At 38.8% G+C, this 230,686-nt stretch carries 206 protein-coding genes, 2 tRNA genes, 1 other RNA gene and 5 pseudogenes (2 of these 214 running past the window's edge); 91 read left to right on the plus strand and 123 right to left on the minus strand.

What is annotated here, in order from left to right; all coding sequences use genetic code 11:
• The 7 genes from F936_RS13770 to F936_RS13800 form a co-directional block, all read left to right on the plus strand.
• Nucleotides 1-79, plus strand: the end of a protein-coding gene (locus tag F936_RS13770; RefSeq protein WP_005048201.1) for an aldehyde dehydrogenase. It extends 1,373 nt beyond the left edge of the window; 79 of the gene's 1,452 nt are visible here — the last part of the coding sequence; its start codon lies beyond the left edge, outside the window; its stop codon occupies nt 77-79.
• Between the two features lie 82 nt (nt 80-161).
• Nucleotides 162-2,048 carry a feruloyl-CoA synthase gene (locus tag F936_RS13775; protein WP_171061251.1) on the plus strand — a complete coding sequence of 629 codons (1,887 nt, stop codon included), beginning with the start codon at nt 162-164 and terminating at the stop codon, nt 2,046-2,048.
• Nucleotides 2,049-2,123: 75 nt separating this feature from the next.
• Nucleotides 2,124-3,263, plus strand: coding sequence for an acyl-CoA dehydrogenase family protein (locus F936_RS13780; RefSeq protein ID WP_005048205.1), 1,140 nt, complete (start codon nt 2,124-2,126; stop codon nt 3,261-3,263).
• Between the two features lie 81 nt (nt 3,264-3,344).
• Nucleotides 3,345-4,595, plus strand: coding sequence for an OprD family porin (locus tag F936_RS13785; protein ID WP_005048207.1), 1,251 nt, complete (start codon nt 3,345-3,347; stop codon nt 4,593-4,595).
• A 78-nt stretch (nt 4,596-4,673) separates the two neighbouring features.
• Nucleotides 4,674-5,063, plus strand: coding sequence for a PaaI family thioesterase (locus F936_RS13790; RefSeq protein ID WP_016801700.1), 390 nt, complete (start codon nt 4,674-4,676; stop codon nt 5,061-5,063).
• 33 nt (nt 5,064-5,096) lie between these two features.
• Entirely contained in the window at nt 5,097-6,848 is a 1,752-nt protein-coding gene (locus tag F936_RS13795; RefSeq protein ID WP_005048211.1) for a tannase/feruloyl esterase family alpha/beta hydrolase, read from the plus strand.
• A gap of 145 nt (nt 6,849-6,993) precedes the next feature.
• Nucleotides 6,994-7,899 (plus strand): DMT family transporter, encoded by a 906-nt coding sequence (locus F936_RS13800; RefSeq protein ID WP_005048213.1) that lies wholly within the window; start codon nt 6,994-6,996, stop codon nt 7,897-7,899.
• Between the two features lie 34 nt (nt 7,900-7,933).
• Here F936_RS13800 and F936_RS13805 read toward each other — a convergent pair whose 3' ends face one another.
• Both F936_RS13805 and F936_RS13810 read right to left on the minus strand, forming a co-directional pair.
• A complete protein-coding gene (locus F936_RS13805; protein WP_005048215.1) occupies nt 7,934-8,374 on the minus strand; it encodes a hypothetical protein in 441 nt (146 codons plus the stop codon).
• A gap of 53 nt (nt 8,375-8,427) precedes the next feature.
• On the minus strand, nt 8,428-9,498 hold the full coding sequence (locus tag F936_RS13810) for an AraC family transcriptional regulator (protein WP_005048217.1): 1,071 nt from the start codon (nt 9,496-9,498) through the stop codon (nt 8,428-8,430).
• A gap of 130 nt (nt 9,499-9,628) precedes the next feature.
• Here F936_RS13810 and F936_RS13815 point away from each other — a divergent pair, with 130 nt between their 5' ends.
• Complete coding sequence (locus F936_RS13815; RefSeq protein WP_005048219.1) at nt 9,629-11,089, plus strand: coniferyl aldehyde dehydrogenase; 1,461 nt, start codon at nt 9,629-9,631, stop codon at nt 11,087-11,089.
• A 79-nt stretch (nt 11,090-11,168) separates the two neighbouring features.
• Here F936_RS13815 and F936_RS13820 read toward each other — a convergent pair whose 3' ends face one another.
• From F936_RS13820 to F936_RS13875, 12 genes are all read right to left on the minus strand, one after another.
• On the minus strand, nt 11,169-12,119 hold the full coding sequence (locus F936_RS13820) for a hypothetical protein (RefSeq protein WP_005048221.1): 951 nt from the start codon (nt 12,117-12,119) through the stop codon (nt 11,169-11,171).
• Between the two features lie 219 nt (nt 12,120-12,338).
• Nucleotides 12,339-12,704: a DUF192 domain-containing protein gene (locus tag F936_RS13825; protein WP_016801702.1), complete on the minus strand. Its 366-nt coding sequence runs from the start codon at nt 12,702-12,704 to the stop codon at nt 12,339-12,341.
• Nucleotides 12,691-13,566 carry a type II secretion system F family protein gene (locus tag F936_RS13830; RefSeq protein ID WP_005048225.1) on the minus strand — a complete coding sequence of 292 codons (876 nt, stop codon included), beginning with the start codon at nt 13,564-13,566 and terminating at the stop codon, nt 12,691-12,693. The genes F936_RS13825 and F936_RS13830 overlap by 14 nt, the downstream gene beginning before the upstream one ends.
• Before the next feature lies 1 nt (nt 13,567).
• Entirely contained in the window at nt 13,568-14,404 is an 837-nt protein-coding gene (locus F936_RS13835) for a type II secretion system F family protein (protein ID WP_005048227.1), read from the minus strand.
• Entirely contained in the window at nt 14,405-16,111 is a 1,707-nt protein-coding gene (locus F936_RS13840; RefSeq protein ID WP_005048230.1) for a TadA family conjugal transfer-associated ATPase, read from the minus strand.
• Nucleotides 16,089-17,438: a type II and III secretion system protein family protein gene (locus F936_RS13845; RefSeq protein ID WP_005048232.1), complete on the minus strand. Its 1,350-nt coding sequence runs from the start codon at nt 17,436-17,438 to the stop codon at nt 16,089-16,091. Before F936_RS13845 ends, F936_RS13840 begins: the two co-directional genes overlap by 23 nt.
• Nucleotides 17,431-18,273 (minus strand): Flp pilus assembly protein CpaB, encoded by an 843-nt coding sequence (gene cpaB, locus F936_RS13850; RefSeq protein ID WP_005048233.1) that lies wholly within the window; start codon nt 18,271-18,273, stop codon nt 17,431-17,433. The genes F936_RS13845 and cpaB overlap by 8 nt, the downstream gene beginning before the upstream one ends.
• Nucleotides 18,273-18,461 carry a hypothetical protein gene (locus tag F936_RS13855; protein WP_005048235.1) on the minus strand — a complete coding sequence of 63 codons (189 nt, stop codon included), beginning with the start codon at nt 18,459-18,461 and terminating at the stop codon, nt 18,273-18,275. The genes cpaB and F936_RS13855 overlap by 1 nt, the downstream gene beginning before the upstream one ends.
• Nucleotides 18,454-19,089: a hypothetical protein gene (locus tag F936_RS13860; protein ID WP_005048237.1), complete on the minus strand. Its 636-nt coding sequence runs from the start codon at nt 19,087-19,089 to the stop codon at nt 18,454-18,456. The genes F936_RS13855 and F936_RS13860 overlap by 8 nt, the downstream gene beginning before the upstream one ends.
• Nucleotides 19,086-19,817 (minus strand): TadE/TadG family type IV pilus assembly protein, encoded by a 732-nt coding sequence (locus tag F936_RS13865; protein ID WP_005048239.1) that lies wholly within the window; start codon nt 19,815-19,817, stop codon nt 19,086-19,088. The genes F936_RS13860 and F936_RS13865 overlap by 4 nt, the downstream gene beginning before the upstream one ends.
• An 8-nt stretch (nt 19,818-19,825) precedes the next feature.
• On the minus strand, nt 19,826-21,190 hold the full coding sequence (locus tag F936_RS13870; RefSeq protein WP_005048241.1) for a Tad domain-containing protein: 1,365 nt from the start codon (nt 21,188-21,190) through the stop codon (nt 19,826-19,828).
• 58 nt (nt 21,191-21,248) lie between these two features.
• Nucleotides 21,249-21,530, minus strand: a complete 282-nt coding sequence (locus tag F936_RS13875; protein ID WP_005048243.1) for a Flp family type IVb pilin — start codon at nt 21,528-21,530, stop codon at nt 21,249-21,251.
• A 71-nt stretch (nt 21,531-21,601) separates the two neighbouring features.
• Between F936_RS13875 and F936_RS13880 the strand changes: the two genes are divergently transcribed.
• The 4 genes and pseudogenes from F936_RS13880 to F936_RS13895 form a co-directional block, all read left to right on the plus strand.
• Nucleotides 21,602-22,723 (plus strand): TadE family protein, encoded by a 1,122-nt coding sequence (locus F936_RS13880; RefSeq protein ID WP_005048245.1) that lies wholly within the window; start codon nt 21,602-21,604, stop codon nt 22,721-22,723.
• A gap of 25 nt (nt 22,724-22,748) precedes the next feature.
• Nucleotides 22,749-28,352, plus strand: coding sequence for a phospholipase effector Tle1 domain-containing protein (locus tag F936_RS13885; RefSeq protein ID WP_005048247.1), 5,604 nt, complete (start codon nt 22,749-22,751; stop codon nt 28,350-28,352).
• The gene (locus F936_RS13890; RefSeq protein WP_005048250.1) at nt 28,349-28,981 is read left to right on the plus strand and encodes a hypothetical protein; all 633 of its coding nucleotides are present in this window, start codon (nt 28,349-28,351) and stop codon (nt 28,979-28,981) included. The genes F936_RS13885 and F936_RS13890 overlap by 4 nt, the downstream gene beginning before the upstream one ends.
• Nucleotides 28,982-28,999: 18 nt before the next feature.
• Nucleotides 29,000-29,183, plus strand: a pseudogene (locus F936_RS13895) (coniferyl-aldehyde dehydrogenase); the annotation flags it as partial.
• Between the two features lie 50 nt (nt 29,184-29,233).
• Here F936_RS13895 and F936_RS13900 read toward each other — a convergent pair.
• From F936_RS13900 to F936_RS13915, 4 genes are all read right to left on the minus strand, one after another.
• On the minus strand, nt 29,234-29,599 hold the full coding sequence (locus tag F936_RS13900) for a hypothetical protein (RefSeq protein ID WP_005048257.1): 366 nt from the start codon (nt 29,597-29,599) through the stop codon (nt 29,234-29,236).
• Between the two features lie 238 nt (nt 29,600-29,837).
• A complete protein-coding gene (locus F936_RS13905; protein ID WP_005048259.1) occupies nt 29,838-31,301 on the minus strand; it encodes an amino acid permease in 1,464 nt (487 codons plus the stop codon).
• 400 nt (nt 31,302-31,701) lie between these two features.
• A complete protein-coding gene (astA, locus tag F936_RS13910; protein ID WP_005048262.1) occupies nt 31,702-32,796 on the minus strand; it encodes an arginine N-succinyltransferase in 1,095 nt (364 codons plus the stop codon).
• The gene (locus F936_RS13915) at nt 32,793-34,028 is read right to left on the minus strand and encodes an aspartate aminotransferase family protein (protein ID WP_005048264.1); all 1,236 of its coding nucleotides are present in this window, start codon (nt 34,026-34,028) and stop codon (nt 32,793-32,795) included. Before F936_RS13915 ends, astA begins: the two co-directional genes overlap by 4 nt.
• 136 nt (nt 34,029-34,164) lie before the next feature.
• On the opposite strand from F936_RS13915, the gene F936_RS13920 reads away from it, so the two are divergent.
• On the plus strand, nt 34,165-34,587 hold the full coding sequence (locus tag F936_RS13920) for an Lrp/AsnC family transcriptional regulator (RefSeq protein WP_002120489.1): 423 nt from the start codon (nt 34,165-34,167) through the stop codon (nt 34,585-34,587).
• Between the two features lie 82 nt (nt 34,588-34,669).
• Here the strand turns inward: F936_RS13920 and F936_RS13925 are convergent, their stop codons facing one another.
• Entirely contained in the window at nt 34,670-35,509 is an 840-nt protein-coding gene (locus F936_RS13925) for an SDR family NAD(P)-dependent oxidoreductase (RefSeq protein ID WP_003652767.1), read from the minus strand.
• 9 nt (nt 35,510-35,518) lie between these two features.
• Nucleotides 35,519-36,586, minus strand: coding sequence for an amidohydrolase family protein (locus F936_RS13930; protein ID WP_003652770.1), 1,068 nt, complete (start codon nt 36,584-36,586; stop codon nt 35,519-35,521).
• 554 nt (nt 36,587-37,140) lie between these two features.
• On the opposite strand from F936_RS13930, the gene F936_RS13935 reads away from it, so the two are divergent.
• From F936_RS13935 to F936_RS13970, 8 genes are all read left to right on the plus strand, one after another.
• Nucleotides 37,141-38,571, plus strand: a complete 1,431-nt coding sequence (locus F936_RS13935; RefSeq protein ID WP_004641945.1) for a gamma-aminobutyraldehyde dehydrogenase — start codon at nt 37,141-37,143, stop codon at nt 38,569-38,571.
• A gap of 28 nt (nt 38,572-38,599) precedes the next feature.
• Entirely contained in the window at nt 38,600-39,370 is a 771-nt protein-coding gene (locus F936_RS13940) for a nuclear transport factor 2 family protein (RefSeq protein ID WP_004641943.1), read from the plus strand.
• 55 nt (nt 39,371-39,425) lie between these two features.
• Complete coding sequence (locus tag F936_RS13945; protein WP_004641942.1) at nt 39,426-40,145, plus strand: FadR/GntR family transcriptional regulator; 720 nt, start codon at nt 39,426-39,428, stop codon at nt 40,143-40,145.
• Between the two features lie 65 nt (nt 40,146-40,210).
• Nucleotides 40,211-40,918: a cache domain-containing protein gene (locus F936_RS13950; protein WP_004641940.1), complete on the plus strand. Its 708-nt coding sequence runs from the start codon at nt 40,211-40,213 to the stop codon at nt 40,916-40,918.
• Between the two features lie 197 nt (nt 40,919-41,115).
• Nucleotides 41,116-42,447: an APC family permease gene (locus F936_RS13955; RefSeq protein ID WP_004641938.1), complete on the plus strand. Its 1,332-nt coding sequence runs from the start codon at nt 41,116-41,118 to the stop codon at nt 42,445-42,447.
• Between the two features lie 18 nt (nt 42,448-42,465).
• Complete coding sequence (locus tag F936_RS13960; protein WP_005048268.1) at nt 42,466-43,911, plus strand: NAD(P)/FAD-dependent oxidoreductase; 1,446 nt, start codon at nt 42,466-42,468, stop codon at nt 43,909-43,911.
• A gap of 148 nt (nt 43,912-44,059) precedes the next feature.
• Nucleotides 44,060-45,418 (plus strand): amino acid permease, encoded by a 1,359-nt coding sequence (locus F936_RS13965; RefSeq protein WP_080595328.1) that lies wholly within the window; start codon nt 44,060-44,062, stop codon nt 45,416-45,418.
• Between the two features lie 383 nt (nt 45,419-45,801).
• Complete coding sequence (locus tag F936_RS13970; RefSeq protein ID WP_004793863.1) at nt 45,802-46,161, plus strand: C1 domain-containing protein; 360 nt, start codon at nt 45,802-45,804, stop codon at nt 46,159-46,161.
• Between the two features lie 157 nt (nt 46,162-46,318).
• On the opposite strand, the gene F936_RS13975 is transcribed toward F936_RS13970, so the two are convergent.
• From F936_RS13975 to F936_RS13990, 4 genes are all read right to left on the minus strand, one after another.
• Entirely contained in the window at nt 46,319-46,999 is a 681-nt protein-coding gene (locus F936_RS13975; RefSeq protein ID WP_005048273.1) for a DUF799 domain-containing protein, read from the minus strand.
• Nucleotides 46,996-47,364: a DUF4810 domain-containing protein gene (locus F936_RS13980; RefSeq protein ID WP_005048275.1), complete on the minus strand. Its 369-nt coding sequence runs from the start codon at nt 47,362-47,364 to the stop codon at nt 46,996-46,998. The genes F936_RS13975 and F936_RS13980 overlap by 4 nt, the downstream gene beginning before the upstream one ends.
• 17 nt (nt 47,365-47,381) lie before the next feature.
• Entirely contained in the window at nt 47,382-48,053 is a 672-nt protein-coding gene (locus F936_RS13985; RefSeq protein ID WP_005048277.1) for a CsgG/HfaB family protein, read from the minus strand.
• Nucleotides 48,054-48,343: 290 nt separating this feature from the next.
• A complete protein-coding gene (locus F936_RS13990) occupies nt 48,344-48,898 on the minus strand; it encodes a TetR/AcrR family transcriptional regulator (protein WP_005048278.1) in 555 nt (184 codons plus the stop codon).
• 663 nt (nt 48,899-49,561) lie between these two features.
• Here F936_RS13990 and F936_RS13995 point away from each other — a divergent pair.
• Nucleotides 49,562-49,828: a hypothetical protein gene (locus tag F936_RS13995; RefSeq protein ID WP_003652789.1), complete on the plus strand. Its 267-nt coding sequence runs from the start codon at nt 49,562-49,564 to the stop codon at nt 49,826-49,828.
• 119 nt (nt 49,829-49,947) lie between these two features.
• Here F936_RS13995 and F936_RS14000 read toward each other — a convergent pair whose 3' ends face one another.
• The 3 genes from F936_RS14000 to F936_RS14010 all read right to left on the minus strand — a co-directional run bounded on the left by F936_RS14000 (nt 49,948) and on the right by F936_RS14010 (nt 52,845).
• Complete coding sequence (locus tag F936_RS14000) at nt 49,948-50,271, minus strand: hypothetical protein (protein WP_080595367.1); 324 nt, start codon at nt 50,269-50,271, stop codon at nt 49,948-49,950.
• 367 nt (nt 50,272-50,638) lie between these two features.
• Nucleotides 50,639-50,728, minus strand: a tRNA-Ser gene (locus F936_RS14005).
• Between the two features lie 86 nt (nt 50,729-50,814).
• A complete protein-coding gene (locus F936_RS14010; RefSeq protein ID WP_005048284.1) occupies nt 50,815-52,845 on the minus strand; it encodes an NADPH-dependent 2,4-dienoyl-CoA reductase in 2,031 nt (676 codons plus the stop codon).
• A 445-nt stretch (nt 52,846-53,290) separates the two neighbouring features.
• Here F936_RS14010 and argG point away from each other — a divergent pair, with 445 nt between their 5' ends.
• Nucleotides 53,291-54,649, plus strand: a complete 1,359-nt coding sequence (gene argG, locus F936_RS14015) for an argininosuccinate synthase (protein ID WP_080595329.1) — start codon at nt 53,291-53,293, stop codon at nt 54,647-54,649.
• A 62-nt stretch (nt 54,650-54,711) separates the two neighbouring features.
• On the opposite strand, the gene F936_RS14020 is transcribed toward argG, so the two are convergent.
• A complete protein-coding gene (locus tag F936_RS14020; protein WP_005048289.1) occupies nt 54,712-55,974 on the minus strand; it encodes a GGDEF domain-containing protein in 1,263 nt (420 codons plus the stop codon).
• 149 nt (nt 55,975-56,123) lie between these two features.
• Here F936_RS14020 and pyrC point away from each other — a divergent pair, with 149 nt between their 5' ends.
• From pyrC to F936_RS14035, 3 genes are all read left to right on the plus strand, one after another.
• Nucleotides 56,124-57,158 carry a dihydroorotase gene (pyrC, locus tag F936_RS14025; protein ID WP_004641891.1) on the plus strand — a complete coding sequence of 345 codons (1,035 nt, stop codon included), beginning with the start codon at nt 56,124-56,126 and terminating at the stop codon, nt 57,156-57,158.
• A complete protein-coding gene (gene rnt / locus F936_RS14030; RefSeq protein ID WP_003652803.1) occupies nt 57,143-57,805 on the plus strand; it encodes a ribonuclease T in 663 nt (220 codons plus the stop codon). Before pyrC ends, rnt begins: the two co-directional genes overlap by 16 nt.
• 18 nt (nt 57,806-57,823) lie before the next feature.
• Nucleotides 57,824-57,899, plus strand: a tRNA-Glu gene (locus F936_RS14035).
• 53 nt (nt 57,900-57,952) lie between these two features.
• Here the strand turns inward: F936_RS14035 and F936_RS14040 are convergent.
• Nucleotides 57,953-58,532, minus strand: a pseudogene (locus tag F936_RS14040) (DUF2726 domain-containing protein).
• 296 nt (nt 58,533-58,828) lie between these two features.
• On the opposite strand from F936_RS14040, the gene F936_RS14045 reads away from it, so the two are divergent.
• A complete protein-coding gene (locus F936_RS14045; protein ID WP_005048296.1) occupies nt 58,829-60,943 on the plus strand; it encodes a TonB-dependent siderophore receptor in 2,115 nt (704 codons plus the stop codon).
• Nucleotides 60,944-61,159: 216 nt separating this feature from the next.
• Nucleotides 61,160-61,843, plus strand: a complete 684-nt coding sequence (locus F936_RS14050; protein ID WP_005048299.1) for a glutathione S-transferase N-terminal domain-containing protein — start codon at nt 61,160-61,162, stop codon at nt 61,841-61,843.
• Between the two features lie 5 nt (nt 61,844-61,848).
• Here the strand turns inward: F936_RS14050 and F936_RS14055 are convergent, their stop codons facing one another.
• From F936_RS14055 to F936_RS14080, 6 genes are all read right to left on the minus strand, one after another.
• Nucleotides 61,849-63,093: an NADH:flavin oxidoreductase/NADH oxidase family protein gene (locus F936_RS14055; protein WP_004641875.1), complete on the minus strand. Its 1,245-nt coding sequence runs from the start codon at nt 63,091-63,093 to the stop codon at nt 61,849-61,851.
• Nucleotides 63,094-63,279: 186 nt separating this feature from the next.
• On the minus strand, nt 63,280-64,875 hold the full coding sequence (locus F936_RS14060; RefSeq protein WP_100224328.1) for an ABC transporter ATP-binding protein: 1,596 nt from the start codon (nt 64,873-64,875) through the stop codon (nt 63,280-63,282).
• Nucleotides 64,850-65,860: an ABC transporter permease gene (locus tag F936_RS14065; RefSeq protein WP_005048304.1), complete on the minus strand. Its 1,011-nt coding sequence runs from the start codon at nt 65,858-65,860 to the stop codon at nt 64,850-64,852. Before F936_RS14065 ends, F936_RS14060 begins: the two co-directional genes overlap by 26 nt.
• Complete coding sequence (locus F936_RS14070; protein WP_003652818.1) at nt 65,860-66,912, minus strand: microcin C ABC transporter permease YejB; 1,053 nt, start codon at nt 66,910-66,912, stop codon at nt 65,860-65,862. The genes F936_RS14065 and F936_RS14070 overlap by 1 nt, the downstream gene beginning before the upstream one ends.
• A gap of 31 nt (nt 66,913-66,943) precedes the next feature.
• The gene (locus F936_RS14075; protein ID WP_026055534.1) at nt 66,944-68,779 is read right to left on the minus strand and encodes an extracellular solute-binding protein; all 1,836 of its coding nucleotides are present in this window, start codon (nt 68,777-68,779) and stop codon (nt 66,944-66,946) included.
• Nucleotides 68,780-68,794: 15 nt separating this feature from the next.
• The gene (locus F936_RS14080) at nt 68,795-72,004 is read right to left on the minus strand and encodes a lytic transglycosylase (protein ID WP_005048308.1); all 3,210 of its coding nucleotides are present in this window, start codon (nt 72,002-72,004) and stop codon (nt 68,795-68,797) included.
• A 232-nt stretch (nt 72,005-72,236) separates the two neighbouring features.
• On the opposite strand from F936_RS14080, the gene dnaQ reads away from it, so the two are divergent.
• The 3 genes from dnaQ (at nt 72,237) to nudC (ending at nt 76,131) form a co-directional block, all read left to right on the plus strand.
• Nucleotides 72,237-73,613: a DNA polymerase III subunit epsilon gene (gene dnaQ, locus F936_RS14085; protein ID WP_004641866.1), complete on the plus strand. Its 1,377-nt coding sequence runs from the start codon at nt 72,237-72,239 to the stop codon at nt 73,611-73,613.
• Between the two features lie 131 nt (nt 73,614-73,744).
• Nucleotides 73,745-75,388: a hypothetical protein gene (locus F936_RS14090; protein WP_005048310.1), complete on the plus strand. Its 1,644-nt coding sequence runs from the start codon at nt 73,745-73,747 to the stop codon at nt 75,386-75,388.
• Nucleotides 75,388-76,131, plus strand: a complete 744-nt coding sequence (nudC, locus tag F936_RS14095; protein ID WP_004641863.1) for an NAD(+) diphosphatase — start codon at nt 75,388-75,390, stop codon at nt 76,129-76,131. Before F936_RS14090 ends, nudC begins: the two co-directional genes overlap by 1 nt.
• Nucleotides 76,132-76,159: 28 nt before the next feature.
• On the opposite strand, the gene F936_RS14100 is transcribed toward nudC, so the two are convergent.
• The 3 genes from F936_RS14100 to F936_RS14110 form a co-directional block, all read right to left on the minus strand.
• Nucleotides 76,160-77,023 carry an alpha/beta hydrolase gene (locus tag F936_RS14100; RefSeq protein WP_005048312.1) on the minus strand — a complete coding sequence of 288 codons (864 nt, stop codon included), beginning with the start codon at nt 77,021-77,023 and terminating at the stop codon, nt 76,160-76,162.
• Nucleotides 77,024-77,026: 3 nt separating this feature from the next.
• The gene (locus tag F936_RS14105) at nt 77,027-77,734 is read right to left on the minus strand and encodes a BON domain-containing protein (protein WP_003652832.1); all 708 of its coding nucleotides are present in this window, start codon (nt 77,732-77,734) and stop codon (nt 77,027-77,029) included.
• A 77-nt stretch (nt 77,735-77,811) separates the two neighbouring features.
• A complete protein-coding gene (locus tag F936_RS14110; RefSeq protein ID WP_005042129.1) occupies nt 77,812-78,213 on the minus strand; it encodes a YraN family protein in 402 nt (133 codons plus the stop codon).
• A 209-nt stretch (nt 78,214-78,422) separates the two neighbouring features.
• Here F936_RS14110 and rsmI point away from each other — a divergent pair, with 209 nt between their 5' ends.
• Nucleotides 78,423-79,259, plus strand: a complete 837-nt coding sequence (gene rsmI / locus F936_RS14115) for a 16S rRNA (cytidine(1402)-2'-O)-methyltransferase (protein ID WP_005042132.1) — start codon at nt 78,423-78,425, stop codon at nt 79,257-79,259.
• A gap of 131 nt (nt 79,260-79,390) precedes the next feature.
• Here the strand turns inward: rsmI and F936_RS14120 are convergent, their stop codons facing one another.
• A complete protein-coding gene (locus F936_RS14120) occupies nt 79,391-80,281 on the minus strand; it encodes a LysR family transcriptional regulator ArgP (protein WP_005048314.1) in 891 nt (296 codons plus the stop codon).
• 105 nt (nt 80,282-80,386) lie between these two features.
• Between F936_RS14120 and F936_RS14125 the strand changes: the two genes are divergently transcribed.
• Nucleotides 80,387-80,989, plus strand: coding sequence for a LysE/ArgO family amino acid transporter (locus F936_RS14125; RefSeq protein WP_005048316.1), 603 nt, complete (start codon nt 80,387-80,389; stop codon nt 80,987-80,989).
• Between the two features lie 56 nt (nt 80,990-81,045).
• Here the strand turns inward: F936_RS14125 and F936_RS14130 are convergent, their stop codons facing one another.
• Nucleotides 81,046-81,687 (minus strand): cation efflux transmembrane domain-containing protein, encoded by a 642-nt coding sequence (locus tag F936_RS14130; RefSeq protein WP_004641857.1) that lies wholly within the window; start codon nt 81,685-81,687, stop codon nt 81,046-81,048.
• A gap of 65 nt (nt 81,688-81,752) precedes the next feature.
• Here F936_RS14130 and F936_RS14135 point away from each other — a divergent pair, with 65 nt between their 5' ends.
• Nucleotides 81,753-82,154: a MerR family transcriptional regulator gene (locus tag F936_RS14135; RefSeq protein ID WP_005048318.1), complete on the plus strand. Its 402-nt coding sequence runs from the start codon at nt 81,753-81,755 to the stop codon at nt 82,152-82,154.
• A gap of 60 nt (nt 82,155-82,214) precedes the next feature.
• Here the strand turns inward: F936_RS14135 and F936_RS14140 are convergent, their stop codons facing one another.
• From F936_RS14140 to F936_RS14160, 5 genes are all read right to left on the minus strand, one after another.
• On the minus strand, nt 82,215-82,466 hold the full coding sequence (locus F936_RS14140) for a hypothetical protein (RefSeq protein WP_003652849.1): 252 nt from the start codon (nt 82,464-82,466) through the stop codon (nt 82,215-82,217).
• A 206-nt stretch (nt 82,467-82,672) separates the two neighbouring features.
• A complete protein-coding gene (locus F936_RS14145) occupies nt 82,673-83,905 on the minus strand; it encodes an FAD-dependent monooxygenase (protein WP_005048320.1) in 1,233 nt (410 codons plus the stop codon).
• A complete protein-coding gene (ubiH, locus tag F936_RS14150) occupies nt 83,902-85,110 on the minus strand; it encodes a 2-octaprenyl-6-methoxyphenyl hydroxylase (protein WP_005048322.1) in 1,209 nt (402 codons plus the stop codon). The genes F936_RS14145 and ubiH overlap by 4 nt, the downstream gene beginning before the upstream one ends.
• A gap of 31 nt (nt 85,111-85,141) precedes the next feature.
• Entirely contained in the window at nt 85,142-86,461 is a 1,320-nt protein-coding gene (gene pepP, locus F936_RS14155; RefSeq protein WP_005048323.1) for a Xaa-Pro aminopeptidase, read from the minus strand.
• Between the two features lie 67 nt (nt 86,462-86,528).
• A complete protein-coding gene (locus F936_RS14160; RefSeq protein ID WP_005042155.1) occupies nt 86,529-87,158 on the minus strand; it encodes a UPF0149 family protein in 630 nt (209 codons plus the stop codon).
• 64 nt (nt 87,159-87,222) lie between these two features.
• Here F936_RS14160 and F936_RS14165 point away from each other — a divergent pair, with 64 nt between their 5' ends.
• The 3 genes from F936_RS14165 (at nt 87,223) to ssrS (ending at nt 88,436) form a co-directional block, all read left to right on the plus strand.
• Nucleotides 87,223-87,783 (plus strand): hypothetical protein, encoded by a 561-nt coding sequence (locus F936_RS14165; protein ID WP_003652857.1) that lies wholly within the window; start codon nt 87,223-87,225, stop codon nt 87,781-87,783.
• Complete coding sequence (locus tag F936_RS14170) at nt 87,780-88,064, plus strand: cell division protein ZapA (RefSeq protein ID WP_003652859.1); 285 nt, start codon at nt 87,780-87,782, stop codon at nt 88,062-88,064. Before F936_RS14165 ends, F936_RS14170 begins: the two co-directional genes overlap by 4 nt.
• A gap of 188 nt (nt 88,065-88,252) precedes the next feature.
• Nucleotides 88,253-88,436, plus strand: a non-coding RNA gene (gene ssrS, locus F936_RS18985) — 6S RNA.
• Between the two features lie 129 nt (nt 88,437-88,565).
• Here the strand turns inward: ssrS and F936_RS14175 are convergent.
• The 3 genes from F936_RS14175 to F936_RS14180 all read right to left on the minus strand — a co-directional run bounded on the left by F936_RS14175 (nt 88,566) and on the right by F936_RS14180 (nt 89,542).
• Complete coding sequence (locus F936_RS14175) at nt 88,566-88,886, minus strand: hypothetical protein (protein ID WP_005048325.1); 321 nt, start codon at nt 88,884-88,886, stop codon at nt 88,566-88,568.
• A 92-nt stretch (nt 88,887-88,978) separates the two neighbouring features.
• Nucleotides 88,979-89,092 carry a hypothetical protein gene (locus F936_RS18990; RefSeq protein ID WP_004641844.1) on the minus strand — a complete coding sequence of 38 codons (114 nt, stop codon included), beginning with the start codon at nt 89,090-89,092 and terminating at the stop codon, nt 88,979-88,981.
• 114 nt (nt 89,093-89,206) lie between these two features.
• The gene (locus tag F936_RS14180) at nt 89,207-89,542 is read right to left on the minus strand and encodes a hypothetical protein (protein ID WP_005048328.1); all 336 of its coding nucleotides are present in this window, start codon (nt 89,540-89,542) and stop codon (nt 89,207-89,209) included.
• Nucleotides 89,543-89,787: 245 nt separating this feature from the next.
• Here F936_RS14180 and F936_RS14185 point away from each other — a divergent pair, with 245 nt between their 5' ends.
• The 5 genes from F936_RS14185 (at nt 89,788) to F936_RS14205 (ending at nt 96,209) form a co-directional block, all read left to right on the plus strand.
• On the plus strand, nt 89,788-90,372 hold the full coding sequence (locus F936_RS14185) for a 5-formyltetrahydrofolate cyclo-ligase (RefSeq protein ID WP_005048330.1): 585 nt from the start codon (nt 89,788-89,790) through the stop codon (nt 90,370-90,372).
• 459 nt (nt 90,373-90,831) lie between these two features.
• On the plus strand, nt 90,832-93,261 hold the full coding sequence (lon, locus tag F936_RS14190) for an endopeptidase La (RefSeq protein WP_005048332.1): 2,430 nt from the start codon (nt 90,832-90,834) through the stop codon (nt 93,259-93,261).
• 302 nt (nt 93,262-93,563) lie between these two features.
• Nucleotides 93,564-94,043, plus strand: a complete 480-nt coding sequence (gene rlmH, locus F936_RS14195) for a 23S rRNA (pseudouridine(1915)-N(3))-methyltransferase RlmH (protein ID WP_003652981.1) — start codon at nt 93,564-93,566, stop codon at nt 94,041-94,043.
• Between the two features lie 112 nt (nt 94,044-94,155).
• A complete protein-coding gene (locus tag F936_RS14200; RefSeq protein ID WP_005048334.1) occupies nt 94,156-94,932 on the plus strand; it encodes a DODA-type extradiol aromatic ring-opening family dioxygenase in 777 nt (258 codons plus the stop codon).
• Between the two features lie 167 nt (nt 94,933-95,099).
• A complete protein-coding gene (locus F936_RS14205) occupies nt 95,100-96,209 on the plus strand; it encodes an META and DUF4377 domain-containing protein (RefSeq protein ID WP_005048336.1) in 1,110 nt (369 codons plus the stop codon).
• Between the two features lie 54 nt (nt 96,210-96,263).
• Here the strand turns inward: F936_RS14205 and gdhA are convergent, their stop codons facing one another.
• Complete coding sequence (gdhA, locus tag F936_RS14210) at nt 96,264-97,667, minus strand: NADP-specific glutamate dehydrogenase (protein WP_026055536.1); 1,404 nt, start codon at nt 97,665-97,667, stop codon at nt 96,264-96,266.
• A 272-nt stretch (nt 97,668-97,939) separates the two neighbouring features.
• Here gdhA and F936_RS14215 point away from each other — a divergent pair, with 272 nt between their 5' ends.
• A complete protein-coding gene (locus tag F936_RS14215; protein WP_005048340.1) occupies nt 97,940-98,731 on the plus strand; it encodes an RnfABCDGE type electron transport complex subunit B in 792 nt (263 codons plus the stop codon).
• A complete protein-coding gene (gene nth, locus F936_RS14220) occupies nt 98,732-99,421 on the plus strand; it encodes an endonuclease III (protein ID WP_005048343.1) in 690 nt (229 codons plus the stop codon). It abuts the gene before it with no gap.
• Between the two features lie 37 nt (nt 99,422-99,458).
• On the opposite strand, the gene F936_RS19650 is transcribed toward nth, so the two are convergent.
• The 4 genes from F936_RS19650 to F936_RS14235 form a co-directional block, all read right to left on the minus strand.
• Nucleotides 99,459-99,596: a hypothetical protein gene (locus F936_RS19650; protein ID WP_003652992.1), complete on the minus strand. Its 138-nt coding sequence runs from the start codon at nt 99,594-99,596 to the stop codon at nt 99,459-99,461.
• Between the two features lie 72 nt (nt 99,597-99,668).
• Nucleotides 99,669-100,322, minus strand: coding sequence for an adenylate kinase (gene adk, locus F936_RS14225; RefSeq protein ID WP_005048346.1), 654 nt, complete (start codon nt 100,320-100,322; stop codon nt 99,669-99,671).
• Between the two features lie 86 nt (nt 100,323-100,408).
• Entirely contained in the window at nt 100,409-101,722 is a 1,314-nt protein-coding gene (locus F936_RS14230) for a DUF445 domain-containing protein (RefSeq protein ID WP_003652996.1), read from the minus strand.
• 59 nt (nt 101,723-101,781) lie between these two features.
• A complete protein-coding gene (locus tag F936_RS14235) occupies nt 101,782-102,300 on the minus strand; it encodes a hypothetical protein (RefSeq protein WP_005042185.1) in 519 nt (172 codons plus the stop codon).
• 235 nt (nt 102,301-102,535) lie between these two features.
• Between F936_RS14235 and mrdA the strand changes: the two genes are divergently transcribed.
• A complete protein-coding gene (gene mrdA, locus F936_RS14240; protein WP_005048348.1) occupies nt 102,536-104,545 on the plus strand; it encodes a penicillin-binding protein 2 in 2,010 nt (669 codons plus the stop codon).
• Complete coding sequence (gene rsmD / locus F936_RS14245; RefSeq protein WP_005048349.1) at nt 104,545-105,096, plus strand: 16S rRNA (guanine(966)-N(2))-methyltransferase RsmD; 552 nt, start codon at nt 104,545-104,547, stop codon at nt 105,094-105,096. Before mrdA ends, rsmD begins: the two co-directional genes overlap by 1 nt.
• 40 nt (nt 105,097-105,136) lie before the next feature.
• Here the strand turns inward: rsmD and F936_RS14250 are convergent, their stop codons facing one another.
• The 8 genes from F936_RS14250 to F936_RS14285 all read right to left on the minus strand — a co-directional run bounded on the left by F936_RS14250 (nt 105,137) and on the right by F936_RS14285 (nt 110,898).
• Nucleotides 105,137-105,706 carry a HupE/UreJ family protein gene (locus F936_RS14250; RefSeq protein WP_005048351.1) on the minus strand — a complete coding sequence of 190 codons (570 nt, stop codon included), beginning with the start codon at nt 105,704-105,706 and terminating at the stop codon, nt 105,137-105,139.
• A 9-nt stretch (nt 105,707-105,715) separates the two neighbouring features.
• The gene (gene ureG, locus F936_RS14255) at nt 105,716-106,330 is read right to left on the minus strand and encodes an urease accessory protein UreG (protein WP_002117800.1); all 615 of its coding nucleotides are present in this window, start codon (nt 106,328-106,330) and stop codon (nt 105,716-105,718) included.
• 24 nt (nt 106,331-106,354) lie between these two features.
• Nucleotides 106,355-107,020 carry an urease accessory protein UreF gene (locus F936_RS14260; protein ID WP_005048353.1) on the minus strand — a complete coding sequence of 222 codons (666 nt, stop codon included), beginning with the start codon at nt 107,018-107,020 and terminating at the stop codon, nt 106,355-106,357.
• The gene (gene ureE, locus F936_RS14265; protein WP_005048356.1) at nt 107,007-107,489 is read right to left on the minus strand and encodes an urease accessory protein UreE; all 483 of its coding nucleotides are present in this window, start codon (nt 107,487-107,489) and stop codon (nt 107,007-107,009) included. The genes F936_RS14260 and ureE overlap by 14 nt, the downstream gene beginning before the upstream one ends.
• A gap of 72 nt (nt 107,490-107,561) precedes the next feature.
• The gene (gene ureC / locus F936_RS14270; protein WP_005048357.1) at nt 107,562-109,262 is read right to left on the minus strand and encodes an urease subunit alpha; all 1,701 of its coding nucleotides are present in this window, start codon (nt 109,260-109,262) and stop codon (nt 107,562-107,564) included.
• Nucleotides 109,263-109,299: 37 nt separating this feature from the next.
• A complete protein-coding gene (locus F936_RS14275; RefSeq protein ID WP_004641817.1) occupies nt 109,300-109,608 on the minus strand; it encodes an urease subunit beta in 309 nt (102 codons plus the stop codon).
• An 11-nt stretch (nt 109,609-109,619) separates the two neighbouring features.
• Entirely contained in the window at nt 109,620-109,922 is a 303-nt protein-coding gene (gene ureA / locus F936_RS14280) for an urease subunit gamma (protein ID WP_002117495.1), read from the minus strand.
• A gap of 100 nt (nt 109,923-110,022) precedes the next feature.
• Nucleotides 110,023-110,898, minus strand: coding sequence for an urease accessory protein UreD (locus F936_RS14285; protein WP_005048359.1), 876 nt, complete (start codon nt 110,896-110,898; stop codon nt 110,023-110,025).
• A 201-nt stretch (nt 110,899-111,099) separates the two neighbouring features.
• Between F936_RS14285 and F936_RS14290 the strand changes: the two genes are divergently transcribed.
• Both F936_RS14290 and F936_RS14295 read left to right on the plus strand, forming a co-directional pair.
• Nucleotides 111,100-111,423 (plus strand): hypothetical protein, encoded by a 324-nt coding sequence (locus F936_RS14290; RefSeq protein WP_005042208.1) that lies wholly within the window; start codon nt 111,100-111,102, stop codon nt 111,421-111,423.
• Nucleotides 111,424-111,609: 186 nt separating this feature from the next.
• Nucleotides 111,610-112,080: a copper resistance protein NlpE gene (locus F936_RS14295; protein ID WP_005048361.1), complete on the plus strand. Its 471-nt coding sequence runs from the start codon at nt 111,610-111,612 to the stop codon at nt 112,078-112,080.
• A gap of 61 nt (nt 112,081-112,141) precedes the next feature.
• Here the strand turns inward: F936_RS14295 and F936_RS14300 are convergent, their stop codons facing one another.
• Nucleotides 112,142-113,746 (minus strand): isocitrate lyase, encoded by a 1,605-nt coding sequence (locus F936_RS14300; protein ID WP_003653024.1) that lies wholly within the window; start codon nt 113,744-113,746, stop codon nt 112,142-112,144.
• 587 nt (nt 113,747-114,333) lie between these two features.
• Here F936_RS14300 and F936_RS14305 point away from each other — a divergent pair.
• From F936_RS14305 to F936_RS14315, 3 genes are all read left to right on the plus strand, one after another.
• Nucleotides 114,334-115,323: a LysR family transcriptional regulator gene (locus tag F936_RS14305; protein ID WP_003653025.1), complete on the plus strand. Its 990-nt coding sequence runs from the start codon at nt 114,334-114,336 to the stop codon at nt 115,321-115,323.
• A 110-nt stretch (nt 115,324-115,433) separates the two neighbouring features.
• Entirely contained in the window at nt 115,434-116,759 is a 1,326-nt protein-coding gene (gene paeA / locus F936_RS14310) for a polyamine export protein PaeA (protein ID WP_003653027.1), read from the plus strand.
• A gap of 568 nt (nt 116,760-117,327) precedes the next feature.
• Nucleotides 117,328-118,665 carry a CitMHS family transporter gene (locus F936_RS14315; protein ID WP_003653028.1) on the plus strand — a complete coding sequence of 446 codons (1,338 nt, stop codon included), beginning with the start codon at nt 117,328-117,330 and terminating at the stop codon, nt 118,663-118,665.
• A 43-nt stretch (nt 118,666-118,708) separates the two neighbouring features.
• Here the strand turns inward: F936_RS14315 and F936_RS14320 are convergent, their stop codons facing one another.
• Entirely contained in the window at nt 118,709-119,221 is a 513-nt protein-coding gene (locus F936_RS14320) for a hypothetical protein (protein ID WP_003653030.1), read from the minus strand.
• Between the two features lie 222 nt (nt 119,222-119,443).
• Between F936_RS14320 and F936_RS14325 the strand changes: the two genes are divergently transcribed.
• Complete coding sequence (locus F936_RS14325; RefSeq protein WP_005048365.1) at nt 119,444-119,992, plus strand: DUF2239 family protein; 549 nt, start codon at nt 119,444-119,446, stop codon at nt 119,990-119,992.
• Nucleotides 119,993-120,045: 53 nt separating this feature from the next.
• Here the strand turns inward: F936_RS14325 and cysN are convergent, their stop codons facing one another.
• From cysN to lysS, 5 genes are all read right to left on the minus strand, one after another.
• The gene (cysN, locus tag F936_RS14330) at nt 120,046-121,659 is read right to left on the minus strand and encodes a sulfate adenylyltransferase subunit CysN (RefSeq protein WP_005048367.1); all 1,614 of its coding nucleotides are present in this window, start codon (nt 121,657-121,659) and stop codon (nt 120,046-120,048) included.
• Between the two features lie 30 nt (nt 121,660-121,689).
• Entirely contained in the window at nt 121,690-122,598 is a 909-nt protein-coding gene (cysD, locus tag F936_RS14335; RefSeq protein ID WP_004641806.1) for a sulfate adenylyltransferase subunit CysD, read from the minus strand.
• A complete protein-coding gene (locus F936_RS19000) occupies nt 122,591-122,722 on the minus strand; it encodes a hypothetical protein (RefSeq protein WP_080595330.1) in 132 nt (43 codons plus the stop codon). Before F936_RS19000 ends, cysD begins: the two co-directional genes overlap by 8 nt.
• Nucleotides 122,723-122,980: 258 nt before the next feature.
• Nucleotides 122,981-124,426: a capsule assembly Wzi family protein gene (locus F936_RS14340; protein WP_005048371.1), complete on the minus strand. Its 1,446-nt coding sequence runs from the start codon at nt 124,424-124,426 to the stop codon at nt 122,981-122,983.
• Nucleotides 124,427-124,612: 186 nt separating this feature from the next.
• Nucleotides 124,613-126,142, minus strand: a complete 1,530-nt coding sequence (gene lysS, locus F936_RS14345) for a lysine--tRNA ligase (RefSeq protein WP_005048373.1) — start codon at nt 126,140-126,142, stop codon at nt 124,613-124,615.
• Between the two features lie 258 nt (nt 126,143-126,400).
• Here lysS and F936_RS14350 point away from each other — a divergent pair, with 258 nt between their 5' ends.
• Complete coding sequence (locus F936_RS14350) at nt 126,401-126,889, plus strand: YqiA/YcfP family alpha/beta fold hydrolase (protein ID WP_005042228.1); 489 nt, start codon at nt 126,401-126,403, stop codon at nt 126,887-126,889.
• A 53-nt stretch (nt 126,890-126,942) separates the two neighbouring features.
• Here the strand turns inward: F936_RS14350 and F936_RS14355 are convergent, their stop codons facing one another.
• Nucleotides 126,943-127,383, minus strand: a complete 441-nt coding sequence (locus F936_RS14355) for an SRPBCC family protein (RefSeq protein ID WP_003653046.1) — start codon at nt 127,381-127,383, stop codon at nt 126,943-126,945.
• 435 nt (nt 127,384-127,818) lie between these two features.
• Between F936_RS14355 and rubA the strand changes: the two genes are divergently transcribed.
• The 4 genes from rubA to oxyR all read left to right on the plus strand — a co-directional run bounded on the left by rubA (nt 127,819) and on the right by oxyR (nt 131,172).
• Nucleotides 127,819-127,983: a rubredoxin RubA gene (gene rubA / locus F936_RS14360; protein WP_000760495.1), complete on the plus strand. Its 165-nt coding sequence runs from the start codon at nt 127,819-127,821 to the stop codon at nt 127,981-127,983.
• A 94-nt stretch (nt 127,984-128,077) separates the two neighbouring features.
• Nucleotides 128,078-129,259 carry a rubredoxin reductase RubB gene (gene rubB / locus F936_RS14365; protein WP_005048377.1) on the plus strand — a complete coding sequence of 394 codons (1,182 nt, stop codon included), beginning with the start codon at nt 128,078-128,080 and terminating at the stop codon, nt 129,257-129,259.
• Between the two features lie 53 nt (nt 129,260-129,312).
• Nucleotides 129,313-130,257, plus strand: a complete 945-nt coding sequence (gene estB / locus F936_RS14370) for an esterase EstB (RefSeq protein WP_003653050.1) — start codon at nt 129,313-129,315, stop codon at nt 130,255-130,257.
• A 6-nt stretch (nt 130,258-130,263) separates the two neighbouring features.
• On the plus strand, nt 130,264-131,172 hold the full coding sequence (oxyR, locus tag F936_RS14375; protein ID WP_005048381.1) for a LysR family transcriptional regulator OxyR: 909 nt from the start codon (nt 130,264-130,266) through the stop codon (nt 131,170-131,172).
• A 29-nt stretch (nt 131,173-131,201) separates the two neighbouring features.
• On the opposite strand, the gene F936_RS14380 is transcribed toward oxyR, so the two are convergent.
• Nucleotides 131,202-131,792, minus strand: a complete 591-nt coding sequence (locus F936_RS14380) for an SPOR domain-containing protein (protein ID WP_016801767.1) — start codon at nt 131,790-131,792, stop codon at nt 131,202-131,204.
• Nucleotides 131,793-131,849: 57 nt separating this feature from the next.
• On the opposite strand from F936_RS14380, the gene F936_RS19005 reads away from it, so the two are divergent.
• Nucleotides 131,850-131,978 (plus strand): hypothetical protein, encoded by a 129-nt coding sequence (locus F936_RS19005; protein WP_080592348.1) that lies wholly within the window; start codon nt 131,850-131,852, stop codon nt 131,976-131,978.
• 59 nt (nt 131,979-132,037) lie between these two features.
• On the opposite strand, the gene ppk1 is transcribed toward F936_RS19005, so the two are convergent.
• Both ppk1 and mtgA read right to left on the minus strand, forming a co-directional pair.
• Nucleotides 132,038-134,119, minus strand: a complete 2,082-nt coding sequence (ppk1, locus tag F936_RS14385; protein ID WP_005048385.1) for a polyphosphate kinase 1 — start codon at nt 134,117-134,119, stop codon at nt 132,038-132,040.
• A 104-nt stretch (nt 134,120-134,223) separates the two neighbouring features.
• Entirely contained in the window at nt 134,224-134,901 is a 678-nt protein-coding gene (gene mtgA, locus F936_RS14390; RefSeq protein WP_005048386.1) for a monofunctional biosynthetic peptidoglycan transglycosylase, read from the minus strand.
• Nucleotides 134,902-134,977: 76 nt separating this feature from the next.
• On the opposite strand from mtgA, the gene F936_RS14395 reads away from it, so the two are divergent.
• Entirely contained in the window at nt 134,978-135,787 is an 810-nt protein-coding gene (locus F936_RS14395; RefSeq protein WP_005048389.1) for a rhomboid family intramembrane serine protease, read from the plus strand.
• 1 nt (nt 135,788) lies between these two features.
• Here F936_RS14395 and F936_RS14400 read toward each other — a convergent pair whose 3' ends face one another.
• Nucleotides 135,789-138,248 (minus strand): ABC transporter permease, encoded by a 2,460-nt coding sequence (locus F936_RS14400; RefSeq protein ID WP_026055557.1) that lies wholly within the window; start codon nt 138,246-138,248, stop codon nt 135,789-135,791.
• Nucleotides 138,249-138,251: 3 nt separating this feature from the next.
• Nucleotides 138,252-138,944, minus strand: coding sequence for an ABC transporter ATP-binding protein (locus F936_RS14405; RefSeq protein ID WP_004641781.1), 693 nt, complete (start codon nt 138,942-138,944; stop codon nt 138,252-138,254).
• Between the two features lie 44 nt (nt 138,945-138,988).
• Between F936_RS14405 and F936_RS14410 the strand changes: the two genes are divergently transcribed.
• Entirely contained in the window at nt 138,989-139,612 is a 624-nt protein-coding gene (locus tag F936_RS14410; protein WP_003653065.1) for an arylesterase, read from the plus strand.
• Between the two features lie 32 nt (nt 139,613-139,644).
• Here the strand turns inward: F936_RS14410 and F936_RS14415 are convergent, their stop codons facing one another.
• Nucleotides 139,645-140,259 carry a carbonic anhydrase gene (locus F936_RS14415; RefSeq protein WP_003653067.1) on the minus strand — a complete coding sequence of 205 codons (615 nt, stop codon included), beginning with the start codon at nt 140,257-140,259 and terminating at the stop codon, nt 139,645-139,647.
• Between the two features lie 285 nt (nt 140,260-140,544).
• Here F936_RS14415 and F936_RS14420 point away from each other — a divergent pair, with 285 nt between their 5' ends.
• Complete coding sequence (locus F936_RS14420; protein WP_004641778.1) at nt 140,545-141,570, plus strand: alpha/beta fold hydrolase; 1,026 nt, start codon at nt 140,545-140,547, stop codon at nt 141,568-141,570.
• Between the two features lie 26 nt (nt 141,571-141,596).
• Nucleotides 141,597-142,604, plus strand: coding sequence for a hypothetical protein (locus F936_RS14425; RefSeq protein WP_004641777.1), 1,008 nt, complete (start codon nt 141,597-141,599; stop codon nt 142,602-142,604).
• A 23-nt stretch (nt 142,605-142,627) separates the two neighbouring features.
• Here F936_RS14425 and F936_RS14430 read toward each other — a convergent pair whose 3' ends face one another.
• On the minus strand, nt 142,628-144,892 hold the full coding sequence (locus F936_RS14430; RefSeq protein WP_004641775.1) for a TonB-dependent siderophore receptor: 2,265 nt from the start codon (nt 144,890-144,892) through the stop codon (nt 142,628-142,630).
• Nucleotides 144,893-145,061: 169 nt separating this feature from the next.
• Nucleotides 145,062-145,700 (minus strand): Fe-S biogenesis protein NfuA, encoded by a 639-nt coding sequence (nfuA, locus tag F936_RS14435; RefSeq protein ID WP_003653074.1) that lies wholly within the window; start codon nt 145,698-145,700, stop codon nt 145,062-145,064.
• Nucleotides 145,701-145,858: 158 nt separating this feature from the next.
• Between nfuA and F936_RS14440 the strand changes: the two genes are divergently transcribed.
• The 5 genes from F936_RS14440 to F936_RS14460 all read left to right on the plus strand — a co-directional run bounded on the left by F936_RS14440 (nt 145,859) and on the right by F936_RS14460 (nt 151,697).
• Complete coding sequence (locus F936_RS14440) at nt 145,859-146,476, plus strand: rhomboid family intramembrane serine protease (RefSeq protein ID WP_003653076.1); 618 nt, start codon at nt 145,859-145,861, stop codon at nt 146,474-146,476.
• A gap of 167 nt (nt 146,477-146,643) precedes the next feature.
• Nucleotides 146,644-148,320, plus strand: coding sequence for an arylsulfatase (locus F936_RS14445; RefSeq protein ID WP_005048396.1), 1,677 nt, complete (start codon nt 146,644-146,646; stop codon nt 148,318-148,320).
• On the plus strand, nt 148,317-149,321 hold the full coding sequence (locus F936_RS14450) for an SUMF1/EgtB/PvdO family nonheme iron enzyme (protein ID WP_005048398.1): 1,005 nt from the start codon (nt 148,317-148,319) through the stop codon (nt 149,319-149,321). The genes F936_RS14445 and F936_RS14450 overlap by 4 nt, the downstream gene beginning before the upstream one ends.
• 109 nt (nt 149,322-149,430) lie before the next feature.
• A complete protein-coding gene (locus F936_RS19010) occupies nt 149,431-149,595 on the plus strand; it encodes a hypothetical protein (protein WP_004641767.1) in 165 nt (54 codons plus the stop codon).
• Between the two features lie 554 nt (nt 149,596-150,149).
• Complete coding sequence (locus tag F936_RS14460) at nt 150,150-151,697, plus strand: hypothetical protein (protein ID WP_003653084.1); 1,548 nt, start codon at nt 150,150-150,152, stop codon at nt 151,695-151,697.
• 46 nt (nt 151,698-151,743) lie between these two features.
• Here F936_RS14460 and F936_RS14465 read toward each other — a convergent pair whose 3' ends face one another.
• The gene (locus F936_RS14465) at nt 151,744-153,078 is read right to left on the minus strand and encodes a D-serine ammonia-lyase (RefSeq protein WP_004641764.1); all 1,335 of its coding nucleotides are present in this window, start codon (nt 153,076-153,078) and stop codon (nt 151,744-151,746) included.
• Nucleotides 153,079-153,242: 164 nt separating this feature from the next.
• Nucleotides 153,243-154,874: an inorganic phosphate transporter gene (locus F936_RS14470; protein WP_005048402.1), complete on the minus strand. Its 1,632-nt coding sequence runs from the start codon at nt 154,872-154,874 to the stop codon at nt 153,243-153,245.
• 465 nt (nt 154,875-155,339) lie between these two features.
• Here F936_RS14470 and metH point away from each other — a divergent pair, with 465 nt between their 5' ends.
• On the plus strand, nt 155,340-159,026 hold the full coding sequence (metH, locus tag F936_RS14475) for a methionine synthase (protein WP_005048406.1): 3,687 nt from the start codon (nt 155,340-155,342) through the stop codon (nt 159,024-159,026).
• A gap of 41 nt (nt 159,027-159,067) precedes the next feature.
• Here metH and F936_RS14480 read toward each other — a convergent pair whose 3' ends face one another.
• The 3 genes and pseudogenes from F936_RS14480 to F936_RS14490 all read right to left on the minus strand — a co-directional run bounded on the left by F936_RS14480 (nt 159,068) and on the right by F936_RS14490 (nt 161,366).
• On the minus strand, nt 159,068-160,297 hold the full coding sequence (locus F936_RS14480; protein WP_005048408.1) for a hypothetical protein: 1,230 nt from the start codon (nt 160,295-160,297) through the stop codon (nt 159,068-159,070).
• 198 nt (nt 160,298-160,495) lie between these two features.
• A pseudogene (locus F936_RS14485) lies at nt 160,496-160,833 on the minus strand (transketolase C-terminal domain-containing protein); the annotation flags it as partial.
• Nucleotides 160,834-160,919: 86 nt separating this feature from the next.
• Nucleotides 160,920-161,366, minus strand: a pseudogene (locus tag F936_RS14490) (hypothetical protein).
• 192 nt (nt 161,367-161,558) lie between these two features.
• Here F936_RS14490 and F936_RS14495 point away from each other — a divergent pair.
• On the plus strand, nt 161,559-162,704 hold the full coding sequence (locus F936_RS14495) for an aldose epimerase family protein (protein WP_005048415.1): 1,146 nt from the start codon (nt 161,559-161,561) through the stop codon (nt 162,702-162,704).
• Nucleotides 162,705-162,772: 68 nt separating this feature from the next.
• On the opposite strand, the gene F936_RS14500 is transcribed toward F936_RS14495, so the two are convergent.
• Nucleotides 162,773-163,993, minus strand: a complete 1,221-nt coding sequence (locus tag F936_RS14500; RefSeq protein ID WP_005048417.1) for an MFS transporter — start codon at nt 163,991-163,993, stop codon at nt 162,773-162,775.
• Nucleotides 163,994-164,098: 105 nt separating this feature from the next.
• Here F936_RS14500 and F936_RS14505 point away from each other — a divergent pair, with 105 nt between their 5' ends.
• Nucleotides 164,099-164,887, plus strand: a complete 789-nt coding sequence (locus F936_RS14505) for an AraC family transcriptional regulator (protein WP_005048419.1) — start codon at nt 164,099-164,101, stop codon at nt 164,885-164,887.
• Here the strand turns inward: F936_RS14505 and F936_RS14510 are convergent.
• Complete coding sequence (locus tag F936_RS14510) at nt 164,854-166,176, minus strand: glutaminase (RefSeq protein WP_005048422.1); 1,323 nt, start codon at nt 166,174-166,176, stop codon at nt 164,854-164,856. The genes F936_RS14505 and F936_RS14510 overlap by 34 nt on opposite strands.
• A 177-nt stretch (nt 166,177-166,353) precedes the next feature.
• Complete coding sequence (gene def / locus F936_RS14515; RefSeq protein WP_005048425.1) at nt 166,354-166,836, minus strand: peptide deformylase; 483 nt, start codon at nt 166,834-166,836, stop codon at nt 166,354-166,356.
• A 238-nt stretch (nt 166,837-167,074) separates the two neighbouring features.
• Here def and F936_RS14520 point away from each other — a divergent pair, with 238 nt between their 5' ends.
• Nucleotides 167,075-168,373, plus strand: coding sequence for an MFS transporter (locus F936_RS14520; protein WP_005048427.1), 1,299 nt, complete (start codon nt 167,075-167,077; stop codon nt 168,371-168,373).
• Nucleotides 168,374-168,431: 58 nt separating this feature from the next.
• On the opposite strand, the gene F936_RS14525 is transcribed toward F936_RS14520, so the two are convergent.
• From F936_RS14525 to F936_RS14590, 14 genes are all read right to left on the minus strand, one after another.
• The gene (locus F936_RS14525) at nt 168,432-169,628 is read right to left on the minus strand and encodes a hypothetical protein (protein ID WP_005048429.1); all 1,197 of its coding nucleotides are present in this window, start codon (nt 169,626-169,628) and stop codon (nt 168,432-168,434) included.
• Nucleotides 169,629-169,783: 155 nt separating this feature from the next.
• A complete protein-coding gene (locus tag F936_RS14530; RefSeq protein WP_005048431.1) occupies nt 169,784-171,424 on the minus strand; it encodes a thiamine pyrophosphate-binding protein in 1,641 nt (546 codons plus the stop codon).
• 39 nt (nt 171,425-171,463) lie between these two features.
• Nucleotides 171,464-172,930: an aldehyde dehydrogenase gene (locus tag F936_RS14535; protein ID WP_005048434.1), complete on the minus strand. Its 1,467-nt coding sequence runs from the start codon at nt 172,928-172,930 to the stop codon at nt 171,464-171,466.
• A 13-nt stretch (nt 172,931-172,943) separates the two neighbouring features.
• Entirely contained in the window at nt 172,944-173,735 is a 792-nt protein-coding gene (locus F936_RS14540; RefSeq protein WP_003653106.1) for an aspartate dehydrogenase, read from the minus strand.
• Nucleotides 173,736-173,750: 15 nt separating this feature from the next.
• On the minus strand, nt 173,751-174,545 hold the full coding sequence (locus F936_RS14545; protein WP_003653108.1) for an SDR family oxidoreductase: 795 nt from the start codon (nt 174,543-174,545) through the stop codon (nt 173,751-173,753).
• A gap of 15 nt (nt 174,546-174,560) precedes the next feature.
• The gene (locus F936_RS14550) at nt 174,561-175,385 is read right to left on the minus strand and encodes an alpha/beta fold hydrolase (protein ID WP_005048436.1); all 825 of its coding nucleotides are present in this window, start codon (nt 175,383-175,385) and stop codon (nt 174,561-174,563) included.
• A gap of 36 nt (nt 175,386-175,421) precedes the next feature.
• Nucleotides 175,422-175,943 (minus strand): cupin domain-containing protein, encoded by a 522-nt coding sequence (locus F936_RS14555; protein WP_004641730.1) that lies wholly within the window; start codon nt 175,941-175,943, stop codon nt 175,422-175,424.
• A gap of 23 nt (nt 175,944-175,966) precedes the next feature.
• A complete protein-coding gene (locus F936_RS14560) occupies nt 175,967-177,190 on the minus strand; it encodes an MFS transporter (protein ID WP_005048439.1) in 1,224 nt (407 codons plus the stop codon).
• Between the two features lie 42 nt (nt 177,191-177,232).
• Complete coding sequence (locus F936_RS14565; RefSeq protein ID WP_004641727.1) at nt 177,233-178,444, minus strand: NAD(P)/FAD-dependent oxidoreductase; 1,212 nt, start codon at nt 178,442-178,444, stop codon at nt 177,233-177,235.
• 28 nt (nt 178,445-178,472) lie between these two features.
• On the minus strand, nt 178,473-179,402 hold the full coding sequence (locus F936_RS14570) for a VOC family protein (protein ID WP_005048442.1): 930 nt from the start codon (nt 179,400-179,402) through the stop codon (nt 178,473-178,475).
• An 11-nt stretch (nt 179,403-179,413) separates the two neighbouring features.
• Complete coding sequence (locus F936_RS14575; protein WP_005048445.1) at nt 179,414-180,178, minus strand: SDR family oxidoreductase; 765 nt, start codon at nt 180,176-180,178, stop codon at nt 179,414-179,416.
• Nucleotides 180,171-181,238, minus strand: coding sequence for an aromatic ring-hydroxylating oxygenase subunit alpha (locus F936_RS14580; RefSeq protein ID WP_005048447.1), 1,068 nt, complete (start codon nt 181,236-181,238; stop codon nt 180,171-180,173). Before F936_RS14580 ends, F936_RS14575 begins: the two co-directional genes overlap by 8 nt.
• A gap of 16 nt (nt 181,239-181,254) precedes the next feature.
• Nucleotides 181,255-181,554, minus strand: coding sequence for a recombinase-like helix-turn-helix domain-containing protein (locus F936_RS14585; RefSeq protein WP_003653124.1), 300 nt, complete (start codon nt 181,552-181,554; stop codon nt 181,255-181,257).
• Between the two features lie 27 nt (nt 181,555-181,581).
• Complete coding sequence (locus tag F936_RS14590; RefSeq protein ID WP_003653126.1) at nt 181,582-181,887, minus strand: non-heme iron oxygenase ferredoxin subunit; 306 nt, start codon at nt 181,885-181,887, stop codon at nt 181,582-181,584.
• Nucleotides 181,888-182,160: 273 nt separating this feature from the next.
• Here F936_RS14590 and F936_RS14595 point away from each other — a divergent pair, with 273 nt between their 5' ends.
• Entirely contained in the window at nt 182,161-182,973 is an 813-nt protein-coding gene (locus F936_RS14595; protein ID WP_005048450.1) for an IclR family transcriptional regulator, read from the plus strand.
• Nucleotides 182,974-183,018: 45 nt separating this feature from the next.
• Here F936_RS14595 and F936_RS14600 read toward each other — a convergent pair whose 3' ends face one another.
• From F936_RS14600 to pnuC, 3 genes are all read right to left on the minus strand, one after another.
• On the minus strand, nt 183,019-183,318 hold the full coding sequence (locus F936_RS14600; RefSeq protein ID WP_005048453.1) for a hypothetical protein: 300 nt from the start codon (nt 183,316-183,318) through the stop codon (nt 183,019-183,021).
• Between the two features lie 22 nt (nt 183,319-183,340).
• Nucleotides 183,341-183,808, minus strand: a complete 468-nt coding sequence (locus F936_RS14605) for a hypothetical protein (protein WP_005048455.1) — start codon at nt 183,806-183,808, stop codon at nt 183,341-183,343.
• A gap of 470 nt (nt 183,809-184,278) precedes the next feature.
• Entirely contained in the window at nt 184,279-184,869 is a 591-nt protein-coding gene (gene pnuC, locus F936_RS14615) for a nicotinamide riboside transporter PnuC (protein WP_005048460.1), read from the minus strand.
• 402 nt (nt 184,870-185,271) lie between these two features.
• Between pnuC and F936_RS14620 the strand changes: the two genes are divergently transcribed.
• From F936_RS14620 to F936_RS14635, 4 genes are all read left to right on the plus strand, one after another.
• Nucleotides 185,272-186,216 carry a DMT family transporter gene (locus tag F936_RS14620; RefSeq protein WP_005048462.1) on the plus strand — a complete coding sequence of 315 codons (945 nt, stop codon included), beginning with the start codon at nt 185,272-185,274 and terminating at the stop codon, nt 186,214-186,216.
• A gap of 195 nt (nt 186,217-186,411) precedes the next feature.
• A complete protein-coding gene (locus F936_RS14625) occupies nt 186,412-187,200 on the plus strand; it encodes a crotonase/enoyl-CoA hydratase family protein (RefSeq protein WP_005048465.1) in 789 nt (262 codons plus the stop codon).
• Nucleotides 187,201-187,234: 34 nt separating this feature from the next.
• On the plus strand, nt 187,235-188,119 hold the full coding sequence (locus tag F936_RS14630; protein WP_005048467.1) for an alpha/beta hydrolase family protein: 885 nt from the start codon (nt 187,235-187,237) through the stop codon (nt 188,117-188,119).
• 22 nt (nt 188,120-188,141) lie between these two features.
• A complete protein-coding gene (locus tag F936_RS14635) occupies nt 188,142-188,702 on the plus strand; it encodes a TetR/AcrR family transcriptional regulator (RefSeq protein ID WP_005048470.1) in 561 nt (186 codons plus the stop codon).
• Nucleotides 188,703-188,746: 44 nt separating this feature from the next.
• Here the strand turns inward: F936_RS14635 and pgaD are convergent, their stop codons facing one another.
• From pgaD to F936_RS14660, 5 genes and pseudogenes are all read right to left on the minus strand, one after another.
• Nucleotides 188,747-189,166 carry a poly-beta-1,6-N-acetyl-D-glucosamine biosynthesis protein PgaD gene (gene pgaD / locus F936_RS14640; RefSeq protein WP_005048472.1) on the minus strand — a complete coding sequence of 140 codons (420 nt, stop codon included), beginning with the start codon at nt 189,164-189,166 and terminating at the stop codon, nt 188,747-188,749.
• A gap of 88 nt (nt 189,167-189,254) precedes the next feature.
• Nucleotides 189,255-190,511 carry a poly-beta-1,6-N-acetyl-D-glucosamine synthase gene (gene pgaC / locus F936_RS14645; protein ID WP_005048474.1) on the minus strand — a complete coding sequence of 419 codons (1,257 nt, stop codon included), beginning with the start codon at nt 190,509-190,511 and terminating at the stop codon, nt 189,255-189,257.
• A gap of 13 nt (nt 190,512-190,524) precedes the next feature.
• A pseudogene (gene pgaB, locus F936_RS14650) lies at nt 190,525-192,519 on the minus strand (poly-beta-1,6-N-acetyl-D-glucosamine N-deacetylase PgaB).
• A 244-nt stretch (nt 192,520-192,763) separates the two neighbouring features.
• Nucleotides 192,764-193,102 (minus strand): FKBP-type peptidyl-prolyl cis-trans isomerase, encoded by a 339-nt coding sequence (locus tag F936_RS14655; protein ID WP_002117532.1) that lies wholly within the window; start codon nt 193,100-193,102, stop codon nt 192,764-192,766.
• 87 nt (nt 193,103-193,189) lie between these two features.
• The gene (locus F936_RS14660; RefSeq protein ID WP_003653147.1) at nt 193,190-193,720 is read right to left on the minus strand and encodes a YaeQ family protein; all 531 of its coding nucleotides are present in this window, start codon (nt 193,718-193,720) and stop codon (nt 193,190-193,192) included.
• A 187-nt stretch (nt 193,721-193,907) separates the two neighbouring features.
• Between F936_RS14660 and dctA the strand changes: the two genes are divergently transcribed.
• The gene (gene dctA / locus F936_RS14665; RefSeq protein ID WP_003653149.1) at nt 193,908-195,170 is read left to right on the plus strand and encodes a C4-dicarboxylate transporter DctA; all 1,263 of its coding nucleotides are present in this window, start codon (nt 193,908-193,910) and stop codon (nt 195,168-195,170) included.
• Between the two features lie 44 nt (nt 195,171-195,214).
• Here the strand turns inward: dctA and F936_RS14670 are convergent, their stop codons facing one another.
• Nucleotides 195,215-196,213, minus strand: a complete 999-nt coding sequence (locus F936_RS14670; RefSeq protein ID WP_004641709.1) for a CobW family GTP-binding protein — start codon at nt 196,211-196,213, stop codon at nt 195,215-195,217.
• 495 nt (nt 196,214-196,708) lie between these two features.
• On the opposite strand from F936_RS14670, the gene F936_RS14675 reads away from it, so the two are divergent.
• Nucleotides 196,709-196,909 carry a hypothetical protein gene (locus F936_RS14675; RefSeq protein WP_003653151.1) on the plus strand — a complete coding sequence of 67 codons (201 nt, stop codon included), beginning with the start codon at nt 196,709-196,711 and terminating at the stop codon, nt 196,907-196,909.
• Between the two features lie 114 nt (nt 196,910-197,023).
• Here the strand turns inward: F936_RS14675 and F936_RS14680 are convergent, their stop codons facing one another.
• From F936_RS14680 to F936_RS14695, 4 genes are all read right to left on the minus strand, one after another.
• On the minus strand, nt 197,024-197,539 hold the full coding sequence (locus tag F936_RS14680) for an acyl-CoA thioesterase (protein ID WP_003653152.1): 516 nt from the start codon (nt 197,537-197,539) through the stop codon (nt 197,024-197,026).
• 252 nt (nt 197,540-197,791) lie between these two features.
• Nucleotides 197,792-198,406: a MarC family protein gene (locus F936_RS14685; RefSeq protein ID WP_003653161.1), complete on the minus strand. Its 615-nt coding sequence runs from the start codon at nt 198,404-198,406 to the stop codon at nt 197,792-197,794.
• A gap of 11 nt (nt 198,407-198,417) precedes the next feature.
• Complete coding sequence (locus F936_RS14690) at nt 198,418-200,484, minus strand: choline transporter (RefSeq protein ID WP_005048485.1); 2,067 nt, start codon at nt 200,482-200,484, stop codon at nt 198,418-198,420.
• Nucleotides 200,485-200,606: 122 nt separating this feature from the next.
• Nucleotides 200,607-202,229, minus strand: coding sequence for a BCCT family transporter (locus F936_RS14695; protein ID WP_005048487.1), 1,623 nt, complete (start codon nt 202,227-202,229; stop codon nt 200,607-200,609).
• A gap of 265 nt (nt 202,230-202,494) precedes the next feature.
• Between F936_RS14695 and betI the strand changes: the two genes are divergently transcribed.
• The 7 genes from betI (at nt 202,495) to F936_RS14730 (ending at nt 211,482) form a co-directional block, all read left to right on the plus strand.
• The gene (gene betI, locus F936_RS14700) at nt 202,495-203,118 is read left to right on the plus strand and encodes a transcriptional regulator BetI (RefSeq protein WP_003653164.1); all 624 of its coding nucleotides are present in this window, start codon (nt 202,495-202,497) and stop codon (nt 203,116-203,118) included.
• The gene (gene betB, locus F936_RS14705; RefSeq protein ID WP_004641706.1) at nt 203,111-204,583 is read left to right on the plus strand and encodes a betaine-aldehyde dehydrogenase; all 1,473 of its coding nucleotides are present in this window, start codon (nt 203,111-203,113) and stop codon (nt 204,581-204,583) included. Before betI ends, betB begins: the two co-directional genes overlap by 8 nt.
• Nucleotides 204,584-204,678: 95 nt before the next feature.
• Nucleotides 204,679-206,337 carry a choline dehydrogenase gene (gene betA, locus F936_RS14710; RefSeq protein ID WP_005048489.1) on the plus strand — a complete coding sequence of 553 codons (1,659 nt, stop codon included), beginning with the start codon at nt 204,679-204,681 and terminating at the stop codon, nt 206,335-206,337.
• Nucleotides 206,338-206,844: 507 nt separating this feature from the next.
• Entirely contained in the window at nt 206,845-208,485 is a 1,641-nt protein-coding gene (gene mqo, locus F936_RS14715) for a malate dehydrogenase (quinone) (protein ID WP_004641704.1), read from the plus strand.
• Nucleotides 208,486-208,576: 91 nt separating this feature from the next.
• The gene (locus F936_RS14720) at nt 208,577-209,047 is read left to right on the plus strand and encodes a hypothetical protein (protein WP_026055591.1); all 471 of its coding nucleotides are present in this window, start codon (nt 208,577-208,579) and stop codon (nt 209,045-209,047) included.
• 216 nt (nt 209,048-209,263) lie between these two features.
• Complete coding sequence (locus F936_RS14725; RefSeq protein WP_005048494.1) at nt 209,264-210,142, plus strand: homocysteine S-methyltransferase family protein; 879 nt, start codon at nt 209,264-209,266, stop codon at nt 210,140-210,142.
• 5 nt (nt 210,143-210,147) lie between these two features.
• Nucleotides 210,148-211,482: a basic amino acid/polyamine antiporter gene (locus F936_RS14730; RefSeq protein ID WP_005048496.1), complete on the plus strand. Its 1,335-nt coding sequence runs from the start codon at nt 210,148-210,150 to the stop codon at nt 211,480-211,482.
• A 54-nt stretch (nt 211,483-211,536) separates the two neighbouring features.
• Here the strand turns inward: F936_RS14730 and F936_RS14735 are convergent, their stop codons facing one another.
• Nucleotides 211,537-213,450 (minus strand): esterase/lipase family protein, encoded by a 1,914-nt coding sequence (locus tag F936_RS14735; RefSeq protein WP_005048499.1) that lies wholly within the window; start codon nt 213,448-213,450, stop codon nt 211,537-211,539.
• A 149-nt stretch (nt 213,451-213,599) separates the two neighbouring features.
• Nucleotides 213,600-214,307: a YoaK family protein gene (locus F936_RS14740; protein ID WP_005048502.1), complete on the minus strand. Its 708-nt coding sequence runs from the start codon at nt 214,305-214,307 to the stop codon at nt 213,600-213,602.
• A 320-nt stretch (nt 214,308-214,627) separates the two neighbouring features.
• On the opposite strand from F936_RS14740, the gene F936_RS14745 reads away from it, so the two are divergent.
• Nucleotides 214,628-214,903, plus strand: coding sequence for a hypothetical protein (locus F936_RS14745; protein WP_005048504.1), 276 nt, complete (start codon nt 214,628-214,630; stop codon nt 214,901-214,903).
• A gap of 4 nt (nt 214,904-214,907) precedes the next feature.
• Here F936_RS14745 and F936_RS14750 read toward each other — a convergent pair whose 3' ends face one another.
• The 9 genes from F936_RS14750 to F936_RS14790 all read right to left on the minus strand — a co-directional run bounded on the left by F936_RS14750 (nt 214,908) and on the right by F936_RS14790 (nt 225,375).
• Complete coding sequence (locus tag F936_RS14750; protein WP_005048506.1) at nt 214,908-215,348, minus strand: YbaN family protein; 441 nt, start codon at nt 215,346-215,348, stop codon at nt 214,908-214,910.
• 28 nt (nt 215,349-215,376) lie between these two features.
• Nucleotides 215,377-215,976: a biliverdin-producing heme oxygenase gene (locus F936_RS14755; RefSeq protein ID WP_080595332.1), complete on the minus strand. Its 600-nt coding sequence runs from the start codon at nt 215,974-215,976 to the stop codon at nt 215,377-215,379.
• A gap of 32 nt (nt 215,977-216,008) precedes the next feature.
• On the minus strand, nt 216,009-216,932 hold the full coding sequence (locus tag F936_RS14760) for an energy transducer TonB (RefSeq protein WP_005048510.1): 924 nt from the start codon (nt 216,930-216,932) through the stop codon (nt 216,009-216,011).
• 10 nt (nt 216,933-216,942) lie between these two features.
• Nucleotides 216,943-218,433 (minus strand): hemophilin secretion modulator, encoded by a 1,491-nt coding sequence (locus F936_RS14765; protein ID WP_026055590.1) that lies wholly within the window; start codon nt 218,431-218,433, stop codon nt 216,943-216,945.
• Between the two features lie 80 nt (nt 218,434-218,513).
• Nucleotides 218,514-219,305 (minus strand): Slam-dependent surface lipoprotein, encoded by a 792-nt coding sequence (locus F936_RS14770; protein WP_005048514.1) that lies wholly within the window; start codon nt 219,303-219,305, stop codon nt 218,514-218,516.
• Nucleotides 219,306-219,497: 192 nt separating this feature from the next.
• Nucleotides 219,498-222,671 (minus strand): hemophilin receptor HphR, encoded by a 3,174-nt coding sequence (locus F936_RS14775; RefSeq protein WP_005048516.1) that lies wholly within the window; start codon nt 222,669-222,671, stop codon nt 219,498-219,500.
• A 138-nt stretch (nt 222,672-222,809) separates the two neighbouring features.
• Entirely contained in the window at nt 222,810-223,826 is a 1,017-nt protein-coding gene (locus F936_RS14780; RefSeq protein WP_005048518.1) for a FecR family protein, read from the minus strand.
• Entirely contained in the window at nt 223,827-224,348 is a 522-nt protein-coding gene (locus F936_RS14785; RefSeq protein ID WP_080595373.1) for a sigma-70 family RNA polymerase sigma factor, read from the minus strand.
• Nucleotides 224,349-224,484: 136 nt separating this feature from the next.
• Nucleotides 224,485-225,375 carry a LysR family transcriptional regulator gene (locus F936_RS14790; RefSeq protein ID WP_005048522.1) on the minus strand — a complete coding sequence of 297 codons (891 nt, stop codon included), beginning with the start codon at nt 225,373-225,375 and terminating at the stop codon, nt 224,485-224,487.
• 185 nt (nt 225,376-225,560) lie between these two features.
• Between F936_RS14790 and F936_RS14795 the strand changes: the two genes are divergently transcribed.
• The 5 genes from F936_RS14795 to F936_RS14815 all read left to right on the plus strand — a co-directional run.
• Nucleotides 225,561-226,505, plus strand: coding sequence for a dihydrodipicolinate synthase family protein (locus F936_RS14795; protein WP_005042407.1), 945 nt, complete (start codon nt 225,561-225,563; stop codon nt 226,503-226,505).
• A 172-nt stretch (nt 226,506-226,677) separates the two neighbouring features.
• Nucleotides 226,678-228,063, plus strand: a complete 1,386-nt coding sequence (locus tag F936_RS14800) for an MFS transporter (protein WP_005048525.1) — start codon at nt 226,678-226,680, stop codon at nt 228,061-228,063.
• A gap of 78 nt (nt 228,064-228,141) precedes the next feature.
• Nucleotides 228,142-229,488 (plus strand): OprD family outer membrane porin, encoded by a 1,347-nt coding sequence (locus F936_RS14805; RefSeq protein WP_005048527.1) that lies wholly within the window; start codon nt 228,142-228,144, stop codon nt 229,486-229,488.
• Nucleotides 229,489-230,134: 646 nt separating this feature from the next.
• Entirely contained in the window at nt 230,135-230,419 is a 285-nt protein-coding gene (locus F936_RS14810) for a hypothetical protein (RefSeq protein WP_005048529.1), read from the plus strand.
• Between the two features lie 256 nt (nt 230,420-230,675).
• A protein-coding gene (locus F936_RS14815) for a hypothetical protein (protein ID WP_005048532.1) crosses the window boundary here: on the plus strand, nt 230,676-230,686 show its 5' end (the start). It continues 292 nt past the right edge of the window; the window shows 11 of its 303 coding nt (coding positions 1-11); the start codon lies at nt 230,676-230,678; the stop codon falls past the right edge of the window.

Raw genomic sequence — 230,686 nt, forward strand, 5'->3', positions numbered from 1 at the left:
TAGTAAAGCCTCTATTGGTGAATTTACCGATTTACGCTGGATTACCATTCAGACTCAATCACGTCATTATCCGATTTAGTCGGGTTAATGCGAACAACGACATATTAAATAAAAATTGCATGATGCAAAAAAATAAAGCGCAGTGATGCGCTTTCCATGGAGTGAAAGAAATGCAAATGAATGCCACTCAATCACAAGACCGCGAACGGTTCGTAAAAATAGGGCAACATGATATTCATTATCACCATAAAGATGACACGCTCTATATCAGCCCAAAAGAGCAATTAAAACCGTATCCACAAAAACTGACAGATCGGTTAATTCATTTTGCACAAACCAAACCAGACCATATTTTTGCAGCAAAACGCAATGCTCAAGGTGAATGGGTCAAACTGAGTTATGCAGAAGTTTTACAACGTGCATGGCACATTGCTCAGGCTTTACATGAACGCAAGTTAAGCCAAGAAAGACCTTTAGTTATTTTAAGTGGTAATGATCTTGAACATTTAACACTCTCTATGGGTGCTATGCTGGCGGGTGTGCCTTTCTCTGCTATTTCCCCTGCCTACTCTCTTATTTCTCAAGACTTTGGCAAACTCAAACATGTGTTTGAAGTTCTCACACCTGGCTTGGTCTATGCCAGCGACGGTCAAGCCTTTGCCAAAGCCATTCAAGCATGTATTACATCCGACATTGAAGTGGTGACCAATAAAGGTCTTGTGGGCAATCAGCTCTGCACGTCTTTTCAATCTCTGTTAGATACGCCTGTTTCAAATGTCCAAGAGTTTTATCAAACCCTTGATGAAAACCAAATTGCCAAATTCTTGTTTACATCAGGTTCAACCAAACTCCCTAAAGCTGTGCCGACCACACATTTAATGTTATGTGTGAATCAGCAAATGCTGTTGCAGACTTTCCCTGAGTTTGAAGAAACGCCACCCGTCCTACTTGACTGGCTGTCTTGGCACCACACATTTGGCGGCAGTCACAATGTCGGTATCGCGCTCTATAACGGCGGTACGATTTACATTGATGATGGTAAACCCGTTGCAGGAAAATTTGACGAAACCATTCGTAACCTCAAAGAAATTTCTCCAACAGTTTATTTAAATGTGCCAAAAGGTTGGGAAGAACTGACCGAAGCTTTAGAAAAAGATGAGGAATTAAGAGATCGCTTTTTTGCCAAAGTTAAAATTTTATTCTTTGCAGGTGCAGCACTTTCAGAAGCTGGTTGGAACAGGCTCGATAAAATTGCTCAGCAACATTGCGGAGAAAAAATTCGCATTATGAGCGGATTGGGCATGACTGAAACTGCACCATCTTGTGCTTTTACAACTGGCCCACGGGTGATGGCTGGCTTTATTGGTTACCCTGCTCCGGGGTGTGAAATTAAACTGGTTCCATGTGGTGACAAACTTGAGTTTTGTGTTCGTGGCAAACATGTCATGAAAGGCTATTGGCGCTTAAAGGCAGACCAACAAAGCACTGTATTTGACGATGAAGGCTTTTTCCACACAGGTGATGCTGTTCGTTTGGTCGATGTAAATGATCCAACTAAAGGCCTCATGTACGACGGGCGAATTGCTGAAGACTTTAAACTCAATACGGGTACTTTCGTCAATGTCGGCACGATTCGCAACAAAGTGCTCATTCAAGGTAATTTACTGGTTCAAGATGTCTGTATTACTGGTTCAAACCTGAATGCTGTTGGCTTTCTGATTTTTCCAAAATTAGAAGCTTGTGCTCAATACGCAGGCCTTAAGCTTGGCGAACATTCTGCAACAGAGATATTACAGCACCCTAAAGTCCAGCAATGGTTCCGTCAATTTTTAACGACATTTAATAAAGATGCGACTGGCAGTTCAAATACAGTCTCAATGCTTTATTTAATGACTGAACCACCTCAGCTCGATGCTGGAGAAGTGACCGATAAAGGCAATCTCAATCAAAGCAATATTACGAAACGTCGTGCAGCTTTAATTGATGAGCTTTATCAAAAACAGGCCGAAAACCCACTTATTATTCGAGTGCCCACCTTAAAGCAATAAGCTATTGAAATAAAAAAGGAAGCTCAAACTTCGGTTTGGGCAATAGCCCCACTTTTGCCTAAAAAAAGGTTCAACATGCCACACGATACAGAATTTGAACTATTTCGAGACAGTTACCGCAGGTTCTTAAAAGAACAGGTCGCTCCGTATTATGAACAATGGGAACACGATGGCCTTATCCCACGTGATCTATGGCTTCGTCTTGGGGAAAATGGCTTTTTGTGCGTAGATGTGCCCGAAGAATATGGCGGCTATGGCGCTCCTGTTCATTACTCTCTCATGCTGGTTCAAGAAACCGCTCAAGCTGGCTTTGCATCTTTAGCTGTTGCAATTGGGGGACAAAATGAGCTGGTTTCTCCTTACTTGCAAAATATTGGTTCCGAAGAACAAAAACGCTATTGGTTACCGAAAATGGTGACAGGTGAAGTTGTCACCGCAATTGCGATGACCGAAGCCAATGCAGGCTCAGACTTACAGGCCATACGGACTCAAGCCGTTTTAGAAAATAATCACTACCGTATTAATGGTTCAAAAACGTTTATCTCAAATGGTTTGCACGCCGACCTGATCGTTCTTGTGGCTAAAACCAATCCTCAAGCCAAAGCAAAAGGCATTTCGATTCTTTTAGTTGATGCTGCTTTAGACGGCGTTAAAAAAGGCCGCTCTTTACAAAAAATCGGACTACATGCCCAGGATACAGCCGAACTGTTTTTTGATGATGTGTATGTTCCAGCAACCCAGCGTTTAGGCGAAGAAGGACAAGGCTTTGCTTATTTAATGCAAGAGTTACCGCGTGAACGTTTAAGTATTTCCATGATGGCTTTGGGATCGATTTTAGGAGCCATCGAAATTACTAAAGACTATGTGCTCGAACGTAAAGCTTTCGGGCAACCTTTAAGCCAAATGCAGAACACGCGGTTTGTTCTCGCAAACGCGCAAATCAAAGCCAAAGCCGCCCAAGCTTTTGTAGACCAATGTGCCGCGCTGTATCAACAACACCAATTAAGCGTCACTCAAGTTGCAGCATTGAAATGTTTTATTACCGACACCCAATGTGAAGTGATTGATCAGTTACTTCAACTTTTTGGCGGCTACGGTTACATGCAGGAATATCCGATTTCACGCTTTTTTGTGGATGCACGGGTACAAAAAATTTATGGGGGAACCAATGAAATTATGAAAGAAATCGTTGCCCGAGAACTGCTCGGAAAATAATTCGATTTAAAAACCAAATAAGGCAGACACAACAACCATGCCTTGTTGAAAACAAGAAATGATATTTCAGGAAGAAATGCTATGTCGAAATTATGGATGTACTCTACCCTTATGCTCTCAGGCTCAGTATGGGCGGGCAGTTTTATTGATAACAGTTCAGTAGAACTCACCATGCGAAATTTCTATTTTGACCGCGACTACCAAGAGCAATCTGCTTACCCTGCCGCCAAGGACTGGACACAAGGTTTTATTCTTAAAGCCAATTCAGGTTATACCGAAGGGACTGTCGGTTTTGGGCTGGATGTACTTGCAACGGCAGGCTTTAAACTCGATGCCGACGCAGAGCATGGAGGTACAGGAAACTTACCTAGAGACACGCGTACCAATGAACCTGCCGACTCTTATGGCGAAATTGGTGTAACAGCAAAAGCTAAAATGAGCCAGACCGAACTTCGCATTGGTACGTTAATGCCAATGAACCCTGTTTTAGTAGCTTCACCTGCTCGCTTGTTACCTCAAACTTATCGAGGAATTTCACTGACGAGCAAAGATATTAAAGACTTTGACTTACAGGCAGCCTATCTCGATAAAGTGAATCATCGTGATTCAACCAACTATGAAAAAATTAAAATTTCAGGGGTGAATGGGCGGTTTAAAAGTGCCGAAACTGACGGACTCTACTATTTAGGTGGGAACTATCAGCTTGATCCAGCAATCAAGCTCACAGCGTTCTATATGGATGTTGATGATCTTTATAACCAGACCATGGTCGGTGCCTTACACCAACACAAAATTAATGACACCACTAATCTGAGCTCGCAGTTACGCTACTACCGCAGCCGTGATGACGGACAAGCGAAGGCTGGTTTAGTCGATAATGATCTTTATCATGCTCACTTTGAGTTAAAACATCAAAACCATAAATTTATTTTTGGAACCTTCCAACATCACGGCGACACCGCATTTCCGTATTTGACTGGAGGTGAAACTGGCCTACTCATTGATACATGGCCGGGTGAGTTTTTAAACCCAAAAGAAAAAGCCTATAGCTTCCGCTATGAATATGACTTTAAAGATTACGTTCCAGGTTTACGTTTCATGACCCGTTACACCACAGGTCACAATATTTATGCACCTAACTTAGGTGGAACCAATTTAAAAGAACGCGAAACAGACTTTGATTTAGGCTACACCGTTCAAAGTGGCTGGTTAAAAAATCTCGGGCTACGCGCACGATATGCCATTTATGACAACAACATGCTTTCCACTGCCAACATCAAGCCTGTAAACGAAACCCGTATCAACATTGATTACACATGGAAATTTAAATAATTCAAAACAAGAGGTTCAGTTACACATAGAACCTCTTTTTATTTCGGGAAATAAATGATTAAGCATGGACCTTTCATTATGGATCAAAAAACTTTAGAGCACTTACCGCCAATCCATCACCATTTGGGCGGTCACAGCATCAATTGGAATACCGAACATACTGAGCTCACCATCCATTACATGGCGCTAGAAAGCTTTACCAATCCACGCGGTACCGTTGAAGGCGGCATGATCTGCGCCATGCTTGACGATGTGATGGGACTTTTTGCATTTCTTGCCAATGACCGTAAACCTGCCACCACCATTAACTTAACCATGGACTTTTTAAGACCCTGTGCTGTGGGCGAAGTCATTACAAAATGCCATTTCATTAAACAAGGCAAAACTGTACTGAATCTCGAAAGTGAAGCTTGGCAAAACAACAAAATGATTGCACGAAGTACAGCTAATTTTCTGGTTTTAGATTAATTGCGACCATTCATTCAATAAGGATATGAATAAATGAATTACACCAACAATAAACGAATTTTGACTCACTCCGCTTTAGTGCTTGCCATGCTTGGCGCTTTGGCAGGTTGTGGAAGTGATAATGATGACACAACGGTTCCCTCAACAACGAAACCACCTCAGTTGTCTCCTGCTGTTGGCGTAAAGATGACAGGAAGCTGTTCAGACTTACTCGGATTTCAATACAACAATACAGTCATTAGCTCAGCCACTCTTCAAGAGGCAGGTACATTGACTGTAGCCAACAAACCGATTGGCGCTCATTGTTTAGTCAAAGGTTATATGGATCAACGCGTAAGCCCTGTCGATGGACAAACCTATCAAATTGGTTTTGAAATGCGCTTACCAATAGACTGGAATGGCCGTTTTCTCTATCAAGGCAATGGCGGAACCGATGGTAATCTTATACCTGCAACTGGACAGGTTGGGAGTGGTGGTCCGCTCACCAATGCCCTACATGATGGTTTCGCTGTTATTTCTTCCGATGCTGGACATAATGCTTCACAAAATCCAATGTTTGGTTTAGATCCTCAAGCCAGAATCAACTACGGCTATGGTGCGATTACCAAACTCACGCCTATGGCAAAAAATCTAATTAAAACAGCGTATGGTAAATTGCCAGACCGCTCCTATGCAGGCGGCACTTCAAATGGCGGACGCCACGCCATGATTGCGGCAACCCGTTTGGGCGACCAATATGATGGAATTTTAGCAAGCACACCGGGTTTCCATTTACCTCGTGCAGCCGCGGCTCAACTCTACACAGCACAGCAGCTTCGTCGTGTCGCAACAGATGAAAATGACTTAAGTACCGCCCTCACTCTTTCAGAGCGTAAAGTATTAGCAAAAGCGATTTTAGATCGATGTGATGCCTTAGATGGTGTTGCAGATGGACTCGTTCAAGATGTTGAGGCTTGCCGTACTGCTTTTAATATTCACCAACATGTACCCGTTTGTTCAAGCACAAGAGATGGCACATGCCTAAGTACCGAACAAATTGATGTATTAGCCAACATTTACCGCGGTCCTGTAAATTCTGCTGGACAAGCACTTTATGCAACCCAGCCTTTCGACCCTGGTTTAGTCGGCAGTAACTGGGCAAGCTGGAAATTCGAATCTTCGGTGGGAACAGCACGTGACCCAGTTGCAGTCGGCATTCTTTTTCAGGTTCCACCAGACCCAACTGTAGTTCAAAACTCTAGACAGTTTGCCTTTAACTATAATTTTGATACTGATTATGTAAAACTCTCGGCAACCAATAATGTATACACCGAAAGTTCGATGTCTTTCATGATGCCACCCGATGAATTGAATCTGGATAAACTCCGTAATCACGGTGGTAAAATGATTGTGGTACAAGGTACAGCAGACGGCGTTTTCTCTGTAGATGACACCCAAAATTGGTACGATCAACTGCTACAACACTATAAAAATGATGCAAAAGGTACAGCGCCTGAATTTGCACGTTTCTTTAGAGTTCCGGGCATGAACCATACCCGTGATGGCATTGCGACCGACCAATTTGATGCATTGACTGCTTTAGTCAACTGGGTGGAATATGGGCAAGCACCTGACAAAATCATTGCGACTGCACGCGGCGCAGGTAATCCAAGTGGTCAAGTGAATACTGAACTTCCGCAAGACTGGGCACCAGACCGTACCCGTCCACTTTGTCCTTACCCACTAATTGTCCGTTACAATGGTCAGGGTGATAGCGAAAAAGCTGAAAACTTTAGCTGTAAATAACTGGATTCAAAATAAAAAAGAGAGCTCAGGTAGGCTCTCTTTTTCATTTTATGAAGCGACACTATTCAACCATTATCAAATGATATTTCATCCAATGCCTGCATCGCTGCTAAGATAACACCGAAAACCAAAAACTCATTTCGATATGCAAAACCAGACTGCCCCAACTCTCCCCTCAACTCAACTTGGAAAAGCATTGCTTTGTCTTATGACATCGGCATTATTATTTTCCATTATGGGGGTATGCATTCGTTTTGCTTCAGAAACGGTAGACAATGCGACCGTCGTGTTTTTTAGAAATGCAGTGGGTTTATTTATTTTTATTCCTATGCTTTTAAAACAAGGCTTAGACTTCGTTAAAACCGATAAACTCTGGATGCACACTTGGCGAAGCTTAGTGGGTCTTGCTGCAATGTATGGTTTTTTCTATGCAATTGCGAACTTAAAACTATCAAATGCGATGGTTTTTAGCTACTCATCTCCAATCTTTATTCCACTCATTGCATGGCTTTTCTTAAAAGAAAAAATCACTAAGTCGATGATTTTTGCCGCCGTTATTGGGTTAATTGGAGTTTTATTTGTTGCTAAACCAGATCAAGGCCTACTCAATGCATTGTCCTTTATTGGTTTAGGCGCATGTTTTTTATCAGCGATGGCTTTTGTAACTGTAAGAGCTTTAACCAGTACAGAACCGCCTGAGCGTATTGTTTTTTACTTCTGTATTTTTGGTAGTTTAATTTCCTCTATTCCGATGTTCTGGCATTGGCGTATTTTCACTTGGCATGAACTCGCATTGCTGATTGCCGCAGGACTTTTAGCAAACATTAGTCAGCTTTTTATGTCTTATGCTTATAGCTTAGCACCAGCAGGACAAATTGGCCCAATGAACTACATTGCCATTATTTTTGCAGGAATTTGGGGATTTGTTTTTTGGCATGAATTACCGGATCTGTTTACTCTGATCGGCATATTTATTATTTTATTTGCTATTTTGCTCTGTAATCCATTTTTGCAAAAAAAGTTATTCTCTCGATTTAAGGTCCAGATATAACTCATTCTAATATTAGTTTTATAACAATTGAAAACTAATCAATTGTTATAAAAACCTCACCATATTCAATCTCTTCAAAAAATCTAGCTCTACCGTGTGCATTTAACCCCGCATATTTAATTTTTGCATTCCAAGAATCAACGATTTTCTTCGCAATTAACAAAGCTTGCTCTGCCATCATCTCATCATGTAGGCTTGTCAATTCTATGAGATTCATCCAAAACTGAGCTTTATTTATCTCTTCTACTTCTTTCAAATCATTAAATTTATCTTGATCAAACTCACTCTCTAAAAAAATATGATTTTCAATTATAAGGAAATCAGGAAAAATCAAATTTAGAATCTTAAAAAGTAAATCTACGGGTAGTTCTTTAATTTTAAAAATTGAGTAAATGTATTCAATATCACCAAAAAAGTTTGGCTTATTTATATTTTTAAAACTTTCAAAACTTAAATCACCATCTTTTTCATCCATACAATTCAACCCATCACTATTAAAAAACGATTAAATTATTTCAAATATTTAATTTATAAAATTAATTTCTCACGATACTCATTCGGTGAAATACCTGTCCAGTGTCGATAGGCTTTTCTAAAATTAGATGTATCTGAAAAGCCAATTCTCTCGGCAATTTCATCTATAGATAAGGTCGTCTCTCGCAAATATTCATCCGCAAGACGGCGCCGAGTTTCATCTAACAATTCTTGATAGGTTAAATTAAAACCCGCTAACCGCCGATGTAAAGTGCGTTTTGAAATATGCAACCGCTCAGCCATTTCTTGAGCCGATGGGAAAAGTCCTGTTCCATCTAACAAAATCAAACGAATTGTTTTCACCAACTCAGGCTCTTCAGCTACCGCAGCACCTAACATCCGCTCACAAAACGACTTACACATATCCGCGGTAATCGGGTTAGCATTTGGGCAAGGCACATCAAGCCACTTTAAATCAAAGTGCCATTGCATTACGCCAGCATCAAACTGAACAGGACAATGAAAAACTTTTTCATATTCCTCTGCATAGTCAGGTGCAGAATAAGGCAATAAAAGCATCTTTGCTTGAAATGGCCCTTCAAGCACACGTTCAATTAAGGTTTGCATTGAGCTAAACCAAAATTCACACACCAAAGGCAAAAGCTTACCTAGTGCAATAATATCTTGCCCTTCAAAAACAGCAGCATCCTCTCGAATATAAAAAGACTTCTTTAAAATAGGCCCAGCAAGTTTAATATGTCGAATGCCAAGCTCTACCGCTTGTCTAAAATTACGCGAAGAATAGAGTGCGTAACTATACACTCCAAAATCTGACAGCCGCTGCTTTTGTCCTGCACGCAATCCAATTAACGGATCATGAGATAAACGTTGAATATTTTGAAATAACTGGATTTTTTGAAGTTGAGAAATATATAAAGAGGGTTGATTCATCGCATCTGGTGAAATATTTGTACCAAATAGAACATCTGACATTGAATGGCCTTGCAAGCCCATTTCATCAAATAAACTGGTCAACCCCAGCAAATATGTATTCGAACCAAAAGATGTATTATCATAATTTCCTTCGATAACAAGATTTGTATTTTTATAAATATTATTAGCCATTTAACTCACACCATCCCTAGAGTGACGTGCATAATGGCACTAAACTACCTCTTGTTGTCTCAATTTAACATCGACCATACAACGCTTCAAGCATAAAGTATGATAAGCAAAAGTATGGGAAGGAATAAAAATGGAACGCTCCACTTTAAAAGAATATAGCGGCTCTGCCACCGAACATATGGAACTTATTTTTTCCAAACAACGTGCTAATTTTGAAGCGGACCCTTACCCAAGCCTTGAGGCTCGCCGAACAAAACTGCATCAACTCAAAAAACAAATTATTCGTTATCAAGATGCTTTAGCTGCTGCGATTAATGCTGACTTTAGTTCAAGATCACTGGATGAATCTAAACTATTAGATTTACTTGGCTCTGTGTTAGAGGCTGATCATGCAATTCATCACTTACGCCGCTGGATGCGCCCAAGTAAACGCCGTACGGAACTTTTATTTTTATCAAATCGTTTAAGTGTGCAATACCAACCTAAAGGCGTGGTTGGTGTGATTGTGCCTTGGAACTTCCCCGTTTATTTAGCACTTGGTCCGCTCATTGCCGCATTAGCTGCGGGCAACCGAGTCATGATTAAATTGTCTGAAATTACACCGAATACCAATGCAATGCTACGACGTATGCTCGCCGAAGTCTTTAATGAAGATGAAGTCGCAATTTTTGGTGAAGAAATTACAGACCCCGCTAGATTTACTTCTTTGCCGTTTAACCATATTGTCTTTACTGGCTCTCCAGCCATTGGCAAAGTGGTAATGAGAGCAGCAGCTGAAAATCTAACTCCTGTTACACTTGAGTTAGGCGGTAAATCACCAGCAATTGTGAGCCGTAACTACCCGATTGCCGATGCAGCCAAACGTATTACGCATGGTAAAGCAACAAACAGTGGTCAGATCTGTGTAGCACCTGACTACGCTTTGGTTCCCAAAGAAAGTATTGATGAATTTGTGGATGCTGCAAAATCAAGCTTTATCAAAATGTTTGGTCAAAACATCACAAACAATGATAACTACACATCCATTGTAAATGACCGTCATTTAAAACGTATTCAAGATATTTTGACCGATGCACAAGAAAGAGGTGCGCGGATTATTCCTTGCGACACTTACAGCTTTGACCAACAAGGCCGCAGAATGCCTGTACAGATTGTGCTTAACTGCACTCCAGACATGCGCATTATGAAAGAAGAACTCTTTGGCCCTGTTCTACCTGTAGTGGCTTATGATTCTTTAGATGATGCAATTACCTATGTGAAATCAGACGAACGACCTTTAGCGCTTTATTGCTTTACACATAGCTCAGTAGAACGTGATCGTATTTTACGTGAAACTCATTCGGGTGGTGTGACCATCAATGATTGGGGTTGGCATGTAGTCAACCATGATGCTCCTTTCGGTGGTATCGGCAACTCAGGTATGGGGTCGTATCATGGTGAAGAAGGTTTCCGTGAACTTTCTCATGCCAAAACGGTATTTACACGCCATCGGTTTTTCCCGACTCAACTTTTCCACCCTCCTTATGGAACATTCCTACAAAAATTAGCGATCCGCTTTTTCTTGAAAAAAGGTGATCCTAATATTAAATAAAGAGTATATAAAAAAGCCTCATCATGAGGCTTTTTATTGGGTTAAATAAATAAGTTATTTTAATAGAATACTAAACGAACTAGGCTATAAACTGTTGATTAAATAATGTATTCCATAAACCAATGTTATTTGGTATTGAAAATGAAGTGTTATCAAATACGATTTGATCATCAACTTCATCAAGCTGATATTTTTGAGTCAAACTATTTTTAACATTTTGAGTATCTTCACTTTCACTATTCACATTGGTACTTTTCAGTAATTTATCAACATCAATATTAAACTTTTGCATATCTTCAATTGTTAAAAGATTAAATTGATAATCAACGTCAGAGCTTTCTTCTAATACCAAAGAGTCTGTCAGCACTTGCGTATTGTTCCCTCCAAGCTGTCCAACTAATGATTGGTTATCTGACAACTCATCAAACAAATAACCGTACTCTTCGTAGTTAGAATTGTCAGCTAAACCATTCAACAAATCTGTTAATGATTCATCCTGATTACTGTCCATTGAAGCAGAATTCTGTAAATTTTGGATAGTCCATACAGTTTGATCTGCAAAAGTAATCGTTTTAAAAGCTGAAAACTCTGTAAATACGCCTCTAATTTCCAAGAGATCGTCAGTATTGTTAAGACTAATAAAGACATCCTGATATGAAATTTCAACCGAAACATCGCTTGGCAATACATCCATTAAAATATGTGTTTCTATTTGAGGTGAATTTTCATCTAAATAAGGGGTATTGATCGAATCATAACCATAGCCACGGTTAAAAACATAAGTATTGATTCCATCTCCACCATTTAACTCGTCATCACCTGTACCGCCATCTAAATAACTATACTCAAAATATCCCTTCTCTCTTAAATCCATCTTGTATTCCACAATTTTCAATATTCCTTTTTCTCCTAGCAAAATATGCTTTTGATTGACCTTTTCCTTGATATATATGTAGTCAGTTTCGATAAATATTTTATCAAATACATCTTCTTTAAGATTCAATCCTAAATATTCACTAATTTTTTTCAAAAAAATTTAAACAACATTATTCTTAATTTATTAGGCATCAATTAAATAAAATCCATATCAATATATAAAAAAATAATTTTAACACTTAAACAAATATAAATACAAATACACATTTATTCCAATTTTTTACAAACAAAAAAATCAATTAAAACACTTTTAATTGATTATATAATTACAAAACTAAAAAAATTAAAAATTATTTAACACATATTCAGACCGCTATAAAATAGCTTTTTTTTTAAAAAACATTTGCTCATTAACTCTAATAATATATGTATAATTTTTTAATGTACCTCCTAAAAACTCAACCACTGAACAAGCTTGGCTTGAGCCAGATACAACTTTAAAAGGTTTAACATCATAATAAATATCAGTCACATAACCAAAAGCATCAATAAAAACAATATCTATATTATACCTCATACCAATAGTATGGATTGAGGTACATGGGCTAATTAATAAACACTGGTTTTCTTTTAATTTCTTTCGAAATAAAAGCCCAGCAGCTCTAGAAAAAAAACTTGTAGCAATAAATACTTCAAACTTTATATTAGAATTATTTAAGTACATATTATCCAAATGCATCCTTCATCATAATATAGAGTGGAAATCCAATAACAATAAATGTACAAGGAAAGATAAATGCAACTAAAGGAAAAAGCATTTTGACAGGCGCTTCCAAAGCTAATTTTTCAGCCCTTAAAAAACGCTCAACACGGCGTTGTTCAGCTTGACCTCGTAAAATTGGGCCAAGATTCATACCCATGTTTTCAGCCTGAATAATTGCAGATACCAAATTTTGTACAGATGGTTGTTCTACACGTTTCGCCATATTCCGTAGAGCTTCATCTTTAGGAATACCTTTGCGAATGTCTGCCAATACTCTAGAAAACTCGTATCGAGTAGGACTTTTGATTGACTTTGTTACAGCCTGATCTAATGCATTCACTAATGTAAGACCAGCTTCCACACACAGTACAATGATATCTAAAAAAAATGGGATTTCTTTGAGAATGATATTCTCTCTTTTCTTTTTTTCGCTTTTTAACCATAACACTGGATATAGTAATCCATATAGTGCAAATGCAATGCTATAGAGAACATTTATATTGGATAGATACAATAAAACCAATGCTAAGCTAAAAAACATTCCCCCAAAAACAATCTGTGAAGCAACAATTTCTTTCGGCTTAAAAACATATTCATAGCCCGCATATACAATTTTCATTGTTAAACGTTCTTCAGTTTTCTTTGATATCCAAGGCCCTATATAAAAGGCAATAGTTTTTATGAGTACCCATTGCAGATAAAATATAAAGGGAGGTTTATCTAGATACTCACGATTTTCATCTGGTACTGCATGGATAAAACTAAAGATCTGCCAAGAGAGAAAGGAGATCACTGCCCCAAATCCAATAAAACAAATATATAAAATTATATTATTCATGTTATACATCAATATTAACAATTTTTTTGATAACGATCATACCCATCAATTCAAATAATGCGATTCCAGCCAGTGCTATCCAACCTGCTGGAGTCGACCATAATTTATCCATAGCTTCGGGTTCCATTTGACTCAATACTAAAATCAATGCAATAGGCATTAGACCAACGACCCATGCTTGCATTTTTCCTTGTGCTGTTAATGCCTTTATTTTTCCTTCTGATTGATTAATTTGACGTAGAGTCTCAGCTGCCTTAGTTAAAGTTTCAGCTAATTCCCCACCTGTTTCTAAAGCAATGCGAATACTAGTTGTCATGAGAATGACCGCATTGATCGGCATGCGTTGTTGGAAATTGAATAGTGCATCATTTAATGGTAGACCAACTTTCTGCTCTTTAATTATTAAAGCAATCTCATTTTTCAATGGGGGTAAACATTCATGTGTTAGTTGGAATAAGGCAGTACTTAAACTAGCTCCCGACTTTAATCCACCAGAAATCAGCATCAAAGCATCAGGTAATTGTTGCTCCATTTTTTCAACTTGTATTTTTTTAAACCTTTTAATTAAAAGAAAAGGTAAGATCGAAAAAAAGATCGCTGCAAATATATAAATCACACTAAATTTAAAGATTAGCAGTACTGAACTAAAAAACAGAAGAAGCAATATAAAATAAATAAAGAGAATTTTCTTTAAATTTAAAAATACATAGCTAACGTTCAGTTGCTCTTCTAATTTATTGGTTTTTTTTAAAAAAATATTACTTAAACTTTCAGAAACAATCAGATAATAAGTCAACGCAACCATAACAGCAGCAATCAATATTAAATAAATATACATTTAAAATCCACTGTTCTGAAATTTAGCAATATCTATTTTGAAACCAGATTCTTTTAATTCCTGTAAGAATGTAGGAATAAGTCCTGTTGCACCAAAATAACCTTTTATTTTTTGTGACTCTAAATCAAGTCCTGTTTTATCAAATTTGTAGATATCTTGCAGCTGGATTTTACCACTCTCAATCCCTGTCACTTCAGTGATATAGGTAATTTTTCTAGAACCACATGAAAATCTTGATTGCTGTATTAAAACATCAACCGCTGATGCAATCTGCTCCCGAATCGCATTAAGTGGTAAATCCATACCCGCCATCATGATCATGGTTTCAAGACGGGCTATCGCATCTCGCGGTGTATTTGCATGTAGTGTAGAAAGTGACCCCTCATGGCCTGTATTCATGGCTTGGAGCATATCCAATGCTTCAGCTCCTCGGCACTCTCCGATGACAATACGGTCAGGACGCATACGTAATGAGTTCTTAACTAAATCACGTATATTCACCGTACCTTTGCCTTCATTATTAGCAGGACGTGCTTCCAAAGAAATCAAATGATCATGATCTAATTTAAGCTCTGCTGCATCTTCAATCGTAATCACGCGCTCACCATTCGGGATAAAACCTGCTAGCACATTTAATAAAGTAGTTTTCCCAGAGCCAGTTCCTCCAGATATAAGAATATTCTTTTTTGCAGCAACACAAAGTTGAAGAAAATCAGCCATATCATCATTCAAACTAAGAAAGCTGACTAAATCCTCAATTAATATTCTTTTTTCCGGAAATTTACGAATAGTTATTGTTGGCCCTTTAATTGCTAAAGGAGGAATAATCGCATTTACACGAGAGCCATCTTTTAAGCGAGCATCCACCATTGGAGAACTTTCATCAATTCTCCGTCCTAGTGGTGTTACAATCCGTTCGATTACATCTAAGATTGCTTTATTACTAGTAAATTCCAGCTCACTTTTAATAATTTTTCCGGATTGTTCAATAAAAATTTCATCCTTCGCATTAACCATAATTTCAGTGACTTGTGGATTACTTAATAACTCCTCTAGTGGTCCCAAACCAATCGCTTCATTAATGATTTTTTGTTTTAATCTATCAATATTTAAGACTTGAGGAAGCTCTTCATCAACATCAAATAAAACCTGTTCTAAACATGTTAAAGTTTCTACCTTCAACTCTTCTGGCGTCATGGTATTAATATCTTTGCGCCTTAAGTCCATTTGTTTAACAAGCTTTTCTCTTAAGATCTGAATCCATTCAACCTCTAAGACCTTATAGGTTTTAGAGTTATAAGGGATATTCGTAACTTGAGTACTATAAGCCTCATCATCTGTCGTATCTCGCAAGGCGTCTAATACGGTCTGATCAACCGATTCAGAATTGACAACTTTTATATTTTGATTAATTAAATCATCATCTAGAAGTTGAATTGTATATCCGCCAATGACAATACTATCAACCTGTAAATTAATCGGGCCATAAAAATCAATTTTTCGCCCATTCACAACTGTCCCATTAGCGCCACGATTTAAATCCTCAACAACATATCCTCCACTCAATTTTTTAAGTGAACAATGTTGATCAGCGATAAACCATCTCTTGAGTTGTAAATCACATTTCTTTGACTTACCAATCAAGATTTCCGTCTTTTCAAAGGTGAATATTGATTCCTGACTTTTATTTATTATTTTCAGTTTCATCAACATTCTCATCTTGCAAATTATAGTTTCTAGGAAGCATTAATCCGGAACCAAGCTCAGCTTGAACAACGCTATCTGTACTTTGACCTACACGTTGCATTTTTGACTCAAAATCCTTTTCATATACATAAGGTGTCACAAAAAAGACCAGTTCATTTTGTTTCAATCGATTTGATCTGGTTTTAAATAAATTCCCCAATACCGGAATTTTTCCTAAACCAGGAACTGCACTTCCAGTACTATTTTTCTCAGCTCCAACCAAACCACTTAGTACAAGTGTCTGTCCTTGACCAACCACAAACTCTGTTTCTGTTCTTCTTGTTAAAAATCCAGGTACGCCAGATACTTGTACCGATGAATCAATAGTACTTACTTCAGCTAAAATTTTAGCGACAATCCCCTCATTAGAAATTGTAGGATGAATATCTAGCTTAATACCATAGTCTTTAAATTCGATCGAAGGCGTTCCTGTTGCTCCTGACGATTGGTAAGGAATTTGCCCACCAGCTAAGAAAGTTGCATTACCACCATTTTTACAAGATAAAAGTGGTCGAGCAATGATCTTAGCCGTTCCATTCTCTTGTAAAAGATTAATCTTACTATCTATATAACTAGCTAAACCAAAATATGTTTGGAATGGATCAATCTTAGGTAATGGAAGAATATTATTAGCAAGGGGATTATTAGCTGAAGTAAAAGCGGCACTTCGTTTGAAGTCTCCGAGAATCCCAAATTTTGGACCATCAATAGAGGAAGTATTCCAGTTAATTCCTATTTCTTTAGTAGAGGAAGTTGAAATCTCTACAACACGAACATCCAAATAAATCATTTTTTGCTTTTCTTGGACATTATTTTCTTTAGTCTTAGCTAAATTGACCACATTCTTAAAAAGACTGGCATAGTTATCAATCTTTTCCTTATCATCTGCGCTAATATTCGCTCCTTGCAGAACAACATTATCACCAATAATACTAATGCTCAGATTTGGAATAGTACCTAGAACTAAACGCAAATTTTCTAACGTCTTTTTTAAATTACTTGGAAAAACATGAACTTCAGATGAAATATATTGTTTACCATTCCAAATTTTAACCGTGGTATCTCCCGCAGTCACCCCTGTTAATGCTATGCCTTTACGCCCAACATTTTTTGCTTTAACAATTTTGTCATTACCAATGACAACATCTGTAATAGCTGGATCATTCAGATAAAGTGTTTCCCCAATATACAACTCATCAGACATTGCGCTGACATGGCATACTGTAGTGCTTGTCACAAAAGCTAAACATGTGCTCTGTATTGTTTTTGATAAAGTTGACTTATTCATCTTTATTTCCATAAATAATATTAAAACCTGAAGATTTTTGATTTTCTTGAATATGCGAATTAACCTCAGGTCTTAGCACAGGCACTGAAACTGGAACCGTTGGGGTCTTTACAACCGTATTTCGTTTTTGTGTATTCACTAACTGCATAAAACCAGAAGTATCACTCATCACCTGATCATCAGGATTTCGCAGCACCGCAGAAATTCGTCCCATACTCGCAGCCATAGTAATATTCTTAGCATCTTCGGCACTTACATCTAAAGTGATATTGGTATAACCGCTAGAATCACCCACCTCGTAATTAACATCTGTTTGCTTACCAGTCGCTAGAATCTTAACGCCCTGTATTAGAGGTACAGTTGCTGTTTTCTCGTTACTCTGCAAAGTCACCATGAGATCAATTAAATCTCCAGGTTTCAGCATGGTTGAAATTGAACTTTCATCATCTACAGGAATTGTTAACGCTCTTCTTCCTGGCGGAATAAGTTTTGAGATATCTTTTTTCATCTCAACCATGGAATACATAATGATATCACCAGGTTTTAAGTCCACCTTCAACGGAAGGCCATCAACTGAATCATAATCAGATGCCAATACCGCGTTAGATTGCTGATATTCCGATGGAACATTTCTTTGAGAAACAACATTAGTTGTTATTACATTTCCAGCACTTAGCTCTTTACTAGCCACAACATACGCAACTTCAGGCCCTTTCTGAGTAAGACTTTCCACCTTATGATCAAAAGCCTTTTTAAAACCCCAGATACTGAATAAACCGATTAAAATTGAAATAATAAAGGCAAAAACCTTTTTATTAATATGAGGTAAATTCATTATGGTATCGCATCCAAATTCAAAATCGTTGCATTAAATCTATTCATAAATAAGTCGTAAGTATTCTTAAACATCCCGAAAAAGCTACCATCTCCAAAAATACCATTCCCAGCAATTAATAAAGTCAGAACAAAAGTCATGCATATTAAATATTCTGTAGTGGTATTTCCTTTAATTGAATTACGCATATGACTTGCTCTTTTTAATATAAACAATAACTAAATTATTAATTGATTTTCTCATATCAAAAACCAGATTTAATTCGCTACCATCCTTTAATTCAAAATATGAAAATGAAGAGTTTAAGTCACTCGTTTTTGCTTGCTTTTGTATTTGATGAAGTAAGTTCAGATAGTTATTTTTATTAAAATTCTTAAACATCATAGTCCGGCTAATTGAACCATCATCTTCACTTTGAAAATCAGTAGATGGCTTATTTAATTTTATATAATTAGGCAACTGAATATATTTTAAGTTACTTTTAGCCTTACAAATTACCCGAGCAGACATTGAATTATTAGATAAACTTAACAGTTGTAATGTAACCCCACCATCTTTCCCTATATAAAATAAAGAACCCTGCTTTGTGAATCTTAAATTTTTTTCACTTAAAATCCCCATATAACATTCCAAACCACAACTTGGAGAAAATAAATTAAACATTTTAACTGTTGATCCATTTAATATCGTATTTTTACCAATTGGTATCAATTGCATATTCTTTTCTTTCAAATCACCAAACAGACATGCTTTTACATCTGTAGCAATAAAAAAAATTAAAGTCAGGATAAATATTAAGTTTCGTTTTTTGATCATTTTAATGTAGCTTTTCGGTCATTTGGAACAATTTCCATTTTATAAATACCATCTTCACGAATCTTTTTCTCAAACCCCATTGAAGCAACAGCAACGTTATATACTGTATTAATATTGGCTTGTATTAGTTCATAAGGAAGTAAATAGCGGGATTTTTTTACAATTTTTTTGATTTCTTTTGGTTCATTTGCCGCCCAGTTATTTCTTAATGTTCCTGATGAGCTTTTAATATTAAATGTTTCTGGTAATTCGAAATCAATAATACCTGTCACAAAATTAACTGGAACAGTAACGTCAACGGTATATTGCCCATTAGATTTTAAACTTCGAAAAGGTTTAGCGGCCACATCTAAAGGATCAATTCTTAATGTTTTACTATACTTCTCATTTTGTTGACTAGCGGATACCTGTATAGAATCCCAATGCACCAATGATTGACCCGCCATATCCTGATCAGCCGCATCATCACAATCAGCATTCCGCTCACTTAAAACATCAGCACCAGTTCTGGCGAAAAAACGTTGTCCAACTTCCTGTGAAAGCTTATCAGAATCATCCGTGTTAATTCCTTTATTGACTCTCCAAGCAACATAATCTGCTGCCTGTTCTGATTTTAATTTAACAGTAGCCAGTTTAGAAACCATAGGAATAGCTATCAGTAACATACTGAGGATCCCTGCCACAATTGCGAACTCGGCAATTGATTGTCCTTTTTGATTGTTTTGCATATTTATTCTCAATTCAACCAAGCAGCTTCTGCGGTTACCAGCGCCCGTTTACTAACATCTATATCATCAGATAATCGTACCTTCCAGTAAGGGCTAAATAACGAGCCATACTCATGATTGATTTGATTTCCAACTACCTCTAGTTCCCAAGGACGCTGAAAATAAACTTCAGCCTGAGTAATAGCCTGCATATCACCATTTCGAAGCTTGCCACCTTCTAACTCATCATAATTATCAAGTACCGCAAAGTTTGGAGACATTCGTAAGTTAGAGTTTCTATTAACCGTTTCAAGCTTATTACGAGATTTTTTAACCGAAATAACAAATGGAAAATTCATTTCTTTATTATTTAAGTCTTTCAATTCATAAAACTTAGGAATCCCCACACCTGTCATTTCTCCGCCATTATCTCGAACATCCCATTGCGGAGTATTTCCTTCAGAATAATCCCGAGCTCGTGGATTGGTCGAGCTTGCCCCACCATAGCTTCCTGAACTTCTTGCCTGATCTTCACCTAACTGACTTCCGAGCGCACTCCCCCAACCAATTGGGATTTCATCATGCCTTTTTCGTACCTTCCATCTTTTGATGACTTTGTAATAATGATGAATAGACAAAGTATCAATCCCTTTCCATTCATCAAGTTGCACTAATTCAGTACCACCAGCCTTATGAATACGATATTCGTCCCACCCACCAGGCGCTAAAATCAGTTTAGGTAAAATATGATTTTTACTACGATTGGTAATAAAAGGATCTGCTGAACTCAATACCACATCAGCCATACGTTGCCTTTCATTCTCTACATATTGCTTCATAATCTGAGCTGGAAAAGTCGAAGCCGACATCACCAGACGAACATCATATTCAGAGCGATCCTTTTGTGTTAATTCAGCAAACTCTCTTGGGGTATTTAATACAGTGGTATTGCTTACAAGATTCAAAGCAGCTTGTGCTGACTCTAATGCTCTAACTTCAATGCCATAGCCTTCGATATAGGGCCCAATATAATCTGCAAAATAATCTAAGCCAGTGCCAATCTTTGAAAAAACAGCACTGACTGGTGGAAACCAATATGTAGCCGTACTAATATTATCAGAGGTTTTGGCAGCATATTTAGCCCAAGAAGCTGTACTAACTCCTTGAGCAATAGCTAGCTGATTAGCAATTTGAGTTCGATTAATATAAGCATTTATATTTAACAATCTTGCCTGACGAGTTGCTGTTGCATATGCAGCCTGATCAGCAAGCATTTTTGCTTGCTGCCGTTCAGATAATAATTGAGCTGTATTAAAAACAAAAGTAACTGTCAACATTAATATTAAAGAGACAATAAGCATCAACATCGTTGATTGCCCTGACTGATGCTTCATATCATCGCCTTATTTAATTAAATTAAGCCTGACTATTATAAATTTCTGCATACTTATTTTATCGAGAACCTTGCTCATAAGTACCTAAACGTTTATCAATAATACCTTCTCTTGTTGCTGCATTAGCATTAGTTGTTGCATTTGTTCTGCCTTGTGCAGTATTTTGCCCTCCTAATGCTGCTGCTGCAACTGCAACTTGAGAGCGTGCTGTATTACCATAAAAACGAAATACCCCAATTGCAGCAACTGCAATTAAAGCCACAATAATAATATATTCCGTCATACCTTGACCGCGAACTTTATTCATTTTTACATTAAATTTTAAATCTGTTTTTTTCATTAAAATACCCTACTAAAAAATTAAAATGTTTTGAATGTACAGTTTATTTTTGTACATTTTCGTGTATTATCATGCAAATTCAATTAAGAAACAAATATTATTTTATTTTTATAGGTATTCTTGTGAAAAAAAGAAAGAAATATCAGAATGGTGTTTCTCTAACTGAGTTTATAATTATAGCTCCACTTATCTTATTTATTAGCTTAATTGGTATTCAATATGGCCTTATTTATATTGCTCGTTTAAATGTTACATATGCAGCATATGAAGCTGCTCGTGCTGGTGCAATTTATAATGCTGACCCAGCACGAATCCAAAATTCTTTTTTTAAAGGATTAGTACCTTATTTCTCTACACCTGGAATATATTTACCTGGTAATACTCATATAAATAGTCCTATAAAAAAAATTAACCCCAATTTAGTTGAAGTTGGTTTACAAGGATATGCCTTAAAAGAAATTATTAAAAAAACTGAATCTGCTTTTATTGGAATGCATATGGTTAATCCATCTAAAGCTTCATTTGATGATTGGAATGATCCACTTTTAGCGAAGGCTTATCAGATTAAAACAGGTCAAATCGTACGCATTATTCCAAATGATAATTTAGATACAAAATCTAAGACCATAAAAGATAAATCAAAGCAAAATATACAAGATGCCAATGTATTAAAACTTCGATTTACCTATGGGTATGAACCACGAATTCCCATGATGAAGAATATTTTTAGTGCATTAACTTCATTTTTTACGAGCAATCGTGATGCTGTAAATTTGAGAATGTTAGCTGCTGGCAGAATACCTATTGTGGTGGATATTTCTGCTCAGATGCTAAGTCCTGCTATTGAGGGGGGGCTTCCAACGAATACTGTGAATCGGAATGGTTATTTAGTCGGTGAAGACTTAATTGATCGCCTTCAAGAAAATCAAGCAATGCAATGGCAAGTTGGTCATAAAGAAAAAGATCTTTTAGAAGATATTCAAGATTCGGCAGAAAAATCTGCAATTTCAAGTTTTGAAAAAGATGCAACGAACTTTCAGGGTATTACAAATATCGGTTCTGAATTGGCAGGCGGTCTCATTGGTAACAACTCCCCTACAGGTAGTACAAGTTCATCTACCAATAGCATTATTGGTGATACGAACAATTTAATTAGTTGCAGCTCGGGTGCAACGAGAACAAATTTTTATTAATAATGTCTTTAAAAGAATTTAGTATATGAAAAACCTAATTTTTACTATCGGTTCAGTCAGTTTAGGCTTAGCGACTAGTTTAAATTCATTACCTACTAGAGCTAGTGTAGTTGACTTGAGTCAATGTAGTGCAAACTCTTCATTCGCAATAGTTACCCAAAGTGAAGGGCCAACTTATGCTTGTGGCGGTCTTGACACTGGAGTTGGTAATCCAATCAATGTCCTTAATGGTAATAAATTTGAGGCCATTAATGACTTTAAAGAGCTTCCAGCATTTCAAGGACTTTCGTTCTCAAGATTTTATAATAGTCAAAGCCATGCAGATACAACACTAGGCTATGGCTGGTATAGCTCTTTTGATATTAAACTCTATGAACAACCAGATATCATTCAAATTCGACTGGAATCAGGTCAGCGAATTAACTTTAAAAAGAATAAAATTCATCTAGGTAATAACCAGTTTGTAATTCGAGCAATTCCCCTTAACCCTAATGATGGCTGGATTGAAAAAAAAATCAATGGTTCAGGATGGATCTGGCATAAAACTCAATCTAGGCAAGATTATTTATTTCAATATTTAGGTGGACAAGATACTCATCTTGCTCATATCACCAGAATTTCAGCTCAAGCTAATATAGATAAAAGTAATCCTGCTCTCAACTTCACCTTTATCTATGATCAAAAACAACGTTTACTTTCCGTTAAAAACGGCAATGGTGAACAACTATCTTTCCAATATTCAACCACTCGTTTTGGTTTACCTCAAATTACCTTAACAACACCAATCGGAAAATATTATTATTTCCTTGATCGTAATCACAATTTAGCTCAAGTTCTCTATCCTGATGGCCGTCGTTTTAAATATGTCTATGATCCCCGCTTCCAAGGTGGAGATATACATAACCTCACATCTAAAGGGCAATTTGATGCTCAAGAAAAAAAATTCAAACTTATTTCTGAATGGCATTATGACAATCAAGATCGAGCTATCTTAAGCCAGCATGCCAATGGTGTGGAAAAGGTTTCAATACAGTATGATGCCAGAACACACCAGAATATGCCTGCAAACTATACTGTAAACAAACCCAGCTTTAAAAATATTGTCACCAATAGTCTAGGCCAGACAACGAACTATACTTATCAGATTGATGGTACTCAGTTTCACTTACTTGAAAGCTTTGGCGCTGGTTGCGCCAGTTGTGGTGAAGTTAATAAACGATATCGCTTTAATGCTCAAGGACTGGTTAGTTACGCTGCCGATCTCAATTTAACGAGTAAAGCCATTCGGGCGATTGACCTGAAATATAATGATCTGGGAGAAATCATTGCGAAAACTGTATCGGGTGTCGGTTTAACATCTCAGACCACAACCTATGAATATGAATCTTATTCTATTCAACAAGGGGCTCATTCAACATTATCTACCCCTCTGCTTACTCAACTGGATAAGCAAGATTTCCGTCGTTTAAAAGCTGAGTTACGCTCGAGTGTTGTGTCGGGAAAGCAATATCGAAAAAGCTATACTTATAACCAAAACAATCAATTAATAGCAATTCAAGAAATAGGCTTCTCCCCACTTGGTGATACTTTACTCAGAGAAACCCGTTATGGCTATGATGCTCAAGGAAGACTCAGTTGGGAAGATGGTCCTATTCCAAATGGACCATCCAATTCACCGAAAGACAGTGATATCATTATTTATACTTATGGAAAAAATAATCAGTTAGAGTCATGGAATACATCTTTCAACCACTCTAAAACACAAGCTCAATATGATCACTTAGGTCGAGTCACCCAATATACAAAAACCTCCCAAGAAATTGATTTAAAACCGAAGGTTGAAATTTTTAAATTTCAGTATGATTCAAATGGTCGACATACAGAAGTTACATTAAATAATGGTGAGCAATCGATTCAAGGTATCCGATATCATTATGATGATTTGAATCGCTTACAATCAATCACTGATATAAATGACCAATTAATCAAGTCTTATCATTATGATGATGCGAATAGAGTATTTGCCACTCTAGATTCAAAAAAAGGGTTAAAACGTTATCAACTTGATAATGAAAATAAAATATTGTTTGAGCAAAAACTTACAGAGAAAACTTTCATTGAAACCGGCTATCAATACGATGAACAAGGTCGCCTCACTACAATTGCTGATAGTAAGCAAGGTATTTTGAGCCATATTGATTACTTTCCAGATGGTGTAAGTGGTCGAATGCTTAACCAACATGGAGATGCCTTGTGGCAGCGTTACACTGGGGATGGCCAAATACAAACTGAATGGGATGTTCCAGCATTAGGTAATGGCTTAATTGCTCCAAGTAAAACAGAATATACCTATAAGCTAGGAAACAAAATTCTTACTCAAAATGATGGTACTAAAACAATTTATCAATACGATGACTTTAACCATTTAGTCTCATTAGACTCGAGCATACAAGGTAAAACGATTTATCGCTATGATCCAGCGAATCGAGTAAAACAGACATTATTACCAACAGGTGCAATATTATCATTTCAATATGATGATTATGACCGCTTAAGAGCACGGCGTTTAACTCAACCAGCTAAGAATGGATTAGAACCTGTTAACCAAACGACTTATTTTGATTACCTTGGTACACGCTTGGTCAAAGTTAGAGATCCATTACAAACAATCGAATATCACTATAATGATCAAGGTCGGTTAGATCGTCGTTCTATATCCTATAAGGAACTCAAGTCTCCTTTAGTCACACATTACCATTATGATAAAAAAGACACCCCTCTAGGAATGACTTTACCAGATGGCACTCTATTAACCACAAGTAAAGCTAAGATGTCCTACCGTACTCCACAACAATGGACTAAACAGACTTTACTTGAAAAACAAGATTTTAATGATACGACATCTGATCAAAAGCAACTGACCTATATTTTAGGTAACCAACTTCGTTTAGGTTTCGAGTACTCTGCTACAGGTATTTGGCGAGGCTTACATTATGCTAGAGGTTCTCAAAAACAAAGTTTGAATCTAATCCAATCAGCATATGCAGATGAGGCTCCAACATTATTACTTAGCCAACATTGGAATTTTAACGACCGACATCAAATTTCCCAAGTCAGTAATCATGGTCTATTACGAGATCAACAAGAATATTTATATGATAGCAAGCAGCATGTAATCGCTCGCTCTAATGCAAAACTTGAACCGCAAGAAATTTATTTTTATGATGCACTTGGTAATCGCTTAATAGGACAAAATCAACAAGCAAAACAAAGTGTCCAAGGTTATCACTATCAATCTGGTCGTTTAGCTAGTATACAAAAGAATACCCAGCAATTTACTGTTCAATATAATACCGCAGGCGAACCTCTACAATATCCTACTACTCAAGGACAATTTCGCTTTAGTTATATCAATGGACAAATTGCAAAAGTATGGCGTGGGCAACAATTGGTTGCGGGCTATCAATATAATGATGCAGGCCAACGCATTAAAAAAACTATTTATGTCGATCAACAACAAAAGCCTTTAAAACATCCTCGAATTAGTTACTACTTCTATAATGGGACACAACTTGCTGGTGAATTAAATGCAAAAGGTCATATTACCCGACAATATATTTATACAGGTGATCGTTTATTAGCCATTATGGACTATGCAGGACATGGTCATACACCAAATCCCTTACTATTAACATTATGGCAACGTTTTGCAGCCCTATTTACCGATCAGGAACCAGATGCAAAATGGCATTATGTTGTTAATGACTATATGGGAAGACCACGAATAGTCACAGATCAACAGCAACGCATTGTATGGCAAGATCAAGGCAAAGAATTATTTGGTGAATCCAATATTATAAGTCAAGGCTATCAGTTAAATATTCGTTATGCTGGGCAATATGCCGATACGGAAACTAAACTTTACTACAATGGCTACCGTTATTATGACCCTGCTACAGGTCGCTATACCACCCCCGATCCATTAGGACTGACAGGTGGTGAAAATTTATATAGCTATGTCAATCAACAACCAAATCAGTATTTTGACCCTCAAGGTTTATTATTATTTGCTTTCGATGGTACAGGAAATTGGGATTTAAACGGTCATCCAAGTAATGTTGAAAAATTTATGGATGCCTACGCTTCTAAAGGACAAATGGATGTAACCCAAACGCTTTGGAAAAATCAGGTGAAGCAGTTCTCAAGTAATGCTGGATCAGGACTAACACCTAACCATGATAATGTTTTTTACATTACTGGTGCTGGAACTGAAGATCAATATACTAATATTGGTTCCAATTCAAAGCTATTCAATGCATTAGACAATGCCACAGGGAATTCTTTACCTAATCGTGTTGATCAAATGCTGATCTATTTTTCGCAATATGTACAAAAGCTAATAGAAAATCAGAAAAAAGCTGGAGCTAATACAACTGAACAAATCATTGATATTGATACTGTTGGCTTTAGCCGTGGTGCAGCCAGTGCTCGAATGTTCGCAAGCAAATTAGAATATCTCCTCACACAAAGTTATTCACCAAATCAACGAGATGCTGTACTTGACCCATCTTATGAGTCTATTACAGCCACCAAAACTGATTGGGGACGGCTCAACCTAGATTGTTTAAAGTCGAAATACAATATCAGTATAAATTTCCGATTTATGGGGGTTTGGGATAGTGTTCCTGCATTTGGCTTAGACCCTTCTGATGATATGACTCAGTATGTTAAGTCTAACAATATGACTGTTGCAGTATCCGAGCGTTTTAAATCTGTTGCTCATGCTGTAGCTATGAATGAACATCGTGAAGGTTTTATGGCACGATCAATTTATAGCAGTTCTGCTGATGCTCAAAAGAAAGATGGAAAACAATATCAGTCGACCTTAAAGCAACAAATAAATACTCGTGTTGAACGTGGCTTTATGGGTGCCCATTCAGACATAGGTGGTGGTTATAGTGATGGTGACATTAGTGATGTTGCTTTAATGTGGATGATTGACCAAGCTAAAAATGCAGGCATTGTTTTTAATGACAAACTCATTACTAAACGTGAATACAACGTTGTAAGTGATCCAATTATTCACGACAGTACAGGAAATAATTTAGCTGGAGATGGTCGAGGTACACTAATGGGGCCATATTTTGTTCCAGGAAGACAATTTGCTTGGGCGAATTCAGATAATACTCACATTAATCAGCATTTGACTGGTATGGACCAAACAACACTTGCCAAATATCTAGCAGGATATGCTCAACCTACTGAGCAAGCAAGTACCAGTTCACAAACCAACCACTTAAAACTGAATTGGGAACAAACTTTGCAATTTCAAAATGCTCAATATGGACCAACCAATCCTGGAAAATTTCAACAACTTTTACAAATTGAACAAGAATTTACTCGAGATTCTGATTGTAAACCTAAGGAAATTATTGGTGGATGTAAAGCTTTAGATGAATATCAAAAACTAAAATCGAATGACAAAACTGGTAGTGCAACTATTGTTTACTCAACAGATCCTACACGTAATGAAATTATTCAAACACAAAAATACCTAGATTGGATTAAAGCGAACTACGGTACTACATTGAGTTTTCAATTAAACACAATTAAAGGAGCCAATAAATGAAAAACATATATATATTAACTTGTAGCGCACTTTTACTAATGGGCTGCCAAACTACTTCGTCAATGAAAAATAGTATTACCTTTGTTGTTGGCCCATCGCAACATGGTCTTAGCTTTGTTTTTAAAAACAATTGGCCCTTATGTGGGAATTTCTATGATCATAATGGAAATATGCCTGTAAAAAGACAAGCCAAATATTTAACTCACGATAATACCTGTAAAATAGAACCCGAAGGTTATGTTCCTGAAAAAATTATTATTGAATATGCCCCTTGGCTGACTTATGAAGAACAAGTAAAAGCTGGTATGGGCAATAGCCGTACTGCATTTAATCTTGACAATATACCTTTAGGAAAACAACCTCCTTTAGAAACTCTTTTAGCTTATGACAAACAAAATGAAAAAAAAATACAATTAGCAATTGATAAGCTTCCAACTTCATCTTGGAAACAAATAGTCCTTTACCCTCCACAAGAAGTGGCAAAATATAAAAATCAGCTCCCAGACGGTAAAGGCGATCCAAAGCGAGGGAAGGAAATTCACTACACTATTTCACTTAACCCAGATGGTACCTACATCATTACAACCAAGCTGTACTGGAAAGTTCCTTATCAAAAATACTGGAACTAATTAGTTCTAGTAATATATGGCAATTCAGGTATGGGGGTCGTATCATGGTGAAGAAGGTTTCCGTGAACTTTCTCATGCAAAAACGATATTTACACGCCATCGGTTTTTCCCGACTCAGCTTTTCCACCCTCCTTATGGAACATTCCTTCAAAAATTAGCGATTCGCTTTTTCTTGAAAAAAGGCGATCCAAATATTAAATAAGGATTATAAAAAAAGCCTCGTCATGAGGCTTTTTATTTGATTCTAATTAATCAATCGGACGTAATAGAGAAATTATGAAATTTACAGATCTTTGTATAAGTATCTTTAAATAATTTTTCCATTTTAGGATCTCCATCATGATAGTCATCCCAAAATGCTCCACTAAATTCTTTAGGCTCAATAGTAGTATTTGTAGTATCTTCTTGTTTATAAAATGAAATTTCAAAACCTTCAGGTATACTAGGATTAATTACTTCAAATTTAGAAATTTCCACAATAACAGGGGTACCATCAGAATCGCGACGAACAGATACTTTTGTTTCATTTCGATATTCATTAAATTGCACCCCAAAACATATGTATCTTTTTCCAATAGTAAAATCATTTAAATCACTATCTTTACACTTAAGTATCATGGGATTACCATTCCTTTTAATTTGTAATCTTTAGTTTTAAAATTAATTTAATTCATTTTGATATCTATAACCATATTTAAAATCCTATAAGTATTTCGGACCTTATAAAAATTTTCTGACTAAGCTTATTATTAGACCTTGTAACCATAATCAAATTGTCTTAAAAAAAGTATAAGTTATTATTTTCAAAATAAAAAAGCTAGGCTCCTGCCTAGCTTTAAAAAAATTCATTATGCAGTTAAATATAATCAACCTTTTGTGCTTTTAAAATATCAAGCTGCAACATCTTTTTCTTTTTATATTTATAAGCAATAAACAAACCAATAAACCAGATTGGTGAACACTCAAGCGCAATTAAAGTGTCATGATCTAAAGCCAAAATAACAATGGTAAAAACTAAAAATAGCATCGTAAACCATGCCATAAATAATCCACCCGGCATTTTATATTGAGATTGATTATGTAATTCAGGGAATTTTTTACGATAGGAAATATAAGAAAGCACAATCAACATGAATGTAAAAATACATAAAATTGAAGTGAGCGCTGAAATAATTGTAAATGCAGTCATGACGTTTGGAACAATAAATAAAATAGAGGTTCCCACCGTCACGCAAGCCATCGAAAATACGAGTCCTCTAATTGGAACCTTACTTTTAGATAACTTACTAAAGCTTTTAGGTGCATCATTGTCTAATGCTAAACCGTATAACATACGACTGGTCGCAAAAATTCCACTATTTGCCGAAGATAGAGCAGAAGTCGCAACAACAAAGTTAATTAAACCTGCCGCAATTGGTAAACCGACCAATGTAAACATTTCCACAAATGGGCTTTTTTCTGGTGAAACTTTTGCCCAAGAGGTGACCGCAATAATACAAACCAATGCACCCACATAGAACAATAAAATACGTAAAGGAATAGAGTTAATTGCTTTTGGAAGTGACTTATGCGGGTCCTTGGTTTCAGCAGCTGTCGTACCAACAAGTTCAATGCCCACAAATGCAAAGATAGCGATTTGGAAACCTGCCAAGAAACCTGTTACACCATAAGGAAACATAGATTGTGTTTCAAACAAATGACTAACCGATGCCTTAACACCATTCGGAGAAGTAAATCCGGTACTAATTAAGTAAATACCAGCAAGAATGAACAGAATAATTGCTGTAATTTTGATGAGGGAAAACCAAAATTCGAGTTCACCAAATAGCCGAACGGCCACAAAATTGAGTATGGTTAAAATTGCTAATGAAGTAAATGCAGGAATCCAGACGGGTAAATCAGGATACCAAAACTGCATGTACCCTCCGATCACGATCACGTCTGCAATAGCAGTAATAATCCAGTTACACCAATAGGACCAACCAAGGAAGAATCCCGCCCACGGACCAAGATATGCCGTTGCAAAATCTGCGAATGTTTTAAAATTAGTATTCGCCAGCAGCAACTCGCCCATTGCTCGCATTACGAAGAAAAAGAAGAAACCAATAATTAAATAGGTTAAAACAATTGAAGTTCCTGAAATACTTAATGTTTTACCGGAACCCATAAATAATCCAGTACCAATTGCACCACCAATTGCAATCATCTGAATATGACGATTGGTTAATGAGCGTTGCAATTTCTCTTCTTCTTGCTCAGTCATATGTTGACTACCAAGAAGATCTCCTTCCAGGAATTGCTTTCCGTTATTCTTACTCATGTAATATTTACTCCAATTTATAGCAATCGTTGTAAATGTTTTAATAATAAATAAATTATATGATTATCAATTTAGTCCATTAAATCATGTTAAAAATATTATTAAATCATTTAAAACCTTATAAATTCCTTTTTAAAAGCTATTACCTATAACAATAAAAATTAATCATAAATCCTTTCCTTCATTATTATATTAGCCCGACCTCTATCAATATAATTTCAGTAGATAATTAAAATATATGAATGAATTAAATATTTTAATTATCTGTCTTTTATAGAATAGCGGCAGGCTAATGAATTCCAGCTCAGCGAGCAAGATTGTGTTTATCCATATACCAATCTTGCGTTAGCGATAATATAGTATTCCTTCTTAAATTTGGTGAAATGTATAGTATTTCTGCTTAATTAACAGCCATTCGCAAATGATCAGTCTCTTTGAGTTTGTTTAGCGCTTTTGGATTCGAAACGTGTTTAGCTTGAACACTTAGCACGCGAACTAAAGAGCCATTTTCGACATTCAATTGTTTTGCCTGTTCTTTGGTTAACTGCAATATGTTCTGATAAGGTTTGCTATACACAAGAATGGCGCGATAATTTTCATAGTCATCATTGGCCACAATGTAAGATTCATCCCCTACAGCGATATTTTCAGTTTGTTCGACTTGTACCGTTACGGACTGACTTTCTTTAATCGCCCGTAAATTTTCGATATCTGCTTGCAACGTCGCACCGCCATCAAAAATATCGACATAGCCTTTATAGCGCAGTCCTTCTTCAAGCAAGAGATTGTAGGCTGGTCGAGTATTTGGGTGAACAATGCCAATCGCGGCTTTAGCATCGTCAGGTAACATGTCAACATAGAGGGGATGTCTTGGCATCAGCTCAGCAATAAAGGCCTTTTGCCCGACTCCACTCAAATAATCGGCTTTGGTAAATTCAATATTAAAAAACTTGTGGCCTACCGCATTCCAAAATGGTGATTGTCCATTTTCATCAGAGTATCCGCGCATTTCAGCAACAATGGTTTCTTCAAAATATTGACGAAATGCTGAGAGAAATAAGAAACGGACTTTAGATAGAAACTTGCCATTTTTATTTAAGCGATAGTCTGGATCTAAAAATAAAGTACAAAGCTCACTACAATTGGTGTGGTCATTACTCAAATATAGTGTTGGTAAAGCTTTATAAACACTTAGCGGTTCTGATGCATGAACTTGGGTTCCTACATGAAAGTTGTACCAAGGCTCTTTTAAACCAAGTGCGACTTCAATGCCACAGACACCTACTACTTTGTTGAGTTCAGTATCTTCGAGAACAAATAAATAAACCTGATCTGCCTTTGGCAACTCACCTGCAACTGTCTTGCAAGCTCGGTCGATGCGCGCTGCCAATTTTTCTATATTGGGCTGTAAAGACGTCAAGCCAAAACCTGCTTTTTGAGCCAACAGATAAAGATCATTAACGTCTTTAGGCTCGATGTAGCGAATAATCATCATGCCGCTTGTTCATCCTTTTGAATTGCTACAAAGCGAGCAAGTGCACGGTCAAATCTTTTTAAGCCTTCATCAATATCAGCTAAAGGAATAATCAGAGATGGTGTAAAGCGCACAACATTTGGACCAGCAATAAGACTAAGTAATCCCTCTTCACCTGCAAGGTTATTAATATCTTTTGCTTTACCAGCAAATTTGTCTTTTAAGGCACAACCTATTAGCAAACCTTGACCACGAATAGTTTCAAAGATTTCATATTTTTCATTTAATTGATTTAAAGCTTTTTTATAGTAGTCATGACGTTCTTTGACACCATTAAGCACTTCGGATGTATTAATAAACTCAAATACAGCACCTGCAACCGCACTTGCTAATGGGTTACCGCCATAAGTCGTACCATGTGTACCCACTGAAAAATGCGGCGCAAACTTATCAGTTGTTAACATTGCACCGACTGGGAAACCACCACCTAGTGCTTTTGCAGTTGTTAACACATCTGGAGTAACACCAGTGTTCATGTAGGCATAAAGTGAACCTGTACGGCCGACACCAGTTTGTACTTCATCAAAAATAAGTAAGGCACCAAACTCATCACATAGTGCGCGTAAGCCTTTTAAAAATTCGATGTCAGCAGGAATAACGCCGCCTTCACCTTGTATCGGCTCAACGATAACCGCACATGTTTGCTCATTAATCACCGCTTTTGCTGCTTCTAAATCATTAAAGGCAACATGGTTGATACCATTTGGAAGCGGTGCAAAGTCTTGTGAATATTTAGGTTGACCGCCTGCTGAAACGGTAAATAAAGTACGACCATGGAAAGCATTATTAAATGCCACAATGCCACTTTTACTAGCAACACCGCTGTCTAGACCGACTTTACGAGCTAGTTTCAATGCAGCTTCATTGGCTTCTGCACCTGAGTTACAGAAGAATACCTTGTCTGCAAATGTATTTTCAGTGAGCTGTTTTGCAAGGCGTAGAACAGGTTCATTTGTATAACCATTTCCAACATGCCAGAGTTTTGTTGCTTGCTCTGTTAAAGCATTCACTGCCACTGGATGCGCATGACCTAATGCGTTTACTGCAATCCCGCCTGCAAAATCGATATATTCTTTATTTTCTTGATCCCAGATACGTGAACCTTCACCACGTACAGGAATGAAATTTGCCGGTGCAAAAACTGGAACCATCCAGTCGTTAAAGTTCGTTCTTGAAACTGCAAAATTATTCATCTTATCTAGTCCATTAAATTAAAATTATTAGGGTTAACTGATGACCCTATTATTCAAAATCAAATTGATTCACAAAATTTGTAATTCAGTAAAAAATGAATTATTTTTTACCAATCTGATAATTGACAATTACAATATGGATAACATTGATCAAATTATTTTAGGTTTGCTTAAAGATAACGCACGGATGTCTGTTACCGAGTTAGCCGAAAAAGTTCACGTTTCAAGAGCAACGGTCAAAAAGAGAATCGAGTATTTAGAGTCTTCGGGCATCATTACTGGATATACGGTACGGTTTAAACCGAATGCAGAACGAAATGTCATCCGCGCATGGATGAGCATTATGGTCGAAGGGACCAAAGCGCAGTCTGTGATTAAAGAACTACGCCTAGAAAGTGCGGTCGAATGTTTGCATAAAACCAATGGCAAATGGGACATCTTGGTCGAGCTACGATCTGACACTTTAGAAAACTTCGACAAAGTTTTAGAGAGAATCAGGAACATTTCAGGGATTTATAACAGCGAAACCAGTATTTTGCTGGCTAGCCATAAAACATAACTTTAGATAAGCATTCACTTTAAAATCAATGAATAAGTATGCTCGCTCTAATTCAATGAACATACTTAGATTGAGAAATGGATTAGCTTTTTTTTAAAGTTTTCTTGGTTAAAAAATTTAACACTTGAGAATAGTGAGTTGGTGTAATTCTCTGAATCAAATCCAAGATCTTTGCGTCATTACCAATCAATATACGAGCTTTATTATTTTTGACTGCCTCTAAAATGATTTTTGCAGCCTCTTCTGGTGGCGTTTTCAGAACCTTATTAAATGATCTGCTGGCCTTTGCTGGATTCATCCCTAAAGAACGAATACTTTCACTCATGCGAGCACTATTGGCAATATTTGTCCGAATTCCACCAGGATGAACACAAGTCGCACTTAGTCCATTATTTTGCATATTTAATTCTTGACGTAATGATTCAGTAAAACCACGAACTGCAAATTTCGTTGCATTATAAGCACTTTGAGAAGGTTGGGCTGTTAGTCCAAATAAACTAGAAATATTAATCACATGCCCTTCACCACTTTGCTTTAAATAGGGCAAAAACTCTTTTGTGCCATATACAACACCCCAAAAATTGATATTAAAAATCCATTCCATTTCTTCATAGCTCATTCCCTCTACAGTACTTGCCAATGCAACACCAGCATTATTAAAAATCAAATTGATTTTGCCGTGATCTTTAAAACTATTCGCAGCCCATTCCCGTACAGCTTGCTGATTAGAAACATCGAGTTTGGTTAAAGTTACTTTCACAGAATATTGTTTAACTAAAGATAATGTTTCAGCTAAACCTTGATCACTCACATCACTTAAAGCCAAATGAGCGCCTTGCTGCGCTAATAAAATTGCAAGTTGTTGACCGATTCCAGAACCTGCACCTGTAATTGCAGCGACTTTTTGATTAAAACTTTTCATATTATGGCTCTAATTCAGTTGATAAAAATTGGCAGCATTTTGTCTAAATATGGAATACATCGCTTGATCACCGTAAGGTTTGATCATTTCAATATAAGCTTGGATCAAATCACTTAAGGTTGCATTTGCTTTATCCATAGGAAAATTTGAGGCAAAAATGATTCGATCTACACCAAATACCTCAATTGCATGCTGAACCAATGGCGTTAATAAATTCACCATTTCATAGACTGTTGCAGTACAGTATTGTTGATAAAATCGATGTCCAAGCACTGGCATCATCAGTCCAGAAATCTTGGCATACACATTTTTCTGCTCAGCTAAAAGTGCCAAATCATGTTGCCATTGCTGGAAAATGTCAGCGCGTTGCGAGGGTGTTTGACCAGTTTTTTTGCCGATAGCGCCAAAAAGTCCTGCGGGTGTTGCCAAATGATCAACAACGATACGTGTTTGAGGAAATTGTTTGGCTAATGCTGTGATTTCTGAAATTTGAGTTGAGTAAGTCCAAGCATCAAAAGATAAATCCATTTGGGCAAGTTGTTCAAAGCCTTTAAGGAATTTATTAGACTGATATAAATGTGCCTGATCACACCAACGATAAATCCCTGAGTCTTCATGCCAAGAGGCCATTTTACGAATACCACGAAATAAGGGGCTAGCATCTTGATGCGCTTTTAAAATTTGTTTAAATTTTCGATCTCGCGGGTCAGCAGTGGCAACAATTGCTCCAAGCTTCAAATTCTGGTCTTTAAAATTTAATTGTTGAATCCATTTGGTTTCTTCGACAACCCCAAAACCTTTATGATGATGCCAATTCGCTTCAATATGTACCACACTCTCAACGGCATGATTACCAATATCTTCATGATAGTGCTCAGGTAGATAAGGACTTAAGGCATACTGAGTTAATCCAATTGTATCTAAAAGCGGCTTAGGTTTAACCAATCGAACAACTTTATCCATCACACTCGGATATTTCCCAAAAGCTTTAACCAGTAAAGCAGCAGAGTGTGGTGTATGGTATGGATCCCATTGATGGATATGTGGATCTATAATTGCAAAATCGAGTTTTTTCATTCCTACACTCTTTATCATTTTAGAAAACTAGCTTCTACTAAATGATGATCATCCAATCATCTTTGATTTAATTTTTAAAAATAATGCGTGGTATTTTTAGAGTACAGAACAAAAAACTATGAATAAAATGATTTATTCTAATGATGAGATATGAATTTAATTCATTAGCTTGAATGGCTTGATGAGTATAAGCAAAGTAGAGCTCCTTATTAGATGCAGATCATCGCAGCGAAGCCTACTCACAAGCTAAATCTACCGTTTGAAATTAAGGGGTTCACTAGTTTTCAAGCAAGTTTATAACTGATTTTACAGAAAATAATTCCAAATCCTCTAATCTGAACTAAAGCCTAAAAAAGCATAGATTTTAATAATAAAGAACTCAAAAGCTCGCATTATCTTTTCTTTTTAAAAAAACTTACATTCATTCCATCAGCATCTCTCTACTTATATTTTGAATTGAATGCAGATTACAAAAGCATTTGACAAAAAAATTAAAACATAATACATATAGTCTTATATGTTATATGTTAAAACCTAAGGACAAGGTATAAAAAATGGCTAAAACTCAACTAAAACACTTTATTAACGGCGAATATGTTGCTAGCAAAGGAAATGATTATTTCGACTTGGTAAGTCCTGTGACTGGCGAAGTTTATGGTCAATCGCCGAATGCAACCGAAGCAGAAGTTGATGCTGCTTACGCTGCTGCAAAAGAAGCATTTAAAATTTGGGGACGTAGTACACCTTCGACTCGTCAAAAAGCATTATTGCATTTGGCAGATGCTATCGAAGCAAATGCAGAGCGTTTAATTGAGGCTCAAAGCCGTAATACAGGTCAGTTAAAGCACTTAATTGCATCTGAAGAAGTTGGTGCATCGGCAGATCAGGTTCGTTTCTTTGCAGGTGCTGCCCGCTTACTGAATGGCACAGCTTCAGGTGAATATTTAGAAGGTTTAACCTCTTCTATTCGCCGCGAACCAGTCGGTGTAGTGGGCCAAGTTACACCTTGGAACTATCCACTCATGATGGCTGTTTGGAAAATTGCGCCTGCTTTAGCAGCTGGTAACACTGTGGTACTTAAACCAAGTGACACAACACCAGAAAGTACACTTTTACTGGCAGAAATTGCTGCACCATTTTTTCCTAAAGGTGCATTTAACGTGGTGTTAGGCCAAGCTCAAGTGGGTTCAAAAGTTGTATCGCATAAAACACCTGCTTTAGTTTCTATTACAGGTTCGGTTCGTGCAGGCTTGCAAGTTGCAGCTTCTGCGGCAGCAAATTTAGCGAAAGCCCACCTTGAGCTTGGTGGGAAAGCACCTGTTGTTGTTTTTGAAGATGCCGACATCGATAAAGCAGTTGAAATGATTGCTTTAACGGGTTACTTCAATGCAGGACAAGACTGTACTGCTGCAACACGCGTGATTGTTGCTGAAGCAGTGCATGACGAATTTTTAGGTAAATTAATTGAAGCGGCAAAAAATACACGTTTTGGTGAACCAGATGATCAAGACGCACTTTATGGTCCACTCAACAATGCTAATCAATTAAAGAATGTTAAAACCTTTATTGACAACTTACCTGTTCACGCCAAAGTTGAAACGGGTGGCAAGCAAGCCGATCGTCCAGGCTTCTATTTTGAACCGACTGTGATTAGTGGTTTAAAACAACACGACGAAGCAATTCAAAATGAAATTTTTGGGCCAGTGATTACTGTTCAAAAATTTACAGATGAAAATGATGCCATTGAAAAAGCCAACGATATTGAATATGGCTTGGCTTCAAGTGTCTGGACAAAAGATCATGCACGTGCAACTCGCCTGTCTCGTGAACTTGATTTCGGAACCGTTTGGATTAACACCCATATTCCTCTAACTGCAGAAATGCCACACGGCGGCTTCAAAAAATCAGGTTATGGTAAAGATTTATCAGGCTACGGTTTTGAAGAATATACACGCGTGAAACATGTAATGAGTTCAAATGAATAATAAAAATCAGATTTGAAAGGAGATCAAAATGAATAAACAAGAAATGAAAGACTTTGTGAGTAAGGCGCACCACGAGTTATTTAATTTACATGACACCACTGCTTTAGACCGTTATTTTTCTGAAGACTTTATAGAGCACTCGCCACTGGTTGCCAACGGTATTTCAGGCCTTCGTCAACTGGTAGAAGACTGCCCCGACATGCAACATGAAGCTGTGCGTGTATTGGCAGATAGCGACTTGGTTGCGATTCATGGGCGCTTTCAGGGATTAGATGAAAACCCGTTAGTTGGCTTTGATATTTACCGAGTGAAAGACGGCAAAATTGTAGAGCATTGGGATGGTCTGGTAGCAGAAGCAGCTCCGAATGTGAGTGGTAGAACACAATTAGATGGTCCAACAGAAATCGTAACTCACCATGACCCAGAGGAAAATCGTGAGATTGTGACCTCTTTCTTTAAGAAGTCATTAATTGATGGCAATTACGAAGCATTTAAAGAATACACCCACGGCGATCAGTTCATTCAGCATAGCCCAGATATTGGGGATGGCGTTAAGGCAGTGATTGATTTTTTGAACAATATCCGTAATGAAGGGCAAGGTTTGGTATACTCCAAAACTCATCGCTCCATTGCTGATGGTCAATTTGTATTGACACATTCCGAAGGAAATATTGCTGGAAATCGACATGCCTATTTTGAATTGTGGCGTGTAGATAATGGCAAAATTGTTGAACTTTGGGATGCAATACCAGCTGTGCCTGAAGATGAACAGGCAGTCCATCAATATGGCGTGTTTTAATCATTTATCCGTTTCATTAAGCTAAGTCACTGACTTAGCTTTTAGAGAATTCGCCATGTCAGCATATACGATAATTTTTGCACCTATCGCTCAGGCAACTCGCTCGGAACAAGTTGTTGAACGCTTGGAAAATGCAATTATCTCTGGATTGCTCAAAAGCAATGAACAACTTCCTAACGAGGCGGATTTAGCTCGCTTAATGGGAGTGTCGCCGATTACCGTTCGTGAAGCGTTAAATACTTTACGGGTAAAAGGTCTGATTGATACACGACGCGGACGAAACGGTGGAAGTTTTGTTTGTGAGTTACCTTCCGACTTACTCTTAAACAAACATCCTTTGCGTCAAGCTTCAAATGAATATCTTGCTGATCTAGGTGAATTTCATAGTGCAATTTTAAGCCATGGTGCCTATTTAGCAGCACAAAGAACCACTGAATATGAACTGGGCAAAATCAAAGAGCTTATTGAACAATTTGAACAAGCCGTTGAAGCAGACACTCGTGCCCAGCTTGATTTACGTTGCTTGCTGACGCTCACCTCTTTTGCCCAATCAGCTCGACTGGCAAATCAAGAGTTAACCATACAAGCCGAATGGGCTCCGCTCATCGCAGTGCTTTATCAAGATGATCATTTTCATCAATTGGTCGTCGCGCAATACCACCAACTTTTATCATCTTTTGTTCAAGGCAATGAAGATGATGCTGTTATTCAAGCACGAAAAATTATTTCGATGCTAACAGACCAAATGCTTCGATATAAGTTATCTATCGAATAAAAACAATAAAACAGAGCGCTTATCAAATATCGAGTGAGAAATACGGAATTTTAGGAGTTATAGGAATGACCCAACATTTAGATATAGAAGAGCTTCAAAATTTGTTAAAGACGGTGGTTGAAGAAACGACAGCCATTACAGAAAAGCTGGCAACTAAAGCGAGCAAAATTCTGTCAAAACATGAACCTGAAAAAACAAAAGATATTAAGCTTTCCGGTTCAGAACGTTCAGCTTTGCAAAAGGAAATTAAAAAGGCACTACAGGAAAGCCATTACAGTCAAGGTATCGGCTTTGCAAGTTATAGCCCTGCAACGCAAGAAGAACAAGATTATTGGACACTCGAATGGTGGTATAAAAAAGAAGATCAGTTACAACAAGCCAAACTTGAAAACTATCAAAATGCTCAGCGATTTTTAGATTTTCGCTCATTCGAATGGTTCCATAAACCTGCTCAAAATAAAAGTCCGTGCATCCATGGACCTTATGTCGATTATATTTGTAATGGTGCATACACCATCACCCTTGCCCACCCAGTCATGATTCGTGATCAATTTATCGGTGTGATTGCCACCGATATTTTAGTTTCCTCACTCGAAAAACTTCTCATGCCGAAGCTTAAAAACATTAAGCAAAAAGCAATCGTGATCAACGATTCTTCTCGAGTCATTACGTCAAATGACGTCACGATCAGGACAGGCACATTATTTAGAGAACAAAGCCCCGAGCAGGTTCTCTCACGACCGTGTCAATCTTTTCAATTGGTCGTTATCTAGAGCAAAGTCAAAAATACTAAATATTTGACCTTACTTTAGGACATTACCAAGGCGAAACAGCACCTGAAGCCTCTGGCTTTTGTTCAAACTTTCTTCAAACAGACTTGCTCATTCAGGTCTTGGGGAAGTTTTGGCTCAAAAATAGCATCGCTTTTCCGGATGAAAAGCAAAACAACGAAATTTGAGGTTGAAATGACATGGAAAATAAAACGTCTTCCTTAAAAAAACTGTCTCTTTGGCAAGTCACGATTATTGGTATTGCCTACATGACGCCAATGACAGTGTTTGATACTTTCGGCATTGTCTCTGGAATTACCAATGGTCACGTGCCACTTGCATATTTACTCGCACTTGGTGCCATGTTACTCACCGCTTGGAGCTATGCAAGATTCAGTAAAACTTCAGAAAAATCAGGCTCGGCATATAGCTATACTGCTGAAAGCCTAGGCCCTAAAAGTGGATTTTTTGTCGGTTGGTGCTCCCTACTCGACTATCTGTTATTACCACTCATTAATGTTTTGCTTGCCGCAATTTATCTCACTGCCCTCATTCCAAGTCTGCCTTACTGGTTTTGGGTGCTTGTATCGGCGAGCCTAGTCACTTTAGTGAATTGTTTCCGCATTCGCTTACTTGCCAATTTGAGTCTATTGTTTGTGTTTGCACCCATCATACTCATGGTTATTTTTGTCTATTTAGTGATTAAGGGTATTGGCTCGACTCAAGGTTATGAGCATGTGCTTACCTTGGCTCCCCTCTGGCATGAGCACCAATCGTTACTACCACTCGTTGCGGGTGCCTCAGTTTTGTGCTTTTCATTTTTAGGTTTTGATGCAGTCACAACGCTTTCAAATGAAACCAAACAACCCACCAAAAATATTCCCCGCGCAGTCATGTTAACGACTCTTGCGGGTGGACTTATTTTCTTCACAGCAGCTTGGTTTATTCAACTTTATTTTCCAAACAATCTTCGCTTTCAGCACCCTACTGAAGCGCTTCCTGAAATTGTGCTTTATGTCGGCGGGGCTTTTTTCCAGTCCATATTCTTATGCGGGCAAATTATGAACACTGTTGCCTCTGGCCTAGCCTCACATGCCAGTGCTTCACGTTTACTGTATATAATGGGCACTGACAATATTTTTCCTAAAAAGTATTTTGGGACAATTCATATCTCCTTAGGTACACCATTTTTCTCGGTTTTATTTGTTGGTCTTATTTCAATGTCGGCGGTTTTTCTAGATTTAGCACAAGTCGTAAGCCTTATCAGCTTTGGTGCTCTAGTCGCTTTTACAGCCGTAAACTTCTCAGTTTTTATGAAATTTTATATTAAAGATAAACAGCGCTCAGGGTTTAAAAATAAATTTCTAAACCTATTTTTACCGCTTATCTCTGTGATCAGCATTATTTGCCTCTGGCTTAACCTTGACTCATCTTCACTGACTTTCGGATGTTTCTGGTTATCTTTAGGCATTCTTTTATTTATCTATAAAACGATTAAAAAACAAAGTATTGCAATTAGTAATGCTTATTAATTTTTAAGGAACTTCATCATGAATATTATTTCTAAACCCCAGTTTTTAAAAGACGTGCAATATAAACCAAGTAAATCTCTACAAGTGGGCAAAGAATGGAGCTGGTTAAATCCGAAACATGCAAAATTTGACACAACAACGGTAGAAGGTACATCAGTAGATAATCCAGCAAACTACTATGAAAGCTCACTTTCTGATTGGCATACATTTGACAGTTTACAAGCTGATATTGAATGCGATGTGGTGGTTATTGGCGGTGGTTTATTAGGTTCATCGACAGCCTTACATTTAGCTGAACAAGGCGTAGATACTGTCTTATTAGAAAAAAACCGTATTGGCAGTGCAGCCTCTGGCAGAAATGGCGGACAACTCACCCCTGGTTTGGCACGCTGGGAAGCTCAAGAAATGGCCGATCGATTAGGTTATGAAGATGCAAAAAAACTTTGGCATTTTACCTCTACGGAAGCGATGAAACTCATTGATGACATCTCAGAAAAATACCAGCTCAACTTTGACCGAAAATATGGCCACATTACTGCCGCCGTTCACGAAGGACATTTAGTGGGTCTGACCCAAGGCGCCGATGCACGAAAATACTTAGGTGAAGACCATACCCGCATTGTGGGTAAACACGAACTCATGGACTATATTAAGTCAGACTACTATACGGGTGGTTTAATTGATGAGTTGGGTGGACAAATTCATCCTTTAGCTTTAAACCGTGGCTTAATTTATGGCTTTTGCCAAAATGGCGGTTCTGTTTATGAGCAAACAGAAGTCATTTCAATAGAAGAAAAGGCAGATGGTATTTATGTTCAAACAGCAAATGCTGTTGTGAAAGCTAAAAAGTCTGTAGTTTTGGCAGTTCACCATGCTTCTTTTAAACTTTTATCAGAACAAAACAATACCACTATTCCATTTTATACTTATGTTGCAACCACCGCTCCTCTAGAGCTTGATACAAAAGAGCTTCTGCCATTTGGACATCCGGTTTATGACACTCAGTTCCAGATTGATTACTACCGCCCTGTGTTTAACAACCGTTTACTGTTTGGTGGTCAGGGCACTGGAACGTGTTGGGGTCCAGAGAAAACTTTAAATTACCTAGAGCATCGAATTCATACGGTGTTCCCTCAAGTTAAAAATCTAGAGATGGATTTTGTCTGGAGTGGAACGACTGATTTAACGGTAAATGGTGCAGTCGATAGCCGTAAGTTTGGCAATAAGTTCCCGATTTATGCTGTTCACGGCTGGAGTGGTCACGGCGTTGCACAGACAGTCCGCATTGGTAAAGCCATTGCGAATGACTTTGTTGGGCAATCTAACGACTTCGAAATGTTATCTAAAATTGACCACCAAAATATTATGTTTGGTCGTACCCTTGCACCCGTTGTTATTCCGCTCGCAAAAAGCATGTATGGCATCGGTGCAATGCTGAACCCCGGCAAAATGGTGTCTTTCTAATTTATAGAACCACTAATTTTCAGAAAAAGGATTCGTATAGCTTTATACGGATCCTTTTTTATTTAACTGAGTAAAATTCTTTTCAAACTAGGTTATCCCTAACCAATCTATTACAATAGCGCCAGCTTTTTAATTCAGCGCATATATTTTGAGCAACTCATCTTCCCAATTAAAACGTGGACTTAAAAATCGTCACATCCAGTTAATCGCTATGGGTGGTGCTGTCGGGACAGGTTTATTTTTAGGCTCTGCACAAGTCATCCAGTCCGCTGGTCCTTCAATCATTTTAGGTTATGCCATTGTCGGTTTGGTTGCATTTTTAATTATGCGCCAAATGGGTGAAATGATCGTAGAAGAACCTGTAGTCGGCTCTTTTAGTTACTTTGCACAAAAATATTGGGGAAGATTCCCCGGGTTTTTATCGGGCTGGAACTATTGGGTGGTCTATATTCTCGTTGCAATGACAGAACTAACAGCTGTTGCTAAATATGTGCATTACTGGTGGCCCCATATTCCCGCTTGGATATCAGCTTTATTTTTCTTTGTTCTAGTCACATGTTTGAACTTGGGCAATGTTAAATTTTATGGCGAATCCGAATTTTGGTTAGCCATTATTAAAGTCGCTGCTGTCATTTCGATGATTGTATTTGGCTTATATTTATTGGTTACTGCGGGTAGTGACTCTATCGCTAGCTTTGCAAACCTATGGCAGCATGGTGGATTTTTCCCGCATGGGTTTTCGGGCCTGTTTTATATGCTCGCCTTTTTAATGTTCGCCTTTGGCGGCATTGAACTGATTGGGATGACTGCTGCTGAAGCTGAAAATCCAGAAAAAAGCATTCCACAAGCGATCAACCAAGTCATCTTTCGAATCTTGATTTTTTATGTGGCTTCACTTGCCATCATTATGTCACTTATTCCGTGGAATCAGCTTGACCTCGGTGGTTTAGATAAAAGTCCATTTGTCATGATTTTTAGCCAGCTTGGCATTGGTTGGGCTGCACATTTACTCAACTTTATTATTTTGACTGCTGCGCTTTCGGTTTATAACAGCGGCATGTATGCCAACAGCCGTATGCTATATGGGCTTGCAGTACAGGGCCATGCTCCAAAAGTTTTTGCACAAGTGAGCAAACAAGGTGTTCCTAAAGCTGCTGTTATCTTCTCTTCTATTTTGATTTTTGGTTGTGTATTGCTTAACTATTTCGTACCAGAAGAAGCGCTAAGCTATCTCATGTACATGGCCGTAGCCGCTTTGGTTTTAAACTGGGCAATTATTAGCTTTACCCATTTAAAGTTTAAACGTGCGATGAAACTTGAAGGTAAAGCTATCAAATTTCCTGCGCTATTTTCGCCTTTGAGTAACTATATTGTTTTAATTTTCATTGGCATGATTTTATATATTATGTGGACTCAAGGATTTGAAAAATCGGTGATTTTACTTCCGATCTGGATCACTTTCATGTTTGGGCTATATAAATTTTTAAGTTGGAAAAAAGCACTCTAATATTCAAAGAAGGCTTATTCAAACAGGATAAGCCTTTTATCATTTAACAGCTCACCACCCTAAGTAACTTCAGAAAATCTACTCGCAAAACCATTCACATTCTATTCATCATTATTGAATAGCTCTCTGCTAGACACATTGATATGTAACCCTTAGTCATTCTAAACATTGGTATTTAATGGGATAATTATTAAAGTACAAGTGTTTACATGATCTATAAATATTTGCACTCATGTTCAGCTAAAATCAAAGCAGACCAGTTTATTGTTGCAATCACTCAATAGGCAAAAGACACTTCATCGAAAGAAAGACAGGTTCTTTACCCACTTTACTGATTTAGCGCCGTCAACTGTGTCACTCAATGATGAAAGACAGGAAATTTTATGGAAAAAGCTCTGCAATGTCCTAAGTGTGGTTCTACCGAAGTTGAAGCACGTGACCATGACAAATTACTTAGAACAACTGGCGGTGTTTTACTAACAGCTGCTGGCACAACGGCAGGTACTGTAGGTGGTGCGGCAACTGGCGCTTCTGTTGGAGCAGCGATTGGTACGATTGCTGGTCCTTTAGGTGTGATTGTTGGCGGAACTGTAGGAACTTTTGTCGGTGCAATTAGTGCAGGAATCACTGGCGGTGTGGTGGGTAATATTTTTGGTAAAAAAGCGGGTGTGATGATCGACAAGAACATTTTTCAGGACTACCGCTGCTTAAAATGCAAATACCGTTTTAAACAAAAGAAGTAGATCGAATTAAGTAGGAGAACTAGTTGCTCTAGCTCTCCTGCTTAACCAAAAAATTTAGAAACCATCTGGAATAATAATTTTTTATATAGCGCTCCATATCATTAATATATGAAGCAGCCTATTTTCAATAAATTAACACTTTAGATAAGAATTTAATTTACTTAGCTACAACACCATCTTGTTGATACTTTGGTGAACGTGGACCATATAACAACCCCATACCCGGATTATAAGTCGTCGGGGTAAAAAGTTGAGTATTTACCATACTTGATAATGGATAAGCCCGATCATTAAAGCTGCCAGCAATCTGTTCAACTAAAGCACCGACGACCATTCCGATTAAACCCGCGTTGCCATCATTACTTGCTTGAACAAGTTTTTTCTCACCTGTCCAAATCACATCTCCAGTTTTTAAATCAACAAGCTTTGCATCAGCACTTACTGTCGCGACACTTTGAATGACTTGATATTTAGAGCCATATTCTTTAATTCGAATATATAAAGCAGCATCTGCACCAAAAATCTCTTGTAATTTCTGAGGTGCAATAGACTGAGCATCGCTGCCATTAGTAACACCATTCTCTTTAAACATATTGTCTACAACAGAGATTGGAAAAACGTAATAGCCAGCTTCTGCAACAGGCGCCACCACAGTAGGCCAATAACTATAAGTCGCTTTTACATCAGGCGAATCATTGACTGGCGGCAATACCAAAATCGATTTTGGCATATGCGCTTTATAAGCCGTAATATCTTTATTCGGCGGTGGAGTAACAGCACATCCCGTAAATGCAAGGCTAGAAATAACCAAACCAGCAATTAAAAATTTCTTAATCATGATTTTGTATTCCCACCATTAGCATTCATTTTTTGCAATAAACGATCCATTAAAACCGTAGACTCTGGATATACTTGACGTTCAAGCTGGAAATACTCGATTGCTTTTTGAGAATTATTTTCTTGCAAATATAATAATCCCAAATGAGCATATAAACCTGGTGGAACGGCTAAGCCCTTACCTTTAGTTTTTTCAATTTCAGCTTCTAATTTTGTGATTTGCGAACTTGGTGTAGCTTTCTCAGGTGCGTTATACATCAAATAAGTTTGATGAGTATAAGTTCCCCAATTATATAAAGGTTGAGGACCAGCGGCGCAACCCACCAATCCCATAGCAAGAAAACTGCTTAAAAGAATTTTTTTCATCTAACACATATCCAAAATTATTGAACTGACCAACGGTTATTTTGAATATCTGTCACAAGATTATTAACTGCTTCACGAACAGCTAAATCGAGTACTTTGCCATTTAAAGTAGAATCATAAGAAGCTGTAGAGCCAAAACCTAATACTTCACGAGCACCTAATGCATATTCACCTGCACCCTGTACGGAATGCACAACTTCTGATGTTTTTACATCAACAACATTTAAATTAACTTTTGCATAAGCAACTTGCTCTTTACCGCGACCTAAAATACCAAATAATTGCTGATCGCCTACTTCTTTACGACCAAATTCAGATACGTCACCAGTAATGACATAACGAGCGCCTTTAATAGATTGGCTTGTATTGCTATAACCAACTTCTTGTTTAATTTCAGATAAATTATCGCGATTTAAAACTGTAAAATAACCAGTTTGCTGTAAATGTGTCTCAAGAATAGTTTTCGCCTGCCCACCTAGACGATCTACATTGTCAGAGAAAACACCTCTCATATAACTAGAGCGATTATCAAATTTACCAATAGAAACTGGAGCTTTTACTCCGGTATATTTAATTTGAGATGTAGCTACAGCTACTTGTGGGCTTTGGATCGTTCTTGAAGTTTCAGTAGTTGAACATGCAATTAAACTGAAAGAACTCAAAGTAGTAATGATTAATATTTTTTTCATGTTTACTCTATAATGGTTACAAAATATAAAGAATACATATTATATACAAAAAGACTGTCAAACAATCCAGCAATTTAACCAATGAGTAAAAAATGCTATTTTTATTTTAGAAATATTTAATTAATAAAAAACTCCTATTTTTATAGGAGCTTTTTGAATTTGGTTACAGTGATATATGTGTGCAAGCAATCTTATAAAATATTATAAATATAATAATAAATCGAGCAGCAATTATTACTGGCCTTAGTTAAGCTTTTTAGTATCTTTCCTTACCTATATCCTCATCTAACTTACCCCAAAGTAATTAAAAAATAATCTAACAACCTTTCTCTTTCATCGGGCTTGTTCGGATCTAAAAGCTGAACCATTGCCCCATCTATCACAAACAAGAACATGTGAGCATCAGGTTTTGAAGCATTTGCATTGGTGGTTAAAAGCAAATTATAGATTTCATTAATGAACCAGTTTCGATAATCAACGACTACCTGATATGCCTTGGGATGTGTTTTTGAAATCTCAAAAATAGCTTTAAAAGGCAAATGATAAAGCCCGTCTAAATCGGCATGTAAAAAGTAAATTTTGCGAAGCTTTTCAAGCAGAGTTAAGTCTTTTTGAACATAAATGATTGAAAGCACTTCTTGTTTAAGACCATCTTTTTGGAAAGTCAGGCTCATTTCAATTAGCCTTTCTTTTGAGTGAAAGTAATTATAAAAAGTGGCTTTGGGAACTTTTGCTGACTCAATAATTCGGTCGACCCCGACATTATGAAAGCCATAGTTGTTAAACAGATATCGGGAAGTGTGAAGCACACTTAAAGCACGAAATGGGAGATCTGAATGTGGCATAGTTTTACCGTTATAAAAAATTCTTGTTGTATATAAATGAGATAAAAATGCCTTCACTCTTTTTTAAACAAATAAAAGGTATAGCAAAGCCGTAAAGACTGTGCTTGGCACATCTCAAGTTTTATTGTTGATTAAGTTTTAAGTGATAAAGATTTAAAGTCCGAAAAGCCTAGTGACTTTCAAACTGCTATAAAAGTTTAAGTTGTGTCGTTATAGCTTTTGGCAAAGGCTGCCAAGAAATAATGAATGTGCAAAGCCAACTCCTTTTTATTGGGAGTTCTGCCAAAACATTAAAATTATGGTGGCAGAACGAAAGGGGTTCGCAGACTGGTCATAGATCCAGCACACCCAAAGGTGTCCCCCTCCGTTCCACCATAGAGGGGGCGCGAGGGTGTACACACTAAAAGTATAAAACCTTTAATGCTTCTATGAGACGGTCTGCGACAACCGACTGGCAATGTGGCCAGCAGGCAAAGGATAGTGCTCTACCCTATTGCAGTCAAGCACACAAAACGACATTTGCTTTAAAATAGATCATTAAAAAGTAAGGGTAAATAATGAGTCCGTTATTGTTAAAGAAGGGTTTATAACGGTATTGAAATTTATATAGATATATTAGTTGCGGTGGGTAAGAATAGAATATAAAAAATGGAAAACAATGAAATGAAAATATCTTTATTAGATGTACAACAAGTATTCAATGATCTATTAAACCATAAAATCAGCCGAGACGATGCTGAAGAATGGGCAAGAAAAAGAATGAATGCACTGGATAACCAAGACTTAATTTTTGATCCTCCTATTAAAGAGGAACTCCTATGGAAAGCAGTAATATATTTAAGTGGTGTTGGGTTAAAAATATCTCCTAATAAATATATGGAAGATGAAATTGGCATTAAAGAAATGTTTAGTACTTATTGGAATCAATGAGTTTTTTAGCGAAAATTTATACCCCAAATTATAAGATGATTAAATTAAAACAACATTCTAAATAAAAAAAGCTAAGCCCAATAACCGTGACTTAGCTTTGAAAAATAATTTAACAGGCTCTATCTAGAAAATTTATGGTCTTTAGGAAGTGGAGCATCACATGGTTGATCCGTCTTTACATTGACCATTTTCACAGGCCCATCATTGTAGATTGTTACCTTACAGCCTTTTACGACATATTCCTGTTGAATTCCACCATACATTTCATCCTCAGAAACAGCAGATGCAACATCACAAGCCTCGTCAGCACGGCATGCAGCCTCTTCTTCACCAACCTCTACAGCTTCTGCTCCAGCTGCTTCCATTGCGTCTACAGCACTCTCTTGCACTTCAGCATCTACAGTCTGTATCTTTGCTGCATATGTATTTGAAAGATTCATCATAAGAAAAATTGCAAGAAATAATTTACTACAGTGATTTATTAAATTCATGAACTATCCATATCTATTAATTTAAATTCAGCGTATACCGAGATCGATTTTACTTTGCCAGTTAGGAATGCAAAGGGGTTAGTATTATAAGGAGCTATTTACCCATAATTATACATATAGCAGCAATAGTTGACCCGAAAGGATTCTTCAAACAATTACAAGATATTGACCATTATGAGGGTGCAATTAACTACAAAATATAAAATTAAACTGAAATCTAATTCTGCCCAACTCAATCCAAATTTTTATATGGGTTGCTAAGTACTAAAAAACATACACATAAAAAAAGCCCCTGCTTTTAACAGGGGCTTTTCGAATTTGGCGGAAGCGGTGAGATTCGAACTCACGGAGGACTCACACCCTCGTCGGTTTTCAAGACCGGTGCATTAAACCGCTCTGCCACGCTTCCATGTGCGTAAGAATACAAAGCTTATTCATTTTATTCAAGAAAAATATCATCGCTTTGTGTTCAAGTGCGTATTGTTTCATCAAATATTACAATCGAGCAGCTAATTCTGCTCCTTCTTTGATCGCACGCTTCGCATCTAGCTCCGCTGCGAGCTTTGCACCACCAATAATGTAGTAGTTAGCTATAGTCGACTCACCTTCTTTTGGCATCAAGTCTTTTACTGACTCTTGACCCGCACACACCACAATCGTATCGACACGTAAAAGCTGGTCTTGACCATTATGCTCAATCCAAAGCCCTTCATCAGTGACCGCTTTATATTGCACACCACGGAGCATACGTACGCCATGCTTTTTAAGCTGTGCACGATGTACCCAACCTGAAGTTTTACCAAGGCCAATACCTAGAGGTGTTGTCTTACGTTGCAGTAAGTAAATCTGGCGAACAGGAAGTTCAACTACTGGTGGTTGCATACCACCTTCAGAAATATAGTTAGGATCTGGGTCTACGCCCCATTCACGTTGCCACTCGGCTAAAGGTTGAGGCTGTGGTTGATGTGGAGGTTTAAGTAAGAATTCCGATACATCAAAACCAATACCACCCGCACCAATCACTGCAACTTTTTGCCCAACTTCTGCACCTTTTAAAACCTGAGCATAAGAAAGAACTTGTGGCGCATTGCTTCCTTCAATTTTTAATGCACGAGGGATTACGCCTGTTGCAACAATCACTTCACCAAAACCTTCACGTTCAAGCTGCTCACGGTTCACGCGAGTATTTAAACGTACATCTACCCCAGTTTTTTCGAGTTGGACTTTAAAATAGCGAATCGTTTCGTGAAATTCTTCTTTACCCGGCACCACCTTGGCAAAGTTAAACTGACCACCCACATCTGAAGTCGCTTCAAATAAAGTGACCGCATGACCACGGCTCGCTGCAACGGTTGCTGCTGACATACCCGCAACCCCGCCACCGACAACAGCAATACGTTTAGGCTGCTTGGTTTTTAAATACACCAGTTCTGTTTCATGGCCTGCACGTGGGTTCACTAAACAAGACACGCGCTTATTTTTAAAAGCATGGTCTAAACACGCTTGGTTACAAGCAATACAGGTATTAATTTCATCAACGCGGTTAGTCGCTGTTTTATTTACCCAAAATGCATCGGCCAATAAAGGACGCGCCATTTGAACCATATCTGCTTTGCCAGTTGCCAAAATTTCTTCGGCAGTTTCAGGCATGTTAATACGGTTTGAAGCAATAATCGGAATAGAAATATGTTGTTTTACATGTGCTGTGTAATCGACAAAAGCAGCACGAGGTACAGACGTTACAATGGTTGGTACACGTGCTTCATGCCAGCCAATGCCCGTATTTAATAAAGTTACGCCTGCCTTTTCTAAAGCTTTGGCAACAATCACGACTTCTTGCATGGTGTTACCGTCATGAACTAAATCGAGTAAAGACAAGCGGAAACAAATAATAAATTTCTCGCCGACTTTGGCACGAATCGCTTTAACAATCTCGACCGGAAAACGCATACGGTTTTCAATGTCACCTCCCCAACGGTCAGTACGCTGGTTCACGTGGCTACTTAAAAACTGGTTAATTAAATAACCTTCCGAGCCCATAATTTCGACACCGTCATAGCCTGCTTTTTTGGCAATGTCAGCGCACTGAGCGTAATCTTCAATTGTGCTGAGAATATTTTTTTCAGAAAGCTGGCGTGGTTTAAACGGCGAAATTGGAGATTTAATGGCTGTTGAAGACACAACAAACGGTTGATAGCCATATCTGCCCGCATGCAAGATTTGCATTAAGATTTTAGAGCCATGTTTATGAACAGCATGAGTTACCAGACGGTGCTGAGGAACATCAAATAGACTGTTCATGGTTCCGCCAGCAGGTGCTAACCACCCTTGACGGTTCGGTGAAATACCACCTGTCACAATCAGGCCAACCCCACCTTTGGCACGTTCTTCAAAATAAGCAGCCAGTTTAGGGTAATTATAGAAACGGTCTTCTAAGCCCGTATGCATGGATCCCATCACCACACGGTTTTTAATAGTGGTAAAGCCTAAATGTAATGGTTTTAATAGATTGGCGTAACTTGTCATGCTGCGTCCCAATAGTTTTTTGCAACTTGTTGCATAGTACTTTAATACTTTTTTTCCGCTTTTGGATGACCCAGTAAAGAAATTTATTGGAGCTTATGGTCAATCCATAAAAACCAATCGTATTACTTTTATTTAATAACACTAATGAAATCTGGTTCTTTCTCCAATTTATATAATAAAAACTGCATAATCACGCCAAGAATGATGACAAATCATATTCATCCTATTTTCTTTTAAGTCATTAAAAGTCTTTTCTTATTTGAACAACAATACTTCATTCACCTCTTCTTATTCTATAAATGAACTTATATTTTTTAAGAAATTAAAACTTCAAATCAGAACAAGTGAATTAATGCTTTTTTTGCCAAAAAAAGCACCATGAATAGTGCTACAATAGCCGCCATTCAGAATTCTCGAGGCCACCTACACGGGGTCTTTTTTATAAATGTTAGGATTAGCAATGACTGATAATGCAACTATCTTGCAGCATGTACCAGTAGGCAAAAAAGTTGGGATTGCCTTCTCCGGAGGCCTAGACACTTCAGCTGCTCTATTGTGGATGAAACAAAAAGGCGCAGAGCCTTATGCATACACTGCAAACTTAGGCCAGCCTGATGAAGATGACTACGATGCAATTCCAAAGAAAGCAGAACAATACGGCGCTGTAAAAGCTCGCTTAATTGACTGCCGCTTACAACTTGCGCTCGAAGGTATTGCTGCAATTCAGTGTGGTGCATTCCATATCAGTACAGGTGGTGTTCCTTATTTCAATACGACTCCATTGGGTCGTGCAGTAACAGGCACAATGTTAGTTACTGCAATGAAAGAAGATGACGTAAACATCTGGGGTGACGGCTCAACTTATAAAGGTAACGATATTGAACGTTTCTATCGTTATGGTTTGTTGACCAACCCGAATCTTAAAATTTACAAGCCTTGGTTAGATCAAAACTTCATCGATGAACTCGGTGGCCGTGCTGAAATGTCACAGTTCCTGATCGACAACGGTTTTGACTATAAAATGTCAAAAGAAAAAGCGTATTCAACTGACTCAAACATGTTGGGTGCAACTCACGAAGCAAAAGATCTTGAATACTTAAATGCTGGTATTAAAATCGTTGACCCAATTATGGGCGTTGCTTTCTGGAAAGATGAAGTTGAAATCAAACCAGAAGAAGTGACTGTACGCTTTGAAGAAGGTGTGCCTGTTGCATTGAACGGTCAAACTTTTGACAATCCGGTTGAGCTTATTCTTGAAGCAAACCGTATTGGTGGCCGTCATGGTCTAGGTATGTCTGACCAAATCGAAAACCGTATTATCGAAGCGAAATCTCGTGGTATTTATGAAGCACCGGGTATGGCTCTTCTTCATATTGCTTATGAGCGTTTGGTTACTGGTATTCACAACGAAGATACGATCGAACAATACCGCATTAACGGTTTACGTTTAGGTCGTTTACTTTACCAAGGTCGTTGGTTCGACTCTCAAGCACTGATGTTGCGTGAAACTGCACAGCGTTGGGTTGCTAAAGCTGTTACTGGTGAAGTTACGCTTGAACTTCGTCGTGGTAATGACTACACCATCATGAACACCGAATCTCCGAACTTAACGTACGAAGCTGAACGTTTAACAATGGAAAAAGGCGATTCAATGTTCTCGCCTATGGACCGTATTGGTCAATTGACTATGCGTAACCTCGACATTACCGATACACGTGCAAAACTTGAGATCTATACAGATGCTGGTTTGCTTTCAATAGGTCAAGGTTCTGCTGTGCCACAACTCGATAGCAAGAAAAAATAATTTTTCTTAGCTCATAAAAAAGCCACCTACAAAGGTGGCTTTTTTATTTTAAACGTTTGAGCTTAAGCAATTTCTGGTAACTGCAAAGGCTGATAATAAATCTGGTTACGTCCAAGCTGCTTAGCCCGATATAAAGCTTGATCGGCAGCATGAATTAAATTTTCCTGAGTTACTCTTAAGCCTTCCGTATAAACAGTAAAACCTAAACTAATAGTCACATGCTGAGAAACCAATGATGCAGCATGAGGAATCGCTTGACGTTCTATAGCTTTATAAATATTGGCAGCCACAGCATATGCACCTTGAGCCGGTGTTTTTGGCAAAAGAACGACAAACTCCTCTCCGCCATAACGGGCAACAAAATCAACATGACGAATAGAATTTTTAATTGCAGAGGCAATAGACGAGATGACCTTGTCTCCCATCTGGTGTCCATAACAATCGTTATAGTTTTTAAAAAAATCGATATCAATAAATAAAACTGCCAATGGACGTTGTTCTTGCTTTGCCCGATAGTAAAAAAAGTCGAACATCTCATCGAAAGTACGTCGATTAGAAATTTTAGTGAGCGCATCCTGCTGACTTAAATGAAGCAACTCAGATGCCTCAATACGTAAAATCTGTTCGTTAAGCTCAGCAAGCTGATTATTTAAAAAAAGGCTTCTTTCTCTAGACGTGAGCATCGTACTAATTGAAAAACCCAAAATACAGCTACCAAATAGTGCTCTTCCCAAAGCAATATAGTCACAATCCGCTTGAAATAAAATTAATAGAGAAAAAACACAAATGGCTGCGATCAAACCCACATAAAGCATATGCAAAGGCTTTATACCGCTCAAGATAAAGCCAAGCATATATAAAAAAGAAAGTAGTAACATCGACTGATTTTTAAGAGCGATATTTCCTACACTAAGAAGCAACATTGCATTGACAATAATGGTAAAAAATACAATCCCGCATGCAGCAATATAAAAATATTCAGAGAGTTTCTTAAACTTGGCAAATACCCAAAATAACAGTAGCGCACCTGCAATATTAATTGCACTTAATATGCAGTAAATAAAATCCCAAGTTATGTAAGGTACACCTATCACCAAATAGTCTGTGGGTAGCACTAGCAAAATAAAAATAAGATAGGTTAGGACACCACTTGCTAAAAATTTTGAGATATTTTGTTTTGTTCGCTCAAGATTTAAGCTCCAGAATTTTTTTTCTAATTGATGGGGCAAAGCTGTATTGGCATAACGATGGGTATGTAAAGTTACCAGATATTCTATTTCTTCTTTTGCTTTGAGTAATTCATGTACATTTCCCCTATTTACCACTACCCGTTTCCTGCCTCTTACACATTAACAAAATATAACATTATTTTTTAACGCCTCTTGCGCTTTATTTTGCCATTTGTCCGTAATTCTCGTTACCATTTTCACACTTTATCGATTATCATTTGTTTTATTTCGAAGTTTGAACTGCCTTGAACTCTATTACCCTGCTCCAGCCAGATGATTGGCATGCACATTTACGTGATGGTTTAGCATTAAAACGTACCGTACCTGATTTGGCTAAACAGTTTGCTCGTGCGATCTGTATGCCAAACCTTGTTCCGCCAGTAAAAACTGTGGAAGAAGCATTAGCTTACCGTGAACGTATTCTTGCTCATGTTCCAGAGGGTCTGAATTTTGACCCACGTATGGTGCTTTATTTTACTGACTTCACTTCACCAGACGAAGTTCGTAAAATTAAAGAATCTGGACATGTAAATGCAATTAAACTTTATCCAGCTGGCGCGACCACCAACTCTGATAACGGTGTAAGTGACATTCGTAAAGTTTATGCAGTTATTGAGCAATTAGAAGAGCATCAAGTTCCTTTATTACTTCATGGTGAAGTAACTCATAACCACGTCGATATTTTTGACCGTGAAAAACGTTTCCTTGATGAAGTACTCAACCCACTTTTAAAACAGTTTCCAAAACTTAAAGTGGTACTTGAGCACATCACCACAAGCGATGCAGCTCATTTTGTTTTAGAACATGACCGTAATGTTGCTGCAACAATCACCCCTCAGCATTTATTATTTAACCGTAATGACATGTTGGTCGGTGGTATTAAACCGCATTTTTATTGTTTACCAATTTTAAAGCGCCAAACACACCAAACAACTTTGCTTGAAGTTGCAACGAGTGGTAATCCTAAATTTTTCTTAGGTACAGACAGTGCGCCGCACTCGCAAGATGCAAAAGAAAATGCGTGTGGCTGTGCGGGCTGTTATAGTGCACCAAATGCGATTGAGCTTTATGCCCAAGCATTTGACCAAGTGGGTAAATTAGAACGCCTAGAAGGCTTTGCAAGCCACTTTGGTGCAGACTTTTACGGTCTACCACGTAATACTTCTACTATTACCTTGGTAAAAGAAGATAACCTTGTACCAGAATCTTTTGATTATTTAGATGATCAAAAAATTATCCCGCTGCATGCCGGGAAAACGCTGCAATGGAGAAAAGTGTGACACAAGAAACCTCTGTCCCGGTCATTGGCCAACGTTTTCGTGGCTTCTTGCCTGTTGTTGTTGACGTTGAAACGGCAGGTTTTAATGCCCAGACAGATGCATTGCTAGAAATTGCGTGCATTCCAATTGTGTATGATGCTCAGGGACAATTTGTCCCTGGTCCAGCATTTCATGCACACATCAACCCGTTCGAAGGGGCTAACCTCGACCGACGTTCGCTAGACTTTATTGGTATTGATCCATTCAATCCAATGCGTATGGCAATGGCTGAAGATGAACGGACTGCATTACGCCGTATTTTTAAATCAGTAAATGAAGTTCGTAAACAACAACATTGTACCCATGCAGTGTTGGTTGGTCATAACGCCCATTTTGATCTTGGTTTTGTTCAAGCAGCGATTGCACGTACAAGCACAAAAAACCAGAACCCTTTTCATAGCTTTTCAGTCATGGATACGGTTACTTTAAGTGCTGTTATGTTTGGACAAACTGTCCTTGCTAAAGCCTGCATACAAGCTGGAATTGAGTTCGATGGTAAAGAAGCACACTCTGCTTTATACGATACTCAGAAAACTGCTGAACTGTTTTGCTATATTTTGAACAAACTGTCTCCTTACCTACTTGACAGTTTGGTGGCGGCTTCTTAAGATACCGCCATCCTCAACGTCCCTATCGTCTAGAGGCCTAGGACATCGCCCTTTCACGGCGGTAACCGGGGTTCGAATCCCCGTAGGGACGCCAATTTCTTTTATAAGAAATTCATTTAAAAATCACATCTTTTAAATTACATCATCTCACTTCAACTTTACTTCATCAGGTTGTACCGCTGGATCATCTCTTTCAATAATTATTGAATCAGCTACAAACTTTGTTTTTGTTTCACTTGGATTTGATTCTATTGAAACTTGTGGTAATGAAACGGACGAAATATTAAAATCAGCATATATTTGTGCAAGCTCTGGTGTTCTTTTATAGCGTATAACTTTAAAACCAGCTTCCCGAATTAAAGCATCTCGTTCAGCATCTAAGTCTTCTTTTCCTTTATGGCTAGAATCATCTAATTCAACAATAGCAACAATATTGAATGATTTATCTAGTACGACAAAATCAGCTACTTTCCGATTAAATAAATTACGTGTTGCATATCCTTGTGCTGTCATAAAAGCGCTAAAAGCAACTTGTGCCCAAATAATATGTTCAGGCAATGCTTCTTTTAACTTCATAAAAGTTGGTTGTTCATTCATGGTAATGATACGTTTTCCTTTGATTGGATTACGCTTTCCATTCCCCCCCCTTGCTTTCTCCTTTCTTTAAAATACTTAAAATTGCCAATATAATTATGACCAACAAAAACATACCAATAAGCATAGACATTAAACTTCCCCTTGATAAAAATAAAAAACCATCTTGATTTTCAAAAAAATCTAATTTAAAAAGATTAGCTATGAAATATTTAATTGATTTTAAAGCTGTTCTTTATATATTTAATGCTCTATTTTAAACTGTAATTTATAATTATTTAAGCTCACCTGAGTATACTTTTTATTCTCATATTTCTAAATAAAATACACTTGTCTAGATTTATCACTACTTTTGTATTCCTTTTACACGCAGTTACATTATAATAATTCTTATTTTTATACTGATATTTATTATCAAATAGGTTTTAAATGGATCTTAAGCTTCGCCTCCTCTCCCTGAGCATTGCTCAAATCTGCTGTTTATCACCTGCTTTTGCAGAAACAGATAGTTCTTCAACGACTCTTGCGACGATTAAAATTAAAGCCCACCAGGCATCTGACCAAACTTACAAAGTCGATAGCTCTAGTAGCGCAACACGTAGTGAAATCGCATTAAAAGATACACCGCAATCGGTCACTGTTGTGACCCAAAAGGTGATTGAAGATATTGGTGCGACACGCTTAATTGAAGCACTTGATTTGGCTGGTGGCGTTGGACGAGCGAATAACTTTGGTGGTCAAGGCTTAACTGGTTTTAACCTTCGTGGTTTCACCAGTGGTGAATTTTATCGTAACGGATTCCCAATTAACCGTGGTTATCCAAATGCACCAGATAGCAACACGATTGAACGTGTAGACGTTTTACGTGGCCCTTCTTCTAGCTTATATGGCCGTGGTGACCCAGGCGGTACGTTTAACTTAATTTCAAAAACACCAAAGTCTGAGCAACAAACCACTTTAGGTGCTCAGCTTAACAGCGAAGGTTTATACCGCACCACTGTAGACACCACAGGCACTATTCCAAATGCAGAAAATATTGGTTATCGCCTAAATGTGATTGCAGAAGGTGGTGATAGTTATCGAGACAATGTCGAATCCAAACGTTATGGGATTGCGCCAGTCATTCAATGGCAAGCGACTGATGCAACTAAAATCACTTTTGAGGCCGATATTTTACGTAATCAACATCCACTTGATCGTGGGCATACGCGTTATCCTACACAAAAGTCTTTTAACAGTTCACCAGAAACATATTTGTGGGAAACAGGTAAATATAACAACCGAATCTACAATGATAACAATATGACTCAATTACGAGTCGAACATGATCTTGGAAATGACTGGAAGCTCAATGCGGGTGTGCAATACTTAAATGGCAAATTGCATGGCTATGCAGTAGAAGCAAATGGCATTCAAAATGACGGCGAAACTTTAGGCCGAAATTACAACTACCGCGAATTAAAATGGCAAGACACTGATGCACAAATTAACCTAACAGGTAATTTCCAACTTTTAGGTTTAGCACATACTTTAGTGACTGGGCTTGAATATGAAAACTATGATTACAAGTCATATATTATTCGCTCAAGTGGAGATGTCGGTAGCTACCCTATTAATATTAATGATCCTGTTTTAGGCCAACCGCTACCTGAGCTTAACCGTGTTACTACACATGACCACGAAAATTTAAAAACAACTGCCCTTTTTGTACAAGATCAAATCGAATTAAATGAACGTTTAAGCGCTTTATTGGGTTTACGCTTTGAGCACTATGAGCATGACTATAAAAACCTATTACCAAATACTGCAAACTGGAATACTAGTCACGATGCCTTTATTCCCCGTTTAGGGTTAGTTTTTAAAGCCCGTGATGATCTTTCAATCTATAGTAATGCAGCAAAATCTTTTAAACCAAACACTGGCGCTAGCCGCAATGGAGAAGGTTTTGACCCTGAAGAAGGCATTGCTTACGAGTTAGGTTTTAAATGGCAAGCCCTAGACAATATGTTATCGGTTGACTCTGCTATTTTTTATGCTGAAAAAGAAAATGTATTAACTATCGATCCTATTGATTCAGCCTATAAGGTTTCTGCTGGTGAAGTTCGTAGTCGTGGTATTGAGCTAAATATTGCAGGTCAGATTACACCTGCTTGGAAAATTATTGGTGGATACGCATATACAGATGCTGAAGTGACTAAAGACAACACTTTGCAAAAAGGAACGTCTTTAGCCAATATTCCAAAGAACAGTTTTAACCTTTTAAATATTTATGAATTTCAGGGCGGAGCTTTACAAGGTTTAGGTCTAGGAGTTAATCAAAAATATATTGATAAGCGCGCAGGACAAACAGCCAATAGCACCTACACCATGAAAGGTTATGCGGTTACCGACTTAGTTTCTTACTATCAAGCAACACCAAAACTTCGGCTTAATTTAGATTTGAAGAATATTTTTAATAGAACTTATGATGAAAGTGCTTTTAATTTATATGCTTATCCAGGCGAATCACGTACTGTTCAGTTTGGTATGAGCTATACGTTCTAACTTGAAAATATAAAAAATCTTTTCACGGCGATAACCCTAGTGCTAATCCCATAAGGATGTCAAACTCTAAAAAGCCACTGCATTTTTAAGGCAGTGGCTTTTTACTGACCTTCTCTCATAAAAAATATAATCTTTTGATTTATAAATACTTTATTATACTTAAGTTATCTTCTGTCCTATACTAAGAATAGATCAAAACTATAATTTGAACATGACATGCAAATTCGATTATTTCATCTACAAAATTCACATTCTCAACGCATTATTTGGTTTTTAGAAGAATTAGGACTCAATTATGAGCTCATTATTAAATACCATTCAGACGTAGACGAAAATAAAAACTCACCCCACCAATTATCAAAATTTCCTACTATCGAAATCATTGAACAAGGAGAGATTTCAATCTTAGCTGAAACCTCAGCAATCTTAGATTACTTATCTCATTTACATCCCCAATTGGGACAGAACAATTTATTAAGCCAGCATCTCCAAAATTTTTATTATTGGAAAAATTATTGTGAGGCGACATTCATTCCCGATTTGGTACTCAAACAAATCTTTCACCAAATTGCGCAACGTACACCTTTTCCAATCCGTTTCATTCCTAAACTTTTAAAATATGGATTTGATCAAGGCTATCTTAATCAATCATTACAACAACAAATGAACATGATTGATAAACATTTAGAGGATCACTTATGGTTTGCTGGAGATCAGTTTACTATTGCTGATATTTTGATGTGGTTCCCATTACTGGCTTGCTCACAAAATTACAGCCAGTTTAAACATATACAGCGTTATCTTATCCAAATAGAAAACAGACCTGCCTTTAAGAATGCTTTAATTAAAGGACAATGGTCTGCTTCTACATTTAACACTTACTGGACTATTGCATGGTAATTAATTTACGCAGATTTACGTGAATTCACGCGACCTTTTACCACAGCTTTAATATTGCCTTTGGCATAATTAAAAAAGACGACTAGTGGTGAAAGTTTTGGATTTGGCTTTTTGCCTTTACCAATTGTCTTAAATTGAGCGGCATACCAAATAATTTCCATAATTGCCATTTTGTCAACAAAAGGTAGGCCTGTTTTAATTGGTTTTACTGCATAGCGCACGTCCTGCCCTGCAATTAAACGGTCTGTTAAATCAGTCTCAACTGCAAGCGGACGCGCAATACCAATAAAATCACAAGCCCCACTTGCGAGTGCTGCATTCATCCCTTCTACAGTACGAAAACCACCTGTCACCATGAGTTTACATTTAACGTGTTGGCGGATCTTTTCAGCAAAATCTAAGAAATAAGCTTCACGCGCAATTGTACTTGTTTTGCGCTTGTCAGCTTTAGCCCCAGCCATGGCAGGTGCTTCATAGGTGCCGCCTGAAATCTCAATCAAATCAATACCAGCTTCATCGATCGCTTTAAATACTGAAATTACATCTTCTTCAGTAATTCCACCACGTTGGAAATCAGCAGAGTTCAGTTTGACTGAAATGATAAAATTCTCGGAAGTTGCTTCGCGAACAGCCTTATAAACTTCCAATAAAAAGCGTGTACGGTTTTCAACTGAACCACCCCATTGGTCGGTACGCTTATTCGTTAAAGGCGATAAGAACTGGCTAATCAAATAACCATGCGCACCGTGTAGTTGCACCCCTTCAAAACCTGCTTTTTCACAAATACGAGCAGCAGTTGCAAATCGATTAATGATATCTAGAATTTCATCATGAGTCAGTTCACGTGGCGTTCCAAACATAGTCGCTAAAGCTGGGCTAAATGGTACTGCTGACGGCGCGACAGTCTCTTTATTTAATCCTTTTGGACACTGACGCCCTGGGTGGGACAATTGAATCAACTGCACCATTCCATATTTCTTACCTAATGCTGCCCACTCTTTTAAGCGCTCTAAATCCCGTTCGGTTTCAATAACAACAACACCGGGTTCATTTTTTGCGCCCACATTGACCATGACGTTGCCTGTGATTGCACAGCCAAGCCCACCTTTTGCCCATGCCCCATATAAGCCTAAATGTAAGTCATTTGGTTGACCTTCATAATTTGCAAGCGCCTCACTCATTGCACCTTTAATAATTCGGTTTTTGAATGTGGTATTGCGAATTGTGATGGGTTGAGCAATCTGGTTCATGGTTAACCTCTTTTTAGTTTTTTAGAGCAATTACTCTAATTTAGACGAGTTATAGGGCATGTCAAGTCATAATCGATAACTGACAATAGCACATGTCAACTTTAAAGAATATAAAAATATGCAACTTTTTGCATAAAATTTAAAAACAAACCATTCCATTTAAAAACAAATGTTTAATAATTTATTTTAAAAGTTTGCTTTAATTAATTGTCTTGTATATTCAGTCTTAGGCTTAGAAAACAACAGTTCGGTTTTCTGATATTCAACAACTTGTGCATGGCGCAATACCATGACTTTATGGCACAAGGATTTGACTATATTTAGATCATGGCTAATAAAGATATAGCTCAAATATTCAGTTTTCTGTAATTGTCGTAAAAGCTTAATGATGGCTTTTTGTGTAGTTCGGTCTAATGCAGAAGTCGGTTCATCCAAAATTAAAAGTTTAGGTTGAACCACTAAAGCTCTTGCCAAAGCAACCCGTTGACGTTGGCCACCTGAAAGTTCATGTGGATAACGGTGCTGAAAATCTTCAGGCAGTTCAACCTTATCAAGCACAGATTTAACTTGTTCTTGAATTTGAGTGTTCAATACTTCTTTTACTTTTAAACCTTCAGCAATAATCTGCCCAACCGTCATTCGGGGGTTCAGGCTACCAAATGGATCTTGGAATACAAGTTGAAAATCAGATCTCGCTAAACGTAAAGCTTTGGGAGCCAACTGATTCAAATCTTGTCCTAAAAAATTAATCCGCCCTTCACTTTTAATGAGCCGTACTAAAGCCAGAGCCAAAGATGACTTTCCAGCACCACTCTCCCCAACGACCCCAAGTGATTCACCTTGAGCAAGATCAAAGCTCAAACCTTCTATTGCAGTCACATAGCCCTGAACGCGATTGAAAATACCTTTTCTAATTGGAAATTGCACGCTAAGCTGCTGAACGGACAAAACATTCTTTCCTATTTCAATAGATTCTGCATTTCCAAAATCATGTTCTAATAATTGCTGTGTATAAGCGGTTTTAGGATTTTCAAAAATCTGGCTAAGCTCACCTTGCTCTACAACACGCCCACGTTGCAATACAACCAGTTCATCGGCATATTGACGTACCAAATTTAAGTCATGGCTAATTAAAATAAGTGCCATTCCATATTTTGCTTGTAAAGATTTTAATAGTTCTAAAATCTGGATCTGTAAAATTACATCAAGTGCTGTAGTCGGCTCATCAGCAATCAAAATCTTGGGTTGCAGTGCCAATGTCATGGCAATCATGACACGTTGTCGTTGACCGCCAGAAAGCTCATGTGGATAGCGTTTTAAAATCTGTTCTGGCTCACTAATTCCAACATCTGTGAGTAACTCAATGACTTGTTGTCGAACATCCTTTTTACTCAAACCTAATAAAACAAGGTTTTCACCTACAATCTTTTCAACCTGATGTAGTGGATTTAAAGCCGTGGCAGGTTCTTGAAAAATCATTGAAATTTGTCGACCACGCACATTGGATTGAGCTTTTTCATCTATCTCAAGCATGTTTTGGGAACCAATCCAGACCTGCCCTGTTATTTCTAATTTCTCTTGTAGTAACCCCATGATTGCTAAACAGCTAAGTGATTTACCTGAGCCACTTTCCCCAACAATAGCCAGTGTTTCCCCTTCATTAAGCTGCAAATTAAGGTCTTCTAACAAAATCTTTTGATCTAACGTTTGAATCGAAAGATGTTCAACCTTCAACAATGCAGGAGTAACATTTGTATTATTTTCTTGGGTCAAAAGCATCACGAGCAGCCTCCCCAATATAAATTAAAAGTGAAAGAACAATAGCCAGACTAAAAAAACCTGAAATCGCTAGCCATGGTGCATCTAAATTATTTTTACCTTGGAGCAATAACTCCCCTAACGATGCTGCATCGGGTGGTAAGCCATAGCCTAAAAAATCAAGAGCAGTTAAGGCACTAATATTAGTTGTTAAAATGAATGGCAATTGAGACAAGCTCGAACTGATTGCGTTCGGCAAAATATGCTTAAAAATAATAACGCGATCAGTCACTCCCAAAACTTGGGCTGCACGAACATAATCAAGCTGGCGAGCTTTCAAAAACTCTGCTCTGACAATTCCCACTAAAACTGTCCAGCCAAAAAATAACATAATGAAAAATAGCCAATATACATTTGGAACAAACATGCTGACCAAAATCATGACAATGAATAGCATGGGCAAGCCATTCCAGACTTCAACCAAACGTTGTCCCAATAAATCTACCCAACCGCCATAGTAACCTTGAATAGCACCCACAGTAATGCCAAACAAAGCGGAACAAAAGGTTAAGGCCAAACCAAAAAGTAAAGATACTCTTAAACCATAAAGAATACGGGCAAAAACATCCCTTCCCTGATCATCAGTTCCCAACCAGTTCTGCTTGGAGGGTGGTGATGGCACAGGAACTGCTAAATCTAAATTAGGAGTTTGATATGAAAATTGAATGAGCGGCCAGACTGCCCATCCTTGAGCATGAATAAGTTCTTGCACAGCCGGATCTTTATAATCTGCTTCTGTTTCAAACACGCCACCAAATGTCGTTTCTGGATATGTCTTAAACACCGGTAAATAATAGGAATCTTCATACTTCACTAACAGCGGTTTATCGTTAGCAATCAACTCCGCAGCTAATGACAAAATCAAAATTATACTAAATAAAATAAAGCTGGCCCAACCTAATTTATGTTGTCTAAAACGTTGTAATCTTGTCCGCACAATCAAAGACATTATTTGCCTCCTTGCGCGTCAAAGTGAACCCGAGGATCAATCCATTGGTACAGCACATCACAAATGAGACGTAAAATTAGACTAAATAAAGTAAAGAAAAATAAGACGCCAAAAATAACTGGATAGTCCCGCTGGACAATGGCTTCAAAGCCCAACAACCCCACACCATCTAAATGAAAAATAATTTCTACAAAGAGATTCCCCACAAAGAAAATACCCGCTAATACTTCTGGCAACCCTGCGAGCACGACTAAAATAGCATTACGAAATACGTGTTTATATAAGACTTGCTGGCTATTCAATCCTTTTGCATAAGCAGCTAAAACATAGGGTTTATTGAGTTCTTCTAAAAACGAATATTTGGTTAAATACGTTAAACTGGCAAAACCGCCTAATACCATCGTAATAAGTGGCAAAGTCATATGCCATAAATAGTCGGTAACTTTGCCCCAAAGACTGAGTTGATGAAAATTATCTGACAGAAGATTTTGTAATGGAAACCATTGAAAATAAGAGCCGCCTGCAAAAAAAACCACAAGCAAAATAGCGAATACAAAACTTGGTACGGCATATCCCACCACAAGTACTAACGAAGTGGAGTGATCAAACCATGAACCTTGCTGTCTTGCCTTCTTAATACCAAGCGGAATAGAAATTAAATAAATCAGAAAAGTACTTACCAGCCCAAGCGAAATAGAAACAGGCATTTTGTCCCACAACAATTGCACGACTGGTTTATCTTTAAAAAAACTCTGTCCAAAATCTAAAGTTAAATAGCCTTTTAACATGAGGAAAAAGCGTTCAGGAGCAGAACGATCAAAGCCATACTGCGCCTTAATTTGTTCAACCATTTCAGGGCTTAAACCTTGAGCACCTTGATAATAAGTCTCTGCACTTAATGCACGTCCAATTCCCAAATCACCTTCAGCTTGATGTATTGCTTGCTCAACTGGCCCACCCGGTGCAATTTGCACAACCACAAAGTTAATCAATAAAATGAAAAACAATGTGGGAATCATTAAAAGAAGTCGCTTGAGAATATATGAACCCATATAACAGGATTTCCTTTATGGCAGGTGCTTTTTATTGTTGATGTAAATATTTAGCAACTTTTTTGGCTTTGTTTGCATCACTCCACCAATAATCTATTCCAGACGAAAGTGCTGGTTTAATTTTAGGTTGTTGATACATATTCCAATAAGCATACCAGTTTTCACCTTTACCATAGGTCGGAATTTGATAATAACCAGCTCTCAGTAATCGATCGAGAATACGAGTATAAATAATCTGTTGTTCACGGCTCTTACTCGCAACAAGTTTTGAAATCACTTGATCAATTACTGGGTTGCGAATTCCCGCATAATTGTAATTTCCATCCTGCGCTGCCGCCATGCTCCCCCAAAACTGAGTCTGCTCATTACCTGGATTGAGAGATTGCGGCAAATTCATGGTGGTCATATCAAAGTCATAACGGCGGGTGCGCTCTAAATATTGTGGAGCGTCGACTTGACGTAAATTAACCTGAACACCGAGTTTTTTAAGATTACGGACAAAGGGCATTAATGTTCGTTGTTTGCCATCTTGTTGAATTAAAAACTCAAGCTGAACTTTTTTACCTTCAGGCGTCAACAACAGTCCATCTTTAACTTTATAGCCAGCCTGTATAAGCAGCTGCCGCGCAATTAATAAATTTTGACGGTTAAATCCACTCGCATCCGACACTGGGTATTTCCAATCTGCTACAACACCTTGCTGCATGAGTGGAGGTAACTTAGGCAGCAATGGTTTCAATATTGCTAATTCAGTTTTCGAAGGCTGACCCGTTGCAGCCAATTCGCTATTTGCAAAATAACTTTGAAGGCGTTGATATTGACCATAAAACAAAGCTTTATTCTGCCATTCAAAGTCATAGGCATAGGTTAAGGCTTGTCTAAAACGAATATCATTTAAGGGTTTTCGTCGTGTGTTAAAAACATAACTTTCCGTTGCAATTGGGTTATGGTGACGGAACTTATATTGAGTAACTAACCCTGCTTTTACTGCTGGAAAGCGATAATCTGTTACCCATTTTTTGGGGTTAGTTTCTTCATGCAAAGTGTATTGCCCAGATTTAAACCCTTCAAAAGCAATATCCCAATTTCGATAATAGACATATTTTAAACGATCAAAATTATAGCGCCCCTTATTAATAGGCAAGTCTTTTGCCCAGTAATTTGGATTTCTTTTATAGAGAATACTTCTACCTGCATCAACTCGTTCAACAACATAAGGTCCCGAGCCAACAATTGGTTGTAGAGTAATTTGGCTAAAGTCTCTTTGTTGCCAATCTGCCTTTGAATAAATCGGCAAGGTTGCCAAAATGAAAGACATTTTAGGATTATGTGTAGACTTAAAACTGAACTTTACTTGATGGGCATTTATTACTTCTGTTTTTGCCAAATCAGCAAGGTACATCTGCAAACCTAAATTGGACTTAGTCTGATATGCATCAAAGCTAAATTTAACATCTGCCGCAGTGACTGGCTGTCCATTACTAAAACGCGCCTTAGGATTTAAATAGAAAGTAACAGACTGCGTTTTTTCTGGGTCATAAGTAACTTTCTCTGCCAAAAGAGGATATAAAACCCCGACCTCATCTAGCGATTGGGTCATTAAAGTATCAAAAAGATAATTAACGCCTTCTGTAGCATTCCCCTTACCATTCATACTATTGAGGTTATCAAAAGTTCCTTGAGCAGCCTGACTTAACAAGCCACCTTTAGGTGCATTAGGGTTTGCATATGGCATAGCCAGCATTCCTAAATATTTAGGCTTGGAATGAATCGCTATATATGAAGTGGTTTGCTGTGCAGAAAAAACAGCATGAGAAACGACACTGAGCCCGACTAGCAGGCTCAGTTGAAAATATGATTTATGCATAAGTTGCTAATTATTTTATAAATTAGGTACTTTAATGACATCGCCAATGCGAAGCTGAGTAGAAGGTGTCAAATTATTCAGCTCAGCCAAGAAATTGGTTTCTAAACCATATTTGCTAGCAAGGCCAATTAACGTATCGCCACGCTTCACTTTGTATTCCACAACAGTTTTTGGAATCACAATATTTTGACCGCGCTGTAAATTAGCACTCGCTTTTAATGCATTCATTTCAGCAAGTTCACGTACTGAAATACCTGCACGGCTCGCAATACTATTTAAAGACTCACCAGATTTAACAGTATATCTTTCAGTGTTTTTACCAGCCGCAACTGTTTTAGTTGAAGACTTGGTATCAACTTTAGCTGTTTCTACTGTAGGCACATCACCTGTTAGCTTTAAACGTTGTCCTACACGAACACTACTGTTACGTGAAAGACCATTCAATGCAGCAAGATAATCCAACTGTAAGTGGTAACGGTTAGCAATATTACCTAAGCTATCACCAGATTTAACTGTGTAGTTCTCAGGTGTCTCTTCTTTAGTATTTTTAGAAGGTTTACTTGGTGCTTCTTCAACTGTACCTGTGAGTTTTAAACGTTGACCCGCACGTAGTCCTGCTGTACGAGACAAACCATTTAAGTCAGCCAAATAGCCTGTTTGTAAGTTATATTTACTAGCAATAGCATTTAGGCTCTCCCCAGACTGTACAACATATTGTTCAGGCACACTTAGACCAGCTGGTACTTTTAAAGTTTGACCAAGCTGTACATGACTACTTGCTTTTAAGTTATTTAACTCAGCTAACTCAGCTAGGCTAATTTTTGATTTAGTTGCAATACTCGATAAAGTATCACCGCGCTGTACTTTATAGCCTTCTGTTTTATAAGAAACACTTGGCGTCGCTTTCTCAAATTTACTAGAAGTCTTAGTTTCAGCAACTTCATCTACCGAAATATCTTGTGTAGGCACATTAATTTTTTGGCCTACCATCAAGTTACTACCCGCAGTTAAACCTGGAGTTAATTCAGCAAGTTCCTGATTAGAGAGCGCATAACGATCTGCAATCAATTTAAGGTATTCACCGCGCTTCACAGTATAGCTTTTAGTTGCAATTCGTCGTGTATTTGCCTGAACTACTTTTGGTTCTGCTTTAGCAGTTGAGCGGCTATTCTTCGGCTCTTTTAACTGTAGTTTTTGCCCAACAAACAAATCATCGGTCACTGATAAATCGTTATATTCAGCTAATTGCTTTACTGACAAATTAAACTGGTTAGCAACACCGCTTAAGCTATCATTGGCCTGAACCACATACACATCTGGTTTAGCCGTACTTTTCGAAGTACTTTGAGTTTCTTGTAGTTTCGCATCATAAAGATAAAGACTAGTTCCTACAAACAAAGTCTTTTCCGGATCAATCTGGTTCCACTTAGCCACATCACGCCAGTTCACACCATTCTTCATGGCAATAACTGCTAAAGTATCACCTGGTTGAATTGTATAAGTACTACGCTTACCTTTAGGCTGTACAACTACAACATCAGTATCAGTTTTGATATAAGGCTTATCTTTATTACGTTGTCCATCTTCAGAGTTAGCGACAGTCGCATCTTCAGCTAAAGTTTTTGGATAAGCAAAACCTCTACTTACCTCTTTACCTTGTTGCTCTGCAACTGACTGGCTGGTCTGAATTGCGGTTAACCTAATTTTGCCATCATAAGGATCGACAATTTCAGTTCCTTTCGGCGCAATTGCTTTTAATTCAGCAACGACTTGATCTTTCTCGGCTTGAGTTGCTTGCGGTTGTAGAGCTTGCTCTACAGTTTCTTTTGCACCTTCAGCTCGAACAGCAGCTAAAATCTTTTCACGTTCAGAAGCCGAAATTGGTGGCTCCATCTTAACAGGCTGCTTAATATTAGCTGCATTAGTCACAGCTACAGGAATACGCGGCGCACTCGGTACATCTGCCGATGCGGCAAATGCAGCTAACGCATCTGAACCACGTGGTGTAGATTTTGAAGTAATTGAACTATTCTTCACAGGTGAAGACGGTTTAACTGGCTGAACTTGCGTTGTCGGATTTGTTTTTGTTGTTACTGTAGTCGAAGGACTAACCGTAGGTGTAGACGGCGAAGTTACATTTGCCCACCAACCTGAGCCACCACCCGTTTTTTTCCCTTTTAATTTATTATCAATTGAAGGACTTAAATCTGCTGGAAGCAAAATACGCATTGGACTTGCAGGGTCCACTGCTTCACCACGATATCCCGGGTTTAATGCATAAAGTTCTGAACGGCTTAATCCTGCTACAGAAGCAATTTCATTTAAAGTTAAAGGCGCAGATAAAGTCACTTCACGGAAATGGGGTCTATTTGCAATAGGTGGTAGTTCTACACCATAAGCTTTTGGATTTTTAATAATTTGAGCAACAGCTAAGAAACGTGGAACATAGTTCATCGTTTCTTGAGGTAATTTTAGTGACCAATAGTCAGTTGGTAAGCCCGCCGCCTTATTTCGGTTAATCGCCTGTTGAATACGTCCCGGACCAGCATTATAGGCCGCCAAAGCAAGTTCCCAAGAACCGAATTGGTTATACAAGCTTCCTAAAAATTCATAAGCTGCACGAGTCGACTCAACCACATCGCGACGCCCATCATACATACTTGTTTGCTTTAAGCCATAAATACGACCAGTGCTTGGAATAAACTGCCATAGCCCTGCTGCTGCTGCACTACTTGTTGCAGCTGGGTCATAAGAACTTTCAATTACTGGTAATAATGCAAGTTCTGTCGGTAATCCACGGCGTTCCGCTTCTTTCACAGTATGGTACAAATAACGACTGGCACGAGCACTTAAACGATCAAGGTAAGGCTGACGAGAAATAAACCAGCTACGCTGAGCTTCAATACGTGAATCCCAGTGATTCACGTCCATTTTGAAACCAACTGACATACGCTTCCAGACATCACCATGCTTCAAAATAAGCAGACGATCACCTTCTACAGCGCGCATATCGGTTGCTGAAAGTAAGTCTTCCAAAGAGTCAAGACTACTCGCATCTAGATAACCTGCACCACTCACCTGTTTCGATTTAGAGGTTTTTGCAGATTGCGGAGTCGATGAACAGCCTGTTGTAATACCCAACGCAGCTAAAGCAGAGCTAAGTACGGTAATTTTGAACAATGATGCCGCAGATGGCTGCCACACAAATGTGGTTGGTTTATACATAAAAACTTCCAAACAACTCGCGTAATATTTTTTGGGGTCTGGCCACAAACCCTAGGTCTTCGATGCCATTGTATTAAAGCGTGTAAGATAGACAAGGCAATAATTTGATGTCATTTGCATGGAAATGTTACAAGAAATTAAAAAAACCTTGCTTTGTTACGATGGAACCGAACTTTTTGCGTATACAATACACCATATTCAGTTCTTTTTCTTTTAGTTTAGGTTTCGATTTATGTCTCAAACAATCACACTGTATGTTGATGGTGCATGTCGTGGCAATCCGGGCTTAGGTGGTTGGGGCGCATATGTCATTACCGAGCAGGGTGAACATAAATTATTTGGCGGTGAACCGGATACAACCAATAACCGCATGGAGCTCACTGCTGCGATTGAAGGCGTTGCATTTTGCCCAACCGATGCTCATTTAATTATCTGGACAGATTCAAATTATGTGAAGCAAGGGATTACTGAATGGATTCATGGCTGGAAAAAGAAAAACTGGAAGGATGTAAAAAATCCTGACCTTTGGCAAAAATTAGATGCCGTCTGTGCCGGTCGAAATATTGAATGGCATTGGATTAAAGGCCATGCTGGACATGCAGGCAACGAAATGGCCGATGAGCTTGCAAATATCGGAGCTGATCAAACTGCCCTGCAAAAAAAAACAGTTCAAGCGACTGCCCTGCAAGATATAAAAAAGCCTGAAGAGGATTGGTTGCTTGATGACCCTTTTGGGTTTGATATGGCAGAAGTAACCGAAGAAGATAATATTGATCTTGAACAACCCGAAGAAGTTGAGATGATTATTGTGGAAGAAGAAGTTATTGAAGTTGAAACTGCTGAGCCAGAAAGTAAGCAACCAATTAATAATATTCATCCTCAAGTTGTTGTGACCGAAGCCAAATTACAATTACAAGGGCCTCGACAACTGATTCTTGATACAGAAACCACTGGTTTCTATTTCCAAGATGGTGATCGCATTATTGAAGTCGGCGCCATTGAAATGATTAACAGGAAACTCACTGGTAGTTCAATTCATATTTATATTAACCCGCAAAAACCAGTGGGCGACTCAGAAAATATCCATGGTATCAGTGATAATTTCTTAAAAGATAAACCGCTCTATGCAGACATTGCCGATACGCTCTTTGATTATCTAAAAGGCGCAGAGATTATTGCCCACAACGCGACCTTCGATATGAACTTCCTTGATATGGAGTTTAGACGCGCAGGCCTTCCTGCACTTTCTGAAGTATGTGAGGTAACAGATACTTTAGCTTTAGCAAAAAGCAAACATCCAGGACAAAAAAACTCGCTTGATGCCCTCGTAAGACGTTATGAAATTCCAGCACGTGATCGTACTTTCCACGGTGCATTACTCGATGCTGAAATTCTTTCAGATGTTTACCTAGCAATGACAGGTGGACAGGTTTCTTTTGATATAGATGCCTTATCTCAAAGTGAAAATAGCCTGAACACAGCAAATAAAACCAGAGTTCAAATTGAACTACCAGTTATTCTTCCTTCCGAAGAAGAGCTAAATACACATGAGACTTGGGTCAAAGAATTTGAGAAAAAACATGGAGAACCTTGCCTTTTTGCAAAATAAATTTTTGATTCTTTAGCGTTTTTAGCTTTTCCCCTTTGTAAGTTAAGTTATATTAGTCACATAGATTTTTAGCTCAAATTACCGAGCACTACGAATATAACAATTGATTTTTTTTGCAAAGGGGAACGTTTATGTCTGAGCACACTTCGATTCATTTCGATCCAACAGCTTTACTCATCATTAAACATGAAATTGATCGTTCAATAAAACTGGTTGAAGGCGCAGTAAGTACTTTAATTGAGGAACAAACACTCCCTTTCGGTATTGATGATGCATTAGAACAATTTAAGCAATGCACTCAAGTCCTCCGTTTAATTGATATCCCCTATCTTGCAAAAATCACTCAATATTCAACTGAGCTGATGCAAAAAATTATTGCGAAGCCAACGCAAATTAACACCAACGATGTCGTTGCACTGAGTGAAGGCACGACCATGGTAAAACGGTATATTGAGTTTATCTGTTTGCGTGAATTACAAGTACCTCAGTTTCTTCTTAATACATTAAACAATTTAGAATTAGCTTTAAATAAACCACTGACATCTTCTGGACAAGCGATTGCTCCTTTACTTGCAAATACTGCACTTGAACTCCCATTACCAGAAGTATTGATTAATGAAACAACTCAGTTTATTCATCAACTCTATAAGCTATCTCTACATCAATTTTTAAACAAGACAGAAGCTAATCATAATTTTCAAGCTTTTAAACTTATTGGTACCTATTTGGTCAGCATGGCAAACCACCAGCCAAGCCAACAATATTGGCAACTCGTAAATTATGCTTTCGGCCATATTGATAACCTTCTTTTAAATGATTCACGCCTACGTGTACTCATTAATATTGAAAGTTATATTGGTCAGTTCTTAGCAAGTCCTGAAACTTTTAAGCCTGATTTGGCTCCACTTGCAGATATTTTAAGTATTGTTATTGCTCAAGAAGATGAGGTTGCTCACCATATTCGCAACCAACTCCATATCGGTGAAGAAATACCTACAGATACTCAACTACTCGTTTTAAGCCGCCATCTTTATGGGCCTGACTTTGACACCATGCACACAGTCAGCCAATTAATATTGAGCGAAATGAACAAAGTGCGTAATGATATTGAATATAACTATCAAAATATGTCGACTGAAAAAGCACAGCAATTACAAACGAGCCTTTTGCAATTAGCTTATACATTTAAACTGCTTAATCTTGATGAAGCTGCATCTGAACTATCTCAACAGGCAAATAGTTTAAGTCAGCTCAACATACTAAGTAATGAAAACTATGCTCAGCAGCTTATGGACAGCATTTTATCTGCCATGAACTCAATTGGTATTTTGGTACGCCAATATACGTCTAGTCGTTTACAGCTTAATGTGAACAATACAAATATTTCTTTAGATCGCCTTGATGAGGCACATCAAGCCTTACTCACCGAGACAAAAAATTTAATTGATTTTATTTGTCAAAGTCTTACCTTGTATGCAAATGATCAGACACAAAATATTGAAGCAATTGCAGGTTCATTAAAAGAGCTAGCAGGTGCGGCCGAATTTCTAGGAAGTACAATTCAACAAGATGCTTTACTCCAAACTGCTCAATTTGTTCAACAACAACTTGAACAAAACCAGCCGTTTAATACAGACCAAATTCACTGTATTTTTAACGTATTAGCAGGCCTTGACATGTTGGTTGACAATTTAAAAAATAAACAACCTGTTCTACAATCCATGTTTAATGTAGCATTGTCGAGTAGTCAACAACTTCAAAAAAAGGCAGCTTAATGTCTGAATTATCACTTGCTTATATTTTCCATCATCAACAATTACTGGTTGATCAAAACCTTCAACTACCCAAAGTCGAAAAGTTAGCAAGTGATTTACTTTTCACTCATGATGAGCAGGTCATTGCACGTGACTTGCTTGCTGAGGAAGCTATACCAGAAGGCTTACAACTGGTTCCAATTCGCCAACTCATTACAAGTTGGTCGAAAGAACAGTTTTTGCAAGCGAGCCGTGCTGTACAGTTACTTGAATGGCGACGCAATCATAAGTTTTGTAGTCACTGCGGACACCCAACCGAAGTTCATCCAACTGAATATGCAATGGTGTGCCCATCTTGTCGCTATCACCAATATCCTCGTGTAAACCCGTGCATAATTACCGTCATTACTCGAGGTGATGATGAAATCTTACTGGCGAAGTCAGTCCACAATAAAACCAATATGTATGGTTTGATTGCAGGTTTTGTTGAAGTTGGTGAAACTCTTGAAGAAGCGGTACAACGTGAAGCTTTTGAGGAAGTAGGCCTAAGACTCAAAAATGTTCAATATATGTCAAGTCAGCCTTGGCCTTTCCCGAGTAACCTTATGGTTGCGTTTCGAGCTGAATATGAGTCTGGTGAGATTAAGCTGCAAGAAGAAGAAATTGCAGATGCACAATTCTTCAAAATTGATCAATTACCTGAAATTCCATTTAAAGGTAGTATTGCTCATTCAATGATTATGCAGATTACCCAAGCTGGGTAATCTGTTGTGTTTTAAACGATATTCTCGTTTAAAACACTTCTTCAAGAAAATGTAAAATAGTTCTTTTAGTCCTGAAATAATGACTAATAAAACTAGAAAGGCTGGCCAAAATTGTAATATGTCCAGTTTTAGGAATCACGGCGATATGGCTGTGATTACCCTTCTCTCTAAGCGCTTGATCCATATCTAAAGTATTGTGCTTTTTTACAATCTGATCATTTTCAGCCATTAAAAGGTAATGTTTAATATTATTTTGATTAACGAAATAATATGGCATGACTTCTTTATAAGAGGTGCTTTGATCAAAAGCATCTTCGGCCAGTGGATCACCTTTATAGTCAAAATGATATGGGCCAGCTAAACCGATTATTGCCTTAATTTTCCCTAAACACTCAATTTTAGTTGAATCAGGGTGATAAACAGCAGACATCACATTAAATGCCCCTGCCGAATGCCCCATAAGTACAATATTTTCTGTAGAAATTTCCAGTTTTCCCTGATTTTGATGTAAATAATTCAATGCTTGAGTTAAGTCATCAACAAAGCTTGGGAAAATATTTTTAGGTGCTAACTGGTAGTTAATAACAGCAACGTCATAACCTTCTTTGGCAAATGTCTCACCAATAAAAAGATAATCTCGTTTATTACCATGCTGCCAAGCCCCACCATGCACAAAAACAATGAGAGGCTGATGAGTTAGCTTTTTAACAGATCGGTAAACATCCAAACGGTGGCGAGGCTTTAGGCCATAACGAACATTTGGAATCTGTTCAAAACCATCTTTTGGCGTAAAACGGTTTAAAGCAAAACTCCCCAAATCATACAGGCGGAACTCTTTATAAAGAGTTCGCGCCTGTTCAATTTTGCTTTGTAGTTTTTCAATCAGATTCATATATTACTGTGCAGTCGAAGCAGGATCTGTTTGGTCAGGATCAATTGCAACAGGTGTTTGAACTGTTGGTTGAGCAATGACGTTATTAATAATCGGTGTAGTTGTTGCACTACCCGTACTTGCAGCTGGCGCAGGTGCCAAATCAACATTATCAATTAAAGTGACAATTTTGGTAACGTTACCGACGTTTTGTAAGACGCTATTTAAATCATTAATTTCAGCTGTATTTAAACGTCCCATTACATAAAGTACGCCATCTTCGGTATGTACCAGAACCTTACTATCAGAAACCACAGGTGCTTTCATTAAAAGAGCACGCGTATTTGCTGTTACACCAGCATCTTGCATGATGGTGTTATAGCTGACTTTGTTACCCACCGTAATATAGTTATGTACGGCTTTCACATCACTCATGGCTTTAAGATTGTCTTCTGCCAATTGTTTCAAGTACGGGTCTGGCACTTGGCCAGTTAATAAAACTGTACTATGGAAACTTTCGATATTAATACGTGACTGCTTGAAACGCTGATCAAGTTTATAAATGTTGATATTGGCTGTACGTTTAATTGAAGAGTCAATGAATACTTGGCCTAGACTGCGGACACCACTATCTGTGCCCACTGGAGCTGTGCCTGTTCCACCAGAAATAAAACTTGCGCAACCTGATAAACTTGCGACACAAAGCATTGTTACAGCAATACGTTTTAACACTCCACCAGACTCCTATCAATTTCTTGGCTTGATCATAAAGCATCAGACTTAAATTTGCTCAAAAGAGTAATGAACTCTTAATCCAAAGTAAATGCATTTTCGATCCATTGCAGATCATAATGGAATTTTGAAAAGTCTTGCTGTACTGTTTTTGCAATTTTCTGTGGAAAATCAAAACAAATCACATCAAAACGACAATAAAAATCCTGATAAGATGGATAGCGCTGTAAAAAACGCATCGCAGTTTTGATAATTTTCTTCTGTTTTGTCCACGTTACCATTTCACAAGCCTGCCCATAATTTCCTATAGTGCGTGCTTTTACTTCAACAAAAACTAACTCTTGCCCTCTTTTGACGATTAAATCAACTTCGCCACGGCGTGAATGGTAATTACTTGTGACCCACACATAGTTTTGTGCTTGTAAAAGGTTTAACGCAGTTTGCTCTGCCCATTTCCCCAACTGCTGTGCTAATAACATTTTTATTCCCCCAAATTAAAAAGTAGCTCTACATATTTTTATGCGTCAGTTATTTTCTTAAATTCATCTGCTATCTCAGATCTAAATTGAACAAATGAGAATCAGATCATTTTCGAAAAGCTCAAGCTGGCAGACATTGTTCACGCCCAAATCATAATTTCGGGTAAACTACCCCATTAAAATTGTTTATCTGTACGGAGTAAAACCAAATGAGTGCTCAGTTATTTGTAGTAGCCACCCCAATCGGGCACTTAGATGATATGACTTTCCGTGCAATTGATATTTTAAAATCAGTTTCTATTGTAGCTGCCGAAGATACTCGCCAATCAGCACAATTATTTAAGCACTATAATATATCGACTCAACTTACTGCATGTCATGACCACAATGAAAGCAATAAAATTGAGCAGTTAGTTCAAAAACTACTTGCTGGCGATAGCGTTGCTTTAATTAGTGATGCAGGTACACCGCTCATTAGTGACCCAGGGTTTAAATTAGTTCGTGCTGCTCAAGAGCATGGCATTAGAGTCGTTCCTGTGCCGGGTGCATGTGCTGCGATTGCTGCTTTAAGTGCTGTAGGTTTACCGAGTGATCGTTTTAGCTTTGAAGGTTTCCTTCCATCTAGAGCTTCACAACGTATTTCTCAATTAGAAAAACTCAAAAACGAAACCCAGACCTTAATTTTCTATGAAGCACCTCATCGTATTTTAGAGTCTGTTAAAGATATGGCTCAAGTATTTGGTGAAGACCGTCCTGTAGGATTTGCACGTGAAATTACTAAAACCTTTGAAACCATCAAAAAAATGACGTTAAAAGATTTGGTCAGCTTCATTGAAAATGACCATAACCAAGAAAAAGGTGAAATTGTAGTGGTTGTGGGTGGTGCAGCTGCAAAAACAGATCTAGAACAAGAAAAACTAGACGAGCTTTTAAAGCGCTTACTCCAAGACTTATCTGTTAAAGCAGCATCTCAACTTGCTGCCGATTTAACAGGAATTAAGAAAAAAATCGCTTATCAACGTGCGTTAGAGTTAACACAATCGTAATTTTTTAATTAAGTATGGTGATGACCAATAGTCTGTGTCATCACCATGACTGAATTTTGCATAATAGTATTAAAGATAAAAATAACTTCAAAATCAGAGCAAACTTTATGGCTTTTAAAAGTACCTAAATTCTATCTCAATATGTGTTTCGCTGACTCCACAATAGTCTCCGTCAGTGCATCTAACTGTTTAGACTGTCTTTTCCAATGATGCCAATACAACGGGATGTCAAGCTCAGCTTCGGGTATAACATCCACTAAAGTTCCATTTTTTAGTAAAGATTGAACTTGAAGCTCGGGCACCATGCCATATCCCAAACCCAATTGAATCGCTTTCACAAAGGCATCTGTAGCTGGAATAAAACTGTAAGGATAGCTCTGCAAAGGCAACCCATAATATTTCAGTAATACCTCTGAATGCATAAGGTCTTTATGGTTAAAAATGACAGCTGGTGCATTTCTTAAAGTTTCTCGGTTTACGCCATGTTTAAACCAATCAGCAGCAAATTCAGCCGAAGCCAACATTTTATAACGCATTTTTCCGAGTGGTTGAGCTAAACAGCCTGACATGACCTGCTCTTCTGCCGAAATACAGGCATTGACTTGTCCTGTTTCTAATAAAGTATGCGTGTGAGATTGATCATCAATTTTTAGTTCTAATACTATTTTTTCTTTAAAAAGGGTTTGCTGAATGCTCGGTAAAAGCCAAGTCGCTAGCGAATCCGCATTTGAAGCTAGAGCAATTTTGTAGAACTCTGATTCAGATGATTTACCCATCAAACCTTGTAATAAGTTTTGCTCCATTAATCGTGTATGACGTAAATGCTGTAGTAGCGTTTGCCCTGCTTGAGTGAGTACACATGGACGACCACGTATAATTAAAATTTGACCTAAATACTTTTCTAAAGCCTGCACGCGTAAGGATACTGCCGAGGGAGTAATATATAAATGCTCACCTGCGGCATCAAAACTTCCCGCTTCTGCTACTGCAAGAAAGGCTTCACATTGTTTGCTATCTAACATATCAAACCTAAATTTTTTTTAGCCAAACCTAAATATTCTTAATTTTACTTATTTCTTAAGAAAAAGTCAGATAATTCCCCCAACTGATTTTTTCACCTTACTGTTATGTTCTCTCTTAGTATATTTTTTAAAGGTTTCGGTATTGGTAGCGGGCTTATTGTAGCAATTGGTGCTCAAAATGCTTTTGTTCTAAAACAAGGGCTTAAACAGCAGTATGTATTTTGGCTATGTTTAATCTGTGCGCTTTCCGACTCGATTCTAATCGCTTTTGGTGTATTAGGTTTTGCCGAAATCATGACGGCCTCTCCTATTCTAATTACGGTAGCTAAATATTTAGGAGCAACGTTCTTATTGGTTTACGGTGCGAAAGCATTCTATGCAGCCTTAAAAACGACCCAGAGTATGGAGCTTGATAGCAGCCAGAAACAGACTTTAACTCAAGCCCTAGTGACCTGTCTTGCCTTTACTTGGCTCAACCCACATGTCTATTTGGATACTATCGTTCTGATCGGTTCAGTTGCAACCCAGCTAGAAGACAAAATTAGTTTTGCTTTGGGCAGCATTGTTGCCTCTTGGATTTTCTTTTTTAGTCTGGGTTATGGCGCAAGATTATTAAAACCATTATTTACCAATCCAAAAGCTTGGAAAATTTTAGACTTTATTATTGGTTGCGTTATGTGGAGTATCGCAATATCACTACTCATCTAGTTCATTTAAAACAGCAAAAAGTACCATGTTTAAATGGTACTTTTATACGCTTAAAATTATGCTTGAGAACCCAACACCAGCTTTGACTGTTTTCTTTCTTGCTGTGATTGCTTTATAACGGCGTAGCCAGAAGATACACCTAAGTAAGCAATTACAAAGGCAACAAATAAATCGGGAAATACACTGCCTGTTCCAAATACCCCAACCGCCGCTAAAATTACAGCAACATTGGCAATAGAATCGTTTCTACTACATAACCAGACAGAACGCATATTGGCATCTCCATCGCGGAACGCATAAAGCATCAGAGCCACTGAAACATTCGCAATTAAAGCCATCACGCCAATTGCGCCCATCACCATAGGTTCAGGTGGAACACCATGGAAATACGACCAGACCACTTTTCCAATGACAAAAACGCCAAAAGCTGTCATCGTTATTCCTTTCATTAATGCTGCTGTTGCACGCCAATATAAGCTCATCGAAAGAACAACTAACGATAACGCATAGTTTGCTGCATCTCCGGCAAAATCTAATGCATCTGCCCATAGTGAAACCGATTGGGCTTTGTAACCACCCAAGATTTCCACTACGAACATCAATGCATTAATGATAAGTGCAATCCATAGCGCTTTTCTAAACCGTGGACTCACTTTCTTTGAAGGAGAACATGTTGAAGCACAACCACATCCAGCCATTTCATTTCCTCTAAAACTCTTTTATAGTGATTAAAAACCCTCGAGTAGCTCCAGAGTCAAGCCTTATGAGTCTTTCTATTGGTCAATTATCAAAAAAAGCGGATGTCCCAATTGATACGATCCGTTATTACGAAAAAGTAGGTGTACTTGATCGTATCCAACGTTCAGAAAATAATTATCGTATTTATACTGAGCAAACACTTGGCGACCTATTGTTTATTAAGCATTGCCGCGAATTAGATATTTCACTCAGTGATATTAAAACGTTAAAAGAAATGAAAACTCAGCCTAAACAGGCATGTACGAAAATTGATAATTTAGTAGATAAATACTTAAATGAAGTATCAGAAAAAATTGAACGATTATTGCTTCTAAAAGAATCTTTAATTGATTTAAAACAGCACTGCTCTACCAATCGAACAGTAGATGAATGTGGGATTTTAAAAGAACTGCAAAGCTCTCCTTAAACCTGTTTTGGTAAATTCATACAAATAAAAAAGCACCACTCATGTGATGCTTTTTTAAGATTAATGGTCGCTATGTTCATCAGGAGGAACTTCGGTAATTCTCCCACCCCGAGCTAAAAATGCAGCGATTTCATCTTCCAGCGCTTGGCGCTGTTTCTGTTTAGCAGTGACAGTCAGCGTTTCTGCCTCAGCAAGATCAGTATCACTCATACTGCCTGCTTCTTCATCAGCTGCACCGCTTTCTGCTGCTTTCGCTTCATCTTCATCTACAGCAGAATCTTCTGCATCTTCATAATCATTGATATCTGACATTTCACACTCCCCAGAATGATTTTATTGCATCATTGCTATGGTCCCAAGACCTCAGAAATTTAGCAACCTCTTTGCATTTAGCAAAGAGCCAATTTGGTCAATTCCGTATCTTTTATGACCAAATTGGTAATGATATATAAATGATTGTTCAAAAAATATCTACTGGCATTTAATTCGCTTAGTAGAATATAGGCCCAGTAAATATTTTAATGCCTATAGCGGGTACTTTGTAAAGCCCCTAAACCATTTGCTTGTTGCATAAATTTATCTTTTAAAACCGGAATCTGCTCAACTTGCTTAAGGCCCATATTACGAGCCCAAACGATTGGGAATAATTCACTACTTTCAAGCCAACCAATTACCGACATGCTATGCATCATTGCATCATTCTGACCTTTACGGCGATGCTCATAGCGCATTAAAGTTTGATCATGTGCCCATACACCACGGCTTAAATCGTGAAGCAACACGTCACACAGTACTGCTGCATCAAGACAGCCAATATTTACCCCTTGTCCAGCAAGTGGATGAATCACATGTGCGGCATCACCAATCAAAGCTAAGCCTGCTTTTACGTATTGTTTTGCAGCGCGAGCTTTCAGCGGGAATTGTGCTCTGGAACGAACGTCTAATACTTCACCCAACATGTGTTGGCTTTCTTGAGTTAAAAGCTGCATAAACGCAGTATCGTTTAAAGCTGAATATTCATCGGCATAATCATCTGGTAGTGTCCAAACAATTGATTGCCAGTATCCGTTTTCAGTTTCTTCAAGACTTGCCATAGGTAAATATGCCAAAGGTCCTGTAGGTAAGAAAATTTGACGGGCAACATAATGATGGGGTTTTGCAGTTTTAATGGCACAGCTAATGGCTGCTTGTTTGTAATCCAGTACATCGAGGTCAATAAAAGCCTGTTCACGTACAAATGAATTAGCACCATCTGCACCAATCAGCAGTTTAGTTTTAAGCGTAGTACCATCTGCCAATTGAATATGCCAACATCCAACACCCTGCTCAATACGAGTAACACGAACTTGGGTACGGTAATCTGTTAATTGCTCCAACATTTTTTGTTGAATGGCAACATTTAATACACTCGGTTCAACCATAGAACCTAACGCTTGTTCTGGCATCGGTCTTTGTATGGACTCATGGCCAAAATTAATTTCACCATAACCATTAAGATTCCAGACCTGCATGCCCGTATAAGGCATTTGACGCGCAAGATCATCCCAAACATTTACCGTTTTAAGCAAATGAATGGTCGCTTGGCTAAGCGCTAAAACACGTGGATTCATCACACTTAATGTTTTCTCAACATCAAGTACAGGAGCCGCATCAAGCACTGTGGGTTGTACGCCACCTTGCGCAAGTAATAAAGCAGTTAAACCACCAACCAATCCACCACCCACAATGACGACATCCAACACTTCACTCATGCTTTTAACCCCATTGCATAGTTAGCCACCAACGGTTTTACACCCGGAATAACATCAAATGCAATTAATCCTGTATTACGAATTAATTTTAATAATGGATTTTGGTTACTAAAACCACGGACTACAGTGTCACAGAACTTAATCACCCGCTGCTGATCTGATAAACGAGCTTGTTCATAGGCAAGTAAATTATCAGGGTTACCCAAATCATCAGAAGTGCTTATCTGGTTCACTAAATAACGCACCAAAACATCTGCATCACGTAGGCATAAATTAAAACCCTGTCCTGCAACAGGATGAATTGTATGCGCTGCATTACCCATTAAAATAACGCGACCTACAGCTTGTTTATGTGCAAGCACTTGTGAAAGTGGATAGCTAAAACGTTTACCCGTTTTTTCAAACTTACCCGCTCGGTCACCATAGGTTTGTTGCAAGGCACTTAAGAAGTGTTGGTCATTTTCATCGCCCAGCCATTCATTTTCGGTGCCTTTTTTTACAGGCCATACAACCGAACGGCGATATTCACCCGGTAAAGGCAATAAAGCTAAAGGACCTAATGCACTAAAACGCTCAAAACCAACATGCTCATGCGGTTTCGATGTCTGAACCGTGGTGACAATTGCAACCTGATCATAATCATGGACATCCACACCGACGCCAATTGCCTGACGACAAAAAGAATCACGTCCATCAGCCGCAATTAATAATTTTGACTCAAGCTTTAAGATTTCCTCACCACGCTGAGCTTCAATATGTACTTGTTCAGCATCTTGAGTTAAAGCTGTAACTTGTACGCCATCAATCAACTCAATCAAAGGTTGTTGACGCACTTGAGTTAACAGAACACGACCAAGCCAAGCATTTTCAATCACTTGCCCAAAGCTTTCGACTTTTTCTTGTTCTGCGATTAAACGTGCTTTACCAAAACTGCCTTGCTCAGTAATGTGGACTTGTAAAATTGGAGTAGCATGTTGCTGTAATGCATCCCACAACCCTAACTTTTGATAAATTTGCACACTACGACGTGATAAAGCCGTATTACGTGCATCAAAACTCGAATGATAAGGGGCAACATTTTGATCATCATAGTTTGGGTATTTCACAGCTTCCAATAGCTTTACTGTAATATTGGCCTTCGCTAGCATGAGTGAAAGGCTCAACCCCACCATACCCCCACCTACAATAATCACTTGTTGTTGCATCGAGTTTTGCTCCTTTGGCGAATACGTTTAATTATGCTTTAGCTTGCGCCATTAAATGTTCAATATCTGCAATATCTTTAACTACATTGGCAGTTAAAACTCGTGGCCCTTTCGACGTTGCGACCACATCATCTTCAATACGAATACCAATACCACGCCATTTTTCATCTACAGCTTCATCATCTGGCGCAATGTATAAACCAGGTTCAACTGTAACAACCATACCCTCTTCATATTGACGCCAGTCTTCACCTTTTTTGTAAGATCCAACATCATGTACATCCATACCTAGCCAATGGCCTGTGCCATGCATATAAAACTGACGGTATGCTTCGGTTTCGATGAGTTCATTAACATCACCTTTGAGCAAACCTAAATTAACTAAGCCTTCAGTTAAAATTTTGACTGCAACTTCATGAGGTTCACGGTAAGAATTGCCAATACGAACTGCATCAATGGCTGCATATTGGGAAGCCAGTACAACTTCATATAAGGCTTTTTGCTCAGCACTAAATTTGCCATTTACTGGGAAAGTACGGGTAATATCCGATGCATAAAACTCATATTCACAAGCTGCATCAATCAAGACTAAATCACCATCTTTTAATGGCTTATTATTTTCAACATAGTGCAAAATACAAGCATTAGCACCACCACCAACAATACTGTTATAAGAAGGCACACAACCGTTTTGCCCAAATATATAATTCAGCTCAGCTTCAAGAGCATATTCCATCATGCCTGGACGTACCATTTGCATCGCACGCGTATGCGCTTCAGCACTAATATTTGCAGCAATTTGCATCAGCTCAAGTTCTTGTGGTGACTTGACTAAACGCATTTCATCGACAATACGGTCGAGCTGTACCAATTGAGCTGGAGCGCTTTCATGTCGGTGCTCGGCATCTGCTTGTTTAATCCACTGGCTCACCCGTGCATCAAACGCAGCATTGTGCCCAATCCGATAATAAAGACGCTCTTTATTTAATAACTTTTCAATAATCTCTTCATCAAGCAAATCAATTGCATATGCTTCATCTGCGTCATAATCTTCAATTGCACCATCAATGCCTGCACGGTAACCATTCCAGATTTCCATCTCGCGATTACGTTCACGGCAAAAAAGACTATAGCTATAGTCATCGTCCTCGAAGGTTTCAATGACAGCAACTGCCTCAGGCTCAGCAAAGCCAGTCAAATAGAAAAAACTACTATCGGCACGGAATTTATAATCCGCATCACGATTACGGTACATTTCCTCACGCGTTGCAATAATTGCAATACTGTTTGGACCCATTTTTTCTGCCAGACGGTCTCTACGATGTCGAAAATCAGCTTGAGGCAATTTCATAATGATCTACTTGATTTAGAATTTTAAAGTCAAAAAATAAAATACAACCAATAACACATTGCCTCAATTAGCTTGGGCGATGTGGAGTAAACATTTCTACAATAGTTTGTTCTGTGTCTACAGCAGCAGATTTAATTTTTGCATGAAAGTTTTTCAATAAAGAACTGTCAGCTACAGTGATTTTTTTTCTACCAATAGACAAGCTTACAGGTATTAAGCGTACAAATTCATACAATTCTTCGTAGCTGCTTTCACCTTCCTCATCATTATCAGAGTCTTCAAATTCGACCGCTGCAATATCTTGAAGGTTCTCAATCAACTCACGTTCATCATCACGAATATGACCCGATGCCAACCCAAAACCTAATACAACACCCGCACACCAATCTGATAATGCTTGTACACGCTCTTGAAGCGTATGTTCATCATCAGGAAGCATTGGTAAATAATCTAATTCATCATCAGATATAGCGTGAACGACATCTTCTGCTTCATCAGTTAAAAGTGCTAAAGCATCTTCACTTAACTCTGGCACATTAAGGGTTGTTAAAATTTGTGACCATTCTTCACGCGTTGGCGCTTCTGTCACACAAACAATACCTGTTAACAAACCATGTAACTCACTAGGGCTTGAAATTTCTTCAATTCCTTCAAAATGAGCGTTCCAATCTGTCCAGCCTGAAATATCGTCTTGCATTCGTTTATCCAATCTCTATACTTTGTATATATTACCTTTGATTGCAATTCTGTGCGACCTCGTTATGTTAGAACAATTACAGCGGCTACAAGCGCATATTAGCGTATTAAAAACACGCTTACATCATTTAGAGAGTGAACATGCGGCACTCTCAGAAGCTAAAGAACTGGCTGAAACAGAGCATCACGCACAAGTTGTGCAAAAAAATAGTATTATCACTAAAAAACAAGAGGAAATTGAGTCGGTAACTGAGCAACTATCTCAGTTAAAAGGTCAATTTCAACAATTGAATCAGGATGCTAACACACTTGCTGAACGTTATAGCCGATTAGAAAAAAGTACGACTGATTTAAAAAATCGTTTTCAAGAAATTCTTGCCGAACGAAATGAATTACGTGTTGCAAAAGAAAAGTTACAAGCCCACCAGCGTCAAACCCAACAAGAGCTTCATGATTTACAACAAGATCGTGATCGTTTGTTACAAAAAAATGAGCTTGCCAAATCAAAAGTTGAAGCCATTATTCAACGTTTAGGAATTTTAGGTACTGCCCAAGATCAGCATGCTCAAGAAATTCAGCAGCTTGCCCATCCTAATGCTGAAACTGGTGAGGAGACCCAATCATGAGTGAACAAGTCATGGTAGAACTGAGGCTGATTGAGCAGACCTTTAGACTCGCGACTACTTTAGATAAAAAAGATGAACTTGAACGTGCAGCAGAACTTCTCAATGAAAAATTTAATGAGATGCGTCGTAGCGCCCCACGTGTTGAGCACAATAAACTGGTCATTATGGTTGCTCTACAATTGACTCAAGAAGTACTGAGCCTTAATAAGTCTTTGCAAGAATACACTCACTGTGAACGTTTACTGCAAACGATATTGGATGATGTTGAACAAATTGTTTAATAAACTATCCATACAAAAACGCCTTGCTCTATGAATAATAGATGCAAGGCGTTTTTTATTTAGACTATTAGAGCAATTGAAAATTATTTTATGCTTGTTAGTGTACAAAGCTTCATCAAACGCAAACTAAGTTTACAGTTCCAGAGGTTTAGGTGATTGCCAACATGGTCAGATCGGTTATACTTAAACTGTCTCTGGGATGTTCGCCAGCGGGTCTATTCCCCTGCCGATACTTAAACTTATGGATGTGTTCTGTATATTTAGAGTGTATGCCTACCTTCGTGTAGGAAACCCAGCAAGTATACGTCGCCTCCACCTTGAACTCATCGGGTTCAGGGTAACGACACATGCAGCGGCATCTTCGGAGCATTTAGTTTTAACTTTAAGAAAAATTCAAAATATTTATTTTAATTTAACCTTCCATACAGACCTGTCAGTCTAAAATTTTCTTTTTAAACATTAAATTACAGCTTAGCTAATTAATATCCCCCCTCTGTAATATTATTTTTTATTTCTATTAAGACACTCTTCATACCAGCCTGTTTGAAAATCTTCTATTGCTTTTCTTTTAAAGAAACTGGTTTTGAATATTTTGGTCGAGTAAGCCGAATTAATTAAATCCTGATAAAGTTGTTTCGCTTTTGGGTCTTCGAGACCATTCGCTATCTGTTGCAAATCTTGAGATGGAACTTTTTGTTGACGTGCCTCCATGACTGTATGAGCAACTTTTTTCACTACATTACAAATCTCAGGATCACTTACGTTTTCGTCAGCATGACAACCTAAAGCAAAAAAACCAAGAAGAAACAATTTAAACTTCATGACCCTACCTTATTTTTATAGTTTAAAACGAATGACAGAATTTAATTATTAAAAAAGAAATAGAAAATTTCTTACTATTTCTTTTTCAAAGATCACGCTGGATTAATCACGTAAAAATAAACAATAAGCCCAGCTAAAACGGTTGAAGCAATTGTTAAGTATGTACCGACCGTATTAAAACTCTGTAAGAATTTCAAGATTTCCATATCTAGAACCCCCTAAATTAGCAACTATAAAGACAAAATGAAATTTATCACAATTCAATAATGCCAATCAATTCACACTTATCTAATTTTTTGAGATTTTAAACATCAATTAATTTATTGGTTACACCTAATCGCAAAGGCACCCTTGTAGTAGTCAGTTGCACTTTGCAAATCTGACAACAATTTTTCTTCGGTATAAGGTTTTGGTGAAATTTTTATTAATGCGGGCATATATTGGGTCTTGTAAACCTCAGGATAATCATGGCACAAGATTTTGACTTTAACCTCTTGTGGTGTATTCGGATTATCCAATTGATCTAAAAACTCTCCAATTTTACGGTCGGACTCTTCAAATTGAGCTTTATAGTCAACTTCAGGTTCTGTTTGTTTTGTGCACCCACCAAGTAGTAATACGGCGCTTATTGTAATGGTTAAAATTTTTAACTTCATAGGCTTAACAATTTCGCATTTATCTTTTTAAATATTCTTATCTCATTAAATGTAAATAAATACTGGTAATACGTAAAGAAATAGAATTTTTTATCGCTAAAGAAGATATCTCATATCACTTTATGACAATTAACTAACCAAATAAATTTAAAGTTACTTTCTAATCACTCTTCTATTTTCATAAAGCTATTAAAAAATAGGTATAATTTTGCTCGACTGATCTCAAATCTTTGTTAGATTTACACATGAATGAACTTAGTTTTATTAGAAAAAATTTAAGATCTAAAAGACGTTCTTTAACCCCATTGGAGCAAAAACAAGCTCAGCTTAATGTTCTCCATCATTTAAATACTCTTGCTATTTTTCATTCATCAAAAAAAATTGGTTTATATCTACATGCCTTTGGAGAAGTTCATACAGACCTTCTCATAAAGTTATGTTTAAAAAAGAATAAGCAAGTTTACTTACCTATGATTTGTTCTATGAATCAAAATTTAGTTTGGGTAAGAATATCTAAGAATCAATATTTAAATCGACGTTTTTCTCACCACCCCCTAGGTATGAAAGAACCTATGGCAACAAGAGGAAAACATGTATCTAAACTTGATTTATTGCTCGTGCCACTTTTAGCATGTGATCATTCTGGTACACGCATTGGTATGGGAGGCGGTTATTATGATCGTACATTGGCAACTGCAAAACACAGGCCTTATCGTTTGGGTGTAGCCCATCAATTTCAATTTATTGAGCATACTTTAAAACGTCAAAGTTGGGATCAACCATTAGATGCTTTACTCACCCCACAACATATTTATTATTTTAAAAGATAATTTTTATATAAAAACAATTTCAATTCAAAAACTTAAAATCAGTCTTTACTTTTCATGCCTCTAAAATCATAAAAGTAACCATCCTAAGGATGGTTACTTTTAAGTGACAGACCGCTTTACCAATTTATATTAACACGCCTATTTAGTGTTCAATATCGAATAAGTTTTGCATTATTGTTAACAATACATTGCTTATAAATGGCACAAGAAACTGATTACTTTCCATCCAAACGTTTTTTTGTTATATGAATATTTCATAATTATTAAGCTAAATTACTTATCCTTGCTACAAATTTTTATTCTTCTTAAGAATTAATTCATTGATTCATAATATTTTTAAAAAAAGTTGACTAAATTAGTCATTTTTTCCACATTTTCTATTGAAAGGCCCTTGTAATTTTCAAAATACACATCACTATAAAAACATGGCAACCTCGTTGTCACTCATTAGGAGTGCCCATGTCTGAACTTATTATGAATGAAAAAACTGACTTAGAGCCTCAGGTTCCAAGTGTATTACCACTTTTAGCGTTACGTGATGTAGTGGTCTATCCACACATGCAAATTGCGTTATTCGTGGGTCGTGAAAAATCGATCAATGCAGTTGATGTGGCTCGTAACAGTGACAATTTAGTATTTGTAGTTGCGCAAAAAGATTCGCTTACAGAAGATATTGATCACGATAACCTTTATCAGTACGGAACTGTCGCTAAGATTGTTCAGGTCGTAAATCATGAGAATGATGAAAACTGCATCAAAGTACTGATTGAAGGGTTACAGCGCTCTAAGCTTGAAAAAATTATCGATGAAGATAGCCATTTGACTGCTGAACATAGCTTAAGTCCAATGACAATTGACGTAGATAAAGCTACCCAAGAAACTCGTTTACAAGAGTTACGTACTTTATTTGCTCAATATGCTGAAGCAAAATTACGTAATGCACGTGAACTGGTTGCGGCTGCTAATAAAATTGAAGACTTACTACAACTTATGTTCTTCGTAGCTACACGTGTGCCTCTAAATATTGAAATTAAACAGAAGTTTTTAGAGCACGATGAGTTTGAAGCACATTTGCAAGAGCTTATGAGCTACTTGGTGAATCAATCTGCTGAACAGCAAATTGAACAAACTTTGCATGACAGCGTAAAACGCCAAATGGAAAAAAACCAACGTGAATACTTTCTAAATGAAAAAATGAAAGTCATTCAACGTGAACTTTCTGACATGAATGGCGGCGCTGAAGATGACGTTGCTGAAATAGAAAAACGTCTTGCTGAAGCTGACTTACCTGAACACGTACGTAAAAAAGCTGAAGCTGAGTTCCGTAAGCTTAAAGCAATGCAACCAGCATCTAGTGAAGCGGCTGTTGTACGTAACTATCTAGAAGTAATTTTAGATACGCCGTGGAATAAAGCGAGCAAAGTGAGTATTAACCTTGCGAAAGCTCAAGAGATTCTTGATACAGATCACTACGGCTTAGATGACGTTAAAGATCGTATTGTTGAATACTTGGCTGTTCAGTCTCGTGTTAAAAAACTCAAAGGTCCGATTCTATGTTTAGTAGGCCCTCCTGGTGTAGGTAAAACTTCACTTGGTGAGTCAGTCGCGAAAGCAACAGGCCGTGAATTTGTTCGTATGGCGCTTGGTGGCGTACGTGACGAAGCTGAGATTCGTGGTCACCGTCGTACTTATATTGGTGCGATGCCAGGTAAAATCGTGCAGTCTTTAACAAAAGTTGGCGTGAAGAACCCATTGTTCTTACTCGACGAAATTGACAAGATGGCACAAGACTACCGTGGTGATCCAGCTTCTGCATTGCTTGAAGTATTAGATCCATCACAAAACAGTAAGTTCAACGATCACTATTTAGATCTTGATCTTGACCTGTCTGAAGTGATGTTCATCTGTACTGCAAACAGTATGAATATTCCTGAAGCATTGCTTGATCGTATGGAAGTTATTCGTCTACCGGGTTATACCGAAGATGAAAAAGTGAACATTGCTGAACGCTACCTTGTTCCAAAAGCAATTAAGAACAACGGTCTACGTGCAAAAGAGTTAACAATTCATGAAGAAGCGATTCGTGACATTGTTCAACGCTACACACGTGAAGCTGGTGTTCGTAGTTTAGAACGTGAAGTGTCTAAAATTGCGCGTAAAGTGGTAAAAGAAGCAGTAAGTAAAAAATCTAAAAACTTACAGCTTGATATTACCTCTGCCAATCTTCCAGAATACTTAGGTCCACACAAGTTTGACTTTGGTATTGCAGAAGATGAAGCGCAAGTAGGACGCGTAAATGGTCTAGCTTGGACATCTGTAGGCGGTGAGTTACTTACCATTGAAGTTGCAGCTGTAAAAGGTAAAGGTAAATTCATTACAACTGGTTCACTCGGTGATGTCATGAAAGAGTCTATTACCACAGCAATGACTTTAGTACGTACACGTGCCGATGAGTTGGGTATTGAAGCTTCTCGTTTTGAAGAAACTGATGTACACGTTCACTTACCAGAAGGTGCGACACCAAAAGATGGTCCATCTGCTGGTTTAGCGTTAACCACTGCCTTTGTATCAGCATTTACAGGTATTGCGATTCGTCCAGATATTGCAATGACTGGTGAAACAAGTTTAGGTGGTCGTGCAATGCGTATTGGTGGCTTAAAAGAAAAACTTCTTGCAGCACACCGCGGTGGAATCAAACTTGTATTTATTCCACAAGACAATGTTCGTGATTTGGCAGAAATTCCAGCCAATGTTAAAGAAGGTTTAGAAATCAAAGCTGTAAAAAGTATTGATGACATCTTACCTTTAGCATTAGTCTCAATGCCAAAGCCTTTACCTAAAACACCGATTGTAAAACCGGTGGAAGGTTCAAAAGCAGCACGTCACTAATTTAAATGTGAAAAAAGAGAGCTTCGGCTCTCTTTTTTTTGTTACACAATTTGATTGAAAAATATCCAACCATCCTCATAATAGGTATTAAGAGTATTTAATTAAATTAAGTATTCTTCGTTATCTATTATTTTATAGATAGCCTTGTTTTATTCTCTATGATCATCTGAACTCCAGACAGATGATCATTTGATCGCAGTCCAACACCGTTTTTTGGACTGCGTTTTTTATGCCTATTTACTACCACGAACTTATCTTTTCCTCAGGTATAATGCGCAAGCTGCTTTGAATGAATAGATAATATGAAAATTCGTATTCTGACCATTGGTCAAAAAATGCCTGCTTGGGTTCTCACTGGGTTTGAAGATTATTTCAAACGTATCCAACCTTTTGTGCAAACCCAAGTCATTGAACTTCCTATGGCCAAACGTGGTAAGAATGATTCAGAAGCAGATATTTTAAAATATTGCCAAATTGAAGGCGAAAGTATTCTAAATGCGTTAAAACCAAATGAAACTTTAATTGCCCTAGAAGTCGGTGGTCGGGAACTTAGTACAGAAAAGCTAGCTGACACCATGAAACAGTGGATGCTTGAAGGTAATGATGTAGTACTCGCGATTGGTGGTCCAGATGGCCTATCAGATCAAGTACGTAAAGCTGCGGCATGGCATTGGTCACTCTCAAAACTAACAATGCCACACCCTTTGGTACGTGTTTTATTAATTGAACAACTATATCGAGCGATGACTATTAATCATAATCATCCCTATCACCGTGCATAAAAACAACAACCGTTTCATTTTAGGAACAATCCGTTGAAATCAGGATACTTTTAACATGTCCTGATTTTGGCATAATGACTATTATTCTGCTTTTCAACTCAGGTGTAATGCAATGGAACTACAAACCCTTCCCGGACTGTTTATTTCACATGGTTCACCCATGCTTGCACTTGACCCGGAACAAGTAGGACCTGCTCTACACCGTTTAGGTGCAAATCTTCCTACACCAAAGGCAATCATTGTGATGTCTGCGCATTGGGAGAGTAAAGCACTTGAAGTGTGTATTTCGACTCGTCCCGAAACGTGGCATGACTTCCGCGGCTTTCCTAAAGAGCTATATGAAATTCGCTACAGCGCACCTGGGCAGCCAGAGCTCGCCGAAGAAATTTTAAAACTACTGGCAGATGCTCATTTTGTTGCTCATGCCAATAGCACCCGTCCTCGTGACCATGGTGTATGGATGCCTCTATTGCATATGTACCCTGACGCTGACATTCCTGTAGTCGAAATTTCTTTGCCAACCAATTTAAGCGCACAAGAAATTTATCGTATAGGGCAAACTCTCGCACCTTTACGTGACAAACAAGTTCTACTCATTGGTTCAGGCAGCATTACCCATAATCTTGCAGAGTTATCTTGGCAAGGAGACAACTCTAAAGTTCCTGAATGGGCTTCAGCTTTTAGAAATGCTGTCGTTAATAAACTTACCCATCAAGATTATGATGGTGTACTGGAATGGCAGTCATTGCCTTATGTAAAACGTAATCACCCTACTCTTGAGCATTTTGCACCTTTGTTTTTTGCTATGGGCACTGGCAATCGCTTTACGATTGTTCATAGTAGCTTCACAATGGGCTCACTAGGCATGGACATCTATCGTTTTGATTAATTTTTAGGAAATGCCCCGTTCCGCGGGGTATAACACCATTTTTATTGAAAATTAGAATAATTTACAAACTTATACATTTTAAAAACCGAAACAATCAAATGTTTACATTTTATTTTTTTAAGAATGATTTAAGCTTATTGCTGTTGTTTTTCCTTTGAAGTTTTTATATGAAAATTAAATATTTAATTCTTGCGTTATTACCTTTTTCTTTGATGGCATGTCAAACAGTTACAAATACTCCAGCTCCGATTGTATCTGAGCAACAACAAAACCTTGCAGCCACTTTAGGTGAATATGCTTGGACTTATCAAAATGTAAAAGCTTCTAAACCACTCGTACTTAATTTTAATGTAGATGGCAAATTGGCAATCAATACAGGTTGTAATGGCCAAGGCGGTACTTGGAAAGTTGAAGGTAACCAGCTTGTTACTTCTAACCTTGTTTCAACTAGAATGGCTTGCCAAGATGATCTAATGAAACAAGAACAACTTTCTAATAGCATCTTTAATGAAGCAAAATTACCAATCGAAATTAGCAACAATAATGGTCAGGTGATTTTAAGCGTGACAGATAAAACTGGTCAAAAGCACATTTTCCAAGGCCAAAAAGCAGTTAATACTCAAGCTTTAACAGATTATTCTTGGTCTTATCAGCCTGAAAATACAAAAAAACCAATCGTTCTTAACTTTACCAATGATCGTTTATCTATCGCAACAGGTTGTAACCGTCAAGGAACCACTTGGAAAGTTGAAAACAATACGATTGTAACGGCTGACGTAATGTCAACTATGATGGCTTGTGAACCTGCTTTAATGAAACAGGAACAATTTTCTAGCAGCCTATTCCAAAAGCGTGCAATTCCATTTGAGCTTAATACAACAAACGTTGATCAACCGACATTAACTGTAACTGATACGCAAGGTCAAAAATATACCTTTACTGGTAAAATGACACCAGAAGCAAAATATCAATCTGAAGGGAAAACTGTTTTCCTAGAAGTTGCTCCACAAACTAAATCATGTACTGGTGTAGCACCACAAACATGTATGCAAGTTCGTGAAATTAAATATGATGACAAAGGTGTTAAAACTTACGCTGACAAAAACTGGTCATTATATTATGGTCAAATTGAAGGTTTTGAACACAATCCAGACCAACGCGTAATTTTACGTGTAAAACGTTTTGAAGTGAAAAACCCAGCAGCAGACCAATCTAGCCTAGTCGATGTGTTAGATATGGTTGTAGAGCAAGAGTTAGTTAAAAAACCTAAAAAATAAGTTTTTAGATTAAGAAAATCCGATGCTCAGGCATCGGATTTTTTATTTCTATTCTTAGAAAATACCTTGAGCAAGCATTGCATCAGCTACTTTTACAAAACCTGCAATATTGGCGCCATCAACATAGTTAACAGTACCATCTTCTTTTGTACCGTATCTTACACAATTAGCATGAATATCTTTCATAATTGCATGTAGACGCTCATCGACCTCAGCATGTGTCCAGCTTAAACGAATTGCGTTTTGAGACATTTCTAAACCAGACGTTGCGACACCACCTGCATTAGATGCTTTTCCTGGCGCATACAAAATTTTGGCTTTGATAAAGTGTTCAACTGCCTCAAGTGTAGATGGCATATTAGCGCCTTCAGCCACGCAAATTACACCATTTGCGATCAACGTTTTAGCGTCTTCACCTGTTAATTCATTTTGCGTCGCACATGGCAAAGCAATGTCTACAGGAATATGCCAAGGGGTTTTCCCTTCAAAATACTCAAAACCATGTTTAGAAGCAAACTCGGAAATACGGCCACGCTTAACGTTTTTAAGATTCATCACTTCATCAAGTAATTCATCTGTAAAACCATTTTTTACATAAACAGTTCCGTTAGAGTCAGATAAAGTAACAACTTTTGCCCCTAAGAACATGGCCTTCTCTGCCGCATATTGCGCAACATTACCCGAACCAGAAACAGAGACTGTTTTGCCAACGAAAGACTGACCACGTGCTTTTAGCATTTCTTCTGCAAAATAAACCGTACCATAGCCAGTAGCTTCTGGGCGCATTAAGCTACCACCAAATGAAATTCCCTTACCAGTAAAGACACAAGCAGTGTCGTTACTCAGCTTTTTCATCATGCCTGCCATGTAACCGACTTCACGCGCACCGACGCCAATATCCCCTGCAGGAATATCCGTATTTGGTCCTAAATGACGATAAAGCTCAATCATTAATGCCTGACAGAATCGCATAATTTCAGCATCAGATTTACCTTTAGGATCGAAATCTGAACCACCTTTCCCCCCACCCATTGGTAAGGTTGTAAGTGAGTTTTTAAAAGTCTGCTCAAAACCTAAAAATTTTAAAATTGATAGATTGACCGATGGGTGGAAACGCATTCCACCTTTGAATGGACCAATTGCTGAATTATATTGAACACGGAAAGCTCTGTTAACTTGAGTCTGACCTTGATCATTCATCCATGAAACACGAAATTGAATAACTCGCTCTGGTTCAACAAGGCGTTCTAACAATCCCTGCTCTGCATACTCTGGATTTTTTTCAATAAATGGCCACAAGCTCGTCATGACTTCTTCGACAGCTTGCAAAAATTCAGGTTGATGCGGATCACGCGCTTGCACGTAATTCAGGAATTCATTCAGATTGTTGTATTTCAATGCACGGTCCTCAGCATAGTCATGAATTAAATTGGTGCAATACATTATTAAATGCATCATTTAGCAGCAAAATATTAAATCTCTTTCCATCAATTTTAACAATAGTTATTTTAAATTATTTTATTTATCTTAATTATCAAAAACTTATTTTTAGAAAAACTACTCAAAGATAAGAAATAGTAATTTAACTCTTCACTTTTACTGATCTATTATTGTGCAATATTAGCTACATTTTAGGTCAATTAAAAACCCGATAAATTCGTTAAAATCCATTGACCTTACTTAGGTTTTTCTTCATTATCGCATCGTTTTAACCAAGCTATTTGCCCACTATGAATTCATCTATTTCTCTCATACGCGAGATTGATGCGTTATTACCACAAACACAATGTGGTCTATGTGGACATCGTGATGGATGTCTACCCTACGCAAAGTCGATTGCTGAAGGTGAAGAAGCAAATAAATGTGTTCCAGGTGGACAACCTGTTGCTGATGCACTGGCAAATCTACTCAATCGCTCTCCATTAACTGCTGAAAGTAGCGTATGGCCTGTACAAACAGATGGCCGCCCACAGCGAATGAAAGCGATTATTCGTGAAGAGGAATGTATTGGCTGCACCAAATGTATTAGTGCTTGTCCTGTAGATGCTATCATTGGCAGTGGTAAGCTCATGCACACTATCTTGACCGACTTATGTACGGGTTGTGAGTTATGCATTCCACCTTGTCCAGTAGACTGCATTGATCTGGTCGAAGACACACAAGCCTTACCCAATGAACAACAGCGTGCCGCAGAACAAAATGATTTAAGGCAACGCTACTACTCACATATTCAACGTGAAGAAAAGCGTCGCAGTCACCGTAAAGGTCCTGTGGTACGCGCTGAAATTGACACTCAACTGTTTGCTCAGTTCTCTCAGGTACTTGATGAACTACCTTCAATTGAGCTCATTGAGAAACCTAAAGAAGCTGTGTTAACTGATGCAAAAACTACAATTGAGTTAGCTAAAATTCGTACACAAATTAAGAAACTGGAAAAACAGCTAGGTGTACGTGAAGATGCTAAAAAGCGTCTTCAACTCGAAGAACTACAACAGCAACTCATGCAACTACAGGAGGTCTGAATGGCTGTCAAAAATATGACGAAAAAGCAGATTCAAATATTCTTTGAACGCCTTCGCGAACAACGGCCGTCACCTCAAACCGAGTTAAAATATTCATCTTCTTTTGAGTTACTCATTGCAGTTATGTTGTCAGCTCAAGCTACCGACGTGAGTGTGAATAAGGCAACTGATAAACTTTACCCTGTGGCTAATACAGCCGAGAAAATCTACAACTTGGGCGTAGATGGCTTAAAGGAATATATTAAAACAATTGGTCTTTACAACGCCAAAGCCGAAAATGTCATTAAAACCTGTAAGATTTTAATGGAGCAATTTAACGGCGAAGTTCCAAGTAACAGGAAAGACTTAGAGGCCTTGCCGGGTGTGGGGCGTAAAACTGCAAATGTTGTTTTAAATACAGCTTTCGGACAACCGACTATGGCCGTCGATACACATATTTTCCGAGTCGGGAATCGTACGGGCTTAGCCGTGGGTAAAAATGTACTTGAAGTTGAGCACCGTTTAATTAAGGTCATTCCTAAAGAATTTATTTTAGATTCACATCACTGGCTCATATTACACGGCCGTTATTGTTGTATCGCCCGTAAACCTAAATGTGCCGAATGTGTGGTTGCAGATGTTTGCAACTGGCCCGACCGTTTCGAATTTGGTGCACAAAAACAAATTGCCATTAAAAATATTGAAGCTTAAAAATATGGTTGGGTATAGTTAACATACCCAATCAAACTTACTTTAGACGCTTGTTCTGATTACGCTCTTCTTTTGCTTGTTTTTGTACCTGCCTAAGCATTTTATAGCTCTGATAACCCAAAAATATGACGAGTGCCAGACTTAGCAATACCACCAAAATCAATATGATTTTCATATTGTTCTCCTGCACTGAATGAAAGAAAAGAGCCCTCATGATGAGAGCTCCTTGTCACAAATAATATTTTAATTATTTATCTAAAATATTAAACAAGTCTGTTTGTACATTTTCAATTGTACGTAAACCATTAAGCTTGTCATAAGTCGGCGCATTCTCACCAGATGCAGCACGGCTTTGATAGAAGCCAACCAATTGCTCGGTTTCTGTATGATAAGACGCTAAACGTTTACGGATCGTCTCTTCTTGGTCATCTGGACGTTGAACAAGATCTTCACCAGTTTCATCATCTTTACCTTCCACTTTAGGTGGGTTGTAAACTGTATGATAAACACGGCCAGAAGCTGGATGCTGACGACGACCAGAAAGACGTTGTACGATTTCTTCATCAGGAACATCAATTTCAATCACGTGATCAATGCTAATCCCTTCTTTTTCCAAAGCTTCAGCTTGTGGAATAGTACGTGGGAAACCATCGAAAATGCAGCCATTTGCACAGTCAGGTTGAGCAATACGTTCTTTTACTAAACCGATAATAAGTTCATCTGAAACCAAACCACCAGATTCCATTACACTTTTAGCTTTTAGACCTAATTCAGTACCTTCACGAATTGCAGCACGGAGCATATCACCGGTTGAAATTTGTGGGACATTGTAGCGCTTACAGATCAACTGAGCCTGAGTCCCTTTGCCTGCCCCAGGTGGTCCGAGTAAGATAATGCGCATAAAAAACATCCTCATTTAAAACAATAAATGTGAAGCCTGGCAGAACAAGTCTCATTAATCTTCAATAGATCCTGCCCGACGTCGAATTATAAGAAAGCCACAAACAAATGTATTGTACCAGCAATAAATCCGGTTACCCCACCTAATACAATAAGAATCCATTCATCCTCCTGAAATGCAGGACGCAATAAATTCTGAAACTCTTTGGGTGTCAGTTCGCGAATACGCTCTTTAAACATTTGAAAAATCTTCTGTGCCCGGCTTGCGTTTAGTGCAGGGTCACATACGGGTCCCATCGTAATTTCAATTGAACGATCAATCAAGTCCGTCTTTAATCTTGCGTACTCTCTTGGCCCTAAAGAAAGCTGTAAAGATGTACGAACTAACGGTGTTTCCATAATTTCGTTAATATGACGCTTCACAATGCGGCGCGTCTTGTCTTTACGCGGCCCATACATCATTTCAGTCATAATCGATTTTAACGTAATCAGATCTTCAGTTACCACGCTTGAAAACACATCAGAAACTTCTTCTTGACGCTTCATAAAAGCACCTTGGACATTATAAGTCCCAATTCGAAGAACTGGTACAATCCAAGGGAACTTACGATCTTTTGTTAACCTAAAAATCTGTGGGTAACGAATATAATGTGGCTCAAGAGGGTTAAACACCATCCAGATTGCAATCCAGTTCGTTAAAAAACCCCAAATCGCAGCCCAAAACGGGACTGTCCAGTGCCAAGGTACGACAAACCAAACAATCATTTGGAAAATACCAAAGAACATTCCAATTAAAGCACTAATATGCCAAATAAAGTTGATTTCTTTTTGACCAACTTTTAAGAACATGCGTACCATCAAACGGCGATCACCTTCCATTTGGCTAACGACCATTTCACGCATATTAACCAGTGACTCGACGTTCATGGTCAGCTCAGTCACTAATTCTCTTAACACGCCTGGTAATTGTTTATGCGCCTGAGCATAAATACGGCGTTTAATTGAATAAGGTAAGTTTTCCCAAAGTACAGCATTACGATCGATCATGACTTCATCAATCAGATGTTCAAGCTCAAACCCAACTTGTTCACCAATAATACGTGCCATGTCTTCAGGATCCATTGCTTCTAAAAATTCACGCAATGAACCTAACTTAGATAAAGTATTGTCGGTAATAATACCTGAGATACGTCCAGCCTTACGTGGCACAATACCTTGCCAACCTACTGGTAATGGACCTAAGTGGAAACCCCAAAATTTAATTGGGTAAAACACCATTTTTAAAGCCATCCATACGTGTGCCCATGTAACAAAGGCAGTGACGGGAATAATACTTAAAACGGCCCAAAAATCAGGTCTGTGTAAAAAGGTCTGCCACAATCCGCTGACGTACTCTAACATGTAAGACTCTCGTATTTATTTGTGCTCTGCTTATGGCGAGTTAACAATAAACTGCTTTTTTATAAACCAAAACTTAGAGAATAAGAAAATTGAATTTGTGGTTTAGTATCCGCGGCAACATTTCCATTTTGGTCAGTTAATTTTTCCGCCGCACCAATACCCACACTAAAAGTACTAATTCTTTCTGAATTCAACAATACATAGGCCAAATCGACACCAGCGCCTAAACGGGATTTATAATCACCATCGACCTCTTTACTATCGAGATGCCCAGCATAAAAACCGATATAGTAACCATTTTTATCTGTGCCGGTAAGATAATAAGGATATCGAAACCCGACTTGGCCACCAGCAGTTTTGTCACCATTCAAAAATGCGCCAACTTTTGCATAGGCAATACCATAAGGGTTTACCCATTCGCCGTTTAGATGTAATAATTTTTGTGTAAAACCTGCACCCACATTCCACGTAGATGCCGTATGTCCTGCTAATTTTGCTTCTGGAAGAAACGAATAGTCTTGAGCATGAGCCCAACTACTTACCGTCAAAACTGCAAGTAAGGGATAAATTTTTCTCATTATTTTCTCCATTTTCCCTAATCGTATGGTGAGAACAACCCTATTCTATTGAATGAGAGACTTTAACAGAATTATTTTGCTTCTTATATACAAGTATCTACAATTTTGTTGTCTGCAAAGTCAAAACGTATCTTATTAAAAGGCAATGAAACTTTGAAAATTATGCAATATTTTAAGCTCTCTTGCGTTAGAATAAGCAGCTATTTTTCTACCCTATGTCATTAAGTCGATCCTTATGAAGCAGCACTTTCCTTTAAAAGATATCCAGCAAGAAAAGCGCATTTATCGAGGACGAATCTTTTTTGCCGTAGGTCTGGTTATCGTTTGCTTATTAGTATTGATTAGCCGATACGCTTATCTACAAATTTTTCATTACGACGAATTCTCTACAGCATCTGACAAAAACCGAATTCGCTTGCAGCCACTTCCACCTGCTCGTGGTTATATCTATGACCGAAATGGTGTATTACTGGCAGACAACTATCCTGTTTTTACAGCAACTTTAAGTAAAACAGATGTGGAAGATGCCGACCATGTTGTTGAGCAGCTACAGCCTATTTTAGATCTAACACAAGAAGATATTGATCGTTTCAAAAGTCGTATAAAAACTGCTCGAAAAACTGAACGTGTCGCGATTAAACTTAATCTAACCGAAGCCAATATTGCCAAGTTCAGTGAAGCTAAATATAAATTCCCTGGCGTAAGAATCGAAACACAAATGACCCGTTATTATCCACATGGTGAGTTATTTGCTCATGTGATTGGTTATGTAGGGCGTATTAACGATAAAGAATTAAAAAGTATTGATAAAGATTTATATGCTGGAACCAACCTGATTGGAAAGATTGGCGTTGAAAAAAGCTATGAAGATTTGCTACACGGAACACCAGGTTATGAGTCTGTTGAAGCAGATGCCCACAGTAATATATTGCGCCATTTAGGCCGTAAAGACCCTACTCGTGGGAATGACCTCTATTTATCTTTAGATTATGGTTTACAGGCGGTTGCGTCTCAACAGCTCGCAGGCCGTCGTGGTGCGATTGTCGCCATCGACCCTCGTACTGGCGAAATTCTGGCTTTAGTATCTAGTCCAAGTTTCAATCCTAATTTATTTGTGACTGGTATTAATCATAAAGATTATAGTTCTTTACGTGATAGTTTAGATCAACCGCTTTATAACCGTGCTGTACAAGGTGCATATCCACCCGGTTCTACCATTAAACCAATGGAAGCCATGGGCGGTTTACACTACGGTATTGTAAACTGGTCAACAGCAATTTCTGACCCAGGTTACTTCCATTTACCCGGTGATTCTCATAAATTCCGCGACTGGAAAAAATCTGGTCATGGCATCGTAAACATGCATAAAGCCATTGTGCAATCATGTGACACCTATTTTTATATTCTTGCCCACCAAATGGGTATTGATCAAATGAACCAATGGATGCGTCAATTTGGGTTCGGTCAAAAAACAGGTGTCGACTTACCAAGTGAAAGTGAAGGTCTTTATCCAAATCCTGAATGGAAAATGCGTACTCGCAAAGCCAAATGGATGAAAGGTGAAACTATTTCCGTCAGTATTGGGCAAGGTGCATTTACAGCTACACCATTACAACTTGCTATGGCTACTGCAATTACAGCCAATCATGGTTCTCATGTCACCCCTCATGTTTTACGTGCAACTCATGGTGCAAAACCATTTACTGTGCGTAATGCACCTGATGGAAAAATCAACTTCAATGGCACAGATGAAGACTGGGTTCAAATGCGCGATGCCATGATTGATGTAATTCAATCAGGTACTGGCCGAGGCATTCGTACACCTCTATATCAAATTGCAGGAAAAACAGGAACTGCACAGGTTAAAAGTATTGCACAGGGTAAACGTTACAATGAATCAGCCCTGAGCGAACGCCAACTTGACCATGGTTTATTTGTTGGATTTGCACCTGCTGACAAACCAGAAATTGCGATTGCCGTGGTTTGGGAAAATGGTCGTCATGGTGGTTCTGCTGCCCAACTTGCAAGACCTATTTTTGATTATTGGTTGTTAACTCGCAAGAAAAATCCAACTCGACCAGCAAACCATCAAGTCAATGGTGGACTGATGACAGCTGGAATTAAGCCAGGTGAACTCCCAAGCGGTGGTGATAGCTCTAGTCCAGCACCAGCCATCTCAACTGCACCTGCAGCATCAACACCACCAGCTACACCAGCTCGTCCTGCAACCGAGGTCGATGAATAATGAAAAATCAATTACGTATTATTGGCGGCGAATGGAAAAGACGAGTACTTCCTTTTGCTAGTATTGATGGCTTACGCCCCACTCCAGACAGAGTGCGTGAAACTTTGTTTAACTGGTTAATGTGGGATATTCAAAATGCGCATGTCCTTGATGTGTGCACAGGCTCTGGTGCATTAGGTTTTGAAGCATTGTCACGTGGCGCTGCGTCAGTTTATATGATTGAACCAGACAAGACTCAGGCACGATTTTTAAAAGATAATGTTGAGCTATTAAAAGCCCAAAACTGTCATTTAATCAATGCAACTGCTCAACAAGCTCTACCCCGTTTGAAAGAACAGTTCGATGTGGTGTTTTTAGATCCACCTTATAGTCTAGATTTATGGCAAGAGCTCTCTAACTTGGCAGAACCACATATTAAAAAGAATGGGTATATTTATGTTGAAGCTGATCGAGATTTATCTCAGCTTCACCTTCCTGCAACATGGCAACAAGTTAAAACAACGAAAGCTGGTACAGTTCATGCTGGGCTTTATCAGAAAGTAGCTGAATAAAAAAGGTAGCTTAAAGCTACCTTTTTTTGCAAGGTTTTAACTAACTTAATCCAATCACTGCAACAATTGCCGCACAAGCACCTACAATTTTTTTGCCATATGGCACATATCGTGTAAGTGCAGCACCTAATGCCAATCCACCACAATAAATTAAAGCCATAGCCGCAACCATACCTGTCACCAATGCAACGACATGTCCTGCATGTGCTAATTCAACTCCATGCGCTATGCCATGAAAGCTTGCAAGTAATGCCGCAGCAATTGGTAAAACACGATTTGATTTTGTCCATAGTGCAATTGCTGTAACAATCAAAGAAGCAACAATCCCATATTCAGCAACATTTGCAGGTACTAAACCTTGAGCACCAATTAAAAAACCAACAATGAGGGTAACACTCAAAGTAATTACACCTGCAACTTTCCATTGTTTAGCTGCTGACCAGAGTAAAACACCGAAAGCTAAGGCCATCACTAAATGATCTAAACCAGTAAATGGATGAATAAAGCCTGCCATAAAACCCGAATGTTGATGATCATGTCCTGGGTGTGCCATTACAAGTGTAGGTAGCAATGCAAGGAGCCCTATGCCCCATTTTTTAATGAAGTCCATAATCTCTCCTTAAGCTTTAAACAGCCCTTGTTTCTCGATAAATTGAATAATTTCTTCAAGACCATCTTGTGTTTTCATATTTGAAAATAAGAATGGTTTTTCGCCGCGCATGCGTTTCGCGTCTTGATCCATCACATCAAGATTTGCACCGACCATTGGCGCAAGGTCAGTTTTATTAATAATGAGTAAATCTGATTTGGTAATGCCAGGCCCACCTTTACGTGGAATTTTTTCGCCACCAGCTACATCAATTACATATAACGTTAAATCAGAAAGCTCAGGACTAAATGTCGCTGCCAAATTATCACCACCGCTTTCAATGATAATGAGCTCCAAGCCTTCAAACTTTTCACATAAATCATCAATTGCAGCCAAATTAATTGAAGCATCTTCACGAATTGCAGTATGTGGACACCCACCTGTTTCGACACCCACAATACGATCTGGCGACATCGCTTCGTTACGAGTTAAAAAATTTGAGTCTTCTTTGGTATAAATATCATTCGTTACCACAGCCATGTTGTATTTATTACGTAAGGCTAAACATAAATTAAGAGTAAGCGCAGTTTTACCCGAACCCACCGGTCCGCCAATTCCAACTCGTAATGGACTACGTTCTGTCATGATTTTTATCCTTTTTTCCTAAACTTAAGATCTGAATAACCGTGAATATTGTGTTTCGTGTTTCATGCTCAGCATGGCATAACGAGGTAAAGCGCTGCTCAATTGCTCATCATTAAGGTTTAAGGCTTTTTCTATCGCCTGTGGTACCAAACCATGTAAATGCCATAAAATTCTTTGTCCAGCCATTTGCCCTAACGGTACGGTTTTTACCGCAGCCAGAACCTGATTTTCTAGAACAGTAAAAGTGTAGGCTGTGAGCACATCAACGTCTTTAAGCTCAAGTCGACCACAGAGCTGTGCATAGACAGGCACAAAACCAAACTGCTTTTTAACCTCAACAGTTTTTTTTAAAACATCTCTAATCCACGCATTTAAAGAAAATGCCAGCTGCTGAGATTCTGCTAAAAGCTCTTTACTTTCTCGGCTTGCTCTATATAAATTTGCCCAAACCAGAAACTGATCTTGGTCATCATAATGTTGCATGAGGCGTTTCAGTACTGGTAGCTCAAACCGTACTAACAGCATCTCCAGCACTTCTTCAAAATAAGCAATTGCCGATATTTCATCGTGTATTAAGCCAATATCAATGGCTGTTTCTACACCTTGTGAATAACAATATGCTCCGACTGGCAACGCCGTAGAAGACAGTGTCAGTAATTGAAGTAATTGCGCCGCGTTACGAATGGACATGGTGCAAAGCTTTGATTGGGCTTAAGCGATGATCATGGCTATGCTGCGCATAAGCACCACTTTCGGGTTCAAATGGATGATCAATCTCTGTCACTTTCAGGCCTAAGCCCTCGACCATTTCTGCAAGCACATGATCAGGCTCAAAATATAAAGCAGTAGGTGTCAGCATTAATGGCACATGTCTGTTACCGAGGTGGTAGGCTGCTTTAAGCAAATCAAAATCAGTTTCAGCAGTGACTTGCATTAATCTTTCAGGTTTAGCATCAACACGTAGTACATCGCCCTGTGGAGTTGCAATATATGAACCACTACGCAAAATGCCAGTACGTGGTAAATCGGCACCAATATCTACGCCACTCGCTAAAGCCGCTCGAAATCGTGATTTTTGGCGGGTATCAAAAGTCAGTTCAACCGTTTCAAATGTCTGATCAGGAGAAATATGTTCAAGGCGTTGTGTATAGATTTTCATTTAGCTCTTCTCTCCTTATTTATTTCATTCATGTGTATAAATTAATGAGGCAAATCACCTCTGTAAAACTCATTAAAACAAGAAATAACGCTGAGCCATTGGCAATACTTCAGCAGGTTCACATGTTAATAATTCACCATCTGCACGCACTTCGTAAGTCTCGGGATGTACATGCATAACAGGACAATATGTATTGTGTTTCATGTCGCTTTTGCTAATCGCACGCGTGTTTTTACATGGGCTAATTAACTTTTTAAGGTTTAATTTTTCAGCAACTTTTTCATCAATAGCTGCTTGCGATAAAAATGTAATGCAAGTGTTGTGCACACCACGTGGATAAGCACCAAACATTGGACGATAATGCACTGGTTGTGGAGTTGGAATTGAAGCATTAATGTCACCCATCGGTGCTGCTGCAATCATGCCACCTTTAATAATCATAGATGGCTTCACCCCAAAAAAGGCAGGTTTCCACAACACCAAATCAGCAAGTTTTCCGACTTCAACCGAACCAACTTCATGACTTAAACCATGTGTAATTGCTGGGTTAATCGTATATTTGGCAATGTAACGTTTAACCCGATTATTATCATGAAACTCATTATCACCCTCTAAAGGACCGCGTTGAATTTTCATTTTGTGGGCAGTTTGCCAAGTACGTAAAATGACTTCCCCTACACGACCCATTGCCTGAGAGTCGGATGACATCATGGCAATGGCGCCTAAGTCTTGCAGAATATCTTCGGCTGCAATCGTTTCACGGCGAATACGACTTTCTGCAAAAGCGATATCTTCAGCAATTGCTGGGTCTAAATGGTGGCAAACCATGAGCATATCTAAATGCTCATCAATGGTATTAATCGTATAAGGTCGTGTTGGATTAGTAGAAGACGGCAAAACATTACTTTGTCCAATTGCTTTTAAAATGTCTGGTGCATGCCCACCACCTGCACCTTCGGTATGGTAGGTATGAATCGTACGATTTTTAAATGCGGCTAGAGTCTCTTCTAAAAAACCACTTTCATTTAAAGTATCTGTATGAATCGCGACCTGCACATCAAACTCATCCGCCACGCTCAAGCAGTTATCAATGGCTGCTGGTGTTGAACCCCAATCTTCATGCAGCTTTAAGCCAATCACTCCAGCTTTAATTTGCTCTCGAATTGGGTCTGGTAAACTTAAATTACCTTTCCCTAATAAACCAATATTCATCGGCAAATCATCAATGGCCTGTAACATGGTAGCAATGTGCCAAGGTCCCGGAGTCACGGTAGTTGCAGAGGTTCCTGCTGCCGGTCCTGTACCACCACCAACCATTGTCGTCGTACCGGACATCAGTGCCGTTTCAACTTGTTGAGGACAAATCCAGTGAATATGAGTATCAATACCACCTGCTGTTAAAATTTGTCCCTCACCCGCAATAACCTCTGTTGCAGCTCCTAAAGGAATCGTAATGTCTGGTTGAATATCGGGATTTCCAGCTTTTCCTATTTTCCAGATTCGACCATTTTTTAAGCCCACGTCAGCTTTAACAATTCCCCACCAATCCACAATTAAAGCATTGGTAATGACAGTGTCAGCGACTTCTTTAGCTAAAAGTTGGGATTGCCCCATCCCATCACGAATGACCTTTCCGCCACCAAATTTAACTTCTTCACCGTATATCGTTAAATCTTGCTCAACTTCAATAAAGAGCTCTGTATCAGCCAAGCGAATACGATCACCGACTGTTGGACCAAACATCTCAGCATATGCACGACGTGACATTTTCATAACTTAATACTCATCTCTTTCATTATCGTTGTTATGTCTAATCCAACTTGCCCATGACGCGGCCTGCGAAACCATATACTTCTCGCTTACCAGCTAAAGCAACCAGCTCAACTTCCCGAGTTTGTCCCGGTTCAAAACGAATTGCTGTACCAGCTGCAATATTCAATCGAAAGCCTTTAGCTAGCTCACGATCAAACTGTAGTGCATCATTTGCTTCATAAAAATGAAAATGAGAACCCACCTGAATAGGCCGATCGCCAATGTTGGCAACCACAACTTTTAAAGTTTGCCGTCCAACATTCAGTTCAATATCAGCATCTGGAGTAATGATTTCGCCGGGGATCATAAGCGTTCCTTTTATACGATTGGCTGATGAACTGTGACTAATTTTGAGCCATCTGGAAAAGTTGCCTCGACCTGAACCTCAGCAATCATTTCTGGCACACCATCCATCACATCTTCGCGCTTTAATAAGGTTGTACCGTAATGCATTAAATCACTGACCGTCATACCGTCCCGCGCACCTTCAAGTAAAGCTGCTGAAATAAAAGCAATAGCTTCAGGATAATTCAGTTTCAAGCCCCGAGCTTTACGCCGCTCAGCAACCAGTCCTGCTGTAAAAATCAGTAATTTATCTTTTTCTGTTGGATTGAGTTCCATATCTCTTTCCTAAATTTCATTTATATTCTTTAAGCAAAATACGTGCTCAAAAGCAGCATACTTGTTTTAATCGTTTTTTAAATACGCAATTTAACGTAACTTAGGTTTTCCAAATTCTTGGAAATTCTTCTTCTAAATCAAACCAATATCGACGCAATTTAGCCCGTATAGCTGCAAAAGCATCATGACAATGTCGGACATCATTTCCCAAAAAACGGGCCGAAACCACATCATCCAATAATGTTAATGTGACAGGTGCTTGCATACGCATCATCAATTCTCGAATGAGTTCTAGCTGTTGTTCTAGGTAAAATGATGAACGATATTTCTCGGGAGCGGCTGCCCAAAAGCTTCCCATTACTGCTTGATTGTTCATACCTAAACATGAACTAAGCCAACGATCTTCTCCTTCAAAATACAAAGTATCTGCAACCAACAATTTATGTTCGCGCCACAATTTAAACTGGTTGTAATAACTCCCTTGAACAAAGCGCTCAGCACGTGCCTGCCGCCCAAGTACCAACATATCCCATCCAATAAAACTTGCAGCATTATCAAGATGAATATGAGTTTCTGAATGCGCTAAAGCCCCATCAAAAAGCATCGTTTCTTGTGGAACCCATTCTAAAATAGACTGATCTTTCACATGCAAATGAATATGCTGAAAAGCTTGTTTCCCATTGGTTTTGTACCATTTCCCCGCTCCAGGAGTAGTCACTACTGCATGGGCTTGATCTTTGGTTTCAATTTCAAAAGTAAGATGATCTCCTCCTGCAATTCCTGCGGGTGGATGAACAATAATGGCATGACATACACCTGTTCTTTCAGGCCAGAGCATTTTTTGCACCCTAACAGGGCCATGATGTTTTCGATGACTCATTATGGTGCGTGAATTTTCAAAACAAAAACCGAGCTCGAGTTGTGCATACCAAAATGGTGCTGAAGAGTTTTTTGGAAACGGTTGTGCCTGATTCATTCTGGTTCATATGTTCAAAATAAGTGCTTAAACTTATAAGCAAAATACGCACCAAATATAAAAATAAGCCGACTGATAAAATTAGATACAATTTTTCGATTTTAATGAGTTAAAAAATCATCAATGTCTAACATAAAACCACAGTAACTTATGGAATTGTTTATACAATAGCGCCCACCGTTGCTTCCATACTTGCTCTCCATGAAACTTTTTTTCGTGTTAACCCCACTTGTCTTTTTAACTGGGTGTATTTTTGGCCAATCTAGTGAGGTCAAACGTGCAGAAAAGATCCTGCACAATTTCGAATGTAAAAATGTTGAGACAAGCCAGCTTGCAACAAGCTCGATTAATTCTTACTACCAGCAATCTTTAGCGGTAAGCAAAGAAAAAGCAACTTCATACGTAGAGAGCTACAAAAATGGTGAAGAATTATTCGACATGCCGCTGGATGAGGTTTTAAAGCAACAATACCAACTCTATAAATCAGCATGCGACTCTCTAGGTGGAGTTTCTGCGCAACCGTAATTTATAAGGTATTCATTAAATCGTTTTAGTGAATACCTCGTTTTTATTTTCTTTTGAATAATTATTCAAAATTTACTCACTTTATCTTTTGTTAAAATTAAATTACATACTTAAACTTTTATTAAGCTCTCATATTTCATAGCCTATTTATTGCTTTTTTATTTATTTTCCGAGGTTTAGATCATCATGAAAAAAACATTATTATCAGTTGCACTTGTAAGTGCCCTTCTTGTTGCTTGTAGCAAAAATGAAAATAAAGCTGACACAACAGCACAAGCCTCTGCTCCGGCACAAACTACTGAAGCTAATAACAATGCAGTAGATACCGCTCATACAGCTGAAAACTCACTAGATTGGGACGGTACATATAAAGGCACTCTTCCATGTGCAGACTGTGAAGGCATTAAAACTGAGTTAGAGTTAAAAGATGATAAAACTTATGAATTGACTGAAACTTATCTTGGCAAAGGTGATAAAAATCCATTTGAAACACGTGGTACGTTTACTTTTGACAAAGATAATACTTCTGTAATTACCTTAGATGACAAAGGACAAAATCGTAAATTCTTCATTGGTGAAAATACTGCAACTGCTTTAGATATGGAAGGTAAGAAAGTTGAAGGTTCTTTAGCTGAACACTATGTATTGAAAAAATAATTATTTATTAATGATAAAGAAAACCCGCTCATTTGAGCGGGTTTTCTTTTGAAATCAATTCTTAGTGTGCAGCGAATTGGTTCATTGTGTTTTTAGCATCATCATGTGCTTTAAGTGCATTGTCACCAGAGAAGATTTCTTTGTGATCATCACCGATGTCAGAACCAGCCATTGCTTGGTGTTTCACACAAGCGATACCACCACGGATTTCTTTACGTTGTACGCCAGCAACATAAGCCAACATACCTTCAGAACCGAAGTAACCTTGTGCAAGCTCATGTGTAGAAAGAGCAGCAGTATGGTAAGTCGGAAGTGTGATCAAGTGATGGAACACACCCGCTTCACGAGAAGCATCTGCTTGGAATGTACGGATCTTAGCGTCTGCATCAGCAGCTAATTCAGTAGCATCATACTCAGCGCTCATTAATTTAGCACGGTCGTAAGCAGAAACGTCTTTACCTTCAGCAACCCAACGATCGTAAGCTTGTTGACGGAAGTTTAAAGTCCAGTTGAATGATGGGCTGTTGTTATAAACAAGCTTCGCATTTGGAACAACTTCTTTAACACGGTTAACCATGTGAGCGATTTCTTCTACGTTTGGAGTCGCAGTTTCGATCCAAAGAAGGTCAGCACCATTTTGAAGGCTAGATACACAGTCAAGTACAACACGGTCAATTTGAGTGTCAGCACGGAACTGATATAAACCAGAAGGTAAACGCTTAGGACGGTGTAATTTACCATCACGTTTGATCAAGATTTCGTCTTCTTGAGCATCAGCAATGTCAATTTCAACAGTGTCTAAGAAACCGATGTATTGAGAAGCAATGTCACCTGGCTCTTTAACCACTGGGATTTTTTGAGTCAAGTCAGCGCCTTCAGAGTCAGTACGCGCAACGATGATACCGTCATCAAGACCCATTTCTAAGAATGCATAACGTAATGCATGGATTTTAGAGATGAAATCTTCATGTGGAACAGTTACTTTACCAGCTTGGTGACCACATTGTTTAGCATCAGATACTTGGTTTTCGATTTGAAGCGCACAAGCACCAGCTTCGATCATTTTACGAGCAAGCAAGTAAGTCGCTTCTTCGTTACCGAAACCAGCATCGATGTCAGCAATAATTGGCACAATGTGAGTTTGGAAACCGTCGATTTGAGCAGTGATTTCAGCAGCTTTAGCAGTATCACCAGCTTCGTTTGCTTTTTTAAGCGCACGGAATAAATCGTTTAATTCTTTTGCATCAGCTTGACGTAAGAAAGTATAGATTTCTTCGATCAACGCAGGTACTGAAGTTTTTTCGTGCATAGATTGGTCAGGAAGTGGACCAAATTCTGAACGAAGAGCAGCAACCATCCAACCAGAAAGGTAGATATAGCGACGCTCAGTAGTACCGAAGTATTTTTTGTTCGCAATCATTTTTTGTTGCGCAATAAAACCGTGCCAGCAACCTAATGATTGAGTGTATTTGCTAGAGTCAGCATCATAAGCAGCCATATCACGACGCATAATCGCAGCTGTATATTTAGCAATGTCTAAACCAGTTTTGAATTGGTTTTGCATTTGCATACGTGCAGCATCTTCTGGGCTAATATCGCGCCAAGTGCTACCGAATTTTGCTTTTAGTTCGCGGATTGCATCAATCGCTGTTTGATATGTAGTCATGATATTGTCCTGTATTCATTTTAGGATTTCATCGATTGAAGCCTAGAGTCATGTACTTAAATTTCTTATGACACCAGCTGCTTCTTCATGAACACAGCTTAGACTTAGCCAATCAATTAATCCAATATCCTTTATTAATCTTCAGTATTTATTTAAAAAATGTACCGATAAGTCGATATTATAGATAAAACCAAAAACATTAACACTTTGTTTATAAAAATAAAATTATTCTAAAGGAGTATAGAGTTTTATTCTAAAAACTTAGTAAGTCTTATTTTTATACAATTTTTGAAGTTTTTCCACCCATTTTTAACCTTAAAAGTCAATTGTAAATTAGGCTATTTTTGCCAATGTAAAAAGTCAATTTCCATGCTAGAAAGTAATAAGTTATATATAAATATATTCTATTTGTCACCTTCATACTTAAAAATGTAGCAAAGACAATAAAATCGAGCCTTTGAAGTACTTTTTACCCCTACTTAATTCCTACAAAAAATGTCGTTTTTCTCATCATTTTTTCACACAATAGTTATTAGATATGGCATAATTTGAAACAATTTCAGGGTTTTATTTTCGGTATTTTTTTTATGAATCTGGAGCGAGTAGATCTTAATCTATTAATATATCTTGATGTACTTCTTCGTGAAAAAAATGTTACGCGCGCGGCCGAACAGCTTGGGGTAACTCAGCCTGCAATGAGTAATATTTTACGTCGCTTACGTAATTTATTTAATGACCCTCTTCTTATCCGTTCTTCTGAAGGGATGACTCCAACAGAACGTGCTCTTGAATTACAACCTCGTATTCGTGATGCGCTTGCTGATCTCTCCATGATTTTGGAACCCCGTACCGAATTCCGCCCTTATACCAGCAATCGCGTTTTCCGCATTATGACATCGGACTATGCCGAGGCAACTTTAGTTCCTCGTCTTGTTAAAGCGCTCCGCTCTGAAGCTCCAAACGTTGTTCTTGATTTTCTTACACCAAGTGATGTGTCTTATAGAGACATGGAACAAGGTAAAGTTGATCTCGCAATTAATAGATTTAATGAAATACCGCAAAGTTTCCATCAGGTTTTAGTTTGGCGTGATAGTTTCAGTTGTATTCTTAACGACAAACACCCTGCTGTAACTCATTTAAATTTAAAAAGCTATTTAGATGCACAACATATCTGGGTTTCTAAAACAGGTATGGGTGTCGGTTTTGGCGTAAACCCTGATAAACAAGGTGGTTTAGGCTGGATTGATCAGGCATTAGAACGTATTGGTCAACGTCGTAAAATTTCTGTATTTACTCGCCACTACCAAATGCCAGCTTTACTTGCTCAAAACGTAGACCTTATTGCCACATTACCAACACGGATGGCACGTCTACAAACACAGAACCCTAAACTGGTTATAAAGGATCCTCCTTTTTATATTCCAGAGTTCGAACTTAAAATGGCTTGGTGCCCGTTGTTACATCATCACCCTGCTCATCGCTGGTTGCGCCAACTTATCTTATTTGTTGCTCGTCAAATGATTGAAGAGGAAAACCGTGAATTTCTAACCAATAATTCACAATTTTCTCACTATTAAATAAATTTTAATTTAATTGTCGATTTCAGGCGCTGAGCAATCAATCTGATTACCTCAGCGCTTTTTTATGTTAAAACATAGTCATAATAATGATGAATATCAGGTGATTTGTGAGTCTCTTTCAAAATATCATTATCATCGTACTGCTTATCATCGGGGCAGGCTTTTTATCTTTAACTGAAATTGCACTCGCTGGTGCCAGAAAAGTTAAGCTAAAAATTCTAGCCGAAGCTGGTGAAGAACGCGCTCAACAAGTACTAGATTTACAAGAACAATCTGCTGACTTTTTTGCAGCCTCTCAAATTGGCCTGAATGCAGTTGCGATTTTAGGCGGTATTTTGGGTGAAGCTGCTTTTCGTCCTTATTTCGTGACTTTAGTTGACCGTTTCTACGCAGGTCCTTGGACACAAACCATTGGTTTTGCCCTATCCTTTACTTTAGTGACATCACTCTTTATTTTATTTGCCGATCTTATGCCAAAACGTTTGGCTATGATTGCCCCTGAAAAAATTGCAATTAGTGTTATTAATCCAATTCAGGTTTTTATTAAGGTTTGTAAACCTTTAGCTTGGGGAATTAACGCAATTGCCAATCTGCTATTCCGTTTATTTAAAGTGAATACAACGCGAGAAGACAACATTACTTTTGATGATATTTCAGCAGTAATGGATGCAGGTGCACAAGCAGGCGTACTGCAAAAACAAGAACATCACTTTATTGAGAATGTTTTTGAATTAGAAGAACGCAACGTACCTTCCAGCATGACAACACGTGAAAATGTTGTTTATTTCACCTTAAATGAACATGAAGATAGCATTCGTCAAAAATTAGCAGAGTATCCTTATTCAAAATTTTTGGTATGTAATGAAAATATTGATCAGGTCATTGGTTACGTCGACGCCAAAGACTTTCTTGTTCGTATTTTAAATAATCAATCTCCAACGCAATTGAATGAAACAACCATTCGTACTGTCCTGATGATTCCGGACACCTTAACCCTATCAGAATTACTTGATCGCTTCCGCTCTACCAAAGAAAAGTTTGCGGTTGTTATAAATGAATATGCGCTTGTTGTGGGGGTTATTACCTTAAGCGATATTATGATTACTGTTATGGGCGACTGGGTAACCCCAATTGAAGAAGATCAACAAATCATTAAACGTGATAATAACTCGTGGTTAATTGATGGCAGCACACCAATTGATGACCTAAGACACGCACTTGAAATTGATGAAATGCCTGATGAAGAAAATTATGAAACATTAGCAGGCTTCATGATGTACCGCCTACGCAAAATTCCACGCCCAGCAGATTTTGTGGAATTCGGTGGATACAAGTTTGAAGTAGTCGATGTCGATAATTTTAAAATTGACCAACTCCTTGTAACTCGAATTTTAGAACAAAGCGAAGTACATTCATCAATTGATGAAAACTGATTTATATTAATTTAAATACCTCACAATTTTATGTGGGGTATTTTTTAATCTAAATAAATTTTTCAAATATATGTAATAATTATTTTAGATTCATAAATTCAATTTGCTCTTTTAATCTAAAAATAATATTATTTAAATTATCACTTACATTAAATCTTAAATACTGAAAAATAATAGAATAATCTATATATCGCAATTAACATGAAGCGATTAGATCCCCATTTACATTGCCATCAAACTTATGTAACTTAGCTCAAAGCAAGTCTTTAAATGGTTCTTCTTCTCATTTCAACCATCAAACCACATATAATTTAAAAAAATATCATATAATTTTTATTTTTATAAAACCTTTATAATCCATTATAATGAATTACATTTATTATATGCTTACTATAATCTTAATATATATGTTCAGTATTTCGTCCAAATATACCCATCCAACTGAATATATATTAACCAAATAAACTAAATATATTATTTGTCTTTTTAATAAAAATTAATAAGAATAACCAAGGTCAGAGTTTTGAATAAACTTGTTCAGTAAAACTATAGGCAAAGGATTGATTGTATGCTGACATTACTTGGTGTTGGCATGATTTTGTGCTTCATGTACTTAATCATGTCCAAACGTTTAAGCCCTATTATTGCTTTAATTCTTATCCCATTTATTTTTTCTATTATTGCTTGGGGCCTAGGTCACTACTTTGAAAGTTTGAGTCACATTGAACTCAAAGGTCTCAGTGAGATGATGCTGGAAGGCATCAAAAAATTAGCGCCAACTGGCGTAATGCTTTTATTTGCAATTTTATATTTTGCCTTAATGATCGATGCTGGTCTTTTCGATCCACCAGTTAAATGGATTTTGAAAAAGGTTAAAGGTGATCCCTTAAAAATCACCATGGGAACCGTGTTCTTAACCACAATGGTTTCTTTAGACGGTGATGGCTCAACAACGTATATGATTTGTGTGGCTGCAATGTTGCCACTTTATCAACGCTTAGGAATGAATACACTCATCATGACTGCACTGATGCTGTTATGTAGTGGTGTAATGAACCTAACACCATGGGGCGGCCCTACAGCTCGTGCTGCAAGCGCCCTGCAAATTGACCCAAGCCACATTTTCGTACCAATGATTATCCCTATGGTCATTAGTATTGGTTGGTTATTTTTCTTGGCGTACTTATATGGTCGTTACGAGCAAAAACGTTTAGGCGTTATTGAGCTTGAAACTCACCATGGCGACAATATTACCGTATCGAAAGATCCTGAAGCGACTCGTCCACATTTACGCAAAGTAAATATGGTGCTCACAATCATTCTTATGATTGCTTTGATCAAAGGCATTTTGCCTATGTCTGTGTTGTTCATGATAGCGTTCTGTATCGCAATGCTCATTAACTACCCTGATGTTGATATGCAGAAAAAGCGCATTGCAATGCATGCAGATAGTGTCTTAGCTGTTGTGGGCTTAATTTTTGCAGCAGGTATTTTCACAGGAATTTTATCTGGTACAGGTATGGTTGAGGCGATGTCTAAAGAGTTCGTCGCAATGATTCCTCCAAGCATGGGTCCATATCTTGCACCAATCACTGCTTTAGTGAGTATGCCATTGACATTCTTTATGTCAAATGATGCTTTCTTCTATGGTGTTTTACCAATTCTTGCTGAAGCTGCTTCACATTATGGTATTAGTGCAGAAGCGATTGCTCGTGCTTCGATTGTAGGTCAACCTGTACACTTACTTTCACCACTTGTTCCATCTACCTATTTGTTATGTGGTCTTGCTAAAGTCGATTTTGCCGACCATCAAAAGTTCACTTTAAAGTGGGCATTTATAACTTGTCTGGTATTGATGGGAACTGCTTTAGTCATTGGGGTTTTCCCACTTTTCAGTTCACTCTAATTATTCTTTCGCAATAAAAAAAAGCCCCTTAAGGGGCTTTTTTTTATTTCTCTACATATTTAATTAAGTGATCTAACACAATGTGAAAATGCAATGTAATGTCTTCTTCTAAAATTTTATAGGCATTATCGAATTGCACCATTGGCCAACCTTCTTTCCAAAATGGAAAAATATTGTGTAGACCTTCAGTCACGATCGCATCTTCACGACTAATCGCTTGAGCAACTTGAGCTAAAACCTGAGCGGTTTCTGCACCATCAATAGCTAAATAATCAATACCACGTGCTTTAAAAATACGGATACGGTCTTTTTTATAACGAATCTTTTTCGCCTGACCTGAATTCAAGCCCAATGCCAGCGTAGCAGCTTCTACAAACTTTTCTTCAAAGTTTGCACTCAATGCAACTAAAGCCTGTTTATGTGCTTCTTGACGCCCAGCTTTCCCCCCATTACGGATAATCTCATTTGCTTCCGTATCCAGCTTATCTTTTTTCATAGACTGTAAAATGTCTAAAATTTCGATATCGCTTAAAGATTCAGGAGATTGCTCAAACATAGGAGTCCTTATACATAAAACTAAAGGCATATTCTCTCATAAAAGCACTACTAAAGCAGAGTAAAATTTTAAATAGCCTATTATCTTGACTATTTTTATAGTCCTAACTTCATAGACTACACTCATAAAATCAAATAATTCTTTGGTTATAATTTTAATTATTTGCCAAATTAATTTTACCCTGATAATATTATTTTACCCAGATAAAAATATACGGCTAAAATGAATACTAAAATCACCTATACGGCTTTCACTGGAAGCACGCTTATTGCGAGTGACTCCCTAGTTGAACTTGCAAAAAAACTCAAAGATCGTCCTAAAACAACGGAAAATATTTTGATTTTTAATGATCAAACAGGTCAACAAATTGATCTTGATCTTTCTGGTTCGGAACAAGAATTTCAACAACGTTATGCCGAACCAGAAGAAATTAAAAAAGTTGGGCGACCTAAACTCGGAGTAATTTCTCGTGAAATCACTTTACAGAAAAAACATTGGGATTGGTTAGATCAACAAAGTGCGAGTGCATCAGCAGTAATTCGTAAGTTAATTGATAAAGAGTTAAATAACCCAAATTCTGAAGGTAATATTATGCTCGCTAAACAAGCCATCGACCGTTTTATGTCTGCCATGTTGGGTAATATGCCAAATTACGAAGAAGCAACACGCGCCTTATATCAAGGCGATCGAGATATATTTTTAAAGATGATTCAGAGCTATCCTAAAGATTTAAGAGAATATTTAACTTTAAAAACTCAAAGTATTTTCTAAACCCAATAAAAAAAACCCGCTTACGCGGGTTTTTTCAAAATCAATTCAGCCTATTAAAGACGGACTAATTCCACAACTTTTTCAGCTGCCTCTTCAACGGTTTCAGCAGTAACTTCTGTATCTGTACCATCCACAGCCGTAGTGATAACCACAACACCTGTCTCACGCAATAAAGTAATTTGTTCAGCAGTTAAGTTAGCTTTTGCAATCGCAACTACACCTTGTTGGATCAATAAGCTTTCTAAAACTTGAGCTTTCTCGATTAACTGTGCAGAAATCCCAATCACCGCAGGTTTTTGGCCCAAACGTGCAGCACGGTCTTCAGCAGTAACAGGATTACTATGCGCAGTCCACTCTACGGCAGACTCAACCATACCCGCACCAACCGTTACATTGCTTAAACGATCAATGAAAATAAATGAACCTGTGTATCGTGAATCTTGATACTGGTCAAATACGACTGGCGCATCAAACTCAACAACAACGTCTGCAATTGCATTTAATTCAAGCTCTTCAACCTGAGTATGCTCAAGCGTATTCACATTCACACGATAGTGAATGTTAGTCACTTTGGCAGGAACAGTCTGTGTACCAATTTTAACGTTGTACAACTTACCCTTCACCAGTGGATGTTCATTCATCCACACCACTGAAGCACGAACACTACGTGAAATTAATGGTTGCTCGCCAGCACGTACCAAAACGTTACCACGGCTAATATCAATTTCATCATTCAACGTTAATGTAACAGCTTGACCCGCAACAGCTTGATCTAGATTTCCATCAAAAGTAACGATTTCTTTAACTGTTGAACGCTTACCTGATGGTAATGCGACAATCTCATCACCAACGTTGATTTCACCTAAAGCAACAGTACCAGCAAAACCACGGAAATCTAGGTTTGGACGGTTCACATATTGAACAGGGAAACGGAATTCGTGTTTGTTTGATTCGCGACTAATTTCCACAGATTCAAGAATGCTCATCAAGGTTTGACCCTTGTACCAAGCTGTATGCTGAGAAGCATTTACCACGTTATCGCCATTTAAAGCAGAAATCGGTACAAACTGAATATTGGCTGGACGACGATCACCTAATTGGTTTACGAAAGCATCATATTCAACCTGAATTTCGTTAAAACGCTCTTCAGAGAACTCAACTAAATCCATTTTATTAATGGCAACAACAATATTTTTAATACCAAGTAAACTTGCAATAAACGTATGACGACGTGTTTGAGTTTGCACGCCATAACGCGCATCGATCAAGATAATTGCAAGATCAGCTGTTGATGCACCTGTTGCCATGTTACGGGTGTATTGTTCATGTCCCGGTGTATCGGCAATAATAAATTTACGCTTTTCCGTTGAAAAATAGCGGTAAGCCACATCAATGGTAATACCCTGCTCACGCTCAGCTTGTAAGCCATCTACAAGTAATGCCAAGTCTGGTGCATCGCCCGTGGTTCCTACTTTTTTACTGTCACGCGTTACAGCTTGTAATTGATCTTCATAAATCAATTTTGAGTCGTAAAGTAAACGTCCAATTAAAGTACTTTTACCATCATCTACGTTACCGCAAGTCAAAAAGCGCAGAAGATCTTTTTGTTCATGTTGCTTCAAATAGGCCAAGATATCTTGACTGATTAATTCTGATTGATGAGACATTGCTCAAACTCCACAAATTTAGAAATTGTCTTAGAAATAGCCTTCTTGCTTTTTCTTTTCCATTGAGCCCGCTTCATCATGGTCAATCATACGACCTTGACGCTCAGAACTAGTGGCTAAAAGCATCTCTTGGATAATTTCAGGTAACGTATCTGCTTCAGACTCAACTGCACCAGTTAATGGATAACAGCCAAGCGTACGGAAACGTACAGACTTCATCTGTGGAACTTCACCTTCTTTTAAACGCATACGCTCATCATCAACCATGATTAACGTACCGCTACGCTCTACTACCGGACGAACAGCAGAGAAATAAAGAGGAACAATTTGAATATTTTCTAAATAGATATATTGCCAGATATCCAACTCAGTCCAGTTAGATAAAGGGAATACACGAATACTTTCACCTTTGTTCACTTTACCATTATAAAGATTCCAAAGTTCAGGACGCTGGTTTTTCGGATCCCAACGGTGTTTACTATCACGGAATGAATAAACACGCTCTTTCGCACGTGATTTTTCTTCATCACGGCGTGCACCACCAAAAGCAGCATCAAATTGATATTTATCCAAAGCCTGTTTCAAAGCTTGGGTTTTCATAATATCTGTGTATTTTGAGCTACCGTGATCAAATGGATTGATTCCAGCTTCGCGACCTTCTTTGTTCTGATGAACGATTAAATCAAAGCCATGCGTTTTTGCCATGTTATCGCGAAATGAAATCATTTCTTTAAATTTCCACCCAGTATCTACATGTAATAATGGGAATGGAAGTTTAGCTGGGTAAAACGCTTTTAACGCAAGATGAAGCATTACCGCAGAGTCTTTACCAATTGAGTAAAGCATGACCGGATTTTCAAATTCAGCAGCAACTTCACGGATAATATGAATGCTTTCAGCTTCAAGTTGCTTGAGATGTGTGAGTCTTGATTCAGTCATGAACACGTCCTTCTCTATCCATTTTGCCCATAAAATCTAGAAGTGGTATTAAACCACTACGTAGAAGACCATGTGGAGGAACGAGTGCCATAACAACTCCAATTTTTCGTAATAAATAATCCAACCACAAGCCTTTATATGGCTTATAGCATTAGTTATGCATTATAGTGATTTAAAACCGATTCCTTTTGCTTGTTTTTTCATATTGATATTCGATTTCATCATATACATATAATATGCTGATTCACTTGCACAACTTTGCAATCGTAACTTGTGCAGACAACTTAAGCAAATCATGTTCTACTCTTTAGATTTCTCTAAAAACCATAAAAAAGAGAAGCATTAGTAGCTTCTCTTTTCTAAAACATGATCTATCTAATCGTTAGAAACCGAACATTTTACGTTCTAATGGAATTTCAATCCCAATCGATGCACCTGCATCATTACCTTCTAGATCAGAATCACTTACCCAGCCATTAATTTTTAATGGAAGATCAGGTTTAAGGTAATGCGTCCAAGTTAAATCAAGCGCTTTAATTTCATCATCTTTAGGAAATGCTTTATTGATTGCCAAGTTAGATTGATTAACTTTAACCACCATTGCACGACCACTTAAACGGTTCATTACATCAAAGCGGATATCACCACCCACTGAGTACATTTGTCCATCACCACCCATCGCGTGGCCTAATGGGTAACCATGTTGGTAATAACCATCTTTATAAGTTGAATGAGCATAAGAGATACCTCTTACATCACCATTAGTACGTGTATCCGCCCATTCTGCATAAAGTTGATAAGGCAAGTTATTGTAGCTAGATGAATAGTCGACACCTGCTAAGTACATTTTCTTAGAAGGTAAACCACCCGCTTCATCTTCACCTACATATTGTCCATATATGCTAACTGGAACTTGGAATAGCGGTTGTAATAATAAGCGGCCATCGAAGCCAGCAATTTGGTTTGATGGATCTGCTTCACCAGTTCCACCATTATCTTTATTGCCGACAAATGCATCCCACAAAGAACTAAAACTTTCAGGACGTCCATCCCCACCCCATTGAATAGCACGCGATGCGCCTAACTCAATATATGGCAATGGTTGTGCAGTTACACGTAATCCAATTAACTTAGCGTCAGGGACTGCTTTATAGTCATCTAATTGACCAGCAAAAGCTTGATATTGCCAAGGCCCAATCCAAGATAACCATTTTGTATCAAAAGCATTTTGTACTGCACGTTGTGCGGTTACACCATAAACTGGACGACTAGCATCCCCACGAATTAAGCTTCCATCATGTCCAGGACCCCACCATGTTGGAATTTGACCAGCAACTACCCACTGATTCCAAAGTTTACCTGCAACATATGAACCTTCAACATTCACATCTTGCCCATTGTCAATTTGCGGATCTTTTTCAGCATTTACACGAATTTTTGCATCCCAGTTTTCACCGCCTGCATTAAACTCTAAAGAACCTTGATATTGTGATTTCTGGTTATCACCAAATGCTTGGGGAACATTTTTAATATCAGTTTCAGCAAAAGCGCCCACTTTAACCGTATTGTTATCTGCTTTTAATGCATTAAGAACTGAATTAATAACTTTTTGTTGAGCTGGATGAGACACTTCTGCCCGAGAGAGTGCTCGATGAATTTCATCACCACTTAACGGCCAAGTTGAAGTGCTAATATTGATAACACCTTGTTGATTCAACCAATTTAAGTCTGTACGTAAGTCCTCATTATTTAGCACTAAACCTTGTGCAAAAATAGCGGATGAAGCAGTTGCCAATATTGCAATCGAAAGTGTTTTTCTTAGAAACATGCCAGCCAATTCTCAAAGTTATTTATGAGCAACACCTTAAATTTTTTATCACAACTTTGCAATTGTTAAACTGTGCAATTACATTTTTTAACGCTATCTTAAGATTAGTGTAGATAGGTAAGTTTTTGAGATATATAAGTAATAAAAAAGGCAGTATAAATACTGCCTTTTTTTACCTTTAGAAGATTAACCTTCTTTACGGCGCATGTGTGGGAATAAAATTACATCACGAATACTTGGTGCATCGGCAAATAACATGACTAAACGGTCAATACCGATACCTTCACCAGCGGTAGGTGGTAAACCATATTCAAGCGCTTCAACAAACTCTGCATCGTAATGCATTGCTTCGTCATCACCAGCATCTTTCTCTGCAACTTGGGCTTGGAAACGCTCAGCCTGATCAATTGGATCGTTTAACTCGCTGAAACCATTTGCCAATTCACGACCGCCGATAAAAAACTCAAAACGATCAGTAACATGTGGATTATCATCATTACGGCGAGCGAGTGGAGATGTTTCAGCTGGATATTCAGTAATAAATGTTGGCTGACGTAGTTTAGTTTCAACTGTTTCTTCAAATACGATAGTTTGAAGCTTACCTAAACCAAAACCAGGCTTAACTTGTTCTTTTAATTCTTCACGAATAAATTGAGCAAGAAACTCACGGTCGCCAACATTTTCTGGCGTAAACTGTGGGTTATTCTCTAAAATCGCATCAAACATAGAGATTTTCTTGTATGGCCCTTTGAAGCTAAACACTTCACCTTGGTAAGGCACATCAGTTGTACCTAAAATATCCAAGGCCAACTTTTCAATCATATTTTCAGTTAATGCCATCAAGTCTTTATAGTCAGCGTAAGCTTGATAAAACTCGATCATCGTAAATTCAGGGTTATGACGTGTTGAAACACCTTCGTTACGGAAGTTACGGTTAATTTCAAACACACGTTCAAAACCACCAACAACCAAACGCTTCAAATAAAGTTCAGGTGCAATACGCAAGAATAAAGGCATATCCAAAGCATTATGATGTGTTTCGAATGGACGTGCAGACGCACCACCCGGAATCACATGCATCATTGGCGTTTCAACTTCCATGAAACGTTCATTGTTTAAAAATGCTCGAATTCCAGCAACGACTTTAGCGCGGATTTCAAAAGTTTTACGTGTTTCTTCATTCACAATTAAGTCAAGGTAACGTTTACGATACTTAACTTCTGTGTCATTTAAACCATGGAATTTATCTGGTAGCGGGCGAAGTGATTTCGTTAAAAGCTCAAAACCTTCTAGGTGAACATATAAGTCACCTTTTCCTGAGCGCCCGATATAACCTTCGGCAGCAATAATGTCACCAAGATCTAAACCTTTAATGGTCTCGAGGATATCTTTTGGTAAACCTTTACGGTCAACATATAACTGAATACGACCTGTCATATCTTGAATAACCATGAAAGATCCACGGTTTAACATGACACGACCAGCAATTTTTACATAGACATGCTCAGCGCTTTCAATTTGTTCTTTCGACTGATCTTTAAATTGTTCTTGTAGATCAGCAGCGTAGTGTTCACGCTTAAACGTATTCGGCCAAGGACTCTTTCCAGTTTCCTTCGCAATATCTTGGATTTGCTTTAATTTGGCATGACGCTGTGCAATTAAATCGTTTTCGGAAATAGTTGGTTCAGAAGTCGATTGATCGTTTTGTTGCGTCATCTCTGCCTCGATTAAGTAAAAATTAAGTGCTATATCTTAACAGATTGCAGGAGTTTTTCGAATGATTTCAATCAAACAAAAATGAAAAAAGACAATTTTATAGACCCGAACAATACTTTTTAAAGGCAAAATGACTTAGACCAATCGCTAAGATCATTTTTTAAAGCATTTAGTAAAATATAAAAAAATCCAAATAACCTCGATATTCAAAAGGCCCTATTTACCTTTTATTTTATCAATGAGATTGTGTCGTAAATAATGAAAATTCTATTTTTACATGGCTTGGATTCTTCGCGTGAATCGACAAAGTTCCATGCCATTTTACATCCTGAAAAATTTTGTATTGACGTCGATTATCGTAACTTAAGTTATGCATCTGTTGAGTACTTTTACCATCAGGTTATTCAGACGATCAAACCAGATTTGTTGGTGGGCCATAGCATTGGAGGCTATTGGGCGCTAAAAACTGCTGCTCAACATAAATTAGCTGTTATTGTGGCGAATCCAAGTCTTACACCTAACTTTCGGACTGACTATCCTCAACTTTCTGAAGATGAACTCACTCTCTCTAACCCTAAAATGGCTTATTTAGAGTTAGGAGATGAGCAACTTGATATGTATCAGGTTCAAGAAAAACTTGCCCCCTACATGAACATCGAAACTTTTGAAGGTGGACATCATCGCTTGGCCTATCCTTCACGACTTAATGATCTCATTATGAAAATTTATAAAAAATATTTGGCTTAGATTTATATAGTTTGATTATTAAAAATCGGTTTTATGCGTAAATAAGCGAAGCTCTATTTTGCTTCTGCCATTTTTTTAACCACCTCAAAACCTTGAACAAAGCCACTTTTCAACATACCCATATATTCAGGTAAGGTGGCCAATTCAACTTTTAAAGTGGTGATATTATCTTTTTGGGTTAGAAAATATTTTTCTAAGGAACCACTCCACCCTTTAACCTCTTCACTTTCTAAATCTTCCTTACCCTCCTTAATCATTCCTAAATGTTTAAAAATTAATATTTCCGGTTTTTGCATTTGTTCAATCGTTGAAACCATGCCATTTCCTTCACCGTCAAGAAAATAAGTTTTACCACCTATTTGCCAGTCGGTACGCATGGAAGAATCCGGTGCAAAGAATTTCGTCCAAGCGTTATATGTCTCGCTATTCCAAAGTATGTCCCATACTTTTTCTATAGGCGCCTCAATTTCTACTTCATATACTAAATTTTCCATATTTCACTTCCCTGATTTATACCGTCTTAATGACAGCAAATTTTAATTTTGGGTTTTAATAATGACATTCTGTCGCATCATAGTTTGTTGTTATTTAGCTTTCGTATGAGATGAATCTTTTAAATTATGAGATGCTCTTTATTTCAAGATATTTTCATCAATAAAATTAATTTTAAGAATGCATTAGTTATTATTAGTTTATGGCGAAGTTTTGCCTAAATAACCACTTATTTGTCCTAACCTGCCATTCATCTTTGCTTACGAATGATTAAACTCCGTTATTTACTTTACTTTGAATGTAGAACTGCGTAAAAATTTGATATCCGATCAAAGGCACATTGGTTATTATTGACCGGATCGTAGTTACATTATTAATAGATGGAATAGTTTTACTGAAAGGCAGCTTTGAGCAAACTTATCAGTGCGGAGAGTCTCATGAAAAAATATCAATGTATCGTTTGTGGATGGATTTATGACGAAGCGGAAGGTTGGCCACAAGACGGCATTGCAGCTGGAACAAAATGGGAAGATATTCCAGATGACTGGACTTGCCCTGATTGCGGCGTTTCAAAAGCTGACTTCGAAATGATCGAAATCTAAGAACGTAAAGTAAAAGGCCATGATCGACATGGTCTTTTTTACGAATATTACTAATCACCGTATTAAATAAATAATTCTAACTCTGGAGAAAAAAATGCATCCTATCGTCATTATCGGATCAGGCATGGCGGGTTATACCTTAGCACGTGAGTTCCGTAAGCTTAGCCCAGAGCAAGAACTTGTGATGATTTGTGCGGATGATGCAGTGAACTATGCAAAGCCAACATTATCAAATGCATTTGCAGGTAAAAAAGCACCTGAACAAATTCCTTTAGGCGATGCGACAAAAATGGGTACTCAACTCAATATGCGTATTGAGCCTTTTACCTTTGTGAAAGAAATTTTAGCTGAACGCCATGAGCTTGTTCTTGAAAAAGATGGTGTAACTTCACAACAACCCTATTCAAAATTGATTTTAGCCGTGGGTGCTAACCCAATTCGCCTTGCAATTGCAGGTGATGGTAGCGATGACATTCATGTTGTGAACTCACTCATTGATTACCGCGCTTTTCGTGAAAATCTAGCTCAGCGTAAAGATAAACGTGTTGTTATTTTGGGTGCAGGTTTAATTGGTTGCGAGTTTGCCAATGACTTACTTCATAGTGAATATGACATCACTGTCATTGATTTAGCACCGCAACCATTAGGTCGTTTACTTCCATCACATATTGCTTCTGCTTTCCAGCAAAATCTTGAGGAAGCTGGAGTAAAATTTGCCCTAGGAACAACCGTTGAAAAAGTTAGCAAAATTAATAATGGCGAAGATTATGCGATAACACTCGCAAACGGACAAACATTGGTTGCGGACATTGTTCTTTCTGCGATTGGCCTACAGCCAAATATTTCAGTTGCTCAAAGTGCAGATATTCAAACGAGCCGTGGAATTATTACCAATAGTTTACTAGAAACAAATCAAGCAGACATTTATGCAATCGGGGATTGCGCAGAGGTAAACGGTACTTTACTCCCATATGTAATGCCTATTATGCAACAGGCTCGTGCCCTCGCAAAAACACTCAGTGGGCAACAAACTGCTGTGCACTACCCTGCTATGCCAGTTGCAGTAAAAACTCCAGCTGCTCCACTTACCGTTTTGCCAGCTCCGGTTGATGTAGAAGTGAACTGGGAAACAGAAGAGTTCGACGATGGTATGCTTGCCAAAGCAATTGACAATGAAGGAACATTGCGTGGTTTTGTATTGCTAGGTGCAACCGCAAGTAAACAACGCTTAACTTTGACAAAGCTTGTCCCAGATCTTATTCCAGCCCAAGCATAAGGTTTGTATCAGGAGTACTCACTTGGAGAGTATTCCTTTAAGGAATGAATAACATGAATAGCGCCTTACAGTTTAACATTTCACCTTACACATCTTTCATGCAAGAAACCAAAGTCAACTTAGGCAATGGAATTGAATTACATGTAGAAGTAGGTGGAAAACCAGAACATCCAACCATTTTGCTGATTATGGGCCTTGGTGCTCAAATGCTTTTTTGGCCAGATTTCTTCTGTAAATCGCTGATTGATCAAGGATTTCGTGTTATTCGTTTTGATAACCGTGATATTGGCCTTTCTTCAAAAGTACGTCATGAAGGTAAACGGTTAAATACTGTTAAATTGATGGGCCGCTTTGCACTGGGGCTAACTAATCAGGGTGCGCCCTATACTCTGCATGATATGGCAGACGATGTATCTATGCTCATTGATCGTTTAGGCGTGAACAAAGCGCATGTGATTGGCGCATCAATGGGTGGGATGATTGCTCAAATTCTTGCAGCAAAATATCCAGAAAAGGTTGAGAAATTAGGGCTCATGTTTACAAGCAATAACCAGCCTTTTTTACCACCACCTTTTCCGAAACAACTTTTGAGTTTAATTGGCAAACCCGAGTCACGTGACGAAGAAGGGATTGTTAATCATAGTTTAAAACTATTTCAACTGATTGGTTCACCTGGTTATATCAACCAGATTGAAGCAATACAAACTGCGCGTAAGCTTTATCAACGTAGCTACTATCCTGCTGGTGTACTTCAGCAGTTTTTAGCAATATTATGTACAGGCTCCTTACTACAACTGGACCGTGAAATTAAGCAATCCGCTTTAGTCTTACATGGCTCTCGCGATCGCTTACTTCCCCCTAGCCACGGTAAGGCTGTAGCAAAAGCAATTTCCGGTGCTAAGTTTGAATTAATTGATGGAATGGGGCATGATATCCCTGCACATTTTATTCCACAGCTTAGCGGTTTATTTGCGCATCATTTTAAATCATCAGACTAGGACACTATGGCTGCATTACCCTCACTAAGACAGCTATCATATTTAGTTACGTTGTCGGAAACTTTGCATTTTACTGAAGCAGCACGCCGCTCTTTTGTCACTCAATCGACGTTATCAGGCGGCATTATGGAGCTTGAACGGTTATTAGGTGGCGTTCTGGTAGAACGTGATCGTCAGAATGTGCGTTTAACACCTTTAGGTGAACAAGTCGTTGCTCGTGCCCGTGTACTACTAGCAGATGCTCAAGATTTAATGCGTTTGAGCCGTGAAATGAGTGAGCCGTTAACAGGTGATTTGCATTTGGGTGTTATTCCAACCATTGCACCTTTTATCCTGACACGCTTACTTAATGAAGTGCATCAGCAGCTACCTAAAATTCAGCTACATTTGCATGAAGCACAAAGTGAAAAAATTGTAGAGCGTCTAGAACACGGTAATCTAGACATGATCGTTCTTGCTCTACCGTTTGACACCAGAGGTCTAAAAGTCGCTGAAATTTCGAAAGAAAATTTGTACCTTGTATGTAGTAAACAAGATACGAATGCTCTTCAAGCAAACTCTCTAGATGATCTTGATTTATCAAGACTAATCTTGCTTGAGGAAGGCCACTGTTTACGTGACCACGTTTTGAGTGCGTGCCCTATCGGTGAGCGTAAAAACGACAACCGTTTAAAAGCAAGCTCTTTACCAACATTAGTTGAAATGGTTTCTTCTGATTTAGGCTTTACGCTTTTACCAGAAATTGCAATTGAAAATAGTATGATCAAGTTTAATGATCAGATTACTGCAAAACCAATTGAAGATGCACCGAGCCGTACTTTAGCGCTAGTGACTCGTAAAAGTACACCATTGCAAAGTGAGTTCGATGTATTACTGCAAATTATGCAGAAAATTACGACAAGAATACATGTATAAAAAAAGGAGTCTTCGGACTCCTTTTTATTTTACTGTGGTGTTAAAGATGCCCACTTAAACACCCAAGCAGATGGCATATTCAAACTATTATCAGCGATAATTTTTTCTCTAATAATTTGTGCTATGGCATAGTCATTTGCAGGATCTACCATGACTCGTATTCCTTTAGTGGTTGCGCTGGTTACAACCTTATAACCCTTCGCTTCTAACTGCGACTGAACTGTACTTGCCTTATTTTGATTAGCCGCCAATGCAACTTGTACCATCCATTTCTTTTCACCATTTTCCAGAATTTCTTTAGCGATAGCTGCATCAAGTTGCTTTTTATTGTCAAAATTTTTCTTTTCTTCTACTTTCTTTGTGTGAACATCTTCAATTTTCTTTTGGGCTAATAACTCATATTGTTTCTGTTTTCTTTTCTGGATGACTATTGTTTTATTTTTCTCCCCACCTTTTTTCGCTTTATCATTAGAAGGATTTACAAAATAAGGATACATCGCTTGATCATCAAATCTTTGAAATACGATGATATTCCCATAACACTTCTGATCTGCATAGGCGGTCACTGGCATTATCCCCAAAAGTATTTTAATAAGTAAACTTCTAATAAAGCATTGCATCTTATTCATTTACCAAAGTTAAGTATATTTAATGCGCCGTATTAAAGTAGATTTTTTGTGATTTGTATATTTTTAAAATTCAATGTTTTATGTAAAAAATCACATATTTTAAAAACATATTGCAGTGCTTCAAATTATTATCGTTTATCCAGCAACCATTTAGAAAAACTAACTAAATTACTTTGAATTTCAGTTAATTAAAAAAGCCGACAAAATGTCGGCTTTTATTTAATCTTGAGAGTTCATTATTTAATGATTTCCAATAATGCCCTTTGAGCATTATGCAACTTTTCACCCTCAGCTGGCTCAGCACGGATCCAAGTACCGTCACCTTGTAACAGCCATGCTTGTTGATTATCTTGTAAGTAGTTCACTAAACCTTGTTGATAAATACGTTTTTTCAACGCAGGGTCTTCAACAGGGAAACACGCTTCAACACGATTAAATAAATTACGGTCCATCCAGTCTGCACTTGAACAATAAATACGTGCATCACCATTATTACTAAAGTAATAAACGCGAGTATGCTCAAGGAAACGTCCTACAATTGAACGCACTCGAATATTCTCTGATAAGTTAGGCAAACCCGGACGTAAACAACAAATCGAACGGATAATCAGGTCAATCTGAACACCCGCCTGAGAAGCTTCGTACAATTTATTGATTAACTGAACTTCGGTTAACGCATTCACCTTAACAATGATTTGAGCTTTACGTCCTGCTTTAGCATTGGCAATTTCTTCATCAATAAAGTTAATGAGCTGAGCATGTAAGGTAAATGGTGCATGTAATAGCTTTTTCAATTTCGCCATTTTGCCCATACCGGTCAATTCTTGGAATATACGGTGTACGTCTTCACACAGATCTTTATCTGTGGTCAGGAGACCATAATCTGTATAAATTCGAGCATTCATCGCATGGTAGTTACCTGTTCCTAAATGAACGTAACGCACCAATTTATTATTTTCACGGCGTACCACCATAATCATTTTGGCGTGAGTTTTATAACCGACTATGCCATAAACAACGACTGCCCCAGCCTCTTGTAAAACGTTCGCTACTTCAATGTTGGATTCTTCATCAAAGCGAGCACGTAACTCAATGACTGCAATAACCTCTTTTCCATTTCGAGCCGCTTCAGCCAAAATTTGCACAATTTCAGAATTAGCACCACTACGATATAGCGTCTGTTTGATGGCTAAGACTTGCGGATCACGTGCAGATTCGCGTAGCAATTGAATAACTGGCGCAAAAGATTCAAACGGATGATGCAGTAAAATATCTTGTTTTTGCATTGCCGAGAAAATACTCTCGGTCTTTTTAAATACTTTAGGTACAATTGGCGTATGCGAGTCATAACGCAAATGAGGACGTTTAAAGTTTGAAACCAGACGAGCTAAGTTTACTGGACCATCAACTTTATATAATTGCTCATCGGTTAAATCGAACTCTTCAAGTAAGTACTCATAAATATGCTGTGGACAGTTATGGGTCACTTCCAAGCGAACTGCACGACCAAAACGTCGAGAACTTAATTCACCTTTTAATGCTTTAGCTAAGTCTTCAACATCTTCATTCAATGCCAAGTCTGCATTACGTGTAACACGGAATTGGTAACATCCAGTTGCTGTCATTCCTGGGAATAAATCAGACACATGCTCATGGATAATTGCCGATAACATTACATGATGTTCTTTACCGCCCGTTAATTCATCTGGTAGTCGTACAACGCGAGGTAATGAACGTGGTGCTGGCACAACCGCCAAATCAATTTGACGACCAAAAGCATCTTTACCTTCAAGAGTGATAATGAAGTTCAGGCTTTTATTCACAAGGCGAGGAAATGGATGTGCTGGATCTAAGCTAATTGGTGTTAATACAGGTGCAACTTGTTCCTGAAAATATTTTTTTACCCAAGCAGATTGGGCTGGAGTTAACTCACCACGACGTAAGAAGCAAATATCTTCTTCACGTAGCTTTGGTAAGATTTCCTCATTTAAAATACGATATTGGCGTTCAATTGCAGCATGAGCAGTTTCAGAGATTTTTTGTAAGACCTGTCTTGGTGTAAGGCCATCAGGGCTACGACTCTCATTGCCTAGAGAAAATTGCTCCATCACTCCGGCAACACGAATTTCAAAGAACTCATCGAGATTACGTGAAAAAATGAGTAAGAAATTCATTCGCTCAAGTAAGGGATGTAAAGGGTCTACCGCTTGTTCCAATACACGCAAATGGAAGTCAAGAATAGACAATTCACGATTGATATAACGGTCATTATAACTATATTCTATTGGGGTCGTTGTTGGTGTAATCGCTGTATTCATGTCTAACTCAATTCTCTATCCAGCCAAATCTCTATAAACTAGTATGCTGCAAAAATATGACAATTTGGTAAAAACTAAAAAATTAACACATCTTTAAAACAGCATTATTCAGGAATCTGGGTGCTATTCATATAACGTAAAATAATGCGTTTTCTATATTGTACTTTACGATCATTGCGGTGATCTTGATAATATTTCGGATTAGGCAATAACGCTGCTAAAAATGCTGCCTGCTCACGCGTTAGGCTATGCGCACTCTTACCATAATAATGTTGAGCCGCTGCTTCAATACCATACAGATTTTTGCCGAATTCAACCGAGTTCATATACACCTCAAGAATTCGGCGTTTTGACCACATCCGCTCCATCATCCAAGTCGCGACTGTTTCTTGACCTTTACGAATAAACGAACGCTTATTGTATAAAAACAGGTTCTTTGCAAGTTGCTGAGAGACTGTAGAACCGCCAGCAACAACTTCACCCTCTTCATTATTTCGTTCAAGGGCAAAACGAATACCCTGCCAGTCAAAACCATGATGATGGATAAATTTTGCATCTTCACCCGCTAAAATCGCATGTTTGAAATTGTCGCTAATGTCATCATAATCACGCCACTTATGGATGATTGGCTCGGATGTATCAGACCAATAATCTATTCGCATGAACATGGTGGTATCCACTTCATGTGTCCGCCACCAGACCAAACTCGAAAAAATCCAAAGTTGAATAAGGAGAATCGCCCCAATAAAAATTAACAACACGCGAACAATAAAAGCTTTCATGTTCGTCCTGATCTCCTGTATTCAACTTTTTTCATGTTAAGCTGTAAAGCATGTTCATATATAACAAAAGCATAGCATGACTCAATATCAGCCTCCGCACATTAATCGTAAACTCAATGTACAAAATTGGTGGCTGACCGCCTTACTCATCGCAATCAATGTAGGTTTGTTTGTCTGGCAAATTGTATCTGGTATCGATATTAGTGACCCAGCCATGAAAGATGCTATTCATTGGGGTGCTGATTTTACACCACTTACTTTTTCTGGGCAGCCCGAACGTTTATTTACCAGCATGTTTTTTCATTTTGGTTTAGTTCATCTCATGCTTAACATGTGGGCCCTCTATATTTTCGGTAATGTTGCTGAGTCACTATTTGGTCGCTTCTATTTTATTGGGATGTACTTACTCGCTGGCTTATTCGGTAGCCTTTTAAGTAGTTATATGACGATTCAAAATGGACATGAATTGCTGCAACATTTTGACCAGAGCTTGCTTCCTCATGTCAGTGCAGGCGCTTCGGGTGCTGTGATGGGATTAGGTGCTGCGTTAACAGTACTTTCTTTATTTCCACCGCTACCTCATCAAGCCTACATACTCGATAAAAAAGCATTATTAATGATTATGGCAATCAACCTTATTTTTGGTTTTGTCGCAACGGGAATTAATAATGCCGCGCATATTGGCGGCATGGTTATTGGAGCATTTCTTGCGCTGATGTGGTACTTAAGTTATGTCAGCAAATTTAAAAATACGCTAAAACTTCTAGGCTTATTAGGAGCAGTTGTAATTACAGGTGGTTTTTATATGTACTGTGTACAACTCAACTCACCTTTACTTCCGTTATGGCATGAAATCATCATCCAGAATCCTGACATTATTCCTTAAGCTACAGCTGGTTTAGTTCTCTTAAGCTTTGTAAAGGTGGTAAGTTGCAAAGATAGCCTAGTCGATAACGGCCTATCAGGGCACAAACCAGCATCATGCCAATTGGTAAAATCAGCCATATTTCAACATGCCACTGTAATGCCATATTCATTTTATAGCTTGCAATAGCACTAATCACTTCTGCAAAACAGCAGGCAACTATGCCTGCTAATAATCCTAAAAACCCAACTTCAAGACTGAGCATCTGCTTCATTTTATTTTTAGACAATCCAAATGAGCGTAACAAAGCAACTTCACGGCGTCGCTCATCCATTAATAAGTTTAAGCATGCAATCAGTACTAAAACCCCAGAGAACCCCACTAAAGCCGCCAGCACGGTCACAATTTTCACTAAAACATTCATTAAACGCTTTACTTCATCTAAAATTCGATCGACGTCAATAAATACCGTATTCGAAAACTGCTGAATAATATTGATCATTTTTGGCTGATCTTGCTTAGGCACATAAAAACTGCCTAAATAACTTCCAGCATTTTCATCTAAAGTTTTTGGTGAAAAAATAAAGAAAAAGTTAGGACTAAAACTTTCCCATTCTACACTTCGAAAATTGACCACTTTGGCCTGTAAATTGCCTTCCGGCAAGCTAAAGGTAAGCTTATCTCCAATTTGAATACCAAGGCTTTCAGCTGTTTTGCTTTCGACAGAAACTTGCCCTACACCACTAAACTGAGCTTGACCGTTTGTAATGGCATTGTCATTCGGTAATTGATTAGACTGAGTTAAATTTAACTCACGACGTAAAGAATTATTTTGTTTTATGGCTTCTTCAGAAAAAGGTATCTCATTTTTTGCTAGCAATCGGCCGCGGATATTGGGATATAAAGGAGTGCTCTGCCAACCATTTTGTTTCAACTGTTGCTCAAAAGCTTTTAAATCGAATGGAGGTAACCCATAAACAAACTGATTAGGCGTTCCTTCAGGGAGTTGTTGCTGCCAACGTTCTAATAAATCAGTTCTTAATACACTGAGTACTGTAATAAGGCTTAATCCTAAAGCTAGAGCAGTAATTTGTAGTGCGCTTTGGGAAGGAGAGCGAATATAAAAAGACAAACGATTTTTCATCTTTTTTAGGCTACGAAGCAATAACCAGACAGCGGTGTAAAGCAAAATACAAAGAACGATAATCGCAGCCAAAACCATAATGCTGAGCATTAAGTTTTCACTCAACACCAAACTAAAAACGATCAGGCTAGTAATGCCGGCAAAAAACATAAAAAATAATGATTTTCGAGATTTTGCTTGTTCACGAATAACTCGGATTGGTGGGGTATTTAAAAGCTCCCAAATGCTTGGCAAGATAAACCCAAGCAAAACAATTACACTTGTAAAAATGGCGATTGGCAAAGGCCCAAGCAAAAGTGGTACTACCGAAAAATTTAATTCCAATTGAGGAATCAATTGCAACATGAGTTGGAGCAGGCCATAGCCCAATATCAGCCCCAATAAGCTTCCTATAACAATCGAAATCGCACTAACAACACAAAGTAATCCAATATATGCCAATAAAATTTGGAATTTACTTCCCCCTAAACACCGGATGAGCGCAATGTGATCTTGGTTTTGTTGAACATATCGTTGGCTCGTTAAAGCGATGGCAATACCACACAATAAAATCGTTAAAATATTGGCCAATTGCAAAAAGGTATCAAGGTTTTCAAGTGGACGTAATAATCTGCTATTCGACTCACTTGCATCGCGTAACCGTAAACCCGCTGTTTCGTCTAGATCTTTAGTGGTTTGATATTGTTGTTTAAACTGCTTAGCAAAAGTCTGTACCTGTTCGGGTTTACCCGCCATTAATAAACGATAGTCAATTCTACTGCCTGTCTGAATTGCATGAGTTTTAGCAATATCAGCTTGATGGATAATCACCGTGGGAGAAAAGCCTGAGAATCCTAACTCTTGGTTAGAATCACGTACAATCACACCACTAAAACGAAATGTACCATCCGCAATAGAAACAGCATCACCCAGTTTTACTTTTAATAAATCTGCCGCCCTTTGGCTTAACCACACCTCACCAGACTGAATCCCTTGCGTAGTTGGCTCAATTTCAAGCTGTCCTCTTAACGGAAATAAAGGCTCTATCGCTTTCACGTTGACCATGACAAACTGGTCTTGTGTATGGGCCATAGAACTAAACATAGTGACATTGGTTTGCTTGAAACCAAGCTGCTCTGCTCTTTTTTTCCATGACTGTTCTATCGGTTCGTTATTCGACAGAACTAAATCAGCACCCAACATTTGTGAGGCTTGTAAACTGACAGCATTTTTAACTTGGTCATTGCTAAACTTCAGAGCGGTTGTGGCACTAATCGCAAGTGAAAGAGCAATAATGAGTAGATATAGACCACCCGTGCGGAAACTTTGTAGTAAAAGTGGTTTTAGAAGATTACGCATCATTTAACCACCCTGTACTGTCTTTAATCGGCCATCATCTAACTCAACATGTCGCTGACAAAGGCTTGCTAAGTTACGGTCGTGTGTAACCAAAATAAGGGTTGTCCCTAACTCTCGATTTAAATCAAAAAGCAGATTTTCAATTTCTTGTGCTGTTTGGCCATCTAAATTTCCGGTCGGTTCATCTGCAAAAATAATTTGTGGTTCTGCAATGAGCGCCCTCGCAATTGCCACACGTTGCTGTTCCCCTCCAGACAAGACTTTAGGAGTTTGCTCCACCTGACGACCAAGTCCCACTCGATGCAACCAATCTAAAGCTTTTTTCTCTGCGGTTTTATAATCGAAATCTTTACGCAGCCTTAAGGGCAACATGACATTTTCAAGCGCACTCAACTGAGGTAAAAGCTGAAAAGACTGAAATACGAAACCAATATGCTGCATTCTAATTTGAGCGCGTTGTTCTTCTGTTAACTCATGTACTGCCTGACCACATAGCCAGACTTCCCCATCAGAGGGCTGATCAAGGGTAGCCAAAATTCCAAGTAAGGTTGATTTACCTGAACCTGAACGTCCCGTAATTGCTACTTGTTCCCCTTCAAAAATCTCTAAATCGATATCTTTTAAAATCGTAAACTGATTTTGGTTAATCTGAATAGTTTGTGTAACTTGATGGGCAGCAATGATGGGTTGTGGCATGATGTGAAAAGTCCTATGTATTCAGAATCAGAGTCGAAGTACAAATGTATAAATCTTTTTTGATTGGTTCTAAAAGCATCATGCTTATCTCATTAAGTATGCTGCCCATGCTTGTATCGGCGAAAACTATTTTAATTTTAGGAGATAGTATCAGTGCCGGTTACGGAATTGATCCCAAACAAGGTTGGGTACAATTACTACAAAAACGTTTAGACCAACAGTATCCCAAACAACACAAAGTGGTCAATGCAAGTGTTAGTGGAGAAACAACAAGCGGAGCTTTAGCTCGATTACCTAAATTATTGCAGACCTATAAGCCAAATGTAGTCGTGATTGAATTAGGCGGAAATGATGGCTTGCGTGGGCAACCACCTCAAATGATTCAAAAAAATCTGGATCAACTCATTCAATTAAGCCAAAAACAAAAAGCCAAAGTTGTTATTTTTGGTATGAAAATTCCGCCAAATTATGGGGCTGCATATAGCAAAGCTTTTGAAAATAATTATAAAGTTGTAAGCCAGAAATATCAGGTGAAATTACTTCCGTTTTTTCTAGATGGTGTTGCTGGTCAAAAACAGCTTATGCAAAATGATTTGATTCATCCAAATGCACAAGCACAATCAAAACTACTTAATTTAGCTTTTCCATACATAAAAGGTGCCCTGTAGGCACCTTTTAGTTTTAAATATTTTTATTATGATCAGAAATCAAAAAAAGTAACTTCACCAGTTTCTAGTGAATACTCTGCACCAACGACAATCAACTCGCCTTTTGCGATCAAGCTTTCAAGGACACTTGAACCATGGCGTAATTGATTTACCGAAGCAAAAACGTTTGAACGTACTGCATGACATGATAATTTTTTCAAATCATTTTTTAAGTCAGTTTGCATTAAAATTTCAACTGATGGACGAACACGGTTCACAATCGACATTAAGTTAGATGATGGTGGTTGATCAGGGTTCATTAACGTATCAATTGTCGCTTGAATCGCGCCACAATGGCTGTGTCCTAATACAACTACAACCGGACAGTCATAACGTTCTGCTGCGAACTCAACACTACCGACTTGTGAAGGTGCCACAACATTACCAGCAACACGAATTACGAATAAGTCACCAAGACCTTGGTCAAATACCATTTCTGCTGGAACACGAGAATCTGAGCAACCTAATACAATCGCAAACGGATTTTGATCCTTTGCCATTTCAGCGCGTTCATGATGAGATAAGGTTTTTGCAAGGGAAGTATTTCCATTTACAAATCGTTGATTACCAGCTTTCAGACGATCTAAAACTTCTTGCGCAGTAGGCATTTTATATTTCCGTTGTTTTTTCAAGGTTGGAAATCATTTTAATGTGTCAAAATTTGAATGTCACTGACAAAAAATTAAATCCTTTCCCATGAAAAATTTTAAAAATACTTCCTCTATTTGAATGGAGAATTTACTGCACATTCGCTGCTGTTGAGTGAAAAAATAGACATACTTTAGCAAATGGATTGACTATAATTTTCCTCCTTTTAATCATTTAGCAAATGACTCATTGGCAAAGTTTTTCAATAATTTTCAAACTCGCTTATGCATCAAGGATGAAATCTTATGACAACGCTGTCCTCATCAAAAAAAACTGTTCTAAAAAAAACCGTTGTAGCATTTACCTTAGCATGCAGCCTTACAACAATAATGAGTATTTCTCAGACACAAGCTGCCGATACGATTGATATAAGCTTTCAAAATATTTTGCAGCAAGAACGAAGCTGGGCAGGTTTACAAAGTAAAAGTTTAAAAGTTGGTGATATAACTTGGTCATATAGTGAAGGTGGGTCTGCCACTAAACCTACGTTGTTACTCATCCATGGATTAGGGGGAAGTCGTGATAACTGGAACCGTGTCGCCCGTTATCTCACAGCAAATTACCATGTCATTATTCCCGATTTACCAGGAAGTGGTGAAACCGTAGTTACACAAGACTTTGATTATTCAGTGCCTAATCTTGCCGAAAAATTACGTCGTTTCGTTGAAGCTGCAAATTTAAAAGGCCCTATTCATATTGCTGGCCACTCACTTGGCGGTTCAATTGCCCTACTCTATGCTGGACAATATCCATTTGAAACCAAAAGCCTATTCTTAGTTGATAGTGGCGGTATTTTCCGTTCTGCCAATACAATTTACCTAAAAGATCCTGCTTACCTAAAACAACTTTTAGTATCTAAAAAGGGGGACTTTAACTATTTGTTAAAGCAAACCATGTTTAATCCACCTTTTATTCCAAAAGAATTTTTAGAAGCTCAAGAAAAGCTCATGATTAATCAGGCACCTCAAACACAAAAACTGGTTGATCAGCTTATTGCGCTAAATAAAGTCTATACGCCAGACTCATTTGCAGTTCTCACAAAAACAATAGATACACCGACACTGATTTTATGGGGTAAGCAAGATAAGATTATTAATGTCGAAGTCGCAAGTGAATTAAAACGACTTTTAAAGAATGCCCAACCTCCTGTTATTTTAGAAAATGTCGGCCATATGCCAATTTTGGAAGCTGAGCAGCTGGTTATTCAACAATATGTACCGTTTTTACTGAAAGTAGAAACAAATCAGTCGCCAAAAGCGACTACACCTTAAATAAAACTTCGGACTTGTGAGACCTTATGTCTACCCAACCGCTTATAGAAAAACTCATTGAAGCTCATCTTGATTTTTTAGATGAGGAATTTGCTCAGTCCCATGTTATCCAACAAGAATTTGAGCAATTTTATCATTGGTTGGGTAGTCGGCAACTACAACACCTCTGGACTTTCGAACAAATTCAGCAGCTGATTCAAAAGCAAATTTTAGACACCCCTGCTTCTGATTCCATACTTGAACAAATTGCAGAACATATCCGTTTTGCACTGATTCATCCTGCCAATGACAGTACAACAATTGAAGATGTTATTCCTGTTTTAACAATTGATGGAATTGCGCAATACGTTGCAAGTAAAGATCAGCATCGTAAAAAGCTAATTAAAACGATTGTGAATAATCCTGCATTTTCAGCACTTCTAACACAGCTGATTCAGCAAACGATGCATGACTATTTAGATGAGTCGATGTCAAAACGGGTGCCGGGTGTAGGTCGTTTTATGAAGATGGGGAAATCAGTTCTAGAAACCGTAACCGACTCAAATCTGGATGACACGATTCATCATTATTTGCAAAAAAATATTTTAAAACTCACTCAAATGAGTGAGCGTGTTTTAAACCAACATTTTGACAATGATAAGCTCTACCATTTTCAGGCAAATATTTGGCATAAAGTTAAAACCATGCCGCTTTCTGTTTTGAAAAATTATGTAGAAGTTCAGGATTTATCAAAAACTGTGGGTTTAGGACATCAGATTTGGGATCACATTCGCCAAACTTCTTATTTGAAACAACAAGTACATGATGGTATTTACACGTGGTATGTACGTAATCAGGAACATAATTTTGACTTGTTACTTCGTGACCTCAATATTGATGAAAGCTTAATTCAACATGAACTGACTCAGTTACTTGTGCCGGTATTACGGCAATTAGTTACAACAGGGCATTTAAGACGACGTGCTCGTGTGTACTTAGAAAAGTTTTATTATTCTGAAAAAGCATTAGATATTTTAAATAACAAAGGCGCTTAAAGCGCCTTTGTTATTACTATGGATTAGAATGAATATTTTAAAGAAGCGTAATAAGCTCGACCTGGCTCATTGTAAGTTTGGCTAATCGAATTACTGTCTCTTAAAATTTGTTTATCAAACAAGTTGCTTACACCAACACGCGTACTAATATTATCTGAAATTTTATAACCAACATTAATTCCAGCCGTACTATAGCTTTTTACAGTGCTTGGCTTAATCGCAGAATTTGTTCCACCTGAACCAATGCCAGATTCGATTCTATTTTCGGCAAACTGACGCGATTTTTGACGGCCATATTGAGTAAATACAAAATTCACATCTAACTGATCTGTAATGTCGTAATCAAAAATTGAGTTAATTGTATAGTTAGGAACTAAAGATAATGGGTTACCCGTTTGCTTATCTTTCGAGTCCATCATGTAGGTAAAGTTGTTGGTCCAATGAATATCGCCAAAGTCTAGCCCTAAGCTTCCTTCAAAACCTTGAATTAATGCTTTAGGCGTATTTTCCCAACGTAAGATATTCCACTTCGTGTTGGTCACAGCTCCTGTATTTGCATTGGTACTTGAGCCATCTACAGTGCCAACAACATTCGTTCCTGCCACAATCTTATCTTTATAGTCATTACGGAACCAAGTTAAGCTCGCGTTGACAATGTCTTTTTGGAACTGGATGCCTAACTCTTTGTTTACCGAAGTTTCAGGTTTTAAATCACCATTACCTTGTAATAAACAACGCGATTCAATATTGGCTGGACAACCATTGCCGTTTGTACTGAGTAAGTACCCTTCGGCATTTTGATACATGTTTGGTGCTTTATAAGCTTTTGCTATCCCACCTTTTAACGTGAAATAATCATTGAGTCTTTGAGTAACGTTTAAGCTTGGGCTCCAGTTAGAGCCAGATTTGCTATGGTCGTCAAAACGTAAACCTAACACGGCATCGGTGCTGTCTGTGAGTTTCAAGTTGTCTTCGATATATGCAGAAGCAATCCGTGATTCCATTTTACTGCGATTGCCTTTAGCTAATTGATCGCCATAACCTGAACCGCTGCTGTCTGCACCCTGATTTGTCGAAATATTATCTTTAAATCTGTCTTCAACCCATTCAGTACCGAGTGTTAATACGTGTGATACATAATATTCAAAAGGAATATTGGCTTCACCATTCAACCGAAGAGTTTCTAATCTTGAAGTGGCTTTATCATCAAGGTTATTAATTTTTCCTTCTACACTTCCGGCAAGGCCTTCAGGCAAACGTTTATTATGAGTTTTATCGTATTGAGCAACTAACTTACTTTTCCCCCAAGACCAATCACCTTCATGTGTTAAAGCATAACTATCACGGTACATCGTATTGGTTTCTTTACCAATAAGCTCCGAAAGAATCGCATCAGCTTCAGCATTTGCATTTAACTGAGAATCACCAGAATAAATATTCCCTTGCTTGCTAGATGAAACATCAAGTAAGACTGTTTGTTGGTCTGTTGCTTGCCAAGCTAAACGTCCTGAAATATCTTTATTTTTAACGCCTTCACGCCCAGCTGCCGTACTTCCAATTGATTTATTAATATCGACGTCGTCAGCTTCGGTTTTATTGTAATTACCATATAAACGATATGACAAAACATCTTTAATCAGTGGCCCACTTAAATTAAAACCAACTCGATTTGATGAACCTTCTTTAGAGTCTTCAGGTTGTGAAGTATAGAGTTCTACCGAACCATGGGTTTCATTCGTCACTTTCTTAGTGATAATGTTGACTACACCACCTGCTGCACCCGAACCATATCGAGCTGCCGCTGGCCCGCGTAAAACTTCAATCGATTCGATTGCTTCTGCTGGAACCCAGTTTGAATCACCGCGTGTATCACGTTCCCCTTTCCAGCCATAGCGAACTGAATTACGAGAGTTAATCGGCTTTCCATCAACTAAAATGAGCGTATTTTCAGGACCCATTCCACGAATGTCGATTTGTCTATTATTACCACGCTGCCCTGTTGCACTGTTTCCAGTTAAATTTACACCAGGCATACGGCGTACATAATCTGAAATATCATTACGAACTGGAAGTTTTTCTAAATCTTCTTGGGTGATCACTGATACACCGAGCGATTGCTTTACTTGCTCTTCAGCTGTTACAAAAATTGTTTCCAATTTCACAGGTTCAGCAGGCTTTTCTAATGCTGGTTCAGCTTGTTCTTGCTCATTTTTTGCAGCATAAGCCATAGACATCATACTTGCCAGTACTGAAACAGAAAGCACTGACTGGATAATACGCTTCGACATAAGTATTCCCAATATATTGATTTATTAAACATCTCTCATTTTAAGTTCCGCATTGTAACAAATCTAAATAAAATTACAAATGATATTGATAATAATTATCATTATTTATATTGAATAATAAAAAAACCTCATCCCGAGGCTTTTTTATTTCACTTTTCAAATAATTTAATTATTTGAAATAAGCACCTTCAGCTTGTGTATGGTCAGTTTGGTCAACCACACGTTGAAGCTCTGGAATATGCTCTCTTAACGTCGTTTCTACACCTTGTTTCAAGGTAACGTCAATTGCAGAACATCCTTGGCAACCACCACCAAATTTCAATACAGCAGTTAAACCATGTTCTGGATTATCTTGTACTTCTACCAAGCTACAATTCCCGCCATGGCCTGCAAGACCTGGGTTAATTTCTGCTTGAAGAATGTAAGTAATACGCTCTTCAATTGATGCATCTGGACCAACACGTGGAACTTTAGAGTTTGGCGCACGGAAAGTTAACTGCCCACCAAAACGGTCCTTATTGTAATCAATTACGGCATCTAAAAGATAAGGAATAGATGGCGCATCAATATATGCAGGGAAATCTGGATAGTCCTGTTTATAATCCGTTGGGATTACTTCTTCTGGTGCACTATATGCCATACAGCATTCTGCACGTGGCGTACCCGGATGTTCAACAAAAACTCGAACGCCAATTCCCGGAGTATTTTGCTTCGTCAATAAATCGTGCAAATACTCTTGTGCAGATGGTGTAATCAAAAGGTTTGGAATTTCTTCTGCAACAGCAGTGTTGGTGTTCTCAGTCGACATAACAATATTCCTCAAGCTGATGCCTTTATATTAACCGAAGATGAGGTAGATTTAAAAAAAATCAACTAAATTTGTCGGATTTATACACAACAGGGTTTCAACTGAAGTTTTTAATGGCATTATTGGACTCAATATTGATCATTTTTTAAATATTTCTTATGTTGCATCTGCCGTTTAACCATACCATTACCCTTATTATTATTACGGTCATTGTCTCTTTACTTGCTTTTAGCAATCAAAACGTAATGAATCGTTTGATTTTTTGGCCACCTGCAATGCAACGTGGACAATTTGATCGTTTCATTACTCATGGCTTTATCCATGCAGATGGTACACACCTACTTTTCAACATGATTACCCTGTTCTTCTTTGGCAGCATTATTGAAAGTTTTTATCGCCAATATTTTTATGACATGGGTTTTGTTTTGTTCTATTTAGGCGGTTTAATCTTTGCGATTTTACCAAGCTATTTACAACATAGAAATGATACAAACTGGGCGAGCCTCGGCGCCTCTGGTGCTGTCTCAGCTGTTTTATTTGCTTATATTCTATTTCAACCATGGAAGCTGATTTTTGTATTCTTCATTCCAGTACCAGCCATTATTTTTGCAGTTTTATATGTAGCGTACAGCATTTGGGCTGGTAAACGTGGTAATAGCCATATCAACCATAGTGCTCATTTATGGGGTGCAGCTTACGGGGTCCTTGTAACCATTTTGATCGAACCTAAAGTGATTCCACATTTCTTAGATCAACTGACTCGTATTCCGTTCTAAGTCAGGCACTCAAAAAAGCCCGTAATGGGCTTTTCTTTTTTTCTCATTTATTTATCACCATAAATTCTCAGTCTTTTTTCTGATTTTCTTTGATCTTTTCCTTGTTTTGATTGCAAAAACCATCTGATTAAACTCATGCCAAATCTTTTAATAATTCAGATGATACAATGAAGTACAAAGCAATTTTATCTAGCCTTTCCATTGCTTTATTTAGCTTATCTTTGGCTGGATGTAATGACAACGATAAACAAGAAAATGTAGTCAGCGCTCCTAAGCAGCCCAATATCTTATTTATTATGGCGGATGACTTAGGCTATTCAGATTTAGGGGCTTTCGGTGGTGAAATTCGTACACCCAATATTGATAGCCTAGCTCAGGAAGGTCGCCTTTTAACTGACTATCACACCGCCCCGACCTGTTCCCCAACACGTTCTCAACTGATTTCAGGTACTGATCACCATTTAGCTGGTATTGGTGCAATGGCTGAACTCACGCCAGAACATTTAAAGGGCCAGCCTGGCTACGAAGGATATTTAAACGAACGTTCATTATCGATTGCACAAGTGCTGAAAGATAATGGTTACCGCACGTACATCAGTGGTAAATGGCATTTAGGGCTAACCCCTGAAACGAATGCCCATGCAAAAGGTTTTGACCATTCATTTACCTTGTTACAAGGCCTAGATCACCACTTTAAGCAAGCTCCAAGTGCCTTTAAACGAAATTCGACCTATACAGAAGATGGGCAAATTATTCCTGTTTCAGCATTGCCTGATGACTTTTTCTCGACAAACTATTTTACCGATAAATTACTTAGCTATTTAGACTCAGGCAAAAATAGTGGCAAACCGTTCTTTGCTTATGCTGCCTATACAGCGCCTCACTGGCCAATTCAGGCACCTGCGGAATACCGTGAAAAATATCGCGGAGTTTACGATATTGGTTACGATGCAATTCGTAATGCGCGTATCGCACGCCAAAAACAGCTTGGCATTATTCCGGCAAACTTTGAGGCAGCCGAACCGATTGCAACTCAAAATGCTCCACAAAAATATGGAAAATGGAATGAATTAACAGCCGAACAAAAAGCACTTGAAGCCCGTAAAATGGAAATCTATGCAGGTATGGTAGAAAATCTCGATGCCAATGTGGGCCGAATTATTCAATACCTCAAACAAAATAATCTTTATGACAATACCTTAATTTTCTTTGTTTCCGACAATGGTGCAGAAGGTTTTGTACGTGGAGGATACGGCAGTGAATCTGGCTTTGATAACTCTGTAGCAAATGTAGGTACACCGACTTCGTATCACTATATTGGACCACGTTGGGCTGAGGTTAGTGCTGCACCTTTCCATTTATGGAAGGATACGGCTGGTGAAGGTGCAACTACTGCCCCTGCTATCGTGAAATTACCAAATCAGAAAAAAGCAGAAGAAACGAATCATAGCTTTGCATCAGTACTAGATGTTTTCCCAACTTTACTAGAATATGCTCATATTCCAGTACCTCAAGGCCAATACAATGGTCGTACCATTAACACGCCATCAGGGATTTCATGGAAACCTTTACTTGAAAATAAAACCACTACGATTCGCCCCGAAAATTTTAGTTTTGCTGATGAGTTACATGGCAGTAAATATGCAAAACAAGGCGAGTGGAAAATTGCACTTCAAGGGCGACCTGAATTAGGTACAGGAACTTGGGAGCTATACAACATTAAAGCGGATCGAGGGGAAAGACAGAACGTTGCTCAGCTTTACCCAGCAAAAGTGCAAGAGCTGTTATCGGTCTATCAAAAATATACTGAAAAAAATGGTGTGCAGGAATATAACGCCAAATGAGATTGAAACCATTTTTAGTTACGACCATCAGCCTGTCTTTTATGACAGGCTGTAGTCAATCTTCACAAGTTTCTGAATCCACACCATCGTCTCAGCAGCACACCTCTTTAGCTGACTTGGGTTCTATTGAGAAATGTAAAAACTACACTGGACTACCTCAAGGTTGGCTAAAACAACCTACAGCTGGAATGGTTTTAATTCCTAATGGACATTTTAATTTTGGTTCTGAAAAAGCCTATCCCGATGAACTTAATTTTGGAAAAAAACAACGGGAAGTTAAAGGATTCTGGATTGATCAAACAGAAGTCAGCGTTGCTCAGTTTGCTAGTTTCGTAAAAGCAACGGGTTATATCACCGATGCCGAAAAACAAAAGCAGGCTGCTGTTTTTTCACCAGACCCTCAACATCCACAGCAATGGTGGCAGCTAAAGTCAGGTTATACATGGAAAACTCCAAACGGCAGTAATGGTGCCGTAGCTAATCCTAATGAGCCTGTACGATATGTGAGTAAAAACGATGCTGAACATTATGCAGTCTGGTTAGGACGTGATTTACCAACAGAACTAGAATGGGAATATGCAGCTAAAGCGAATTCGCAAACTGATACACCATTACATCAGGCCCCTACCGATGAACACCAACATCCACAAGCAAATTACTGGCAAGGTGAATTCCCTTTTCAAAACCTGAATCAAGATCACTTTAAAGATGTTGCGCCCGTTGGATGCTTTGCACCAAATACTTTCAAACTATTTGATATAATTGGAAATGTATGGGAATGGACATCATCTCCATATCAAGGTGCTCATGACCAGCATATGGGAAATTATTCTGATTTAAGACAACAACAAATCACCAGTACACAATATGTAATTAAAGGCGGATCTTTTCTTTGTGCACAAAATTATTGTTCACGTTATCGTAGCAGTAGCCGCTATCCGCAAGACTTTGATTTAGCAGCAACCCATGTCGGGTTTAGAACAATTCTACGATCTCCTTAGTTTCTTCTTAATCCGACCAATTAAAGATAATTCTTAACCAAAAGTAGATCGAAAAACAAGCAAAACTTTTCTATAGTACAAAAGAGAATGATAAAAAAGTGAGAACAAGATGAAAACATTACTTCTTTGTGCGGCAGCAATTTTCACAATATCACTACCAGCCTGCGCAGTTCATACTCCCGAAGGTAGTATCGTGATTGATCCAGATTCACCTTATCACAACCATCCAGGAGACTTTTGCCCACCAGGACAAGCGAAAAAAGGGCGTTGTTAGAGATAGCTTCTTTTAAAGTAATTTTGAAGTTACTTTAAACAAATAAGGTTCAATCAAGTGATAAAGTGAGTACAAAAATGGAGGGTTCCAACCCAAAAATAGATGGGATGAAACTAGAAAATTATGGTGTAAAAAAATCACCATATCCCCAAGATTTTTAAAAGACAATCTTATGCTGTCTTCTATCTAGTTTCACCCCAATTCTTTCTTATTCCGTCTGACTTCTCTTATCCTTTAAGAAAAAAGTCTAGTTTTTAATCATTTCTGTATCTGTATTATTGATACATTTTGAACATTTTACCTTCAGGCTAAAACTGATGTATTTGCTTAATACAAAATAATCATTTATGTAACGTAAGTCTATAAAAATGTTCTAAAATTGTGAAAAAAATTAAGACCAAAATGAGATGAATTTATCATAATAATTCCCTCTTCCATGTTTCATCACATAAATAATCAATATTATTTTGTCAGTTATTGCCACTCGTTTCCTTTCATTGGCATAGATAATGTATACATCTGTATATTAACCCAGTCGTATAACGAGATATTTTATGTCCAGCACAAGTCAAGTCGAAGGTCTACAATTTCCAGTACACGCCTCAACAAAAAAACAAAGCACATCTCTTACTGGCCAAGAAATTTTGTCAGAGGCTTTATCTGTTGTAGATAATAAAACCGCACAACAAGTGTTGAATGAAAAAAACTGGCGAAAAAATTACCCAATATATTTTAAAGCACTTGTTAAACAAGGAATTTCTAATAGCAAGCACCCAATTACTATTGCGAAGCAAGGTTTGCATAAAGCTCACCATATTTTTGACTATTATCGTGATAGTAAACATTACCTTTTAAAAGATGCGGTTAATATTGCTTCATCTACGCCACTTCATACAGTAAAACTTAAAGGTGAAAGTGATGCGGCACCTGAATGGTATGTTCCTTACAAAGGACAAAAACTAAGCGGAAAAAGCTTACTGGACCAGATTCAACGTTGGGAAGAGGCTGGTATTATTGAACCAAGTCATGCCAAAGCTCTACGTGAAGCTATTGCTCACCCAGAATGGTTTGATTTATCTGACCGTACCATGGTGCTGTTTGGCGCAGCTTCAGAAGCAGGACCTCTACCTTGGTTAGCCAAATGGAAAGCGAATATTGTTGCTGTCGACTTACCAAACTCACGTGTCTGGGGCAAAATTTTAAATACGATTCAACAAGGAAATGCAACCCTCATTGCGCCTAGTGTTGAACAAATTGATTCATCAGCAAAAGTTTCTGAATTAAAGGATAAATTGGGTGCAAATTTATTGACTCAATTACCAGAAATTGCACAGTGGTTAGTTCAGTTTCCGCAAAAGTTAGATTTGGCTGCAATTGCCTATTTAGATGGTGAAAAGCATGTTCGTGTTTCTATGGCAATGGACAGCATTATGCAATTTGTAAGCGAGCATAAGTCTGATACGAGCCTTATGTTTATGTGTACGCCAACCGATGTTTATGCGGTTCCTAAAGAAGTCGCTAAAGCTGCTCAACAAAAGTTTAAATCACGCACAAAAATACAAAAAATGGCAGTGAAAGGTGTTTCCGCTCTTTCGCTCAATCGTTTTTTTCAAGCGCCATATCAAGACTTAATTGCTTGTGAAAATGGAAAAACTTATGGCATTGCCGACTGTTTAGTTGTTGAACAAGGGCCAAATTACGCCTTAGCAAAACGCATTCAACAATGGCGTGCTATTTTGGCCCGCCATCAAGGACAACATGTCAGCATTAATATTGCTCCATCTACAACGACTCACTCTGTGACTAAAAATCCATTGTTGAAAGCAGCTTTTAATGGTGCAGAACTTTTTGATGTAGAAGCATTTAGCCCTGAAACTACCAATGCAATTATGGCTGCAATCTGGATTCATGACTTAAGAAATGAGTCTTCTGTAGCAAATCCTGAAACTGAGCTGGACCATCCGCTTGAGCTTATGATGGAAGGTGCCAACCACGGCGGATTGTGGCGTGTGGCTTATTTAGCAAGAACTGCCCTGCCTTTTGCTGCAATCTATGGCTTTGCAACCGAAAAACTACCTTTCGGAAAATCATCTAAAAAATAATTATATTAAAGCCCAATTCTAGAATTGGGCTTTTTTCTGTATTTATCTATTTACTTTGAAAGTGTGATAGATATTTTTGCATTTCATCAGGCGGCACCATACCGCCTCCTGTCGCCCATATCACATGGGTTGCCTGTTGTAACTGCTCAGCTGATAGTTGATGTAAAGCCAAATAATCAGGGCTAGTCTGGACATAATATGACCCCATCATTCCAGCCACCGCAGAAGGCTCAAGCTGAATATTTTCAGTTTGATTTAGAAGTGCTATTAGTTCATATAAACGTTCATCATCAATGGTGTAGTAGCCATCAATTAACTGCTGCATAGCACGCCCCACAAAACCTGAAGCACGGCCTACCGCAAGCCCATCTGCGGTAGTTACATTATCGAGGCCAATATCATTCACTGAAATCTGATCATGCAAACCTGTGTGGACACCCAGTAACATACATGGTGAATGGGTGGGTTCTGCAAAGATACAATGTACATGCTCACCAAAAGCCAGTTTCAAACCAAAACTTACCCCACCAGGGCCACCACCAACGCCACACGGCAAATAAACAAATAATGGGTGTTCAGCATCGACTTTAATTTGTTTTTGCTCAAATTGCTGTTTTAAGCGTATTCCTGCAACTGCATAACCTAAAAACAATGTTGTTGAGTTTTCATCATCAATAAAAAAGCAGTGCGGATCTTGCTCTGCTGCTTTTCTTCCCTCTTCAACAGCTACTCCATAGTCACTGGCATATTCCACAACATTAACGCCCAATGAACGCAGTTTGTCTTTTTTCCACTGTCTCGCATCAGCAGACATATGAACAGTGACTCTAAAACCCAGTTTGGCGCTCATAATGCCTATGGAAAGCCCTAGGTTACCTGTAGAACCTACTGCAATTTGATACTTAGAAAAGAATGCCCTAAATGAATCTTGATCTAACTTACTGTAATCGTCTTCCAACTTGAGAAGTCCAGCCTCAAGTGCCAATTTTTCGGCGTGAGCCAAGACTTCATAAATACCACCACGCGCTTTAATTGAACCAGAAATAGGTAAATGGCTATCTTTTTTCAGCCAGAATGCTCCACTCAGTTGCACTTGTTCTGTTGAAGATAGTGCTTGTTGCATATGGGCAATTTCAACGATCTCTGATTCAATTTTTCCATGTTGCGCTTGAGTTTCAGGAAACACTTTTGCCAAATAAGGTGCGAAACGCTCTAATCTAGCTTCTGCTTCACTTACGTCTTCGGCTGTTAATCCAACTTTTTCTAAAGCTTCTTTTGAAGGATAGCAATGAGGTGTAAACCAAAATGTTTCTTGATAGGCTTGCAGTGTCTCTATAAGTGGAAATTGTTGTTTTAGCTGATCTATTTGAACCGCATCCATAATCTATCCCGATATAAAAGTTTTAAGCCTAGCCTCTGAAGTTACTTGAGGCTTTATAACGACTCGTTAATTTATAATTGAATGTACATGAAAATAGACTGAACATTGAAAAGAAACAAATAAAAAAGCCACTGTGAACAGTGGCTTTAATTTTTTAAATACTTTTATACAAACTGTAAGAATAACCAATACAAACCGCCAGACAAACAGATTGTTGCAGGAAGTGTAAATACCCATGCAGATAAAATCGTTTTAACTGTATTGAAGTTTAAACCCGATCTGTTCGCTACCATGGTACCTGCAACAGCACTGTTTAAAACGTGCGTTGTTGAAACAGGCATACCTAAACCGTCGGCAGCTGCAATTGTACTCATTGCGACAAGCTCAGCAGACATCCCTTGACCATAAGTCATGTGATGCTTACCAATACGTTCACCTACAGTCACAACAATACGTTTCCAGCCGACCATGGTGCCTAAGCCAAGTGCCAAAGCAACTGCTACTTTCACCCAAGTTGGAATGTATTGTAAGAATGAATCTAAGCTACTACGGTATTCTTTCACGAGTTTTTCTTGTGACTGATCCATTTTTGGTAAAGCATCTGCTTTATCCAAACGCTTAAACGTCGTTGTACTTAAATACATGTCATTACGAATTTCACTAATTGCAGCTTCTGGAATGTCTTTTAAGTTGCTATAGCTAGAAACTCGCTCACCCAAATGATCAGTCATACTTGCCAATGCAGGCACTACTTCCGGAGTTTGCTGTTTAGTTTGAATATATTTAGTCAAAATAACACGTGCTTTTTCATCGGTTAATTCTGGCTGATTTTGGTTCAAAAGTACGGCAGTTTGAGAAGAAAGCTGATGGAATGATTGAACTTGTTGTGTATCAAGGTTTTTATTCAATGAATAAGCCAATGGCACCAGACCAACCAAAATCAGCATGATTAAACCCATACCTTTTTGACCGTCATTAGAACCATGTGCAAAACTTACACCTGTACAGGTAAAGATTAAAATTGCACGAATGATTGCTGGTGGTGGTTTATTACCTTCTGGTGGCTGGAATAATTCTAATTGGCGTTTAAAAATAGTTTTAACCAACAAGAATACAATCGCTGCAAAAGCAAAACCAATTAAAGGTGACAATAATAAGGCCTTACCGACTTTAATCACCTGATCCATATCAACACCACTGGTGGTTACGCCAGTCGATGCACTCAATAGATGGTTCATAATGCCCACACTCAAGATTGAACCAATCAAAGTATGAGAGCTAGAAGCAGGAATGCCCAAGAACCAAGTACCTAAGTTCCAGAGAATCGCAGCAATAAGAAGCGCAAAAACCATTGCGAAACCTGCACCGCTACCCATGTTCATAATCAATTCAACAGGCAACAATGCAATAATGCCGTAAGCAACTGCGCCGCTTGCAACCATTACCCCAAGAAAATTACAAAAACCTGCCCACATGACTGCAACTGGTGCAGGTAAAGCATTGGTGTAAATCACTGTCGCTACTGCATTTGCAGTATCATGGAAGCCATTTACAAACTCAAAGCCTAAAGCAATCAAGAGTGCGGTAGATAAGAGAATAACCGAATAAAGACTCAAAGGCGGTACATGCGCTAAATCAGCACTCACCTGAAATCCAATATAAATAAGTGTTGCAACAATAATTGTCAGAAACACCGGCATAAAGAACTTAGGTGTCGGGACATGTACATTCGTCGATTTGACTTGCAGGTTTGCCGCAAGTTTTGAATCCGAAACAGGGGGTAGATTAGAATTCATGCAGACGGTAAGAGGATAGAAAAATCCTCTGTATTCTTAAATTAAATTATGACAATTATATGACAAAGCGGCGCCTGATGAAGTCAATTTTTCATATTTTGACCTCATTTGATGCACCTTTCCTCGATACAATTTATTTTTTTATTAAAATACAATAATTTAAATCAATTTATATCTTCCTTATTTATGACTATTTTTAAAGCAAAAATATCTAAAAAATTACCTGTATGACGTTTTTTTAAACAGCTTAATTGTCATAAAACCGAATATTGGAGATGAAATATTTCAATATCATGATCATTTTATGAATATTTGATGAAAAAACACCCTCTTTTTGTTCGAAAACACTTTTTTTTTACGACTAATTTACGGTGAATGGTGGGTCGTCATAGATCATCAATTGTGCTGCTATTCTGTTACAATAGCGCCGCATTTTTAAATTCATATAAAAGATCGGGGTTTTCTATGTCTACGCTTGCCACCCTAAAAGCGCTTCTTGCTAAACGCATTCTGATTATTGATGGTGCAATGGGAACGATGATCCAGCGCCATAAATTAGAAGAAGCTGACTACCGTGGTGAGCGTTTTGCCGATTGGGCACATGACTTAAAAGGTAATAATGACCTTTTAGTTTTGACACAGCCAGAAATCATTCAAGGCATTCATGAAGCTTACCTTGATGCTGGTGCAGACATTATTGAAACCAACAGCTTTAACGGCACACGTGTTTCTATGTCTGATTACCACATGGAAGACCTTGTTCCCGAAATTAACCGTGAAGCAGCCCGTTTAGCCAAAGCAGCCTGTGAAAAATATTCAACACCTGACAAACCTCGTTTTGTAGCGGGTGTACTCGGCCCAACATCGCGTACCTGTTCAATTTCACCAAATGTAAATGATCCTGCCTTTCGTAACATTACCTTTGATGCGCTAAAAGAAAACTATATTGAGGCCACTCATGCGCTGATTGAAGGTGGTGCAGATATCATTCTGATTGAAACCGTTTTTGATACATTAAACTGTAAAGCTGCAATTTTTGCGGTGAAAGAAGTCTTTAAGCAAATTGGTCATGAATTACCGCTCATGATTTCAGGGACTATTACCGATGCCTCAGGCCGTACCTTAACAGGTCAAACTGCCGAAGCATTCTGGAACTCTGTACGCCATGGTGACTTACTTTCAATTGGTTTTAACTGTGCCCTTGGTGCAGATGCCATGCGCCCTCACGTTAAAACTGTGTCTGATGTTGCTGATACTTTCATTTCTGCCCATCCAAATGCTGGCTTACCAAACGCTTTTGGTGAATATGACGAAACACCTGAGCAAACTGCTGCTTTCTTAAAAGAATTTGCAGAAAGTGGCCTCATTAACATTACAGGTGGATGCTGTGGTACCACACCAGATCATATTCGTGCTATTGCCAATGCTGTAAAAGACATTGCACCCCGTCAAACTCCTGAAACTAAGCCAGCTTGCCGCTTAAGTGGTTTAGAACCATTTAATATTTATGACGACTCATTGTTCGTTAACGTGGGTGAACGTACTAACGTTACAGGTTCAAAAAAATTCCTACGTTTAATTCGTGAAGAAAACTTTGCTGAAGCTTTAGAAGTTGCACAACAACAAGTGGAAGCTGGCGCACAGATTATTGACATTAACATGGATGAAGGGATGCTCGATTCGCAAAATGCGATGGTTCATTTCTTAAATCTTGTGGCATCTGAGCCAGATATTTCACGTGTGCCGATCATGATTGACTCATCAAAATGGGAAATCATTGAAGCAGGCTTAAAATGTGTACAAGGTAAACCCGTTGTTAACTCGATTTCCTTAAAAGAAGGTTACGACGAGTTTGTCGAAAAGGCTCGCCTCTGTCGTCAATATGGTGCTGCAATTATTGTGATGGCCTTTGATGAAACTGGTCAGGCCGACACTGCTGCACGTAAGCGTGAAATCTGTAAACGTTCTTATGATGTTTTGGTTAACGATGTAGGCTTCCCTGCTGAAGATATCATTTTTGACCCGAACGTGTTTGCAGTGGCAACAGGTATTGAAGAACACAATAACTATGGTGTCGATTTTATTGAAGCCACAGGTTGGATTAAACAGAACTTACCTCATGCCATGATTTCTGGTGGTGTATCGAACGTATCATTCTCATTCCGTGGAAATGAGCCTGTTCGTGAGGCAATTCACTCTGTGTTCTTGTACCATGCCATTAAACAAGGCATGACCATGGGGATTGTAAATGCCGGTCAGATGGCAATTTATGATGATATTCCTAAAGAACTCAAAGATGCAGTTGAAGATGTTGTTTTAAACCAGAACCAAGGTGAGTCTGGTCAAAACGCCACAGAGAAACTGCTGGAAGTCGCTGAAAAATACCGTGGTCATAGCGGAATGCAACGTGAAGCCGAAAACCTTGAATGGCGTAACGAACCTGTAGAAAAACGCCTTGAATATGCATTAGTCAAAGGTATTACCACATACATTGACGAAGATACAGAAGAAGCTCGCCTAAAAGCTAAACGTCCATTAGATGTGATTGAAGGCGCTTTGATGGACGGTATGAACGTGGTTGGTGACTTGTTCGGTTCAGGCAAAATGTTCTTACCACAGGTTGTGAAATCTGCACGTGTCATGAAGCAAGCTGTGGCTTGGCTCAACCCGTACATTGAAGCTGAAAAAACAGGTAGCCAATCTAAAGGTAAAGTCCTGATGGCAACTGTTAAGGGCGACGTACACGATATTGGTAAAAATATTGTGGGTGTTGTACTCGGTTGTAATGGTTACGACATTGTTGACCTTGGTGTGATGGTACCTTGCGAGAAAATCTTGCAAACTGCGATTGATGAAAAATGTGACATCATCGGTTTGTCAGGTCTGATTACTCCATCTTTAGATGAAATGGTGTTTGTTGCTAAAGAAATGCAACGTAAAGGCTTTGACATTCCTTTATTGATCGGTGGTGCTACGACATCGAAAGCACACACAGCAGTAAAAATTGACCCTCAGTACCATAACGATGCGGTGATTTATGTTGCTGATGCCTCACGTGCTGTAGGTGTTGCAACTACCCTGCTTTCGAAAGAAATGCGTGGAAAATTCATTGAAGAACACCGTGCTGAATATGCCAAAATTCGTGAGCGCTTAGCCAACAAACAACCAAAAGCTGCCAAACTGACTTATGCAGAGTCTATTAAAAACGGCTTTAAAATTGATGAAAGCTATGTTCCTGCAAAACCGAATCTTTTGGGAACTCAAGTTTTAACAAACTACCCGCTTGAAACATTGGTTGAATATTTTGACTGGACACCATTCTTCATTTCTTGGAGCTTGGCAGGTAAGTTCCCGAAAATTTTACAAGATGAAGTGGTTGGCGAAGCTGCAACAGATTTGTACAACCAAGCTCAAGCAATGTTGAAAGATATTATCGACAACAACCTTTTTGATGCACGTGCTGTATTTGGTATGTTCCCTGCTCAGCGCACTGACGCCGACACCGTCAGCGTATTTGATGAAGCGGGTCAAAATGTTACGCATACATTTGAACACTTACGTCAGCAATCAGACAAAGTAACAGGTAAACCAAACTTGTCTTTAGCAGATTACATTCGTACTGACCGTGAGCAACAGGACTACTTGGGCGGATTCACTGTATCGATTTTTGGTGCAGAAGAATTAGCAAACGAGTACAAAGCCAAAGGTGATGACTACTCTGCAATTTTAGTTCAGTCATTGGCTGACCGTTTTGCTGAAGCCTTTGCCGAACACTTACATGAACGCATTCGTAAAGAGTTCTGGGGTTATAAAGCAGATGAAACACTGACCAATGAAGAGCTGATTAAAGAGAAATATGTCGGTATTCGCCCTGCGCCGGGTTACCCAGCTTGTCCAGAGCACTCTGAAAAAGCAGTATTGTTTGACTGGTTAGGTTCTACCGATAAAATTGGTACTAAACTCACTGAACACTTTGCAATGATGCCGCCATCTTCGGTGAGTGGTTTCTACTATTCACACCCTCAAAGTGAATACTTTAACGTGGGTAAAATCTCTCAAGACCAACTTGAAGATTATGCAAAACGTAAAGGTTGGACACTTGATGAGGCCAAACGTTGGTTAGGGCCGAATTTAGATGATTCGATTGTTTAAGTTTTAGGTTATAAATGAATCCCCTCGAATGAGGGGATTTTTTATTTTTGTTCAAATACCCCTGTAATATGAGTCATACCATTAAGTGTATTTGCTCCTGCATTTACATTATGAAAATAAAAGGTTTGTCTATCACTATCTGAAGTTATGCCAGAACAAGGGATTTCTCGATTTCCGCACATGAACTCTTGTTCACCAATTATTGTTTTAACGCTTAAATGTCCTGCAAGCTCTTGAATGATAGATATATCAATTAATTCATTACTATTTTTAAAACCTAGATTATAAATTTTTTGATCATTTTTAACTGTAGCTATATAACGATTGTGAATAGGCAACATTACTATTTTTTGATCACCAAATTGTAAGTCACTATAAGTTTTAGGTATGCTCACATTTACACTAACATTTAGTTTCGTATTATTAGTGTGATCAATCAATTCTATATTTTCTAGATTAAAATCTATATTTTTTTGATCTTCCTTCCAAAACTGATCGCTCAATTTCTCTATATTTGTAAAATCCCCACCTTTATATACCAAACTAATTAATGCATTACTTTTCACCTTGTTTTCATAAAATATTATACTTAAATATGAAATATCTTCATTTTTCTTCAAAGTAAATTTTTTTGTAGTGTATATTAATTCATTATTATAATATTGCTTTGACTCTTCAAAATCTATAATTTTAAAAATACTTCCATTAATAGCAATATCATTAACTTTGATAGCTGAAAACCTATCTTTTTGAAACAATGGCCAATTTGAAGGAACCGTAAAATTTATATTTCCAGACACAACTACGGGAACTCTATTTCCGACCTCCTCTCCGTTTATAGAAGTTACTGAGAACTCATTTTTGGACTGATTCAAATCAAAACTCAATTTAAATTTATCCCCGAAATTTTCTATCTTATATGTCGTACTATCTGGACAAGTTAAGATTGGTAAACATATAAGTGCCTTATTTAAAGTATCCTTCCATACCAAATAATCTAAACTCGCTATATTTGAATAAGGTTTTAATGAAATAGAGCCCAAGAGCTTTTTTCCCTGTCCCGTTAAATTAATCAAGACAGCCTCAGTAGGTTCATTACCATAGGCAATTAGGTCATAGTTGGTTATGGCTGGGTTCAATTCAACCTTTTCATTAACACTAACGCCTTGTATAAACAATGTATTATCTTTATTTGGTACTATACTTTGGTTATTTTCACCACATCCAGTCAACATTAAAAAACTTAATAGACTAAACTGTATTTTTTTCATTTTTTCAAATCCTATTTATAATTTTTATTCATCTTATAACACATAATTATTTAAACCAAACCTTCAAAATAGCCAACTTCCTGTTAATTGATGTCTACATTTCATTAGCATATTGAGATAAAAAATCTCCCAACTTTTAAGATTGAGAGATTTCAAAGAATCTATTTCAATACTACTTACATCAAGTAGACATTACTTTTACTTCAAATGTGACTTAATCTTCTCTTTAACTGCTTCAGTTGAAATACCATATCGATCATGCAAAATAGGTAAAGCCCCTGCATCTAAAAATGCATCTGGCAAACCAATCATGTCAAAAAGAGAGTGTTGCCTATTTCTTAAAAGTAGTGACCCAACCGCTTCCCTAAACCACTAATCACAGAATGATTTTCGGCAGTTAAAACAGGACGTCCGCCTTTACCGACTTCATCCAAAATAGTTTGTTCATCTAAAGGCTTAATTGTAGGTACATGCAGCACTGAAACCTTAATGCCCTCTTTTTCAAGCTCTTCGGCTGCCTCAAGTGCACGCATGTTTATAAACCTGCTGGAATAAGATTCTCTTGCTTAAATCCTACTAAGTTTCATTTATCAATTTGAGGAACTTTTAAGCTTTTATATGCTCACATTACATGAATTTCCTCAACTCTCAAGTGATGCATCATCTCTCGAATAAATACAAAGTAGGTAAAAATATAAAGCTGATCTGGAGAGACTTGGCTTGTGTAGTAGCTCAAATGCTCAATAAAGTCATTGAATCCATGCTCAAGCTCAATCCGGCTGATTTGCTTTTAAGCACTAAAAAATAACTCACTGAGTTGTGTCATGGCTGCATCAGACGTAACAGCTACACCACTTATATTTAGATTTCTTAAAGGCTGCGACTCTATGATTTCTTCAATAAAATAAATCATTTTTTCAATAGCAAGCTCATCAATCACACCATGGCTGATGCTTTTTGACTCAATAAAACCCAAGCCCTGTTCAAGTTGGATATGTTGGTTGTCTATGTCAAATGACAGGCCATTAAGACCGAGTGAAAATTTTAAAGCCGAGTCAGAATGAGTCATAAAAATAGCTTACTGTTGAATTTTGATAATAAAGTTAATTTGTTTATAACCTTAAATAGTGTCAGTTTGTTCAATACCTAAAATTAACTGAGTTAATAATCATTAACACCATATAATGAAAAACTCTTTAAAAAGATGAAAAATCAATTTTATATTCATCAATATCCTACCATTACAAAATAGAGTATAAGCATGAAAAAATTAGTAATTTTAAGTTTTACGATCTATAGCTTTGCACAAATTGCGAATGCAGCCACATTAAATGTAAAGCCGTATGGCACCACTCAAGATGGTCAAAAAGTTGATCTATACACCATGAGCAATAACAAAGGAGTCTCTGTATCTTTTATTAGTTTTGGTGGGGTAGTTACACAGATTTTGACTCCCGATGCGCAAGGTAAACAAAATAATATCGTTTTGGGCTTCGATGATCTAAAAGGCTATGAAGTCACTGATACCAAGGAAGGCATTCATTTTGGTGGATTAATTGGTCGTTATGCGAACCGTATTGGCAATGCTAAATTTAGCTTAGATGGAAAAACGTATAACCTTGAAAAAAATAATGGACCGAATTCATTACATAGCGGTAATCCTGGTTTTGATAAACGTATTTGGCAAGTTAAGCCCCTCGTTTCTAAAGGTGAAACCGTCAAAGCTTCTCTTAAGTTAACCAGTCCAAATGGTGATCAAGGTTTTCCCGGGAAATTAGATGTGGAGGTGATCTACAGTCTTTCAGATCAAAATGAATTCCAGATTGAATATAAGGCTAAAACTGATCAACCTACAGTCGTCAATCTCACCAATCACAGTTATTTCAACTTGTCAGGTGCTGGGAACAACCCTTATGGCGTACTCGATCATGTGGTACAGCTCAATGCAGACCGTGTATTGGTAACCGATCAAAATTCGTTACCAACAGGTGAAATTGCTTCAGTTGTAGGTACACCTTTTGATTTTCGGACTCCTAAAGCAATTGTAAAAGATATTCGAGCGAATCATCAGCAATTGGCGTATGGATATGGCTATGACCAAACTTGGGTGATTAACCAAAAGTCTCAAGGGAAATTAAATCTTGCTGCTAGTGTTGTTGACCCAAAATCTAAACGGTCTATGCAGGTCCTAACCACTAAACCAAGCGTTCAAATGTATACGGCGAATCATTTACTAGGAAATGTTGCAGGTGCAAACGGTGTACTTTATCGACAAGCAGATGCTCTAGCATTAGAGACACAGCATTTTCCAGACAGCCCCAATCAACCGACTTTTCCGTCTACTCGTTTGAACCCAAATCAAACGTATAACAGTGTCACCGTATTTAAATTTGGTATTCAAAAATAGTCTTTTGAATTGGAACTATATTTATCTAAAAAAGACTCTCAGTTTAATATGACTGAGAGTCTTTTCATTTATTTAACTTTTGTGTTTGGTAAAAATGCGGTTGCGAAGCCTAATAATGGTAACAATGAACACAATCCAAATACCCATTCAATGCCGTTAACATCGGCCAAATGCCCTAAGCCTGCTGCAGCAATACCACTTACCCCAAACATAAGACCAAACATTAAACCAGCAATCATCCCCACACGGCCTGGAACAGCTTCTTGTGCGTAAACTACCATTGCAGCAAAGGCAGACGACAACACCAAACCAGTAATAATTGATAAGACTGTTGTCCAAAACAAGTTTGCATACGGCATCATTAATGCAAATGGAGCCATACCCACAAATGAAACCCAGATAACAGCTTTACGACCAATCTTGTCACCAATTGGGCCACCTGCAAATGTACCTAAAGCAACAGCTGCCAAAAACGCAAACAAATGCAACTGAGCGGTCTGGATGCTGATATGGAACTTTTGAATTAAGTAAAAAGTGAAGTAGTTGCTAATGCTGGCAATGTAGGTAAATTTAGCGAACATCAACACACTAATGGTGCTCAAGGCAATAATGAGCTTACGACCATGTAATTTACTCTGTGCTTGGTTTACACGTGTAGCTACCTGATTTTTTGCATGACCAATCGTCCAACGGCTTACACCAAATAAAACCCAAATGGCTAAAAGTGCAAATATAACTAAACCCGCAACTGCATGCTGTCCAAACGGTACAATCAGTAAAGCTGCTAACAATGGGCCAATGGCAGTGCCTGTATTTCCACCCACCTGAAAAGTCGATTGAGCCGTACCAAAACGTCCACCCGATGCCATTCGAGCCACACGTGAAGCTTCAGGGTGAAAAGTTGCAGAACCTACCCCAATCAGCGCGGATGCACATAACAACACAGTAAAGCTTGGTGAAAATGCCAACAAGATAATGCCGGAAAATGTGACGACCATTCCCAGTGGTAGAAGATAAGGTTTTGGATGTTTATCAGTATAAAGTCCAATCCAAGGCTGTAGCAGTGAACCTGTAATTTGATATACAAACGAAATCAGGCCAACTTGGGCAAAACTCAGCGAGAAGTTTGCTTTTAGCATTGGATAGATGGCTGGTAACACGGCTTGAATTAAATCATTCAGTAAATGTGCAACCGCCACGGCGCCTACAATTTTAATAATCATTCCTTGAGGCTGATCATTTGCAACGGTATTGGCAATACCATCTTTCAATTGTATTGAAGACGTCATACCTGAAAAACTCCAATATTTTAAGTAAGGTCCTTATTGTAAATTGTCGCTTATAAAGTTATCTTCCAATAATCATCGTATAAGTGACAATTTTTAGGATAAATTATGTCCGATTCTCTTATTCAGTCTGATTTGTCTGAACTTGTGATTGGGCTATCTTCTGAGCATGCCTACCGAGAAATCACACCGACTCATACACATACCCGCGCTCAGTTTTTGTATGCATCAACAGGAAACATTCAGGTGTTTACACCAAATAATGTCTGGATTGTGCCACCCATGTGTGCGTTATGGATTCCTGCCCATGTCGAGCATAGTGTCATTTCACTGAGTCACGTTAAGTTAAATACAGCATTGGTTGAAGTAAATGCAGCTGCTTTAATGGGGCAACATTGCTTTATTATTCGGGTGAGCAACCTTTTGCATGAGCTTTTGATTCGTTTAAATGAAATTGAACAAGAGGAGACTCCAAATATTGTCACCTCTCAAGAGCTTTCTCGTTCTTTACAAATTTTGATTTTTGAAGAAATTCATCGAGCCAATTTGCTGCCTATCCAGATTCCGTGGCCAAAAGACAAACGATTATTAAAAATTTGCCAAGCGTTATTACACGCGCCTAATCACTCAAAAGATTTAACAGATTGGGCTGATGATATTGGTGCGAGTTCGAGAACCTTAATGCGTATGTTCCAAAAAGAAACTGGCCTATCTTATCGGGCATGGATACAGCAAATGCATATCGCACTTGCCTTGAGTAAAATTGCGAATGGTGAATCTATTGCTCAAATTTCCGAATCACTGGGGTATACCAACCCCAGCGCGTTCAGTGCGATGTTTAAACGACATCTCGGAAAAACACCTCAGCAATTTAGAAGTGCTGCGATGTCGTTATAAGTCTTTTTTTTTGCAGGTAGGTCATGCTTTTCGAGCAAATCATCGAAATCATGATAGACATGAAGTTCTCGATCTTTGCCGGTTCTCGCATGATCTAAACGCTGTTCTGGATCAACCAAAACGAGTGTATGACCATCATCAATCAGACGATCTACACCTTCTAAGAACATACGCTTACCCACCTCATGGATAAGTGAAATCTGGGTCAAATCAATCACGATTGTGCTTTGGTCAGTCGTCTCGTCTTGTAAAATACGCAACAACATTTCAGCTTCAGTAAATTTCAATACCCCCCGAAGCACATACACACTTAATGATGCATCTTTTCCTGTGCGATAGTGGCTTTGTACAATGGTTTGTGCAGAAGGTGTACCTTCCATGAGATGTAATCCCATGTCACGAGATAATCGTTCTAAAATATCGATACCTCGAATACTATGACCATGCTCATCTAGTCGAGGTGAAAAAGCAGCAATACTGACCTGACCCGGCAGCACACCCAAAATACCGCCAGCTACACCACTTTTAGCAGGAATACCTACAGTTGAAAGCCAGTCACCCGCGGCATCATACATACCACAGCTCATCATGACACTGAGTACTTGTCTCACTACGGATCGGTTCAATAAGCGTTTTCCGGTTTTAGGGTCTACCCCACCATTGGCAAGTACACTGCCCATACGTACCAGATCTTTAACCGTCACCAAAATCGCACATTGACGAATGTAACCATTCACAATATCGACAGGGTCAGTTTCCAAAATCCCTACAGTTCGCAACATATAACCGATCGAAAGATTACGATAGGCAGTTTTGACTTCCGAATCGTAAACAGACTCATCAAAACTTAATTCACGGCCTGCAAGCTCGCTCATAAAACGGCGTAGAATTTCTGCACTGTGTAGACCATGTTTGACCTGAATCAATGAATGTACAGTAATTGCGCCAGAGTTGATCATCGGGTTTTTCGGACGGCCATCTTTACCCAATGAAATTTCATTGAAAGCTTCCCCTGAAGGTTCCACCCCGACTTTAGCGAGTACCGCATCAATGCCAAGCTGTTGTAAAACATAAGCATATACAAACGGTTTAGAAATTGACTGTATGGTGAATTCAGTATCATCATCGCCGATCGAATAAATTTCACCATCTACCGTAGACATTGCCAAAGCCAATCGGTCTGGATTTGCATTTGCCAACTCTGGAATATAGTCAGCTAGATGCCCGCTATTATCTACCTCACAGGCTTCTATCACATTTGCCAAATAATCTGGGAGAGGGGTTTTCATGGTCCGTAACCTTAAATGAGGAGATTTGCGCTTTAGAGCAATTTTTCAGCACAACCTGCTGATAATATTAAAATTATACTTTTTGAATGAATTAAAAATCACGATATAAGTATTGTAATTCCGTTGACTTCTTTATTTCAAGCTCATTATACCTTTTTCAAAACTTTAAATAGAGGATTAGATTATTCTTTCTACAAATAACACTCCATTTAAATGATCGACTTCATGTTGAACAATACGAGCTGGAAAACCGTGAAAAATCGTTTCAACGAATTCACCCTGAAGTGTTGAATATTTAACCTTTACCATTTCTGCGCGTTCAACTTGTCCACGTTCATCTGGCACGCTTAAGCAACCTTCTTCACCTAAGAGGGTTTCATTCGAAAACTCTAAAATTTCAGGATTCACCATCACTACCGCATCCATTTCAGGTGCGTCGGGATAGCGAGGGTTTGGTCGAGACGCCACAATAATGACTCGTTTAGAGATATAGACTTGAGGTGCAGCAATTCCTACACCATTGCGTTCAAGCATAGTGGCATGCATGGCGGCTGCAAGCCCATAAAGCCAATCACTGTTCAGCTCACTAGATGAGACAGGTGCAGCAATCAGTTTTAAAATGTCTTCACCGCGCTTAGCTACAGGTAAAACTACACTCATCCCTTGAATCTCTCATTAAACTAGCTATGACAAGTTTTATTGTGTCGCTGAACGGCTCAAAAGAAAAGCCATTCCTACATCTGTTTTTGTTTCATCTAATGCATTTTTAGTTTTAAACCATTTTGTCTTTTCTTGGTTAACCCAATCTACACTCATCTATAGCACAAATTTCCTCCATTTACTTTTACTTCACTTTTCCATTAATATCCAAGCTTCGATTACAACAATTAAGTAAAAAATGGATCAAGAATTAACGTTGCAGGATGCGAACTATCTGAATAAAGAAGATAAACGAACCCTCGCCCTTTCTTCACTCGGTGGCGCTTTAGAGTTTTACGATTTTGTGATTTATGTGTTCTACGCCAAAATCATTTCCGACCTCTTTTTCCCAAGTACGCTTAGTCCATTTTGGGCCATGCTCAATACTTACGGTATTTTTGCAGCAGGTTACTTTTTTAGGCCGTTAGGTGGAGTTGTGATGGCCCATTTTGGCGATCTAGTTGGGCGAAAAAAACTATTTTCGCTTTCTATTTTACTGATGGCTCTGCCTACTCTGTTTATCGGGATATTGCCCACTTTTGAAAATATTGGTTATTTGGCACCACTACTTTTATTGCTCATGCGTGTGGTGCAAGGTATTGCGATTGGAGGTGAAATTCCTGCCGCGTGGACATTTGTGTCTGAACATGTTCCCGAAAGAAAAATTGGACTGGCCAATGGTTTATTAACTGCCGGACTGTCTTTAGGAATTTTATTGGGCGCACTGATGTCTTTATGGATTTCACTGAATTTTAGTGAGGGACAGATTCACGACTGGGCTTGGCGTATTCCTTTCATTGCAGGCGGTATTTTTGGCCTTGTAGCACTTTATTTACGGACCTATTTAAAAGAAACACCTGTGTTTAAAGCAATGCAGGCACGCAAAGAAATCTCAAAAGAAATGCCAGTTAAACAAGTGCTAAAAACACATAAAACAGCCGTTGTGATTGGCATGTTATTTACATGGTTTTTAACAGGCTGTGTGGTGGTGGTGATTTTAGCCATGCCAAATTTATTAACTGGTACGTTTGGCTTTGAGCGCGCCCAAACTTTTGAAATGCAAAGTGCAGCCATTGTCATGCAAATGGTTGGCTGTATTTTGGCAGGCTATTTTGCTGACCGTTTTGGCTGTGGCAAAGTGATGATGGTAGGTGCGCTTGCCGTAGCACTCACAGCAGCAGTTTTTTATAACAGTTTGGGGCACGCCGCACATTCAACCATTTTTGGCTTATATATGTTGCTAGGTCTTTGCTCAGGCACTGTTGGCATGGTGTCGAGCAGCATGGTCAAAATGTTCCCTGCACCTGTTCGCTTCTCGGGCATTTCATTTTCTTATAATTTGTCATATGCAATTGTTGGTGGTATGACGTTGCCTTTAGTCCATTGGCTTAGTCAATATAGTGATATTGGTGCGATGTATTATATTTTTGCGCTCACCATTTTGGCCTTTGTGACTGCGTTTGTATTTTGGAATAAGTTTGAAAAATCCAGATATTAAAAGTTTTAATTGATTAAAAAACCACGCAACGGGCGTGGTTTTTTTAATGTTGTTCACTTTAGAACGTAAAACCGATATTAAAGTTAATACGGTATAACCATTTGTCGCTGTTTGGCGAAGTAGCCGAGGTATAACCTGTTGAGTTGGTCGCCCCACCAATAATATTGGAGTTTTTTCCCCACGTGTAATCTGCCCAAACCATAAATGGTGAAGCTATAAACATCATGCCTGTAGTGTTCATTTGCGAATCTGACCAATCATCACGTTTTTTATCGAGATAGCTATAGTCATTATAAAACTTAATCGCTTTTAGCTTACCCATGTTAGTGACTGGTAAAGTGTAGGCAAGGTTTAAACTGGCAATCGTTCCTTCCGAAGCAATGAAATAGGCAGGCGTAAAACCATTATTGCCCATTAAAGTCATATCACTATTTACACCATCTGGATTTTTAGCGTCGTATTGATAGTGAATGACTGAACTTTGTAAGTTAAAGCGCTTGTAGTTGTTGTCGGTATGCAAACCAACCGCATAATACTTGCCATCTTTATCGGTGACTTTGTTATGTAACTGGGCAATCGCACCAGACACACCAACCTCTTGCTTACCAAAATCAGTTTCTAACTTACGCACAATGCGAGTATTAAACTGATGGCGCTTTTCATTCTGGTAGGCCTTTTGAGATGGAAATGCATTTTCTTCCAAGTCATCATAAGTTGCACTTTCAGGTGAATAACGCAAGTTGGTCTCTAGCATTTGCGGGTAATAACCGAGTTTTACATCCCAATCTTTGTCGTGATAATTCCAGTTAATCCCCGGTGCAATATTGTTGCCATAACCTAAAAAGAATGGAATGTGGTAGGTCCAGCCATTTTGCGGATATGGATAAATGGTAAATGGCTTATAGACCAAACCTGCTTCAATACTGTTATTGGCATCTAAGTTATAGCCAACATATGCTTTTTCAATTGAGGTTTTCTGTTGGTCTTGGAACAGATAGCTCGCATTGATATATGCATCATCAAACTTACCTTTTAGGTCTACCCTGAAAATATCAAAATAGAGCTTACCAAAACCACGGTTTGGCCCTTCCCAATCTTCATAGCGCTGATTTAACCGAACCACCCCACCTAACTTTAAAGAGTCAGTTCCATCATCACTTTTCCATTCAAGTAATGAGTCTTTTGCAAACGCACTTGCACTCATCCCCATAGCGAGTGGTGCAATGAATGCTATGATCAATGAAGTCTTTTTCATCTCTACATCCTTGATTGAGTTCCAGCATCCTGCTGGAACTTTATTTGTTTTACCTGTAAAACTTCGTTTTTATTGTTTTTTAGATAAAAAAATATATCTAAAAAAAGGATGGCTTAGCAGCTCCCATCGCATATGTACTAAACCATCCAAACTGGTTAATACAGTTTCTTTTGCGGTGGACCCGCAAAGTTTAATGGTCCAATCGAGTTCATATCGAGCTCAATTACCGTTGGTCCTTTAAATGCAACCGCCTCTTGAATGACAGTTTTAAACTCATCTGCACTACCGACTTTCCAGCTCTTCACACCCATTGATTCGCCAAGAAGTTTGTAGTCTGGTGTATGCAATTCATTGAAATACTGACGACCACCAAAGTAGTTATTTTGAATGCCACGCATTACGCCATAGCCACCATCATTCATAATCATTAAGACCATGTTGGTGTTTTCTTGCACCATGGTCGCAATTTCGCCAATGCCAAGCATTAAGCCGCCATCGCCTACCAAACCAATCACTTTTTTGTCAGGGTTAGCAACCGAAGCACCAATTGCAGTTGCAAGACCTAAACCAATTGCACCTGCAAGTGAGTGAATGTTTTGGTTCGGTGCTTGTACAGGGAACAAGCGACTACCCCATGTACTACCCGACATGGTGATGTCACGTACAAAAATGCCGTCTTGAGGTAAAGCTGCACGCAAGTGATCACAAATTAAAGCATATTGGTCGATTTGCTTACGCAGTGCATCAATTGCAGCTTGTTTTGCAGCAACTACAGCAGCATCGTAATCGGCATCAACTTTTGAAGTACCTTGAAGCTGTTCCAACACACGTGTTAAGACATCTTTGGCATCACCACAAATGAAGTTGCGAATTTTGTAATTACGTTGTTGAGCCATTGGGTTAGCATCAACCTGAATAATGTTTTCAGGGAACTCAACCGAATAAGTTTTGGTTTCATTACTACGTAAACGAGAACCCAATACAACCATTAAGTCAGCATCTTTTAATAACTGCTCAACCGCTGCAGAGTTGTGGAATGCACCTAAACTACGTGGATGATCATCTGCCAATACGCCACGACCGTGTGTAGATGACACAACCGGAATACCTAAATCTGCAATTGCTTTAACTTCGGCAACACTATTTAAAGTTCCACCGCCAATCCAGAAAATTGGGCGTTTTGCTTTTTTGATTTCACTCACAAGAAGATCAATTTCAGCTTGATCAGCTTGTGGCAATTGCAATGCTTTGACTGGCCCAAGGTTAAGTGGCAAATCAATTTCTGCCGCTTGTACATCAATTGGCAACTCAACACTTACCGGCCCCATTGGAACAGTGGTTGCCACACGGATAGCTTCACGAATTACGCCCACTGCATTGTCTGGACTTGTGATACGAAATGCCGCTTTGCTTGATGCACGTAAAAACGTAAGTTGGTCTTTGGTTTCGTGAATGAAACTTGCATCACGGTCAAGATATTCACGCTCAACCTGACCTGTTAAATGCAATACAGGGCTACCCGCATTCATCGCTTCAATCAGTGAACCCACCGCATTACCAGCGCCAGCACCAGTACTGGTCAGTGCTACACCCAAGCCTTTAAAGCGTGAATGTGCATCTGCCATAGTTACCGCACCCGCTTCACCACGAGCAGCAACAAAACGCATTTTTTCACGGCGTCCTACTGCGTCGGCAATAGGTAAATTGTGAATGGAAATAACACCATAAATACTATCAACTTGGTGCGCTTCTAAAACTCTTGCGATTGCTTCGCCTACATTTACACGTTCAGTCATGTCTGTTCCTCAAAATTTGTTTTTCAATCCTTGAATCTATTAATCGCACCAAGGGTTAGGCTGTTCATTCAGCCCCATATAAATACTCTTTTGCTGCATGTACGATAAAATGCCCAAACGGCCTTTTTCGCGCCCGATACCACTGTCTTTAAAGCCACCAAACGGCGCACTAATCGAGAACTTTTTGTAGGTATTAATCCACACGGTTCCCACTTCTAACACACGGGCAATACGCCAAGCTTTACGGTAACTTTCAGTCCAGATACCAGCTGCAAGACCAAAACAACTGTCATTGGCTTGAGCAATCAAATCTTGCTCGTTGTCATATTTCATGACGACTAAAACAGGGCCAAAAATCTCTTCCTGACAGGTTTGGGCACTATTACTTAAACCCGTAATAATAGTGGGTAAGTAATAACTGCCTTTGGCATAGTCACCAGTTGTTAATGCTTCGCCACCAACCAAAACTTGACCACCTTCGCTTTTAGCAAGCTGCACATAGCGATCAACTGACTGCAAATGTTTTTCATTTACGAGTGGCCCTAAATGCACACCAGCCTGTTCAGGATGGCCCACGCGTAAGCCTTTGGTAATCTCAACCAGACGCGTTAAAAACTGATCGTAAAGACTGCTATGAATAAACAAGCGAGAACCTGCGATACACGCTTGGCCTGCCGAACTAAAAATACCGTACGCTACGCCTTTGGCAGCCAGTTCTACATCGGCATCCGGCAAAACGATTGTTGGTGACTTGCCACCTAGCTCAAGCGATGTGGTAATGAGTTTGTCCGCAGCAATATGCGCCAAATGACGACCCGTGGTTGTTCCTCCTGTAAAAGAGATTTTACGAACCAACGGATGTTGAGCAATTGCATCACCAATCACCGAACCACGACCAACTAACACACTGAGTAAGCCTTTTGGTAAACCTGCTTCTTCAAAAATTTTGGCAAGTTCTAAAGCAATCAGTGAAGTTGCTTCTGCTGGTTTTAACACCACTGCATTTCCCGCTGCTAAAGCTGGGGCAAGCTTTTGAACTTCACTCGCAATTGGAGAGTTCCAAGGTGTAATTGCTGCCACAACACCTACAGGTTCATGCACGCTCATGGTCATAAAATCTGGAGCGCGTTGAGTCGTTAGTTCATCATTCAGCGTTTCACACGCCGCTGCAACATAACGCGCAGTCGCCGCAGCACTCATCACCAAACCACGTGTTTCGGTTAAAGGCTTACCATTATCGCGTGTTTGTAATTTTGCTAATTCATCTGCACGCGCTTCAATAATGTCTGCAACTTTGTAGAGAATACGTGCGCGCTCATGCGGCAAGCTGTTTCTCCAGTTGGGTTGACGCCAAGCCTGATCAGCCTTTTCAATTGCTTCATTCACATCTTCAAGCGTTGCAGTCGAAATTTCTGCATTGACAGACTGATCTGCCGGAAACAGGCTTTGGATGACCGCACCGCGGCCCAAACGCCATTCACCTGCAATATAAATTTCCTTTGCCATGATCAAATCCTTCTTAAATCTGTATTGCTTCTACACTGTTGCGACAAGCACGAATCACGCTAAGCGCAGCCAAAGTTGATGTTTTCGGGTTACTTGCTAACGGCACACCAACCAGTTCAATGGTCATTTGCCCAAAGCCACCTTCTGCCACGATGGTGTGTTTGTTTTTGTTGATTGTTGGATCAACGGTTAACTCGACCATGGTTTCATCCATTCCAAGCCCAGCAAGTGCAATCGTTGCAGCAACGTTGGCGTTTGCTGGAAACTTCATCGCAGCTTCACGAGCAGTTCCGGTAAAAAAGACCGTAGCTTCAGTCACATGATCTAGATCGACCAATTGCTCTGCATAACTCCCCTTCCAGCTTTTTGGACTTTTACAGCCTTTGTAAGTAACTTTTTGCAAGCCACCTTCTTTGGCTGCTGAAATACCGTCAATGCCAGCAATGGCACCTGCGAGTAAATGCAGATGGGCATTATTTTCTTCAGCTGTTTGTTTGAGCTGAATCAGAAAATCACTATCAGCTAAAGTTCCAACCGAAATCAGGCCTATGGTCCAACCTTTAGCCAAAACCTTTTGAGCATGTTCTTTCACAGCTGCTTGACCTGCCACCTCAATGACATAGTCTGGCGCACCATCACATTGCTCAATATCTGAAATCACCTGAATCTCTGAAGACACTTGTGATTGAACTTTTTCAACGCTACGAGACGGCACGACAATCCATTTCAGTTGCAAATCTTGAGGCAAGTGTGCATGCACTTCTGCTGCCATTGCGCCAAAACCAATCATCATCAACTTTTTCATGACAGCACCTGATATTTATAAATGTTTATTAAAACCACCTGAGACATCGAGTGCCGCACCTGTGGTGTACGATGCCAATGGAGATGCCAAGAAAACTAAAGCACGGGCTGGTTCTTCAGGACGGCCTAAACGCTGCATTGGAATTCCGCGGTTTTTAGCAATATTGCCTGTCCATTCTTCCCATGACTGGTTTAAGTCTGAGCGAGTTTCATAACGGCGTTTCCACTGCGCGGATTCGACCATTCCGAGTAAAATCGAGTTCACACGAACACCATACTGAGTAAACTCATGAGCCAAAGAGTGTGTCAGATTCAACAACGCAGCTCGTGCTGATGAAGTGGCAATCATGTGTGGCTCTGGTTGTAACGCCAGTAAAGAGTTCACATTGGTAATCGATGCATTTGCAGAGTGTTTTAAATCCTCAAGAAAAGCCCGTACCGGATGTAAAACACTGAAATACTTCAGCTCAATTTCTTTCATCCAGTCTTCATCTTGCGTATTTTCAAAGTTTGAAACGCGGCCTTGTCCAGCATTGTTAATGAGCATATCAACATTGCCCAAATTGAGTTTTACGTCTTTGGCAAATTGTTGAACTTCTTCTTTTTTCAACACATTACATGCTTTGGTAAAAATATTGGCATGCGGATATTTCTCTAAAATATAGAGTTTTGACGCATTCAAGCGCTCTTCATCGCGACCACACCAAGCTACTTTTGCACCCTCTGCAACCAGTATTTCAACAGCAGCCAGCCCAATCCCAGAGGAGCCACCCGTAACAACTGCAACTTTTCCTTCAACTTGGAAGCTCATAATCCTTAATCTCTCTTACGATTGTTCCTGAATCGTCAACATAATTTGGTTAAATGCTCGCGGTTGGTCGACATAACTTAGATGTCCTGCATCTTGGATGATGTAGTGCTGTTCCAACTGCAATTCCTGAGCAAGCTCTTGTATGCCTAACGCAGGAGTGATTTGATCTTGCTGCCCTGCAATCACTGTGCATGGGACTTGTAAATCTGTTAAATAATTACGTATTTCGTCATATGCGAGTAAGTACGATGCATGTGTGAATCCCTGTAGGGTCAACTGTTGCATCACCTCTGAAACTAAAGCCAAGGCTTGTGGTTCTTGTTTATAAATCAAATGAGGCCCACGGCTTTCTGCCATCCCTTTAGCGCCTAATTCTTTCAACATTTTTGGTCTTTTTTCAAAAACCTGAATTTGTGTTTGTTCGTCTTGACGTTGGTAGCCTTGAGCCAAATTGGCGATCACCAAATGCTCTACTTGTTCTGGGTAAAGTGCAGCAAATGCACTCGCCTGTAAGGCACCTAATGAGTGGCCAACAACAATTGCTTTTTCAATTTTTAAAACTTCAAACAGCGCTGCCAAACGCTTTGCATAATCGGTAGCATTCGGCTGATCAGTTAAAAGTTCATCTGATTTGCCATAGCCCGGTGCATCCCAGGCAATGACATGAAAATGATGAGACAGCACTTCAAGTTGGTTCACCCAAGAAGCAGAACCTGAACTAATGCCATGTAACAGCACGAGGTATTCGCCCTGACCGGCTTCTCGATATGCTTGTTGCTGGCCTTGCACAGTCACCGTTTTAACCGGAAATTCTGCTAACTTTTCAATGAGTGTCATCATTTTTATTCCTTTCCCTTAACTCACATCATCAAGCGCTTAACGTTTGATTTGAGACAATGGATGCTCTGGTGGATAGTTTGGAATCGTCGGTTTGCCTGTTCCCAACATCACACACATCAAGGCATCTTCTTGACCTGGGTTAAATAGACCACGGTAGATTCCCGGTGGAATTGAAATCAGGTCACGCTCTTTTAAACGGGTTTCGAATTTTTCGCCGTTGTGCTCAATGAACAAATCAATTTCGCCGCGAAGCATAAAGAAAACTTCTTCAACGTCGTGGTGAATGTGTAAAGGACCTTCACACTGAGGTGGCAACACCATGGTCGAAAACGTAAAGTTTTCTGCTGGTACAGTGTTACCGTCATTTGCAACACCTGTTGCACCTGTACCCATATAACGCATTTGTGCACGGCGGTATTTCGGGTCGTAATCTGCTTGGAACTTCAAAGCATCAAAGTCATATTTACGAGTTTCAAAGCGAGCAATACGCGTGTTTAACCAATCTTCTAAAGAAGCATTTTCTGGTTGTGCCCACGATTCGAATTGTTGTGTAGTCATTTTTTAAACTCCTATACAGTGAATTAATAACGTTTTAATAAAGGAACCAAGAAAAATGACCCGATGACAGCGACAGCAGCCAAGAAGGTAATTCCCAAATTAAAACTATGTGTTTGCATCACGATGTAACCGATAAGTACAGGTGCAATTGCACTTGCAAAATTACCTAAACCGTTAAATATTCCACCCGCAGTCGCCCCTACATTTGAGGTGGTTACTTTTGCAAGCAGAGCAAATACAGCGGCCACTCCAAAACCCCAAGCCATCGCACTTAAAGACATCGCTGCAATAATCAATAATGGCTCGGTCATGATGACCATCACATACATGAAAATGCCTGCGAGTAATAAACCGCTAAAGACTTGAATTGCGCGGCGGCCCAACTTGTCAGATAAAAACGCACCGATCACTTCGCCAATTAACATGGCAATGAATGGAAAGCTTGAATACATTCCAAACTCTTTGAGGTTGAAGCCTTTGTCTTGCATAAGATAAGAAGGAACCCAGCTATTTAAGCCCCATAAATAAGTCATCAATGCAATGTTAAAGAGACAAACCAGCCAGAATGCTCTATTGCTCAAAAGTACCTTGGTATTGGCAATATGGCCTTTGAAATTGGTACGTTTACTCTCGCCTTCAATTTCGACGGTTTTCTTAAGTTGCAAATTACGCAAACCAAAAACAATGCTGAAAATAGCGATTAGCGTTAACCCAGCCATCACAAAAAAAGTGGTGTGCCAGTCGTGGTGTGCTAAAACATTTGCAGTGATTGGGAACCCAAGGAATGCACCAATTGGTGTTCCAAGTAAGAACATGGTTGAAGCACGTGCCTGCTGACGGTCTGTGTAAGTCTGTTTAACAATGGTATAAGCCAAGGCAAATAACGGACCCTCTGCTAAACCTAATAGCACACGTAAAATCAACATGCCTGAATAACTGGTGGTGAACCCCATGCAAAACATGAGTAAGCCCCATGAAGTTACACTCCAAAACAGCATTTTCTTTGGGTTAAAAATGTCACCCAAAAAGCTTAGAAAAACTGATGAAAAACCATAAGCAAGCAAGAAGCTTGTCATGAGCCAGCCCAGTTTGGCCTTATTTTCATCAATTCCCATTGCACTTTGAAAATGAGGATCTGAAAATAAAACCGCAATACTAATCTTGTCGAAAAATGCCAGTACCACACACACCATAAGGACAAAAGCAGGTACCCAATGCTTTAATCCACTTTTTTCTTCATTACTCATGTGTCATTCCTTCGATTTGGTAATGAGAACCAGATTTAATGTTTACGGTTTTAACTTCATGACATTAAATTCAGAATCTTCTAAAAGTTTTGGGTCTAAAACAGTGTTGGCTTGCATCCAACGTTTTGCCAGTTTGACCAGTTTCGAATCATTAATGGCAATCATGTTGAGCAAACGATTTTCATGGTCCAGATATAAATAACTCACCTGATCTTCACCGCCTTGGCGAATCACTAACTCTTTCGTTTTTTCAGGTTGATACGTACCTAATATCTGGATATTAAAGTGGTATTGATCAGACCAGAGCCAAGGAATATCGGTATATTCAGTTTCAATCCCCAGCATCGACTTCGCTGCGGCAATTGCCTGATTTTGTGCATTTGCCCAAGACTGAATGCAATAGCCCAAACCCGGATGAATCGCGACATCGCCTGCGGCATAAATGTGTTGATCTGAAGTTTGTCCAAAGCAGTTCACCACAATGCCATCTTTCACATCGAGACCTGCATGGACACCGAGCTCTTTAGCGATTTCGGCACCCGCACCCACCACCACACAGTCAAACAACTGACTATTTTGTGGATGATTCACTACTTCAACTTTTTGATGAGGTGCTTCAACCAAATGTAGGCTCTTGCTGTCTAAATGAATTTTTGTGCCTTGGGTTTCATGCATATTTTTTAAAAATGCAGAGACTTCAGGACTCACGCTTCTTGCACATAAACGATCGCCATATTCAAAAATATGAACTTCTTTACCTTGCTTACGCGCAGTTGCCGCAATTTCTAAACCAATCCAACCACCGCCAATCACAGCGACATTCTTTGCATGCTTTAAAATTTCGGCCAAGCGTTCACAGTCATGCACATTACGTAAGGTCACAACATTTGGAATGAACTGCCATGTATTGACTGGTACACGAGCACGGCTTCCTGTTGCAATCAGTAATTTGTCATAGGGCAAAACCTGACCACTTTCTAAATGAACCTGTTTTTGTTCACGATCAACTTTTGTCGCAATTTCCGGTTTGTGCCATTGAACATTGAACTCTTGAACCTGCTCATTAGAAAACAGATTCAAACTTTCATAAGTTGCTTCTTTTGAAAGTACTTGCTTAGACAGTGGCGGACGCTCATAAAACACTTGATCTTCATTTGAAACCACGTGAATTTCGCCCACATAACCATTTTGGCGTAGTGTGCTTACTGCCCAACCCGCTGCCTGTCCGGCACCTACAATTACGATCTTTTCCATAGCCATCTTCCTTGTTCAGCAATACCTGTTAAACAGGCTTCACCTGACGGCGGGTTGTGTCATCAAGACCACCCTCAATCGCCCACTCGGTGAAAAGCTCTAGACGATGTTCTTCTACACGTGGTTGCCACTCTTCTGTCAAATAATCATCGTTGGTGTAATATTCAAATGCACCACCCAATGGCGAGTTGACGTACCAGAAATAAGCTGAAGAAATTGGGTGACGTCCCGGTCCAATAAAGGTTGACCATTCCGAACGATTCATATTTAAACCGCCCCCAATCACCTCATGGATATCACGTACGACAAAAGCAACATGATTTAGGCCAGCAGGTTTATTTGGAACACTGAGCAAGAATAAATCATGGTGATAACCTTTACCGCGGCAACGTAAGAATGCACCACGATTTTTGTAGGCATCAGACAAATGAAAGCCTACTTTTTCAATATAGAAATTTTCCGTTGCTGCTAAATCTGGTGTGAAGAACACGACATGTCCAATCGCAACAGGTTGACCTTTTTCATAGACAGGACTTGCTGCATTCACACGTTGAATATTGCCGTATTGGTTAATGCCTTCCGTTTTAAGTTCTTGAACATCTTTAACAAAACTTTGTTCAAAACGAATGGTCATGCCATTTGGATCAAGGCACTGAACTGTATTTTCAGAACGCTTAAAACCATTTACATCAGCTAGGCGGCCTGCCAAGTCTTCAATGTCTTGAGCATGATCAACACCCCACGTAACTTCACGTAAAGTTGAACCTTGCTCAATCGCAGGTGGCAAACGGTCATCATCACAATTAAATAGATAAATCTTGCTACCATTTTGAGTCTGATATAAATCAGTGCCTTCAATATCAGAAACACTTTGGTTTAAACCAAAATCTGCTAAAAACTTGTTTGAAGCGGCTCTATCTTCAACTCCAAACTTTAAAATCTCGATCCCTGTAATCATTTGACTACTCCTTAGTTAAAGACAAAACCGCCATTGACCGGAATATTTTGACCTGTCACAAAAGAGGACAAATCCGACAGTAGATACAATGCTGTTCCATTTAAATCTTGTGGAAGTTGCTGACGCTGAATCGCTCTTCCGTTGACATATAAATCGTGACGTTCCTGCGGTACATATTCAGTTGCTTCAACCAAAGTCAGACCTGGAGACAATGTGTTGACACAGATATTGAACTGTCCTAACTCTCTTGCCATCGAACGTGTCATGGCAAAAATTGCACCTTTACTTGCCACATAAGCCATCAGGTTCGGGGCACCCCATAAAGCAGTATCTGATGCAACATTCACAATCTTGCCAGCAGTCGACTGCTTTAAGTTTGGAATACATGCCTTACTGATTAGCCATGTGCCTTTTACATTAATATTCATGACCCGATCCCAAAGTTCAGGATCGTAATCAATCATATTTTTTCCGCCTACATTAGTTGCAAGCGCTGCACAGTTCACAAGGCCATCTAACCCTTTTAACAGCTCAACACTTTTTGCTACCGCATTTTCAATCGAGGTCGCATCGGCAAGGTCAACGGTGACCGCATGAACATGGAGTCCTTGTTTCTGTAACTCTTGTGCTTCTTGCTGAACGAGCTCAGACAAAATATCGGCCATTACAACTTCAGCACCAGCTTCAGCAATCGCTTGAGCGAAATCTCGCCCTAAACCACGTGCAGCACCAGTCACTAAAACTTTTTTGCCTTGCAGCAACGCTACATTAGCCATGAGCTTCTTCCTGCATCTCGATACGGTTTGATGCATTTAGCGCAGCAATTTTCTTTAATTGCTTTTCAGCTTCTTTCTTCATTAAACGGCGTAAACGTGCAAGACCCACATCGTGTTGATATAAGAATTCTCTTTCACGAGCATTTGGTGCAAGGTTTTCTAAAATAATGCGGTCTTGTTCCAACACATCCCAATGCAACTGTTCTAAGTGATTGCGATATAAGAAACGCCATACATTGCGTTGCCAGCCACTTACTTTACGGCAGCGCCAGAAGAATACGCGGGTATTGTTGGCATCAATTGGCGTTGCATAACCCACAATCCAGAACTCGCCACCCGGACCAAATTGTTTACGGTACGGAATTGAAAGACGTAACCAACTTGCACCTGTAGAGCCGTATTCAACCCAGTCAAAGTTCACACCAGTTTGGCCTTCTTTTTCAAAAACAAAGCCATTATCAGTTGTACGGTGCTTCATCTCTGCGGTACGTTCACCATCTGCCATCGAGTGCGATGTCGCGTGTAAATAGGTCCCGTGCATTGGGTCCATCACGTTATCAATCGCGTATTGATGGTTTACTTTCCAGTCGGCTTGGCAAAGGAACGCACTCCACTCTTCGCTTGCAAGTTGTTCTGGGAACTCAAGCAGTTTTGGCTGTTCATTTACATCGATACCAAACCAAATAAAAATTGCGCCATGCTGTTCACTAACTGGATAGCTTTTTAAGCATTTGGTTCCTGTCATTGGACATTCGTGAACGGCTGGTACATCTGCAACCACACCATCAGCACGAACTTCAACACCGTGATACCAACAAGCAACTCGATCACCTAAGTTCCAGCCTAACGAAAGACGAGCACCACGGTGCGGACAGCGGTCTTCAAGTGCGTGTACCTGACCTTCGGCATCACGCCAAACCACAATGTTTTCACCCAAACGGGTAATTCCGACCGGATTGGCAGCCACTTCCCAACTTGCTAAAACCGGATGCCATTGATCACGTAAACCGAGTTCTAAATATTCTTCAGTGCTTTGTGAAGCTGATACGATTGCGTTCATTTTATTCTTCCTTGAATTAATAACCTAAACGTTGCATTTCTTCTGTAAAGCTCGCAGAAGTCCATTCATCACCAGATTCACAGCGGAAACCCTGCTGATTAAGTGCAGAAACAACGTCATCTAATGCTGTTGCGCCTGCAGAAAATGCCTGAATCAAGTTCTTTACAAAGTCTTGTTCGTAGACGGTTGGTTCTTTATAACGTGTTTGCCAAACCAACAATTCAGATTGACCAGGAATTTGAATATTGTTGATACCTGCATCGGTTGCCGGCGTTGCATGAATCCAGCTAGCCAACTTTTCATTAAATGTCTTCATTGTTCTGCTTCCTTGTACATGTGAGGACTAGAGTTGAATTTGAATATCTTGTCCTTCAACACGAACTGGGTACGTACATAGGTTTCTACATCCCGGTCCACTTTTTAGCTCACCTGTCTGAATGTCAAAAATTGCTTCGTGCAATGGACATTCGACAGTTTGATCTTCGATAAATCCTTCGGTTAATAAGGCATATGCATGAGGGCAAACATTTTCAATCGCAAAGTAATTTTCATCGACGAAAAATACGCCAATTTTCTTCCCTTCAATTTCGATGGCTTTCGGCTCATCTTCGCTAACGTCACCCTGCTGACAAATTGAGATCCAACTCATACCTTGCGTCCTCATTTTGTTTTATATACAAAACATAATTTGATTTTCAAAACATGAGCTAAGCATAATACCCTTGATCATTTTTTGTCAAAGTAAAAATAAATAGATAATTCATTGGTTTAATAAATTTTAAATATTTTGTTACGTTTCAAACAAGAAACAAAGTTTTAAATATAAAAATTGTTTTATGTATTTTTAACAATTACAATAGTTCTAAAATAAAGCAGCATGCCCCAAATTGAACCTTGTTTTATTTATAGGAAAATGACACGAATGAGCCTAACAATTGAAGAAGATTCGCAAGAATCAGAAACAACAAAAAATGATGATCGATATTTAGTACCCGGTCTTGTACGGGGTTTAGCCATCTTGCAAGCATTTAACCAACAAGCACAAGAAATGACGATTACAGAAATCGCTGAAATTTTAGAAGTGAACCGTTCTAGTGCATTTCGTCTAATCTATACGCTCGAATCTTGTGGCTATTTAAGAAAAGCTTCTCAAAAAACTTATGCGCTTGATTCAAAAGTCATGGAGTTAGGTTTTAACAGTTTATCTAAACTTTCATTGCTCGATTTATCGACGCCTTTAATGAAAGAACTACGTGATCAAACCAAACTTGCCGTACATCTTTCTATTTTAGAAGGTACGCACATTGTCTTTGTAAATAATATTCAGTCGATGGGAACCTTCACGAGCAACATTAGCTTAGGTACTCGCTGGCCTGCTCATGCAACCGTGATTGGTCAAATGTTATTATCTGATTTACCTGAAACTGAAATACGTCAGCGTTACCGTAACTTTGATGATTGGGATAGTTTTTCTGAACTGACTCCAACCAATTTAAAAACCTTATTGCAAAGATTAGTTTATGTAAAAACACAAAAAACGATGGTGAGCTGGGGTCATTATAATCATGATATGGCAGCCTGTGCGGCACCTATCTTTAAACAGTCAAATGGCAAAATGGTAGCGGTTATCTCTGTGAGTTGCCCAATTACAACTTATGATGAAAGAACATTTAAAGAAGATATCGCAAGCCTAGTCGTTGAAACAGCAAACAAAATTTCAAAATTTATTTATTAAAAAAAGCGACGTTAAGTCGCTTTTTTTGCAATTTTATTTCACAAATTAAAAATTACGCTTAAATACGTTCCCATTCATATCTTGAAAAATAAGTGCCGAATGGTTTTCTTTAATATCAAACTTTAAATACTGCTGTTTAAATTGTACAACGGCATAAAATTCTTCAGCACCGTCATCTAACCCTGTAGCAGACACCTGAGTACCTTGTGGAAAATCCTTGAGCCATTCGGCATTATAAAAATCTGACACTGAATTAAATTCACAATATTTTTCTGGCTCTGCCATTATTTTTGCGGCAATTTGATCAAACTGTTGCTGTTTATATGTGACTAAATTCAGGATCATAGTTATTCTTAAAGTTTAATCATTAACAGTCATCAATAGAGTACGTATAGTAGTGTAATTTTCCATTACGAAAATAAAAGTGTAAACCATCATTACTGCCTTCCCAAGGGTATAGAGAGTAAGTATGATTTTCAGATATATCTATCTGCTTACCAAAAAACTTTTTAAACTCATTCTCGGTAGTTAAATGATTAAATAATCGAGAACCATACTTTAGACCGTTCTGCTGACTTACATATACTTTATCTAAAGATCCCGTAGAGATTATCACTCCATCGCCATATACCCATTGATCGGGGAAATAACCACCATTGCATTCATCAACCTCACCTTTAATAACTTGCTTTGGTTTTTTCAGGTTATTTAAAGGAATATCAAAACCGTTCAATATTTTACCATGCCATAAAGGTTTAATATTTACTTGTGCATAAGAGGTAGTTGCTACTAAAAAACCAATACAAAATAAAAATATATGAGTTAAATTTTTCATAAAAATCCAGAAATTAATTATTTAAAAGTTTTGTGCCTTACTCTTATTTATGATCAAACCTTTTTGTTTGTCTTTCATAATAATTAAGGGAGATCCAACTTTTGTAGTTTTGGTATTATCCAAATATTTTTTCTTCTGTAAATAAATCTGTTTGTCTTTAATAAAACTATCTATGGAAGTTTCATCATCCGTATAATAAGAAACATCTTGTGTATAAATATTTGACCAGGCCGCTATCCAAAAAATAATAAAATTTCCACCACGCTCCTGATAATTGTCTATTGCAAAGGTTTCAGAATCAATTTTATGTATAGTCTGACCTGCTTTTACCGAGCTGATTTAAAGGTACAGTATTAACCTGAGCATTTGCATATCCAGAACAAAGAAATAAACAAAAAAAAAGTTTTTTTAAAGTATGAGTCATCAAATAATTTCCAAAGAGGATTATTGTTTTAATATTTTCTCATAAATTAAACAGATTTTTTCAGATCTATATTATCAATCTGCTTTCTTTTAACCTTTTCCCATTGATACCAACCATAAGCTGCCATTAGAACAAAGGCTGCATATAATCCTGCAGTTAAAAATAAATCTTTATAGATAAACATACCTACATAAATAATATCAACGAACACCCAAAGTACCCATGTTGCAATATGCTTACGACTAGTCCAATAGGTTGCGAGTAAACTAAACGCTGCAAGTTGCGAATCAAGCATTGGGACAGCTGCATCGGTAAAGTTTTTAAGAATCAAACCAAACAGCAAGCCACCTACCGCCGCAATAATCATTTGAAAAATTGCTTTTTGAACTGCAATCGGTTCAATACGAATGTCATGATCTTGCTGCTTTCCCTTAAACCAGTAGTAAAAACCATAAAAATTTACGACCATAAAAAAGAACTGCAAAATCGTTTCACCATAAAGCTTAAATTCGTAGAACAAATAAGCATATAAAACAAAGGCAAAGAAATTAAACAGCCAACACCACATGTTCCTAATAACAGTTAATCCAACTCCAATTAGGCTAATCAAGACTGCAAAAATTTCTAAAGGTGACATAAGAACAGCTTCTTATAGAGATCAATTCGACGAGGTATTATGAGAAAAATATCAAGTTAAGCAAACTGCTAATTTGAAATCAAAAAATCTGTGGTTCGTGCTTGAATATAATTTGTACTTTTCTATTTCTGTGTTATAAAAATATCACCTGTATTTTAATATACTTATCATGTTTTTATCTAAAGCCCATCTATGTCTGGTTCACCAACTATATGCCTTAGAGGTCAATGTCTCTATGGCCGATTGGCGACGTCCTTATTTTGGACAATCTGGCGCTTTGGATGAGAAAATCAAGATATTCCATTTGTAATATACCCCCTGATTTTCATAACAAGCCGCCATAAAACGCGGCTTTTTTTATGACCTTTTAAAACACAAAAACCAAACTTTCTGGAGCTTTATATGAAGCCATTATTTGAACAACAGAGTATTTCTACCCCGCAGACTCAGCCGGCTGTAGCACCCTCTTTAACTCCAACTCGCCTCGCTACAGCCGGCCAATTTATTGCTGTCGTCATTATTTGGTCACTTACCCCACTCGCAGCCGTCTGGACAGTACAAGAAATTCATTGGGCATGGGGGTTATTTATTCGATTCAGTTTGGCGATTCCAATCGCCTTACTCTGTCTACGATTTTTTCGTTTAAAACTTATCTTTAGTAAAAAAGCCATCTTAAGTTATTGTGCCGGAGCCATTGGTTTATTTGGTTCTATGGCTTTTTGCTATATGGGTGCAGATAAAGTCCCCTCTGCCATTATTTCAATTATTTACGGTACTTCTCCATTAGTGTCTGGACTCATCAGCTCTTTTTTATTCGGACGTGAACGTTTTTCGGCATGGCAGTGGCTTGGGCTGGGCATCGCTCTTGTCGGGATGAGTTTTACTTTAGGGTTGTCTTCATCAGGTTTTCAGCTCAACCGCATCGGTATTATGTTAGAGCTGATTGCGATGCTGTTTTATGTATTATCGACTTTTGCCGTAAAATCTGTTGGTGCGCATATTCCTCCAATTACACAAATGACAGGTGCTACTCTTGTTTCATGGGTCGGTTATATATGTCTGTTGCCTTTCTTTTGGTCACATCTTCCAACTGAATTTCCAAGCCTTAAAATTTCAATAGCGGTGCTCTACAGTGCAGTCTTTTCATCTGTACTTGCCATGATTTTTTATTATCAACTCATCAAAGTCCTACAACCGACCACTGTGTTGCTCATTACCATTATTACCCCAGTTTTAGCTACATTTTGGGGAACATGGTTCAACCATGAACAGCTCAGCTCACATCTTATTTTAGGTTTAACCCTGTTATGCTTAGGATTACTGATGTATTCACGTCGTCCAACATAATGTTTTACAACCTGATTGAGGCCACTCATCAGGTTATTTTCCCCCTCATATTTATATTAATCTTAAGAATAAAAGTTTAGTTTTATTTTGACCCTTGCTTCTATTTTTGTTTACGAAGTAGTCTATAAATTGTATTTGACAGTTTTCTAACGAGCGTTTAAAAACTTATTAAAGACAAATAAAGGACATCAAGACATGTCAAATCAAGAAGGAAAAGTTAGCCGTGAAACTCGCGGACATATTTTTTTAATTGGACTAGATCGGGCAGCAAAACGTAATGCCTTTGATAGCCACCTGATTAAAGATTTATCACTAGCGCTCACCGAATATGAAAATAATGATGAGCTGCGCTGTGCAGTAATATTTGCCCATGGTGAGCATTTTACTGCTGGTTTAGATCTCGTAGAGTTACAACCTAAGCTTGCTACAGGTGTTTTTGATTTTAGTGATGAAGAAGTGAACCCTTGGGGCACTGTGGGTCGAAAACTGAGTAAACCTTTAATTGTTGCGGTACAAGGCTATTGTTATACCGCTGGTATTGAACTCTTTCTGAACGCAGACATTGCTTTAGCAAGTGAAAATACGCAATTTGCCCAAATGGAAGTCCAACGCGGCATCTTACCTTTTGGTGGGGCAACAGCACGTTTTACTCAAGCCGCGGGTTGGGCCAAAGCCATGCGCTATTTACTGACAGGTGACCCTTTTGATGCAAAAGCCGCCTTGGATATGAACCTGATTACAGAAATATGCCCTGAAGGTACGGAGCTCAACCGTGCCATCGAGTTAGCTGAACATATCGCTCAAGCGGCTCCTCTAGCGGTGAAAGCCACCCTTGCTTCTGCACGTGAAGCCATCAATGAAGGTTATCAAGCTGCATTTAGCCAGTTACAAAATCATCTTCATCCCTTATTAAAAACTGAAGATGTACAAGAAGGAGTTTTTGCCATGTTGCAAAAAAGACCTCCTGTTTTTAAAGGTAAATAACTTTTATCAAGCAAGAAAAATAAAGAGAAAAGCAATGCAATTAGCAACTCAAACGAACGAACAGCTTAGCCAAAATGTACAATTTTCAGCTTTAGATGGCTATCAACTCTACGGCACACGTTACTTTACGACGACAGCAGCTAAAGCCAATATTGTCGTTGCTGGAGCAACAGGCGTCCCACATGAATTTTACCGTCGCTTTGCTGAATATATGACGCAATATGGTTATCAAGTATTCACCTTCGATTATCGAGGTGTGGGGAAATCGAGTCCAAAATCTTTAAAAGGATTTGATATGTCTTATTTAGACTGGGGACAATATGACTTAGCAGGTGCTATCGAATATTTATCACAAGAACCCCTACCTCTTTTAATGGTGGGTCATTCTTACGGCGGTCACGCATTAGGGCTATTACCTAATCATGAAAAATTATTGGCCTGCTACACGTTTGGCACTGGGGCTGGCTGGCACGGCTATATGCCGCTTAAAGAACGTTTTAAAGTTCAAGTGGTCTGGAATATTGTGTTTCCTCCTATCGTCGCTGTGACAGGTTATTTGCCTTGGAGCAAATTTAATATGGGTTCTGACTTGCCATTAAATGTGTATAAACAATGGCGCAAGTGGTGTAAAAATCCTAAGTATTTTTTTGCTGACCCAGAACAGCAACATTTAATTGAACAATATGCTTCTGTCAAAACACCAATTTATGCAGTGTCCGCCCTTGATGATGACTGGGCTTTGCCAGCTTCTTGCCGTGCATTTATGCAACATTATCGACAAGCTCCAGTCACATACATCAGCCTTCAACCTCAAGATGTTTCAATGAAAGCAATTGGGCATATGGGCTACTTTAAAAAAGGCGCCGAACACATCTGGAGCAAAATCCGCACTACTTTTGATGATTTGGTACAAGCCTGATTTATGTTTTGGATAATTTAAGATGAGACCGCAAAAACTTGCGAAAGAAGAATTGCTCAAGCACTGTGCTTTGCAGTTTAAAACCTATGGTTACGCCAGCACCAGTATGGACATGCTGGCAAAGGCTTGTGGCCTAACCAAAGCTTCTTTTTATTACTATTATCCAAACAAAGAAGCACTATTGCTTGAAGTGCTCAATAGCACTCATCAGTATTTGATTCATTCTTTATTTGGAAATACGGTAAATTCTGAACTCTCAGCCATTGAACGGTTTGAGCAAATGCATGAGCGTGCTATTCATTTTTTTACACAAGGTGTTAACGGCTGCTTAATAGGTATCATTTCTATGGAAGCAGCATATGGCTCACCTAAAATTTTAGCCAAAATACGCAGCATTTTTGAGGACTGGCAACGTGCGATCCAGTCTATTTTTGCGAAGAGCCTTGCCCAAGATCAAGCAGAGATTTTAGCAAAACAAAGTATTGCCGATTATGAAGGTGCGATCTTGATGTACCGTGTCACCCATGATGAGTTTTATATTAATCAAGTCAAACAACGTATTCTTGGATTTCTCAGTTCATAAAAAATAAAGCCCACTTCAAGTGGGCTTTATTTGATTAATAAGGCTTATTCAACTCTAACGATTTTACCTAGTTCATCGTGGTGAACGACTGTAATTTTTTGGCTACGACCCTGCTCAATTTCATGTTCAGGTAAATCAAAATAGCGTGCATAATCATCAGTCTGTTTCATTTTAAGCGCACTACCACCGACACGACGCTCCGGTAGCACATGGCTCCACAACAATAAACAAATTGCACAAGCAATTAATGCTGTAAGACCATGCTCAATTCCTACACCAAAGGCACTAAATAAACGGTGTACCAAATGAGTTTTTTGTAGTTCAACCAATAGCCATACAAACACGAACGGACGCCACAACAACAACCAAACCGCCCACATCATGGCTGTGCTTGTTGTAGAAGCATAGCGTTTATGCCATGGTAATTGACGGCGTAAATCAATAATCAACGAATCTGTCTTCATTTCTCTCTTTACCTAACGAAGTGCTGTGGTTTTTCCCCAGACATCAATACAGCACGATCTTTAAAATCTCATGACTCTCGCATTTCATCTAACGAATGCCCCGATCCGGGCTCACCCAACGTGCTCGTTTCTCGTCTCCACGTCGTAAGACTTTTGGAAATGCCACAATGGTTGCCGAAATCGTAATTAACCAAAAGACAAGCGGGTACCAAATCATCCAGAAATAATTTTTTCCTAGGTTTGGTTCATAACGACTATCCATCCATTTGCTTAAAGCAAACTGAATTAGACAAGTTGCCCCCAATAAAATGCCGCTACCATACGGTAAAAATGGAGAGCTCACAACGGCTAGTGCTGGTAGTGGTAAAATAAAATGCGCCAACCACAATACAGCCATCGCTAGCATTAAATATGACCATACTAATGTTAAGCAAAGCTCAAACATTAAAGGCCATAAAAAATTCAATTTTGGCTTGGTGAACACATCAATATTTTTAATTAATACTTGTGCACCACCCATTGCCCAGCGTAAACGTTGTTTCCACAAGCCATTTAAGGTTTCAGGCATTAAAATCCAAACCAAGGCATTCGGTTCAAACTCAATATCCCAACCTGCACGCTGTAACTTCCAAGTAATATCGATATCTTCAGTCAACATATTGGGTGACCAATAGTCGACTTGGTGAACGGCGCTTTTACGAAATGCCGTAATTACACCTGATACAGTAAACAAGCGACCAAAGGTACGTTGTGCACGTTTAATCATGCCTACAATCGAAGAAAACTCACCGACCTGAATACGCCCTAATAAAGTTGAGCGAGTGCGGATACGCGGGTTTCCAGTAACCGCAGCAACAGTCGGATTTTCAAGAAAATGACGAATCATCCACTTTGCTGCATGTGGATCAAGTAAAGCATCACCATCAATACCAATTAAAAACTCGGCATCGGTCATTAAGCTTCCGGCTTGCAACCCCATGGCTTTACCTTGGTTTTGAGCCAAATGAACAACACGCAGTTTTTCATGTTGTTCAGCTAAACGGTCGAGTACTTCGCCTGTATTGTCTGAGCTACCATCATTAATCGCGATGACTTCAAAGTGAGGATAGTCCAGTTTTAAAGCATGGCTAATGGTTTCTTCTGCATTATCCCCTTCATTAAAACAAGGAACTAATACAGCGACTTTTGGATAACTTTCTAATGGAGCTGGTTGATCGTAAGGCGGAGCCTGACGTTCTTTCCAATAGAAAATGATCGCACCCATCATCCATAAATACGACATGAATAATGGGTAATAAAAAACGAATTTTAAGGCATGCGACCATATTGCAGCAAAGATTGTCATGTTTCAGCCTCGTCTACGGCACAAGACGAGATGATTTTTCAGCAAATGCTTTATGCATTACGTCAACATCCGGATGATCTTTAATTGGGTCATCTGGGTAATATCCGACATGCATTACACCTTGCTGATAAAGAGAATGAATTGTTGCTGCCATTTCAGCTGAAGGTACCTTTTCGTTTTTACGCCAGTCGGTTGCCTGTAATTCAAAAACAGTTTTCTTGATGCCATTCGGGTATTGTTTTACCCGATCAACCATATCTTTATAGAATTGATCAGCATTATCAACTTGTTCCATATAAGGCATTGCCATAATAGCTGTAAAATCATAACGCTTTAATGACTCTTCAAGAGATTGAGAGTACCAATTTTCCGCATATGGTTTTAAAGCAACTTGCGCATATAAATTGCGTGCGGTGAGCAAGAAAGGTTCATATTGTCGCACGTCATCAACGAGCTGCATTGCAAAATCATCTAGATATTTTGTCTTATATGCAGTCCATTTCTGTAAGTCTTGATCGTTTTCACGGATTTTTGCTAAATCTGTTGGCAAACCTTGCTTCGCATAAGCTTTTAAAGCATCAGGACTTGCATCTTCATAGTCTGATAAGGTGACGTCATCGTGGAATAAAATTCCATTAAACGAAGATGATTTAGCCAAATCTTGATAAATTTCACGAATCGTTTGACGCGCTTCTGATGAGAATGGACTTAAACGGATATAACCCATATTGAGGTGTTCACCAGCTTTTGCCTGCTGAGTCACCACCAAGTCTTTAGAAACAGGATCAGTTTTTGGTAATTCCCACGCCAATAAAGGCATCCATGCATAAATACGGCTAACAGGCGTACGCGTTTGAATTTGCCATGCAACACGGTTAAACAAATCTGCACGCATTGGAATATGACGGTTTGGGAAATAAACCATATCAGCAGAACCATTCGCATCTGGATCTGAAAATGCCTGTAAATAAACTGTATTTACACCCATGCCATTAATTCGATCTAACAAGTGTCCTAAATTACGCTCTTGTTGTTTCGGGTCTGGATCATAAATATAGTCCAGATCAATATGCATGATTTTTTGCGGACGATTATTATCCGTTAAATTTAATTCACGGTTTTTAATTTCCTGAGCTAAATCATCAGTTGTCATTCCGCCTTCTACCAAAATACGGCTCATATTTTGTAGAGATTGTTTTGCATGGTCTGCCCCATCATCAAGCGTAATGGTCACTGGCATGCCTAATTTTTTTGCAATTTGAACAGTCTGCATATTATAGCGACCATATGGCCACACCATAATACGTGGTGAACGTAAGCCATGCGCTTTTAATAAGTCATTATTCTTTTTCAGATCGTTATAAATACGTGCCTGATATTGTGCATCGTTCTCATATGTTTGTGTTTTAACATCATAAAAACGTGTGGTCGCAGCAGGTTCAGAGTTGCCTTGCGGGTTTCCTGTAATACCACGATGCAAATGATAGCTATGATTCGCGATTTCGACTAAACCGCTGTCTTGCATCTCTTTAAGCTCATTCCAGCTCAAGATCTTATCTCGAGAGATTTCCTCGCCAGAGAAGTCAACTTTTTGACCAGCTTTTGGTTCTAACCATGAACCGACTACAGCCAAAACAACCGGAATCTTTTTTGCTTTAATAACAGGATATGCATTTTGATAAAAAGACTGATAACCATCATCTACGGTCAATAATACTGGCTTAGTCGGCAGTTGATATTTGCCTTGATGTGCACGAATTAATTGATCAACGGTAATAAAATGGAAACCATTCTTTTGCAACCATTCAACGTGCTATGTAAATTGTTGAGTCGTTACCGCATACTCAGGAATCATTGCATTTTTTGTATCAGTAATTTCATGATAGCCAATGACCGTAAGTGTTGAAGCATCAATTTTTTGTGGTTTAGCCAATGCCATACCAGACATGCCAGTAAGGGCTAATCCAAGCGTAAGATTCAACAAAGGAGATGCAAAGCGGATAGTCATGAAATAGCGTCTCAATAACAATATAGATTATTTATGTGAAATTTGATGTTAGGACGCAAACTTTCTGAAATTTGGTCTTAATATCATCCTGCCCACAAATGAACAGTTTTTCAGTCAGCATTTATAATCAAATAACCTGAAAATAAGCTTAAATATTCAAAAAGCTAAAATATAAATTATGAATGTATTTATATTTAAAGCTCATATAAACAAGAAAGCCCCCTAAAGGGCTTTAAGTTTTTCGCTAGTCACGGGTTTTGACATCGAATAATTCAATTTCAAAAATTAAATTAGAATTGGCTGGAATAATCTTACCCATTTTACGCTCACCATATGCTAAATGAGCAGGCACGATTAATTTACGTTTACCGCCAACTTTCATTCCCATAATGCCTTGGTCCCAACCTTTAATGACACGGCCTGTTCCAATCACGCATTCAAAATAATTACCGCGGTCGATTGAAGAGTCAAATTTTGTACCGTCTTCTAACCAACCTGTATAGTGAGTGGTAATCAAAGCGCCTTTAACCGCTTCTTTACCTTCACCTACTTTTAAATCGATAATTTCTAATTCATTTGACATCGTTTTACCCCTTAACCTCAATCTTTTACCTACAACTGGTGCCTAGTGTACCAATTGAATCTGTCGAATTTGTTGTGCTTTTCTATTTTACTGTAACTGGCTCCACACCACATTTGCTTGCCCCTTATCACCTAAAAGAGTCCATTCTGTGTCCATAACATTTAACTGTAGCTGCATGGTACGTTCACAGAGTTGTTCTAGCTCAGCTGTGCTTGCAGGTGCAATTTGCCAAACCTGAACGTTACTTAACGTTTTAATTTTGCTATTTCTCTTCCACCACTCTTCGACTTGTGTACCATACACAACAATCGCAACTTTTTTACAGCGTGCACTCGCCTTTTTAACTTTATCTTCAGATGGCAAACCGACTTCAATCCAAGTTTCCAATTGACCCGTTAAATCTTTTTGCCATAATGCTGGTTCATCAGTTTCAAAAAGATCTTTTGTAAACTCAAGCTCATCACTTGCAAAACGGGCAAAAGCCATCAAACGAACCATTAAACGTTCTAAAGTTTCCGAAGGATGCAAGGCAAGCGTCAGTTGATAATCACCATAAATATGGTCATCCATATTGGCAATATTCAAGTCTGCCTTATAAATTGTTGCTTTAAGCGCCATGATTAATATGTTCCAAAATTTGGCGCTAAGGATACTCGATTTTAGCTAAAAATTATAAAAAAACTGAGTAATGCAAAACATCGCGATGGTGAAATTTGCATATTCTTCCAAAACGCTCCACTTATTCTAGAGTTGGCTGGCTTTTTGCTTAAAAGAGATATTCTCCTCTTCCGAAAATTGATGACTTATGTGGCAAAAGCTCAAGCGTAGTTTATTTTTACAGGTTCTTTGTGCTCTCTTTCTTGGTGTTGCAGTTGGAGCTGGTTTTCATGATTTCTCCCTATCTTTAAAGCCATTGGGTGATGGTTTTATTTCTTTAATTAAGATGCTGATTGCACCAATTGTGTTTTGTGTGGTTGTACTGGGAATCTATGGTGCAAATGACATCAAAAAAATGGGCAAAGTCGGTGCAAAAACCATTCTGTATTTTGAAGTGGTCACCAGTATTGCTTTAGTTTTAGGCATTATTGTGGCTTATGTATTTAAACCTGGTGTTGGCATGAACATCGATATCAGCCATTTAGATGCAAAAGATTTAAGTACCTATACCGAACGTGCACATGAAATGCACACAGGTTCGGAATTTCTGCTCAATATTATTCCAAAAACCTTCACAGCTGCTTTTGCAAACGGCGATATTTTACAAGTTTTATTAATCGCTATTTTATTTGGTGTAGCGCTACTTTTAATTCCTAAACATTTGGCAGAGCTGGTACGTCAGGCTTTGGAAGCTTTTTCTGAAGTCTTCTTTAAAATTATGGGACTGATTATTCGTTTAGCGCCTATTGGTGTGTTCGGATCAGTGGCCTATACCACTGCCAAATTTGGTTTAGATTCGCTCTTACAATTGGGCTATTTAGTTTTACTGTTTTATGCAACGTGCATTTTATTTGTTGTTATTGTTTTAGGTTCAATTTTAAAACTTGCCGGTCTCAACATCTTCAAATTTGTGGCTTATTTTAAAGATGAATTAGCCATTGTTTTAGGTACAGCCTCTTCTGACTCTGTCTTACCCCAAATCATGAAAAAACTCAGAAATCTGGGAATTAAGGATTCAACTGTAGGACTGGTTATTCCAACTGGTTATTCCTTTAACCTAGATGGGTTTTCAATTTACTTAACTCTAGCTGTTATTTTTATTGCACAAGCCTGCAATATTGATTTATCTACGCATGACTTGCTGGCTATTTTATTAGTTTCACTCATTACTTCTAAAGGTGCACACGGTATTCCCGGTTCAGCTTTAGTTATTCTTGCAGCCACCCTTTCAGTTATTCCAAGCCTCCCTGCGATTGGTCTAGTACTTCTACTTTCAGTCGACTGGTTCATTGGCATTATTCGTGCCTGCACCAACTTGATTGGTAACTGTGTTGCGGCCGTAGTCATTGCGCATTGGGAAAAAGATATTGACCATGCTCAAGCTAAAGCCGTGCTAAATACTAAACCTTAAAATTCGTTCTAGAGAACATTGAATCATCTTTTTCTCAATGTTCTCTAATCTTCAATTCGGCAATTCAATAAATCAGTTTCAAATGCCAACCAATCGTGTTCTTGTTGGCTAATCATTTCAATCCGGTTATCAATTCCCTCTTCGCCAGACTTATAATTAAATTGCTGAGGATTAAAGTTAAAGGTTTTCCAACCCTGATCTGTATTAAAAATTCCCTTAATTCGCAGCCAGTCTTTTTGTGCACATAACACATCGAGCAAAGCATAAAACTCAAACTTCCAGCGTTTAGGCAATTTCCAACCTGCGACAATATAACCTTGTGCCGACTCGACATAATGATAAGGTAACTGCTGAATTTCTTTCACGACCTCAGTTTCAGTCATTTGTTTTTGAAGTTTAAGTAAAGGTTGAATAGAGCGTTCGGTTAAACGAGCAGCCACATCAATTTTATTTAACGCTAACTGACCATGTTCAGTTGTAATCCACTCTTGTTGATAAGGCTGATATTCTTCTTTTAATAACTCAAGTGCCTGATCATCTTCAAAAGTCATCACATCAGTATGTGACACCACCACAATTTGGGCAGCTTTTAACTGATCTTCATAAAGGTTTTGCTTTACCCAGTTTGTATCATGCAAACGGCTACCATCGACAACTGTGACTAATGCTCGCATGGCTAAACTACTTTGCCAATGCGGCTCAGTCAGTTGATCCAATAACTGCGAAGGATGCCCAAGTCCAGTCGGTTCAATAAAGAGTCGGTCTGGTTTTTGTTCACTCAATAGACGAGCTAAAGCAATATGCATAGGCAATTGACTGCTACAACATAAGCAACCACCTAATAATTCTTTGACTGCATATCCCTCATCTTGAGGTAAGAGTTGTTGATCTACTCCAATCTGCCCAAACTCATTCATTAATACAGCCCAGACCTCATCTTTCGGCTTCTGACTTAATAAATGCTGCAATAACGTGGTTTTTCCCGCCCCTAAAAAACCGGAAATAATATGGGTAGGAACAGTTTTTTGGGCAATAAATTTCACGAGTCACTCAAATTAGAACGGTCTAAAACATTTTAGGTATATCACTCTTTTTTGTCATGTAAATGATTTTTAAACTTGGCCGATGATTTTTTAATTTTTACTTAACAAACCAAAAATGAGACTTAGCTCTCATTCAAAATCTAAATTAACTTTTAATAATTACAAATCAAACGGAATATTCTATTTATACGCATTCACAATTCATACCACAGTGTGAGGTTTACGTAACACAATTGGTTTTTTTTCACTCAAGAAGAAATATTTTTACACATTTTAAGGTGTATTTAAGCCCTTTAATTTTACAGATTCCGCACATAAACGGCCTGTATATTTCATATTGTTAAGATAGGCGTAATAGATTGTTAAGTTAATTGATGTAATTCCAAGCTCGGCTTAGCATGTGTCCTAGCTTAGTTATTCAGCCATACATATTCCATGTAGGTTTAAATGATTAGGTTTGATTTATTTTTTTAATGAATTTAAGGATGCCATAACATGAAATTAGTTAAGACTCTACTTGCAACAACTTTAGCTTTAACTGCAGTATCAACTTTCGCTGCTTCTAAACATGAACAAGCGCAGAGCACTGCTGGTGAAGAGAAAGTAGTTGTTTCAACTCAAGAACAAGCAAACACTGCTACTGCTGCAACTGACGCTGTAGGTTCTGCTTCTGAAGCTGCACCTGCAACTCGTTAATTCTCTCAGCACTCTCCTCCAAGCTCAGAGATAATTTTACTGAAATGAAAAATGGATGCTGAATTTCAGTAAAGAAGAAAAGGATCGAACCATGCTGCGGTTCGATCCTTTTTTTTAAGAAGATTTTTTATACATACTACAAGATGGGTTGTGATTTTCTTGTAGACGTAAAACCTTACGGTGCTCGGCTGCTTCAAAGCGGCAACGTTTCCACTCAGTATTTAGATTTAATTGAGGCACTTCACATGGCTTGCTCTGTTCATCAACAGCAACCATGGTGAAATAACAGCTATTGGTATGGCGCACTGTACGCTTCTGGATATTTTGGGCTTCAACACGTATTCCCACTTCCATTGAAGTACGGCCTACATGGTTAACACTTGCCAAGAAGGTTACCAGCTCACCCACATAAATAGGTTCTTTAAAATTCACCTTATCTACAGATAACGTCACTACGTAGCCACCCGAATAACGGCTCGCACAAGCGTAAGCGACTTGGTCTAGTAGTTTTAGAATCGTACCACCATGAACATTACCTGAAAAATTTGCCATATCAGGCGTCATCAAAACTGACATCGTCAATTCAGACTGATCATCAGTTGCTGTGGTTATTTCATCTAATGTAGGCATAGCTCAACTCTGTGTCTTAAAACAAGCTCAGTCAACATTATGGTTGATAATTCACAAAAAAAACATGATTAAATCCACAACATGGCATTGTATTTTTTAATATCTCTGATTGTTTTTTAAAATCTAATTTTTTAAAGCATTATTTTTAAAGTTATTTTTTATAGTCGCATCATTTATTTTAAAGTTTTATAGAACATGCTATGCCATTTTATTCCACGCTTAATGGCATAGCAGGGTCTTACAGATCACTCTCTATACTTTAGTAATAACGCCTGTCACACCATTAATAATCATATCAATGGCGATCGTTCCGATTAATAAAGCAGATAAACGTCCCACAATATCGAAATAACGGTCAATATGCTTGGCATGTTTATAGCGTAAATGATCATGCGAAAATTTCATCAAGATCAAAATACTACAGGTTAAAAACAAGGTGAAGGCAATCACTAGGGCTGCCTCACCAATTGACATTTCAATGCCTGTAACCACAGCGGCACTAATAGTTCCGGGGCCAATCATAAAGGGCATTGCAATGGTGCCAGCCAGATGTTCTGGCGCTCCACGCATTTCACCAATCGTATCGGCACCCTGAAAAACATAGCGATAGCCAATGACCAAAAAGATAAGGCCTCCAAAAATCTGGAAGGCTTCAAAACGTACATTCAGATATTTACTAAAAATTGTTTCGCCGCCCCATGCAAATAGCATGAACACGACAAAAGCAATCAAGCTTCCCTGAATCAGTGCTTTATTAAACACCTTTGTTTCTGAATGGCGGATTAGGCCAATCATATAAATGCTCATTAAAAATGGATTGAGCAAAGAGAAAAATAAAGCAAAAGAATGTAGATAAGGAGAAGCCATGCATTGTCCTCTTAAGCTTGTGGATCTGGGAACAAAGGTCGGTTCCCTGGGCTAATACGATTAATATGTAAGAATGTCATATGTCTTTCATATTTATCTAAAATGTCATTAATAACCTGTTCCTTACCGTAACCAACGAGGTCGTTATCTTGAGAGCCATCATAAAGATACGTTTCAAGTCGGTAATAGAACTGTTTACCCCGTTTCACACGTTGACTGAAATTCGGTGCGCTATAGCGTACGGGCCAGATCTGGTAAACGAAGTTTTGTTCTTCTTCCAAATGAATTGTGAAGTCGAGATGGTAAAGCGTATCTTCATCTTCGAGTAGCGTTTGCTGCACATCCACATTCATTCCCTGCTTAATAAGTTCATCAGCAACGGCCTGAACTGCTGGTCGGCAGACAGTGTCCAACATGCGCAGAGTTTCAGTGGTTCCCGGATGATGCATCACTCGGGTTAAACGCTGTTTCCAATTCAAAATATCAACATTACCAACCACTGGAGCTGCATTCATGCTGCGGCTGGCCTGCCTGTAATCTTCAAGCCTTAAAGACTTATAAAGTCCTGCCATGACAAGGAACATCACGAAACTAAACGGCAATCCCATAATGATGGTTGCATTTTGCAAAGCGGTAATCCCGTTGGTCATCAGCATTGCCAGTGTGAGCAAACCAATCGCAATTGCCCAGAACACACTCAACCAACGCGGAGCATCATTATCAATATGCGTTAACTTAGTGGTGAAGTTCCCTAGAACCAGCGCTCCCGAATCGGCAGAAGTCACATAAAACAAAAGCCCTGTTACAGTGGCAATTGAAGCAATAAACGTAAAGCCTGGATATTGTGCTAACAAATCATAAAAACCATGAGCCGGATTCGCCAACACAGTAGCAGCTAAGGTTTGGTTCCCTTCAAAAATAACGCTGTGCAACGCACTATTACCAAAAATAGAGAGCCACGTGATCGTAAATAAAAGTGGGATAATTAAAGTACCAGACACAAACTCGCGAATGGTACGCCCTCTTGAGATACGCGCCAGAAAAAGTCCTACAAATGGAGACCACGCAATCCACCATGCCCAGAAGAACAAGGTCCAGCTACTCATCCACTCTTTAGGTTGTTCAAACGCAAAACTTTGTAAAGCCAAAGACGGGAAACGGCTTAAGTAGTCACCAACATTTTGAACAAGGGCATTGAGTAAAAACTCAGTATTTCCCAAGAACAAGATAAACAGTAAAAGGCCAATCGAAACATAAATATTGATTTCAGATAAAATCCGCAGGCCTTTATTCACGCCTGATGTCACCGAAATAATACTAATACCAACCGCGATGGCAATCAGGGCAAATTGCATCCAGATGTTTTCTGGTAATCCCAATAACACATGTAGGCCATAATTTAGCTGTACCACCCCAATCCCGCAGGTCGTTGCAATACCAAAAATTGTCCCGATAACGGCAGCTGTATCAACGCTATGCCCAATTACACCATTAATTCTTTGACCAAAAATTGGGTAGAGTGCAGAGCGAATGGTAAGCGGCAGATTATAACGATAGCTAAAATATCCCAATGACATGCCAATCAAGGCATACATACACCAACCAGTTAAACCATAGTGGAACAATGTCCAGACCATACTTTGGCGTGCGGCTTCATAAGTCTGAGCTGCACCTACTGGCGGTTGCATATAATGAGATAAAGGCTCAGCGACCGAGAAGAACATTAAATCGATACCGATACCGGCCGAAAACAGCATGGCAGACCAACTCAGTAAACTAAACTCAGGTTTTGAATGCTTAGGTCCTAGCTTAATATTGCCATATCTTGAACAGGCAATAAAAATCACAAACGCCATGTAAAGTGTTGCGGCAAGCAAGTAATACCAACCAAAGGTTGAGGTTACCCACTGAAGTACGGTGTTCATGATTCGGTTTGAAAAATCGTTGAACAAAAACGTGACGAGAGAAAAAATTAAAATAAGTACAGCTGAAAAATAAAAAACCACACGGTTGAGCGGGTCTTTTTTAGATTTAGATAATGTTAAATCATCAACTGCTCTTGGATTATCTGTTGCCATACAATCCTCAAGGAATAAAAATAAAAACAAAATATTTAATTTCGTCTTTTCACTCTTATTTAAAACAATGAAAAGACGACTTTAAACGCAAAAAAATAATATATAGATGTGATCGTTTGAGGTTATAAAACCTCAGTCACTTTATTCTGGTCACCATTCGATGGGACTGAAATGTCTTTTGAAACAGCTAACTGTTTTTTCACTAATTGAGGGTCAAAATCATCTTGCTTTAGCGCTTTGGCTAAGCCAAACATATAAAGCAAAATAATGACTGAAAATGGTAAACCACATAACACCACAGCACTTTGCATGGAGTTAAAACTACCGGCTAAAAGCAAGCCAATACTTACAATGGTAATTACCACAGACCAAAAGACGCGTAACCAGATCGGTGAATCACTATCATTGGTGCCCCCTTTTGAGGACAAATTAGCGATCATTAGTGTACCAGAGCCAACTGGTGTCAAAAATAAAACGAAACAAATTACAACAACAATGCCAGCAACATAAGGATTAAATGGCAGATATTCGAGTAGCTTAAATAAAGATAATGCCGGATCAGTTAAGACCATATCACCCAAAACTTTCTGTTTTTGGTTCAAGATAAAGTAAATTGCCGTATTTCCAAAAACCGAGATCCAAGCCAGCGTAAAGCCTAATGGAATCAGGCATACACCCAGAATAACTTCCCGAATCGTACGTCCTTTTGAAATACGGGCAATAAACATCCCTACAAAAGGCGCCCAAGCAATCCACCATGCCCAATAGAATACTGTCCACGAACCTAACCAGCCACTGGCTTTTTGGTTGTATAAATACATATCAAAGCTTTTACCAATAAAATTGCTTAGATAATCACCCGTATTTTGCACAAGACCATTTAATAAATGATTTGTAGGGCCCGTTAAAAATACGAATAAAAGTAAGGCATACAGTAGACGTAAATTAATACGAGATAACCATGCCAGACCTTTTTCGATGCCGACCACTGTCGTAATTGTGGCAACAAACATCATGACCAGAACGGCAGTAATTAAGGTCACAGAGTTATCAGGAATTTGAGGAAGTAAATAGCAAATGCCAGATACGAGTACCAAAGCACCAATTCCTAAATTGGTGACCAAGGAAATAACCGTTGCTAAAATTCCAAAACCATCAACAAAATCTCCCACCAAGCCATGAACACGCTCTCCAAAAATTGGATAAAGCGCCGAACGTAATGCTAAGGGCAGGTCTTGTCTAAAAGCGAAGTAACCTAGAGTGACTCCAAGCAATGCATAGAGTACCCAGCCATGAATCCCCCAATGCAAAAAGCTATAGGTCATGGCATTTCGGGCAGCTTGAATGGTTCCGGCCTCACCTTCTGGTGGTCTCAAAAAGTGATCAACAGGTTCGGCAACACCATAGTAAAGTAAGGCAATACCAATCCCTGCCGAGAACAACATTGAAGTCCAAGCCAAATAACTAAACTCAGGTTTGTCGTCGTCTTTTCCTAAAGGAATCTGCCCTACTTTTGAAAAAGCGAGCCAAGCCACAAAGCCCAAACACAGCACAATCACCAGCATGTAATACCACCCGAAAAAGTGATTTACTTGCTCTTGTATATAGGTCAACCAAAACTGACTTTTTTCTGGAAACAGCACAAAAAGTAGGCCAAAAATGCCAATACTGATGGCCGAACTCCAAAATACAAAACGATTTAACCGAATATGGTCTGAAGAATATCTATCACTTTTCAACACCATCTTATTGCTCCTTGCAATCGGTGTATTTTCTCAAAATAACGAGATAAGTACGGTACTTATGCGCATCATCCTATCTTTAAGAATCTTCGATTTTACCTCTTTATTCCTAGAGGCAATCTTCAAAAATTCATTGATTTTTACATATCATACTTGTTATTGATTGAACGTTCAATCAATAACAAGTATGATAAAAAAAGTGCTATGATGCTCTGCAAGTTAACATGCTGAATTTAAAGCACCACTAAAAGTGCTGATGTGGAAAAACATGACAAAACGCAGAGTAAAACCAGAGCACGTGCGACGTGAAGAAATTATGAACGCTGCACTCGACGTAATTTATGAAGTGGGGTTATCCAATACCACCATTGCACAAATTGCAAAAAAAGCCGAGCTGTCGACCGGCATTGTCAGCCATTACTTTGGCGACAAACAAGGGTTGATCAATACCTGTATGCAAGAAATGCTGAATGTTCTGCGTCATAAAACCGAACAGTACAGAGCAGAAGCAGATTCGCATCCAGAGAGCCAGATTAAGGCGATTATCGACTCTAACTTTGACATTAGTCAGGTCAATGAAAAAGCAATGCGGGTCTGGTTAGACTTTTGGTCAGCGAGTATGCATGTACCAGACTTAAGCCGCTTGCAAAAGATTAATGATCAACGCCTGTACTCCAACTTGAAATTTTATTTTCTCAAGTTAATGAATGAGCAACAGGCCAGTGTTGCCGCTAGAGGGTTGGCAGCATTGATTGATGGATTATGGTTACGAGGCAGTTTAAGCCGTCATAACGAATTTGACAGCAACCTTGCTCGTTCCATTGCTTACGATTATGTACAAACGCAAGTTCAATTTGCGAACAAGCCTTTGCAGGAGAGACAAAATGAGTGATGTACAAGTTCAACAACTGTATATCCATGGACGCTACGTTAAAGCAACCAGTGGTAAAACATTTAATAGTATTAACCCTGCCAACGGCGAGACGATCGCAACTCTTCAGCAAGCATCTGAACAAGATATTGAAGCTGCTGTACAAAGTGCACAACAAGGACAAAAAATCTGGGCTGCCATGACGGCCATGGAACGCTCTCGTATTTTACGTCGCGCAGTCGACATTTTGCGTGACCGTAATGATGAACTTGCCCGTCTTGAAACACTCGACACTGGTAAAGCCTACAGCGAAACATCTACCGTCGACATTGTGACTGGTGCAGATGTACTCGAATATTATGCAGGACTTGCAACAGCCATTCAGGGTGAACAAGTTCCGCTTCGCGAATCAAGTTTCTTTTATACACGCCGTGAACCTTTAGGCGTGGTTGCAGGTATTGGTGCCTGGAACTATCCAATTCAAATCGCTTTATGGAAATCTGCCCCTGCCCTTGCAGCCGGCAATGCCATGATTTTCAAACCTAGTGAAACTACCCCTCTTACTGCATTCAAACTTGCAGAAATCTATACAGAAGCTGGCTTACCAGACGGCGTATTCAACGTAGTTCAAGGGCCAGGTCGTGAAATTGGTCAGTGGCTCACTGAACATCCAGTAATTGAGAAAATCTCATTTACAGGTGGCGTTGAAACTGGCAAAAAAGTCATGGCAAGCGCGGCTGGTTCTACGCTAAAAGAAGTCACCATGGAACTTGGTGGTAAGTCTCCACTGATTATTTGTGAAGATGCCGACCTTAATCGCGCAGCTGATATTGCTGTCATGGCAAACTTCTTTAGTTCAGGCCAAGTTTGTACCAATGGTACGCGTGTATTTGTTCCAAAATCTCTTTTAGCCGATTTTGAAAAAGCTGTTGTAGAGCGTGTAAAACGTATTCGCATTGGTGACCCAATGGCTGAAGAAACCAACTTCGGGCCACTCACCAGCTTCCCTCACATGGAAAAAGTGTTGTCTTTCATTGAGTCAGGTAAACAACAAGGCGCTAAAGTCTTAATTGGTGGTGGACGTGCAACAGAAGGTGACCTTGCTAAAGGTGCTTATGTACTACCGACGGTATTTAGCGACTGTAATGACCAGATGGCAATTGTTCAAGAAGAAATTTTTGGACCAGTCATGAGCATCTTAAGCTACGAGACTGAAGAAGAAGTGATTCGTCGTGCTAACGACACCACCTTTGGTTTAGCTGCCGGCGTGGTCACTCAAGACATTAGCCGCGCTCATCGCATTATTCACCAAATTGAAGCTGGTATTTGCTGGATTAATACTTGGGGCGAGTCGCCTGCAGAGATGCCAGTGGGTGGCTACAAGCAATCTGGCGTGGGCCGTGAAAATGGCCTAACCACGCTTGGGCACTATACCCGTATCAAATCTATTCAAGTTGAACTTGGCGATTATCAAAGCATTTTTTAATGCATCAATTGCCTTAAACACTTCAACCTAAATCACATATGCAGAGCAATCTTTATAGATTGCTCAGGCAAACTGTTAGTAAAAAAAGGATAGTTATGAATATTAAAGAATATGATTACATTATCATTGGCGCAGGATCTGCCGGAAATGTACTTGCTGCACGTCTTACTGAAGACAAAGATACCACCGTTTTATTATTAGAAGCTGGTGGACCAGATTATCGTTTGGATTTTCGTACCCAAATGCCGGCAGCTTTGGCCTACCCTCTTCAAGGTCGTCGCTATAACTGGGCTTATTTAACCGACCCTGAACCGCACATGAATAACCGTCGTATGGAATGTGGGCGTGGTAAAGGTTTAGGTGGCTCATCTTTAATTAATGGTATGTGCTATATCCGCGGTAATGCAATGGATTTAGAACAATGGGCAACCCATAAAGGCCTAGAAAACTGGTCTTATGCCGACTGTTTGCCATACTACAAAAAAGCCGAAACCCGTGACATTGGCGAAAACGACTACCATGGTGGCAATGGCCCTGTGTCAGTTGCTACACCAAAAAATGGCAACAATGTATTGTTCCATGCCATGGTTGAAGCTGGCGTACAAGCAGGTTACCCGCGTACCGATGACTTAAATGGTTACCAGCAAGAAGGTTTTGGTCCAATGGACCGCACGGTAACGCCTAAAGGTCGCCGTTCAAGTACCGCACGTGGTTATCTGGATATGGCAAAAGGCCGTCCTAACCTCACTATTTTGACTCATGCAACGACCAATAAAATCTTGTTTAATCAAAAACAAGCCGTTGGTGTTGAATATATTCTCGGGGCTGACCAAAACAACTTGCAACGCGCCTTGGTTAAACGCGAAGTCTTACTGTGTGCAGGTGCAATTGCTTCACCACAAATTTTACAGCGCTCAGGTGTGGGTGAAAGTACTTTCTTAAAATCAATGGACATTGATGTTGTTCATGATTTACCGGGTGTAGGTGAAAACCTGCAAGACCACTTGGAAATGTACCTACAATATAAATGTAAGCAACCCGTTTCTTTATACCCTGCCTTGAAATGGTATAACCAACCTGCGATTGGTGCTGAGTGGTTATTTAATGGTACAGGTATTGGCGCAAGTAACCAGTTTGAAGCAGGCGGATTTATCCGTAGTTCAGATGAGTTCAAATGGCCAAACATTCAGTACCATTTCTTGCCAGTTGCTATTAACTACAATGGTAGTAATGCAGTGAAAGAGCATGGTTTTCAGGCACACGTTGGTTCAATGCGTTCGCCTTCACGTGGCCGTATTGGACTTAAATCAAAAGATCCGTTTGAGCATCCAAGTATCTTGTTTAACTATATGTCGAGTGAACAAGACTGGCGTGAGTTCCGTGATGCGATTCGTATCACCCGAGAAATCATGCAGCAACCTGCACTTGATCCATATCGTGGTGATGAAATTAGTCCGGGCAAACATTTGCAAACCGATGCAGAGCTTGACGACTTTGTTCGTAACCATGCAGAAACGGCTTATCATCCGTCTTGTAGCTGTAAGATGGGTGAAGATGAAATGGCTGTCGTGGATGGTCAAGGCCGAGTCCATGGTATGCAAAGCTTACGTGTAGTTGATGCCTCGATCATGCCACTTATTATTACCGGTAACTTAAATGCAACCACCATTATGATAGCCGAGAAAATTGCAGATCAAATTCGTGGACGTGAAGCATTACCACGTTCAACTGCACCATTCTATGTAGCCTCATAAAATCATAAGGGTATATTTCTTATGCAGAAATATACCCTTAATTTAATATTTATAATCCAATCATTAATAAGAACGATGTATGACAGAAAATAAACTATTCAAAAAAGCTGTTTTACATATATATGGCATGAAATAAAAAATCATCTATGTTTATATACGTATATTCTTCAAATGATTCAACTTTAATCAAATAAAATTTATTAACTATTTTTCAAATAGTTAAATTAAAAAAATAATTGAAAATTATCTTATTAAAGCCTAATTTGATCAAATATAAATCATATTTATGATTTTGATGAACCCCATTTATTATAAAAATTGTCTTGTCAATGCAAAATTAGTCTAAAATATAGAGTGTTTGCGATAATCCCAAGTAATTTTATTTTTTTATAAGTTCTCTGATTTTGAGAATTTACTTCGCATTTATATCCATTTTGTCTGGATACGCTGTCTAGGTTTCCTCACACCTTAAGTGACTCAAATAACTTATTTTAAGGTCCCCCTTACATGAAAAAGTTTTTGAAATACCTTCTGGTATTAATCATTCTTATTTTAATTGCAGGTATCGTTTTCTTGTTTAGACCAACGACGTCAAAACAAGTTCAAACTGCAAAAGATGAGCCAGTTGTTGATGCTGTTCTTGTTGGCGGCGGCATCATGAGTGCCACTCTCGGTACTTATTTCACTGAGCTTGAACCAAACTGGCAAATTCGTATGTATGAACGTCTTGACCAAGTTGCTCAAGAAAGTTCAAACGGCTTTAACAATGCCGGAACAGGCCACTCTGGCTTTATGGAAATGAACTATACCGAAGAGAAAAACGGTAAGATGGAAATTGTCAAAGCTGAAAAAGTTGCTTCTCAATTTGAAGTTGCTAAACAGTTTTGGTCATATCAGGTAAAACAAGGCGTTTTAGCTGAACCTAAATCATTCATTAACCCAGTTCCGCACATTGCTTTCGTTTGGGGCGATAACGTTCAATTCTTAGAAAAACGTTATGCTGCAATGATTCAAAGCCCGTTGTTCAAAGGTATGAAATTTACTGAAGACCCAGCTGTTATTAAACAATGGGCACCTTTAGTAATGAACGATCGTGACCCTAGTCAAAAAGTTGCAGCGACCCGTATGGATGTTGGCTCTGACGTAAACTATGGTTCTATCACTAAACAATTAGTGAATCGTTTAGACCAAAACCCTAATTTCAAATTACAGACTTCAACCGAAGTGACTGGCATCAGCCAAAATGATGACAAAACTTGGACTGTGTCTTTCAAAAATTTGAAAACTGGTAAAGTAGATCACGTTAAAACGCGTTTTGTATTTATTGGTGCAGGTGGTGCAGCAGTTAAATTATTGCAACTTACTGGTTTACCAGAAGCGAAACAATATGCTGGCTTCCCTGTCGGTGGTGAGTTCTTAATTACTGACAACCCAAAAATTACTGCGGAACACACAGCAAAAGTTTATGGCCGTGCTGAACTTGGTGCGCCTCCAATGTCTGTGCCACATATTGATACGCGTTATATCGACGGTAAAAAATATGTATTGTTTGGACCATTTGCTACGTATTCAAACAAGTTCCTGAAAAATGGTTCTCAGCTTGATTTACTTGCATCAACCAACAAAAACAACGTTTTACCAATGACCACTGTTGGCTTGGAAAACCTTGATCTTGTTAAATACTTGGTGAGCCAAGTGATGATGTCAGATGAAGACCGTCTAAATGAACTCCGTAAATACTACCCAGATGCGAAAGCTGAAGACTGGCGTTTAAGCCAAGGTGGTCAACGTGTTCAGATCATCAAAAAAGAACCGGGTAAACCAGCTACACTTCAATTCGGTACAGAAATCTTTGCGTCTAAAGATGGTGCTGTAACTGCATTGTTAGGTGCGTCTCCGGGTGCTTCGACTTCTCCATACATCATGCTTAACTTGCTTGAAAAAGCTTTCCCTGAGCAAACTGAAGGTAAATGGAATCAGAAGCTTCATGAAATTGTTGTTTCTTATAAACAAGACCTAAGCAAAGATCCTGTATTACTCGACAAAGTTCGTCAGTACACAAGTTCTACACTTGGCTTGAACTATACATCTCCGTTTAAAGCTGCAAACGATGAAACTGCTGCTGCCCCTGTTGCAAAAGCAAACTAAGTTTGATGATGTATAAGTAAAATTCCAAAAGGATGAATTTCGATTCGTCCTTTTGTTTTTTAAGACCTCAGTTGAGATATTTAGATTAGCTATGACGCCTTTAAACTCATCATCCCACCTCTTTTCATTTTGTTTTAAGCTCATGCTTGTTGTGCTACTGGCTTATCTGTTGGTAAGCGGTTTTTATATGTGGATGATTGGCGGTACAGCTATTTATGTAAGCTCAGCCGTGTTACTCACCATCACTGCTTATGCATTTAAGCTCGGCAAATATCAAAAAATATTTTCAATTTTAAATCTACTAGTTAGTGCTGGCGCGCTATATTTCAGCACGGCTCATTTATTTTTCTCTCCTATTCAATTCTTTATATTTTTACCTGCTTTGTTTTTTGTGTCATTGACGTTTACTCACTTAAAAAAAATTCGAAGCCTATATAAAGCTTTAATATTAATCAGCTTATTGATTTGGTCAGGCATACACTTTATGCAGCTTGAGCAACTTAAAGCGTATTATAAAACTCAGCATACTGGGGAAAGTTGGCAACAATATGGCGCACTTTAAGCTTGTTTTTTAGTCTATAGCTGTATATAAATAAGTCTTCTTTTTCACATGAAGTTCATCAGTAAAATTGAACATCATATACAGAATTCCTTTTAAGAAAAAATATTCATAACAATCTAATTTATTTAGAAATATATCGAGCATATTAGCGATTGAATACGCCCCCTCTACACGCTAGATTACTTAAATATTTTTTCTCCCTTTATGTTGTAATTTATGAAAATTTTAGATGGCGGTTTAGGCCGTGAATTGGCTCGTCGTGGTGCTCCTTTTCGTCAACCAGAGTGGTCTGCTCTCGCACTCATTGAAGCGCCCGAAACAGTAAAAGAAGTACACCTCGATTTTATTAACGCTGGTTCAGAAGTGATTACCACCAATAACTACGCTGTTGTTCCCTTTCACATTGGACAAGAACGCTTTGAAACTGACGGCATTCGTTTAATTCAAGTTGCCATCGAACAAGCAAAAAATGCAGTTAAAGAAAGCGGCAAAAATGTCAAAATTGCAGGGTGCTTACCACCTTTATTTGGTTCTTACCGTGCAGACTTATTTCAGGCTGAGCAGGCTAAAGACCTTGCTGAACCCATCATTAATACATTAGCACCAGAGGTGGATTTCTGGTTAGCAGAAACTCAATCGTGCTTAAAAGAAGTCGAAACAGTTCATGCATTATTACCAAAAGATGGTAAGGACTATTGGGTATCGTTTACCCTGCAAGACGAAATTAAACAAGAACAAGCCTTACTCCGCTCAGGCGAAAACATGCAACAAGTGGCTGATTTTATAAAACAGTCAAATGCAAAAGCGGTTTTGTTTAACTGCTGTCAGCCTGAAGTGATCTTGCAAGCCATTAATGAAATTAAAGGACTCATTCCAGCGTCTGTACAAATTGGTGCCTATGCCAATGCTTTCCCGCCTCAAGATAGCAGCGCAACTGCCAACGATGGACTTGATGAAGTTCGTAAAGACCTTGATGCTCCTGCTTATCTTGGTTTTGCCAAGCAATGGCAGCAAGCAGGTGCAAGTTTAGTGGGCGGTTGCTGTGGTATTGGTCCAGAACACATTGCTGAACTCTCTCAATTTTTTAAAGAATAAATACCATGTCTGCTGCCAAAATTGGATTGTTGTCTCTTACAGCGCTGGTCTTTAGTTCTATGGTGGGGTCAGGCGTATTTAGCCTACCCCAAAATATGGCTCAAGTTGCCAATGGCTCTGCCCTTCTTGTTGCATGGCTCATTACCGGAGTCGGCATTATTTTCTTAGCGCTCACGTTATTACATTTAACGCGTCAACGACCAGATCTAGACGGTGGTATTTATAACTATGCGCGTGAAGGTTTCGGTGAGCTGATTGGTTTTTGCTCCGCTTGGGGCTATTGGCTATGTACCACCATTGGTATTGTGGGTTATGTCGTGATTGCCTTTTCGGGCGTTGGCATGTTTACCGACAGCAAAGATCATATTATTTTTGGTGAAGGCAATACGCTCTATTCACTCATTGGCTCAAGCATTTTTGTATGGCTTGTACACTGGTTGGTGAGTCGAGGCATTAAAGAAGCGGCAATTGTGAATTTACTGGCGACCATCGCCAAAATCATTCCAATGGTGGTTTTCATCTTCTTTACCTTTATTGCCTTTAAGTTTGATTTATTCAAACTCAACTTAAATGACTTCTCTTTAAAAGTTCCACTTTGGCAGCAAGTGAAAGACCTCATGTTAATTACCCTTTGGGTATTTACCGGTATTGAAGGTGCTGTGGTTTTATCATCGCGTGCAAAAAACCGTTATGACATTGGTAAAGCCACCATTTTGGGTGTGTTACTAGCGTTAAGTTTTTACGTAATGGTCACGGTATTGGCATATGGCGTAGTGAGTCGTGAAGCGCTCGCAGGCATGCATAACCCATCAATGGCCACCATTTTGCAGCAGCTCATTGGTTTGCCGGGCACTATTGTTATTACCATCGGGCTTATTATTTCAGTTGCTTCGTCTTATTTAAGCTGGACTTTATTTGCAACTGAAATTCCATATTTGGCTGCAAAAAATGGCGCATTCCCGAAATTATTTTTAAAGAATAATCAGAATAATGTGCCGATTTCATCGCTTTGGCTCACCACTCTGGTCGTGCAAGGCGCATTGATTGCCGTGTATTTTTTCAATAAAAACTATACCCAGCTTTTATTGATTTCATCAGTAATGATTTTACTGCCTTATTTTCTGGTGTCTGCTTTTTATCTTAAAGAATCGATTCGTCACAAACGCACCCCACATATTGCCATTGCAAGCGTCGCTTCAATCTATGCGCTCTGGTTACTCTATGCAGCAGGATTAGATTTATTGCTGCTGTCTGTGGTGTTGTATTTGGTCGGCTTGGTTATTTTTTCAATCAGCTATTTTGAGCATAAAAAATCGCTCAAACAAAATCAGCTAAATTAATCATTTCAACCACTGCTGCCCCATTTCAGCAGTGGTTGTCTAAAAACAAAAATTCTATTTTGAAGGCTGCGACTGCTTAAGATGCAACCGTAAAATACGGCGTAATTCTAAAATTGCCTCTGGCGTTGTTTGAATCGAATGTCCACCTTTAATAATCAGTTCCGATTGCTCACCATCTAAATGTGAACTTTGATACGGCACAATCCCATCGCTGCTTTTTAACTTATCAGTCGTTCCATCAATATTGCCCATAATTGAGTGATAGACCACGTTAGACGATGGTTGAATGGCTTGCGTAAGCTGCATAAAGTTGGAAGAACGACTTAAATTACTCGCGCCATTTTCAATTAAACCTTTTCTGAGTTTCGTATTTTTCTCATCTCTCATTTCGACTGCAATAAAGAAATCGGCGGGTAAACGAATAACACGGCGGGCAATTTGGGTAAACCATCGGTCAGCGTAGTCTGTACCATGATGCGGTGCAGAAACAAAAACAACTCGTTTAAAATACGGAAGTGCTTTGAACTGAAAGCGCTCTTGAATCACTGGATTTTCTTTTAAACGATTTAACTGTGCATCATTCATTTTCTGCATGGCTAAATCGGAAACATCTGCATTGCTTACTAATAAACGGCTAATGACTCCGCCCATACTATGCCCAACCAACACTGCATCGTGCGCAGCATAGCTGTCTTTGGCAATGTTTTGAAAAGCTTGATTCAGCAATGAATAAATCTGAAAACGGCTTTCAAAAATCGGCATATTGGTTGAATAAAACACCTGCCAAACTTGATAGTTTTGTCTTAACTCGGCATCGCCCATAATGTCATTGGTTAGGCTCACCCAAGCCTCTGGGCTACTCGCCAAGCCATGAACAAACACAATGATTTTCTTATTCGGGTTAAAAGGTTCCAGCATATATAAATGCGGCATGATTAAATTGGATTCTTTATTAATCAAAGACCAATACCCTGCTGCACCTAAATTATATTTCGATAGCCAAAGTCCATAAGGCGCCGAATAATTGGCGGTAAGTGGATAGTCCACACCTTCAACTTTTACACGGCTTTGTCGATATGGATCGAACATCGCAATTTCTAACTCTGCCCCTGCAATCACCTGATCGGCTGTGGCCTTTTGTTTAGGATAAGCAATGGCTGTAACGGGAAAGAAGCGTGGTAAATGAATATTAGGATTGGTTTGATGAGCATAAAAAGCATCGGGGTCTAAAATGAAACCATGATTTACATCATTTTCTTTACGCCCGACAATAAATTCTGCCCCTAAACCATCCTTACGGTTAACGGTATTAAAGCCAGAAAAGTTCATGTTATAGCTGGAGCGAAAGGTATCGACCTCAATCTTTTGTACATCTACGGCATGGTCAAAATTGACATGATATTGATGCCCATCTGCTTTCAGCAGAGGCGGAAAACGATGCGTATTTAAATGATTAAAATAAGTCGTCATCAATTTTGACAAAGCGACGTTATAAAAAATACGCACCTGATTTTGGCGATGGTCAAATACCCGATCAAACGGTGACTCTTCAGAGTCAAATAAATAAACGTAACTATAGCGCAAGCTTTTATCGAACAAAGCTAACTCTTGCTCAACGCAATTTTTACTTTTATTGATGGCATTACACTGGCTGCTACGCCCAACATCTAAAGCTTTTGCTAAATAAATTTCACTTAGCGCAGCATAGCGTTCTTCTCGGCTGCTATTTTCAGACAGGCTTTGAATTTTATTTAAACAATCATCAAAATTTTGCAGACAAGATTTTTCATCTTTTTTTACCAAATACAGTAAGTTTTGGGTTTGATGACTTAAGGTGCCGTCGGTCAGAATACTTTCATTCTTACTTTTTAAAGCATTACTTAAATTACTTTCTTTTAAATTAATGACCTGACAGCCACTGAGCAAAGCCATTATTGTTATCATTGAATAATAGTAAGACTTTGTCATTCTGCATTCCTTAATCGAATGTATTCCCCATCAGGTCATTATGCCTGTAAAGCGATGAACGAACAATTTTAGCTCAGCTTCCATTTTCCTTTATTGCGAAAAAAAGCCTGAACTCACTGTAATTCAGGCTCAATGGTTATGTATTTCAATCAAGCTTGGTTGAACTTTTGCTGCGAAGCTAAATAAGAAAAATAAAAAATCGGTAAAATAAATGGTGCCACACTCCAAAAATCAAAATAGACATAAAGTATCGCTCCTAAAAAGGCACCAATCACAAACCCAATTACAATACTGGCACTTTTGAGTAAACTTGCCCGATTGGCTGCATTATTGTTTTTAAGCAAGTTAGCAATATCAATACCGAGCTGCGTGGTGTTGCCCGTCATCATGGTACTTGGGCTAATATTTTTAATCAGTGTTTTGCTTGAAGTATTACGAATAGCTAAGGCAATTAAACCCAGCCCACCTGTCAATGCCACAGTAATTGCATCGGCATTTTTAAAAGGTTCGAAATAAAGCCCTGCAATCATAAAAGCAGATAGAAAGATGGCTTCAAATAAGAATAAATAAGACAGTGTTTTGTGCTTCATCTGACTACGGTCAATTAACAGTTTGGTAATGACAACAGTCAAAATAAATAGCGGAATAGCAGCAAGCTTAATCCATAGACCTGCACCGCCTTTAACCATTGCCGCCCCTGCCAACACTAAGTTTCCCGTAACATGAGCGGTAAAAAAGCCAAACAATGCAATAAAGCCAATGGTATCAATCGCCCCACCAACCATAGTTAGTAAAACAGGATCTCGACATATCGCCCATGTACTTTCTGTTTCTTTTTTAATTGGGGTGTCTGGCATAAAAATATCCTGTTAAATTAAAGTTTTAAAGCAATAAAGTTGTATCTAAATGATTTAAAAATGAATAATGCTTAAACGTTTATGAAAGCAAAAAAAGATGTAAAAAAATAGGGTGTGTAATGTCGTAACACTGTCTCTAAAATAGCAACAATCAAAATTGTCTATTTTAAGGACAATAAAACAGTGATCATATTCAAATCAATTTGACCTCTAAAACAGTTCTAACTATGATGAAGCCGCAAGTTGATATCAACTGATTTTGAACCTGAAAAAGTTATGCCAAAATATGGATAATGAAAAAAACAATCACGAGTAGATATATGTCATTTTATAATTATTCAGTTTTTCTAGGCGGATTATTATTTGCATCTATTGCCTTTGCAGGTCAGAAGAATAATGCTCAACGTGATTTCTATTTAAAATGTATGGCAGCAGGTCATAGCCGTGCAAGTTGTACATGTATTTATCACCGCTTAGAACGTCAATATTCCCCTAGACTGATGCTTAAACTTGGAAGCTTAAGTTTACAAAGCCCCGAAGTACCACGTGATTTTGTGAAAACAATGAAACGTACTATGCAACAGTGCCAATCTTAAATCTTCAATTTTTTAACCACATCCAAATTAATACCCCAGCCATACATAAAATTGCCGGATAGACAAACCACGGATGTGGAATGGTCCAAATCATAAGCCCCGTAGCCAAACTCATACTAACTGTCGAGATGTATTTTGCCTTTTTAGGAATACGCCGATATTCTTGCCACTCGCGAATGAGTGGGCCGATATAACGATGATTTCGAAACCATTGATGAAGTTTTTCAGAGCCTCGAGCCGCAAAGAAAACCGCCAAAATTATAAAATCAACGGTAGGTAAACCCGGAATAAAAATACCCAATATGCCAAGCGCAATACACAACCAAGCCAAACCAATAAACACCCAACGCGCCCAAATAGAACGAGCAAGCTTACTGACTGGTTGAGCTGGTACTAACGACTGCTTATGCTTTACGATTACATTTACTTGATTGAGTTTGTCCATATCGGGTATTCCCTTTATCCACTTTTTATTATTTCAATTCATCAAGCTGATCAAGCGCCTGACCAAAATATCCAAAGGCATCTAAAGCACCTTGTACAACACGATCTTGCTGGGTCCGGTCGAAACCTGTTTCGTCGAGTGCTTGCACAAAACGTTTCCAAACTTTAGCGCGCCCTTCGGGATAGGCAGCCAAATTACGCGCAGCAAACGTTTCAGAAAACCCTAAATGTTTTTGGGCCTCTTTAAATAAAAATGCAGCCCCTAAGGTTGAACCTTCAGACACATAAATCCAGCCTAAAGCTTCGGGTAGTTGTACGTTTTCACTGTGTAATTGCTGTCCGTTAGGTTGAATACCTAAATCATTTAAATCGGCAAGTGCTTGTTTTGAGCGGCCACGAATGTCGAGGTCTGGAATCAGTCCTGCTACACCCTCTTGCTCAAAAAGATGTTCAATTTCACGCTGAAAGTAATATTGAGACAACGTAAATTGCGCGTATTTTTCTTTACTTGAAAACACCTTTGCTTGTGACATTAATTGATGCATACGTTCATGTTCAGCAGCGGTTTCTTGTTTCAGACGTAAAGACAAGCTGTTGCTAATGATTTGTTCTGTAGATGAGTTCATCATCTTTCTCCTGCAAAATGGATATCGCTCATCGGTTAACGGCCCCGATTGAGTTTGAGTTGGACTGGAAAATCCACAACAATAGTCACGGCGCGACCGTTAATTTTGTGGGGTTTAAATCTGGATTTACGTGCAGCTTGCATGACCCGCTCATCAAGGCTGGCAATGCCCGAACTTTGACGTAATTGAATGTTGATCGGCTGCCCTTTTTCATTAATGCGAATCCGAAGCTCAACCAAACGATTTTGTTGTTTTAACTCGCGGTCATCATAGTCAAGCCCACCAAAACTCAGCACATCCACACTACTCACCTGAACAGCGTCATCATGTTCAACTTGAGTGCTAGGTGCTTTGGAATATTCTTGCTGCGTTGCGGGTGTTTTGACACCGCCACTTTTGGTTTCGCTATTGCTGCTTTGTAGCAAATGCTCAGTTTGCGTTTGTTCAAGGTCTGTCGAACTCAGTTTTTTATCGGTATGAGCCGCCAGCCTTTCTGTACGCTGCACTGGTTGGAGTGGAGCTAAAGTGTTTAAATTCGTTTTTGATTGTGCTTGCTGTTTGTCACTTAAATTATTTTGCACCACCTCTTTAGAGGCAGTTTTTGACGCTAATGTTTGAACATTTTTAGGCAAGTTTTTTGATTCTTCAGGTATAGAAGATACCGAACTGTTTAGTGTAGATTTAGGCGCTAAACTTTTTTCGATAGGCTTACTTTCAGTCTGGTCAGATGATGGCTTTTTAGCAGGTGCCAGCGACACAAAACTTATTTTTAATGCATCTACTTTTGGTGATGTCGCAAAAGTATAAGGTTCAATTAAATGACTCAGCATCCAGACAGCAAGCACATGCAGACCAATCACCACGACTACGGTTAAGCACTTATAAAAATGCTTCGGCCATTTTGTTAAAGGCAGTTTGACGATTGGCTCATGTGTAGGGAATAAAGATTTTGATTTCATCGCTTATTCCCTAAAAACGATGCTCAAGCTTGAGACTAATGTTGTGTTTATCGTAGGAATACAGCCAATCAACATTGCTTTTATTATGGTTATAGCGGTAGGTTAAATTTGGTGTCATGCCATAAAACTCAAAGCGCGGCATTTGCACAACAAAGGTATAGTTCTGTTCGAAATCATGACGACGAGCCAAATAACCTACAGCGTATTTATCAAACTGACGCCAACGGTAAGAACTCAATAAAGTAGTGTTAAAACTAGCACTCCAATTTTTGGTTAAACCTAACCGCACACCTTGCTGTTCATAGGCAGCTACATATTTTTCTTGTGCAGAATGATCGACTACATCTAGACCACCAAAAACAGTCCACTGGTCTGGAAAAATCTTCCAGAAGGTGGCAAAAGCTGAATTTTCTATACCACCAAAGCTTTTATATTTCTGATAATTTAAATCTTTTCTTTCAGCTTCAAGCTTAAAGGCTTTATCGGCCGAGATAAAATGCATCCATTCGGCACGTGCTCCCCACGCACTGTAAAGACCATCGTTATCATAACGTTTATGTTCAAAAAGCGGACTCACCCCAATTTGATTTTTTAAGTCAAAGTAGCTGTAGCCTGCATTAATGTTAATGCTAGATTCATTAAATGCCGCGTGGTCGTTATAGGACTGTCCAAAAGCCAGCGCACGTAAAGCCACGCCATGATGGCCTTTAATCGCATAGCGTTTTATAAGACTGGCTTCGTAATCCAAACCCGTTGCTGACTCAGCTTTTTGCTTTTTACTAGTAATTTGCTGCCCTCCAGTAACGTTACCGTTCTTATCTGTCTGATAAAACATCAAAGTTTTAGTCTGTTTAGATGCACTATTTAAATTACTGACATAGGTATAACCCGCTGAAACCGAGCCTTGCCAAGAGTCTCGTTTTTTTAGTGCCTGAACAAAAGTATTTACTGTTGTTAAAACTCCAGACGGGATTACAGCAGGGTCGCTTTGTTTAAGTTGGTCTTGAATAGAAATAAAAAGGCGTGCTGCTTCCTTATTCTTCTGTTGTTCAAACAGCACGCGCGCTAACTCAAGTTCACAAATTAAGTTATGTGGTTGTTGTTTTAAGCTGCTTTGAAATTTTTGTTCAGCCAATTTCAGTTGACCCTGAGAACGTGCAACTGCCCCTTCGGCAAAGTCGGTTAAAGCCCGATCGTAGCCAACATATTTTTTATAATGTTCTAAATAAACCGTGGCTTTGAGCCACTGTTTTTGCATGACTGCCAGATATAGCGCCTTGGCAAGATCATTCGGGTTTTGCTCAACACTATATTCTTGTCCATTAATTTGAAGTTTTGGTAATTGCTCGGTGCTACGAATGGTTCCCTGCTCGTGAAACTGGCGCTGTTCTTGTAAAAGTGTTTGGTCCAAACTTTGATTAAGACGAAGCTGTGTGTCTTCGTCGGCATATAAAAATGGACAACTCAACACAGTCAGACAACACAAAAGCGTTCGTTTCATAAAACAATAAACCTGAAGCAACCAAGCAAAAGCCCAAAAAAACAAAAGGAACCTACGTGTGTAGATTCCTTTTGCATTCATTAATTTTTAGCACCGCCAAATGCAGTGTTGTAAGACACGTTATCAAACTGGGCAATACCCGCTAAAGCCGAAGCATTTGCACCAAAGAATTGACCTTGAACCACACCAGAGTTGTCGACACCAGCCGTACCGTTAGCCGTTGCCAAACCTGCAAACGCAGCAGTACCCGGGTTAAATGCCACATCATCTAGGCTTAATGATGAAACAGCCGTACCTGTTCCGGTAAGCGTCCCTTGGAGTGTACCCGCGCCATAATTTGCCGTGAACGTACCACTTAACAGATTGCTTGCAGAGCCGTTAATCCCTGCAACGGTATAGGTTGCAGTACCCGCAGTTGGAACAGTGGTATTGGTGTTATCACCCGCATAGTAAACGGTATGGCTCGCGCTTGCTGGCGTGTCACCCGCTTTCCACCATTCACCAAAATAGACTTCCTGTGTGCCCACCTGACCAAAGTTAAAATTACCTAATGCACTGTGTGAAGGTGGCATTGCAGACACTGGAATATGCGAAATATTAAAGGTTTTGCTGCCAACCGTTACATTGGTGTTACTCGTTCCCTGAGCAGCAAAAGCCTGAGCCAAACCTTTTAACGAACTAAAACCTGTAAAAGCGTTATATGGCGCACCCGCAGCTTGAACCGATACCGCTGCTACACCACCCGGATGGCTTGCATTGGCAGCAGCACCGATTTTGATGTTACTTTCATTACTCGAAATACCATCAATACCTGCATAAGCAAATGCAGTTGAACAAGCAACGAGACCCAAGAACAATTGAGAGATTTTCATTTGTTGTTACTCCATATTTTTTAAAACTAAGTTATTGTTTAATTTAAAATAACGATTTCGCTATTTTTAGTTTATTGAGTAGGCCCAGCTGCAAACCTACTCAGTTTTTTTGTAAATAATAATCATTCAATCTTATTATTTACCGTTACCTGACTCCCCTTTTATGTATGTGTAGAGGGAATCAAATTCTGTTTAAAATTTGGTGGTCCAACTAATTTTCATCGTTCGGCCAGGTGCAGCCATGGCACTACGGGTTAAAGGATCGATATAAAACTGGTTAGAAAGATTGCTGCCGACAAACTCAACGGTGTTGTAGTTATCGACCTGATAACGCGCATAGGCATCAAAAATCCATGTGTCATCCCACGCCAAAGGCACATTGAGGTAATAACCTTTATTCACGCTAGCATCATTGTTTTTGCGTAGCGGGCTTTCATAAGCTTTATAGAATGTTGCACGTGCACCGAGCTCTAACTTTTCATCTAAAAAGCGTGCGCCAAGCAAACCGTGAAAACTCAGTTCAGGTGTAGCCATTGTCACTAAGTAGCCATTTGGGAAACCATCATCGACACAACGCTGATAGGGTTCACGGAACTCAAGGCCCTGCTCGGTTTGAACCGTGCCGCCTAAAATCATTTTGTTAATGGCACTATTGGTGTCACACACTTCATTTTTTAAGTTATAGGCCACGCTTAAGTCTGTGAAAAAACCACCATTATCAAAACGGCTTTGTAACTCTAGACCTGATAGTTTTTGTTCATCCATATTGGTAAAAATAAGGTTCTGATCACGCTCAATCACATTTTTGGTTTTATTGTAGTAATAGGCGAGCTTAATATCAGCATTGTGTGCTGTGCTGAACCAATTACGCATGTCATAGACATAACCCACTTCGTAGTTAAAAGCGTGTTCAGGTTTGATTACTTGATATGGCAACATGGCAGAAAAACCGACAGTGCTTTCAAACAAACTTGGTAAGCGATATTCCTCTGCATAGCGTGCATAAATTCTGCTGTTTGGCGTCAGATGAATTGAGGCACCTAACTGCGGTGCCCAGCCACTATCTTTAACTTTGTCGGCAGACTCAACAGGAACTTGGTCTACCACTGACATAAAGTTCCCGCCAGTTACGACGTACTTTTGTCCAGAGGCATTGAGCTGGTTTAAAGGATTATCGGCAAGCGACAATTGCCCATTCGCATCTGCTTTCCAGCTCAGCGTATTTTTCTGTGACCAGATCATGTTATATAAAGTGCTCTCTGAGGCAGGCACAGTGTCGAGTTGCCCATCCCAGCCCGGATTTTTTGTGGCATAGCGCTGTTTTAAAACATTGATTAAACGCTGCTGAGTCGAGGTGTAACTCTCGGGCATGGTCTGATATTCAAAGGTATATTCTTTAAGCTTCGCTTTTTTGGTAAACAGCGGATTTAAATTCGGGTCAATCTCGCTCTGCAAAGACTTATTTAAAAAATCATCAACAGCCCAATACGAGCGATAACGCATGCCCGCATCAAAACTTAACCAAGACAGCGGTCGATAATTAAAGTTAAAGTCGAACGTTTTTTCCTCACGACGCCCTGCTCGTGGTAGTGCCTGATAGAGCGAATAACTTGGGCCAAATTCTCCATATACATCGTCAGACGTCAGCTTTTCTTTTAAGAAACTTCCACCGAGCGTCAAATCAAGCTGGTCAAGCAAACGGGTTTTATTACTGACCGTAATGCCTTTACGCGTATTGTCAGAATGGCTGAGCGCCGTGTTAATAATGGTGTTATCTCGAAAGTCGATTGTGGTTGGCCATCCACCACGTGTGTATGTCTGGCTTTCGGTGTCGGTTTGCCAAATGTTGGCATAGAAATCAATCCAGCGATTATTCTCAGGCTTAAATTTATATTCGAGACTATAGGCTTTAGAGTGAATATTGCTTAAAGGCCACTGCGGAACACCCAAATCAGGCGTAATGCCCCAAACAATTCGAGACGGCATAATTTCACCAAAAATATTTTTGGTATCTCGGTAAGTCAGTTTAAGAGTCTGGCTATCGGTTGGGCGATAGGTCCCTTTTAATAACCACGACTCCATATGACTTGAGGTATTGGGAACTTCATCGCCCGGTTGATAGGCATAGGCAAAGTAAGGGATAAAATCGAGACTACTGTCTGGCGTCGCACGTTTATAGTAGCCTGCGCCATGTGTGCCCGAAAAATAGTTGCCACGCTCACGTACTGCATAAACAGCCAGTAAATCGAATTTATCTTGCTTGGTGGCAATAGCCAGTCGGCCCGCCAAGTCATCGCCCGAAAAATTAGAGTTATCACTTCTGGTCCGGTTCTTTTTATAAATATCAGGGTCATATTTAGCCCCGTTCATGTCGATCCAAGGCGTTGTGTCATCATAGTTTTGGCCCACTTTACTCATGTCTGGCAAAGACGGATCAATTGAGTTGGTTGAGCCTTCTACTTTTAACTCTGCACCAAAAGACTTGCCCGGACGAACAATATCATCGGCCTCTAGCGTTTTAACCACCACACCACCGCCTACAGAAGTCGTGGTATTGCGCTCTAAAGATGGGCCTTTAATGACTTCAATACCCGCAATTAAATTCGGATCGATATAGTTGCGGTTGTTTACCCCGTTGTAACCACGCCATACGGCAATTGACTGTTCAGTACCATCAATGGTTAAAGGCACACGGCCAACGCCCTGCACACCACGTACACTTGGGTCTAGTGCCCCACTATTACGGGCATCGCCGCTATAGACCCCCACCATGCCTTGTAAGACATCGGCTGGGTTGGTTCCTTTAAAGCGTTCGACATAGTCTTTACCCGCATAGACCGAAGAGCGGTTTGCGTCATAAACTTTGTTATAGCCTTCTGTGTCACGGTCTTCTTTGCCGTACACTACAATTGGCGTGAGTCGTACCGATGCATCTTCTTCAATTACGGCACTACTTGGCTGCAGGCTAGCGGCCTGAACCTTAGATGAAGCTACCCTAGGCGTAGATTTTTTGCTGAGTGTGTAGCCCTGCCCAACTTTTACAGCGCTAAATTCAGTTGTCTTTAGAAGCTGCTCAAAACCTTGCTCGACAGCAAAATTGCCTTTTAAGCCTAGGCTATGTAACCCTTGGAGTTGCTGGGCATCCATTGCAATTGAAGTACCGGATTGTTCTGCAAACTGATTGAGTACGTTGGCAAGACGGCCCGCAGGAATGTTATAGCTTTTAATTCCGGCTGTTTCTGCATAGGCCTGCTGCATAGGCAGCACAACAAGCCCACCCATCGACACAGCATGTATGGCAAACGCCAGTGTTGAGAATCGAAAAATCGATCGATCCCACTTTTGCCCCGTTCCCACTTTTTTCATTTGCCCGCCCCAGTAAATCGTAATAAGAATCACTCAATACAACTAATTAAAATGATCCATATTTATTGCTTCTACTTACTATGACGAATGACTTTCAAAAAAGTGGAACCTAAAATTGAAAATAAATTTAATTTTTTATTATTTTAAAGAAACCATGACCACAAACGGCGTGATTTGCTTAATTTTCAGATCTGGAAAAACCGTAGCCAAAAGCTTAAGCGATTCTGTGGTTTGGTCTAAAGGCAACACAGCATTGACCCGTACATGTTGCAGTGCCGCATCGTTAAAAATAATTTTGCCTTTGTAGTTGCGGTCTAGCTCTTGTAGCACTTGATTCAGCGGCAGGTTTTCTACCATGAGTTGGTGCTTTTGCCATTTTTGTTGTTCGTTATACACATTCAGTGCAGGCAGTTTTTGCACGCCATTTTGGTCCATTTTAACGGCTTGCCCTGCTTCAACAATGGCCTGACGAGTCGCATGCAATTGGGTCGTTTTAACCTGTGTGGCTTCTACTTTTACTTTTGAGTGCAACATTTTTAGTTCGGTTGCCGAAGGGTCATAACTGACACTAAAAGCTGTGCCGAGTGCCTGAATTTGTCCATGACTGGTTTTGACCAAAAAGGGTCTGGTCTTATCTTTGGCAACATCGACATAAATTTGACCTTGCACCAACTCAACCACTCGCTGGTTGGTTTTAAAATCAAGATTGACCGCGCTTTTACCACGCAAAATTAAACGTGAGCCGTCTGGCAAAGTTTGCGTGGTCCACTGCCCTGATTGCCCTTGAATGTCGGCAGTAACATAGGCCACTGTGGTATCGGTTAAATAAAATAACGCCCCACTCATGGCAACAAACACGACGGCAAAAGCTGTTCCTGCACGTAAATGTTTATAGGCTTTGCCTGAGTTTAGGCCTGCTTTAAGGGCAACTTTAGTGGCTTTTTTATGTCCGCTGGTTTGGGAAAGTTTTTGAATTGAACCGATACATTGCTCAATATCGGCAGCCACTTGGCGATGTTGCTCACTGGTTTTTTTCCACTCTTCAAATTTTTGTTTGGCGGTTTTTCGTGAGCTTTCGTCATCCGAACTCAGTTGAACAATCCAATGCGCGGCTTCGTCAACCAGTTGGTGATGTTTGCTTTTATCCATGGCCATTTAAATGCAAGCGTCCATGTCTTGTCTGTTTTGGTAGCACTGAATTAAACAGCTCGCCAAATATTTTTGAATCATTTTGGTCGACACATTTAAACGTTCAGCAATTTCTTTATGGGTATAGCCTTCTAGATAATGCAAAATAAAAGCTTGCTGTGCTTTTTCAGAGACCCGTTCGAGTGCTTTGCAAAGCTGGTTAATTGCTTGAATAATTTGCATCTGGTCTTCGGGTGAAGCCACCGCTTCAAGCATATATTCCATTTGACTCAAGCCATCTAAATAGGCCTGTTCAATGCGTTTACGGCGCACTTGGTCAATCAGCAGATTTTTAGCAATTGAGGTTAAATAGGCACGCGGTTCCTTAATGCCGAATAGCTCGTCTCGGGTTTGTAGCAGTTTAATAAATGTGTCCTGAACCAGATCTGCGGCCTGTTCAGTATTACCTAATTTTTGTCTCAACCATTGGTGAAGCCAGCTTTGGTGACTTCTATATAACTGATCTACAAGCAAAGAAGTTTTGTTCACAGCAATTGGACTCAAAACAAGGAACTTACAAATGATAATAATTATCATTTAAACAAGTCAAGCAATAATTCCAGTAAAACTTAAATCACTGTTTAATAAATTGAATTAATTACCCCCTTACTTTGCTGCACTTCTCTTAAAGCAAATGAGCCAGATTTTTAATTTCTTCCATCACTGCCTTACAAGCAGGCGTTAAATAGCCATGTTTAGAAATAGACAAAGAAATATAGCGCTTTAGCTCGGGACTCATAATTTTTGCGGCTTGAATTGAGGTGTATTGGCTGGCCTTTTTTAAAGCCTGTGGCCCAAGCATGGTGTAAATGCCAGATTCAGAAACCAAATGGGTTTGTAAACTAATCGAGTCAGCTTCAAACACAATATTCAGCTCTACCCCATTTTCATAAGCCATATGGTCTAAAAAGTTTCGCCAGTTACTTGGCCTGCAAAACGTGACCAGCGGTAACTGATTTATTGCTTTAAAGTCGACTTCATTTGCCTGAGTGAGTGCATCTCCTTCACATCCCACCAAATAGGTATCGGCTTCGGTAAGATAGACATCACCGTGTTTAGGCGTCGGATTAAACCGATAGAGTATCGCTAAATCGACACTACCATCTTCGAGCCATTTTTCTAAATGTACCCCTTGCCCTTCACGCACCGACAGTTTAATTAAGGGATATTTTTGTTGAAGCACTTTATACAAAGTCGATAACAACGGATGTGCAGTAGATGGCAAACTGGCAATACGAACCGTCCCGATCGGTGTATCGGTTGAGTGCAAAATTTCATTATTAAGTTGATCGGTCACGTTTAGCCATGAACGAATTTTAGGAAGTAAATGCTGGCCTAAATCGGTCAGCTCGACGCCGCGTCCAGTTCGGTTAAATAAACGACCACCACATTGGGCTTCAAGCTCGTTCATTTGCCGACTGATTTGCGGTTGGTTGGTGTTATGCAGCATTGCGACTTTGCTTAAGCTACCGAGTTCCACCGCGTCTAAAAATATTTTCCATAAATCATAATTCATCGATTCTTCCTAAATCGTAAACAAGCACTTTTGAGCTATACATTTTCAGTATAACTGAAATTCAAGAATTGGTAATTCCTACATAGCTCGCCTATTTCTATACTCCAATCATGTTCTCTACAACATGATTTAAGTCAGATTAAGAACCAGAGAATATTTAATTACACTGTATAGGAAGTACGATTATGAGTTTAGATTTACGTGGATTAACCCCAGCACCTGTGACTCCTTTTACCCGTGACGGACAAGTAGACCATGATGCAATTCAACGTTTAGGTTCATGGTTAGGCAGTATTGATGGTGTGAAAGGCTTGGTTGTTCTTGGGCATGCAGGTGAAGGAACATTCTTATCGCAAAAAGAACAAATGCAGGTCATCGAAAGCTTTGTTAAATCGGTAGATGACAAAATTCCGGTAATTGCAGGGATTACACTCGAAGGTACTTCGGTTGCAGCAGAAGAAGCAAAACGTGCCGTAAGTGCGGGTGCTTCAGCAGGTTTAATTTACCCTTCACATGGCTGGTTGCGTTTTGGCTATCAAAAAGGCGCACCACAAGACCGCTATAAAGCAATTTATGAAGAAAGTGGTTTGCCATCTATTTTATTCCAATATCCAGATGCCACTAAGGCCACTTACGACCTAGACACTCTACTCGATATTTCTGCACAGCCAGGCGTGTTTGCCATGAAAAATGGTGTGCGTAACATGCGCCGTTGGGATGTTGAAATTCCGATTATTCGCCGTGAACGTCCAGACTTACAGATTTTGACATGCCACGATGAATATTTGCTTCATACCATGTTTGATGTAGACGGCGCTTTGGTTGGCTATGGCAACATTGCCCCTGAGCTTTTAATTGAAATGATTAAAGCAGGTAAAGCCAAAGATTACGCCAAAGCACGTGCACTTCACGACCAATTATTACCAGTGACTCGCAATGTCTATCACCGCGGTTCACACATGGAAGGCACGGTCGCACTTAAACATGCATTGGTTGCTCGCGGAATTTTGGACCATGCCACTGTGCGTTCGCCTCTGCTTCCACTGGCAGATGGTGCTGAGCAAGAAATTCATGATGCCATGCGTCAAGCCGGAATTGGCAAGGTCGATTTAACCCAAGCCGTTGCTTAAATTCTATTCGGGCTAGCATGTACGCTAGCCTTTTTTTCCTGTACGCTGCCTGAGGCCAAACATCGGGCATGTCACTTAAAAATAATAATAAAAAGCATGCAAACTGTGGTGAACAGGTAGTGCGAAATAGAACAAAAAAACTACGAGGAATGTAGTCATAAGGAGATAGAAGATGACAAATCTAGCGGATGTAGAACCAATTAGTCATCATCAAAAAAATGCGGAAATTATTGCAAGACTCGAACGGCTACCCGTCACTGGTCGATTGCAATTTATGCGAATTACTATTGGTATAGCGACCTTTTTTGACGCTTATACTGTTCTCGCGATTGCCTTTGCTTTACCCCAACTCATTACCGAATGGCACCTGACTCCTGCCTATGTCGGTGCGATCATTGCCGCGGGCTATGTCGGGCAACTGGTCGGTGCCATCTTTTTTGGTTCACTTGCCGAAAAAGTCGGTCGTTTAAAAGTACTGTCTTTTACCATTTTACTGTTTGTGGCAATGGACATTTCTTGTCTGTTTGCGTGGAGCGGAATGTCACTGTTAATTTTCCGTTTCTTACAAGGCATAGGAACAGGTGGCGAAGTGCCTGTTGCCAGTGCCTATATTAATGAGTTTATTGGTGCGGAAAAGCGCGGTAAGTTTTTCTTGCTCTATGAAGTTTTGTTCCCGATGGGCCTTATGTTTGCAGGCATGGCAGCGTTTTTCCTGATGCCAATTTACGGCTGGAAAGTCATGTTTATTGTGGGCTTAGTTCCCTCTTTACTGGTGATTCCTTTACGGTTTTTCTTGCCTGAGTCGCCACGTTGGCTTGCTTCAAAAGGCCGTTTTAAAGAAGCAGATAAAGTTGTCAAAAGCTTTGAAGACGGTGCCATTAAAAGTGGTAAAACTTTGCCTGAACCTGTGGTTAAAGACATTAACCCGCAAGGTATGGCAAAAACCGACTGGCGTGAGCTGTTCCAAGGCATCTACCGCAAACGTACCTTTACCCTGTGGGGCATGTGGTTCTGCGTCTATATGATTAACAATGCCATGGTGACTTGGCTGCCATCTCTTTACAAACAACACTTTGGTCTGTCTCTACAAACCAGTTTAGGTTATGGCTGGATTACCTCGGGCGTGGGTGTGATTGCCTCTATTATCTGTGCGTTAATGATTGATAAAGTCGGCCGCCGCCCTTGGTACAGCGCAGCGTTTTTCTTGGCAATCATTCCACTCATGAGCCTCTCAATTTTAGGTGCAAAATCGGCGATGGAAGTTGTGATTTTAGCAACGCTGAGCTATGCCATTTTGCAGACCATTTCATTCTCTTTATACCTTTACGCTGCCGAGCTTTACCCAACTCGCCTACGTGCTATGGGCATTGGTTTTAGTACTGCTTGGCTCCGTGCCGGCTCTGCGATTGGTCCTGTTATGGTCGGCCTCGTGGTTGGTGGTTACGGCATTCAATATGTGTTTAGTGTGCTGGCTGTTGTGGCGCTCATTGGTGGGCTTGTGACCTTCTTGTTTGCCATTGAAACCAAAGGCCAAGTGCTCGAAAAACTCTCTCCTTAATTCATCCATTTCATAAAAAGCTTGCCTAACCTCAGCGTTAGGCAAAGGGCTTATTCATGCTTAAAAAAGGAATTTAAAATGAATAAATATTTGCTTTGGGGCTGTATTGGTTTAGGCAGTGTAAGCAATGCATATGCAGAGCTTCCTCAAGAATTTGGCAAGTTAGAATTAAAACTTAACACCCGTTACTGGAATGATGAAGGCACTGCCCACCCTACACTTGCCAACCCTTCGCCTTCGTCGAGTGAATATGAACAAAGTGCGTTAGGGCTTGAGTTAAATTATCAGTCACCGTACATGTGGGACTGGATTGGGGTAGATGGTTCACTCTATGCAGTCACCAAGTTGTTTGACTCTGGCAAACCTAGCGCGCAGCTTTTAGAGGTCGAAAATAATGGCAAGCTCGATCAAAACTTTGCAACTTTAGGACAGCTCTACATCAAAGCAAAACTGGGTGATAAAGGCGAAATTAAATTAGGTCGCCAGTTGCACGATTCGCTGTTGCTTAAAAGCACCAATAACCGCGCAGTGCCCGATACTTTTTCGGGTGCGAGTGGTCAGTTTCAACTGAATGATCAGCTACAAACTTACATTGCCTACTATGACCGCTGGAAACCGCGCAGCATGGATTCTTTTGAAAAACTGGTCACTGAAAATGACGAGCGCATTGATTATGTCGGTTTGCTTGGTGCCAAGTATCAGTACAAAAACTGGAGCGTGAATGCCGAATATTTAAATAGCAAAGATTATTTAAAAAAGTATGGGGCGATTGCTCAATATAAGTTGCCTTTGCATGGCCTTGTGTGGACCTTCAACACTGGTGCTTTTTTCTCACGTGATGATGGCAAGCTGTTTAAATGTGGTACCGAAACCGAGCTGGACTGTGTCAAAGGCCAAGACATTAACAACCGTGGGAATGGTTATTTTGTCGATGTAAATGTAGCCAAGAATAATATTGAAGGCGGCATTGCCGTTTCAAAGTTTGATGGTTTTTGGATTGAAGATAACTTTGCCGTGCACTCCGCCCGCAACTCGGTTTTAACCCAAGACCACGGGACTAACCCGTTTCCGACCTCTGCGACCATTGGCCCTGACTTTACCAATAACGATGAAACCGCCGTTGCCCTTCGGCTGAAATATAACTGGAAAGACTATGTGAAAGGTTTAAAAACCGAGGCGAAGTATATTTATGGCTTTGGTGCTCACCAAAGTAACATTAGCAGTGATATTGAAGGTAAAGAGCGTTACTTTGACTTTACGGTGAGTTATGCCTTGCCTTGGGTAAAAAACTTAGATGTGCGTTATTCATTTTTGCATTATGAGTCGAAGTTTGAAAATGCAAACCTAGGTGAGAAAATAAATGGAATGTCTCGTAAAGATTGGGACCAGCACCGTGTATTTATTAATTACCGTTATACATTTTAAGTACAAGTTAAACGTTTAGTTTAACTTTATTATATTTATTAATTTACCCATTTAAATAGATAAACTTTTGAGTTTAATTAAAATATAAATTTATATTTTAATTTTTTATAATATTTTATTTAAATTGAATTGACCTGTTAAAAACTTATGATTATTATGGTCTCGCTGGCCTACATTGCCAGTCGGTTTTGACAGACCGAGTATACAGCGTATCAGGTAAATACTCCCTGAGTATGAGACTTGTGCGCAACTTGCACCTCCCCCTTACCGTTGCGGTAGGACGGGAGGGGGACGCGCTTGCGCGTGCTGGTTTGTATACCCAGTCTGTCAACCCTCTTCCGTTCTACCACCATAATCAATTGACGGTGATCTTTGGTGGTAGAGCTCCATACATTCTAGGAGTTGACCATGACCTTTTTTATATTAATCCCCTATCCTCTCTCGTAATTTTATTTATTTAAAATTTAGGCTTTCTCTCACCTAAAATATTTTAAATTTATAAATAATTTTATTTTAAAATTTTAATCATTTTATTTTCCTATATTTCAGGCGGGTTAACTATTCCCTTTTTAAATGATTTTAATACTTTAAATATAAGCGGCTTATTTTTTATTAATAACTTAGTGAAAATTATCACGAGAATAATATGAAACTTTATAAACCTATTTTGGCTTTAAGCCTTTTAATAGGCGATTACGGTGTTTCTGGTTGCGACATTCACACTCAGCAGGATTTTGAAGAAATTTGCCTGTCTGGTGGGCACACCCAAGCCAGTTCCGACTGTATTTACCAACGGCTTGAACAAGTGTATTCGCATAAGCTCATGCAACGTCTAGAACATGTCAGTTTGCAAAGTCCTGCTCTCCCACAGGACTTTGCCCCTACTTTTTTTAGTGTGATGCGGCGGTGCGATAAAGATGACATGGGCTAAGCGTTTGGCTTAGCTCCCTTATCTCTGTGTCGCAATGGTGGATGACTTTAAATCAGCGCAAAAAATTAAAGTTCTGTTGTGGCACGGGGGCCTTGGGGGAATCATTTCATTACTTCCTTTTCTAAGGACTTAGTTCCTACCATTTGTCTTGAAGTATCTATGTTAATCAAAAAATTTAGTCTATTCTTTTTACATAGAAAGAATGCTCAAAAAAATTGCTCATCTAAAATTTAATATTTCAAAGCGAGCCATTCCTATGTCAATAGA

Origin of the sequence: Acinetobacter calcoaceticus DSM 30006 = CIP 81.8 (assembly GCF_000368965.1) — a bacterium.
Lineage (GTDB): Bacteria > Pseudomonadota > Gammaproteobacteria > Pseudomonadales > Moraxellaceae > Acinetobacter > Acinetobacter calcoaceticus.

Coding starts and splice junctions, on each gene's coding strand:
- F936_RS13995 (WP_003652789.1), top strand. CDS start 49,562: ATGAAAATATCTTTATTAGATGTACAACAAGTATTCAATGATCTATTA.
- F936_RS14470 (WP_005048402.1), bottom strand. CDS start 154,874: ATGAATTCTAATCTACCCCCTGTTTCGGATTCAAAACTTGCGGCAAAC.
- F936_RS14250 (WP_005048351.1), bottom strand. CDS start 105,706: ATGGACTTCATTAAAAAATGGGGCATAGGGCTCCTTGCATTGCTACCT.
- F936_RS14480 (WP_005048408.1), bottom strand. CDS start 160,297: ATGAAAAAAATACAGTTTAGTCTATTAAGTTTTTTAATGTTGACTGGA.
- F936_RS13825 (WP_016801702.1), bottom strand. CDS start 12,704: ATGCATTTGGATAATATGTACTTAAATAATTCTAATATAAAGTTTGAA.
- F936_RS13805 (WP_005048215.1), bottom strand. CDS start 8,374: ATGGATGAAAAAGATGGTGATTTAAGTTTTGAAAGTTTTAAAAATATA.
- F936_RS14565 (WP_004641727.1), bottom strand. CDS start 178,444: ATGGAAAAGATCGTAATTGTAGGTGCCGGACAGGCAGCGGGTTGGGCA.
- adk (WP_005048346.1), bottom strand. CDS start 100,322: ATGCGCATTATCTTACTCGGACCACCTGGGGCAGGCAAAGGGACTCAG.
- F936_RS14760 (WP_005048510.1), bottom strand. CDS start 216,932: ATGAAATCAAAATCTTTATTCCCTACACATGAGCCAATCGTCAAACTG.
- F936_RS14735 (WP_005048499.1), bottom strand. CDS start 213,450: ATGACAAAGTCTTACTATTATTCAATGATAACAATAATGGCTTTGCTC.
- F936_RS14175 (WP_005048325.1), bottom strand. CDS start 88,886: ATGAAGTTTAAATTGTTTCTTCTTGGTTTTTTTGCTTTAGGTTGTCAT.
- F936_RS14415 (WP_003653067.1), bottom strand. CDS start 140,259: ATGCCTACTGCGCAAGAAGTTTTAGATCGTCTGAAAGCTGGTAATCAA.
- F936_RS14725 (WP_005048494.1), top strand. CDS start 209,264: ATGAAAATTTTAGATGGCGGTTTAGGCCGTGAATTGGCTCGTCGTGGT.
- F936_RS14540 (WP_003653106.1), bottom strand. CDS start 173,735: ATGAAAAAGTTGATGATGATTGGTTTTGGCGCAATGGCAGCAGAAGTG.
- betB (WP_004641706.1), top strand. CDS start 203,111: ATGAGTGATGTACAAGTTCAACAACTGTATATCCATGGACGCTACGTT.
- F936_RS14555 (WP_004641730.1), bottom strand. CDS start 175,943: ATGACTACACAACAATTCGAATCGTGGGCACAACCAGAAAATGCTTCT.
- F936_RS13980 (WP_005048275.1), bottom strand. CDS start 47,364: ATGAAAAAAATTCTTTTAAGCAGTTTTCTTGCTATGGGATTGGTGGGT.
- mtgA (WP_005048386.1), bottom strand. CDS start 134,901: ATGAAAGCTTTTATTGTTCGCGTGTTGTTAATTTTTATTGGGGCGATT.
- F936_RS14525 (WP_005048429.1), bottom strand. CDS start 169,628: ATGAAAAAGACTTCATTGATCATAGCATTCATTGCACCACTCGCTATG.
- F936_RS14295 (WP_005048361.1), top strand. CDS start 111,610: ATGAAAAAAACATTATTATCAGTTGCACTTGTAAGTGCCCTTCTTGTT.
- F936_RS14495 (WP_005048415.1), top strand. CDS start 161,559: ATGAAAAAATTAGTAATTTTAAGTTTTACGATCTATAGCTTTGCACAA.
- estB (WP_003653050.1), top strand. CDS start 129,313: ATGAATAGCGCCTTACAGTTTAACATTTCACCTTACACATCTTTCATG.
- F936_RS13970 (WP_004793863.1), top strand. CDS start 45,802: ATGGAAAAAGCTCTGCAATGTCCTAAGTGTGGTTCTACCGAAGTTGAA.
- F936_RS14395 (WP_005048389.1), top strand. CDS start 134,978: ATGACTCAATATCAGCCTCCGCACATTAATCGTAAACTCAATGTACAA.
- F936_RS14520 (WP_005048427.1), top strand. CDS start 167,075: ATGGATCAAGAATTAACGTTGCAGGATGCGAACTATCTGAATAAAGAA.
- F936_RS14260 (WP_005048353.1), bottom strand. CDS start 107,020: ATGTCCATTCGTAACGCGGCGCAATTACTTCAATTACTGACACTGTCT.
- F936_RS14560 (WP_005048439.1), bottom strand. CDS start 177,190: ATGAGTAATGAAGAAAAAAGTGGATTAAAGCATTGGGTACCTGCTTTT.
- F936_RS13900 (WP_005048257.1), bottom strand. CDS start 29,599: ATGATACTTAAGTGTAAAGATAGTGATTTAAATGATTTTACTATTGGA.
- F936_RS14425 (WP_004641777.1), top strand. CDS start 141,597: ATGTCTACCCAACCGCTTATAGAAAAACTCATTGAAGCTCATCTTGAT.
- F936_RS14625 (WP_005048465.1), top strand. CDS start 186,412: ATGTCAAATCAAGAAGGAAAAGTTAGCCGTGAAACTCGCGGACATATT.
- F936_RS14075 (WP_026055534.1), bottom strand. CDS start 68,779: ATGCATAAATCATATTTTCAACTGAGCCTGCTAGTCGGGCTCAGTGTC.
- F936_RS14165 (WP_003652857.1), top strand. CDS start 87,223: ATGTTAGAACAATTACAGCGGCTACAAGCGCATATTAGCGTATTAAAA.
- F936_RS14090 (WP_005048310.1), top strand. CDS start 73,745: ATGTCTGAGCACACTTCGATTCATTTCGATCCAACAGCTTTACTCATC.
- F936_RS14510 (WP_005048422.1), bottom strand. CDS start 166,176: ATGAAAACCCCTCTCCCAGATTATTTGGCAAATGTGATAGAAGCCTGT.
- F936_RS14230 (WP_003652996.1), bottom strand. CDS start 101,722: ATGTTAGAGTACGTCAGCGGATTGTGGCAGACCTTTTTACACAGACCT.
- F936_RS13830 (WP_005048225.1), bottom strand. CDS start 13,566: ATGAATAATATAATTTTATATATTTGTTTTATTGGATTTGGGGCAGTG.
- F936_RS14315 (WP_003653028.1), top strand. CDS start 117,328: ATGCTGACATTACTTGGTGTTGGCATGATTTTGTGCTTCATGTACTTA.
- F936_RS14380 (WP_016801767.1), bottom strand. CDS start 131,792: ATGCAATGCTTTATTAGAAGTTTACTTATTAAAATACTTTTGGGGATA.
- F936_RS14655 (WP_002117532.1), bottom strand. CDS start 193,102: ATGTCAAATGAATTAGAAATTATCGATTTAAAAGTAGGTGAAGGTAAA.
- F936_RS14740 (WP_005048502.1), bottom strand. CDS start 214,307: ATGCCAGACACCCCAATTAAAAAAGAAACAGAAAGTACATGGGCGATA.
- F936_RS14430 (WP_004641775.1), bottom strand. CDS start 144,892: ATGTCGAAGCGTATTATCCAGTCAGTGCTTTCTGTTTCAGTACTGGCA.
- metH (WP_005048406.1), top strand. CDS start 155,340: ATGTCTACGCTTGCCACCCTAAAAGCGCTTCTTGCTAAACGCATTCTG.
- F936_RS13860 (WP_005048237.1), bottom strand. CDS start 19,089: ATGATCAAAAAACGAAACTTAATATTTATCCTGACTTTAATTTTTTTT.
- F936_RS14145 (WP_005048320.1), bottom strand. CDS start 83,905: ATGAGTGAAGTGTTGGATGTCGTCATTGTGGGTGGTGGATTGGTTGGT.
- F936_RS13930 (WP_003652770.1), bottom strand. CDS start 36,586: ATGAAAAAACTCGATTTTGCAATTATAGATCCACATATCCATCAATGG.
- F936_RS14285 (WP_005048359.1), bottom strand. CDS start 110,898: ATGAATCAGGCACAACCGTTTCCAAAAAACTCTTCAGCACCATTTTGG.
- F936_RS13815 (WP_005048219.1), top strand. CDS start 9,629: ATGGAACGCTCCACTTTAAAAGAATATAGCGGCTCTGCCACCGAACAT.
- lysS (WP_005048373.1), bottom strand. CDS start 126,142: ATGACGCAACAAAACGATCAATCGACTTCTGAACCAACTATTTCCGAA.
- F936_RS13780 (WP_005048205.1), top strand. CDS start 2,124: ATGCCACACGATACAGAATTTGAACTATTTCGAGACAGTTACCGCAGG.
- F936_RS13785 (WP_005048207.1), top strand. CDS start 3,345: ATGTCGAAATTATGGATGTACTCTACCCTTATGCTCTCAGGCTCAGTA.
- dctA (WP_003653149.1), top strand. CDS start 193,908: ATGTGGCAAAAGCTCAAGCGTAGTTTATTTTTACAGGTTCTTTGTGCT.
- F936_RS14275 (WP_004641817.1), bottom strand. CDS start 109,608: ATGATCCCCGGCGAAATCATTACTCCAGATGCTGATATTGAACTGAAT.
- F936_RS14790 (WP_005048522.1), bottom strand. CDS start 225,375: ATGAATTATGATTTATGGAAAATATTTTTAGACGCGGTGGAACTCGGT.
- betI (WP_003653164.1), top strand. CDS start 202,495: ATGACAAAACGCAGAGTAAAACCAGAGCACGTGCGACGTGAAGAAATT.
- F936_RS14660 (WP_003653147.1), bottom strand. CDS start 193,720: ATGGCGCTTAAAGCAACAATTTATAAGGCAGACTTGAATATTGCCAAT.
- F936_RS13905 (WP_005048259.1), bottom strand. CDS start 31,301: ATGAGTAAGAATAACGGAAAGCAATTCCTGGAAGGAGATCTTCTTGGT.
- F936_RS13875 (WP_005048243.1), bottom strand. CDS start 21,530: ATGAAAAAAACAGATTTAAAATTTAATGTAAAAATGAATAAAGTTCGC.
- F936_RS13915 (WP_005048264.1), bottom strand. CDS start 34,028: ATGAATAATTTTGCAGTTTCAAGAACGAACTTTAACGACTGGATGGTT.
- cpaB (WP_005048233.1), bottom strand. CDS start 18,273: ATGAATTTACCTCATATTAATAAAAAGGTTTTTGCCTTTATTATTTCA.
- F936_RS14170 (WP_003652859.1), top strand. CDS start 87,780: ATGAGTGAACAAGTCATGGTAGAACTGAGGCTGATTGAGCAGACCTTT.
- F936_RS14675 (WP_003653151.1), top strand. CDS start 196,709: ATGAAATTAGTTAAGACTCTACTTGCAACAACTTTAGCTTTAACTGCA.
- gdhA (WP_026055536.1), bottom strand. CDS start 97,667: ATGATGCATTTAATAATGTATTGCACCAATTTAATTCATGACTATGCT.
- F936_RS14160 (WP_005042155.1), bottom strand. CDS start 87,158: ATGCAAGACGATATTTCAGGCTGGACAGATTGGAACGCTCATTTTGAA.
- F936_RS14685 (WP_003653161.1), bottom strand. CDS start 198,406: ATGGCTTCTCCTTATCTACATTCTTTTGCTTTATTTTTCTCTTTGCTC.
- oxyR (WP_005048381.1), top strand. CDS start 130,264: ATGGCTGCATTACCCTCACTAAGACAGCTATCATATTTAGTTACGTTG.
- F936_RS14550 (WP_005048436.1), bottom strand. CDS start 175,385: ATGATGACACTCATTGAAAAGTTAGCAGAATTTCCGGTTAAAACGGTG.
- ureE (WP_005048356.1), bottom strand. CDS start 107,489: ATGAAAATCTATACACAACGCCTTGAACATATTTCTCCTGATCAGACA.
- F936_RS14325 (WP_005048365.1), top strand. CDS start 119,444: ATGAATACTAAAATCACCTATACGGCTTTCACTGGAAGCACGCTTATT.
- F936_RS14070 (WP_003652818.1), bottom strand. CDS start 66,912: ATGGGTTCATATATTCTCAAGCGACTTCTTTTAATGATTCCCACATTG.
- F936_RS14140 (WP_003652849.1), bottom strand. CDS start 82,466: ATGTCAGATATCAATGATTATGAAGATGCAGAAGATTCTGCTGTAGAT.
- nfuA (WP_003653074.1), bottom strand. CDS start 145,700: ATGTCGACTGAGAACACCAACACTGCTGTTGCAGAAGAAATTCCAAAC.
- F936_RS14770 (WP_005048514.1), bottom strand. CDS start 219,305: ATGAAAATCTCTCAATTGTTCTTGGGTCTCGTTGCTTGTTCAACTGCA.
- F936_RS14465 (WP_004641764.1), bottom strand. CDS start 153,078: ATGGATGCGGTTCAAATAGATCAGCTAAAACAACAATTTCCACTTATA.
- F936_RS14690 (WP_005048485.1), bottom strand. CDS start 200,484: ATGGCAACAGATAATCCAAGAGCAGTTGATGATTTAACATTATCTAAA.
- F936_RS14120 (WP_005048314.1), bottom strand. CDS start 80,281: ATGTTAGATAGCAAACAATGTGAAGCCTTTCTTGCAGTAGCAGAAGCG.
- F936_RS14505 (WP_005048419.1), top strand. CDS start 164,099: ATGTCCGATTCTCTTATTCAGTCTGATTTGTCTGAACTTGTGATTGGG.
- pgaC (WP_005048474.1), bottom strand. CDS start 190,511: ATGACAATCTTTGCTGCAATATGGTCGCATGCCTTAAAATTCGTTTTT.
- F936_RS13870 (WP_005048241.1), bottom strand. CDS start 21,190: ATGAAGCATCAGTCAGGGCAATCAACGATGTTGATGCTTATTGTCTCT.
- F936_RS14445 (WP_005048396.1), top strand. CDS start 146,644: ATGAAGTACAAAGCAATTTTATCTAGCCTTTCCATTGCTTTATTTAGC.
- F936_RS13950 (WP_004641940.1), top strand. CDS start 40,211: ATGACCCAACATTTAGATATAGAAGAGCTTCAAAATTTGTTAAAGACG.
- F936_RS13810 (WP_005048217.1), bottom strand. CDS start 9,498: ATGGCTAATAATATTTATAAAAATACAAATCTTGTTATCGAAGGAAAT.
- F936_RS13855 (WP_005048235.1), bottom strand. CDS start 18,461: ATGCGTAATTCAATTAAAGGAAATACCACTACAGAATATTTAATATGC.
- nudC (WP_004641863.1), top strand. CDS start 75,388: ATGTCTGAATTATCACTTGCTTATATTTTCCATCATCAACAATTACTG.
- F936_RS14010 (WP_005048284.1), bottom strand. CDS start 52,845: ATGACAAGTTACGCCAATCTATTAAAACCATTACATTTAGGCTTTACC.
- F936_RS13800 (WP_005048213.1), top strand. CDS start 6,994: ATGCAAAACCAGACTGCCCCAACTCTCCCCTCAACTCAACTTGGAAAA.
- F936_RS13985 (WP_005048277.1), bottom strand. CDS start 48,053: ATGAAAAAAATATTAATCATTACTACTTTGAGTTCTTTCAGTTTAATT.
- F936_RS14730 (WP_005048496.1), top strand. CDS start 210,148: ATGTCTGCTGCCAAAATTGGATTGTTGTCTCTTACAGCGCTGGTCTTT.
- F936_RS14290 (WP_005042208.1), top strand. CDS start 111,100: ATGAAACTTTTTTTCGTGTTAACCCCACTTGTCTTTTTAACTGGGTGT.
- F936_RS14570 (WP_005048442.1), bottom strand. CDS start 179,402: ATGATTACAGGGATCGAGATTTTAAAGTTTGGAGTTGAAGATAGAGCC.
- ubiH (WP_005048322.1), bottom strand. CDS start 85,110: ATGCAACAACAAGTGATTATTGTAGGTGGGGGTATGGTGGGGTTGAGC.
- F936_RS18990 (WP_004641844.1), bottom strand. CDS start 89,092: ATGGAAATCTTGAAATTCTTACAGAGTTTTAATACGGTCGGTACATAC.
- F936_RS14530 (WP_005048431.1), bottom strand. CDS start 171,424: ATGACTGAACGTGTAAATGTAGGCGAAGCAATCGCAAGAGTTTTAGAA.
- F936_RS14810 (WP_005048529.1), top strand. CDS start 230,135: ATGAAACTTTATAAACCTATTTTGGCTTTAAGCCTTTTAATAGGCGAT.
- F936_RS14135 (WP_005048318.1), top strand. CDS start 81,753: ATGAGTCTTTCTATTGGTCAATTATCAAAAAAAGCGGATGTCCCAATT.
- cysN (WP_005048367.1), bottom strand. CDS start 121,659: ATGTCTCATCAATCAGAATTAATCAGTCAAGATATCTTGGCCTATTTG.
- F936_RS13885 (WP_005048247.1), top strand. CDS start 22,749: ATGAAAAACCTAATTTTTACTATCGGTTCAGTCAGTTTAGGCTTAGCG.
- F936_RS14235 (WP_005042185.1), bottom strand. CDS start 102,300: ATGAGAAAAATTTATCCCTTACTTGCAGTTTTGACGGTAAGTAGTTGG.
- F936_RS14775 (WP_005048516.1), bottom strand. CDS start 222,671: ATGAAAAAAGTGGGAACGGGGCAAAAGTGGGATCGATCGATTTTTCGA.
- F936_RS14585 (WP_003653124.1), bottom strand. CDS start 181,554: ATGAAGACATTTAATGAAAAGTTGGCTAGCTGGATTCATGCAACGCCG.
- F936_RS14180 (WP_005048328.1), bottom strand. CDS start 89,542: ATGAAGTTAAAAATTTTAACCATTACAATAAGCGCCGTATTACTACTT.
- F936_RS13975 (WP_005048273.1), bottom strand. CDS start 46,999: ATGATTAAGAAATTTTTAATTGCTGGTTTGGTTATTTCTAGCCTTGCA.
- rsmI (WP_005042132.1), top strand. CDS start 78,423: ATGAGTGCTCAGTTATTTGTAGTAGCCACCCCAATCGGGCACTTAGAT.
- F936_RS14440 (WP_003653076.1), top strand. CDS start 145,859: ATGTTGCATCTGCCGTTTAACCATACCATTACCCTTATTATTATTACG.
- F936_RS13940 (WP_004641943.1), top strand. CDS start 38,600: ATGAATAAACAAGAAATGAAAGACTTTGTGAGTAAGGCGCACCACGAG.
- rsmD (WP_005048349.1), top strand. CDS start 104,545: ATGAAAAATCAATTACGTATTATTGGCGGCGAATGGAAAAGACGAGTA.
- F936_RS14000 (WP_080595367.1), bottom strand. CDS start 50,271: ATGATGAATCTTTCAAATACATATGCAGCAAAGATACAGACTGTAGAT.
- F936_RS14805 (WP_005048527.1), top strand. CDS start 228,142: ATGAATAAATATTTGCTTTGGGGCTGTATTGGTTTAGGCAGTGTAAGC.
- pepP (WP_005048323.1), bottom strand. CDS start 86,461: ATGAAATTGCCTCAAGCTGATTTTCGACATCGTAGAGACCGTCTGGCA.
- F936_RS14545 (WP_003653108.1), bottom strand. CDS start 174,545: ATGAGCTTCCAAGTTGAAGGAAAAGTTGCAGTTGTTACGGGTGGCTCC.
- F936_RS13935 (WP_004641945.1), top strand. CDS start 37,141: ATGGCTAAAACTCAACTAAAACACTTTATTAACGGCGAATATGTTGCT.
- F936_RS14400 (WP_026055557.1), bottom strand. CDS start 138,248: ATGCGTAATCTTCTAAAACCACTTTTACTACAAAGTTTCCGCACGGGT.
- F936_RS14695 (WP_005048487.1), bottom strand. CDS start 202,229: ATGGTGTTGAAAAGTGATAGATATTCTTCAGACCATATTCGGTTAAAT.
- F936_RS14355 (WP_003653046.1), bottom strand. CDS start 127,383: ATGGAAAATTTAGTATATGAAGTAGAAATTGAGGCGCCTATAGAAAAA.
- F936_RS14595 (WP_005048450.1), top strand. CDS start 182,161: ATGAGCCTAACAATTGAAGAAGATTCGCAAGAATCAGAAACAACAAAA.
- F936_RS14350 (WP_005042228.1), top strand. CDS start 126,401: ATGAAAATTCTATTTTTACATGGCTTGGATTCTTCGCGTGAATCGACA.
- F936_RS14755 (WP_080595332.1), bottom strand. CDS start 215,976: ATGATGAACTCATCTACAGAACAAATCATTAGCAACAGCTTGTCTTTA.
- F936_RS14600 (WP_005048453.1), bottom strand. CDS start 183,318: ATGATCCTGAATTTAGTCACATATAAACAGCAACAGTTTGATCAAATT.
- F936_RS14200 (WP_005048334.1), top strand. CDS start 94,156: ATGGAACTACAAACCCTTCCCGGACTGTTTATTTCACATGGTTCACCC.
- F936_RS13925 (WP_003652767.1), bottom strand. CDS start 35,509: ATGAAAAGTTTTAATCAAAAAGTCGCTGCAATTACAGGTGCAGGTTCT.
- F936_RS14620 (WP_005048462.1), top strand. CDS start 185,272: ATGAAGCCATTATTTGAACAACAGAGTATTTCTACCCCGCAGACTCAG.
- astA (WP_005048262.1), bottom strand. CDS start 32,796: ATGATGATTATTCGCTACATCGAGCCTAAAGACGTTAATGATCTTTAT.
- F936_RS14305 (WP_003653025.1), top strand. CDS start 114,334: ATGAATCTGGAGCGAGTAGATCTTAATCTATTAATATATCTTGATGTA.
- F936_RS14130 (WP_004641857.1), bottom strand. CDS start 81,687: ATGGCTGGATGTGGTTGTGCTTCAACATGTTCTCCTTCAAAGAAAGTG.
- F936_RS14410 (WP_003653065.1), top strand. CDS start 138,989: ATGTATAAATCTTTTTTGATTGGTTCTAAAAGCATCATGCTTATCTCA.
- F936_RS14405 (WP_004641781.1), bottom strand. CDS start 138,944: ATGCCACAACCCATCATTGCTGCCCATCAAGTTACACAAACTATTCAG.
- F936_RS14745 (WP_005048504.1), top strand. CDS start 214,628: ATGTCATTTTATAATTATTCAGTTTTTCTAGGCGGATTATTATTTGCA.
- F936_RS13790 (WP_016801700.1), top strand. CDS start 4,674: ATGGATCAAAAAACTTTAGAGCACTTACCGCCAATCCATCACCATTTG.
- rubA (WP_000760495.1), top strand. CDS start 127,819: ATGAAAAAATATCAATGTATCGTTTGTGGATGGATTTATGACGAAGCG.
- rlmH (WP_003652981.1), top strand. CDS start 93,564: ATGAAAATTCGTATTCTGACCATTGGTCAAAAAATGCCTGCTTGGGTT.
- F936_RS14605 (WP_005048455.1), bottom strand. CDS start 183,808: ATGAAAAATTTAACTCATATATTTTTATTTTGTATTGGTTTTTTAGTA.
- ppk1 (WP_005048385.1), bottom strand. CDS start 134,119: ATGAATACAGCGATTACACCAACAACGACCCCAATAGAATATAGTTAT.
- F936_RS14320 (WP_003653030.1), bottom strand. CDS start 119,221: ATGTTTGAGCAATCTCCTGAATCTTTAAGCGATATCGAAATTTTAGAC.
- ureG (WP_002117800.1), bottom strand. CDS start 106,330: ATGACAGAACGTAGTCCATTACGAGTTGGAATTGGCGGACCGGTGGGT.
- rnt (WP_003652803.1), top strand. CDS start 57,143: ATGGAGAAAAGTGTGACACAAGAAACCTCTGTCCCGGTCATTGGCCAA.
- F936_RS14630 (WP_005048467.1), top strand. CDS start 187,235: ATGCAATTAGCAACTCAAACGAACGAACAGCTTAGCCAAAATGTACAA.
- F936_RS14205 (WP_005048336.1), top strand. CDS start 95,100: ATGAAAATTAAATATTTAATTCTTGCGTTATTACCTTTTTCTTTGATG.
- F936_RS14590 (WP_003653126.1), bottom strand. CDS start 181,887: ATGAGTTGGATCTCAATTTGTCAGCAGGGTGACGTTAGCGAAGATGAG.
- F936_RS14420 (WP_004641778.1), top strand. CDS start 140,545: ATGACAACGCTGTCCTCATCAAAAAAAACTGTTCTAAAAAAAACCGTT.
- F936_RS14125 (WP_005048316.1), top strand. CDS start 80,387: ATGTTCTCTCTTAGTATATTTTTTAAAGGTTTCGGTATTGGTAGCGGG.
- F936_RS14720 (WP_026055591.1), top strand. CDS start 208,577: ATGACGCCTTTAAACTCATCATCCCACCTCTTTTCATTTTGTTTTAAG.
- F936_RS14680 (WP_003653152.1), bottom strand. CDS start 197,539: ATGCCTACATTAGATGAAATAACCACAGCAACTGATGATCAGTCTGAA.
- F936_RS14100 (WP_005048312.1), bottom strand. CDS start 77,023: ATGAATCTGATTGAAAAACTACAAAGCAAAATTGAACAGGCGCGAACT.
- F936_RS13840 (WP_005048230.1), bottom strand. CDS start 16,111: ATGAAACTGAAAATAATAAATAAAAGTCAGGAATCAATATTCACCTTT.
- F936_RS14215 (WP_005048340.1), top strand. CDS start 97,940: ATGAATTCATCTATTTCTCTCATACGCGAGATTGATGCGTTATTACCA.
- F936_RS19650 (WP_003652992.1), bottom strand. CDS start 99,596: ATGAAAATCATATTGATTTTGGTGGTATTGCTAAGTCTGGCACTCGTC.
- F936_RS13865 (WP_005048239.1), bottom strand. CDS start 19,817: ATGCAAAACAATCAAAAAGGACAATCAATTGCCGAGTTCGCAATTGTG.
- argG (WP_080595329.1), top strand. CDS start 53,291: ATGTTAGGATTAGCAATGACTGATAATGCAACTATCTTGCAGCATGTA.
- F936_RS13795 (WP_005048211.1), top strand. CDS start 5,097: ATGAATTACACCAACAATAAACGAATTTTGACTCACTCCGCTTTAGTG.
- betA (WP_005048489.1), top strand. CDS start 204,679: ATGAATATTAAAGAATATGATTACATTATCATTGGCGCAGGATCTGCC.
- F936_RS14460 (WP_003653084.1), top strand. CDS start 150,150: ATGTCCAGCACAAGTCAAGTCGAAGGTCTACAATTTCCAGTACACGCC.
- F936_RS19010 (WP_004641767.1), top strand. CDS start 149,431: ATGAAAACATTACTTCTTTGTGCGGCAGCAATTTTCACAATATCACTA.
- F936_RS14780 (WP_005048518.1), bottom strand. CDS start 223,826: ATGGCCATGGATAAAAGCAAACATCACCAACTGGTTGACGAAGCCGCG.
- mrdA (WP_005048348.1), top strand. CDS start 102,536: ATGAAGCAGCACTTTCCTTTAAAAGATATCCAGCAAGAAAAGCGCATT.
- F936_RS13890 (WP_005048250.1), top strand. CDS start 28,349: ATGAAAAACATATATATATTAACTTGTAGCGCACTTTTACTAATGGGC.
- cysD (WP_004641806.1), bottom strand. CDS start 122,598: ATGACTGAATCAAGACTCACACATCTCAAGCAACTTGAAGCTGAAAGC.
- rubB (WP_005048377.1), top strand. CDS start 128,078: ATGCATCCTATCGTCATTATCGGATCAGGCATGGCGGGTTATACCTTA.
- F936_RS13920 (WP_002120489.1), top strand. CDS start 34,165: ATGGATAACATTGATCAAATTATTTTAGGTTTGCTTAAAGATAACGCA.
- nth (WP_005048343.1), top strand. CDS start 98,732: ATGGCTGTCAAAAATATGACGAAAAAGCAGATTCAAATATTCTTTGAA.
- F936_RS13945 (WP_004641942.1), top strand. CDS start 39,426: ATGTCAGCATATACGATAATTTTTGCACCTATCGCTCAGGCAACTCGC.
- F936_RS14580 (WP_005048447.1), bottom strand. CDS start 181,238: ATGAACGCAATCGTATCAGCTTCACAAAGCACTGAAGAATATTTAGAA.
- F936_RS14575 (WP_005048445.1), bottom strand. CDS start 180,178: ATGGCTAATGTAGCGTTGCTGCAAGGCAAAAAAGTTTTAGTGACTGGT.
- F936_RS14535 (WP_005048434.1), bottom strand. CDS start 172,930: ATGGCAAAGGAAATTTATATTGCAGGTGAATGGCGTTTGGGCCGCGGT.
- pnuC (WP_005048460.1), bottom strand. CDS start 184,869: ATGTCACCTTTAGAAATTTTTGCAGTCTTGATTAGCCTAATTGGAGTT.
- lon (WP_005048332.1), top strand. CDS start 90,832: ATGTCTGAACTTATTATGAATGAAAAAACTGACTTAGAGCCTCAGGTT.
- ureC (WP_005048357.1), bottom strand. CDS start 109,262: ATGAAAATGTCACGTCGTGCATATGCTGAGATGTTTGGTCCAACAGTC.
- F936_RS14050 (WP_005048299.1), top strand. CDS start 61,160: ATGCAAATTCGATTATTTCATCTACAAAATTCACATTCTCAACGCATT.
- F936_RS13845 (WP_005048232.1), bottom strand. CDS start 17,438: ATGAATAAGTCAACTTTATCAAAAACAATACAGAGCACATGTTTAGCT.
- F936_RS14055 (WP_004641875.1), bottom strand. CDS start 63,093: ATGAACCAGATTGCTCAACCCATCACAATTCGCAATACCACATTCAAA.
- F936_RS13990 (WP_005048278.1), bottom strand. CDS start 48,898: ATGCCACATTCAGATCTCCCATTTCGTGCTTTAAGTGTGCTTCACACT.
- F936_RS14065 (WP_005048304.1), bottom strand. CDS start 65,860: ATGTCTTTGATTGTGCGGACAAGATTACAACGTTTTAGACAACATAAA.
- mqo (WP_004641704.1), top strand. CDS start 206,845: ATGAAAAAGTTTTTGAAATACCTTCTGGTATTAATCATTCTTATTTTA.
- F936_RS14080 (WP_005048308.1), bottom strand. CDS start 72,004: ATGTATAAACCAACCACATTTGTGTGGCAGCCATCTGCGGCATCATTG.
- F936_RS14635 (WP_005048470.1), top strand. CDS start 188,142: ATGAGACCGCAAAAACTTGCGAAAGAAGAATTGCTCAAGCACTGTGCT.
- ureA (WP_002117495.1), bottom strand. CDS start 109,922: ATGGAACTCAATCCAACAGAAAAAGATAAATTACTGATTTTTACAGCA.
- F936_RS14800 (WP_005048525.1), top strand. CDS start 226,678: ATGACAAATCTAGCGGATGTAGAACCAATTAGTCATCATCAAAAAAAT.
- F936_RS13880 (WP_005048245.1), top strand. CDS start 21,602: ATGCAAATTCAATTAAGAAACAAATATTATTTTATTTTTATAGGTATT.
- F936_RS14750 (WP_005048506.1), bottom strand. CDS start 215,348: ATGGACAAACTCAATCAAGTAAATGTAATCGTAAAGCATAAGCAGTCG.
- F936_RS14765 (WP_026055590.1), bottom strand. CDS start 218,433: ATGAAACGAACGCTTTTGTGTTGTCTGACTGTGTTGAGTTGTCCATTT.
- pgaD (WP_005048472.1), bottom strand. CDS start 189,166: ATGAAGACAGATTCGTTGATTATTGATTTACGCCGTCAATTACCATGG.
- F936_RS13960 (WP_005048268.1), top strand. CDS start 42,466: ATGAATATTATTTCTAAACCCCAGTTTTTAAAAGACGTGCAATATAAA.
- F936_RS14500 (WP_005048417.1), bottom strand. CDS start 163,993: ATGACGTCTTCAATACAATTGAAAGATGGTATTGCCAATACCGTTGCA.
- F936_RS14045 (WP_005048296.1), top strand. CDS start 58,829: ATGGATCTTAAGCTTCGCCTCCTCTCCCTGAGCATTGCTCAAATCTGC.
- F936_RS13835 (WP_005048227.1), bottom strand. CDS start 14,404: ATGTATATTTATTTAATATTGATTGCTGCTGTTATGGTTGCGTTGACT.
- F936_RS13955 (WP_004641938.1), top strand. CDS start 41,116: ATGGAAAATAAAACGTCTTCCTTAAAAAAACTGTCTCTTTGGCAAGTC.
- F936_RS14795 (WP_005042407.1), top strand. CDS start 225,561: ATGAGTTTAGATTTACGTGGATTAACCCCAGCACCTGTGACTCCTTTT.
- F936_RS14450 (WP_005048398.1), top strand. CDS start 148,317: ATGAGATTGAAACCATTTTTAGTTACGACCATCAGCCTGTCTTTTATG.
- def (WP_005048425.1), bottom strand. CDS start 166,836: ATGAGTGTAGTTTTACCTGTAGCTAAGCGCGGTGAAGACATTTTAAAA.
- F936_RS14110 (WP_005042129.1), bottom strand. CDS start 78,213: ATGTTATTAGCACAGCAGTTGGGGAAATGGGCAGAGCAAACTGCGTTA.
- F936_RS14300 (WP_003653024.1), bottom strand. CDS start 113,746: ATGACTACATATCAAACAGCGATTGATGCAATCCGCGAACTAAAAGCA.
- dnaQ (WP_004641866.1), top strand. CDS start 72,237: ATGTCTCAAACAATCACACTGTATGTTGATGGTGCATGTCGTGGCAAT.
- F936_RS14340 (WP_005048371.1), bottom strand. CDS start 124,426: ATGTTTCTAAGAAAAACACTTTCGATTGCAATATTGGCAACTGCTTCA.
- F936_RS14185 (WP_005048330.1), top strand. CDS start 89,788: ATGAATGAACTTAGTTTTATTAGAAAAAATTTAAGATCTAAAAGACGT.